The sequence below is a fragment of the Bacillus cereus group sp. MYBK227-1 genome (assembly GCF_051916325.1).
Classification (GTDB): domain Bacteria; phylum Bacillota; class Bacilli; order Bacillales; family Bacillaceae_G; genus Bacillus_A; species Bacillus_A cereus.
The window spans coordinates 230687-461372 of sequence record NZ_JBQAGK010000004.1 but is presented as its reverse complement, the minus strand read 5'-3'; the positions used below and the strand labels follow the sequence as shown (position 1 = coordinate 461372).

Genomic DNA, 230686 nt, shown 5'->3' with positions numbered 1-230686 from the left:
GAGTGAAGTATACAAGCGATTAGGAATTTCCGATAGCACCCTTAGAAAGTACATGGAAGTATTACAACGAGAGAAATTCATCGTAAAGAAAGATAACCGTAGCAGACGCCAATACACAGACAATGACATTATGGTGATCGAGAAATTAATTGAACTGAGTAAGCATGACGGTATGACGCTAGAAAAGGCAGCGAAGATGATTGCGCAGCAAATAGAGAAAGTTAATCCGGATTTAATTAAAGAAGAGACTGAGGAAACGGACTTAGTGCCATTCCACATTAAACAACAATTACAGGAACAGTACAGCGTTATGGCGCAAGAAATGAATCAGAGTATGTTAGCAATGGAGAGACGATTAAGCGAGCAGGCAAAGCAATGAGGAAAGCAAAGCGAGCGTAGAAGCGCATAATGAACGAGTGAAAAAACGATTGGAAACGCGAGATGATACGCTTCGTGAGATGCAGGAGACGAAGAGAATAATGCAGGAATTTCGAGATGAGGTTGCTGCAGCGAAAGAGAAGAAAAAGCCGTGGTGGAAGTTCTGGTAATAAAATATATAAGTAAGTAGAAAAGTAAGAAAGGAATGCTTTTCTACTTACTTATAATTCCTAAGGTCCTCTTACCAAGTTACCAGTATCTTGTCAGAGTTTTAGCGAATATATATATGTAATTCAACTAAAGAAAATAGAATAAAAAAGCCACCAGCAAATGTTAAAAATATTAAGGAAAAAATTAAATTTGAAATTAATAATATCTTTATGCATTTCTCTTTACGTAAGGACCTAATTGAAAAAGTAACACCGATAGTTAGTGGAGTGATAAACGCAAAAAATATATAAGTAAGATCACGAATAGTATCTTCTGTGGAAAATCTTCCAGGAACGGGATAAATAAGTTCATACATATAAGCATTATAAATATATAAAGCTATGCAAAATATAATATTTGCGCCAATTGCGATACATGAATTTTTTAACACTTTCATCTGTCTACTCCTTTAAGCAAGTCATTCCTGATATTACAACAAATAAAAAAAATTTACATCTTAATATTATGTCGAATACAAATAAAAAAAGGTTCCTTCGAGATATATGCAATTTGGGATTATAGATTTTATTGTAGTTCTATTATCAAATTCCGTTATAAAAAAGCCGTGGTGGAAGTTCTGGTGAGAACAAGTAGGTTCCCTTGTGGGAGTAGGGTTCCTCTTTGTCTTTGCTACGGATAATGATGCGCTTTGTTAAACCCAATTTAAATAAAACATTAGGAGGAATGTACTTATGTCTAACGAAGTTTTGCCTTTCACAGTAAGACTAGCTGCTCCAGAAGATTTTTCGGATATATCAAATATGAAGAAGCAAGTTCAACAGTTGCATATAGAGGGAAGGCCAGATATTTACTCTGATACTTCAGCTTCTTTGGATCACAATGCATACGAAGAGAGGCTTAATAATAAAACCATAGAGATATTTGTAGTAGAGGACAATAATAAAGCGATTCTTGCTTACATAATTTTAGATATTAAAGAACCATCCGAAAATCCAAAGTTAGTTGAGCGAAAAGTACTCTTTATCCGCAATATTGGTGTAAGCGAAATATGTCAAGGAACAGGAATAGGAAAAATATTAGTACAAAAAGCATTTGAGTATGCTAAAGAAATACAAGCAACAAGTGTAGAATTAAATGTTTTAGAATTTAACAAAAAAGCTATACAATTCTATGAAAAACTTGGATTTAAAACACAGAGTCGGCAATTGGAATTTGTATTACATGATGTTTAAAAATATTTCCTATACTGATACTCGTGTAAATGAGCTAGTGGAGAAACCATTGGAAGTACGGGATGAGACGCTTATGAAAAACACTACGTGAGATGCAGGAATATCGGGATGACGTTGCTGCGGCGAAAGAGAAGAGAAAGCCGTGGTGGAAGATCTGGTAATGAAAAATCTCTAAGTAAGTAGAAAAGTAAGAAAGGCACGCTTCTCTACTTACTAATATTTTCTATAGAAGTAATTTTGAAGAAAAAAAGAAAAAGTCTTTATATTTATTACTTTGTATATTAATATATTAAAGTTGACAAATTAAAATAAAGAAAGGAGCGCTTATTTTGTCTAAAGTTTTAGGACTTTTTAAGAAAGTAATACTTGGTGTAAATACTCAATATCTTGTGAAATCATATTTTATTTCAATTTCTATAACTGCTTTGTTTATTTACATGGAAGTAACGAAGTATAGTGGTGCGGATGTTAATGTTATTGCGGAAGTATCTAGTAGGACTACTCCATCAATCGGTGCAATTTTATATTGTTTATTAGCTTGTGTTTTATTCCCTTTTGCAACGATTGTATGGGATGATCTTATTACTACTATAACGAGTGGCAATATTCTTATTCTGCCATTACCTTTTATGTTAATTTGGAAAATATTCAAAGTGCTTGTTTTATATGGATTTGGTCCATTCGTTGCGCCTATTGGCATGATTTATATTTATTTTGGCAATGGCTACCATAGAAGATAAATAAGAGTGGATTCCTTATGAGAGGAGGGATCCGCTTTTTTCTTACTATCAATAATGTTGTGTTATGTTAACTTTATATGAATATCCTATACATCTAAAGTTACAAAAAATCGAACTTATTAATGATACAATTAGGATAATGGGGGAATATTATGGGATATCTTAATCAGTTTTATGTAATACTGTATTTTATAAGCGGCATTGCTGTATTCTCATTCTTCAATTCTGATTCACCAAAAACTAAGGATAAAAATCTAACATTCATAATGGTCAGTTTAGGGGCAAATCTATGCACAATTCCAGTAGCTTTATTTATAGGTGTGATGGCAACAGACTCTCCATATAGTACTGTACTTGATTTTTGGGGAGGATTTCTCTTTATTCAGGGAATACCGCTCCTTCTCCTACTTGTAGCTTTAATATGGTGGTTTATCCAAAAGGTAAAAGGAAAAATCGGCACATAGAATTTTAAAATGCCTTCCGCTAACGATGGCGGTTTTAATAAGAGAGAACATAAAAAGAAGTATCCTTAATAAAAAACAGGGATACTTCTTTTTCTTTATTTATTTTCTAATGTCTCATAGAGACGCTTATACATGTCTTTATATGCTTTAGAATGTCGGTTTGACTAGTTGAGAATTTACATAATGTTCAACTAGCATGTCAATGATGTTGTTAATTGATGTTTTATCCATACCTTCTTGTTCCTGTATAAATGGTTTAAGAGGTAGCACGCACATTTTAACTTTTTTATACGCTAAGGGATTCTCAAAACTCAATAACACGATTTGAATTGAGTTTTTAATTTAAAGATGAGTTTTGAGACACTATTTAGGCTCTTTTCAGCACCTTTTACATTGGAACGCACTAATCTCAAATACATACGTTTTTGAGATTAGATGATTCTCTTAGAGTAGTAAAATCAACGTTTTTTCATGTTGAATTTTGCTTAGCGTATATTTTCGTTAAAATGTTGGTGAAGTAAATGTGCTAAGAGTTGCTGTAGAAATTGTACAGCCTGGGAATTAAAACGTTGATTGAGTCCTTCTGGACTCATAGAAATACCTGTGTTAGCTTCTAATCGACTACATAGTTGTGTCAATGAAGTATTTGCTATGTTTTCACTTAACCAAATACAAAGAGCTACTAAATCTTTTGCACGATATTTACTTTTTCGTTTCACAAATCCTATCTTTCTAGCTGATTGCTCCAAAACATGTGGTGACATATATCGTTGCAACTCTTCAGAAAACAATTTTAGTTTATCAGAAGTCGATAATTCCATATCAAAACGCCATCCTTTCTGTATATTTCTACAAAAGAGTAGCATTTTTTAATTATATGGATACAATTTTTTTTAGTTTGATGGTGCTTACGTAGGACTTTTACTACAAAAGTAGTAGATTTTTATTTGAAGTTCATCCTTATGATTGATTTGTCTTGTTGTTTCTTTTGATAAAATAGTAATTAGATATATTGAACTTACAGGTGTATTACAATGATTATACTAGTCGAATTCGCCATATAAAACCTCAAAGTGGGTTCAAGAAACAGGTCCCAATAGAGAGAAGGTCATGAAGGGGATAGTCATTGAATATCCATTTTATTTCAAAACAGATATTGAATACAAATGATAAAGGCTATATAAAGGTTAACTGGGAGGATTAATATGAAAGTTTTCGATTTATCTAAAACGGTTATTAATCAATCAAAGAATGACCTTATTTATAAAACAGAAGATGAAAAGTATTGGGTGTATGAAGTTATTTTTCAATCAAAGGAAGGTATACCACCTCATAGTCATCCGTTTGGAGAAGACTGTGCCGTTGTATTGTCAGGTCATTTAGACTATTACGTTTCTAATAAGAAAACAATACGGGCATCTAAAGGAGAAATTGTATTTGGATGGAAAAATCATATACATGGTTACATAAATAACGAAATTGAACCATTACACCTATTAATTCTCGTTACGCCGAACAAAATCGGATTAGAGTATTTACCCGATGATGATCCGAAAATCATTCATGTATTTGAAGAAAAACGACTAATAAAGCAGCTCGAATATCGAGTAGCAAGTTCTCCATTTTCTTCTTTTGAAAAAATAATAGTAGATGGAACATATTCTGAAGCATGCAGTGGGAAAAAAATTGTAGCTTTTATTCATTATGAAGATAAAAAAGTATACATATTTGAGAATGAGTATACCGAGATAACTACTACAAATCCTACAGTGTTTATCAAGTATAGTGCTAAAATTTAAGCATAGACATCTCCACATCAACATCAACTTAAAAATTTAATAGTGTCCCCAGAACGAAACTTTGTGTTACTTTATAACAAAAAAATTGTACATTTTCATTTGAAGATGTCAATTTTCTCGTTTTGAGGTATTTGCTTTTCTTAGTTTGATGGGCATGTGGCGGGCCCACTATAGGAAGATGAGGCTTTTTATGCATAAAAAAAGACACCCAAAGGTGCCTTCCTGCGGCTTGAACCACTTTAATTTTAATAACATTATTTTACAACCACAAATATATCTTTAATCTTTCATCACTTTTTTCAGTTAATTGCATGTAACTGAAAAAAATAGGCTATTTCTTGTAAACTCCTTTTCTCCATATCCACTCAATAGGACCATAGCGGAAATATTTACTCCAAATTTTGCTGAATATTATTTGTACAAATATAATTAAAAGCCCGAAGATACATAGTTGCCAGTAATATACGTGTGAGACATCTTTCAAGTACAACGAAAGAATGACAAGAGTTAGTATACTTTGGCTAATGTAATTCGTTAAAGCATACTTACCTACGTTCATAAAGGGGCGCAGCCACTCTATATATTTTTTATTCTCACAAACTAGAAGTAGAGTACAAATATAGAATATAGCTAGCATTTTTCCTCCAAATAGAATCCATAGTTGTATATCCTGAGAGTAGTAGATATCCGTTTTTATAAAGTAATAGATAATAGGACAAGAGAGAAGACATGAAATGCATAACGAACTCCACTGTAAAAATCTAATTTTCTTTATTAATTCCGGTACCCTTTTAAAAATGTTTTTCTTACCAGCCCATAAACCGATTAAAAATAAACCTATATATTCGGGAATTCCTATTAGTAGTTGCTGAAATTCCTGGGTCATTAGAAAGAAAAGACGTGCTTTTACTTGATGTAAATAATGTGTAAATAGATTTACTGTGTGGTTGCTAGTGTTGCCTGTAAACATATATAGATAGTAATTTGGTATTTCAGAAATTGAAGCACTTTTTCTTAAAAATACAATAATATGTAATCCATAACTAATCATTAGGAAACTACAACCAGCTATAAAAATAAGCTTAGTAGATCGCCTATAAAAGAATAATAGAATAAATCCAGCTAAGGCATACGCATGTAGAATATCTCCATACCATAGAAAGGTGAAGTGGATTAAACCGAAGACTAGTAAGATACACAGTCTCCGTATAAATAGCCTATACATGGGATATCCTTTTGCTTCTGTATTTTTCATAAAGATGTAAAATCCTACTCCAAATAAGAATGCGAAAATAGTATAGAACTTTGATTGAATAAATAAATCTACTAAAAAGCGAATTACTTTATCTATACCGGAGTAACCCGCTTGATTAAAGGGATCTAGTCCCGTCATAGTGGGTAGATTCGCAAAAAGGATACATAGTATGGCGATACCTCTTATTATGTCTAACGAATGAATACGGGCGTTTTGTGGCATGTTAATGCTCCTTTCTTACAAAGAAAAACGAGCACTATACTAGCTAGCGCTCGAATTACGTCTTGTAAAGAATCCATCATATGTAGCAGCTGAAACGGCACCTTCTAGACGTTCAACTTCTTCACCTCTGTTATAAGCTACAACAACTGGAGTACCTGGAATGTCGAACTCTTGAAAGGCACTTTGATTTTCTGGTGTAGAGATATCAATACGATAGATGGTTCTATCATGCTTTTTCGACATGCTATTGATATCCGGTGCAGCTTTTTTACAAAAATGACAAGTTGGTTGATAGTAATACGCAATGAACTCTTCATGGGATTGTATTTTTCCCTTTAATTCTTCTTTTGAAATATCTTTTATATTCTCAGGTGATCCTTTTACATCTGCAGCAGATACAATTGTTTTTTCTGGTGTTATAGTTTCTGTATTGACTGATTCATTCTTAGTTAAAGTAAAGATCGCAATACAAGCAACACATAAAGTAGTAACAATTGCTCCAATTTTGTAGACTTTTTTCATAGTAAATTCCTCCTTAAAGTAAAAAAAGGACAAACCTCGCCCGAGTTAACTGGGCGTAAGGTTTGTCCTTCACGCTACGTACAATAGAGTATAAACAATGGAAACAAATTTTCTATCTATATAATACCATAAAATTTATATAGAATGCTATATGGATTTTAAAAGAAAAACAAAGGAATAACTTAATTATAAAATTTCATGTACCAGATTAAATATTAAAAACAATAAACACAACAACAAGTGGATTCTCTGTGGTTTATCCAACTGATAGGGACAAATAAGCATAAAATCATTCAACAAACACATCTCAAAAAGTGTGTGTACTTATGAAGTGTGTCTTAAGTACATTTTGATACCTTTTGAAGTAGTTTAAGCTGCAAAGAATATACTATATCTAAAGGTGTACCTTTTGATGTATATTATTTTTTCTGAAAAGGGTAATTTTTAGAACATCATTAAATTAAATAATTATTATATATTGTTTTTTATTTTAAAAGTTAAAGATTATATAAAAATAAAGAAGTTATAGGATATAATTGGAATAGAATTATTAATATTATTTTTCTAATCAGTATATGAGGAGGAACTTTAAAATGGAAAGTTTCAGATTAAAACGTATAAAAGGTTTTATTGATAGTCAAGACATAGAATTAAAACCCTTAACATTTATAATTGGACAGAATAGCTCTGGAAAAAGTAGTATCATGCGATTTCCGTTAGTATTAAAGCAGACTTTTTTAGATGACTCTATGGCTCCCTTGTTATTATATGGGAAAACAATAGATTATGGGAATTTTGAAGATGTTGTATTTGAGCATAATCGGAATGATTCTATAGAGTTTGAATTAAATATTGATCGCAAAGAGCTACGTCGTTTTTCTCCCTATTCACGTAGCAGTTTTTTTAGATTTTTTTCTGGTTTGGAAAAATTCAAACTAAGTGTTTGTATTTTGCAAGATAAATACGGAGTATTAAAAATCAAAAAATTTAGCCTTTCCGATATAGATATAGAAAATGGTGAGATATTCTCAGTAAATTTAATAGGAGATTCAGAGTTTTATGAAGTTAAAGGAATAATTGATACTAGCTTTAAAATTAAAGCTGAAAAATATGTATTTGATAAATTCATTCCAGATTTCAGAATATTACCCCTAGATATCAAAGATGATAACGATGAACAAGTTATGGCTTTTCGCTATTTGTTCATGGAATTAATACGATATCTCAATGTTTATGCAAATAATATTTTTTATATTGGTCCATTTAGAAAAACGCCTGAGCGTTCATATAGATATAGAGAAAATGCAGTTAACTATGTTGGGCACGATGGAGAATTTGCCCCTGCTATCCTGGGACAGGATATAAGAAAGGGAGGAGAGTTAATTAATCAGGTATCGAATTGGCTGAGTGAAAATTTAAATCATAGAATAGATGTTGAAGATTTAATGGGAACTGAACATGGTGGTAGAACCGATTTATTTAGACTTATGGTAACTGATGAAATAACTGGCCAAAAAAATAATTTAATTGATGTTGGACACGGTCTATCACAATTGATTCCTATTATTGTACAAACCTTTTTACATCAGTCTAAAACATTATTTGGTGAAAAAAATAGTTTGAAAAAACTACACATAATAGAACAACCAGAATTACATTTACATCCATCTGCTCAAGCTTGCTTAATTGATTTATTTATTGAAGGTACTAGAAAAAAGAATGGTTTAAAAAACAAATTTTTAGTCGAAACGCATAGTGAACATATGATTATTAGATTAAGAAGATACATAATTGAAGGAAAAATTAGTCCTAAAGACGTTGCAATTTACTATACAGAAAAAGAAAAAGACAAGAATCATAACATAATAAGGGAATTAGAGATAGATGAATTTGGAAATATATCTAACTGGCCAGAAGGCTTTTTTGAAGAAGACTATAATGAAGTTTTAAAACTAAGGACCTCTTTACATGAAAAACAGGGAGGTAGTAAAATACCATGGTGATAAATCTACCCAATGAGCTAATGTTAAAGATAGGTGATGTAAGAGTAAAGCAAATTATAAACTTCCTCTTTTGCTTTTTTGAGTCTGGAAAACATGAGTGGTTTATAGATGATAAAGATGATTTATCACTTTTCGAAACAAAGGATCTAGAAAGCTATAGAGACTATATAAAAAAACAGGTAGTACAAAATACTCTTTATAAATCAAAAAAACATGAAAATAAGACCATAGTTCAAGTATATTCAAGTGTAGAAGAATTAAATGCCCTTATTGAGAATCAAATTAGTACAATTTCAGAAGTGCAAGTATTTAAATATCTCAATGGTCATAGGTATACTGTTATTTTAAATGGAATTAGATATGAATTAATATCTATAGACGCGGTATGGGACTTTTTAGGGCAACCATTAAAAATTATTTTAGAAAATGTAGAATCTGATAGACTTTTTATAGAGAAATGTCTAGAACTCTTAACAGAAGATGGTGTCGATAAATTATGGATTGAATTTGTGCATGGTGGGGGGAGTGATTTATCAAAAGTGGCACAGAGTATAAACGGAAAACATAGGACAATATGCATTATAGATAGTGATGTTATTTCCCCTCCTAATATATATAACACTTCATCAAAAGAAAGATCTATTAATAAAATTAAACGTATTTGTGAAAGTCAGGGTTATCTATTACATATTCTTAATAAACGTGAAATGGAAAATTATTTACCTGACGAAGCTTTAAAACATTATCTAGAACAGCAGAGTCATAATTTAGAACATATTTATTTTTCCTTCCCTGAACAATGTAAAGATTATTTCGACATGAAAAAGGGGTTAACAATTCGAAATTGCACTTTACCGATCTGGTGTAATCTTAAAATACAAGGAACTGAAGAAGTAGCAGCAACTGCTGAAGGTAAAAAGAGTGTTGTAGATGGATTTGGCGATCAGGTTTGGAAAGCCTTCCATAATGTGAGAAGTTCAGAACAATTACTGTCTAGAGATGATAAGAATGAATTGAAGGACATAGCCCAAAAGATTGTTCAATTTGCATAGTTTTTATCAGTACGGAATTTGAAAATAAAAAAGACCTTGTAGGAATCCCTAAAAGGTCTTTTTTAGATAATGTAAAAAGGTGAAGCAAACTATCTCATAATTCGAATCGGAGCAAACACTCTAACTACGGGTTGCCTTCATTATATACCAAATCCTAACATGTAAAGTTGTAATATTTGAAAATTATGTGAATTAAGAGAGGGAGAATACAACCCTGATTATAATTCCTACAAATTTCAATTGTTTATTTTGCACAAAACATTTTAAAAAAATATCTATATCATAATAAATTATGAAAAATATAGGTATAGGTAAATAGAGAAGAATGGTGCATTCTTACAGAAAAACTTACAATAATATTCAAGATTAATTAACTATAAGAAAATGAGTTTTTTATTATAACTAACTATAATTCTTGAATATATGTAAATGGGGGATTTTTATTTTTTATTTATGTGATGAAGAAATTGGGCGGAGGGGAATTAAAAAAACGTTTGTTTAAAATATTTTAGTTATGAATGATGATTTCCTTGTCCAATTGTCCGATTAGTTAATATCCTTCTTTATTATATAAATTTTATATAACAAAGAAAAAAAGCATCCGCTATGGATGCTTTCTCTAAAAATTTATTGCTACAATTTCTTTTTAACGTTTTTTCTTCATGAGAAGTAATTAATTTTTAAACTTTTCCTAATATTCTCAACCACTTTTGTAATTCAATCCACATTTTGTTGATACCATTACAGTTACAAGTGTGTTAAAATCCATTTGAAACATTGCTTTTGGGAATACAATTGCTATCATAATCGCAATTTATTTTCTACAAACTGATTGGGTTTCAACCCAAATTGCGGTTTTATTCCGCAGTCCTTAACAAATTGTTAAGGACCTTTTTTATCTGTCCTTTAGCGTGTAAAAGATGTGCAATATAAAGCTACAGTTATAGTGTAAACAGGAATAAAAATGAACCTAATAAAAATTCATTTATTTTTCCTAAAGGAAAAGCTAACTGCCTCATTTAAAATTATTGAAAGTAACTAATTTAATTAGATATCAATCAACCACGTCCAGCTTGGAAAGATGGATATAGCGTCATACCACCATCAGCAAACAGTGTAATACCTGTTACATAGCTCGCTTGTGAAGAAGCAAGCCATGTTGCTACAGCTGCAATTTCTTTCGGTTCTCCGATATATCCCATTGGAACCATACTTTCAACATCGGCACGTTTTTCTGGATCCGCAAATTTTTCAGCATTAATCGGCGTATTAATAGCACCAGGTCCAATATTATTTACACGGATTCCTTTTGGTGCATATTCTAGTGCTAATGTTTCTGTCATTAGCTTAACACCACCTTTACTTGCTGCATAGTGTACAAATAATGGCCATGGAATTTGCTCGTGAACGCTTGACATATTAATAACACTACCTTTAATATCATGCTCAACAAAATATTTAATTGCTTCCCGGCTTCCTAAGAAAGCCCCTGTTAAATTCGTAGCAATTACCCTATTCCAATCACTTAATGGCATTTCATGTGAAGGTACTGCATTTTCGATACCCGCATTATTAATCATGACATCCAGTGTACCAAATTCTTTCACAGCAGATTGAACAAGATTGATAACATCTGATTCAACTGTTACATCTCCTTTTACCGCAATCGCTTCTCCACCTGCCTGCTTAACTACTTGTACTACTTCATTTGCTTCTGATTCGTTTGAATAATAATTAATTACAACTTTGGCTTGTTCTTCTCCAAAACGAATTGCCATTGCTCTTCCAAGCCCAGTTGCACCACCTGTAATAACAACTACTTTCCCTTTTAAATCTGTATACATAATTTTTTCCTCCTTTTTATTTTTTTGCAATTCCTAACATAATGCCAGCTGCAATAATGAAGATAATTCCAATGACAATCGCAATAAATTGTCGTTTTGTTTTCTTTTCACCTAATATAAAAATTCCACCTAAAGTTGAGATCACGATCCCCATTTGGGAAAGGGAAAAACTTGTTGCCACCCCTACACGCGGTTGGGAAATAAATAAAAACATATTTCCGGCTGCCCAAATTAAACCAGGAATAATATTGCGAATCGCATATTTATTAAATGGTTGATGCTTAAAGGTTAGTAAGACTCCACCTAACACCATACCAATGGCTTGTGGTAATAACGCTGACCATCCGTCTATACCGAATAGGCGGATAATTACCACATATACTAAGTAACCAAGAGTTGAAATTAATAAAATCACAATCCCTTTTTTGAAATTTCCTGTTTGTTCATCGTTTTTCTCCTCTTTGCTTTGGAGAGATGTGAGAATGATTCCAATTATGATACAAAGCAGTGCCAGAACACCTAATACAACAGATGTTGTTGTTGACCATTCATGAAATACAATGACCCCAAATAAAGTAGTCGAAACTAATTGCATCCCTGTTGAAATAGGCATTGTTTTAGAAACCCCAATTAAATCAATACTTTTCAATTGATTGGCTTGTCCTAATGCCCAAAATAGGCCTGATATAATCCCGATAATTATCACCATGGGCGTCAAAACGGGTTTTATAAAAATATAAACCCCAATAGAAAAAACAAGAGCGCCAAGGGTAGTTCCAAGTATTTGACTGTAAGGACCGCCTCCTAGTTTAACGTTGAAGAGTACAATACTTCCCCAAAATAAGGCTGGTAAAATTGCTAATAAAATATCCATTTTTTCTAACCTTCCTAAAACATATTTATTAAGTTGAATGCTTGTACAAGACAGAAACTTTGTTTGGGATTTAATTACTCCTCCCTTGAATTTATAATAAGATACTATATGAAAATATACTTAAAATATTTTTATATTAAATATATTTTAGTTAATAGGTTATTTTATGTAACCATAAAGTAAAATGAGTTGTGAAAACTTCATCATACAAATCAATACATATGTTCAAAAAATAATAACTGAAATCATAAAAATTCCTGGAAAGAAAACGTATAACCTATTAAAAGCTTAGGAATATTAAATAGAAATCAGTCAGTATCTTTATGTCGAGGGAATTATTTTAGAATAAGAGAAGTTTTTCGATTTTCTACCTGTAATATTTGTTTACCCAAAATAAAAGAAAAATAACATTATGTTGAAAAAGAATAACTAGCACGCAAGTAAAAAAGTTATTAGAAAAGAATAAGACCAATACAATCTTAGGTTTTGAAAATAGGAATAATGGAGAAAAACTTGATGCAAAATTAAGTTATGTTATACAAAAACAACGCATTATGTTTATAAATGAGAAGAAGAAATAATATCTTAAAATCTTAAATTTCGTATATAGAATTAATAAGAAATATGATATGATGAAAGTAACAAAATACTTCTAAAACTATCTTGCAAAAGGACAAACCTACGCATACATATGCCATAGGTTTGTCCTTTTTTATGTATTTTTAAGATTTCAAAACTAAAAAGCTCTTAAAATATTTGATTTCCTTAAAAATAGGCATACTAAATAAACCCTAACGGGTTTCATTTTTTCACTATGCAGTTTTCCTTTTTTCTCAATCCATTATACTCATAGACAACACCCATAATATCAAAGACTGTCTTTTTCTCGTATCGATGAGATTTCCGTCCATTTTTCTGTAGTAGGGTAAACAGGCGGATTAGAATCTTTGTTATCTCTTGGATGTCTTTCTGCATGGTTTGATATAACAGAGAGAGATAATCTTGGATCATTCCAATTGCTTTGTATTCACTTAATTCTTTTTTCTTTTTTTGTAGAAGGGGTAGCACCACATCACCATTAAGCTAAGAAAAGCAAATACCCCCAAAACGAAAAAATAAGCTTTTTTATAACAAGTTAGCACAAAATCTCATTGTGGGTAGTTGTATTTTTTTGCTTGATAGCAATGTGGCGGGACCCCTATATGTTTTCGTTGACAAAACAGCATTGTCAAATGCAGACGAAGGCCTACGGGGAAATTTCGGCTACAGAACGAGAATAAAGTTAAAAGACGCCGTTGCGCAGAGTGGCTTGCAAGAATACGGCAAAACAACCATAAGATACTTCACATCAGACAATAAAACAGAAATTGAATTTGAATAAGCATTCCTGCGGGAGTGCTTATTTATTTTATTTGCAGGAAATTATCACCATTTGTCGAATTATATAAGCTGAAAGGTGATAGAAATGAGTCATAGAAACCTTTTTATGCTGGCAATGAATACGTAAAAACAAAAACATTAACTTATAACGGTTAATAGGAGGAATTATCATGAAAAAATTAGCTACAATTGCGTTGACTGGTGCGTTAGCTTTAGGCGGTTTAACGGTTATGAATTTAGATACACCAAAGGCACAAGCTGAGGAATGGGATGGCTGTCATTATATCTGTGGTCCTGGCGAAACAGTAAACGATGTTACGGTTAAAATACACTCTACACAAGTTACTTTTGGTAATAGCTTAATTGCAAGAATCACGAATGACCGAGCTGAAGAAATACATTACAATGTCAGCATCGAAAAGAAAAACGGAGATAGCTGGGGAGAATTTGAAACTAATTTCAAATGGAATAATCAGTGGGTTCCAGCTGGCTCATATGATGAAATTTCAACTTTCACAGGATATGGCGATGATGTTTATGAAAATGGCACATACCGATACAAAGTTGAAGTTGTAAGCGCAGATGGTTCTATTGATACAATTTACACAGCAGGAATGACAGTTACAGGGCGATAACTCACGACTGAGCTTTATTATTTATGATTGTATCTTCGATAATATCATTGATAATTGCGTTGATATTATTATTAAAATAAGCTCTTCGGATCTTATTTTTTTATATAAAAATTGAATATTAATATTCTATTATTGAGTTTTATCCTCTGTTCATAAACATAAGATTTTATGGACAGATGTCTCTTAACGTACAGAAAACACTTAAGATGTGTCCGATTTGTGTCTAAACGTACAATTTTCCCGAAATGGTATGGTGAGACCATGCCCATCAACTTAAGAATTTGCTTTACTTCCGCTAAGCCAAAAATAAAATAAGCTGTCCATATTGACAGCTTATTTTATTTTTGGCTTAGCGTGTTTTTTTCCGAAATGCTGGCGATACCCCACCGCTATTAAGCTAAGATGTTGAAGTACCCCCATGCCCATCAACCTAAGGTTTTTAATAATCCCCATAATGAAAATTTCAACTTTTTACAATTCTTCATGAGAATTCGGCTCAATTCTTTCATTTTGGACAACAATCAATTTCTTAAGTGGATGGTGATGGGGATTTTCCTATTTTTAAATAAATCAGACTGATATTTAAAAAAGAAAAAACTTACGTGAAATTAAAGTTATATAATCTTGGATTGATGGGTATCTAAAAGCAAAAATGCTCAAGATCAAACAGGTCAATAATGTGCTATAATCTCATGTGTTGAGGTATCGATTGGAAAAAGATATCAGGCACATTAAATTAGAAAAGGAGAAGGAAGGATATGCCACTTATTGTTGACAGAGAACAGGTACGGCATGAAATACTGCATGCACTTCAGCAATGTTTAGAGGAAAAGCCTCTTCTAAAGGTTTCTATGCGAGATATCGCAGCAAAGGCCAAAATCGCTCATTCAAAAATCAACTATTATTTTAATACAAAAGAGAAACTTCTACTGGCTTATATCGAATTTTTTGCTATTTCATATAAAACGGAGATTGAGCATTGGTACATAAAGTATAAACAAAATAACGCCAATCTCAACGAAAGTTCACAAACGATAGTAAAACATTTCATCAAAGATATGGTTTTGATAAGTCATCAAAAACAATCGTGGGCTTTCACACAAATAAGCACTATGGGTCAATACAATACGGAAATAAGGTCTGCAATCAAAAATGTTTATAACGATTGGAGAGAGTCCATCAAACGTGTTTTGGAAGAGATTTATCGAGGCGAGGATGACCACATGGTATATAAGGCAGAAGCAGTTTTAATCATTATCGATGGGCTTCTTATTTATTCACTTCACGAAAAGATAGATGAGTCAAGAATAGATGCTGTGCTAGCAAATATTACGCTGTGATTTTTTTGATTGTTCAAAAAATATTGACGAAACTTGATATGAGTAATATGATTTATTTAGTCCAAATGGACTAAATAAATCATATTGGAGGTCGCTTATGTCAAAAATTACTGTAGTTGGTTGTGGTGTTATGGGAAGTGCTCTGATTCGCGCGTTTATGAAAGCAGGTCATACTATTACCATTGTCGATAAAAATCCCACGGCAGCCAAGCCATTTGTAGCTGAAGGAGCTGTGTTCAAATTATCATTGGATGATGCTCTAGATTGCGATTTCGTTTTGTTAAACTTACCAGATTATAAGATAGCAATGCAGGTTATTGAACAATGCAAATCGAAAGCTATCAAAGGGAAAATCATTGTAAACACTACTACAACAACCCCAACTCAAGCCCAAATTTTTGAGCAAATGATTAAAGACAGAGGCGCTATCGCCCTTGAAAGTGTGATTATTTGTTATCCTCACGATATTGGCACAGATCGCGCATATCTTGTATATTCTGGCCCCAAGGAGGCTTTTGACCAAATTGAAGATCAACTTTCGGCACTTTCTTCGCCACATTTTGTTGGGACAGACATTCGCTTTGCAGAAATAATTGAGATGAGCACGTCAGCTCTGCAATACGGTCTTTATTGGTTTGCCCTACTAGGTTCAGCGCTTTGTATACGAAACAAATTACCTATCTCCGAGTATTGCAAACATATTAAGGCAGCACTTCCAGTGGTAGGTCACCAACTAGTTACCCACTTGCCTGATAATCTAGAAAACTACACTGACAAATTCCAAGATGCTACGGTCGCATCCTTGGATGTTCATACGCATGGACTCCAAACGATAATGAAAACATTAGAGGATAATAGCATTGATACCAGTGTATGTGAAGTGATGGAAAATCAGATGAAAGCAGCTATTGATGCAGGATATGGAAAATGTGATTTTGAAGCAGCAATTACTCAATTATTGAAATAAAGAATCTTCTTTAATCATCCTTGATCTTACATACATGATTCAACCTGTGACTAAAAATTATATACTAACTACTGTATAATAATTGATTAATTGCAGTGATACCAACTATCAAAAAGTTAACTGAATTGGTGATGATTTATAATTTAGAGATGATTGTGTTATAATCTCGCCAAATTGTTATTAATCTAACGAAAATAAATTACCCTCAAATGAAAAATACGCTATTCTTTCTGTAGAATCATAGGAAAGGATGGCGTTTCTTTATGAATCTTTCGATTCTTGACGAACTTCAACTGATTGCTGAAGAATTACAACGACATATGTCTCCTCATATTCTAGAACATCTAGCCAAAGAAAAAGGATTCGTTCAGCGAAAGAGTAAATATCAAGCACAGGAGTTAGTTGCTTTATGTGTATGGCTTAGTCAACAAGTCGCTAGTACATCACTCACACAATTATGTAGCTGTCTCGAAGTATCTAGAGGTGTTCTTATCAGCCCTGAAGGGCTTAACCAACGATTCAATGCTTCCGCAGTACAGTTTCTCGAACAAGTTTTATCTAACCTTCTAACTCAAAGGATTTATTCAACACAAAAAATAATTCATCAATATACCACGACTTTTAAGCACATTCGGATTCTAGATTCCACAACATTTCAGCTTCCAGATAAGTTTTCTTCACATTATCAAGGTTCCGGTGGAAGTAGCCATACGGCAGGAGTTAAAATTCAATTGGAGTATGATCTATTGAGCGGAAAGTTCCTCCAAGTTTATGTAGGAGAAGGAAGAGAAAATGATAAAACTTTTGGTTCAACAAGCCTACAAGCCATGCGACCAAAAGACTTGTGTATAAGAGATTTGGGCTATTTCGACTTACATGATTTACAGAAGATTCACGAAAAGGAAGCTTACTATATCTCACGTTTGAAATTAAATTCTCGAATCTATCATAAGAATGATAATCCAGGGTATTTTCGAAATGGGACGGTGAAGAAAGGAACATTATATACTCAGTTAGATATGGAAGAACTCATGAATCAATTGTCCCCTGGTCAAACGATGGAAATTTCAGAAGCATACATCGGGCAGTATCAAAAACTACCAGCTCGTGTTATTATTCATCGATTAACAAAAGAACAAACAGAGAAAAGATTGAAGGAACAAACTAAAAAAGAAAAGAAGAAAGGTATTACCTACAAAGAACGAAGTAAAAGGTTAAGTGGAATCAACGTGTATATAACAAATCTTTCTGCAGAAAATGTTCCAACGGAACATATCCATGACTTGTATTCATTACGCTGGCAAATTGAAATCTTGTTCAAAACATGGAAATCTTTCTTTCAAATTGACAAGTGCAAAGAAATCAAGAAAGAGCGTTTAGAATGCCATTTATATGGACAACTCATTAGTATTTTACTTTGTTCATCGACAATGTTCAAAATGCGTCAGTTACTCTTGAATAAGAAAAAGAAAGAGCTAAGTGAGTACAAATCCATCTATATGATAAAGAATTATTATCTATTGTTTTATGAAGGATTACAGAAGGGCATTCATGAATTATTAAAAGTTTTACTGCGTTTGTTTTGTCTTTTAGAGAAAAACGGGAGAAAATCTCACCGGTACAAGAAGAAAACAGTCTTTGATATCTTAGGCGTCGTATATGACTTTACTATGTCTCACAATCATGTAGCATAATTAAAAAAATTGAAACCCAATAGGGTTTATTTCGTATGCAAATCTTTAAAGAACCTCAATGGTCTTCAGAAAAAAGAAAAAATCTCACGTAAAATTAAACTTATATAATTTTAGCTTGATGGGTATGGGGTACCGCCAGCATTTCGGAAAAAAACCAAGCTAAGCAAATTGGAATATTAAAAAGACTGATTAATCCACGTTTAGGTTAATCAGTCTTTTAGTATTTAATAGAGTTAATTTATCCATTCTTCAAGAATTGTTAATAAATTAATAGTTTGGCTATCTTAATTATATAAATCCTCTTTAGAAAATCATCACAATAATATGTTTTTAAATGCAAGACGTAATTTTACTTGAATGATTTAGACTCAATACAGTAATGTCGAAATTATAAGTAGGATTTATATATATTTGGACATAAACAAAGACGAAAACGAAGTATCGTCAATTATAAAAATATAATAAACACTAGTTTTCTTGATTAAGAACCTGTAGCATACAGGGTACCTTTTGTATTTGTAAACCATTCATCTGATTGAACATATATTTGCCAATTGTCACCTGTCTCAGGAAGCTTAAAAGAAATATTATTGTTAGAGCCACTAAAAGTTTCATCTAAGAGGTATTCTACTCCAGTTCGACTATTTTTCACTTTAACATTGGTGGCAGCTGATCCATTAAGATAATAGATATCAATTGTTAAAGTTTTGCTTGGAACACATACTGTAGTTGCCCATTTCCATTGAGTATTAGTATCAAATTTTCCATTACTTGAAGTACCGACACTACATCCACTAGCTGCATTAGTAACTTGAGAAGGTTGTACTCCAAACAATAATAAAACTGCTAAAGTAATTGTAAAGATAGATTTTCCCAATTTCATTATAAAATTCCTCCTAATATAATATATATAACAAATTATTCATAAAATCACTATTGCTTAGGATGAACGGTACCATTTGAGTAATAATCAACCATATACTCCCATGTATATTTATTAAATGGTGTCTTTTTATCCAAGTATCTATTATTGTCAATGCCTGTAGAACCCATATAGAAAGTAAACGGATACTTTCCGGACTGTAATTTTTCTTTAAAGGTTGATTCATATTCAATTAAACGGTTATATTTCACTGAATTATTCGCTAATCTCTCATCAAATTCCATATCTACCCCAATATTTCCTACTCTCTTATTAACATAGGCTTGAGGAAGGATATAGCTTCCATCAGTATAAGAGAGTGCTCCATTATTCATACTTCTTTCAACAACTTTTAATAAATAGTCTGGTTTATTTAATACTTTCCCATTTTGGATGTCACCATGGAAATACCAATTTGGTTGTAATAGAATAATATCGAAAAGGCTTGTTTGGTTCGCTACCCAAGCTACCCTTCTTAAAATATCAGTATCTGTATCGACATAAGGAGCCCACCCTAACTTTTTCTTACCATTTGAAGTGGCCCATGAATCTAAGGCTTTAAAAAGTTTAACAGTAACATTCGAGTTCATGCTATTATTCAATTTGTTCCAATAGTCTCCAGTATAAACAGTTTCATCAGTTCCTTTTGGATCAGCAGTATCTTTATAAACGTGTTCAATATTCACATAAATACCTTCTATATTATTTTTCCAAATAGTGCTCCCTAAATCTGCTTGAAACTGGGTAAGTTCGGTAGTAAGTTTATCAGCTGTAAAATCATTACTATTTGCACCTCTATGTAAAGTAGAAATCCAAATTTTTGCACCACTATTCTTTGCAACTATTTTACGAATTAAATTAACCTTTTCTTTATGGTCAGTATCGTCGGGATTAGAAGCAAAGGCGGATAGAATAATAAATGTATTAGCCCCCTTCATTAGATTTGTAAGGTCAGCATCAGTATACTGATTATAAGTTGTAGTTGAATTGAATTTTCCAGCATACATAAGAACGGATTTCATTTCTGGTCCATAAGAAGTTGCGGCATCAGCAGGTGTAGTTGTGGTAAAAGATAAACTCAATGTAGCAGCAGTTACTACTGAAAGTACAGTTTTTTTCATTTTTTTAATCATACACTTTTCTCCTTTTATGAGTTTGAACTCCTCAGATCCTTACATAAAATGTGGTATTTAGGCAATAAGGAGTTGCTACATTCATATTATCATGCGAAAAATAGTAAAGTTATTGAGAAAAATGAAAAAAACTATTAAAATGGGTTGCTAACGTAAAACAATTTAAAACAAGCATAAAATGACTCAAAAACTCTTAGCGTGGGTTTTTTCCAAAATGCTGGCTGTACCCCATACCCATCAACTTAAGATACTAATTGTTCCCCAAAATGAAAAAAATGAACTGAATTTTCATAAACAACTATGGAGAGATACAATTTTCGTTTTGGAGATACTCTAAAATATTAGCTTGATAGCGATGTGGCGGTACCCCTAATAAACATTAATCAAAAAACCTTCAGTAAACCTGAAGGTCTTTTGATTAATATTTATTTTTCGGTTCATATAAGTAAAAATTGTCTTCTCCAGGAAACTTTATAACAATAACTTTTCTATTTTCTTTTTCAAATACAGTAGTAGCTCCTTCTTCATGCGTTTTTTTCCACCCTTTAGCTCTTATAGACATTAAAGGTAAATATCCAAAAGTATATTGATAATCTGCTGGCTTATCATCTTCAACATGGTTAGAAAAAATAAACACAGGAAAATCTTTAATTTTTGACTCTTTCGTCATTAAGAATGTAGAGAGAATCAGTAGTAATAAGACCCCTAGAATTATCTTTGTTTTTTTAACTTCACAATTTATCACTCCTATTGATATTGTACTAGATATCATAATAGAAAAATATAAAAATTAATTCATTTGGCGAGATAAACACAAAAAGTAATATGTGTTGATGTGTAGAGATAATAAAATCATATAATTTCGAACGTAGAAATAAAGTAACCATCTATCTGTTAAATAGATGGTTATGGAGTGCTGACGCATCGCCATAAAGCTAAAGTTTTACACTATCCATTATGTAAAAAAGACGTTATTCTTTTTGTAGAAATATACAGAAAGGATGGCGTTTTGTATGAATCTATCGATTCAGATGAGTTTCATTTGTTAGCTAAAGAACTAGAGCGATATCTATCTCCACATATCCTTCAACAACTTGCACAAGAGACAGGTTTTGTAAAACGTAAAAGTAAGTATGGTGCACGAGATTTGGCTGCTTTATGTATCTGGATTAGTCAACAGGTAGCAAGCGATTCTCTAACTCGATTATGTAGTCAGCTTTATGCAAATACAGCTACACTTATGAGCCCAGAAGGACTTAATCAACGTTTTAACCGATGCGCTGTTTTATTTCTACAGCGTGTATTTTCCCTTTTAATCAAAAGCAAACTAAACGATTCGTCTCAAATCTCAAACCAATACACCTCTTATTTTCAACGTATACGTATTTTAGATGCTACTATTTTTCAAGTACCCAATCATTTGGCTCCTATTTATCCTGGTTCAGGAGGATGTGCACAAACAGCCGGTATTAAGATTCAGCTAGAGTATGATTTACATAGTGGGAAATTCCTCAATTTTCAAATGGAACCAGGTAAAAATAATGATAAAACCTTTGGTACACAGTGTTTGGATACCTTACGCCCAGGAGATTTATGTATTCGAGATTTAGGATATTTTTCTCTAAAAGATTTAGACCAGACCGATCAACGGGGAGTATTCTATGTTTCACGGTTGAAATTAAATAATAGAGTATATGTAAAAAATGAATCTCCAGAATTCTTTCGGAATGGGACAGTAAAAAAGCAATCTTTATATGTTTTGCTTAACCTTGAAGATATTATGCATCAGATAAAACCAGGAGATACTTATGAAATTCAGAATGCCTATATTGGGCAACAAAAATTACCCTCACGAGTTGTAATATATAGACTCACATCAACTCAAATTCATAAACGTAGGAAACAACAAACTTATGTTGAAAAGAAAAAAGGAGTTACATACTCTGAAAAAAGTAAACGTTTAACAGAAATCAATGTTTATATTACCAACATCCCATGGGAAGTTGTTCCGATGGAACATATTCACGATATCTACTCGCTACGTTGGCAAATAGAGATTGTATTTAAAACATGGAAATCTCTTTTTGGTATCAATCGTTGTCATAATGTTAAGCGGGAACGTCTAGAATGTCATCTTTATGGCCAATTAATCGCTATTTTTCTTTGTTCTTCAACTATGTTCAAAATGAGACAACTGCTACTACAAAAAAAGAAAAAAGAATTAAGTGAATATAAAGCTATTTACATGATTCAAGATCATCTGTATTTGGCATGCACATTTTTAAGAGTGTACCTCTACTTTAAGAATTTTTTAGTCCTGATGAACGAAAATTCATTTTGCCTATGTTCTTAAGTTGATGGGCATGTGGCTGTACCCCTACTAGTCATAATTAACGTATAACCCGATACCACAATATATTCTGTTATTTCGAATAATGCATATAAATCTTAAATATCGATTTTTATCAGCTATTGTTATATATTAATTATCTAATCAATATATATAATGAGGTGGATTTAATTGTCGTTTTTTAAAAACAGCAAAATTGGTAAAATATTAAACGTATTAATAATTATATCAAGTGTTGCTTGCGTATTATTATCTATACTAGGATTTTGGGGCCTTAAAAAAGGTGAGTATGCTTCTTCTACTATGTATGAAGATAGTTTATTACCAATTCAGTGGATAGGAACTATAGAGTCTAATTTTTATCATATTAATATGAATGTAAATGAAATTATGGTATCAAAAGATGAAAAAAGAATAAAAGAGCTTATGACAGAAAGTGATACATTGCGTACAGATACTGATCATTTATTAAAGCAGTTTGAAACTAGAGTTAGTGCTAATAATGAAAAAGAATTGTATAAAACATTTCTTGAAAGTTTTAATGAATTAAGAACTCAAATGAAGAAAGTAGAAGATTTAGGACAAACTAACAATGAAGAAGCATATGCTTATTATCTGAAAGAGGTTGAACCTAATATTAAAAAAACAACTCAAGCGATTCGTGAACTTATCTTATATAATAATCATAATGCAGAGCAACTACAAAAAAATAATACCGACAGTGCGACAAGCACAATAATGATGTTTGTTAGTATCTCCATTGTAGCAATTGCAATCGTTATTTTTATTGGCTATATCATTAAAAGTGCAATTAGACAACCAATTGTATTATTACAAAGAGATATGGAACAAGTATCTAAAGGTGATCTAACAATACGCACTTCTTATAAATCAAATAATGAATTGGGAAGCATTGTAAAGTCATTTAATAGTATGTTGGATAACTTGCAACAATTAATTGGTGAAGTGAAAATCACAACTCAAGAGGTTATTTCTTCTACCAATGGGATGTTGCGAGATACTAAACGAGCATCTCATGTATCAAGAGAGGTTGTCCAAACTATCTCTGAGGTCGATAAAAAAATAGAAGGACAGGTTACTAGTATTCAAGAAAGTTCATTATCAATGGAAGAAATAGCGACCGGAGTTCAAACAGTAGCTGAGTCTTCGGCAACGGTTACAGAATTGGCTGTTACAACAACTGAACAAGTCAATTCTGGTAGTAAAGTGATAAAGCAATCCATACTTCAAATGAATAGTGTTCATGAAGTTGTTGAAGAAACATCCACAGTAATTGATAGACTTGTTACACGTACACAGCAAATTGATAGCGCTCTGGACGCTATCAGTAACATTGCTGAACAAACTAATCTTCTCGCCTTAAACGCTGCGATTGAAGCAGCTCGTGCCGGAGAAAACGGAAAAGGATTTGCAGTAGTTGCAGCTGAAGTAAGGGATTTAGCAGAGAAATCGAAAGAATCGGCAAATGAAATTAATCATTTAATACAATTAATTCAAACAGATACAAAAGATACAGTGGATGTCATGCAAAAAGGCCAACAAAAGGCTACAGAAGGAAAAGAGGCTGCTTATCAAGCAGATCAAGCATTCTCATCTATTATGGTGGCTATTAATAAAATCACTAGCCAAATTCAAGAGGTATCTGCAGCGACAGAAGAAATGTCTGCCGGTACAGAAGAAGTTAATGCTTCTATATCAAGTGTTTCTGAAACTGCAACACAAATAGCTAAAGAAACCACTCAAACTGTACAGTCAATCCAATCACAAGCAGCATCAATTGAGGAAGTATCGAGTCAATCTAACAAAATAAAAGAAAAAGTAGAAGCATTATCAGAATTAGTTTCAAAATTTATTATTGAAACTAAAAAAGCTGGAAAATAAAATAGGTTGAATATTATAAAAAACTACAGGTTCTTAATCAATTACAGACCTGTAGTTTTTATTATGATTTACCTATTTTTCAACCTTTGTCCTTCTTTTTTGTAAAACGAAGTGAAAGTAGGGATAGTTAAAATCTCCTCGGATATTAATTATAATCCCTGGTGGCGGCCACTTTAAAATATTTCGTATTTCTTCTATGTAATTTATCAAGCTAAGATTATGCAAAGTCAATTTTAGGCGAGATTGTTTCTTTTTTCTAAAGGGCAAGTGTAGGTGATTATTAATCCTAGATTGGCATCTCATACCGAGAATCGTTTCCGTACTCCTAAATACCCCGCGTTATCACCTCATATAGATTCGGAATGTATACATTCTGTATTCGTCAACTATGTTCCTCCACTATATAATGAATACAAAAAATGTGAGAGTATATTCACCCTCACATGTGTTTAAATTAATATTCAGGATATTTAGTTTGTTGTTCCATATGTTTTGCAACGTCAATTAAGGGTTGCATCTCCTTTAAAAAAGCATTTACATCTCTAAAGGAGTCCATAAAATAATACTCATTAAATTCATCATAACAGCTAGTGAGTTCAATTATAATTCTAGGTGCATTCTTATACTCAGGTTCAAGATAAAGCGTATTACATCGGCAAAGGATCGTAAATAACTCGTTCATTTTCCCACCTAGAATAAAGGTGGCTTCATAGTTATCATCAAATGATACAACATGGCTTGCTTCATATTGAAACCGTCCATTTCTAAATATAGTTCCTGTAATTTCTCTATGCTTTATTGATGTTTCCACTGTCATAATCATCACCTCAAAGAAGTGATTCTATGCATGCCTGCAAAACACCTTTTAGGCATCACCATACCATTTCGGGAATATTGTACGTTTAGACACAATTGGGACACATCTTAACGTTTTCTGTACGTTAAGAGGCATCCGTCCAGAAAACCTTATGTTTATGAACAGAGAGAAAAACTTAATAATATCAACGTTTTCTATCTATAACTGTGTTCATAAAGTATGTAAACAAATCAATGTTCAGTTAAACTTAAGTTTTTATCTTTCTGAACATGTATTCACCTAAAAAAATGCTGTAATGATAAGGTTTTTTAATCCTTAGCGTATAATTTTCCCGGAATGATATGGTGACCCCTAATAGTAAAATCATATCGTGTAACGACGAATATATGTACAACTATTTATAGAATGATTGCCGAGATTGCAATTTTAAGACGATTATCTTTTGTTTTGTGTACAATCTATCGTTAAATCGCTTGAAATGGGCGTTTTATAATGCGCGTTTTGTGTTTAGGAAAGGAAAGCGCAAACTTGGTGCATTTAATAATGAAATGACCGAGAGTGCTAAAAGAGTTACCGCCACATGACATATGTCAATTTTATTTTTTGTTTTTGAATATTCAAATATTATTTTATCAAGTTAAACAAACTAACAATATTTGTGAAACGTGTTAAGGTTATTGTGTAACCAGAAAAAAATATTAAGAACGGAGGATTATGGAACTTATGGGGATTAAAAAACTATTATTAACATCTTTTATGCTCGGTGCAATCATCTTAGGATCTACGCAAAATGCTAGCGCTAATACAATTAATGATGACACTATCAAATCTCTTCCAGAAGGGGTGGAGAAATATTACCCAACAAACCCTGAACTTTTAGTGGATAAAAATTATGATGATTACAAGTATTCTGAAGATTCGATAATTAGACCTCCATATGCTGCATCCCTTAAAATTAAAGAGCAACTTCCAAGAAATGTTTATCTTTCAACACAGGACAAGTCGCAGTCTACATCTAGACTACAACTTTATAGTGGCGACAATTTAGGTATGAACGTAGAACCCAAAAAATTTAATGAAAAAGGGCGAGGTACAATTGTTGGTATAATATATCGTAATGGTGAGTATTACGATACCTATGTATTTTATAATACAAAGAGATTCACTACTACCATAAAGACTGGTGATTTATCGCAATATTCATTGAGATTATACTGTGGAAACCCAAAGGAATTAGAAACTGGGTGTGAAGCAAGTGGAGTTATTTATCCAGTAAAATAAACTGCACCTAGGAGGTCTTTACCCCACTCAAAATTCAATACTCTTTCAGTACCAAAAAAGTTGTCAAAATAAAAAGGAGTAGCAAATGCTACTCCTTCACTAATTTTTTACTGGTGCTCTTTCAAAAACTGTTACGACTCTTTTATATCTTTTTTCTATAAAATCAACAATACCCAAACTTGTTATATACCTCTCAAACACTTCAGATTTATCTTTAACTAACCTTCAATTTCTTATCCGTACACAACAAATAATCCCCTCAGACGAACCAAGAGACCCTTTAAATGTATATCTCGTTATTTTTGTTCTCACTTCATCAGAAACCATACTAAGAGTATGCAAGGTTGTTTACAAAAAAAAGAATAGCGGAAACCCCTAGAATCCCCGCTACATCAACGATGTATAAAATCCTGTATACCAAATAAACAGACAAAAAAGAAGAATCCCTGTAGCTACAAGGATTCTATCAAAGTATTTGCTACCGATAACGAATTTTATGTGAATAAGCCGTCCATATTGAAGTGACCCCCGAAAGTTAGACAGGTCGTTTCATTATGCAGCCTCTAGGGTATGAGCCCGGTATTGTACTGGGCTCATACCCTTTAATTTTGCCTTAATTCTTTTATGATTATAGTATTCTATATACTTTGCTAATTCTTGTTTGAAATGTGTTATACTTTCAAATTCTTTTCGATACAGAAATTCCGATTTCATAATACCGAAGAAATTTTCAATAACGGCATTGTCATAACAGTTTCCTTTGCGAGACATACTTTGAGTTATGCCATAATTCTTAAGAGAATGCCGGTATTGTTTCATTTGATAGTGCCAACCTTGATCAGAGTGAATGAGGAGTTTATCCGGATCGGTTACACAATAAAGGGCTTGGTCCAACATCGTTGAAACAAGGGAATAGGTCGGTCTGGAACTAATTGTATACGTGATAATTTCACCATTAAATAAATCCAACATTGGTGATAGGTATAACTTCTCCCCAAATAACTTAAACTCCGTAATATCTGTAACCCACTTTTCATTTGGTTTTTCAGCTTGGAAGTTGTGATTTAAAATATTTGGCGCAATTTTCCCAACTGTCCCTTTGTAAGAGCGATATTTTTTCATACGAACCAGACATTTTAACCCTAATTCTTTCATAAGGCGATATACTTTTTTATGATTTACTTTGTGTCCACGATTCATAAGTTCATCACGAATAAGACGATAACCATAATACCCATCGTGTTCATTATAAATAGCTTGAATCAGTTCTTTTACCTCCGTATTTGGATCAGGACGATTAAAATGTTTCATCCAGTAATAGTACGTACTACGTGGAATGTTTGCGAGTTGAAGTAACTCCTTGATAGGAAATTCATGCCTTAACTCGTAGATTACTTGCGCTTTGTCTTGTTTGGTGATTTTTCTTTGTTTTGAACTAAGGCATTCAACTTTTTTAAATATGCATTTTCCATACGTAAACGCTCATTTTCCGCTTGTAAGGCTTCGATTGATCCTTCATCTACTGGTTTTATTTTTTTATGGAATTAATAATTCATAAACCAATTCATTATCAGTCATAGTAGAACACTTTTGCCAAGGATGAACAAATTTATGCCAATACTGATTTGTCCAACCATTTTTATAAATACATAATTTCCATCGATAATGAGAATGGTGATAATCCTGACGATCATAATCATAACTAATAAAATCTGATTGAATGTATGAATTAAACAATATAAGACCTCCTATAAAAAGTACTTAAAATATCCTATTACATATGAATGTCCCAATTCATAAAGCAAATGCCCAATAATAAATATTTATTATTATTTATCTAAAAAAAAGATAAATAATCTAAAATGAAAAGAGATCTTTATTTAAAAGATCCCTTTTTTATTTACCAAACAAACGACTCCAAAATGATGAAAGATAAAAAAGAAGAATAGGATACTCTTTTAAAAAATAAAAAATAAACAGCTTAAACCCATTAGAATCATAGGTCAGAAAAAAACTGGCAGATTAACAAGAGAACGAATTTTACTATGATTATAATTTAATTGATCCGGTTTGATTGCTAGGCGAAGGTTAGGAAGCCGCTGTAGCAAAGTACCTAATGCAATTTGTCCTTCTAAACGTGCTAATGGAGCTCCCAAACAGTGATGTATACCAGCCCCAAAAGCTAAATGATTATTCTCTTCTCGTGAAATATTCAATATTTCCGGATAAGTAAATTTCTGTGGATCAATATTTGCAGCAGTCAAAGAGAGTAGAACTAAATCACCTTTGCGAATCATTTTTCCATGTATTGTCATATCTTCACTAGCAAGTCGGCTAATAAACATAACTGGGCCGGAATAGCGTAATAGTTCGTCAACAGCGGAAGGAATCAGGGAAGGGTTTTCCCTTAGTAAATTCATTTGTTCGGGATGTTGAAGTAATGCCAGCACACCATTACTGATTAGATTAACTGTCGTTTCATGTCCAGCGATAATGAGCAGCCAAATTGTCGAGAGAAGCTCGTTATTACTCAACTTGTCTTCTTGCTCTTTTGTTTGAACGAGCTCGCTTATCAAATCGGCATCAGGATTTAGGCGCTTTTCGTTAAGCAGTGCCTCGATGTATTGAATAAACTTTTCAAGTGTTGTTGTAACTGCAGCTCCTTCACTAGGATCCACAGAGGCGTTCATGAGTATTTTTGTCCATTCACGGAACTGGCTTCGATCAGTGGCGGGAATCCCAAACATCTCGGAAATAACAATAATGGGTAGTGGGTAAGCAAAATCTGAAATAATTTCCATCTTTCCTTGTTCCTGTACAGCAACCAACAATTCGTCGGCAATTTGCTGAATGCGGGGACGAAGATCCTCTATCATACGTGGTGTAAAGGCTTTAGAGACTAGACGACGTAGGCGAGTATGATCAGGTGGATCTACCGTAAGCATATTCGGCATATTCATCAGCCAGTCAAACAGTTTACTCGCAGCTGGATTTTCCAAAATTGGATGCTGCTTATCATGGAGTGGTGTGAATTTCCGTAAATCTTTGATAAAACGAGAATCTTTTAGAATAGTAATCACATCATCATAGTGTAATGCGACCCATGTCCCTCCCATGCCATAAAAGTCATCAATTTGAAAGAAACGCTCTTGTTGCTTGATGAGGTTTTTATAGAACATAATGGGATTACGCATGGTCTTTGACGAATTCAAATCCTTAAAAGTAAGTTTTTTCACCAGTATCCTCCTTATCATTATAACTATTGAATGATCTGAAATTACATGTCTCTTTACCATACTATTTTATAATCGTTCATAATAAAAAATGATACATCCGATTCCTAGACTTGTTTGGTTGAAAATATATTCCTAAAATCAAAAAAACACTAATACGTTTTTCTTTATATTTCTTCCGGAATATACAAATATTGATTATATAACAGCCTATATGGCTCACCATACATGTTAAGAAAACAGATTTACCGAAAAAGAAAAAATGAGCATTTTTATTACAAGTTAGCACAAAATTTCATTTTTAGGATAGTTGTCTTCTCTTAGCTTAATGGGGATGGGGGAGCACTACATCACAATCAAGTTAACAAAAGTAAATACCCCAAAAATGAAAATTTTATCCTTTAATACGAACTCCAACATATTTATGTTTTGTAAAACCATGCGATCTTTAATTTGCTGACAACGTGGATTAATACAAAATATAAATAGAAAAAATCCCTAACAATATCCAAAACAATGGTTAGGGATTTTTTCTATTTATTATAAGATTAACGGTTGACTTGCAAAGCAAGTTACTTGATTTTACTATAGATTTCTTAGGATTTTCTGACTCATTCACTTTTTTTGCTGCTTCTAAAAATGTAGCAACATAATCCAATAGAAACGAATTATTTACACTATCATAATAGGTTTATATATATATACTAAACATTCAGTATATATATTCTTAATTCATTTGCTACTATACCTGTGTTAAGTTATTAGTGAAAAATAGATTTTAACAATTAATTAATATTACAAGACATAAGTAATTGCATCATTTTAGTAATATGGATACGAAAAGAATGGAGGAATAATTTTGTATAAGGTATCACAATTTAATGTACCTTTCAAAAGAGATAATATTAATTTTCTATATAATAGCCATACAGGAGCGTTCGTTAAAATTTCTGATGAATATAAGGATACTATAAAAAAAATTAGCAAAAGAGACTATAATGAAATTCCTAATTTACATTTAGAAGAATTAACTAGGGCTGGTTTTATAGTAGAAAATTCTTTAGATGAATACGGTGTTTACCATTATTTAACTAATAAAAGCCGTTTTGGAAGTGAATATTTAGGTTTAACCATAGCAACTACATTACAATGTAATTTTCGATGTCCATATTGTTATGAGGATCATGTAGATGAATATATTGAGGGACAAAAAGAAGAAGATTTGAAAAACTTCATTCAAAATAACTTGAAAAATAAGACTGAATTTTCTGTTACATGGTATGGTGGTGAACCATTATTAAAAAAAGATCTTATAGATAGAATGTCAAAGTATATATTAGCAATATGCAAAGAAAAAAATATACAATATAGAGCTAAAATAGTTTCAAATGGATATTTACTTAATAGAAAAATTGCAGAACATTTAGTCCAAGAGAATAATGTTAAATATGTACAAATTACATTGGATGGTGGCCCAGAGACGCATGATGTGACTAGAATCTTAAGAAATAAGCAAGGTTCTTTCAATAAAATTTTAAATAATATTAAAGAAATACAAGACATTATACAAGTCGGAATTCGAGTAAATGTTTCAAAGGAAAACGTTGCAGATGTCTATAAGCTATTTCCTATCCTAATGAACCAAGGATTAAACAACAAAGTTTCCGTGTATTTTGCTCCAGTAGGGGCATACAATGACATTTGTCAATCTATTAGTGAATCCTGTTTAGTAACAAGGGAATTTGCAAAATGGGAGACAGATTTGATTGAATATGCGGATAAGATTGGCTTCAATATGGGAAATCTTTATCCTAGAAATCGTGGTGGTTGGGTTTGTCAAGCTGTAGATAATAACTCTTTTGTTGTAGATGCCTATGGTGATTTATTTAAATGCTGGCATGAAGTTGGAAATAAAAAATTAAGAGTAGGAAATTTAGCAGAAGGCATTACTTCGTTACAAACCTTAACAAAATGGATGAATTGGGAATTGCCAAACAAATGCAAGACATGTAATATTATGCCTCTTTGTAAAGGAAGATGCCCAGAACTAAGTATAGAAAAACAAGATTTTGAATGTGACCAATTAAAATATAATATCAAAGATAGATTATATAGATATTACATAAAAAATCCTATCGATAAACAAAAAGTACCGGAAACTGAGGTTATTAAACAATCTAGTTAATAAGAAAGTTGAAATATACTTTCAGTGAAAGGAGGTGAATATAATGGAGTACATTGTAAAGCCAATTACATTAAATCCTAAGGATAACAGTGATCGATTAGAGTGTGGTATTAAGTTTAATTAAAACTTAATGATAACAGAAATCGATAAGAGTAGGGTTTTAACAAAAGGATATGTCTTTTCCATCAAATATGGTAAGATATATCCTTTTGTTTATTTGTCTTTTATTAGCTACATAGGGATGTGGTACAACCCTTTGTTAAAGTTTTTTTAGTAATATTATTTGAACATAAACATATTTATGTTCAAATAATATTATAGAGTATATAAAAAGACACTATACTATATATAGTGTCTTTTTATATGTTGACTAGTTCTGAAAGAAAATGTAGTGATTAATCATAATTTGTTGGATGCTTCTTGGTTAATTCCATTATAACATTATTATAGAAGAATTTAAATGCATTTATGCATATATATAATTTTAATATATTTTAGACACATCTGAATTTTTTCTTTCGATTACCAAAAATTCCAGTTTCTTTATTTTTATATCTATACTATAATTTAACTGCTAAATCGTAAAAAAGGAGTTCTAATAGATATGGAGATGAGAAACTTACAAAAATTAATTGAAGACAAGAAAGTAGAATTAATTAAACTAGTAGATAAATATGGATTTAGACATCAGCAGGTGCTAAGTTTAAGTCAAGATATAGATAAGTTAGTAAATCAGATTATTTATATAAATCATAAATGTAAGTAGAACCCTACATTTATAATTGCAGTTTAATGAGGGTTACTTTGGAATATTTTAATTTAAAAGTAAAAAAGAGAATATTGAATTAGAGGAAACTTTTCATTTTGCACCAAAATATAAAAAATGTATGCTCTAGACCACGTGTGCAGAGGATATGCAGCAGAATTTATTATTAATTCTTATCGTGAAATGATTAATAGTTGAACTACTCACCACTTAACGTCCTAACGGACTGTTTGAAGTGGGAGATTCCTGCGAACACCGGTGTATCCACCAGTTATCTTAGCAGGCTCTACCCGCAGTCCCTACGGTGAGAACATAAGTATCTTGTACGCTGACTCACCACACTACCTACTTTAGCTTGGTTTTCGCAATTTTGAGAAGCGTGGGGAGATAGAACGTTGAAGATTTTACGGTTGCAACGTTTTTCTGCAACCAACCTCATATCTTCAGTTTTCGAAGAGCAATCTGTACAAGTAAATGATAGCAAATATGTTGGCTTATGCCAACCGACATTCATCTCCCACCTAAAATTGGTGTTTCACACCTTCACATTTTTGAGGAAGGAGTCTTCTGTCGGAAAACGATAAAAATATGCTATCTGATTACTCAAACTCATTTCAACCATCTCTTCAAGTGTTCGTTAAATTCCTATTTAAAGAACACTTGAGAATGAATTACGTGAGAAGGTATGTAATTAGTATACTTTCTAACGTAATGAATCTATATCAAACCCAAAAATTTATGAAATAATAAAGAGAGTGTAATTTTAAATAATATAATAATGCTAGTCAAATCTCTATTGAATTTATTGCAGCACCTTATATGGAATTATTATATATTCTATCAGGGATTTATATTTTTCCCTATAAGAACTGGAGTAATATTAGAAGCAAATAGCTCTATAATACTATATAGTAGGTTTGAGTTACCATAAATAATTATTATTAATTTATTTATATATAAAAAACTGTATAGTTATTCAAAAAGACTGTGCATAAAAACTTGCATTATAACAAGTTTTTAGCACAGTTTTTTTTATTTTATGCCTTTCATTAAAACTTGAATCTTTGGGGCCATAAAATATAAAATTACACTTAAAATGATTGAAAGGCCACCAATTACACCGAAATAAATAATTTCTGTTTCAGGATTATATAATCGAACTATTTGAGCATTTATAGCTTGTGCAGCTGCACTAGTCAAGAACCACAGACTCATTGTTTGAGCAGAGAAGGCAGCTGGTGCTAATTTGGTTGTAATTGATAAACCTACAGGCGATAAACAAAGTTCCCCGATTACTACTAACAGGAAGCTAATCGCTAACCACATAGGGCTTACAAGGGATTCTGTACCATGTATATATGCAGGGATAATCATAACTAAGAAGGATAAACCAGCAAATAATAAACCAATAGCAAATTTATTAGCCGTACTTGGTTGACGTGAATTAAGCTTTACCCATAACCAAGCAAATACTGGTGCTAACAAAACAATATAAATAGGGTTTAATGATTGAAACCATGAAGATTGAAGTTCAAACCCGGCCAACTTTAATTGAGTACGCTGATCAGCATATGAAGCTAAAATGATAGCTCCTTGTTCTTGAATGGCCCAAAACATTGTAGCAGCGATAAATAATGGTATGTAAGCAATTAAACGAGACTTTTCAATTTTTGTAGTTTTCGGACTACGATACATAAAAATAAAGTAACCAGTTGGAATGAGAATACCTAAGATACTTACTAATAAAGTGAATCGATTAATAGTTAAAATACCTGTTGGTATCGTTAAAATACAAAATAATACTATAGCTATTGTGCCAATACTAAACTGTATAATAACTTTTTTTCTTTCGATGTCTGTTAAAGGATTTGGTACTTGTGTTCCTGCTAAACCAAGATTTTTCTTTTTTGTAAGAACGAAAATAATTAAACCTAATAGCATACCAATTGCAGCGACACCAAAGCCTAGGTGGAAGTTATACTTTTGACCAAGTGTTCCTATAACAAAAGGAGATAAAAGCGCACCTAAATTAATACCCATATAGAAAATACTGAAACCTGAGTCACGTCGAGTATCTGTTTCACTATATAAATCACCAACAATGCTAGATACATTAGGTTTTAATAAACCTGTACCAAGTACTAAAAACACCATAGATATGAATAAAGTACTTATAGTTCCTGGTAGTGCTAAAATCAAGTGACCTATCATAATTAAAACTCCACCCCAAAAAATTGTTCTACTTGAACCTAGTAGACGATCTGCAATCCAGCCACCAATAATGCCAGACATGTAAACGAGAGATCCATAGATGGCCATAATTGACGCTGCGGTCGCATGATCCATCCCTAAACCACCTTGTGAGATTGAATAATACATATAGTAAAGTAATATTGCTCTCATCCCATAGTAAGAGAATCGCTCCCAAAACTCTGTAAAGAATAGGGTAAACAGTCCCTTAGGGTGTCCGAAAAAACCGCTTTGGGGAACAGTACGAATAATATCGCTTTTACTAATCTTCTCCATACGAATACACTCCTTATATATAAATATAATAATACTAACTTAGTATAAACTAATAATTAGAAAATTAAAATAAATATTCACTTGGTTAATTATTAGAAATTTTTTAAAAAATAATTTTCTTGTTGATTTTAATGGGTATTTTAATTATATTTTTTAATATAGATATATTGATTGAAGCTGATGATAGTGTATAAATATTAATACAAACTGTAGGAGGATTTATATATTGTTAAAAAAAGAGGTTTCTATAGAAGATATTTATCAGGAAATATTAGATGGAAAAAGAATTAGATTTCCTCCAAATACATGGAAAGAAGATATAGATAATAAAATGGCGCGGAGGGTATTAACATATTTGCTTAACAGTATTTTAAAATGGAATAAGGAAGACATAAGAAAAAAGTGGAACACAAAATTACTTGTAAAGTATAGGCTACGAGGATTACTCAAACATAGGTATGAAAATAGCCCTTTTAAAGCAATTAATGATTTGTATCCAAATCAGTTCAAAGAATGGGAATTTGGTATGACTCCTTTAAATTTTTGGACTAAAGAAAAAGCATTAACAATTTTGAAATGGATTATTGAGGAAAAAGAGGGTCTTTCACAAGAAAAGCTCTTAGAATTATACGGGAAAAAATGGTTGAAAAAAAATAAGCTTAGTGCACCTCTGGCTATGTATTGGAATAGTAGCCCGTATGCAATGATTAATGATCTTTATCCAGGCTGTTTTAAAGAATGGGAATTTGGCATGACTCCTAATAACTTCTGGACTAAAGAAAAAGCATTAGAAGCATTGAAATGGACCATTGAAGAAAAAGAGAGATTAACCCCTAAACAATTACTTGATATATACAATATAAAATGGTTAAAGACCCATGGATTAGCATCAGCATGTCAAATAATCTGGGGGAATAGTCCGTTTAGAATGATTAATGATTTATATAGAGACCGTTTTAAAGAATGGGAATTTAGAGTTACTCCTGTTGGATATTGGTCTAAACGTAAAGCATTAGAGGCGTTAAGGTGGACTATTGAAGAGAAAGAAAAATTGGATGAAAAACAGCTATTAAAAGTATTTAATCAAAAATGGCTAATAAAACAAAAATTATGGACACCGTTAAAATGCTATTGGAAAGGAAGTCCATATGAAATGCTTATTGCTCTATATCCAAATCGTTTCTCAAAAAATATGTTAAAAGGATATATTTAAAAGTAAAGATTAAATTAATAATTATTGAGAAAGTTTATGATATAACATGCAGTTATTAATTTGGAGGAAGACACCTTAAAGGTGTCTTTTTTTATGCATAAAAAAATTCAAAATACTAAAAGGATTTCTATGTTGATAAAAGATTTAACATTGAACTGGATACAAAATAGTAGAGATAAGGTTCAAAAAGCGTACAAGATGTATGTTAGTTTATCGAAAAAATCCCTACAGGGGACGTAGAGCAAGCCTAAGGTAATGGAGAATTGTCGATTCTAAGAGTAAAGGACTTCTTGGAATGTAATAATTTCAACATCCAATTCGTTAAAATTATATATAAGTATGTTAAAACAATTAGAATTAACGCTTCTAAAGCACCGGCATTTAAAGCTAGAAAAGAATAAAAAGAAGCTGCGAAATAATTATATATAGTAAAAAAGGATTTGATATTCATATCAGATCCTTTTTTCATTCTTAGTTTAGTATAATTGCTCATCGTAGCTATTTAACAAGGGTTTAGAAACTAAATATTTTTCAGGTACTACAATCTTAACCTAATAATTTTCTTAGTTTTTGGCATTCACTTTCCTAGCTTAACGGACATAGGGCACTATATCATCAAAAGAAAATTAGTAACAATACTATCTAGGTTCTTTAAGGAAACCAAATGAGAGAGCAACATTTCAAAGGGTATCTTGTGATATAACTAAGTAGAATTTTTAAGCAAGGGGATGAAGAGATGAATAAATTGAAGGGGAAAATTGCATTAGTAACAGGAGCTAGTAGAGGAATAGGTCGAAGCATTGCCTTACATTTGGCACAGGCTGGTGCGTTAGTCGTTGTTCACTATAGTAAAAGAAAAGAAGAAGCAGAAAATGTAGTGGATCAAATTAAACAAGATGGCGGTTCCGCATTTGCGATTAGTGCAGACTTAAGTACCTTTAACGGTATTAATAATGGATCAATCTCTTCAAAAATATATAGACGATACTACATTTGATATCCTTGTAAACAATGCAGGAATTGGGCAGATTTTAACGTTAGAGGAATCTACAGAGGAGTCTTTTGATAAGGTTATGAATATTAATGTGAAAGCTCCATTTTTCATTATTCAAAAAGCTTTGCCACGTTTAAAAGATGGAGGTCGGATTATCAATATTTCGTCTTTTGTCACACGGGTAGCCTCCCCAAGTGTTTTTGCCTACAGTATATCTAAGGGGGCAATTAATACACTCACTCATACTTTGGCCCAACAACTTGGTGCCCGTGGTATTACAGTAAATGCAATTCTCCCGGTTATAATTAATACAGAAATGAACGCTGAGACATTGGGGAATAGAGATGGACAAAAATATATCGCAGGTTTATCGACTTTTAATAGGTGGGGAGAACCTAATGATATAGCTGATATTGTAGGTTTTCTTTCTTCATCAGACAGCCGTTGGATAACTGGTGAGTTAATCGATGCAAGTGGTGGATCTTGCTTATAATGCTAGAGGAAAAGCCGACTTAAATAGAGTTGGATTTGCAACTCTATTCTTTATTTGTTAAGACACCGAACTACGCACGATTTATTAGCACTTACAAAAACCAGCTTGAAACGAGGCAAAATGTATTAAGTCAATCAAGATAGAGAAGCAATTATGCTGTAGTAGGATTAGTAGTAAGTGTAAATAGTAAAAATGCAATGAATATGCACAATTTCATATGTAATTAGGTACTTTTTGTTAACTCTTTTTAAGGGAAGGAAATGTATGAAATTATTATGATAGAATCAATTTGTACTAAATATAAAGAGGATGAGTGTATGCTAAAAAGAATGATTTTAGGAGTTTCATCATTAATAGTGGGAGCAACAGTTGGCTTAGCGACGGATGTATCCGCAGCACCTGCACCACCATTAACATCATTAGATGTGGTAAAAGTTGAATCTCAATTAGGCGGGGTTGAATTTATTGGTCCTAATAATTTAAGTACAGTTAAAGATCATGGAGGGAGCTATTTATACATTTATACAAATGAAATGGGATATGGTAGAAATCCAATTGCTCAAATGAGTGGTCAAAAACTAAAAAAAGTAGATTCTAAGATGATTGATATAAATAGGGATAGAACAGTGGATGGATGGGAATATAAATGGGATGCTTCAGGACAGCAAAATGGGCAATTTAAATATCAAAATACATCTACAAATGCACCTTGGAATACATTATCTACGTCATTAAATATTAAATAAACTAACAGAAGAATTCGATGTTATTTTTTTATGTTTGTTATATATGTAATGTTTAGATACCTAAAGGAGTCTACGTTTTTAAGTAGGCTCTTTCTAACTAATGATAAGATATCAGCAAATTGATAAATTATTTTGTCTAATCGGCAAACCAAAGTTTACATAACATTTTTCCGGTAAATAATCCTAGGTTTAATAGTGTAATCAATAATGGAAGGAAATCTTTCATAAAATCAATTAAGTTATTTAGTGGGTCTTTCATCATAAATATCTAAAACTACATATTTATGAAATTTTATATTTAGTCCTAAATCATACGATTTTAATACAAAAAACTATAATTTGATTAGTAATAGTAGTGAAAAAAACATTAAATATATCTAGATTTTAAAGTTAATGTTACTTTATTACATAATTTGTTTAAAGGGATATATAAGGTTATTATTCAATGTAACTAAAATAATTTAAAAGGAGATAGGAAGTTATGTTTAAAGTAAAAACAAGGGGGGAAATAAAGAAAATTGTTATGGTTTCAATGGCTTGTACCATGTTTTCAATGTATGGAGCACCAATTTCTAGTACAGAGGCAGCAACCCGATCTCATGCCCCATCAGTTTATGTAACACCACAAAATACTGCTACTTCAGATATTATTAGCATAGACTGGTCACCAGTCCAAACAGCACCTTATACGTATTGGGCTGTGCATAACTGGAATCAGGGGGGAGAGGGTGGTGGTTATGCGGGCTTCCAACAACAAAATGGTTTTGATCAATTCGGTAAACGAACCCTTCACTTTGCGCTTTGGGATCCAATAGCATCAAATCAAGCAATAAAAGCTGAATATTTATCGCCGACTTCAGAAGCCAGTAGATTTGGTGGAGAAGGAACAGGTCTAAAGGTACAAACAACTTATAATTGGAAAGATAGTGAATGGTATCGAATGACTCTACGTTCTTGGCAAGAAGATAGTCATACGAAGTTTGGCCAGTGGATAAAAGATAATAAGTTAAATCAATGGAAGTTAGTTGCTATTATGGACCATCCAGTTGCGAATGATGCATTTAACTATGGTCTATCGAAGTTCCAAGAGGACTGGGCTGGTAATGGACAAGATGTAAGAGAAGCACGCCTGAAAAATGGATACAGTAGAAAAGTTTCAGATAAACAATGGAATTCTTGGAATCATCAGCGTATCAGTGGGCAACATGATACATCTTATCAATACGATGGAGGAGCAACTTTAGAATATATATGGGTGAAGGCAGGAGGAAATACTCAATCAACGATTGGTACTGGAAAAACTTTTAATATAAATCAGCCTAGTCAACCAGAAATGGGAAATTTAGATTATGATATTCAAAATATTAGTTTTGAAGCTGAAAAATTAAATGTGTCTTGGAAATTGAAAGAACAAAGTACCCCACAGTTTAAAGGGAAAATCGAAATCTATGACAATGAAAAGTTAATGGGACAACCTTTGAAAGTAATTGATAATATTAAGTCCTACCAAACTGAAGTAAGCCAAACTATGCAATTGCCTCAAACGGCTTATGCTAAAATTACATTAACAGACATATTTGATCGAACTGAAGTGAAAAAAGTAGAAATTACAAATGGAAATTCTGATATTTTAGTAGGGAACCAATTTGCATGGTCCCTAAAAGGATATAGTGATCGAGAGATTGCAAAAGTAGATTATAATAAAACAGCAGAAGAGCTGAAAATCAAATTAGAAGCTGGTGTACCACATTCTTACTTCAATAGCACATATGCAAGTATTAAGGTCCAAAACTCATCGGGTGGCGTATTATACAATAAGGAAATCGTGGGGAATAGACAACAAAATACCGAAACCCAAACTGTGTCTGTAAAAGTGGGGGATTACATTGAATTAACTCATGTAGAAGGAGACGCAGTAAAGGAAAATACACGTGCAACATTAACGAATCTTGAAAATAACAAAAATGAGACTATTGGAAAGACAGCAAGGTATCAGGTTACAAAAGAGGGATTAAAGAAAGTTGAAAAAATGCCCGAGACAACAATTCTAGATGGAAAACAATTTGCATGGTCATTAAAAGGATATAGTGATCGAGAGATTGCAAAAGTAGATTATAATAAAACAGCAGAAGAGCTGAAAATCAAATTAGAAGCTGGCGTACCGCATTCTTACTTTAATAGTACATATGCAAGTATTAAGGTCCAAAGCTCATCCGGTAGCGTTATGTATAATAATGATCATAAAAACCAATTAGTATTACATAACATCCTCAAAAGTATATATGAAGTTTAGCGTTTTCTTTGCGGTTAAGGAAACAGTAATCTCAAATGTTTCAATTCTAATGCTTGGTACATGAAAGAGGATAACAAGCAAGGAATGGAAGGCGAAAGATTAAAGCTGTTGAGTTCATGGACAAAGCTGGCATGAAGAAAGAGAAAATTCACAAGAGAATGAGGGGATACGAGGAAATAAAATCACTGAAATAATATAAATAGATGTTTAACTTTTAGTGTTTGACAATGCAACCACAGTCATTAGATAGGATATAGTTGTCTGTGTAGCAACGGAACCAAAACTTACATTAAGTATTAGCGAATATTCATTTCGTATATTAGTGGATATAAAAGACCGATTTTGAGTGTTATGATGTCAGCTAATGATCCTTATAGGACATTCTGAAATCAAAAAACGAGAAGCGTGCGGTCAAAAATCATTTGTGTACCCAAAAATCTATATAATTTTAGTCATTTTCGTCGTTTTTAATGTCCGCTAATGCTTATAGCGTGATTTGGTTCCATTGTAACACAAAGTCCTAATTGTAATATTGCATGCAGATGATACCGGAAACGCATCATTTAATCCGCTTGTTCATATGTGAGTAATAACTAAAAATAAAAGTTAACATAAAGTCAACAGGTGTTACACGAAGAATAGATGAATTAGGGCGGATTGTTCTTCCGAAAGAGTTAAGAACAACGTTAGGAATCTATGCGCTTTATTTTCTTTTTGCACCAGAACCGTCTTTATAAGTTCTATGTCACTATAAAATGATGCATGCAACAAAACTATTTTCTTTATTAATAATAATGGTAATTTTTACACTAGAACTCTTAGTATTGCGTATTAAAATTCCTCTATTAATATATTTAAAGCTTTTGACTTAATCCTTTCATATTCCATAGCCCCAGCAAGTTCATCAGCAAGTAAAGGCGACTTTCTAACATATCTTTCGCGAATTACATCATACAATTCGTATGGAAATAACATATCAATAAACATAATTTTCTTCTGCTCAGCTGTTAAAGGAGAAACTGACTCATATGCGTTAATCATAATTTGAAATTGATTTTCATTCCAAACACCAGTTGTATCTAATAGAGGAATAATCATTTTACGCAAGTCTCGAATAGGTAAATCGAAAGAAACCGTATCTAAATCAATTACCCAAATCTGATTACTTGGGTCTAATAAGGAATTTCCTGTTCCATAATCTTGATGACATAAATTTGGGGATGCTTGTAATTCGTCAGTCCATTTAGTATATTCAGATTCCAATAGTCTTTGGTGCGTTTGTTTTGCTTCTAAAATAAACGCATCAATTTCAGCCAAATATAGCTGTGAAAATGGATCATCTGGCATAGTTGCAGATAAGGTTTTCCAAATCTCCATCTGCTGAAATCTTTTAATGTAATGATTGGGCCAACGTCCTAGTTTGGTGAATATAGGTATCCCTGGTGGGGGCTTATAGCCAATAGAGGCTACATGGAAATCTGCTAACCCTTTCATAATCATTTCAAGATCTTCTTGCATTGTAAGCTCAAATGGTCTTCCCTCAATCCAATCATAAACGACAAATAAAAATGGACCGTGCTTTGTATACAACTGATTCAATTTGCTTGGGATTATGCTCGGAACACGCATGCCTTTGTTGGCTAGATAATCTTGAGCGTGAATGGAAAATAGAGCTTTTTTTTCGGGGCGATGAATTCTCTTTAAGCAAAATGGTCCATCTGCAGTTTGAATTTTCCATACTAAGGCCAGTTGTCCACCTTGTATTAATTCGATTGTAGTTGCTTGAATATCCCAATACTGAACCATTGTCGCTGCCAATTCTACTAGTTTTTGTTCCTCTTCGGGCGATAATGTATACACCGCTTCTTCGTTGTTATTCTCCACATATATCACCATCCTTTTATACTCTCTTATTACTGTATGGTACATGACCATTTTTGTTCTAGCCATTTGCCTTTAAGAAGAAAAAGTACTATTGACTAATTTTCATAATAAAGGATGAAAAAATGGTCGATAAATCACAAACACAAAGTTTTTTTCGTAACATATAAAGAAGGTTGTATTTTTATGAAACAGGGAGGCGCTTTAATGAAAATAGCCATAATTTCGACTGAAAAGCTACCTGTACCAGCTGTACGAGGTGGAGCTATTCAAATTTATATAGATTCTGTTGCTTCCATTATTGCTTCAAATGGAAAAAATGTGACAGTTATTTCTATAACAGATCCAAATTTGAAACCAGAAGAAAAAAACAAAGGCGTAAGGTATTTACGGTTTCCAGAAGAGGAATATCTCCCTTATGTTATTAAACATTTGAAACAGGTAAAATATGATGTAGTTCATTTATGCAATCGTCCAAATTGGATTACAATTTTAAGTGAGGCAGCACCACAGACGAAATTCGTGTTAAGTGTGCATAATGAAATGTTTGCATATGAAAAGATAAGTGATGAAGAGGGAGAAGCATGTATTGCAGCTGTTTCAAAAATTGTAACAGTTAGTGATTATATAGGAAGAACAATTACCTCGCGCTTTCAAGCCGCAAAAGCAAAGACGAGAACAGTATATTCTGGTGTAGATGTAAATGAGTACTATCCTTCGTGGACTGTGAATGGAACAAAAGTTAAAAGTCATGTGCAAAAACAGTTGGATTTACAAAATAAAAAAATAGTTTTATTTGTTGGACGCTTGAGTAAAGTAAAAGGTCCTCATATTTTGCTACAAGCTCTTCCTAAAATAATTGAGCAAAATCCAAACATAGTAATGGTTTTTATTGGTTCAAAATGGTTTGGAGATAACAATGTAAATAATTATGTAAAACACTTATATACCTTAGGCGCTATGTTTCCAGAACATGTAGTCTTTATTAAATTTGTCAAGCCAAAGGATATTTCAACACTTTATGCTATGTCAGATATTTTTGTTTGCTCTTCACAGTGGCAAGAGCCCCTTGCTAGGGTGCATTACGAAGCAATGGCAGCAGGTTTACCAATAATTACGAGTAACCGAGGTGGTAATCCGGAAGTAATTGAAGAAGGAAAAAATGGATATATTGTCAATGATTTTGAAAACCCTGATGCATATGCAGAAAAGATAATTAATCTTTTAAATAACGAAAATAAAAGAAAACAGTTAGGGAAATATGGACGTAGTAAGGTTGAAAAAGAATTTAATTGGAACCGAGTTGCTATGGATTTAATGAAAGTGTATGGGGAAATCTTATAAATTTTAAGAAGGGGATGATCAAAGGTGGAAGAAACAACTGGATTAGAGAGTGAACATTTAAAAAAGGTCCTTAGCTTTTATCCATTTGAAATAAGTAATATTATTTTACAATCAAGCAGAAGTGGGAGAACAATGTGGGAAGTTGAAACAGAAGAAGGATTAAAAATATTAAAACAAGCACAAATGCACCCCAAAAGGATGCTATTTATTGCTGGAGCACATTTACATCTCCTTCAAAATGGATTGCCAATTACAAAAATTCATAAAACAAAAAGAGGTGGCTTTTGTATTGGATCTAATGAGTATGCGTATGTACTATATGATAAGCATCAAGGGAAAGAAGTCATTTATTATAATAAAGAACAATTAGAGAAGGTACTAATATATGCAGGTAAATTCCATCAAGCATCGGAAGGATATATTCCGATGAAAGAAAGTAAAATTCGGAGTCGATTAGGAAAATGGCATAAATTATACAGATGGAAATTACAAGAGTTAGAAGGAAACAAAAGAATTGCACTTTCCTTTCCAGATGATGTATTTTCAACTATGTTTTTAGAGTATGTTGATAAGATGTTAGCACGTGGAAAGAAAGCATTACAAGAACTAAATGATCCATATTATGACCAATGGACAAAAGAAGTTATTGCATCTAATAGTTTTTGTCAGCAAGATTTTACCTTAGCGAGGTTTACAGAAATAGATGATGCTATGTTTATGAAAGAGCTACATTCTATTACAAGTGATTTACCAGTGAGGGACCTACGTATTATTTTAAATAAAGTAATGAAAAAAATGTCAGTTTGGGATACTAATTTAGCTATTCATATGTTGAGTGCATATAATTCGGAAAATTCCTTTTCAGAAAAACAATTTCGTGTTCTTTGGACTGATTTATCGTTTCCTCACTTATTCTGTTCAATTGCACATAAATACTATTTAGGACAAAAGCGTTCGTGGTCTGACGAAAAGTATATTTGGGCATTGCAAAATATTATTGCACTTGAAGATTCTAAGGAAGAATTTTTACGAAATTTTTCTGATATTTATCATGAAATCAAGAGCAATGGTGGGGGGAAATAAAATGAGTTCAGAACAAGAAGAGATAGTAATCCCTATTTTAGATTTAGAGAAATTTGTATTTTCTCCACCTGGGCCAATGGGATGGGAATTGTCAGAGTATGAGCAGCAAAAAAATATTGTACTAAATGAATCTTCGGTACTAGAGAATTTAGCGATTATTAAGGAAGTGGAATTAGAGGAGTTACCCAAAATCGGATTGCTAGATTTAGAAGAGAAGTTACCACCAAAAACTACAATGATTGATGAAGTACAAGATAAAGAGATTCAAGATGTTATAGAGCTGGAAGAACAAAGTGAGGAATTAAATGAGATCGTTTTAACGCAAATAGAAAAGCCAAAAATAAAAGTCACTATTATTACTCCGGATCATCCATTAAAAGGTCCATGGGTATCAAAATTGGTAGATAAAGCTAAGGAGAACGATTAATGAAACTTCCGCAAATATATTAAACTTTTTATACTCTTTCAACATAGTATATATAAATCTATATGAAAGGAGTTAGGTAAATGGCTGATGTGAAAAGAGCAAAAATAAAACTAGATGTTGAGAATGGCTTTAGTGTTAATCCTGGTGATGATTTACAAGAAGTTCTAAAATCTCTAGCTGAAGTAATACAATCAGGCACGCATAATGGTGTAGAGGTTGAAATTCAATATGTTGATGAAACAGAAATTACTTTTACAGATGAAGAGGAGGACGAAAAAGAAGAAGAGGAAGACGAGGAAGAAGAAGACGAAGAAGAAGAGGAAGACGAGGAAGACGAGGAAGAAGACGAAGAGGAAGAAGAGGAAGACGAAGAAGAAGACGAAGAGGAAGACGAGGAAGACGAGGAAGAAGAAGACGAAGAAGAAGACGAAGAGGAAGACGAGGAAGAAGAAGAAGAAGAAGAAGAAGAAGACGAAGAGGAAGAAGACGAAGAGGAAGACGAAGAAGAAGACGAAGAAGACGAAGAAGACGAAGAAGACGAAGACGAAGAGGAAGACGAAGAAGACGAGGAAGACGAAGAAGAAGAGGAAGACGAAGAAGACGAGGAAGACGAAGAAGACGAAGAAGACGAAGAAGACGAAGAAGACGAAGAAGACGAAGAGGGCGAAGAAGAAGACGCATAAAATAATTGATACTTAAAAACGCTTGGTTTCCCCAAGCGTTTTTTTCCCTCTACATATATAATAGGTGAAAATGTGAACCTCTAAATATAGGAATAGGTTGACCCTAGGTAGGCATTAGCCTATATTTTTATTTTATAGTACAGAAATTTCACAAGGAAAGGAGATGCAATCCATATTAATCGATAAGGTATATAAATTTTCATTTGGCCGAATCAAGGATAAAAAATCTTAATTGCGAGAACAATTATTTGTAGTCATTTTGTATTTTATCGTTTCCTTGCTATATTAAATCATCTGGTTAAAGAAACGTGGAAAAGATTAACGCAGCATTCTTACTCCATCGAGTTTATCCTATAAAAAAATTTGTACAGAAAGAAAAGTGTATTTGTATCAAAAATATTTAATTCTATTTAGCTCTATGTTTAAAGTTTGTGGACCTAAACAAAGTGGATAATAATGGTGGTTTAAATGATTTGAATTTTGAGAGGGCGTAATAAGTTTTTAGAAGGTTGATTTGTAGATTCAGCGACTTGTTTATATACCTGATCAAGTTTTGTGGCTGTATGTTTAAATGTAAAGTTTTCTTCTACAACCTTTCTTCCGTTTTCAGCAATCCATTGTGCAAATTCTCGTTGGGATAGCAAAGCGTGGACAAGTCTGGCAAATTCCATTGGATTATTATACTGTTCTATTAGGCAGCCGTTATATTCATCTGTTATAACTTCAGCATTTCCCCCACGGTTTGTTGTAATAATTGGGATTCCAGCAGCCATTGCTTCATAATGAACACGTGCCAATGGTTCGTTCCATTGTGAGCTACATATAAATATATCCCCCATTAGAAAAATATTATGAATTTGATCTGCAGGAATAAATTTGGTGAAAATTACGTGTTCTTTAATTGGCCTAGCCATTTTATATAGCCTTTTAACATATTTATTTACTCGGTTATCACTAAACCATTTACCACCAACAATTACAAGTACCGTATCCTTATGTGTTTGAATAATTTTCTTCATAGCATGAATGAGTAAGTCAGGTCCTTTATTTTTGCATAATCGGCCAACAAATAGAATCACCTTTTTATCTTGGATACCGTATTTTGTACGATATGCATTTCTTATCTTTTGACCTGTTGGTGTCCAGATGGAGGGGGATTGTTTTAAATTTACACCAGAGTAAACAATAGAAATCTTTTCTTCAGCTTGTGGAAATCTTTTAATCACAGTTTGTTTAATGTAGTTGCTAACGGTCACAATGGCGGTAACCATTTCAAGAATAAGATTGCCTTCATAAATGGATAGTTTATGCTCAGCAAACATATCGTTATGAAGACCTAATACAAATTTACTGTGTGGGGAAACTTGTTTATATAGAGGTATATTTTTAGGGCGATTAAAGACATGTATAATATCAAAGGTATTGGTTTGGAGTGTTCTTATAACATGCTGTTCATATTCTTTTTGAGGTAAATATACGTAATTGACATTATCTTGTGTTTTTTGATTTGGAAGACTTGGATCTGAAATAGAGAAAATAGTAAGTTCATAATCTTGACTTATATAGGGGGACACCCCATCAATCATCATTTGAATTGCTCCACCTTTAATTGCTGGAGATGGTAATTTTTCTGTACATATATATGCAATTTTCATAAACTAATCTCCTTTGTATAGTTGTTTTATATAATGAAATTCTGCTTCCAACCCATCGGATAGAGAAACTGTTGGAGAATATTGCAGTAATGTATTGGCTTTAGATATATCTGCCCATGTTTGCTTCGGTTCCCCAGGAACTGATTTTAGAAATTTTTTGGTTGCTGATTTCCCTGATATTTTTTCTAAAATAGAAATGATGTCTAAAATGGAAGCTTGTTCTTTTCCGCCGATATTGATAACTTCACCTATTATACTTTTTTTTGTCTCTAAAGCTGCCACCGTTCCTCGTATACAGTCATCAATATAGGTGAAATCGCGTGTTTGTGTTCCATCACCAAATATTGTGAGAGGTTTATCTTCTAACAGTTGTTTAATTAATCTATGAAATGCCATATCAGGACGTTGTCTTGGCCCATAAACTGTAAAATATCTTAAAATAACAATTGGTATATGAAAATTTTTGTGATAAACATGACATAAGTGTTCACCACTTAATTTGGTAACTCCGTATGGAGATAGGGGGGTAGGTAATAAATCTTCAGAAACTGCGCCAGATTTTTCACCATAAACAGAAGATGTTGATATATGAATAAATTTATCTAATTTTATGTGTTTACAGGATTCAAGCAACTGCTGTGTAACTATTATATTATTTGAAACATAAGACTGAAAATCTTTTCCCCAACTTGTTCTCACACCAGGAATAGCAGCTAGATGATAAACAACATCTATATCTTGTAATAGTTTTGATAAATCTATATTTAAAATATCTTCTTGTATGAATTGAAAACGTGAATTCAATTCGAGAGATTGTATATTATCTGTCTTTAAAGTGGCTGGAGTAGGACCGATGAAATGATCAATTCCAACTACATGATATGCACTATTTTTAAGTAACGCTTGACACAAATGTGAGCCAATGAAACCAGCGGCTCCTGTTACAAGTATTTTCATGACCGACCCACTCCAATATATTGTAATCCGTATTTTTCTATTTCATCTTTTTCAATGCAATTGCGTCCATCTACGATTGTGCGTCCCTTCATAACTTGTTTGACTTGTTTCCAATTAAGTGTTTTAAATTCATCCCATTCCGTTGCGATAATAATGCAATCGGAATTTGTGATTGAAGACTCTAGGTTATCATGCTGTGTAACTTGTCTTTTTAAATGTGGAGGAAGAAGAGCTTTGGGGTCATAAGCATGTAGATCATAGCCATGAGGAATTAATTTTTCAAGAAGTATTACGGCAAGGGAGCTACGAATATCATCCGTATTTGGCTTAAATGCAATTCCTAACACCGTTATTTTTTTTGAAAAGGGATTTTTTATAGCTTTTTGAATCTTTTCAACATAGAGGTCTATTTGTGTGGAGTTAATGGATTGTACAGCTTGTAAAATAGGAACCGCTACGTGCTTATCACTTGCTGTATAGATGAGTGAATGTAAATCTTTTGGAAAGCATGATCCTCCATATCCCATTCCCGCCTGAAGAAAATGAGGGTTAATTCGAAAGTCATGGCCAATTCCTTTTGCCACCTCAACAATGTCAATGTTATATGCATCACAAATCCGAGCGATTTCATTTATAAATGATATTTTTGTAGCTAAAAATGCATTGGATGTATATTTAATCATCTCTGCTTCATTTAGACCAGTACAAACGAAAGGAGCACTAATTCCTTTATATATATTCTGCATAATTTTTAACGACTTTTTGTCACCTTTTTGGGTTCCTATAATAGTTCTATCTGGGTTGAGCATATCACGAACAGCAGAACCTTCACGAAGAAATTCAGGATTAGAAACAATATTGAATAAGGATGATGAAACACCAGATTTAATAAGCTTTTCACATATTTGCTGATTTGTACCTGGTGGAACTGTACTTTTGGTAATAATAGTTTTATATGATGTTATAGCTGGAACTAGTAGATCGATAACAGAATAGATATATTTTAAATCCGTCTTTCCACTTGATGTAGAAGGAGTTCCTACAGCAATAAAAATAATGGGCGATTGTCGAATAGTGCTATCAATATCACAACTAAATTGTAATCGTTTTCGATTTTTATGAATAAGGTCTTTTAAATCTGGTTCATAAATGGGGCATTCTCCCTTTTGGAGAGAGTAAATTTTATCTTGATCTTTATCTACGCATATAACATCATGACCTAAGTCTGCTAATACTGCTGCTGATGTAATACCAACATAACCAGAGCCTATAATACATATCTTCATATACTAATCACCTTTCTAAACTTAGTACTAGTTGTAACAGTATATTGATGGACAAGTTGAATTGGTGACAAGTAAAAGGGCCTATTCATATAAGCAATGAAAGTAGGCAGAAGGTAAAGGCCTCTTTTAATTTCATTATGCGCAGGTACAGAGGGTGCTGAATACATTGTTATAAACAATTAAAGGAGAGAGATTAGTGATTAAAAAAGCAATTATTCCAGCAGCTGGTTACGGCACGAGGAGCCTTCCAATTACAAAGGTAATTCCAAAAGAAATGTTTCCTATAGGTAATAAACCGGCAATTCATTATATTGTGGAAGAGGCTGTGAAGTCAGGTGTTGAGCAAATATTAATTGTACTTTCTAGCAGAAAGGATTTAATAGTTGATTACTTTGATCAATCATTAGAATTGGAGGCTTTTTTGGAAAAAGAGAAAAAATCTCATCTGTTAAAAGAGCTTACTGTTCCTAAGATTCAAATTCATTATATAAGACAGCCATATGCGAAAGGGCTTGGTGAAGCAATAAAATTAGGTGAAACATTTATTGGTAATGAACCTTTTGCTGTACTCTTACCAGATGATATTGTAGTTTCTGATAAAGAAAACGCTTTAAGCCAGTTAATTAAAATTTATAAAGAGAAGAAAAATAGTGTAATAGGCATTCATAGGGTACCAAATGAATGTGTAGAAAAGTATGGTATTATTGAAGGGAATATTGTAAGAGAAGATTGTATAGATGTTACAAATATTGTTGAAAAACCAAAAGTAAACCCTCCATCTAATCTCGCAGTAATTGGTAGATATGTTTTCACACCGGATATCTTTCCATTATTAAAAAAGCTTCAACCTGGTGTTGGGGGGGAATATCAATTAACAGATGCGATACATTCTTTAATTATGACTAAAAAAGTATATGGAAAAATGATTGAGGGTAAACGATTTGATATTGGACAAGAAGATGAATATATGCAGCTTCTTAACCTTTTATATGCAAAAAATAAAGTAAGTAAGCATTGATTTATGGAAAAAGCTTTAACCAATATCCATTTTAGATTAAGAAGAAATTCCTGAAGATTTGATGAAACATATGTAAAGTTAAGGGAATGAGGAATATCTATGTCGTATCTCTGAGTCAGTAGGGGATGGGGATACAATCAACTTTTACTAATAAAAAAGAAAAGATCATATGACTGCAGATCGTTTTTTCAAAAAAGTCTCGCGGTCTTTTCGGATTTTTTAGCTTTTTGCAATTACAATAGGGCAGAATGCACAATAACTGATTATAATTGCAAATGCAAAAAAAGAGAAAAGATAACAGACAGCATCTCAATAGACTCTTTTTAGGTTTTGTATGTCCAAAGAGTTGTGCAGGTATAGATAAGGAAAGCATCTATACCTGATGCTTTTTTCTTTGTTATATAAAAATTACACATTAAACGCTTTTAATGGATATATTAGTTATAGTTGGGGAAAATCATCATATAATGATATTGAACGGTTTCCAACCTGTTCCCCTATTTTTTTCAAAAGAGAGCACTTATTGTGAGAGTGCTCTCTTTTGTTTTTACTTTTTGGGAAGGACAAGCATATATTGAATAGAAGGACAGGCTTGCAGGTTTGTAATTTATTTTATTTCAATGCTTATTGAAAACTACTTATCACATTAAGGGAGTCCCTACTAGCACAGGTGCTTTCTTTTTATTGAATAAAATGGACATTTGAGTAGATAATGCTTTCGGGAGCTACCTGCCACTTAACATCCTAACGGACTGTTTAAAGTGAGGGCTTCTCGGTGAATCATTACTTTTGATAGCTAACGAATTTGTCCTAAGACAGCCGAGCTAACTTGTTTTGTCTTCTAAGTCAATACCAAAATTCTTTAATATGTTCTAGTAAAACAATAAGAAATTCTTCTATTGTATAGTCACGCATTAGAATTTGGCTTTTTTGATTGAAGTGATAGAAGGAATATACTTTTCTGAAATACGGCTAAAGTCAATGCCGTTGCTATGCAAGTGCAATTCCTACCCAAATAAAATGACGTTTGTTCTTACTTTATATAAATTGGCGTTCTTTTATAAAGTTTTTTTGCTTACTTCTGCATAAAGAAAAGACACTGTACAGTGATTTTTTATATTGATATAGCTCTAAAGAAAAAAATTACAGTTTGCATTTATATTGAAAAATTTTAATTATAAAATATAAAGTGTTCATTTTAACAAATTAGTTATTTAGTAAGCAAAAAAATAGGAGTGCCTTAAGAGCACTCCATGATGCCAATAACAACACTATAAAAAATATATGAGTGGTTTAACTAAATATGTTTTTATTTTTATATTTTAAACAAAATCCTTTTAAAAATAAAAGAGTGCCCTGAAAAGTGCTCTTTCATTTAAACATACACTGAAAAAGAATACACGATATTGTATGTATGTTTTTAATGGTGGTGCAATTTTGAAACAAAATCTTTATTAAAATTGAATCAACCCCAAGGTGCGCTTCAAGGGGGGGAAATCGAGAAGTATTATTATGTTGGAAGTAAAGTTATTGCAATTGTCGATTTCATAATAATAACTGTTAGGAACTTTAATAGTATAACTAATTATTGAGTATAAAAATATATGAATTTCAAGAAAATGAACAAAAACGTTACTTCGTACGTCAAGCTAGTCAGTACAATTAACTAACGGCTTGATGAAAAAAGAAGCCTTGCATGAAATGTTACAGTGCCTGACTAGGATAAGTTATGTCATACTCACAAGCGATTCTAACATGGATTTAGAGGTAAATAAATTGGGAAATGTGTCCAATTGTTCTGTGGCGATTATTTTAAACAAAAAAGCTATTTGGTATGTAATTAGAAGAGCACTTAGGAAAGTGCCCTTTTGTAAAGATTATTCAATCTAAAAAGAGAGGATACAATATATCATATGTAGTTATGTTTGTTAATTGTGTGTCTTTTATAAAAAATTTTATTTTGTCATAAATAAAAAGGTGGTTCTTTTTACAATCATCAAACAACTCCAGTAAAACAGAGCACTTTTTTCAAAAATGGAATATGAAATAGTCTGAAAAAAGTTATAGGATGTAATCTGATTTTTCTAATTCAAGTGACTATTTTAATTCATATAAAAGGGCAGTTAGCAAAAGCTAACTGCTTATTCTAAAGATAACAATCTATATGTATAAATGGTGTTGATATAGATAGGTTTAAATGAGGTTTTTCTGCTTTACATGTTATATTGTTTCACTAATCTACCTTTTGATGGAACTTTTTTAATTCTATTAAAAATAGTAATAGATTGTCCAAACTTTACTAATCTATCTTACATAGTATGTAGTAATAAATTAAAAGGAGGAATTTAGTATGTCTTATTACTACTGTAATCATTGTAAGGATTACAAAAAGAAATATCATGATTGTCATAGAAGCAATAAGAATTATGAAAAATGTGATAAAAAGCATGCGGAGAAACCTTGGGTTAATGTAAAAGTAAATTGTTGTTCTGATGATAACCAATATAATCTTGTAAGAGCATCTGCTTTTAGAGCTGTGAGCGCAGTTAATCAAAATGTACCAGCAAATACATTTGTTAAAGTTTTATTCCAAAATGAACAATTTGATTTAGCAAATGAGTATAATCCAGCTACATCAATTTTCATTCCAAAGACAAGAGGTGTTTATTCTGTTATTGGGACCATTGCGTTCATTCCCAATAATCTAAACACAAACTATAGAGCGCGGGTAGAAATTCGAGTTAATGGAAATCCGGCAATTGCAATAGATAATGATTTTTTTGGTCCAATAAACTTTGCTAATGTTGTTGCTGTTTCATCAATCATTCAGTTAAATGCAGGGGATATAGTCGAGATTTTTGCACAAAGTAGTGTAGCTGGAGTTATTTCTAATGTAGAAAATAGTACGCATTTTGAAGCTGCAAGATTTCCATCTCCAAACGCATAAGTGATATGAAATTTTTTAAGTGATTTTATATAAGGAAAGTCCATAATTTATATTTGACTTGCATTTATGCAAGTCTTTTTTTCGATAAAAAGGGAACGTTTTCGAGGATTTAAAAAACAACCAATATTACGCTATACCTGTACAGTTATTTGAAAAAAGGATAGAAAAGAGGTTAGAGCTAAGAGACGATAATCTTATGAAGATGGTCAGAGATTCAAGAAGCAAAATGTACTATTGTGTTAGCCCAGGAAGAAATAGCGGCAGCAAAAAGGAAATCATGGTGGAGATTTTGGAAGTAAGTACATTCATTAGTGGGTGTAATTATTTTTGTGAAATTAACATGAAATTAAATAATAATGAAAGATTATCAGTTAAAAGTTCAATACAAAGTATATAACAGTAAAGTTACAACATACTATATATCTGCAAATAAAACTTATGCGTAAGTGCAATAGTAAAAAGGGCTACTCAATATGAATAACCCTTTTCTATAAATTGCTAGAAAATAACGTATTCATAACTATTTAGAATACTTTTCAAACGCCTTACTAATAACTACAAGTCCTATTATGAAAGAAAGTGTTCTTATAATTAATTCAGCAACTAGCAAATCACCCATAGTCTTTGAAACATCATATAATTCACCAGTAATAATAATTGGTGCCATGATTATTAGTATTCCTATTAGAATTTGAATAAACAGAATATATTTAGGTTGCAGAGAGATCACCTCCATTAAATTAGCATGTATAACGAACTTAACATGTAATTAAGAAGTAATCGACCATTTAAAAATTTATCTACTTTAAAAATATACATATCCTTCTTTATAAATATATTTATAGTGACTTGTCGCATAAGATGCACTAAAACCTACACTTCCTGTCTTCCCTACAGTAATGGATACATTGCCATTAAAAGTAGTTGTGCCATTATTATGAAAATCACCATTAACAATATAGAAAATTCTGTTAGGATCCTCTAAGTTCGCTTGAACTGTACCACTGAACGTTTTAGAAAGACCATTTGCATCTCTATTCATATTAATATGTTTTATTTCCTTAATACCCCTGAAGCTTCCACTCCATTCATTTGTTTCACAATAAAACCTTAATGAAGGGCTATAGAAAGGTGTTACTGAAAAATTAGTTGTTAGTGTTCGGTACGTACCGGCAAGTGTTGTAGCAGATGATTGTCCATGAGCTTTTCCCTGAGCTATGAGTTGCTGAGAAATTTCTTCTCTAGGTTTATTGGTATCTGCAGCAATTTGATTAACAAGTTCCCCAAACGTTAGTACCTCACCTATTTGTACATTCGATTGATCTGTTAAATCTAATACATTACCTTTTTTACAGTAGAATCAACTGTGTTATCCTCAGCTGCGCTTGCAATTGTTCCTCCTCCGAATATAGCAAGAGATAATCCTGCTACACTTAAAACTTTACTAATCTTTTTCATTTTTCATACCTCCTAAAATATTAATTAAGACAATACCATGCTAATTTACCTTTATTTGTTAGCAAAGTTAAATTTTAACTCTATAAATACGGAAAATAAATACTTAACAACCAAATAATCACCAAAAAGTTTCGACAAATATGGTTCACACTATACCAATACTAGCTTTACAACTAGTTTTATATAGTTTATTCTTTCATCACAATCTAACGATTCACCGATAATTTTCAGTCAATTGATAAATTATTATAAGAATATTTAGAATGTTTTTTATAAAGTTGTTTTTTACAGCTTATTACAATTAAACTTTGTTATGATTGTTTTTATATAAACAAAATAAAGGAGATTGCGATATGATAATTCTGAATAATGAAAAAGTTACGAAACTATTAAATGAGTGGTATAAGGTTATTTTATCTAAACAAATAACAAAAGCGACAAGAATGAAAGAAGAAGTTGATGAAAAGATTAGTGTCTTAATGGTCGAGCAAAATCGGGATCTACAAGATCAAAATCTCTTATTGTATTATTCTCTATTGGATTATAGTTTTAAAGTGTTAATAAATAAATCATATGTAACTCGTAGTGATTTTGATGCAGTTGAAAAACTTACAACAAAAACCATTGATGAATATTTAAAATACTACTACCATTTCTATAAAGCTGTGCATAACACCATGATTGCTAACTATATGGAGGCTATGGAGCAATTTGAAGAAGCTGAACGACTTTTAGAGTATATTCCTAATGACATTGAAAAAGCTGAATTTAATTATAAACTTGGTGAACTATATTACCATCTTCAACAACCTTTATTAACAATTAAGCATGTCATGAAAGCAAAAGACATATACAAAAAGCATGAAGATTATGTAGTGAATCAAATTGAATGCGATACAATCCTGGGATTGGCAAGTGTCACTTTAAGTCAGTTTGAACAAGGAGAAGAGCTTTTTGTTAAGTGCTTAGATATGGCTAAAAAACATAACTGTACTCGACTGATTACCTTAATTCAATACAACTTAGGTTTTCTATATGCAAAACAAGGTATATCCGCAACTGCGATTCGACATTTAATGGATGTTTATAAATGTGAGAGACCTTATCATAAAACTGTGTTCTTATTGGCTCGAGAACATTTCAAGTTAAACGAAATCGAGAAAGCGCAGGAGTTTTTGATTCAAGGATTTGAATTAGCTGATGTTGAATATACACATCATTTACGAATACTTCGAGCACAGTACGATGAAAATTATAAGCAGAATCTAGAAACAACGATTACAGATGGACTAAATTACTTTGAATCCCAAAAACTTTATGGCTTTATGGAAGAGTACGCTGGAATTTTAGCGAAAAAACTTTATCAAGAAGGAAATCATGAGAAAGCTAGCCAATATTTTAATATATCTTATGATGCTAAAGAATTACTTCAGAAGGGAAGTGCGTTAAAATGAAAAAAGTACTAATGGGATTGTTTAGTTTTTCTGCTGTTTTAACTATTGGAATTTTTGCAGAATCTTATACATCACAAGCTGATCATGGTAGACCTCCTGCACCACAACGACCAGATTATATTTCTAGCTATGAAAATGTGTACGGAAATGCAGGTATGATTACTCTTGACCATGGCAGACCTCCTGCACCAGCATACGAATACGGTGATAATTATATTGACCATGGAGAACATATTTAACAAAAGAGAGGACGTAATGTATACGTTCTCTCTTTTGTTATTTATACATTCTTGTTATGTCACCCTATAAATATTTCTATCTATATGATAAGGTTGTGATATTACTATATAGGAGGTCTATTACTTGTGGGCTTATTTGGAACAAAAAATCCTAAAACAGTTACAGATACGGAGTTTTCTTGGAAAGATAATAAAATTAAAATTACAGAAAGATATGTTGAAACCTCAGGTTTAATTAACTTTATCCGTGTTCCAAAAAAACACATCGAAACAGTTACATATGAAATTAAGACAGTAAAGGTAGCAATGTCTGTAGATATAAACCTTATTGGAAAAGGTGTAATACTTGGAACTATTGCTGTAGGTATAGACCTAAAAGATGAAGTGCAAGACTGGTTATTAGAAAAACTAAATTTGTGTTAGATTACTAGAAAAACAACATTTAATCCGCTTGTTCATAGGTGAGTAGTAATTAATAATAAAAGGATGGTATTAACATGAAATCAACAGGTGTTACACGAAAGATAGATGAATTAGGGCGGATTGTTCTTCCAAAAGAGTTAAGAACAACATTAGGAATTACAGAAAAAGATCCTGTAGAAATATTTGTAGAAGATGAAAAGATCATTTTACAAAAATATAAATCTTACGATGCTTGTGTAGTAACTGGTGATATTTCAGAAAGAAATATATCATTAGCAAATGGGCAAATCGTTCTTAGTCCTGAAGGCGCTGAACACTTAATTAAGCAGATTCAACAACAATTAGTTAAGTAGATTCATTATTCTTAGTAAATGGGGGACAGCCGAGATACGTGTAAAAATAGGTCATAGTCTTACTTTTATTTCCAGAATTGATTTATTGAGATCATAAATATCGTTTTGTTTATTTTTATTAAGTAATTTGCCTATTATGGGTTAACCCTAATCATCCATTGAATGGTTACTGTAAATACTTAATTTCTATCGTATGATAATAAGTTAAACAATTGTTGCTTTGAATTAAAGTTTGGTTAAAAACACCTTACAAACCCGTATTTTATGATAAATAAAAAAGCCATTTTGAAAAAAGATTGATCTGAAGTGCACCCCAATTGTTAGACATAGTCTAACAATTGGAGGTGCATTTTTATGGCTAAATTTTCTTCAAAAGAAAAAATCCAAGCGGTGAAACGATATTTAGATGGTACAGAAAGTGGAAAAATAATTGCTAAATCTATAGGAGTTAACCCTAGCGTACTTCGTGAGTGGATTAGACGATATGAGTCTTCAGGTGAAAAGGCCTTTGAAAAGTGCTATACATTCTACCCAGCCCAGTATAAACTAGATGTACTTTATTATATGAATGAACACGGGACATCTATCAGAGAAACAGCGGCACTTTTCAATATTCCGTCTTATGAAACGCTTCGGAAATGGAAAATAGCGTATGAAACAAGAGGAGTGGATGCCCTACAATCAAAGAAAAAGGGGCGTCCAACCATGAAAGATAAAAAAACAAAATCAGTAGTTGAAGGATCTATCGAAGCCTTACAAGCAGAAAATGAGCGTTTACGTATGGAAAATGCATATTTAAAAAAGTTGAATGCCTTAGTTCAAAACAAGACAAAGCGCAAGTAATCTATGAGTTAAGGCATGAATTTCCTGTCAAGGAGTTACTTCAACTCGCCAAGATGCCACGTAGTACGTACTATTATTGGATAAAACAGTTTAATCGTCCTGATCAAAATGCGGAGGTAAAAGAACTGATTCAAGCTATTTATAATGAACACGATGGGTGTTATGGTTATCGTCGTATTCGTGATGAACTTATGAATCGTGGACACAAAATAAATCATAAAAAAGTGTATCGCCTTATGAAAGAATTAGGGTTAAAATGTCTGGTTCGTATGAAAAAATATCGCTCTTACAAAGGGACAGTTGGGAAAATTGCGCCAAATATTTTAAAGCGCAACTTCCAAGCTGAAAAACCAAATGAAAAGTGGGTTACAGATATTACGGAGTTTAAATTATTTGGGGAGAAGTTATACCTATCACCAATGTTGGATTTATTTAATGGTGAAATTATCACGTATACAATTGGCCCCAGACCGACCTATTCCCTTGTTTCAACGATGTTGGACCAAGCACTTTATTGTGTAACCGATCCGGATAAACTCCTCATTCACTCTGATCAAGGTTGGCACTATCAAATGAAACAATACCGGCATTCTCTTAAGAAGAGTGGCATAACTCAAAGTATGTCTCGCAAAGGAAACTGTTATGACAATGCCGTTATTGAAAATTTCTTCGGTATCATGAAATCGGAATTTCTGTATCGAAAAGAATTTGAAAGTATAACACATTTCAAACAAGAATTAGCAAAGTATATAGAATACTATAACCATAAAAGAATTAAGGCAAAATTAAAGGGTATGAGCCCAGTACAATACCGGGCTCATACCCTAGAGGCTGCCTAATGAAACGACCTGTCTAACTTTCGGGGGTCACTTCATTCAAAATGGCTTTTTCTCTAGCATATTTAAGTTTCGATTTTATAAAAAAGTTTGATCATTTTCTACCTTTGATCTTAAACAATTGCACCTGTTAATTAAACAAGGTTCACTTTTTTACTCTTACTCAACACATAAGTCTGAAATTTCCTTCCAGGCATACGCAACATCCTTTACTACTGTTCCTCCAAACGTACTAGTCCTATGAATATATTCTTTTCCTCCCATACGTTCATAAAAACCAAGTCCAGATTTATTTTGTTTCATTACCCAAACCATCATAGAATAAATACCGTTTTCTTTAAAATGCTTAGCAATAGCTGAAATAAGCTGCCTACCAACACCTAATCCTCTACATTCCTGTAAGAGATAAAGCGAATATAGTTCTCCATCAAAATTTTTCTCATCAATACGTTTACCTGATGCAAAACCTATAATATTCCCTGTATCATTAATCGCAACATAAATAACAGGTTCATTTTCGTTATTTAAAAAATCAATCCATCTTTTTGCTGCATCTTCGTACGATAATTCATCCAGATAATCGTCAGGTACTAGACCACGATAAGTAGTCCTCCAACTATCAACATAAACCCTTGAAACGCCCTTTATATCTTCTTTATTTGCTTTCCTAATTTCCAAGTTAAGTGCCTCCAATGCAATACAGTAAAATAATAAAATTTATTATAACATTCTTTCTTCGGTTCTGTTGCAAAGTTTGAAAAAAGCATAAACAGGTTGATAAATGAGGAGCAATGTTTAGGAAATAGCTAGTAATTGTTGAAGTTCATTGTACGTTGAAAAGGCGGAGTCTCTTTGAAGACTTCGCCTTTGCTTATATAGGGCATGAATGGTTTCAATCCCTTTTATGGTACGTGAAGCATGACGAAGATTTTGAAATCCTGCGGATCTGGCAAAACGTCTCTTTACATGCCTATGATCCTGTTCAATAAGATTGTTTAAAGGTTTGATTGTACAATGGATTGTAGTTGGATAAAATCCTTGTTTTCTTAATTTGTTAAATGCGCAAAGTGATGCTGGTGCTTTGTCTGAAGTGAGAACCGTTGGTTTTCCAAAATGTTTTACTAATCTTTTCATGAAGGCATAGGCAGCCTGATGATCTCGTTTTTTACGAAGTTGAATATCCAATGTATGTCCATCCTTATCAATTGCACGATAGAGATAATGACATTCTCCCTTAACTTTGATTTAAGTCTCATCCAAATGCCAAGATAAGCGTGCAGATTTATTTTTCACTTTCCAAATTTGATAGATGAGATTGCCATATTCATGAACCCATCGCATGATGGTTGTTGGGTGAACTGAAATGCCACGTTCCTTTAGGATTTCAGGTACATCTCGATAACTTAAAGAAAAACGGCAGTAATAGCCGACAGCTACTAAAATAATATCTTTCTTGAATTGTTTTCCTTTAAAATATTTCATGTATGATTCTCCTAGATCTTGTTTTCTAAAGTGTAGCTTCATGTAGAAAACAAGATCTAGGAGAATCATATAGAAGATGTGGGGTGATATGAATTAAAACATAGACACGAATTAGCTCAAGAAGATAAAATGTAAGGTATGAAGTATAAGGATGTAGCTGAGAAATATGATGTAAGGGTTAATACTATAAAATCAGATACCAATGGGACAGAAAAGGTGTACACAGAAAAGAAGACAGGTGTACCCATTGGGAATAAAAATGCGTGGGCAATTTGAATAATAAGAACCAAATTGAGGAAACAAGAATGTCGCGGGCCATGACGCTCCCACAGAATAGAATGATTAAATTGAATAACTTAAGAAGCGTAGAAATTAAACCTTTCTACGCTTCTTCTAATTTATAAGAAATCTAATGTTATTCTAAATTTCTTATATAAGATTTTACAGCTTGCAATAAGAATTCTTCTTGTCCCATACCAGCACCGGCTGCCATCTGAACTACTTTTTGCTTGAATTGATGATCCACATGAAAAGTTAATGGCTCTACATTACTTTTAAAGTAAATTCCTTCTACATGTGGAAGGATCGTGCCGGATTTCATATGAGAATGTAAGTATTTAATTTCCTCTTGAAACTGCAATGGATCTACTTGTAATACAAAAGGTTTAATTTCTAATCTGATAGTATCTGATGAATTACTTAATCGCATATTTGTAACACCTAGCTCTTTATAAAATAAATTTATTAGATTATAAGTGATAGAATTAAATAGTTGAGGTTTTTTAAATGAAAAAGATAAATACCCTCGTTTTGTAATTACCGCTTTTTTATTGAAAGGTTCAAAGGAGTAATCATGTTCCTTATAAGTGGATAGAGGGAAAATTTCTTCGTCCTCTGTAAGAATCTTGCCGTCTCCTCCATTAATCTCTATTACCCTAGCGGTTTTTCCAGTGTATAGATGTTTTAATAATTGATATAAATATATATCTTCATCTTGAATCTTAGTAATAAATGTTTTTCGCTCTTTTGTTTTAGTTTTTTCATAATCAAGCATAAAAATCTCTAGCTCTTCCTCATCGATAATATATACTTGTTTTCCTCGTTTTTCTACCATTGTTGCGGGTAATTTTCCAGATTTGATGTATGTAAAGATAGTAGATGGTGCAACATTAAGAATTTCAGCTACTTCTTTCGTGCTAAGGCCTTTAACCTCATTTTTATTTTTTAAACGTTCAATATCCTCTAAATAGAAAATCTTACTACCGAATTGCTTCCAGTTATCTTTATATACACATTCTATTAATCCATCTTTTTCTTTTTTTAAAATTGTTTGTACCGTTACTCCTAATAAGTCGGCTGCCTCTTTTGTCGTTACAGTAGGTTTTGTAATGAACAATAAATCTTGTGTCATGAAATGACACCTCCATAACTATCGTTTGCTAATATTTTAGATATGTATATATCATATCAGAATCTGATTTATATTTAAAATAAGAAATAGATTTTATTAAACATCTTATTCATTTTTATAGTTTGATAATCTTTTCAATCCATTTTATATATTAATAAATTTTTATAGTTGTTTTTATTATAATATATCTATGATAGTTAAGAAGTTAACTAGTAAATAATATATATTTACTAATAAATTATAAAAAAATATAAGTATTAGTAAATAGAGAAGAATGTAGCGTTCTTACAGAAATAAAATGAATTATCATTTGTATAATTAGTAGAAGTAAAATAAAATAATAATTATAAGTAATAAAGATAATTATATTTATAATCTTCAATAGGAGAGGTTAATTCGAAATATGAATAATAAATATATAAAAGAAAATTTATCAATTATAAACAATCAAAGTGAGTATATAGATACATATGTAGAGAATATAAGAGATATCGTTCCATTTCTGCATAACAATAGTTATGTAGATAAGGTGGAAGAGAAGATGGAGGTTGCAGAAAAAGAGGGGAAGAATAAATATACGTATTTAAGTGATATAGAAGTCATTTATCATTTCGTACATTTACAAAAAGATATGGATGAAAAGAAGAATAGAAAAGAGGATACAAAAAAGAGTTATATCTCAGAAATCGTATCATTTTGTCAGTGCATGGTGCAGCGTGCAGAAGAATTTGAATTGAATGGGGAGGAGGTACAGAAAAAGGAATCTTTATTGAAAACATTGCAACCTTGGCATATTCGTAAATACAATTCTTGGTTGAAACGGGTAGAGAACGGTAGGAATGGTGACACATATGCAGTCGCAACACTTGCAAAGAAAACAGTGCTCATTCGTTCTTTTCTAAAACATCTTCATGTATTTTCTTATATTGAAAAACCTCTTCATGAAGAACTGCAGCGCGCAAATGTAAATGAACAAGATCGGCCAAATCGGGATCTATCCTATGATGAGGTTATGAAAATTTTAGGGTTTTATAAAGAAAGAGGACATTTAGTAAACTATACAATTGTACTTGCCCTGGCAAGTACTGGTGCAAGAATTCAAGAATTGTGCAACGCGAGGGTGAAGGATTTACATTATGACGGAAAGTACTGGTTAAAAGTTACTGGAAAAGGGGATAAAGTGCGTGAACTTTTCATTTCGGAACATTTATACCAGTGTATTTGTGAAATGAGGCGGAGAAGAGGATGCCAAACCGTATTGGAAAAAGGGGATGAGAGTCCGTTATTTATAAATCAAAGAGGAAATACTTATAACTCTAAAACACTATCGAATCAAGTAACAGATATGGTAAAAAAGACAAACTTAGAGTTTCTACTGTATCGTGAAAATCCAGTAACAGCGCATACATTTCGTCATGCTTTTGCCATTATGGCAGTAGAACAGGGAAATGCAGATTTATATCATTTAATGCAAACACTTGGTCATGAAAATATACAAACCACTAAAATATATTTAGAAAAGCATATGAAACGTAAAAATAATGTTGGATCTTCTTTCGCTGATATGTTGGTTTAAAATTTATAACGCAAATAACCCCATTTAATTATATATTTTTTATATAATTAAATGGGGTTTCTATTTGTTCATTCATTGTTAAGACAACCTCTTTATAAATATAACTAGATACCACGTTAATTCTGAATTTTAGGTTTATCATAATAACTTAAATTAATTGGATTTAAAAAAAGACAGTGTAAGTTTACACTGTCTCTTAATTTTTGATGGGAAAAATTCAAAGTTAATCTTTTTTTGTTAATGCCAAGATAGGTATTAGAAATAACTTAATATTTTAATGTGTATCAAAAATGGTTTTATAAGATCGTTACTATCTATATACTTTATTCTTAACAATCGCTTTTGTAATTACATTCTTCTACAGGCTTGGTTGCATGTCCGTCATCATCTGTACACCATGATTGTGATTGGAAAGCTAAAAATACAGCTTCCCATTTATCAGTGTCTTTATAATGGAAAAGTACACCACCGTCTTGCCAAATACCATCATCCACTCTGAATTGTTCTACATTTCCTTGGTTCATATGAACATCATGAATTCCAGGTGGGATTTCTTCACCGTAAGCATACATATCGACTTTGGGATTATTTGCAGATGTTTTCATGTAATTTAAAAATTTGTCTTGTAAGTCGTTATCTTCTCCAGGCGCAGTTACTGGAAGAGGGACTAATTTACAGCGATCAAGTAAATTGCCACGAATATAATCTAATGCAATTTCTCTGTTGTTACGAGTGATTTTTGTGAAACCATAATTTAAGTTAGGTAGATTTGTAATTTGTTCGGAATGAAAATTTTTACCTGCATAATATAATAACTCGGATGGTCGTTTTTTTGATTTTACATTAATAATAATTTCGTATTCACGGTTATTATTATCCGAGACATTAACTGTAAAATGGGGTGTCCTATCCTTATTATCAGGAGGGGTATACCCTACAACTTTCCCTTTTAAAACTCCATAGTTTTTTAACGGCAATTCTATCAGCTCCTAAAAATTTGTTTAATCAGAATGTAGTATTATCCGTATCTTATTTTTTATCCTAAAAATACTTTAGTAAAAATGTGAAGTAGTATTTTTTTATTAAGAATTTATAATGAAAAATTTATGAATAAAATATTCAAATATCAGCTCATAATATATATGGATTGAAAATATGTACATATAACTAATGTAAAAGTAGTAATTAAAATAATATTTGTAATTCTATCAAGGGGTCTATTATTACGGCGTGTAAGGAATTAAATAAAGAAGTTATTATTTGAAAATATAATGTTTGTAAAAGTGTTAATGAAATAAGTTATGTTTTTTATCTGTGGAGAACGGTATATGGAATTAAATGTAAAAGGAAAACACTTTTAAAGAGGCAAGTTTGATCAAATGAAAAAATTGTAAAAGGGTTAAGAAATAAATGCATAGCCCTAATTTTTATAATCATAAAGGGAATTTATAATCTAGTTTATATATTAATCGATAAAAACTTGAGTAATGTTTCCTTATAATCAGGAGGTTCTGTGTTATGGTACAAGAATTATATACTTATCGTGCAGGAAAAAAGGTTTTACTTCAAAAACGAGAAAATCAATTTGTAATTAGAACAAGTCCTGATAATTTAAAGGAAGTACATAAAAAATCAGAGGTTGAACAAGTATCTCCAGCATCTTTTCGTATTACAACAGATGAAAGTAACCTTGAGGATTTGATGAATGCTGCACGAGAAATAGCGCCTGCACATCATGCATATTATCGTATGGAAACAAACGATGAATTTCTTATTACAGATCGTATATTTGTAAAGTTTCGTAAAATATATTCTGAAGAAGAGGTTATTCTTTTCACTACACGTTATAAATTAGTATTACTACAGAAATATGATGATTATAATTATCTGTTTCAACTTACTAATGCTACTGGTATGAATCCGATCAAATTAATTGTTAAACTTATGGAAGAAGAAGTAAATGTAGAAGTAGCAGATCATGATTTAAATCATCGGATGCATACGTATGATTTGGAAATACCGCATGATGAATCGTATTCTAAGCAATGGCATTTACATACGCACTTTCGAAATGCAGAATATGATTTGCGTTCTTCCACAAGATGTGAAGATGCATGGAAATTGCTTGGTCATTTTGGCAGTGAAGAAGTTGTTATAGGTTTTTCAGATGATGGATGTAAAGTAGATCATCCAGATTTTAATTCAACTAACAAATTTGCTAGCTATGGATACTTTAAAAATGAACGACTATTTGTAAATACAGATAGTGACTTTCAAAAACAACAAATGTATATAACGTGTAAAAATCATGGTACTTCTTGCGCTGGAGTAATTGCAGCAGAAGTTGATGCACAGTTTACAGTAGGTGCAGCACCAGGTTGTCGGCTTTTACCTATAAAATGGGAATCAAACGAAGAAGGTTTATTTATAACTGATTCAAAATTAATCACTGTTTTAAACTATATTGCTGATAAGGTAGATGTTTTTTCAAATTCATGGGGAAGGAGTCCTGAAAGAACATGGCCTATTCAAGTCTTGGAGAAAATCACTGAATTAACAAGAACTGGTGGAAGAAGACGTAAAGGCATTGTTTTTTTGTGGGCAGCAGGGAATGAGAATTGTCCAATTGAGCATAATGCTTTGGTTGATGTACCCTATACTGATGGATGGGAAAATGGTTCATGGGTAGGTGTAATAAAAACTAAAAATTTTCATCACTCTTTAGTTAGTATTTCTGGTGTTATGTTTGTAGGAGCACTCAGTAGTCTAGCGCAAAGAAGTCATTATTCAAATTATGGTTTTGGACTTTCAATAACTGCACCTAGTAGCAATCTGCACGAATATTTTCGAATGCCTGTTAAAGGAGTACCAATTACGACAACAACTGGTTCTATCCCAGTTTTACATGGGAATTGTATACCAGAAAATGTAACAAGTCGTTTTGGTGGTACTTCCAGTGCAACTCCCTTAGTAGCGGGGATTGCGGCTTTAACTATTTCAGCGAATCCACATTTATCAGCTTTAGAAGTGATTTCTATTTTAAAAAGCACAGCATCTAAAAATTTGAACTTTGAGGGTTATTCAAAGACACCACCAAGTTCATTTGATATGGATACATCGTGGGACATTTCACCAATTCAACCATTTGATAAAGGTACATTTATTAATATTGGAAGCAGTGATGGGACATGGAGTCCATGGTTTGGACATGGTAGAGTGGACGCATTTGATGCAGTGAAAGAAGCTTTGAAACGAAATTAATGTGCATAAGATAATCCTTTTATTAAGTAGTTGAATTCGCAGTGAAAGAGGCAATAAAAAGATTTGATGCTGTAAGTTATAAGAAGATAATTTTAATTGATTAGGGGAAAGTAGATCAATTACATAGAGCGAATGATTTGCAAATTCATCTTTCGTGTGTAATAGATGATTTATACGTAGAAGTCATTGACATTCCAATAGTATATTTACAACATATATCTTCATTTGGAAGAGATTATAATACGTTGACAGTTAATTATGTGTGGAAAATAAATGAGAAAATAATTTTTAATAATCTAAAGCTTTTTTAAGATAACATGATAAAAGATCGTAAGTAAGTAAGTAAGTAAGTAAGTAAGTAAGTAAGTAAGTAAGTAACCGGATCCTTAACGTATAAGGATCCGGACATATAATATATAAACTTAAAATTTTTCTATATGGGTTATCCTATCGCAATTGAGTTTGGGTCTGGAAATACTCTCTAAATGAAAACCCTAATTTCTTTACAGTTCAAATGAGAGAACTTGGAATATTAAAATATTCAATTGATCTACTTGAACTACCCCCACTTTCACTTCGTTTAGAAGTGAGGGATTCCTAAGTAAAGAGTTCTATCGAACTCTAATTGATTAGGCTAACCCCGCAGTCCTTGCGGTTAGAAGCCTTATCGCTTCATTCTTTAGATTGATACTTGCGTTAATATCCCTATCATGGTGTGTACGACAAGAAGGACAGTCCCATTCACGTAGGTTTAGATTTTTAACGTCTTTATTTTGATATCCACAACACGAACATAATTGGCTGGAAGCAAATGTTTTCGATACGACAATGACTTGTTTGCCATACCATTTTGCTTTGTATTCCAACATGGATCGAAATTGCGACCAAGATGCCTCACTAATTGCTTTTGCTAACTTATGATTCTTTAACATATTCGATACTTGCAAATCCTCTATACCGATAACATCGTGGTTTTTGATGATTTCAGTTGAAATTTTGTCCAAGTAATCTTTTCTAGTATTTGATATGTATTCATGAATTCTAGCTACCTTTACTCGTTGTTTATTCCAGCGAGAAGATCCTTTCATTCTTCTAGAAAGCACACGCTGTGCTTTCGCCAACGTATCTTCTAATGATCGGAAAAACTTCGGATTTTCATAGTGTGTTCCATCTGACAAAATAGCGAAATCTTTTAGTCCTACATCTATTCCAATGTAAGAATGTGTTTTCGGAAGTTCTTGTACTTCTGTTTCAACTAATAGTGACACAAAATATCTACCAGAAGGGTTCCGTCTAACCGTAGCATTGACAATACGCCCCTCTACTTCGCGACTTTTAGCAAATCGAACAAGGCCTAGTTTCGGCAACTTTATTTTGTTCCCTACAACGGCAATGTTTTCATTTGTTTGTTTTGTGGTATAAGATTGTACGTTGTTCTTCTTAGATTTAAAGCGCGGTGCGCTGTTTTGTTTTTTGAAAAAGCGTGTATACGCATCCGCAAGGTTGCGAACAGACGACTGAATCGCAATACTATCCACTTCTTTTAGCCAAACAAACTCTTTCTTTATGGCAGGAAGTTTGGCAGAGCATGTACCATAGGTCAAGCCTTTTCCTGTCTCTTTGTATGCGTGATCCCATAAGGATAGGAAATGATTGAATACAAAGCGAGAACACCCAATCGTTTTGTTGATTAGAATTGCTTGTGCCTGATTTGGATAGATACGAAACTTATAGGCTTTATTCATCATTATTTAATTCACCTCCATTTCGGTATATGACTATTATACACCAAACGTACATTCGATAGGTAGTGGAGTAACACTTTCTGTATGTCGAACAATTAAGATGGCTTCCTGCCATCCCTTGTTCGAAGCCAATTCATCTCCCACCTACTTACTGGGCTGTGCCTCTTCACGCTCCTTGAGGAAGGAGTCTTCTTGGCTAAAATGATAAAAAGTCTAACCAAATAATTTGTTTTGGATAAATTGAAAATTGTGCATGCGTGTATAAAGAAATACGATTGCTTCATACTAATTTTGATTGACTTTAATTTATTAAATTCTGTTGAAGGAGGAAAGTACATGGACAAGAAACAGCTTCATAGTGGAGGTTTTGTACCAAAATATCAGCTTGAAAAATTAGCGGAAAAGGGGAATGAAGAAGCAAAGAAAACACTTTTGCAAATGCAGCAAATTGAAGATAAAAACAAATGCCATAAAAAGTGAAAATATTGAGGATACACCTACTTTAAAACATTTTTAAACTAAACGAGGGGATATATGATAACTAGATTTTATGCAGGAATTGTTTCGTGAGGGAGCGGAGCCCCAGTTAGTGATGTGAACGTAAAAATTTTATAAAAAGATATTGAAACTTCATAATTAATTAGAAATCATTGGGCAAACATAACTAGGGGAATTTTGCAGAAAAAGCCTTTTTGGATTTTAGTTAGAAATTATAACTATAAATTAATATATTAGGATTTTTATTTAATGTAGATATGAAAAACGGTTATTACAGTGAAGAATACCTACTAGTTTACTTATTTTTAATAAGATAATATTTTTTTATCGATAAAATTTTGTATCTACTTTGGAGATTAAATAAATTATTTAGTTTGATTAGATTCAAACTTTTACTCTCTCTTTGATAAAGTATTAGAAATGCACGGAAATTAGTAATGTTCACGGTGGATTATTGGTAAGTTTTAATTTAAGTCTTAAGGATTTTTGGGAAAATAAACTGACATACATTTAATTTTTAAACTAAGAGAATTTCTGTTGAAGATTATCGTTTTCTAGATTTTTAGAGCAATCTAAAAATAAGTTACATATTTAGTGAGATACGTGTAGAGAATAAATTTTGATTGTGTAAAAACAATCAAAATTTATTACATGAGGTGAAGATATGAGTCAAAATAATTCAAATGAAGTAAAGAAAAACGAGGTAGGATTAATTCCTTTTGATGTGTTGGAGGTTGTTAGTGAAGTTCGTGAAATACCTGAAGGTGTAAAATTAATAAATGCTCCGGCAGCATGGGAAAAAAGTGAAAAAGGAAAAGATGTTGTGGTTGCTGTTCTAGATACAGGCTGTCAAATTGACCATGTAGATTTAAAGGACCGCATTATTGAAGGAAGAAATTTTACTACTGATAACAATAGTGATCCAAATAATTATACTGATATGAATGGTCATGGAACACATGTAGCAGGAACGATTGCTGCTACAGAAAATAATCAAGGTGTTTTAGGAGTTGCCCCACAAGCTAAGCTACTTATTGTTAAAGTGCTAGGCGGTCCAAATGGATCGGGCGCTTATGAATGGATTATAAATGGGATTAATTATGCAGTAAACTGGAGAGGCCCTAATGGAGAAAAAGTAAGAGTTATTTCTATGTCTTTATCAGGAAAAGAAGATAATCCAGAACTACATCAAGCTGTGATAAATGCAGTCAATAATGATGTATTAGTTGTTTGTGCAGCTGGTAATGGTGGGGATAATAACCAAAATACTGATGAGTTAAGTTACCCAGGAGCATATCAGGAGGTTGTAGAGGTCGGTGCTGTTGATTTAAATAAAAAAATAGCTGTTTTCAGTGAATCAAATAAAAATGTAGATTTAGTTGGACCTGGAGTAGGGATTTTATCAACTTACAAAGGTGGAGGCTATGCAACTTTAAGTGGAACTTCAATGGCAACTCCGCATATTTCAGGTGGTGCAGCATTAATTATTAAACATTGTGAAAGTAATAAGGAATTTGATAGAACGTTATCAGAGGATGAAATTTATGCACAATTGATTAAACGAACAACAGCTCTTGTTGATTCTAAGCGTTTAGTAGGTAATGGATTGTTAGATTTAGCAAAAGAATAAAACAGAAGGTATTGGCTTGCTTGATTTAATAGGTGTGTACATTAAAAAATTCTAAAAGTTAAGTTTGAAGTTTTATAAAAAAGTGGGTGTCAGGTATATCTGAAAATATCGTGTAATACAAATGCGATAAATATATAAAGGTTTTATATTGGGATGAAAAATCGTTGCATCATAATGTTAAATTCAAATAATGTAAAATAAAAAAGCAGTTCTTTTTGATAGAGAAATTCCCAGAAACCCAAATAAGTTTTTTGGCTGTTAATTATAAGCATATTCTAGAATTAGTTTCTTTGAAGCTTAAAGTACCCTTTTAAAAGAATACTTTAAGCTTCAAAACTAATACAGATCTTTAAATAATGTTAACTATAAATACTAAATTGATTAAGGATTCATTAGCTGATTTCCTTTCATATTAACAGCTTATGTTTCTAATACGGCTTAAGAATATCTTTAATAAGAAGGATGATAACATGTCAGAAAATTCAAATCCGATTAAGTATGAAGTTAAATTTTTTCTTCAAAGTAATCAAATTTTAAATGAAAAGCATGAATTACAAGAAAGTGTAAAAATGAACTTAAAATTACAAAAGCTGAGCAACGGTACATTCAATTTATAGATACGGTAAATAAAGAAATGTATCAAGTGGGATGGATTTTACGAAACCGTAAAGTTGATGATGGTCAAGAATTAACATATAAAAAGAGATACCCGATTACCAATGATGATATTGAAGCAATGTTAGTACAAGCAAAAGAAGATGGGTTTGATTTAAATAGTACAAAATTTGAACCTGAAGTGGATTGGGGATTTACAAAAAAGACATTAAGCCTTTCTTTTGATACGATCAACACAGCACCTGATTCTTCAAACCCAATGTCAATTCAAGAGTTACGTGAAAAATTCCTTCAAAATGCTCCCGAAGAGTTTCGGAATTGGAAGATGGGTGGTACGACTCAGGATAAAATTAATGAAGCAATTGTATACGGTCCTGTATTTGAAAGGAAATATACAGGAGAATGGCAAGGACATAAAGTGAAAGTAGAAATATGGTCAATGGATAGTTGCTCAGAAGTAATTGTTGAAGTATCTTTGAAAAAATTCAACGAGAAGGATGTTGCAATTCAACAACATCAACAATTAAAAGAGTTTCTTAGTGAGAAAAAATGGTTATTAGAGAAAGACATACTAAAAACAGAATGGGTTTTAAATTTATGTAAATAATTATTCTTCGTACTATACGCTTTAATAGAAGATTACCTGCATTAGTCTTAGTAAACAAATGATTTTTGTACAGAACATAAAGAAACTTCTAATAGACATTCGATTCATATAAAGCAAATAGAGTTGAAGCAGAGTAGTGAAGGTATATATTAAGCTTTAGGAGGATGGTCAAGATGTGTATCGGTGAAGGATTTAATACTGAATTTCTAGGAGCAGAACATGTAATAGAATTGCCAAGACTTGTTGGTAAATCTGCTGAAGAAACTTTAAATAATGGACAAGTTTTTAATTTTACACACTTTTCTTTAATAATGAATAAGCGGCGCAAGTTTTTAATTTATGGTGCTAATAATGTTGATAAAAATTTAATGAAAAATATAGAAAGGACCGATGTGTGGCACTTCGCTCCTTGTATAGGTGAGGAAAATCAGGTTGGAAATGAATTATATCGAAACAATCCTTGGGATAGGGGACATATGGTACGAAGAAAGGATGTCGGTTGGGGAAGTGTAGAAGAAGCAAAGAAAGGAAATGATGATTCATTTTGCTGGGGAAATATTGTTTTACAACATTGCGAAGTTAATCAAGGAATTTGGAATGATATTGAAGAATGGATTCTTGAACATGATGACAATCCATCAAGAAAAATTTCCATCTTTACAGGTCCAATTTTTACTGGAAACGACAGAAAATATTGTGGCGAAAATGGTAATTTGGGTTGTGGTATTCAAATTCCGGCGGGTTTTTGGAAAACTATGTTCTTTATTGATTCTAAGAAAAAATTACGCTCAGTTGCTTTTTTAGTTAAACAAGATGAGTTTTGGTTTGATAATCAAGGAAGAAGGTTTAAACCACTTGAAAGTTACCAAGTTCCTTTGAATACGGTTAGTCAACTGACTGGTTTAGAGTTTAATGATTTATTATATAAAACTAATCCTCTTTTCTTTCGTCCAAATAGTTTAACTGAAAGTGCAGAAATCAATACACCTGAGTATCATTTAATTCAAGGTGTAGGTGATTTAATTTTGGATCGCGATTTAATTTGACCAATATATATAAATTGAAGGTCGTAAAGGATATTGGAGTAATGTAAAAAAATCAACAAAGTCCAAATTTAATAAAGCATTATTCAAACACAAAAAAACAAAGGTGTAAGTAGCAGTTAGGAGGACAAATTATGATTGAAAGTTTAATTTTGGTTGAAGGACAGAACATCAGTACAGAAGCATTAAGAAGTATGTCTTTAGGAAATGCTAAACAATTGGTAATTGGAGTTACAACACCAGCTAAGGGAGTAATCCTTCAGGTTAATGCAACGTCTTCTTCTTATTTAGGGAGTGCACTCCTTGAAATTTCGCAAGTTCCAGGTGTTACGAACGTTTTAACATTGAAACTTGAGAATACCCAATGAGTTTGAAATTTATGTAATTCTGCTGGTTGGATTAGTTATAACAGAGTTTTCTGCAAATCTGGTAGTTTTTTCTTAAGAAATTGAATACAAATTCTTCAAATATAGAAATTGTATTTTTTACCGAATGTAATTTTTGTTTAAAGACTAACAATATGTAGATAAATAAAAAATACTAAGGAGAATTTTTTATGTCTAGACAATTGATTATAATAGCTAAATCAAATGTAAATTTAAGTAAATTAGGAACCTCCTCTTCTGACAGTCAGGAAACAGATGATTTTATAGGTTTATTAGCTGCTCAGGATGTTCAAATTCAGCCACTTTTCGAGAAGGAGCAAATACAACCAATTAAAACAGTATCTCTTGAAAGTGATATAGAACCTCCTGATTTTTCTAAGTACTATAAAGTGATTGCTCCTGATGAGAAATTGGAAGAACTTGTAGCGCAATTTCGCAATTCAAGTGTAGTTGAAGATGCTTACATTAAACCAGCTCCGGAACTTGCAAAATTAGCTGTAGAACCTAAAACGGATGTTACAATCCAAGCTACTCCAGACTTGAGCTTTAGACAAGGTTATCTAAATGCAGCTCCAGCCGGAATTGATGCGCGACATGCTTGGAATTTCCCTGGAGGAAAAGGTAATGGAGTAAATATAGTAGATATTGAAGGTGCGTGGAGATTTTCCCATGAAGATTTACGAGAAAATCAAGGTGGAGTTATTGCAGGAACACCATCTTCTGATTTAGGGTGGAGGAATCACGGCACAGCTGTAATAGGTGAAATTAGTGGTGATGAAAATAGCGTAGGTGTGACCGGAATTAGTCCAAACGCAAAAATACATGCAATTTCGGTTTTTGGGCAAAATCAAACTTCTTCAAATGCAATTTTACAAGCTGCTAATGCTCTCGGTGCTGGAGATATTATTCTTATTGAATTACATGCACCTGGACCACGGTTTAATTTTCAAGATAGACCTGATCAAAAGGGATACATTGCTATGGAGTGGTGGAAAGACGATTTTGAAGCAATTCGCTTCGCTACTGCTAAAGGGATTATTGTAGTAGGGGCTGCAGGCAATGGAGCTGAAGATTTAGATGATCCAATTTATGAAAATAGGTTTAATCGTAGTCAAAGAGATTCGGGTGCTATCTTAGTAGGAGCTGGAGCGCCTCCACCGGGTACTCATGGTAGCGATCATGGGCCTGATCGATCTAGACTTCCCTTCTCAAATTATGGATCTATCGTTGATACACAAGCCTGGGGAAGAGAAGTAACGACTACTGGATACAGTGATTTACAAGGAGGAGTAAATGAGGATTCATGGTATACAGATAGATTTAGTGGAACGTCTAGTGCTTCGCCAATTGTTGTAGGAACAATCGCTTGCCTTCAGGGAATTGTAAAAGCTCGCGGGCAAAGTCCGTTGACTCCTATACGTGTAAGAAACATGCTTAGAAATTCGGGCTCTCCACAGCAAGATGCACAGACAAGACCTAAAACACAACGTATTGGGAATCGACCAGATTTAAAACAGCTTATTAATATGATTCAGTAGAATTAATAATTGAAATCGCACTATTGAATTGATTATTAGTTTATTTTGATAGAGACGAACGTACATGTTTATTGATTTAAAATTTTTTAATCTCCCCAAACACTAAATACGTTATTCTTTCTAAACAAGCTAGATTAGAAAGAATAACGTATTCTTATAAATTTTTCGATTTAAGATGAATTACTACTATTTGTGGAGGAGTTGCCGACTTCTAGATGAAGTAAAAATCGGGGAAATTCAAGGAGGTATTTAAGTGATGGATAAAAAACATAGAAAGTTTAGTAAATCTAGTCCCTGTTATCAAAAGGTTTACAAAAGTGAGACGCTTATACTAGGTGAAAACTCAAATGTTAAAAATATTCTTTCTACTCCTGAATTTATTTGTCCAGATGAACAATTTGAAATAGACGTAAATACTATACTTCAAGTAAGTTGTGTCTCTGATTCTTCGGGGTTAATTGTTATAGATTCATTAGATATTGTGGTAAATGGATCAGCTAAGTTTACAGAATTTGAATTAATTGAAAAAAACGGATGTCCAAATGGATGTCCAGCAGGTACTTTCTCAGGGCTTATAAGCCCTGATGAAAAAGCAATCACTTTAATTTATGATAATTTTTCTGTGGATTGTGAAGGAACGGGTGTTAATTTAAAGTGTTGTATGAATTTTTTTCAATTAGTTGCAGATGAATCAAATGAAATGCAAAAAATCAACTTTGATGTAACCCTAAGGGGATTTGCTTCACTAGATGAAGGATGCGGTGGGCAATTCAACGATAATTTTGAATCAGAAATTAATATAGGAACCACACTCATAGTAAAGGGAGATAAATAGAATTCACTTTAGATTTAGGAATAGGACGACATGGCCATCTAGATAATCAATTAATCGCTGAATTTATTCATATTATCATTCCGTTCGTACATATTCTGCTTTAAATGGGATGAATCCTTATCAGTACTCAAGATCAATCGTGTAATCTAAATTTTGTTCTAGTTTTACTTGAACAGGTCATAATCTGATAATAGAAATAAAATACAGACTTTTCCTGAAAAAATGTATATCTGCAAAACCTGGAAAAAGTGACTTGAAAGGAGGCTCAAAATCATGGGTTTTGAATCATTAAATAGAAAAATGCTAACTAAGCCACATGGATTTACTGCAGGAATAGAAGGCCCTTCATGTGATAAAGAAGGGAATATTTATGCTGTTAATTTTAAAAGAAAAGGTACGATTGGCAAAGTAAGTCCAAATGGAGATAGTAAAGTCTTTATTGAGTTACCTAAAAATAGTATAGGTAGTGGGACACGTATTGATCGTTACGGAACATTGTATATTGCTGATTATTGTAACCATAATATATTCGCAGTTAATATTGAAACAAAAGCAATAAGGGTGTTTGCTTTTAATCCTGCTATGAATCAGCCTAACGATTTAGCCATAACTGATGAAGGTGTTTTATTTGCTAGTGATCCTAACTGGAGCAAATCAACAGGACAATTATGGCGTATTGATAAAAATGGGAGCACTCATTTATTAGAAACGAATATGGGAACTACTAATGGAATTGAAGTGAGTCCTGATGAAAAAAAACTATATGTAAATGAAACTGTACAAAGAAAAATATGGGTATATGATTTATCAAGTAATTATGAGTTAAGTAATAAACGCGTATTAATAGAGTTTACTGATTTTGGACTTGATGGAATGCGTTGTGATTTGGCCGGAAATTTGTTTGTAACGCGCATTGGCAAAGGTGTGGTAGCAAAAATTTCACCTGAGGGTAATCTTATAAGTGAAATCCAACTTAATGGAAAAAATTGCAACAATCTTACGTTTGGAGGTCCCGCTGGGAAAACCTGTTATGTTACTGTAGCTGATACAGGAAACATTCAAACGTTTGAAACAGATGTACCAGGAAGGTGTTGGAGTTTACTACATAATAGATAAGAAAATTCTAGTACAAAACTAATAAAGTACAGGACGAAAAGGATTGGACAAATTGCCAAGTTACCTTTGAAACAACAGAGCAAACGCGAAAATCACAAATCTATTTTCAGGTAGAAAATGGTGGAGTTTCGACAAGTGGCATAGCTTGAAAAAGGAGAAACATCTTCTAGTTTTAACCCAATTATAAACAGTAGTCTAGAAAATATGATGGAAAACGGTTGTATTCCAGGATGGATTAGAGGAGATGGTACTAGTTGTAGTTCTAACGGCTTATGAATGAAGGGTTTACGGGCTATTCTTCGCTTGTATTAGAACATAGTCAATAATGGTGATACAGAAGTTGGATGTTACACTTTAATTTGTAAATGAAAATAAAATATAGAGTATGCCCCGAAATTACATGTATCTCGGCTGAACTTCATTGAAGGGGTGAGAGATTTATCTGTATAAAATCTACAAACAGAAACCTCTCAAAAATGAGAGGTTTCTGTTTGTTAATTTTAATATCACGCCCTAATCTTTTACATCTTCTCTAAATCCTCTCGAGTTATAAAGCTACCAATACTTACTTTCTTTTCTGTAGTAATGTCTGTATTGAATGCGTGCATCAAAATTTCAGACAGAGGTGTTGAATCTGTATCATACGCATAGCCAAGACTATGATGGTTAAGTACACTATTGGGAGTAACACTGTTCCCCCAAGGTTTCATTGGATCATTTAAATTATGACCTGTTGGCCCTACTTCACTACCAGTTCCAGTAGGATGATACCCTTCATTTGGATTAGCAACCTGCCATTGAGCCCATAGACGATCAACATTTGCATGATGTAAGAAAAAGACAGGATCATTCGGTGAGCTCATCCAATACATAGACCCCTGTATAGCACCAGCTACCCATAAATGTACTTGATTATGAATTCTTCCATCTCCATACCAACCTTCAAGTCGGTTACAAAAACTGGGTTTCGTTACCGTCATACTTGAAGGATTATTTAAATCCTGGAATGCACGCCAAGGAGAAACATAATATGGTGTTTCTAATAAGCAATTTTGTACCTCTGAATTTGTTGGAAGATTAATCAATATAGTAGCTCCCGAGCTATTTTTTAAAGTCCCCAACTGACGGCGTAATCGAATATCTTGAGGCTCATCAGAATGGTGGTCATCAAAAAGAGTTAGTTTCCAATTATCACCTGTGAATGGGCCTGTTGTGACAGCATAACCTTGATTAGGATCACCATCACCTCCCATAAAATCATTAGTCCATGGACTCCCTGGAACTGACGGATCAGTAGAGTTATTAACTGTCCAATCCCAATAGGGAAGTGTGACAGTAGAATCGATTTGTTGCAAATCTAATTCCAATTGATTTATAAAATATCGATGCCAAGGTAAAAATGCAGGACCTCCATGAGCAGATCCTGGTTTAGTTGATGTTTGATCCATCATTGACATCAAATGCCAATAAACATAATCATCATAGCGACTTGTACTTCCCCAAGAGCTTGGTAAACGACTTGGTCTACGCTTTAATTCTAATAATGCATTAGTAAATGCCAACCTTTCATTATGTGTTAGATTAGCTTGATTTTTTCTAATTCTCATAAATATACCTCTTTTAATTATAATATTTTATAATTTTAGAGTTTCCATTGTACAATTGTTTATCCTCAATTGTTTATTATCGATAAAATTATTTAATTTCCATTATCAATACTAATAAAATATGACACCAATGGTTTGTGTATTTTTTTGATACGATTAATTTTTACGATTTACAGCAAATTTTAAGAACGTACGTTTTAGTTATAGTTGGTGGTAGATCAATTAAATGAATACTTATCAGGTTACAAACATTATTTTTATCGTAATATAACAGTAGATACATTTTATGTTTATGAGGGATTAATTCTCTCTTAAAACTTATGTGTACCAATATAGTCTTAGTCACTGAAGAACACTCACGAAAATGAGAGTTTTTAAACCTCCAAAAGATATTCTTATATTGGAGAAAGCGCTCGATTATTCAGAGTGCTTTTTACCATGTACTAAACAATTTAAATACGACGAGTATAAAAATTGGGAGGAGAAAGTTGAATTTTGATAAATATATACATATAGAATCACAATAATGCTTTGTATTGTAAGGTAATATAAAGGGGTGTTTTTTATGAAAGATAAGGTAGGAGAAACACAAAGAAGAGAAAAATTAGAAGTGATTTTTAATTATCCTATAAAAGGAGAAACCTATTTTCATGGGCCCTCTTATAAATGGAAACAAGTTGTATTTCAACATTATAGTAAAATTAAACAAAAAGAAATGACAATAGAGGAGCTCATCATAATACTTCAAAAAGAAGATGTTCACTTTACACAATCTTCTTCCTTAGTTACCTACCCTATAATTGAATTTATAAAGCATATTGCAAAAAATTCTAAAGAAACGATTGAAAATTGAGTTTATAAGTTTACATGAAATAGCAGAATCAATGAATAGACATTTTTATTAAACGCTTTACACAAGTATATTTTCCCTCGGTGGAAATTTAAACCTTCTAATTAAAAACTATTAGATAGAATCATAGGATAAAATTTGTATCAACTTGTTAATGTTTTTCATATGTTAATAATGAGAGTTACTAGTTTAGGACTCTACGTATATATGGAAAGAAGGTTTTTTATGCACTCAGATGATTGTCATCCATTCGAACCTAAACATATATGTAGAAATCAATTATGTAATGAGTTTGCGAGAATTTTAGGTGGAGATGGTATGGTTACAACAGAGGGAGTATGTTTAGTACAAAAGTTTCGTAATATCAGATTTACTATACTAGGACGTAAAACAAGATCACCTCTTGTAAATCCTCAATTTTTTACATTTGAAGGTTTGGATAGTAGAGGTAATGCGTTAAACTTAGGAGAAACAGTTCTTTTACAAGAAGAGGTGAACCCGCTATTAACTGAACTTAGAAGGCGTAATATTTTAGTTACGGCAGTTCATAATCACTGGTTATTTGAGGAGCCAAGAGCAATGTATATGCACTTTGAATCCGTTGAACCCCCATTAGAATTTGCTAGAAAAGTAAGAGCCGCATTTAGGGTGCTAAGAGGATAGCCTGTGAAATTCTATAGATTGGCTCAATTAATATATTCAAAGTATAGAAATTTGTTTGCATAATTTAGCTCCCAGGAAGAGAATTTACTAAGGAATGAACATCAAAACCCCGAAAATTCATAAGGACTAACTGATTTTTAGTGTACAAGCTGTTTTAAGTTTGATTAATATTTCTTTCGCCCGAACTGAGATACGCTCTACAAGTACGAAGAAACAGGAAGTTCCTGGACTAGTTCCGGTGGCCCGGATCCCAAAAGTGTTGCCCTCGGATGAGCATAGTTACAAACGCTCTGTTGCTTCTTTCTTAGAGGCATTTTGTTTTTATTCCAAATAAACAAAAGAGTGCTTTTTTATAGAGCACCTTTTTTAAGGGTTTTTACGTTTTTTGTAGAAAGACAAGAAAGTCTAAACCTTTTGAACATAGGACAAGAAACTAAAAAATACTTAACCAGTGATATTACAATACTCGAAAGTAAATCTTTGAATAGAAATTTATTTTGACATTTTTAATAAGGAAAACTATGTTGTAAATGCTCATAGCATTATATGTTGAATTTCAAAGAAGTGTTAGAATGTAAATGTTCTTAATAAAATTTTTTAGGGATTTCTTATGTAGAACATAAATGAGTTAAACAAAAAACCTAGTAAAAACTAGGTTTTTTGTTTTTAAAAATACCATTTCCATCTTAATACATTTTTAATTTCACTCTATACTATACAAAGTTTTATAAAAAGTTCCAAAGTAAACTAATAAATATTAGTTTATAATTTCTTGCTTCAATAAATACGTCAAAGTGAAAGTTTAAACTTTCTTGTCTAAATAGTTTAGATATTCTTGTCCTTGTACAATTCTAGGGTAGGGGAGTAGATCAGGTTGCATCATCCAAGTGTTCGTTAAATTCATATTTAACGAACACAATAAAAATAACAATTTATACTTCTTATTTTTATCTCTAACAAGAGAGTTATAATATAGCAATCAACTTAGAGGGAAATTATGTATTTTTTATATGAGTTTGATGCTATATACCAATCGAGTTAAGATATTATAATACTCACATAACGAAAATTAATCGCATGATGTTTCATTTAAAGTAATTATCAATACTTAAACTGATGTATATAGAAGATTACTCCATATACATCAGTTTAAAACATGAAACACTTTATTTATTAATTTAATTTAAATTACGTACGCATAGGAAACAGTAGTGGGGACTAAACCTTTCTTTGCATGTTAATCATTTCAAACGTATCCCTTCGAATGCGTTTATAACCAAGTCATGTATATAGGAATCATCCAACTTTTCACCGGTTACTAGCAAGCGATAAAAAATTGGTCCGTAAATGAGATCGATGCTTAATTCAACATCGAGGTTTTCTTTTAATTCTCCTCTATTAATTCCCTTCTCCAGAAGTTGCTTTGCTTGCAGTCGACGTGGCTGGAAATATCGAGCACGATATTCCTCTGCTAGATTCGAATCAAATTGCCCTTCGCCAACTAACTCATTGATAATAGTTCCTTCTCGACTTATCAAAAAACGGGCTAAACTTGTAGCGTGAATTAAAATATCATTCAACGCTGAACCTGTGTCAGGTACAGGCAATCTGGCAGCAGCAGCAGAAAGAAAACCATCCATTACCACAGCAGCCTTATTTGGCCACCATTTATAAATCGTAGCTTTGCTGACTTTAGCTCGGTCTGCAATTTTATCGACTGTGACTGATTTAAAGCCACTTTCCAATAATAACTCATAGGACGCAGAAAGGATGGCCTTTTGGGTTTCGATATTACGTGGTCGACCTCTTTTACCTTGCACATTAATCATTCCTTTCAAAAACATAAACTATACGTTTAGTATACTTAATATGAATAAAAAACAAAATAGCCTATTTACAAAACTGAACGTTTAGTATATATTTTTAATTAATTAATAAACTGAACGTACAGTTTATTAATTAACATCTTATAATGGTATGGCTACATTTAGGTTCCAAAATTCAAAAATTAAATTGCTAAAAAACATTTAGAAAAGGGGGATAAACAAGAGGTGAAATTGGATCTTTTAAAAACAGAATGTAGTTCAGACTTAATTTATTACAATAAAAAATGGTATCGCAGTAGTTCTTGCCAAGGCGATTTAGTAATTTTGAAATAAAAGTATGGGAGGAAGTAGTTATGTCTAATTTTAAAAATAAAGCATTTGATAAGGATATTTCATCAGGTTTAATCATTCTATTAGCAACTTCATGTGGTATTATTGTGGCTAATCTTTATTATGCACAGCCTTTAATAGGGGTAATTAGTAATGTAATTGGGCTTTCTAATAGTAGCGCTGGATTAATTGTAACGCTAACTCAAATTGGATATGTTGTTGGCTTACTATTTCTTGTACCTTTGGGAGATATTATTGAGAATAAAAAATTGATACTTATATTGTTATTTTTAAGTGCATTTGCACTCATTTCCATGGTTTTTGTAAAAAGCGCAACTTTGTTGTTAATTGCTTCATTCTTTATCGGACTGGGGTCGGTCGCAGCGCAAGTGCTCGTACCTCTTGTATCATATCTTTCATCGGAAAATGCACGCGGTCGCGTAGTTGGCAATGTCATGAGTGGTCTGTTACTAGGTATTATGCTTGCGCGACCGATATCTAGTCTAGTATCCGATATGTGGGGATGGAGTGCAATATTTGCTTTATCTGCTACTGTAATTATTGTCTTAGCGTTTGTATTATCGAAAGTACTCCCTACTAGGAAACCACAGGCAAAAACAAATTATATAGCCTTACTTAATTCAATGTGGCAACTGCTACGAACTACTCCAATTTTACGCCGTCGCGCCATTTATCATTCTTGTGTATTTGGAGCTTTCAGCTTATTCTGGACTACTGTTCCATTATTATTATCTAGTCCTGCTTTTCATTTTTCTCAGACTGCCATAGCAATATATGCACTTGTCGGAATTACAGGTGCAATAGCCGCTCCAATAGGTGGTCGTCTAGCTGATCTTGGTTGGACACGACCCGCCACTGGGATAGCTCTCACTGTTGTTATTATTTCTTTATTACTACCACTTATTATTCAAAGTAGTTCGCCCATCGGAATAGCTGTTTTAGTAATTGCTGCAATTCTGTTGGACATGGGAGTATCTGCAAACCTTGTGCTTAGCCAACGTTTAATTTTCTCGTTAAGTCCAGAAATTCGTAGTCGATTAAACGGGCTATTTATGGCTATTTTCTTTTTAGGAGGTGCTGTTGGATCTTTTATTGGAGGATGGGCATATGCCTTAGGAGAATGGAATCTAGCATTATGTATAGGAATCGCTTTTCCGACCATAGCTCTACTTTATTTTGCTACAGAGAAATAGTTCTATAATTTAGTTTTACCAGTCAGGATACAGACTGCCTATTCATTGTTATATCTGAGTTTTAAAGATTATTTGTGAATTGTATTGAGTTTTTGTATTAGAAGTAAATTTTTATTTTCTATTGCTGTAAGTGGAAAAGACTCACCTTGTTGAATATATCTGAAATGCAATAAAAAAGAGCTTGTGTAAAAACACAAACTCTCTTTAAAAAGAAATAACGCAATTGAGATATCTATATATTAACAATTGGTTTCTTATAATTCTATACTTCCTGTGTTGAGAAATAATATATTAGCAGTTTGTTAAAACTTAAATGTATTATTGATTTAATATTTCAGTTTTCATACAAATAATCTCGAATTTGAGATGTTTTTTAAAATATTGGTAATGATGAGGTTTTATCTTGAAAATCGCTTAAATCTTATGTTTAACCGATTGAATTGAGAACAAGGTCTTCCTATATACAGCAGGAAATACACGGTTCTCTATAGAAAAAGAAATACAAGGTAACATCAAAAAGAGACAATATGCACATTTATCCATACTTTCTGCTATTAACCTCCTAGTCTTGGAGGTAAAAAACAAGCATATCGAGTCTGCATTGATAGTAGTAGGTGGAAAGATTGTCTATGGGACAGATAAAATTCAAAAATTATCACCTTCAGCTCCTAAAGCTAGAACTGGTAGGCTACCAATAATTACTTTTTTGGGTATGATAATAAATCGAAAATTAAGCATCAATTAAGTTATATTATAAAGATTATGGTATAGGTAAGCCAGTTGTATTAATTCATGGTTGGCCGCGAAGTAAGTAAATCAAAATATGGTCAAAGGTCATTAGCTGCAAATGAAGCAACAAAAGATGCAGTAAAGAAAAGCCATGAATCCGATCCTTATTAATTGATCACATAGAAGTGCCGTAAAAATAGTTAGGAAGCCTTTCATACGATTAGTGAAATAGTTGTGTTTAAAAATATGAGGGATATACCGAATATGATATAGAGGATTTATAAATAAAAAAGGGCTAAAATAGCCCTTTTTTATTTGCATTTTGAAGAGGATTTTTCATATAAAAACAGCATAAAAAGGATTCTACTAGGAATCTCCATTGTTATTTGGAACATATTCTTTATGTTAAGATCTGCAGAAAAAAGTTCATCTTTTCTGATAATTAATATTAATACATTTTATATAATTAATATACTTAAGTGGATTTATATTTCATTAATGGTTCCTTTCCATTTGCATGAATTATTTATTGCAACAGCTTTCTTGTCCGAAATAAGATGTTCCGACAAAGGACAATATTAGTATCTTTATAATGATTTTCCAATATAATCAATATGTTTATGAAAGGAACTCTGTGTTATTTTTGCTTTTCTACTAACTAATACAGCTTCAAACAAAGGACACAATTGCTACATACTAAGTGTAATTTATTACCCATTCAAAATTCTGTCTATTCGATCTTTCTAAAAATATAAAAAGATTAAACTTATAAATATACAAGCTATAATGAGGGCGTCGAGAAATAATATATTACCTCTAGAGAAAAAATCAAACCTCGATTTGGTTCGAAAATTCTACAAACCTTGTCAGTAATTTTCTAAAATTGGACATACTGATATGATTACTATACGGAGGGTTGTGGATCAGAAGGGAAGTTTATTCAACTCAAGAAAGAAAGCGTTATCAAACGGATCTTATTTTGAATTGAGCATTCTAATAACTTAGATACAACTGCAATTAAAAATAATAAATTATGGGGGTGCTTATATGAATATAAATGTAGCATCTATTAAAGAAAAAAAGGTTATTAAATACAAAAGTTGTTTTGATGTGATTGGACCCATTATGATAGGTCCTTCAAGTTCACATACTGCAGGTGCATTGGCTATTGGAACAGTTGCTAATAAATTATTTCAAGGTCTTCCAAAAAAAGTTGTAGTAAAGTATTATGAATCATTCGCTGAAACCCATAAAGGTCACGGAACTGATTTTGCAATTATTGCTGGTATATTAGGCTTTGCTGCCGATGACAGTAAAGTGCCAGATGCTATTAAAATAGCAGAATCTAAAGGAATTGACATTACCTTTATTGAAAAATCGGGTGATAGTCCTGCCGGTCATCCAAATACGGCAGATGTATATGTAGAGGATAAAAGTCGCAGTATTAGAACGATGGGTATTTCGGTCGGTGGTGGATTGATTGAAGTCAAACATGTTGAAATTGATGGATTTAGCTTAGATCTGCAGGGGCCATTACCAGTTGTTATTGCGATTTCAGAAAGAGCTGACTTTGAATTTGTCTTACGCAGGATCTTTAAACAATATGATGTGGAAATTAACAACTTTCATAGTTTGGAAGATAAAACAAAATATTTATATGCATTCGCTTTAGATTCGCTATTGCCTGGTAATGCTCAGAAGGAATTAGGAAATTTCAGTAATATAGCTAATCTTATTATTCTTTAATTACATTAAGGAGTGAAAAACATGTATATGGCCATAAAAGAAATTGTGGATGCAGCTAATAAAAGCCAAAAGCCAATTTATGAATTAGCAATCGAACAGGAAATCGAACAAACTAAAACTTCTTATGAAGAAGTTTGGAGTAAAATGGAACGAAATTTAACGACTATGCAAAATGCTATAAATAAAAGTATTGAGGGTGACGGTGTATTTTCTCCAACCGGTTTAACCGGAGGTGATGCTGTTAAAATTAAAAACTATCGAGAAAATAGGAAAGCTCTTTCTGGAGATTTGATGGTGTTAGCGATCCAAAGTGCTATCGGTGTTAATGAAGTAAATGCTGCATTAGGAGCTATTTGTGCAACTCCAACAGCAGGTGCGAGTGGGACAATTCCAGGGGTCTTATTTAGCATTAAAGATACGTTGCAGTTAAGTCATGAAGATATGATTCATTTTCTATTCACTTCAGCGTTATTTGGAACTATAGTCGCAAACAACGCTTGTATTTCAGGAGCGTACGGAGGATGTCAAGCTGAAGTAGGAAGTGCCTCAGCGATGGCGGCTGCAGCTGCGGTAGAAGCTGCGGGTGGAACGCCACAGCAATCTTCTGAAGCTTTTTCGACTGCATTACAAAATTTACTCGGTTTAGTTTGTGATCCGGTCGCTGGTTTGGTAGAAATTCCTTGTGTAAAGAGAAACGCCATTGGAGCGACAAATGCTTTAGCAGCAGCGGACATCGCATTAGCTGGCGTAAACAATATCATCAATGCTGACGAAGTTATTGAAGCGATGTATAGAGTTGGAAGACAGATGCCTCGCGAATTAAGAGAGACAGGTTTAGGTGGAATTGCGGCTACACCTACAGGGATTGCCATTAAAAATAAAATCTTTGGGGAGAAACAATCCAATTAATAAACAGCTATCAATTATATTGTGAAATATTTAACATTCTATACTCTATTGTTCGCTTAAGGATGCCTGTATGTTGGGGCAATTATCAATAAAATATACTACTATATAATTAAAATGTTTTGTAAGTGGTAACAAACCCTTCAGGTTGATGCTTCGCTAATTTTTTAATTTTGATTAATTTAGAAGAGGGATATTCGTTGTGGTGCACTATATAAGCAATTCATTTTTCAAGAACGGTCTATATTCCTATACCTTAAATAGAGAATTGAGAATAGGACACAAGGAGGAATTATTATATGAATGGGAATACTGCAAAAAACATAGAATTTCAAGCTGATAATACTGCAGTAAAAAATGAGAATTATCTAGACCCTAAAAAGTGGCATAAACAGGATACTACCTGGGCATTGAGCCTTTTTGGAACAGCAATTGGAGCAGGGGTACTTTTTTTACCGATTAATGCAGGTTCAGGTGGTTTATTATCATTGCTGTTAATTACCATACTTGCCTATCCTATTATGTATTATTCACATAGGGCGCTTGCTAAAATGATTTACGCTTCGAACTCTGCTGATGAGGGGATTACAGGTACTATAAGAGAGTATTTTGGAAATAAGGCAAGTATCATTTTTAACATTGTATATTTTGTCTCCATTTATACGATCGTGCTGATGTACTCGGTCGCACTTACAAATACCGCTAGTAGTTTTATTGTGCATCAATTGCACATGCCGGAGCCTCCAAGGGCCATTTTATCGCTTGTCTTAGTACTCGGTCTTATCGCTATACTAAATTTTGGTCAAGATATAACTGTAAAGATCATGAGCATGCTAGTGTATCCTTTTATAGCTTCTCTACTTTTTATCGCAATATCTTTGATTCCACAGTGGAATACGTCAATGTTTAGTTTTTCAAGTGTTTCTACTGCCTCAACAGGAACAGGATATTTAGGAACGATATGGATGATACTTCCAATCATCGTATTTTCGTTTAATCATTCGCCTATGATTTCGTCATTTGTTATGAAACAGAGAGCTACGTATGGAATAGAAGCTACTGATGCCAAATGTGCCCAAATACAAAAAGTTTGTTATATCATGACATTCGCTGTTGTTATGTTCTTTGTTTGGAGCAGTACTTTAAGTTTGACTCCAGATGATCTTAAGGTGGCAAAAGAACAGAACTTGTCAATCCTATCATACCTTGCTAATGAGCTTAATTCGCCAGTAATCACTATTGCAGCTCCTATGATTGCATTTGTGGCTATTACAAAGTCTTTCCTTGGCCATTATATAGGAGCGTATGAGGTAATGCGTGACATGATTATCAAGTCCGGTAAAAAACGTGGGAAAGATATAGGAGAAAAAACAGTTAAGACAATGATTCTTACTTTTGTTGTATTAACATGTTGGTATGTTGCTTATACAAATCCAAGTATTCTTGGAATCATTGATGCCCTTAGCGGTCCGCTAGTTGCTGCTATCTTATGTCTATTACCAATGTATGCAATTCGTAAAGTGCCTGTACTAGCAAAATACAGAGGAAAAATGAGCAATGTATTTGTAATTGTTATAGGAATACTTACTGTTCTAGCAAGTATCAAGTCATTATTCTAATTCACTATGGTTAGTTCAGATGCAAAAATAGTAGGATCTGAAAAGAGAATAAAAGACTTTTAGCAGAACCGAATTATATATTGTTAAACTAGCGAGATTATGGTTTTGGACAAACTATTCACCTTGGATAGTTTGTCCTTTTTTGATTATATGCATAAATTTTATTGCAGCAATTCTTTTTTTAGCAGGTTTCTTGCGACGAACCCGTAAATTTTAAACAAAAGATATACCCAATTCATGAGCAAGGATGAAAAAAAGAAAGAAATTCTATAATATTTCACTTAATATCATTTTATAAGGAAATTCATGTAATTAAATATGAAATAATACATATTATAATGATTTATTAATATAAAATGTTATATTTTTGGGTGGAATATATAAATGGAGGAAATATAATGAATAAGAATTTAAAATTTACTCAAATGATGATCGGGATTGGTACGGTGGCATTATCATTTGGAAGTATTCAAACACAAGTATCAGCAGAAGAAACAGCACCCTATAATATCTTACAGATGAAACCAATGGGGACAGAAACTTCCAAAGATGAAATTGTACATGCTACAAAAGCGGACGAAACTTTGACTTTTGAAGAGCGTTTAAAAGTAGGAGATTTTTCACAACGTCCTACTCTGGCTATGAAACGTGATGAAATTCAATTGAAGCAAAGCTACACTCTGGCAGAATTGAATAAAATGCCTGATAACGAACTCATTGATACACTATCAAAAATTTCTTGGAATCAAATTACTGATTTATTTCAATTCAATCAGGATACGAAAGCTTTTTATCAGAATAAAGAACGCATGAACGTTATCATTAATGAACTAGGACAACGAGGAAGGACGTTTACAAAAGAGGACTCAAAGGGCATTGAAACATTTGTTGAAATATTACGTTCTGCTTTTTATGTGGGATATTATAATAATGAATTAAGTTACTTAAAAGACCGGGGCTTTCATGACAAGTGTTTACCAGCATTAAAAGCACTTGCAAAAAATCCAAACTTTACATTAGGTACAGCCGAGCAAGATAGAGTAGTAGCTGCGTATGGAAAATTAATTGGTAATGCCTCTAGTGATACTGAAACAGTACAGTATGCGGTAAATGTTTTAAAACAATATAATGATAATCTTTCTACGTATGAAAGCGATTATGCGAAAGGACAAGCCGTATATGAAATTGTAAAAGGAATTGATTATGATATACAGTCTTATTTGCAGGATACGAATAAGCAACCTAATGAAACAATGTGGTATGGAAAGATTGATAACTTTATAAATGAGGTTAATAGAATTGCTCTCGTGGGGAATATAACAAATGAAAATAGTTGGCTAATCAATAATGGCATTTATTATACAGGACGTTTAGGAAAATTTCATAGTAATCAAAGCAAAGGATTAGAAGTTATTACACAAGCGATGAGCTTGTATCCTCGTCTAAGTGGTCCTTATTTTGTAGCAGTAGAACAAATTAAAACAAACTATGGTGGAAAAGATTATAGTGGAAATACAGTAGATTTACAGAAAATACGTGAAGAAGGGAAACAACAATACTTACCTAAAACATATACATTTGATGACGGATCTATTGTCTTCAAGACGGGAGATAAAGTAACAGAAGAAAAAATTAAGAGATTATATTGGGCAGCCAAAGAAGTAAAAGCGCAATATCACCGTGTAATTGGTAATGATAAAGCACTAGAACCGGGTAACGCTGATGATGTACTAACGATAGTAATTTATAATAATCCAGACGAATATCAATTAAATAGACAATTATATGGATATGAAACAAACAACGGTGGAATTTATATTGAAGAGAAGGGGACCTTCTTTACATATGAGCGTACGCCAAAGCAAAGTATTTATAGTTTAGAAGAGTTATTCCGTCATGAATTCACTCATTATTTACAAGGAAGGTATGAGGTTCCTGGTTTATTTGGAAGCGGAGAAATGTATCAAAATGAACGATTAACTTGGTTCCAAGAAGGGAATGCAGAATTTTTTGCAGGATCTACACGTACAAATAATGTTGTTCCGCGTAAAAGTATGATAAGTGGCTTATCATCTGATCCAGCAAGCCGTTATACAGCAAAACAAACTTTGTTTTCAAAATATGGATCATGGGACTTTTATAAGTATTCCTTTGCACTACAGTCATATTTGTATAATCATCAATTTGAAACGTTTGATAAGCTTCAAGATTTAATCCGTGCAAACGATGTGAAAAAGTATGACTCATATCGTGAATCATTGAGCAACAATATACAATTGAATGCAGAATATCAAGCGTATATGCAGCAGTTGATTGATAATCAAGATAAATATAATGTACCGCAAGTAACAAATGATTATTTAATTCAACACGCACCAAAGCCGCTAGCTGAAGTGAAAAACGAAATTGTGAATGTAGCAAATATAAAAGATGCCAAAATTACAAAATATGAGTCGCAATTCTTTAATACATTTACTGTGGAAGGCAAGTACACAGGTGGTACATCAAAAGGTGAGTCTGAAGATTGGAAAACGATGAGTAAACAAGTCAATCAAACCTTGGAGCAGTTGTCTCAAAAAGGATGGAGCGGCTATAAAACAGTTACAGCCTATTTTGTTAACTATCGTGTGAATGCAGCCAATCAGTTTGAATATGATATTGTTTTCCATGGTGTTGCAACAGAAGAAAAAGAAAAAACAACGACTATAGTAAATATGAATGGACCATATAGCGGGATAGTAAATGAAGAGATTCAATTCCATAGTGATGGTACAGAAAGTGAAAATGGAAAAGTTATTTCTTATTTATGGAACTTTGGAGATGGTACAACGAGCACAGAAGCCAATCCTACCCATGTATATGGAGAAAAAGGAACATATACTGTGGAACTAATAGTAAAAGATAGTAGAGGAAAAGAAAGTAAAGAACAAACAAAAGTTACTGTAAAACAAGATCCACAAACAGGTGGGTCCCATGAAGAGGAGAAGGTACTCCCGTTTAATAAGCTTGTAAAAGGAAATCTGATTGCTCCGGATCAAACAGATGTTTATACGTTTAATGTTACAGTTCCAAAAGAAGTAGATATTTCTGTGGTAAATGAACAAAACATTGGGATGACATGGGTACTTTATCATGAATCAGATATGCAAAATTACGTAGCTTGTGGTGAGGATGAAGGAAATGCTATAAAGGGGAAAGTCGTAGCGAAACCAGGGAAATATTATTTGAATGTGTATAAATTTGATGATAATAATGGTGAATATTCATTAATCGTAAAATAAATTTATTTTCAATATGTATATAACGTTTGTTTTTTAGGAGGAGTCTGTCACGATAGGCACCTCCTATTTTTTTATGGTCTCTGTCACAAGGTAATAATAAAAACAGAAACGTTTTCGTTAGATAGAGGGAATTGTCTTAATTGGAGTTCTTTTTCAAGAGGAATAAGAAGACCTTGTTTTTCTGTGAAAATTTGAATGTTTTTAAATGATAATTTTGATACAAAGATAGATTCATTCTTGTTTATAATAAACATTTGGACATTATGATGTTATGTAATATAGAAGTTACACTACATTAGAAGAAAACAAATAAGGGAGAGAGGATACTATGACGAGATTTACGAATCAGCACGTAGAAAACTCAATTTTAGAAGAGGATGTAGAGCTTTTAAAAGTTATGGCACACCCAATGCGTTTGAAACTGATCAGTGGGCTTTCAAAACATAAAACACTAAATGTAACCCAAATGACCGAAATTTTAAATATTCCACAATCAACAGTTTCCCATCTCTTATCTAAAATGAGAGGGAAAGTTCTAAGAGGAAATCGTTAAGGATTAGAAATCTACTATAGCATCGAAAATCAAAAAGCAGAAGAAATTATGGGATTATTAGGAACGATACAATAAAATATTAGGCCTATCATTTCAAAAGTCATTTATTAATTTTTCAAGTAATAATCACTTTAATCCAATGATATCATTATCTAAAATATGTTACGATTTAAACGGAGAGGGAAAAATAAGAAAATGATTTTGGCTTAATATATTCTATTATAAGAAAGAAAAAGTATAACTCTTCTTTCTCGTAATATAAAGAAGAGTTATACTTTTTCTTTTGATTCCGATGTTCAAATAACTCCAAATGATAAAATTTAACTAGACGCACAAATTGGGACAAGAAAGCGTAGCGTTTGATTAAAATTTAGGGTTTTAAGGATTTCAAGGTTAATTTCATATAAGTATTCATTCGCTGCTCTAATGAGTACTTGCCACCTAAAAGACACCAGTCTAATATTATCCCTCTAGCAACTGTAAAAAGATACGTTGTTATGTCTTCTACACTCATATCATTTGTTAATTCTTTTTCAAATCTTCCTTTATTAACAAGATCATTTAGAGTTTTGTAAATTAATGAAGGTTCATATGCAAATATTTTTTTGTTGAAATCGTTAAGGAGATTTATATGTAACTCTAATTTAGTAGTATATTTAGCTATGCATTGGAAGAAAGTCAAAACAGTTTTTTGTATTGTCGTATGTTGAGTTATACTTTTCAATTCTACATGTAGGTTTTCTTCAATTTGTTGAAATAACTTTTGATAAATATCTTCTTTGGAAGAAAAATGATGATAAAAAGTGCCAACAGATATATTTGCCTTTTTACAAATATCTTCAATAGTTATATTTTCAATTTCTTTTTTTTTCGTTAAATTTAAAAATACAAGAAATATATTGTTCTGTGTTTGTAGAGCTTGTTGCTTTCTTTTGGTTAAATTTTTGTTATGCAATCCTTATTCCCCCTTAACTATATATTAACTGATATCTGGAAAGTGAAAAAGTATTTTGAAAATTTTGGTTATTGTTGTATAATTTTCATTACATCGAATGATATTCGGTGAATGTAATTCGGTATAATGAAAATTATTTTTTTGAGGGGAGATTGTTATATATGAAAACACCTTATCAATCAATCTTTATGATTCCTACAAATAAGCTGTTAGGAAAACAGGCTTTAGGAGACCCATATGAACCATTTGAATGGTATAAAGAGATGCGAGAAAAAGAACCCATTTATTTTAATTCTCAGGCTGACATGTGGAATGTTTTTTTGTACGAAGATGTAAAAAGAGTCTTAGAGGATAAAGAGTTTTTTTCTAACATTATGCCGGAGAAGAAAAAATCTCCCTTTCCACAAAGTATCCTTGGGATGGATCCGCCAAAACATACACAAATCCGGTCTATTGTAAATCGTTCGTTCACTCCTAAAGCATTAAAGGTATGGGAGCCGAGAATTCAGCAAATCACAAATGATATTCTTATTCAATTATCTAATCGTGATAATTTTGATATTGTCCAAGAGTTATTTTATCCTTTACCGGTGATAGTAATTGCTGAAATGTTAGGTGTTTCTGTTAATGATATGGACAGATTCAAAAAGTGGTCGGATATTATAGTAAGTTCACCCAACCATGATGATCCGGATTATTTGAAAGAATTTTTTCATATACGTTTACAAGCAGAAAATGAATTAGAGGAATTTTTTGAAGAAATCATACAACTCAATCGAGGAAAATCCAAAAAGGATTCAAATGACATTATTTCTTTATTAGTTCAAAGTGAAGCAGACAAAAACATTTCGGGCAAGGAAGTAGTATCATTTTGTAAATTACTATTGGTAGCAGGAAATGAAACAACAACTAACTTGCTTGGAAACTTATTATATTGTTTGATAGAAAATCCAGATGTTTACAAGCAAATACAACAGGATGTATCCCTTGTTCCAAAAGCAATTGAAGAAGTATTGCGGTATCGTTCACCAGCTCAAAGAATTGTACGCAAAGTAAAAAAAGAGATTCAAATAAGAGACAAAACTCTACAAGTAGATCAAATTATCTCAGGTTGGATTGGATCAGCTAATCGAGACTCTCTTCATTTTAAAGATGCCGATAGTTTTAACATACATCGTAGTCGAAATCCTCATCTTGCATTTGGTCATGGAATCCACTTTTGCTTAGGTGCTCCCCTAGCTAGATTAGAAGCTAAAATTGTATTGACGGAATTAATGAAAAAATATAAATCATTTTCGTTTATTGACCATAATCTTCCCGCTCCTATCTCAAGTGTTAGTTCTGTATATGGATTGAAATCTTTCCCTGTTAAAAGTGAAATAATCATATAAAGTAAATAGTTTGGCTCTGGTACAGGCTGTATTAGAGCTAACTCTATTTATAAACTAGCACTATCAACATCAGAATATCAAAAAATTATTGCAAAGATGGTTTTAAGTATAGTGAATTTAGTGATTTTGTTTTTTATGAATATGCATAAAAACAATAGTTGTCATTATTTGCCGAAGATTTATCTCGATTATATGTCTCCGATTCACTTTATCAGTTTGCTATATAAATATTACTTTTTGAATCTCGATTTTTGTATTGATTGTTATATATTAATAAAAAGTTAAATATTTCTGCACAACTTCTGCACATATATAGGTAGTTTCTGTGTCATGATATATCAGTCAAGTGAAATATTTCACATACAGGGTAGGATACATATTCACTATAGTTCCTGCGTAACTTACGCATACCCGAAACGATTTACTCTCTTGTTATACTTTTACATCAAAGCCCACATCACACTACAAAGCATAACAAGAAGGGGACAGGAATAAGCAAATGATTAAACACCTAAAAAACTTAAAAATGAACAAAAACAGTCTAGGAGCTGTTGCATTAGCAGCTGGAATTATTGGCACTACTCTTATTCCTCAAAATGCATACGCGCACGGATTTGTTGAAAAACCTGGTAGCCGTTCCGCTTTATGTAGCCAAACTTACGGCGCGCTGAATGTAAACTGCGGAAGCATTATGTACGAACCACAAAGTTTAGAAGCTCCAAAGGGATTTCCGCAAGCCGGCCCAGTTGATGGACAAATTGCTTCTGCAGGCGGCAAATTTGGTGGTATTTTAGATCAACAAACAATAGATCGTTGGTTTAAAAATACAATTAATGGCGGGGAAAATACATTTACTTGGAAGTTTACAGCGCCACACTTAACAAGCAAGTGGCATTATTACATTACAAAAAAAGGATGGGATCCAAATAAAGCGTTAACAAGAGCAGACTTTGAGCCAATTGGTACTGTACAACATGATGGTTCTGCGGCCTCAAATAATGTAGCGCACAAAATCAATGTACCCACTGATCGTAGTGGATACCATGTGATTTTAGCTGTATGGGATGTAGCGGATACTGTGAATGCGTTCTATAATGTTATTGACGTGAATCTTATTAATAATGTGAAACCAGACACAGAGGCACCAAGTATTCCAAATGGTCTTCAAGCTCAAAAAGTAACAGCAAATAGTATTGAGCTAACATGGAACGCTTCTACAGATAATGTAGGGGTAAAAGGATATCAAGTATTCCGTAATGGAGAGATGATTGATACCGTACCAGGCACTCATTTTATTAATAAAAAATTACAACCAAGTATGGAATACACTTATACTGTAAAAGCAATTGACACAGCTGGAAATGTATCAAAAGAAAGTGAAGCGTTTACAGTGGAAACGACTGTTGAGGCTCCTGATACAGAAGCACCAACACAACCAAAAGGATTACATAGTATGGGAACAACAGCGTCAAGTGTAGATTTAATGTGGAGTCCATCTGACGATAATATTGGTGTAGACCATTACGATATTTATAGAGAAACAGAAGGATCAATGAAAAAGATTGCAACATCCACTACGACTTCTTATTTGGATAAAAACTTAGTTGCTAATACTATTTATAAATATGTAGTGAAAGCTGTTGATGTAGCTGGAAATGAATCTATACAGAGTGATACTTTCACAGTTACTACAAAAACTGAAAACGCTCCATATGAAGCATGGGATGCAAAGAAAGCATATAAAAAGGGAGATAAAGTTCTACACGAGGGAAAAGTGTATGAAGCAGTCCAGAATCATCAAGGGCATGGGGATCCAAACTGGATTTATGCTTTATCATTATGGAAAACAGTGTAAGCTTTACTTGAATATAAACTAAGAGATAATTGGCTTTGATGTAATAAGAAAAACTTGAGAAATCACTTTACTCTTTATAAAAAAGACGACGTATTCAGCGTCGTCCTTTTTTATCTATTGCATGTTTTAGGATGTTACGAGGTAAAATATAGCATAAATCATTTCCTATCTACATTGTTATACTATTGAACTGTTTTTTTATAAGCCCAAAAGTCAACGTTGAGAATTCAAGTGCTCATAAAGAATACTTAGCTAATTGTTCACCCCAAGGTGAAAATTCAGTCTCTATAAATCCTGCTTTTTTATATACAAATTTAGCTGTAAGGTTTTCAGGAGCATATCCAATCATAATTAAAGAAATATTTGTTTGATTATTTCGTCGTATCTCATCAATAACCAGATATATAGCTTGTTTACCTATACCTTTCCCTTGAAATCTTTCATCAATCATAAGTCTATAAATCCAATAATTATTATCATCAGGATCAATCCCAAACATAGTAAATCCTATCATTTTTTCATCAAGATAAATACCTTTTGCATAGAAATGATCTAAAAATTGAACTTCTGCGATAGAATAGAGGTTGGATGCAATAAATGTTTGCTGTTCTTCTTTAACAGACAGTCTAATTGCTTCTTCCCAATTACTTTTGTCAATAGGCTTTAAATAAATTTTCTTCAATTTGATACTCTCCTTCTAATATTGAAGAGGGACCACCTAGTTTATGGGCTAGTGAAACGTTATCCTCTTATTTTTTTGCCCAATCAAATAAAAATATTTTCTCATCGACATCGCCTCCTTAAAGTTAAAATCACGTCATTATATTCAATATAGTTATATTCTTTATCTATAAATTCTTTTCCTACTGAACAAATCCTATTTCTTTAGCTAATTAATTCAAGGTATATGCTAACAAATATCGGTAGAATTTATTTACTTACAATTCTATTTCACTTTCAATAAAGTGTGACGTTTTTTCGTTTTGAGGAAGAATATAATTCTTAATTTGATAGCATTGCTATCAACCTATTATTATAGGGATCTATTTTCTATTTACTTATATTTTCATTGTTACTGAACTTTACTCTATTAGAAGTTTGTTTATATCCCAGGTTGCCTCGTGTGAAAATAAGAATAAGCAAAGCAATAAACCCCAGCCCTATCACTACAAATGTATCTGTATTCTTTAAAACAGCGTTGGTGGAATGAGTTTGTACCAAGCTAAACGTATTTACACTTGCATGAACTAGCATGACAATAAATAAGTTACCGTGATTACAGTTATAAATCCAAGTGAGAATGATTGAGATCGGCAAACACAATAAAATAAAAATTGGCAAGTGAATATATAGGAGAGAAAGGTCAGAACCCGGTCCACCCCTTTGTGCAGCCGTTAAGAAATGTGGAAGATGCCAAAAAGTCCACAAAACACTAAGTAGTAATGTAGCTTTTAACGGTCCAAATTTTGATTGTAATCTAGGCAGAGCGAAACCACGCCATCCAATTTCCTCCGGTAAAGGTCCACCGAGAAAGAAAATTGCTACAAAAGAGATGAGATAGGTTATAAAAAATTCAAAATTAAGGTCACGGAAAGTAGGTATCTCTCCATTTAATATCACCATACCTAGAAACATTGCAGCGGGGATAACGATGAGGGTAAACAAGTACCACTTCAAACCGACTTTAGTAGATAGGATGCTTTTTCTAACTTTTTTCCATGACTCTTTGCCTTCAAGGGTTCGAAACATGATATACGCTGCTAACATAGGGCCTACAAATGCATTGGCAAAAAAGAAAATATCAAATGTCTTTGTTTTAGGGAAAATACCCCATTGGGATAAGATAAATGGAATTAATACAACCCATGAGAATAAATATGCCATTACAAAAAATGAAGTTAACGGATAGGATTCCAAATATCCCCTCAGACCTTTTAATGAGTTTTTTGATTTTGTTAAATACTTCAACACAATCACCTCTTCATTTATCAATACTTGCATATGTGCTAATTCTACATGTTTTGGTAAAGAACCTTTTTGATGTAATAATGTTCAGTTTTTTAAGAAAGGAGCGATACTTTACCAAAGAAATATAGAAATCTTTTTAAAGAAAATCACCGTATTTTTTGTATATATTTAGTTTTATTTTTCTCTTTCTCTTTCTTAAAAGTGAAAAAGTTCCCTAACCTTAATATACAGGAATTGGATGGCCTAATTGTGGTATGAAACAATGTACAGATTTGACAGTATTGAATGAGGGTAAAGAAGTAACTATCCGTTATGGAATTAGGATTCATCGATAAAGAATCTGAAATGACAAAATGAAATATTAATAAAATCATAAATTTTATCTAAAAAGCTCAAACTGTTGAGGAAAAGAGGAAACAGAGACTATAAATTGAGCATCAATAAGTTATGGCGGATGGATTCGGTACCCACGCTAACCAAGTAATAATAGCGTAACTAAGTTGAAACGGCTCTAATCCAAATAGTAATACAAATAAGTGCAGCCAAATTCGTAATGTAACTGCTGCAAAGGTTAAGGAGTAATTTCTGATCATCCAATTCTGATGATCTTGAATTTTTTTATTCTTAACTCTATTTAATGCTTGATATGCTGAAAAAAGCTAAAAAAAGATACATATTTACGTATTATGGAGAGAATGAAAAACAACCAGATTTTTATGAGATTAAAGAGAAAATTTTTTATAAAGCGGAAAAATAATATTCGCAAAAAATAGTCAAATTAAAAAAGTTAGAGTTTCTAGAATCCTAAACTAGGCAACATCATACTGGTCGCTAGTGTAGTGAAATTCTCTTAAATTAAATAGAATTTTAGCGAAAGAACGATGGATTTTATACATGCTTAAATAAGTGAAAATATAAAAGTTTAGCTCAATACCTATACTTTTATGGCCAATAACATAAGAAATAAGCCTTGAAATGAAAGTTTGTTAATACTTGTTACGTAAAAAGTTCCATTGCAACACAAACATCAAGTCTAAGGAGATTTTGATAATAAATAATCATTCAAATTTCTGCAGCATACTACAATGAAAATTTTTTATTACATTATACCCCATAATTCAACAGACTAATTTTTACTTTTATAGTCATTTTTTTATTTATTTTGACAATATATACCATAATATTTGAGGGAGAATACATATTTTTTCGTATTGATAAAATTAAATCTGAGAATTTTTAAAATTTGAAAAATATAGAAATAAAAATTATTATGTTAGTCTGGATTTGGTTACAGTATTTTACATTTTATAAATAAAGGGAGGAACAGATATGAAAATTAAAAAAAAGGTTGTAGCATTTATTAGTACATTAGCAGTAGCTGGGGCAATTTCTTTTGGGGGAGCTAACTCTGCAAGTGCATATTCAGATAGTGTAACAGAAAATATTCCTCAACTACCTGGGAATAGTATTCAATCTAATATTTGGATGAGCGCTACAGCATTTAATCAGAAACAATCATATCAAGTAAGTGCTAAATTTATTGGAAAAAATCCACCAAATGCAGATTGGGTAAAGACAGCGTGGGCAATAAAAGCAAATGGATTAGGTGTATCTATTGGCGGTGTTAGTGGTGGTACATCTAATGGAAATACTTTGACTGGAACTTGGACAAACACAAACACGTGGATTTCTGATTATGCGGGATCCTACAATATCTCAGGTGTTCCAATAAGCGGTGGTGGGGATAACACTGCTTCATTCTTAGCAAAAGGTGTAAAACGCTCGGCATCTTCTTCTATTTTTAGACTGTATTAAAGTAACCTATTGAAATAACTGTGACCACAAGAAAGTGAATGATACCATACATTCACTTTCTTTACCTATTATAATATACGAATTGAGGTAGAAAGATGCGTTATAAATTCAGCGTTATTCTTCCTGTACTACTAATATTGGTAGCTTTTTTCACCATATATATATATATTAATTCGAATGAAAAAGGAGAACATTTAAAATTAAATACCAATCTCATTAAAGAACTAGAAAGGCAGAAAAAGGAAAGTGCAAATGTATTAAAGAGAAGTTGGGGGGATGAGACACTTTTTAACCCTGTTAATGCAGTAGAAGGTTCAAAGGATGAGTATATAACTTATTATGCTTACCAAACAGTATACCTATTAGGTGAATCACCTGGGAGAAATTATTGTAAACATCTAAAACAGGTGACTGAAAAGGTGGATTTTTCCGCAGAGACAGAAAATCTTATTTTTACTGGAATTGAAAGAGTATATAGAGCACAAAAATCGTTAGAACTGTGCATAGGTGAAACAGAACAAACAAAGTTTTCAGGAATAGAAAAACATGTTATAGACTTATTAAATAGTACGTATATAGATAATGGATATTTTATTTCAGAGGAATTCAAGCCTTATAAAGATAAACCTGAATATATTGAGGTAAAACTTCAGCAAACATATATGATGATATATTTAGCAAATGTGTACAAAAAATTGGATGAAATCGATACAAACCAAATAAAATTATGGATTAAGCAAATACCGTTGAAAGATCTAACCATTATTAACACTATCACAAAAATTGATGAAATTTTAGGTGCTAAGACAAATGTTGAAATAGATATAAAAGAAGTAGAAAGTCTTGTGAATCAACAAACTTATCAAATCCATGATTTTATGTCTCTAAACAGTCTAGTAGAACTTTATAATAAAAAGTATATTCAATTAGATAATTCAATAATTACTTCTATTAAAGATAAAATTAAAAAATATCAATTTGGTTTATCAGATATACAAAGTGAATATATAAAGAATAATATACTGAAAAATTTAAATACCGACATAAATGAGAAAGAAAAAGAAATTTTGTTGAAAGATTTTTCTACGTATATGTATGATGATGGAATGCTTCCTACTTTTAGTACATACAATAACCCGCTAAGCCCGTCTTTAGTAGGTAGGATTTCAGAAGAATTTACAGTAGCGAATTCTAGTAATCACGATGTAAAAATACTTAATACTATTAAAAATTTAAATATGAAAGAACTTATGAAGCAAGATCCTTTTGAAGTATATAGTTATGTCACTCTCTATAAATTAGCAGATTCAACTCCAGATGATTCACAAAAAAAAGAGCTCATAGAAATGTTGAAACAGAAAATTAAACTACCAATTAATCGTAACAATGTAATGAGTTGGAGTTTCTATGTGAAATCTCTAATTAATTTAGATGAGAAAATTTCTGTAAACATGCTACCTAATAATACAACTGAAATTCTCAATAGTATAATTGAAAAAGAAAAGAGTTATTTCGGAAAAAATGGAGAAATTTCCACATTGGTATTCCTGGAAACGATAGCAAGTACAGAACTTTATCAGGACAAGCTCATAAAAACTAAAGAATTTATAGAAGTAGTAGATGCAGATGAGAATTCGGAGATTGGAGCTTACTTAATATATTATAAAACAATGTTACAAGAAATTTTAGAAATTCCATATGATAAAAATAAAACTGCTTCTAAAATAACACGCTTATTTAAACAGTCTGGTTATTCTTTAAGTACACAAAATAAATTTGCTGATGTTTACTCGACTTATTTTTTAATGAATGTTAATCAAATACTTTCGGAGGCTAAGCATAATGCATAAAGAACCGTTACTCCAATTGAAGGATGTTGAAAAGAGTTTTTCTACCAAAACAGAGAACCTTCAAATTTTAAAAAATATAAATTTCACTGTAAATCCTGGTCAAATGAACGTTATTATGGGGCCATCAGGTTCCGGGAAGAGTACATTACTTAATCTTTTAGGTTTACTTGATAGACCTACAAAAGGAGAAATTTATCTTAATTCACAACTAACTAATAAGCTAAAAGAAAAAGAAAAATCCAAGTTAAGAGCAAAAACAGTTGGGTTTGTATTTCAGGATTTTAATTTATTCCCTAATCTTAATGCTTTAGAAAATGTGACTCTCCCATTATTAATTCATAAAGAAATTAGTAAAGAATCTCGAGAAAAAAAAGCAAGAGAATTATTAGAATTAGTAGGGTTATCTCATCGTACTACACATATGCCTAGCTCATTATCAGGCGGAGAAAAACAGAGGGTGTCTATTGCGCGTTCTCTAGCTGCAAACCCAAAATTATTATTAGCGGATGAACCAACGGGTAATGTCGATGAGGAAAATGAAATTAAAATAATAGAATTATTTAAAAAGCTAACAAATTCAGGGGTAGGATTAGTTATAGTGACTCATAATCCTGTTTTTAAGGATTATACTGATCATTATTATGTGATGAAAAAAGGTGTATTAGAGGAGGTTATTTTAAATTATGAGATTAAGTGATTACCTTAAGTTAGGTAAAAATAACTTTCTTAGGAATGGCTTTAAAACATTATCTCCTATTATTATTATAACGCTTGCTATTATTGTGTTTAATATGGTAACAGGGTTCTTTACTAGTATAACCGATAGTATGAACAATACCGTTATTAAAAATGATAGCTTAAAATTTATTGAGGTTATAGCAACACCGGACAAAACTATGGATATTCATAGTTTTGAGAACATAAAAAGAATTGAAGGGGTAGCATCGACCTTTCCTAAAGTACAGTCTTTTGTAGGATTAGAACATGATCAAGATAAAATAACTACAAATTTAATAGGAGTTGATAATAAGGCGGTCCATTTTTTTACCTCTGGAAAGAAAGATGTAATTAAAGAAGATGAAATTATTCTTAATTCTGGATTAACAACAAAAATTAAAGAAGGAGATAGCGTTAAGGTTAACTATACTATAAAAGTAAAAGAAGGAGAGGGAATTAGAAAACTTAAGGATGCCAAAATTTCAACATTATATAATCAATTTTATATAAATAGTTTTCCAGAAGATATATCATTAGCAACAATTGACTATGTAGAGAGCCTTAATGCAGAGTTTGTGGGGCTTTCTTTAGAGGATTATCGTAAAAATCTTACCTATGAATTTGGAACGGTTATTGTCAAGGATGTTGAAGATATTACAAAAGTAGCTAAAAAAATTGAAGATATGGGATATGATACAAATTATTCTTTAAAATCATCACAATCGATTCCTATGGTTGCTAAAATTATCATTGCTATAGGAGGAATTGTTATTGCTTTGTTATTAGTATTTTCTGGGATAAGCATTGCCTCAATTATAAGTCAATCACTCAGAGGTAGATATAAGGAGATAGGTATTATGAGGGCCGTTGGATATGAGCGTAATCACTTAATCAAATTGTTTGCTGTTGAGGTATTGTATATTTCACTAATTTCCTTTGTGTTATCGACAAGCTTAAGTTTTATACTAATAAAGGTAATAAGCTATTTTATGAATCAGTCCAATCTTTCTAATTTTCAATTCAATGTTACAATGGATATAAAGCAAGTCGTTATTAGCTTTATCTTAATAATCTTTGTAAGTTTTATTTCTAGTTTTAGACCAATAATGAAAGCCTCTTCGACTAGTATAATAGAAATTATCAGAGGGAATGCATCATGAAAAAGAAAATAATATTTCTAGCTTTAGCATGTCTATTATCAGGGGCAATCCTCACATATTTTTTCTTTACTGAAACTAAGAATACTGTAGGCTTAAGTATTGAAAAAAACTCTGGTAATTCTATAGCATATTTATCAGAAGATAGCCAAAAACAAGTCATTAAAGTATTTAATTTTAATCAAGAAAAATTCACAAAGGTTCTTCAAATTAAACAAGAGAGAGACCCTTATTCTACTTCCTATTATAATCAGAAAGAAAAAAAAACAGTTGTCGTTACACAACAGATGGTACCATATGGATATCAAGTATATTTACAAAATCCATCTGATATTCAAAATTTGGGATTATTAAAAGAAAGAGTACATGAAGTTATCTTCAATAAGGAGTATCTTTATGCTTTAGTTTATGCAGATGACAATAGCGTGTACTTAAAAAAATTCAACTTGAAAAATTTAGATAAACCGTTAAAAGCATGGAAGTTGGAAGGGGATCCAGAGAGACTAATATTAGATGAGGACTCAGATAAGATTTATATATTGATGAGGACAAATAAGACAATACTATACTCCTTAGAAAATGGAGAGACATTAAAACAGAAAGAGATTCTAGAACAGGGGTATGATCTTAATGCGACAATAGAAGAAGGGGAATTATGGATTTTACCTAGAGAAATATTAGATAATATAAAAGTTAAAAGTAAGAAAAATAAAGAGGTTAAATTTATATATTGTTTTAATTTACCTAACTTAGAAATTAATTCGAAAATTCCTACGAAGTATCCACCTAAATTTATTCAGGTGGATAAGGAAAAAATATATGTTATTACTGGGACACCTAATGAATCATTTCTAGAGATATATAATCGTCAAACATATCAAAATGAAAAAATATTAGAATTACATTTAAATACGATTTATGGATTTATTAACATGCAAAATGAAAAATATATTTTTGCAAATAATGGTATATTCAAAGTGAAGCAAAATCATTTAGAAAAAGTTTTAAAGGAGGATATTTCCTCAAATACTGATTTTGTTATTCGATAAAGTTAGCATTGGAAGGAAGGGTGCAGAGGATGAAAAGGACTTTAGCTATTATTTCGTGTATCTTCGTTCTAACTACGGGATGTAGTCAAAAAGAGAAAATAAAAACAATAAATGAAGCAAAGGTTGAAGATCTACAAAAATACAAGGAAACACTAGTGGGTAATAATTCTGCTATAAGTTCTATTGTAAATTCTTTACCTGGTGGTTCTACATACAAAGAAATTGAACTATCTGATCAATCAATAAAAGTCGTATATGGAATAAAAACAGATAGAGAAAACTTGAACAAAGATGAGCTAAATACGTATTGGTTAAATGATAATAATATAGAAAATAACTTTTTATATAATGCCACAGCAATCTTTATACTTGTTAAAAACGTTCAAAGAGTTACTCTAGAATTAGAATCAGAGAAGTATTACTCTTTTTCAATTTCTAGAGAGGAATTAATTAAAGAATTACCTCATTCATTAGACGAGTATGTTAAAAATAAGAAGCTGTGGGAAGACGATATTTTGAATAATTTGATTATGAAAAAAGAGAAAAGGGAAGAATTTTTTAAAAAATATCCTGTGAAACAAAGATAAAAAACTATACAACGATTGAATTAAACTAAAAATATTTTAATAAAAAAAGTTACTCTTTCATAATTATGTTATATAAAAAGAGTAACTTTTTTATTATTTATCTTTGTTTTTAAAACTTATTTTATGTCATATTGATGGACTTCACCCTTAGTGATTGAAAATCCCAGACTAAATCTGATTGAAGAAACGGTGCTATAAATCCTTCCGAAGCTGCATACACATGCATAGGAATGTCAAGACCAGTCTTCGCCTGTAAATCATCTAACGCTTTCGCAATTGCGGCAACCGGTTCGTAAAGACCAGTATAAGTTTCACCGAGAATCGGTACTAAACCAATCGTATTTTCATCTACGGCTGCGAGGACCCCCTGAGGATCCAATTGAGGATGTTCAGGGCTAACCTTCACATAGCGTGGTTCAACCTCCCAATAATTCGCGTATTTTTCCCAAACGACCTGAACAGCAGAACTAAACACAATATTGGGACGATCCACCGGCTTCCCTTCGCTTTTACATGCATTTTGCCAGCGTCGCTTTAAAGCAAGCCCACCGAGCATACATGCTTCTGACGATCCAGTTGTTGAAACGCCCATAGTCGTAAAAGTGCTGGGCGAATGCCAGAGATTGGCTAAAATATGGACAAACCGCTCCTCAATTTCAGCTGTCTGTGGATATTCGTCCTTGTCAATCATGTTTGATTTTGCATATAATTGCTCTGCGGCAGGCTCCATCCATGTGCTAACGAATGTTGCAAGATTCAAGCGGGCGTTGCCATCAAGAGCAATTTCATCATGGACGATTTGATAAGCTGTTTCTGGTAACATGCCTTCATCAGACATATGAAAGCGTGGAACGGCGAATTCTCCTTCGCGGCAAACAGAGGATTTACAGAAAGTTCGTGCGGCAGCTCTTTTTGCATGTGACGCGGTAGAGATTGTGAATTATCTGGCATAATCTCTTTTCTTTCGTATGTATCGTTTTGAACTTCTGCTTTTCGATCCTGTGGCATAAAAGTCCACTTTAATTAAGTTTTTAACAAACATATTATTTACAAAAAATATTTGTTAAATCAAAGGGATATAAGGCTTTAAGCACTTTTCTATCAATCTTTATTTCAAAGTTACACGTATCCCTATGGTTATAATACAAAATTCACTCCTTACTTTTATTATTCCTTACCGAAAACTTCCAGGAACTTTCTAGACAATGAGGACAAGTAACGATCCTTGCTCAAAATTTCCTGGATCCTGGTCTGGAGAGAAGGACTGTCGATTTCCTTGTAGATCGGACGCCAGCTCAAATGCAGATTTCGGGATGATTTCGATGAAGAGGCCGGCATTGACCTATAGTAGGATGGTACGTGCATCATCATTTTTACATAATAGGTTTGGCTAGAATCTGGATTTCTGACAAGCCTCGCAGATCAGCTGGTCGAATCAGCGGTAAATGACCAAAGATTGCTCGTGCAGCTCTTTGAATTATTGTTTTATGCTTTATTCAAGTTGTTGAAAGTAAATTTTCAGTGTTTATAAATCAGAATATTCTTTCTGTTTTTTCTGCAGTTGTGATCTATTTACATATAAGGTTATGAGGATTATATTGGCAATGTAAGTGAAAACAATAGATGGAAGGGGATGTTTTTTATGTTTAAAAAAGCAGCACTAGGGATTTCATCGTTAGCGATCACAGCATTCGTCGGATTAGGAATGGCAACAGAGGCTTCTGCTGGACCAGCAGCACCACTTACTTCGCTAAACGTCGTACAAGTAGAGTCTGAACTTGGAGGAGTAGAAACAATTAATCAGAACAGCTTTAGCACATCACGTAATCACGGAGGAAAATACTTATATATTACCACGAAAGAAATGGGATATGGCCAAAATCCATTTGCTAAAATGAATGGTTCTAATGTAAAAAGTATTGGATCCACTATAATTGGCGGCAGACCGATCGTTGGTTGGTATTATAAATGGGATGCTTCTGGACACCAACAAGGAACGTTTGAGTACCAAAAGACATCTATAAATGCACCATTTAATACAATGCGTACATCAATTTATATCCAATAATTTTAAAAGCGTTCGTACATGTAAATAGTCAAAGAAAAGGCATTCCTAGGAGTGCCTTTTCTTTGACTTGAACCACGTTTCTATATATTTTCCCCATCCCATAAAAACGCTTCCTATAAAACAGAATCCTAGGCATCAATAGACTTCATTTGAAAAATAGTTTTCATATTTATGGGTGGTAACAGTAACGCCACATCATGAATATGAGATGCGTTACGCCTTCTGGTCTATTTGTTGGTTTGTAAAAAAGTCGCGAAGTTTTGAAAAAAGTTTTATTGCGGATCTATAAAATAGTTGTTGATAAAGCTTGAATATATTTCCCTTAAATTTCTAGATATATATATTTTTTTGCAACAAAGAATATATAGAGATTATTCAATTGTAATCCATATATTTTTTTAAAGAAAGGTGAATGTAAATTATGTCAGATTTCCCTAAAGTATGTATTAACAAAAGATTACGTGATGATGAAAGGGAAAAAACTATGGAAAAAGCCATAGAAGAAAACCCTGCAAACTCTCCATTTCATGCTTTAAAATTCCTTAATATTACTAATAACGAACCAATCACTCCACAAGTCGTTGGGGAAAAATTAAAATTTTGGAGTCCAGGAAGAACCTTAAAAATAAAATTTTTAGATGGCCATCCTGAAATTCAACAAAAAGTGAAAGAACATGCAATGGAATGGACTAAACACGCTAATATTCATTTTGACTTTATTCAAGATGGAAATGCAGAAATTCGAATATCATTTAAACACAAAGGTTCTTGGTCATATGTAGGAACAGATTGTCTTAACCCTAATTTAAGCCAAAATGACGCCACAATGAATTATGGTTGGTTTACATTAGATACAAAAGATGAAGAATATTCAAGAACTGTACTTCATGAATTTGGTCATGCTTTAGGATTACATAATGAACAAATGCGTCCTGACAGTGGTATTCCATGGGATAAAGAAGCAGTGTATCAAGATTATATGAAATGTGATATTCGTAATGTAGATCCTTGTTGGACAAAAGAAGAAGTTGATCAAAATGTATTTGAATTACTTGATTTAACTCTTATGAACTATTCAAGATACGATAAAGACTCCATTATGCAATATCCTATTCCAGACAGACATACAATCGGAGATTTCGAAATAGGTTTTAATAGACAATTGTCTCCATTGGATAAGGAATTTATCGGAAAATTTTATCCTTTCAATCCAGCAACTGTTGCTAAAATGGATTTTTTAAATATAGCAACAACAAGTGAAAAATAAAAATTTCTATCTGATGGGTTTTGAAATAAAAGTAGTTGGGACTTTTCAACGGAATCAACAAAATTTAGCAGAACAACCTAATACTTTTAGATATAAGGATTTGATAAGGTTTGATAAAAGGGTCAAGTATGCTTATGCTGCAATTAATGGTCTATTTATAAATGAAAATCCCAGTCTACAAAGTTATGGTGTAAGAGTTCTGACTGGTGTTTCTGAACATGATCCATATATAGTCGAAGGACATATATTAGGAAATGGCCAAGACGAAGCTAATTTAGATGTAGAGTATATAGTGTTCGCAGAAGTGGAAGATTAATTTTTTCAGTTAAATCTAATTAAAAATATAAAAATGCCCCTTAAATTTTAATTAATAATAGAAGTATTTTGTTAACATTTATATTATTTAAGTGTTTAACTTATACACTTTAAATATGAGGTGTTTATCACTGCGATAATAAAATAAACAGTTTCTAACGTAATATGTACCATATTAAAGCTAATGAAGCCAATGTGTATGTGAAGTGAAATAAGCCGACTATTAAACAAAGAGTCGGCTTATATTTTACTATAAACTATCCGTTCTTAACGATCCAACATTATTGTTCCATGTTTCATCAGTATCCCCTATATAGTAATTGTCTAAATTGACTGTTTTGTACTTTGTTTTACTACGATTTTCAATTCTTTTCTCATGACCTTCGTAATTTAAATCAGAATAAATAATAATATAAGAGGATGGAGGCATTTCTATAGATGATATATCATCATTCCCTAAGAAGTTCTTTGCGCTACCAGGAGTTAGAGTGAAAAATTCCGTTCCCCTCAGGTCACTTAAGTCATAGAAGGAAAATTTATATGAGGCTATACCTCTATTTTTGGTAGAAACCTCGGCCTTATATGATTGAGGACTAGCGGCACTAGCTTGTTCACTAAAACCAAAAAGGACGCCGCCACTTAAAACAAGTGATGTAACAGTTAAACTTTTTAGTACTCTCTTCAATTTTAATACACCTCCTATTTATTAACACAAATTCATTGTACAGCTTTAAACTTTCTCTAAACTTTCATTTACCTTACAATAACCTTAAAAAATAATATAAAAAGGCTGACAATAATTAGTCAGCCAAATTAACAATTTCATCAAACGTGCGCCCCAACTTTGGTTATCCATGATGCTCCCCTTAATTCGTGTAACTCTACCTTGCAAAAGGACACACCTACGCACACATATGCAATAGGTTTGCTCTTTTTTATTTGTTTTAAAACTCCAGAAAAAAGAAAGATATATCAGTTGTAAAGGAAGAAAACAATGAAAATATCAACAAAAATCCTTATATTGTCTGTAATTTATTAAGCTGTGTTTTTTGTACAGGTTCATGGTTTTGCCTTCTTATATTGATCACGGGGCTTTATGACACTAAAACCAACTTATTTTGAGTCTTTAGTAAGTCTGATGATTATATGTTTATACGGTAATACATATGCGTTATTGTTTTGCCGTATTTTATCATCGGGAAAATTCACGTCATGCTAAAGTACAAGTATTTGTTTTTATGAGTCTATTATTCATACCTTTTGTTTATTGTTATTATTTTTTTAGGACGATAGTGTGCTTTATAAGCTTGAATTAGGAGGATACTACAGTATGAAATTTTGGATTAAGGCTATTTGTATTACATCATTCGTATTTCAAATGTCAGTATGTAGCAGGCCCATGCAAACAAAAAATGATTCGAAACCTGTCCAAGCAGTACAAAACGGAATACAACAGCACGTAGAAGAGAAAGGTATTGTTGATATTCTTTATGGCGAGAAGAAAAAGTAGAGCTTGTTCAAAATGAGAGCAAAAAATACGCACCCGTGGCGGCGCGAATAGGAATTATGATTGGCAGTGTAATTATATTCAATAATTTTATAAATATTCCTCATGTAATTGCAGATGGAAATAATCCAAATGTGAATGAGGTATTTAAAGATGTGAAGTCCAATGAAGGGGTAATAAAAAACTATATAGACGCCCAACTGTACAATCGGATTGTGAATGTGTTTTTGATTAAAGCGGTATCCTATCTAATTGCATCCGATGTAGACTTATGCGGTGGTTTGTTTATTATGAAAGGTAACTAGGTACGGGGCTTCTCACTTATTTCAAGGGTGGGGATCGGCCATATAGTTGTTCAAATGATTCCATTGTTTAAGCGATTACTTATAAAAATTATAAAGTTGAATAAAACAATATTAAAATAATTATAAAAACTGTATAATAAGAGAATAAAAGGGAGGTGCGACGAGTGATTCGTGCTTTTAAAAAAGTATTTTCTGAGAGTTATACATCGCTAATAATTATTTTGATACCTGCATTCCTATTTGTTGATTATAATAATCTAATGTTTATTGATTATTTTTATTTTACAGCAGTTGTAGTAGTGTATGTAGCTTTCTTGTTCTCCGTAGTAATGACTTGTGTAACATTACGGTATGAAGAACAAAAGAAAGCACATTTAGAACGAATAAGAAAGAGTGCTTTCAGAATGAAAAAAAGAAAGAGCACTCCCTGAAGAAAGATAAATATATACGGGATTGAAGAATATGTATTTTTTTACTAATGAGGCTATAAAAAAGTTCTGTTTTTATAGGGCTTTTTTATTTATAGGAACGTATTATCTATCAGTTCAATTATATCCGTTGTAGCGTTATGAGATGGTTTGTTCATTATGGTTGGTAGTCAGGGACGAGGATTCTTACTAATAAGTCTATCAATCGGTTATATAGTTGTTCAAATGATTCCGTTATTTATGAGGTTGTTAGTAGTAATAGCAAAAGCGATTTAATATAGTAACTCTTCCCTAACTAAACCATACACCCATTTTGACTGCTGAATCTAGGAAGATTTACAAGGATAACAGGTAATAATTCTACTATGTAACAAAAGATGAATATTGAAGAAGAAAGCCCAACTTAGGGCTTTTTTCTTCGCAATATAATCAGAATATTTTTAAGTCAAACCTTAGAGAGGTTGGCTATTCAAACTTGATTTACTTTTTCTTTATATCTTCTAAATTTTTATATGTTTCTATAAAAAGGTCTTCATAATAAGGATGTTTAGTTGAACGAGCAGCGTCATAACCCTCAACAATATTTTTATAATATTCGGAGGATGGTTTATGTTTACATCCTCTCCAAAATTCGAATAGACATAATTCACAAAGTGTAAATTCTATCTTTTCATTGTCAAATGGACTAGTGTAACCAAAGTACACGCTCATATTATGGAATAGATTTGATGTAAATTCATCATCATCTAGATCGAAAATACTAAATCGACCACACTTATTACAACAGAACTCATCACCATGTTTAGGCATAAATAATCGCTCCATTCCGTTTCATTACATTGTTTTTATATTTGAATTTAGTAATAAATAGATTAACACGACTAATTTTTAATTGCAATTTATATGAATTTAAAATGAAATATAAGTTTATCCAATAGCATCCGTTGTAGTGTTATGTGGTGGGCTATCTATCTTGGTAGTCAGAAACGGGGATTCTCACTAATTTTAAGGGCAGGGATCGATTATATTGTAGCCAAATGATACCGTTGCTTATACGATTACTTGCTGAGATTGCTTATGCAATTTAGTCCTATATAGATGAGCTTATTTTTAAAAAATCACGCTTATATATAGTGGGCAGATACGTCTCACATTCAGATGATAATTCAAAGCCTACAGTTTTTAAAACAATAGTAATTGAAGGTCCTATACTATAGGGGTTTTTTATTTTCAGGAATTTCCCAACATCATGGAGTATTGTCATTAGGAGATCTTGTGGCGCTATGATGGATGAAATAGTGTAATCTGCTAGTAAAGTATACAAACGAATAGGAATAAGTGATAGCCCCCTTAGCAAGTACATGGAAGTATTACAGTGTGAGGGATTCACTATAAAGAAAGATAATCGTGGCAGACGCCAATATACAGACAATGACATTATGGTGATTGAAAAATTAATTGAACTAAGTAAGTATGACGCTAGAAAAGGTAGCGAAGATGATCGAGCAGCAAATAGAGAAGGTTATTCGGGATCTAATTAAAGAAGATGCGGAGGAAACGGAATTAGTTCCATTCCACATTAAACAATAATTACAAGAACAGTACAGCGTTATGATGCAAGAAATGAATCAAAGCATGTTATCAATGTAAAAACGATTGAGTGAGCAGGAGATACAAAGTAACCCCCTAGTTATAAAAGAAACTCCATTTTGATTTCATATTATTAGATTTAACTGTATGGATTTATCAAAGAAAGTCTTACACCCTAATTAACACAAAGTAAGTAAATGTTATATACAAAGAAACCCTCTCTGCAAATAATAGATTATTAAATGTAGGGAGGATTTCTGCAGTTATTACATTCCTTCACCATGGGTAGTATATTGTATAATTTCCTGCTTTTGTACTGCAAGCATTGCCTCGCCGTGAGTGTTACTTAATGTGATTGGTGCTACTAGCATTAAACCAGAGAACAAAATTCCTGCTGTACTAATTAGAATTTTTTTCATCATTTTAAAGCACTCCTTTTCTCCATTTCAATTTTAGCCTTGTACCCCACACGGAAGTATTCGCTTACTTTTGAGTGGTTACCTTCATCATAATACTTATTTGCTAATTCATCAGCATATATTTCGACAAAGTGCCATAAATTTTCTTCTTGGAGATAATGGATTCCTTCAACAACAATCTTTTCGTATTCATCTATAGTTGTATGCTGTAATCGTGCATTTAAAATTGATAAATGATGATAATATTCTTTATTATTTTGTGCATTACTAATTTGCAATCCTTTATCTATATAATTAGCAGCTTCATCTACATTGCCTAGTTTCTCATGTTCTTTAGCTAACAAATACATTGTCTTGCAGCTACCTTCTAGTGCCTTGGAAAGATAATTGATTGCTAGTTGAGGCATATTTTGATCTGAATATAGCAACCCTATATTATGACGAATCATATGAGTAAGTTGTGTTTGATCTTGTTTGGTTGCAATATCTAAAGCGGAAAGAAAATACTCTTCAGCTAACTCGTATTGCTTTAGGGAAGTACTTGCAAGTCCCAAAATATTATTACATGAAGCTACATTTATTTCATAACCAACTTCATTAGAATAGATTTCTTTCGCTTTATTACTGTATGTTATTGTATTTAGTGGTTGGAACTGATAATAGTTGAAAAGGGCATACTGATAATTAAATTCCGCTTGTTCTAATTCATCCGGAATAAGAGATAGAAGTGTTTCAGCTTTTTGATAGAAGTGTTTGGCGTCACTATATTGCCCAATCTTCATTGCATGTATAGCATTGAACAGATAGTAGTAGTAATTGAGTATGTCTGTGGTAGACTCTTCAATATGTTCTCCAGGTTTTACTAAACCTGATGTATTATTTATCAAAAGATTATACCTAAACTCTAGTAACGAATAGTAAATAAGAAGCGTTTGATCTTGTTCCATTTCGTCGATAAATTTTTCAACATCTGATCTTAGATTTTTTGCTTTCAATAACTTTTGAGAGCGAATAGCTTTGTACCAATCGTTCATTAATTTAGTAATCTTTTCGTTTCCTTTTGCTACAATCACATAGCTTCCCCCTTTGTATATTTATATCTATATGTTTTTATCATAGCAGTTAAATCCATATTATTACAGTTTGTAGTAGTTGAAAAGTATATTTCTAAAATATTATCTGAAAATTATAAATTTAATTGCGGTTAATTTGGCTTCCTCTTCATATTAGGCTAAATTAAGTGATAAGTATAAATCAACCATTCGAAGAGGGGAAGACAGTGAAAGAACCATACAAAAGGTCCTAAAGGGCAATTGTTGCAGACCAATAAGAAATTGGTCTCACCTAAAGCAAAAACAGCGTGAAAACATATCAAATTGGTTGAGAGAGGCTTATATAGAGAAGATTAAGGTTCATAATCGTAGATTGAAACCGAGAGAACATGAGGATGTTTTAGAAAGTGTAATGAGTAAGATCTATGATCGTGAAATTTGGATTCCAGATTACGAAGTTGAAAAGTATTACAAAGGGAAAATAAATAAGTGGTATAACGAACACATTGCATTGGAAGAAAAAAATGATAAGAAGGAGAACATATAAAACATAGCATTGTGAATGTCAGTACTTCATACATAATGACTAGTTAAGAGAAACGTAAATTTCGTACGCTAAGCAAATTTCCATAGAAAAAAAGCTGTTGCCTCTACGCTTAGAGATTATCAGCTTTTTCATTGCAAATCAAAACAGTAAAATTATCTGAAAATCTATAAAAACTTAATTAATTAGAAAATGAGTATTTCTGCCTATCCTCTCGAAAATTAAAAGTTTGATTTACTTGAAAATAAGTTTAAATAAAAGTATTACAGGTATTGAAATGAAATACAGAATTACGATAAATAAAAGAATCTTTTTTTTGTAAGTCTTATCAGTAGAATCTATCGTGAAAATAGCTCCTAAAATCGAAGATAACATAACAGCTAATAGAACAATTGGTTGAAATTTAACTAGACTGTTTAGAAGATATAAGATAAAACAAGCAAAAGAAATGACCACTAAAAATAAAGAAACATTATTTGATTTAAACATACTATTAAACCCCTTTCTCAAAAAATAATTGTGTTTTTTCTGATAATTGTTATTGTTTGTATCGTTATAAAAATTACAATTATTGGAGGGTGCACTATGAAAATTAGAAAAAATAAAATTATTGTTTCAGCTATTACTTTAGGTTTATTAACATCTATTACCCCAACAGGTGCTTTTGCAGAAACAAATGATTCGGTTATTTCAACTTCGCCTAGTAAAAATATACAACAAGTAGAACAACCTATTATAAAAATTTTAAAAGAATATGCCAATGAAAAGATAGTAGAGTCTAAAGACAGTAATATCGTTGTAACGTCTACATATGATAAAAAAAATAAGGTATTAAATATAGCAACAAAAAAGATAGCAGATAATTCTGTAACAACAGAGACTATTAATATACCAAGTGCTAATGAATTTTATGCAAACACAAATAAAAAAGCTAATTATGCAATGGAAGTTTTAGATCGTGCTGTTTCTTTAGATGGAGCCTTTGAATATACCTATTATAAAGGAAATGTATGGGTAATTAAAATTCCATCTGTAGATTATGCTAAAAATCCACTTCAAACTAGTGAGAATAAAGCTGATTTAAATGGCTTTAGAACAGCAGTTAATAACTTAATGACAAATGAAGTTTCGTTTTTATCTAAAGTTGGTGGAGAAATAGGAATAGCTTGTTTAACTTTATTAAGAACTCCAAATCCATGGACTGTAATTGCAGGAGCGGCAGGTGCAATAGGTCTTGCTGCTTGGGCGGTTCCTGATTTATACAAAGTATTTGTGGAAGCTGATAACGCTACTTATTACTTCCATCAAGTTAATTAAAATAAAAGACAGCTGTTAGAGAAAACTTGTAAAAACACAGAGATTTGTCATCTCTGTGTTTTTACTTTGTGACCTATGTCAGAATTCCTATCAATAAATATATTAATTTTTCTGAAAAAAAGCGTGTTGGATTTTTTATCTCTCCCTGACGGAATTTTATACTAGAAATAGTAAGACTAGCTTTTTCCGAAATCAATTGTAAAAATAAAATAAGCTATATCTTTACTTGTTACTCGTTTAAAAGCCTAAATAGACATAATAAAAAAGAGAATAAGAGCAGTGAAAATATGACTAAATGTAAATAAAATATTTTCATTTTTGATTGAATGAGAATATCTAGAATTATGACGAATTAATTTTCTTATTATTAATCCATATATCATTGAAATTAAAATGAGTAGAAGTAACAGCCAAACAAATTGCATCCTATTATAATTTATGGATGTAGCATTAATAATAGCAGGTTTTATAGTGATAAAATAAGTTGTTAAATATATAAAAAGACTTAGAATACAATATAATGAAAAATTCAACAAGTTTCTGTACAAATAAACTCCCCCTTTTTACTACAACACACATGATAAATTCCGCCTCTTATAAAAATATCCTTTACCTATTTAATTATTATCATAGCAAATGTGAGTTGCTTTATAGTTAATTTTGAACCATTTATCAATAAAAACCAGAAGATAAAAATAAGTAATCATAGAATTTCTATTAATAATTAAATGTATATATTCATAAATTTTAATGCTCCAATAGTATTATAATGAATTCAACGAATGATAATAATATTCCTTTTTGAAAGGGTGTATATTAAATGCAGTATTCTTATATCGATTATTTTGATGGTTGGGAGAAAATATTTCCTAGTGGTAATTTGATCGTTTTTCAAAAGAAAAGATATATAGAGCTAGATTCTATGGTTATAGACAATGATAAGGAAGCTAAGTATATAAGAGGTAGAAAATCGTTATATCAAGCGAAATGTCCTATATGCAAAGATATCATGTCGTTTAATAAAGGATCTAAGATAGTTAATAAAAATCCATATTTTTTTCATTTAGATAAAGAACACTGTTTTTCCTTTGAATCACTGGCACATGCAAGAACTAAGAAATATTTATATGAATTATTTAGTAAAGCTGGTTACATCGTAAAAGAAGAGAAAAGGCATAAAGACATTTCACGAGCGGATGTAGCAGTGTTGCAAACAATTGCTGGAAAAGAAGAGCTAAAGTTGGCAATCGAAGTACAGGCGTCTAATATTCGGACTAGTAATATTGCGAAGAGAACAAATATATATATTCTGAAGAAAATGTACCAACCGCATGGGTGTTAATACTAGATAGTTTCTTTCCACCTAAGGAAAAAGAAATAAATGGTGAAAAAATATACACGGATAGTTATAGTGGTACAAGAATTAGTAGTTTTAATCCAGAAACAAATTCTTATGAGTATACATATATTTCTCCACTAAAAGAGGGATATTTCTTTGTAACAGGGGAAAATAATAAAGCATTTAACTATTTGATGGATGTATATCATGTTATTGTAACTGTTGATCATAATGGGCATGTATTTTTAATTCGAAGAACTCCTGAAAGTTCTAAGCTAAGGGTAGATGCATTGTTAGAGAACCGAGATCATTCAAAACAAGATGATATATTTCTGGTGAACCGAATAGCAGAGTCTGACATTGTACCAGTATTATTAGAAACGGAATTATTGCGAGCGCCACATAGTGAAAATGATACGAGGCTGAAAAAGAATACTCAATTAAATGAAGAATTTAAAGGTCAAATTCATAGAAGTGATTCTGATCCTACGAATTTAGTAGATGCTGCTATTGAGTTTGATAAAGCCCGACAGATAGAGGAAGCATTAAATAGTATAGAATTAGCGAGAAAAGCAAGAGAAGAAATAAAAATAGCTTATACTAACAAATTACTAGAGATAGAACAAGAAAAAGCTGAGGAGCGCAGAGGGAAAGAGGAAACATTGGCTGAACAAATGGCAAAGGATTATATGAGCGACTTATATAATCAATATAAAAAGGAATTTAGCATTCTAATAGAACGCTTGGAGACAGAAAAGGTTCAATTTCATTTATCTTCAATTGGTAACTGGTATTCTTGGTTGAATTATTTAAAAGAAGAGTGCCATAAGTGGTATATAGTCGTAAAAACTTTATTTAAGGGATTTCCAACAAGTTTCTTAAGTGACAAGAATGATTATGAAATGTATTTTACTGAGGAACAAAATAGATATAAAAAATGGATTGAGGGTAGAAATTTAATTGAATTTGTAGAAGAATTACAGCAACATTATGAGCAGGTAACCAATAATACTTCAGAAAAAATGTTTTATAAAAGGCTTTTGGATAAGTATGGACAAAAGTTAGATAAAGTGCAAAAAAAAGAAAAAATACAAAGGGAGCAAGAAGAGCTACGTATCGATCAAGAAAAAATAAAGAAAGAGGAAGAAGAACGAAAACGCATTCAATTACAGAAAGAGCAATTATATAGAAAACAAGAGCTTTTAAACAAAGATTATGATGAGATACCCCATTTAACAGGAAATGAAATCGATGATTTTAGAAATCGGTTTTGGGAGGAATACGTAGGTATACCCAAAAAAGAACGTACTGCCTACGAAAGAAAATACTTTCCTACATTCACTTCTGGATTACCAAAATGGTTTGTGTCAAGAAAGCTTAGACATGAAGAAAAAGAAATTGAAGCTGTAAATAAGCAAAAAAGCAAGAAAAAGGAGCATAAAGAAAACTTAAAAGATAAAGATGATGGTTTTATTCAACTTAAATTATTATAAAAAGAATTAATGTAATTGAACGAGAACTTATGTTTCAAAAACCTTTATTTTAATATATTTTAATTTATTGATATAATTTATTTGGAGGATACCTATGAGATTAAATAAAAGTGAAAGATCATTGCCTGTATTATTAGCTTATGAAAGAGATGAAAATGGGAATCTTGTAGTTTGGTGCCCATATTGTGCAACATGGCATCTTCATGAAAAAGGAGACGGGCATCGTAGTGCTCATTGCCAGAATATGAGAAATCCATTTATAGAAACTGGATACATAATCAAAAAGGGATCGAAAAAAGATTATGCTTTCGATAGAACATATTATGATAGTTATGAAAATTTAGATTTGAAATATCGTTATTAGATGGTTTTGCTGTAATTTAAGAATCAATTTATTAGTAATGCTAATAAATTAGTCTTATATAATCAGATAAGATATTAGAAGGAAGTGGCAGTTTAATGAGATATAGTACTCTATCTCTTGATTTTGAAAATAAAGTAGTTATCGATAAAACAAAGTGGAAAGAAGTATGGAATGATTGTATGGAGCTAGATAGTTTTGCTGAGTATGTGTATATAGTCATTGAAAATGCAGCTCGTCGTTATAAATTTAAACATGACTTTGAACCAGAGATATACATGTTTAATTTAAGTAGCCCTTATAAGGTAAATTTGAGCTTGGGTAATAAAAAATACATACTGATAATGAATCCCTTTAATGTAAGTCAACTTGTTAGTGCAGAATAGGGTTAATGAAAAAACACATGAAAACCCTAGTTAATTAAGGATGAAGTGGATATTATAACATACGTTTCGTATTACGTAAAATGCTTTTACTAATTACTCAATTAATTTTTTATTTTATATTATAGATGCTTCTTAAGATATTAGTGAGCCCTATATAAATATTTTTAAGCCTTTTCTTTATAATTTGATGCGAAAAGTAAATCTTCATCTTGAGGGTAGTTATATTTACTAGAACGAACCTTAATATATTCCTGAACATAATCTAAGTAAAAGCGAGTGGCTAATAATGAAATTTTATAATATGTAATTTACCTTTTTTATAATAAAATAATATAAAGATATATTTTTGAATCAGTATAGGAGGGCTTAATAATGAATGAAAATATAAAAAAAAGAGTGTACTTTGACTATAATGTTTTTGTTAATTATATAAACTTGAAAGAAGTAAAGCACGAAATTGAAAAGAAACAAGATGAATTTATATATGTATATAGCCCAGCCTTTTTGGAAGAAGTAGCAAATATTAAGGGAGATAAAAACCGAATAAAAACTTATATATCACAAATGAGTAATCTTTATAGTAATAAAATTTTAATTCCAACAGATTATGCTGGTATTCAACTTATGGAAGAGCATCCACAGCAATGTTACAATCGCGTCATACGACATTATTCTTGGACAGAGATTGCAAATGAAATTAGTCAAATGTTTTTATTACAGAAACCACATTTTAAAGATATAAGAGAAGAGCATGGCATCACTACTGTTGAAATAAATAACATCGCTCCAGAGAATCTTTTTAATGATCAGAGAATAAACGAATTTCTAAAGAGGAATTTAGGTTTTTTTAATTTATCTTTTTTTGAGGGTGATAAGTTAGCTGAATGGTTAAATATTAATAAGGAGTTTCATTTAATACAAGAAAAAATATCGAATTTATTTGATGCTCTTGAGATGCTAGGTTTTTATCCAGAAAAAGAGGGAGCTTATTCTTCAAGAATGCATGATGTTACACATGCTATTTATGGAACACAAGCAGACTTTTTGGTTACCGAGGATAATAGATTTTCACAAAAATGTAAAGCAGCGTATCATTTTCTTGGAGTACCTACAAAAGTTATTTCGTATAAAGAATTTACAGAATTTTAGTCTGTCATTTGTAGTTACTTAAGATATTTTAATGAGTAATCTTTATAGCGATAGAGTTGAGAATTCTTACGTAAAAGTATAGACATAGTATTTAATGTATTAATTTTATGAGGTGTTAAATATTATAATGATAAATATATAGATATTCATATGTATAGTGTTTAATAAGTAAATAATTCTTAGGAGCTTTAATTGTTATTTGCAAAGATTTACTCCTAAGTTACTATATAAATAAGAAGGTTGGCCTTATTTAGCTAACTTCTTTTGTGACTGTTATATGTGAGAGGAAACTTATATATCTAGAATAGAGAGGGTAAGCCTACATAAAGGATGTAAAAAAAATAATGATCAAAATCAATTTTACATTAAATTCGAGTTTAATGTAACCAACAATTGTAGGAATCTAAAATTTTCATTTATATTCATCAAGAGAGAGTCTTTATATACAAATTATAGAAGGATTTAAATTGTGTATTTTTTACATAATAAAATCAAATTTAAAACGAAAAAAATAGCGTTTAAACCAATGTAATATGTAAAGGAATAAAAGTTCAACAATGCAAAATTGCTGAACTTTTATTCCTTATTCTTTCCTATTCTGCCTAAACTATCTTTAATAGTTGTTTCCCCAAGTTGAGTGTATAATAACGCTGTATCTTGACTCGTATGTCCAAGTTGCTGCATGACTTGTAATGAGTCTTTCTCTTCCATATATAATTTATTTGCCAATGTATGTCTTAATTTATGAGGAGACATTCTTTTTCCATAAGCCTTAGTATATTTTTCTACGATATCTTGGATAGCCCTAACTGAAAGAGGCTGTGCAGTATGTTTATATTTTGATAGAAACACATTTTTTAATTCTTTCCCTGGAGCATATTTGTTATCTCGAATTTCCATATATTTTTCAAGATCATTTAATGCAATTGGGGTAATCCATACAGAATCTTCTTTGTTTCCTTTTCGGATTACATCAATGAGTCTTTCTTTTAAGTTTATATCTTCCATACGAAGATCCGCCAATTCACTTACACGAATGCCACTGCCAAGAAAAAGAGAGAGGATTGCCACGTCGCGATCTTTATCTCTTAGGAAATAGAACAACTGATGTTTTGTTAAAGATTTTTCGTGCTCATACTTAACGTAATTTAAAAACTCTTGATCATCATTATTATGAAATATTTTAGATCTCATACGTTTTGCACGGGCATTTAATGTTTCTTTATCTTTATGTATTTCGATTTTAGCCATTACATTTCTATAAAAATAACATTCTCCATCTTCGTTCTCTGATAGGGAGGTAAGGTATTTAAATAAAGATTTTAAGGCTGAAATTTTCCTGTTAACAGAAGAATTCTGCATGTTCTGTTGTAGTTTTAGAAATCTCATAAAGTTTTCAACATCTTTTTTCTTTAAATTCTCCAAATCAGCGAAGGATATGTCTTTAATAGGTTTTAATTCAATAACCTGTTCAGATAATAGCCAATTAAAGAAGACTCTAAAATCATATACATAATTCAGTAGGGTAGAGGGAGAGGCATCATGCAATTCTTTGTACTCCACAAATTCTTCTATGTAAAAGGGCATTTCATTTAGATTTTCGTATAATTTTTTACGATGTACGGATTTTTGACGTTGCTTGCTATAGTCCATAAAAATCACCTCATATATAATATAACAGAAAACAGAAGCGAACACAAGTTCGCATTAAATTCAATTTTTACACAAACTTATTTACATAATTAAATTATGAAATACTAAAATATGTTCAAAACTGAATGGTATAGTGTAGTTAGTCAAATGAAAATTATAGCTAACTATGTGATAAATTTGTATAAGACCATAAAATTCAGTGCAAAAACTACATATAAATGTATGTAAAATAAAACAATTTTTATATATAAATTCATACAAAAAATCAATATATGAAAACAGTTTAAAATTCGTTATCTAATATGAATTGGTGAATTTAATCATGATTATAAGGAGTTAAATAGATCAACATAAGAAAAACTTTTATAAATTTAAATGTAATTTACTATAAAATTTTGCAATGAATAACTTAGTATTTAATAATTTCTATATAAAATATGAATTATATAGACACATAACAATATACGGAGACTCATGCCAACAAGCTCGAAATCCCTAAATACTGTATTAGATTTTTATTTATACATCTTATTGTTCGTAAAATTGGTATTTCGTGCAAACTTATAATTATTAGAAAAATAGTAGCTTTACTATTATCTTCCTATTGTTGATTAGCCCTTATTTATTTTCTAGCTAGTGCTTCAATTACATCTTTAATGAATTTCTCAGGGGATCTTACTAAATATGATGAAATCATACTCTCACCCTATCATATATCAATTATGTTTAGGATATATACTCAAAAAATATAAAGTGATATTGTAAGCAGAATGAAAAATATCAAAAAGTTGATTTAGAAAAAGCACTGCCAAAGTCTTCAGCAATGCATTTCGATTAGACGTACTACGATAATGAACGTCTACTTTCTTCTATACGTTTGCTCATGAATAGAATACAAATTTGTATTTAACACGAGTTCTGTATGTTCTTTTTTAAAATAATAACGATATAATTCTATCTCTCTATCAAATTTAAAGTTTCACTTCGAAGTGTACTATTATCTTTAAATATTCCTTTATAAGACGAAGTTATAGTCATTGAACCAGGTTTTTTCACACCTCTCATTGTCATACACATATGCTCAGCTTCAATTACTACAATTACTCCTTTTGGCTCTAAAGTTTCAAAAATTACATTAGCTAATTCATTGGTTATTCTTTCCTGCAATTGTGGTCTTTTGCATATAGTTTCTAAAGCTCTAGCTAACTTGCTTAATCCAGTTACTTTTCCATTATTAGGAATATAACCTATATGAGCGCTTCCAAAAAAAGGTACTAAATGATGTTCACACATAGAATAGAACGGAATTTCTTTAACTAATACCAATTCTTCATGATTTTCATTAAATATTTTTAACAAGTGTTCAGAAGGGTTTTGACCTAAACCTTGAAAAACTTCCTTATACATTTTTGCTACTCGCTTTGGGGTTTCCAAAATACCTTCCCTATTAATATCTTCTCCAATTGCTTCAAGAATCATTTTTACTGCTACTTCAATTTTGTCAGTATCTATTTCTACACTTTGTATTGTTTTTAAGCTCATATATTATCTCCACCTTATTAATTTATTCATTATATGCTCCTATTTATACGCCTCGTTTATTTCCCCATACTAACGCGTGAAGTTGAGGTAATACTTTTGCATCATTCATTTCTTTACACTGTACAGTTTTTTCAATCAACCGTTCATATTTCTGTAATAAGTTTTTAATAAGCGCTGCATCATCCATCGTTTTCGTATCATCGTTACCAACTTGTAAAAAAAATGGTACATGCGGATATCGCTTGTGTACCTTTACTGCATATTCAAAATCGTAATCTTCAAATACAACTACTTTTAAACTAAAATCTTTTCTTTCTAATTTACGAATAATAGAATCTAGCATTATAAAATCTGTTTTCATCTTTGAACTTGGTGGTTTAGGCGAAATTGTCACTTCTTCAATTTGAAGTAACCATTCTTGCCACTTACTCCCTTGCGTCTCAATCGCTGTACGGATTCCATTCTCTTTTAATACAGTAAGAAGAAACTGAATATTTTTCAGCAAAACAGGATTCCCACCTGAAATTGTAACGTGAGAAAAATTTTCTCCGCCAATTTCAACAAGTTCATTCCAAATTTCTTCTGGCGCCATTTGTCTAACTTGTTGTTTTGCTGAGCCATCCCATGTAAAGGCTGAATCGCACCAAGAGCAGCTATAGTCACAACCTGCTGTGCGAATGAACATCGTTTTTTGTCCGATAACCATTCCTTCTCCTTGAATGGTTGGGCCAAATATCTCCAACACAGGAATCTTACTCATCAAGTATCCACTCCCGTCTTACTTCTGCATAACTCGTTGGTGTTTCAAAAAGACGTACGAATTCGACACGAGCTCCTTTATATTCTTCTGCTCGATACCCTTTTGTTAATGCTTCCGCCATCTTTTCATAAATCCAGACAACCATATTTTCCGCAGTCGTATTCATCACTGGTAATGTCTCATTTAAATAGCGATGATCTAAATAAATTTCGATTTCATTTTTCCAAATTTCTTTTATATCTCCAAAGTCAATTGCAATTCCAATATCATTTACATATCCACTAATCCCAAATACAACTTTATATGTATGACCATGTAAATTTTTGCATTTTCCTTCATAACAGTGCAAATGGTGTGCTGCATCAAATGTAAATTCCTTGCTGACCATTACTCTTTTATTATGGTATTTTAATTGCTCAAGCTGAATATCCTTGTCCATTTTTTGCAAATCTTCTACAATGCGAAACCCGAAAAAGTTTTCCATTATTTATTCCCCCCTTTACATTCTTGTAGATACGTATCTAACCCTGCTTTACGAAGTTGACATGCTGGACATTCACCGCAACCATCACCTATGATTCCGTTATAACATGTTAATGTTTTTTCTCTAATAAACTCGAATGCGCCAAGTTCATCAGATAATTTCCATGTGTCTGCTTTATCAATCCACATAAGTGGTGTATGAATGACAAATGGATAATCCATAGATAAATTTAATGTAACATTTAACGATTTCACAAACACGTCACGGCAATCTGGATAACCACTAAAATCAGTTTCACATACACCCGTTACAATATGACGAGCTCCAACTTGTTTTGCTAATACAGCAGCAAATGATAAGAAGAGTAAATTCCGCCCATCTACAAATGTCGATGGTAATTCACCTTCTTCGTGTGTAATCTCCATATCTATTCTTGTTAACGCACTTGGAGCTAGCTGATTTAGTAGGCTCATATCTATCACTGTATGTTTAATGCCAAGCTCGTTCGCAATTTCCGCTGCACAATCAATTTCTAACTTATGACGTTGATTGTAGTTAAATGTTACAGCTTCCACCTCCGCAAACTGTTGCATTGCCCAAAATAAACATGTTGTACTATCTTGTCCACCACTAAAAACAACTATTGCTTTATCATTAGAGTACATTTTATTCTCCCCTTAACTACTAGCACTGTTATAATATCTTAAGGCAAACTTCCAAAAATAAATTGAAATAATAAAAAATCCAATAGAATAACCTATTAACATGAATACATCGTTTAGTTCTAATCGATTAATTAAAGCATAAGTTGGAATATTACTAACAATAACAATAGGAAAAATAAATAAAAAGACAAATCGACTTATTCCTTTATATAAGGAAGATGGGTATCTAAGTAATGTCATAGTACCAAGAAATAACTCATGCATACCTTCAACTTTGGTTAACCATATAGATAAAGTCATTAAAATAAACCACATAGAATACGAGAGTATAATCCCTAAAAACAATAGACCCAAGAAAGAAAATCCATTTACAATACTAACACTCTCTCCCTTTTGTAATAATGCATAACTAATTAACAATATGGCTGGTAAACAGTTCCCTAAATTCCCTAAATCAAGCTTTCTTAATGAAACTAGAAATTGACTATTAATAGGTTTAAACAATATCTGATCTAAACTTCCTTGGTTCACTAAACTCGGTATATACGGTAGATTATTAATAAAAAGAGTAAACATCAAAGATTTTATCAACTCACTTGTTCCAATTAACAAATAAATATCATTTGTATTCCAACCATTAATATTACCAAAACTATCAAATATACTATTAAAGAATACTAATGTAACAATGAACCAAACAACGCTATCTACTATATTTAAAAAAAAGTTAACTCTATACATCATAATATTACTTAAATTAATTTTAAGAATTGCTTTTAACATTTTTAAATATCTAATCATATTTATGCACCAACAGATTCATATTTATTTAACCCCTTCTTCCAAAGTACTCTAATAAGGACATAGAAAACTAAAGACCATATCACTTGTGAAATTAATCCATTTACAATTTCAGCGCTACTTAAATTTCCTAAATATACATTTACCGGAAAGTGAATTAAGTATGAAAAAGGTAAAAACTGAGTTATTGTATTTAACGGAGCTGGTAAAAATTCAAGTGGAATAAGCGATCCAGATAATAATTCTAATACTATATCTACAGTAAAGAAAAAGGATGATATCTCTACAAAGTAAAATGAGAAGAGTGATATCAAATAATAAATCATATAATATAGTATTAATGCTCCTACTATTGAAAGAATGAACAAGAAAGTATATTTTAAGGTTGGCAAAAGGAAATAATCCCTGTTCAGGAATATTATCGGTATTATTGGTATTACTGACATCACTAAATGAATAATTTTGTTACCTAAATTATGACTAAACCAATATCCAAAATATGAAAATGGTTTTATAAGATATTTTGATAATTCACCGGATTGTATTTCATCATTTATCGACCAGTGCATTTCAGGAATTAGCAAAAGTTCAATTAACTTAGCAATTATTACATAAGTAATCATCATTTCAAGAGTATAACCATGAATATTGCTTTGTGTTTCAAAGAGGGAATGCCACAATAGTATTAAAGCCACAAGCGGTATTAAACCAAAAATCATATATAATACAACATTCATGCGATACTGAAAAACCGCTTGAAATGAAAGCATCATTGGTTTTAAATACTTCTTCATACTGTTATTTTCACTCCAGTCGATTCCATTGAATAAATATCTTCAATGAGGTCTTGTGATGACATTTCAGTCAAATTGTAGTCAATAACATTGAATTCTTTTAATATGCTAGATATGGTCTCGTTCACTAACTTTTCTTGCACTTTTATTGTTACACTAAATGTATCCGACTCTTTAACTTCTCCATATTTCTTAAGATCTTGAGAATCTATTTCATTTTCAAAGCTAAGATATATATATTTATAACTCTTAATTTCTTCTTTTATTTTTTTGAAATTGTTATTAAAAACAACTTCTCCATTCTTCAATATTATTAATTCTTCACATAACTCATATATATCCGGGAAATAATGACTGGTTATTACAACTGTTGTATTTCTTTCTTTGCAATAATTTTTGAGGAAATTCCTAATATTCTTTTGGGCGAGAAAATCCAATCCAATAGTCGGTTCATCTAAAAATAATATCTTAGGTGAGTGTAAGATTGATGCGATTAACTCACATTTCATTCTCTCTCCTAACGATAGATTTCTTACTGGCGATTTAAGAATTTCTAATACCCCAAGATTTTTAGCTAATTCATCTACATTCTTTTTAAACTCTGTATCAGACAGTTCATATATTTCTTTATGTAATAAAAATGTTTCGTAAGGGGAAAGATCCCACCATAACTGATTTTTTTGTCCTAAAACAACACCAATAGACTTTAAAAAATCTTTCTTCTTATCATGGGGGGTAAATCCATTTACCAAGATTGTCCCGGAAGTAGGTTTAATTAACCCAACCATGGCTTTCATTAAGGTAGACTTACCAGCACCATTCGCGCCAATAAGCCCTATTATTTTACCTTCTTTTACTTTAAATGACACATCACTTAAAGCAGTAACCTTGACTTTTTCTCTTTTAAATAAACTTTTGAAAGAGTTTATTAATCCTTCTTCAATTTTTACTCTTTCAAAAGTTTTTGATACATTTTCAATTTCAATGATATTCATCTTCTCTCTCCTTTTTACTACTTACTTACCACTCTAAAAACTTCTGCAAATTGCACTCCTGCCTGCATACCTCTATAAGAATTTAGCCCCAAAACTCCATCAACCAAATTTAATGTTTTAAGTTGGGATTCATATTTTTTAATTGATGCTTTTTTCAGTTCAATAAACCTGGTAATATCTTTTATAACCTGATAGTTTTTCATGGGAGTCCATACTTCATACTGTAAACACATCGGAGCACAATTCTCTTTTAAGAACCCTGATTGACACAGAAATATTGCTTCTGATACAACTTCATTTACTATTCGATGATCCCTATCACTTTCCATATCATGGGGGAAATAAATAAAATTAGGCTTATATTTTGAGATTTCATGAATAAGTTCTTCTACAAAATCTAAAGAATACACAAGTGATCTGTCTGGTTTCTTTAAAAATTTAACATTTTCTTTTTCTACCCCTAATGTATTACAAGCATTTATACACTCGTTCTCTCTATTTGAAATAATTTCATTTAAATCCCCTTCTCCCCCAGATAAATCTCCTTTTGTAATTATTATTACTTTTACATGTTCACCCTTACTAATAGCTTGAGCAATTGTTCCACCACAGCCAATGACTTCATCATCATGGTGTGGCGCTATAACTAAATGTTTTTTTACAATATCCTTCACTCAGCATCACCTTTATTGAACAGGTAAATTATTTACCTATTATTTAAATTAACTGGATACATTTTATTTCCACTAGAAAAATATACTTTTTTCAGAGCGACTATTTAAATTGTATATCATTAAAATTTCCCCCTTGCGGCCTACACTCGTACACCATAAATTCACTATTCCTTCCAAAAGGATTTTTATTGTAATCACCATAAAAATTTTTTATATTGAATCCTTCTATCTCTAAGAGATACTGCATTTCGGATGGTAAAGTATATTTTGCAAGAAATCTAAAATTTTTTTCACTTAAAAAATTATCTGCTATGTCATAAACCTCAAAATAACAAGTGGTTTCAACTATCTGCTTATAATGATCTGCTTTTACAACATCCCATGATTTAATTTTATATTTTTTAAAATTCTCTCCTTTAATAGGACTATTTCCTCCATCACTCACTCTCTTAGAATAAGGAAGAATAGTTGGAGGTGTAATAATATCGAAAACAAAAATCCCGCCTTCTTTTAATAGTAATTTAATGTTCCTAAGAGCTAATTTTTGTTGTGACGATGTAAGTAAATATTCAAATACACCACCAGACATAAATATAAAATCAAATTTTCTTTCAGACTTAAAATCTATAGCAGAAGAAACCTTAAATTCTATTTTATCCTTAATATTTGGCATCTCCTCTAACTTCTTACTGGCTTTTTCAATCATTCCTGCTGATATATCAACACTAGTTACATTCGCGCCTTTTTCAGCAAGAATAAAAGACAATCTACCAGTACCGCACCCCAAATCTAAAACTTCATCATTTGGTTTTACCAAATCACTGTAAAAATCAAAAATACCATCAGGTTCTGGGATGATAATGTCGTACAATTCAGAAATTTCATCGTATTGTTGCTGCATTGTTTTCCTCCTTAATGCATTTCTTTTTTATATCCCCTATAAAAGGCAAGCTGCCAAAATATGAGATAGAAAGCAGTTAAATAACCGTATTTTTTTTGGATATACTTATATGAGTTAATAATGGATTTCGTTTTATTTTTAGGTTCATAATAACCATCTTTTTTGTGTAAAACCCCACGTGCATGACCTACACCATAATTAAATGAACTTTTCAAATCTTGTTTAATGCTTAACTCTGGATGAATAATTCTTGCTTTATCATCATATAAAATCTTAAGATTTGCAGATTTAACTCTAATATCAAAATCATAATCCTCTGTCCAAGATAAATTCTCATCAAAATAATATCCATTTACCTTCGCTAAGATTTCTTTATTAAATGCCAATGGAGGTGAATATGCATTTTTTTTGCAAGTATGAATATGTCTTGCACGTGCAATTATTTTTCCAATTTTGCTGTTAAAAGAAAACATCACCCTTCCTTTAGCCAAAGGTCCTGCATCTAATAATTTGAATAATTTATTGATGGTACCTGGCATAAAAACACAATCTGAATCCATAATTAACACATTATCTTTACTAGAAATTTCAATTCCATAATTATAAGCTTTTGCTAAATTAGGTGTAGGTAATTCCCCAATTACTGCATTGCTAGAATAAGCGATTTTTTTTACTTCTTCTGTTGCACCATTTAAGACAACGACAACCTCTACATTTTCATCAATACTTTTTAAACACTTTCCCAACCTAACATCATTATAAGCTGGTATTACAATTGATAGATTCAACATATCTACTCACCTTATTTAAACAATTATCCATATTACTCAAAACTTCATCTAAACAATAAAATTCCCCTGAATCCTTTAACTCGACTAATTTATCTTTATTATTTCTATATGTTTCTATATCTGGGGTTAAAATAAAAGTAATTCCTAGATCCATACAAATATCTTTAATTACAGGAGCCATTGAATATTTTTTTACCGGTACACCATATTGTACTACTACATCGTATGAATTTGATTCTAAGTAGCTCCTAATTCTTTGTATCAATTTATCCCTATATTCTTTCATTACTTCTTCATAAATTACTGGATCCTCAATGTCATCCATCCAATCGTACGCACAAAAAGTAGGATTCATTTGGTATTCATATGGTATAATTCCCGCATTTGATAGAATAATTGGATGTACCATTGGGTATTTATTTGTAACTTCTCTAATTTTTTTACCAATATATGAAAAATCATATGGTTTAGCCCAAGAACAAACTTGTAAAAAAGCAATTCTTTTCCCTTGAGGCTTTTCGTAATATTCCCCACAAAAATATTCCTGCCATGTATTGAACTCTTCGTGATGAATATACTTTGAGCAAGCTCCTCGTTTAAAAACTGTTTCCTCTTTTATTAAATCTAATAGTATATATTCTGGGTAGTTAGGATAACCTTTTTTATTAAGTACCGACTCCTTTACCCTTTCATCCTGTAGATTAGAATAATTTCTATTTCTCAAAATCTCTCCTCCTTTATTTAAGAATTAAAAATGAACCTAATAAAAGGGCATCCATCTCTGATCCATAAAATGACCTAATGGCATCACTTGGGTTACATATAATTGGTTCTTTTCCTACATTAAACGATGTATTCATAACTGCTGGAATCCCCGTTTTCTGGTAAAAGTTATAGATTATTTCATAATAATCAGAATTCATACCCCTTGTAACTACTTGAGCCCTTGTTGACCCATCAACATGAACTATCGCTGGAACTAAATGATGTACCTCTTTTTTAACAGTAGAATTTAACAGCATATAAGGGTTATTTATTTTTTCTTCTAATACTACAGAAGCATTTTCATCTATGATGCTGGGAGCCAATGGTCTCCATTGCTCTCTTTTCTTAATAGTATTTACTTTATTTAACATATCCCTATTCTGTGGGTTAGCTATTATGCTTCTATTTCCTAAAGCTCTAGGACCAAATTCCATCTTTCCAGAAAATCTTCCTATTATCTTATTTTGAATTAATATCTCGGAGCATTTATCATATTTATTAGAACCTAATTCTATATATGATAAATTATATTTTTTTAATATATTTAAGATACTAGAATCAGGAAATTCCGGACCAGAATATACATGATTTTCAGTGAACATAGGCGCTATACCATTTTCGGCAAGAAACCATGTAGCTGCTCCAATACTTACCCCACTATCTGAAGCGCCTGGTTGAATGTACAAATTATTCACTTCTGGTAAATCAGCTATAATTCTATTCGCTATACAATTTAATGCTACTCCTCCCGAAAGACACAAATTATCTATTCCAGTTAGATTAACAGCTTTTTTTACAAGCTTAACAATTGCTCTTTCCAAGGCTGCCTGACCTGAGGCTGCAATATTTTTATATTCCATTACTGATGAATTCATTAATAGTATTGAATCTATTGGATTATATTCATAACTAATATAATTAGGAGCTGTCTTTGTTATACTATTAATAACTTTTATCCAATCTTTTAATACTGAAAAATATTTACCATTCATACTAACTGGATTTTTATTTGGTTTCAAAGGATTTTCCAGTATTTCAGGAAATTCAAATATTTCTTCCCCATATGAAGATAGGCCCATTAACTTCCCTTCATTATGCCTCCCTAAACCTGAGAATACAGTTAATGCTTCATAAAAAATACCTAAAGAATGTTCCAATGGGTATTTTTCTAGTACTTCTATTGTATTACCTTTTCCTTTTGCTATAGTTATTGACTCATCTTCTCCACTTCCATCAATAACTATTATGGTAGCTTCATTGAATCCCGAACTAAAGAACGCACCAGAAGCATGTGCCAAATGATGAGAACACATATGGATTTGAGGATCTTTATCCCTCTTAAAAATTCCCTTCGGAAAAATCTTTTCAAGACATTCTTCTTTGTTAAGCTTCTTTGAATACTTTTCAAAATATAATTGTTCTACATTCCATCCCATAACAATATGATCTACTTCATTTGGAGTAATTTTAGCTTCCTTTAAACAATAAGCTATTGAATTATATGGAATTTTGTCTAATGCCTTTTTTTGACGAATAAACCTTTCTTCTTCAGCTGCAGCAATTAATTTACCATTATAAAATAAACACGCACTTGCATCATGAACATCAAAGTCCCATCCATTGACTCCTAAAACATACATTATTTTACCTCGCAGTTATTTTATATTTTTCTTCTAATCTCATAATATTCTTGCGGAAAGAGGATTGGTTTATCTATTAATCGTACAAAAACCAACATGTCCGTTTGGATATACAAATTATGGAATGTATCTTTAGAAAAACCAATGCCATCTAAGTCTTTTTTTATTAATTCTTCATCAATGTAAGGCTCTTCAGCTACTTTATAAGAACTTAAATCGTGAATAATTTCTTTTAAATAAAACCCTAAAGATGTCAAAAAATTCTGTAAATAAACCGCCCTATTACCTAATCTTTTAACACTTATATTTAAAAAAATTAAATCACCCTTTTGACCTTTTAATAATTCATTAGCTCTATTTAACCACAAATCTAACCCTCTACCATCATCTATAGGGTCACAATGTATTGCATCATACTTATTCCTTAAATCTTCTATAACTTCATTTCTAACATCAAAATTATAAAAATTAATATGATCGCTTTCATTTTCCAAATATTCAATTAATTCTCCGTCAATATCTCCTACACTTATTTCTCTGTTTTTATATTGTTCAAGGGCCAAACTTGTATAATCATCGTCTCCGCAAAAAAAGATATTTTTATTAGATGATAACTCTTGATTTATTATTTCAGCTCTCCTCAGTGAACTATCCCAAGTAGCTTTAAATTGAGCATAATTTTTTTTGTTTATTTTATTCGTATATACTGTATTAGGAAAAGCGGTTGTTTCATATAAAATACTACTTGTTAAATCTTGTGAAAACCTTATTTTATTTTCTATAATTTCAACTAAATTTCTTTCTTTTAATACTTTTAATAATCTTAAAGCCAAACTTAAAGTCCCAGTTATTTTGACTAGATCATCTAAAGTATCTACAGTATTAATGGACTTCCAAATTATAAATTCAAATTGTTTTTCACTAATTTCATACCATTTTTTCCAAAAATTCAAAAGTACCCCTCTGTGCTTTAATTTTGGTACTTTATCTAACTCTTCTTCATAGTCTAATTCAATAAATCTTTCATATAATAAAATAATCTTATTTTCTTTCATACTGTATACCCTACCTTAAAAAAAGTTACATATACAGTTAAACTGCATATGTAACCTCCTTATTTTAAAACTTAACCTAATGTCTTGCCTGCACGAATTAGTAAATCCTCTTCATCTAATTCAAGATCTTCAAGCTCTAGCATTTCTTCATGAATATATTCCTTTTCCATTTCACATTCCCCCTTTTATAGATAATTTTGTATTCCAAATGTTTGTAACAGAGCTGCACAACCAATATTAGCATAAAAATAAAATTTTCTGATTAATAAAAAAATTGTATTTGTAGATAAAATTTGTTCAGAAAATTAAGTTAAATTTTTCCTAATAAAACAATACTAGGAATAATTATGGGTATTTATTTTATTTAAGTTTTTATATTAGGATTTTATAAAAACCCAGTATAGAGCCTTTTCTTAGAGATTTTTGTCGATTTTTCTTTTTATAAATTTTTCAAAAAATGTTTATTTTCGTGGGTTATTGGGGGATGTCTATTTTATAGGGGCAAGACAGAAAGAGGCTTATATAATAACTTATTTAGTTTTAAAACACGCCACTTTATAAACCTTTTTTAGCTTTATCAAAATTATAAAATGGTTCTCTTTCTCTTTGGACTATACAAATTCTATTCTTATAGAAGAACAAAAGAAAAAAGTCACATTTTTGTCCAGTTCAGCTTATTATCCGGAAGAATTAGAAAATCATCATTTGAGATTAAGTTATTCTTATATGAGTGAAAAAGAATTAAAAGAAGGCGTTAAAGTTTTATGTCATATATTCCATTTGGTTATTTCAGCGAAGACAACTCATGACAATTCACCATTCTTTTAATTACAGTAAGGCGGCAGATGATTTATAGTTCAATAAATCTATTCAATCTTATAAAAATAACAATGTGTCATAGGTGCCATCGCTAATCTATGAGGTAAGTTCACTTTCCCTCCTTACCCGCAGATACTCCAATAAAAACTTTTGAAACAGCTTTTGGCGCTTTTTCTTTGCTAACTGAGTTAGCAGCCATTGTAAAAGCAGCTGAAAAATAGCCGGAATTATTCGAGCAATAATTGCAATGGTAAAGTTAGTTGTAAATATCGATAAAATATTGAATATTACAAAAATAAATAATTATAACAAAGTATATAGACTGCACTCAGCCTTTTATGTTATCTATTTGTAGCACCTTTTTTGTGCGCAATCGAACACTTGTATGTTAGAATAGTATTTAATGTGTATATTCGAAAGGAGAAATATATGAAGTTACGTAAAGTTATAGCAACACTTCTATTTCCAATGCTACTCTTGTCTGCATGTTCAACATTAACGGCAGAGGAGTACTTGGATGCTGTATCAAAAGAAGAGGTTGATGTTAGCGGAGGGATAGAAAAAGGGAATGACAAATCCCTATCGGTTGCTGAAAGAAAAGAGAACATTGACAAACGCATCTCTCTTTTAGAAGATTCTAAGAAACTATCCGCCCCTTCTGAATGGAAAGACGCACACAAAGAATACGTTAAAAAATTAGATCTAGAGATTGAAAACCTTGAAAAGGCGAAAAAAAAACTTAGTCGTACATCATCTATATTTGATGACTATAGTGATAAAGACAAAGAAGTATACGATAAATATGACAAGTTATTTCTTGAAAAGTTAGGAGTTGATGCTCGCGAAAAACTTTATAAGAAAAATCGTGATTTACGTAGAGTATCAAGAGAAGAATACATTAAAGTATATCAAAAAGAAATAAAAAAATTTCTTGAGTGCTTTAAAGACGCGCAAGTTCCTACAGTTGATGGTGAAGTAGATCATCTTGCTGTCATGGACCTTGTGAACAAGGCTAGAGGGCATCTAACAAACATAATAGCTATAGTTCCGCCTAAAGAGTTAGATGAGGCAGCGGAAAAGTTTAAAGAAGCAAATAAAGAGTTTGACGCAGCACTAGATGCACTGTTTTCTGATCCTAAATTAACAAAAGGAGAAACAGGTAGTACGTTTATGTCTTCGTATCTAAAAGGTTTGAAATTAAATAAAGAATTTATGGAAAAAGTAAAAACTACATCGTAAGTACTGCTGCTTCTTCCGTTTTCGATAAGCTATAGGGTTGTCTGTATTAGATTTGTACAGTGTGAGGTTGAAGGAAAGAATACACCTTCTTACAAGCATTCCTATAATTATAAAAAAGATAACTCCATTTTGATGAGAGATTGCTCAATAGGACTGAGGTTTACACAAATACTAAATATTATATCGTAAGTCCAATTGGTGCCACTAGCAAATTCACTGTAAAAATATACGCTATTACAAATTAGAAAATAAAAGAATCCCATTGGAGTTCCTTTTTGATGGAATACCATTGGGATTCTTTTCTGCTTTCATTTCGTAAACATATGGAAGATGAAATTAATCATCGTGGACAAATAAGAACAATTAAGCGATTAATGGGAATGAATAAATAAATCTTATTCAACCAAAGGATGCTTTACTTGAGAAAATCACTAGAAGAGTCAAATGCTAACTATGAACTGCCCCCAATTGCTAGGTTTTGTTTAACAATTGGGGGCAGTTCATTTATAGCGTATAGGTAAGCAGCTTTTTGTTAATCATGAGGTAGATATTTTTAGCTAAAAAACCGATAATAGAAATATATTACAGCTTATGACCCGTTTTTATACGTATCTGGGCTGAACCCCTATTATGTTTCAATTAGAATGATGGCCTAGTTTGAAATACCCCTCTTAACATTTTTCGTTTTTGTTGATCTGAATCCTTAAAGGCTAATCTTCCATGAGAAATCTTATCATTTGCCATTATAATCCCTTGATTATTTAGTAATAAAAACTCTTTGTAATGTTTATTTCCTGGCTGTGCTCTATCTTTCAAAAATGAAAAAGCTTGTTCCAAATGCTCAACTCGCTCAAATCCATATTCCCAATAAGCAGTATGATCTAGAGTGAAACGTGTAACAATTTCCCCATTTTCAATAGCAAATGCTGGTCCAATATGTGTTTCTTCAAATATAATATCAGCCTTGCGCTTTAAACTTTCTTCATGGAACAAGGAAAGAGCCACTTCTGGATTTACTGTTACAAGTTCAGCAAAAGCATCCATGGTATGAAAGAGTATTGATTTTCCTCCCTCAGCTGCCATAGACTCACAAAACAGTAATGTAGTTTTCAATTCTCCAATTTTATTTACTGTTCCATCAGAATGTAATCCTTGATTATTATCTCCCTTAAATGCCATGTGGTTATTTTCATTTCCAGCTGTAATTACATTTAATTTATTAGATTGATACATTTGAGAATTCTTTTTATAGTGATTTGGTACAAAAGGATTTCCAAGATTGATAGCATCCGCGATATTATAAATTGCTTTGTTACCTTTAGAATCACCATTCAGTTCATATATAACAAATCCATATTGGTAGTATCTTTCAACTAACTCTTTTACTTCATAATCTCTAATCTCATCAATATTCTCAATAATTACTGGTTTTAAAGGGTTCTCATGATTGAAACCATTGGTATTTGTTTTTTCTAATGCTATACGTATTTCATCAAGTGAAGGTTGTTTATTTATTAATTGTGCTTTCATTCTCAATATCCCCATTCATTATAATTTTATTAAATAAGTTCGTATTAAAATTACATTTAGCTTGTTTTGGTGAACGTGCTAAGAAATACTCTCCTACATTATTAATAAAAATTTCAGCTGGTTCATCATGTGATAAAAATTGTAACCTAGAAGATGTTAACGCGTATGCACCATTATTAGGAAAAATGATATAATCACCTTTTTCTACACTTGGCAATGTTGCTTTATACTTAAGTATGTCGTTAGGTGTACATAATTTCCCCACAATAGAAGCTTTATTTTCTAATATTTTCTCTCGTAAAGGGAGAATTATAATGTCTTCCTGTTCTCCAGAAAACATTTTAGAAAAACGAGACTCTCCCGGAATATGATGTGTCCCACCATCTACAAAAATATAGGTCATATCTTCTCTTTCTTTTGTATATAAAACTCGCGTCACATACCACCCACCTTCTCTCGCTAAAAAGTTTCCTGATTCTACCATGAGACGTTTATTACGGAAAAAATCTTGATAGTTTTGCAAAGTAGTATTTAATATGTTACTAAATGATTCTAAATCAAATACTTTTCTCCCAGTAGGATCATAACCAAATCCTCCACCTAATCCTAAAAACTGGATTGGATACCCTTGAAATTCTAATTTTCTGCCAATTTCTATAAGTTCTGACCAGCTTTCTAAATATACTTCGGAATTAAAATTCTCTGAACCTTGAAAAGTATGAAGGCCTATAAATTTTATAAATGGGTTAAGTGGTTTCTCCTCCAACCTTTCTAATATATCTTCAGCTGTAATCCCAAATTGTGAGGAAGAACCCGTCATTTTCAATCCCCTATTTTGATTTTGCGCTAAATATTGATGAATACGAACAGTAATAGAAATATTACAATTATATTCATCTGCTAGTTTTTCAATTAAATCTAGTTCTTGCAAATTATCTATATTTATGGCTAAAATGTTGTTTTCAATAGCTAATCTTAATTCTTCTTCCGTTTTACTTGGTGCAGTAAAGAAGATTTTTTCTGGATCATATCCTACAGCTAAGGCAACCAACAATTCTCCTTTTGATGCTACTTCAATTCCTAAACCTAATTTTTTGAATGTTTTTAAAACGAAGGGATTTGGATTAGCCTTCATTGAATAAAAGACTTCCACATTTGGGCTTACTGCATTTTGAATTAAATGAGCTCGCTTTTCTAGTGTTGATTCCTCATATATGTATAATGGTGATCCATACATTTGAGTAAGTTTATTCAAATTTTCAAGCCGAAACATAATTACACACACCTCCACGGTTATATTTTTTTAAAAATAATTTTACTATCTAAATAATCAGATATCGAAATGAATATTTTCTAAAATTCAAAAGATACACCTGTTTGTTTTGAAATATCGCTTAGTATTTTTTCAAGCCTTGAATCTATCTCCAATCCTTTTATATTTGCAATATTTTCTAATTGATTTGATCTTTTTCCAGGTATTCTTAGATTTTCATAGCCTTCTATTACCTCGTAGTTAAGAAATTGCTCTTCTAATCTACAAATCGCATCATTATAATTGCATATCCCATTACACATATTAGGATCAACAGCTATAAAAATTTGGTTTGCTTCCCCCTTTGATTGTTCAAAACTAAATTTTCCACCACCCAGTAAACCAATAAATAAATCAATAAGTAAACCTAATTGAAAACCTTTATATTCTCCTTTTTTATCACCAGCACCTAAGGGGGCTAACATTCTATTTTCATATAGAATGTTAGGATCTATTGTGCTGGTTGGAGAAATATTATGTTTCTTCAAAAACGAAGCAGCAGCCCAATGTGCAGGAACTTTATTTCCTTTTTCAATTTCTAAAAATAAATTTCCCAATGAGGTAATACTAAGTCCCAAATCTAACACTAACGGCATCTTATTATCCCTAGGAAAGGCAATTGATACTGCATTTGTTCCTAAAAAACTTTCCTTTCCACCTGGTGCTACCACAGCAGGACTACCATTTGAAAGTGTAATTCCTATTAAATTATTCTTAGTCGCCATCATACTATAGTAACTAGCTATCCCAAAATGTGTACTATCTGTAACAAAAGTTACACCCATACCAAAATTTTTAGCATTTTCAATACTATAATTCATTGCATTATAACTTGTTGAAAAACCTAAAGATTTCTTAGCATCAATATATTTAATGATCGGGTTAGAAAACGTAATAGAGGGTTTATTCTTAAGTTGAACAATGTTATCTAAAATAAGTGGTAAATAAAAAGGCAGTATTCTTGCAAAACCATGTGAATATATACCACGTATCTCTGCAGTTACAATAACATCAGCTGCAATCTGAGCATCACTTTTGGATACATTAACTGATCTTAAAACGCTTTCAACAAATTCTTTAAGGATGTCTATTTTAATAACTTTATTATTTAATAACTGTTTCATTATTTATAACCCCGTTATTTAAACGTTTAATTTTATTGTTGTAAGTTTTAGGTAACGAATCTACGATTTCAAATATAGGTATTTTATATTTAGCTAATCTCTTTTGCGCATAATCGATTAAATCTTCTACAGTTATATTTTTATTGTTTAATACTATTTTAGCGCATGGAATTTCACCATAAATATGATGACTAACACCATGTACACAGATAGCTTCTACCCCATCATAAGTAAGCATATACGATTCAATTTCTTCAGGATAAATGTTAACACCTGCTCGAATAATGATGTTTTTAAGGCGACCAATTATAAATAACTCACCTTCTGTATTTAAATATCCTAAATCACCTGTATGTAACCAATTATTCTTTAACACTTCATCCGTCTTGTGTTTGTTCTTATAATATCCTTTCATTAATCCAGGGCTTTTAGCTATAATTTGACCAACTTTTCCAGTATTAACTTCTTTCCCAAATTCATCAATAATGCGAATTTCCACACCTGGTATTGCCGTACCTACGCTATTTAATGTTGTTTTAATTGATGTTGGCTTTACAGCGGTTAAACGCGGTCCAGCCTCTGTCAACCCATAAGTTTCACAGAGATTGGCATTGGGAAATATATTTTTTATATCTTGAACTTTTTCATATGGAAAAGGTGCTCCTCCGTAAGTTATTTGTCTTACAGTAGAACGCTTATATTTAATATAATGTACAAAATCTTTTATTTGTAATAACATAGATGGAACAGCCGTAAAAACTGTTACATCATACTTATCAATCATTCTAAATAATCTATGTGGGGTAAAAATACCGTCCATAATAATTAAAGTACTTCCTAATAAGAAATGACTGATAATTTGAGCTGTATTGCAATAGCCAAAGTGCATTGGTAATAATACTAACGCACGATCTTCTGGCTTTATATCTAAATGCAATACATGTGCACTTGCATTACTGAGTATTCCTTTATGAGTTAACATGACTCTTTTGGGATTACCAACAGACCCTGATGTATGTAATAAAATAGCTGTTTCATCCTCATTTTTGAATACATTATATTCAGGATATTCAACTTTATATTGTTCAAAATTACTCTCCTGCAAAACAAACAAATGATTACTCGTAACATGAGCACTATAATCTAATTGAGAATTATCGCTAATTATTATATCTACATCACAATATATTAACGTTTCTTTAATTTCTTTATCAGTTAAATTCTTATCGATTGGTACTATCATAGCTCCAGCCATTAAAGTTGCAAAATAAGCGATGATATAATGAACTGACCTATCAGATAGAATTGCAATAGATTTTACTTCTGAATTAATAGATTTTAATTTTCTGGACACACCCCAAGAGATTTCAAATATCTCTTTGTAAGTATATGATTTATTTTTATCAATAACTGCAACTTTGTTAGGTTCTTCCTTAGCCTGATAATAAATAATATCACTTAAAACTTTGAGGGGAAAATCACCTTCTCTGATTAAATCCATAAATTATACACTCACTTTCTCCCGAATATACCCAATTAAATAGTCTAAATCTGCTAAACTCTCAAAAGTAAGCATTTCATCGTCAAATTCAACATCAAATTCACTTTCGATGCTCAAAATTACCTCGATAAAGTCTAAAGAATCAATAAATTCCGCGATAAATTCTCCATCCTCATTAATGTAATTAGTTAAAATCTCTAAAAGCGTATTCCTTATTTGTTCATCCGTATTTAAAGTTTCAATATTCTTCACGTTTTCACTCCTATTTATTTTTTTACGTATAAATCTTCTTTTGAAATAACAACAAAATTTAAATCTTTATGACTCATTCTTTTGTCTGCCACAATTAATGCATCTTGAATCAGTTTAGTTATATATTCTATTTTATGATTATCAGAGAAACTCCAATGGATTTCACCTATAACATCACCTTGATCGACCCAATCTCCCACCTTTTTTTTCATTATGCATCCCGCACCAAAATCTATAACATCATTCTTTTTTTGTCGCCCTGCCCCAAGTAGCATAGATGCATAACCTATATTTTCTGCATTTATCTCATTAATAAACCCAGAAATATTAGACTTAATTTCTTTTTTCCATTTAGCATGTGGTAGTAACTCCATGTTACTAATAAAAGCAGTATCTCCACCTTGTATATACATTAATTCACTAAATTTCTTAAGTGCCTCTCCGTTGTAAAGTAACTCTTTCAAATTATTTCTAGCTTCCTCAACTGTTTTTGCTTTTTCACCTAGCAAAAGCATATGTGACCCCAATACTAAACATAATTCTTCTAAATCTTTAGGTCCTTTTCCTTGTAATGTAGTCACTGCCTCTTTAATTTCTAATGAATTTCCTACTGCATATCCAATTGGTTCATCAGCTTTACTAATAATAGCAACAGTTTCTTTCCCTAGATCAACCCCAATTTTAACCATCATTTGGGCAAGTTCTACTGCATCATCAAATGTTTTCATAAATGCACCTTTACCAAACTTTACATCTAGAACTATTTTATCTGCTCCGCCAGCTATCTTCTTACTCATAATTGAACTGGCAATTAAATGTTTTGATTCTGCAGTCGCTGTTACATCCCTTATTGCATACAATTTTTTATCAGCAATTGCTATTTTTTCTGATTGTCCAATTATTCCTAACTTGAATTTTTTTATTTGTTCTAAGAATTCATCTTGAGTCTTTTCAATGCTAAAACCCGGAATAGATTCTAGTTTATCAATAGTACCTCCTAAATTTCCGAGGCTTCTGCCTGACATCTTTGCCACCGATAATCCAGCAGATGCTACCCATGGTAAGAGAACTAAAGTAGTTTTGTCGCCTACTCCACCTGTACTGTGTTTGTCTACTTTGATACCATCAATTGAATCTAAATTTAGTTTTTCTCCAGAAGCGGCCATCTGCATAGTTAAATCAGCAAGTTCCCTAGATGTCATCCCTTGAAAATATACCGACATTGCCCATGCAGATATTTGATAGTCTGGAATATCACCTGCAACAATTCCATCTACAAAATATTGAATCTCCTTAGAAGTTAAATCAAAACCATTACGTTTTTTATTTATTATATCTAAGGCCCTCATATTATCGTCCCCCTATCAAATTTAATGGATTGTTATTTTTAAGTGGTATAAATGTAGCTGTTTTTCCAGATTCAGAATTTGAGATCTTGTCTACATATACAAATTCATAAAATACATCTTCTATAAACTTATTAAATTCTTCAATTAAAAAAGTTAATACATTTTCAGAAAAATTCTCACCTTTAACTATATAAATTAAAAAATGTTTTAAATTTTTTTGTACAACTTGAAATTCTTGAATGGTATTTGCATTGCTTCTAATTGTACGTGAAAATGCAGTATCAAAAATAACACTTGTTAAAATTTTATCTTCAGTAATAACCAAATTGGCTATTCTACCTCCAACTGGCTCTAATATAAGACCTTGTTTACCACAACTACATTCCTCTTGAGTCGAATATAAACGAACGATATCCCCAATTTTGTATCTTATAAATGGCATAATATTGTTAGTTAATGACGTGACTACCAATTCTCCCTCTTCATGAGGAGCAACTGGTTCTCCATTCTTTAGAACCTCAAAGAAGAGATGTTCTTCCCAAGCATGCATCTTTTGATTTGGACACTCGTAAGATAAAACATCTAGCTCTCTACAGCCATAATGATTAACAACAGGACAATCAAAAACTTTCTGAATAAATTCCCTTTGGTGCGGTAGAATCATTTCCCCATACATTTCTATAAACTTTAATGATTTAAAAGTTTCTTTATCATCTTGATATATCTGAGCTAAACGATTCACGGCAGAAGGTGGCCCAATCATCCACTGTGGCTCAAAAACTCTAATTTCTTCTTTGTAATTAGCTAATACTTCTCTAGAAAGGTCTAAATATTCTTCACATCCTAAACGTAAAACTTTTTGTTTAGCAGACTCAATTGTCCTGTACAAATACAATAAATTTAGATTTATTACATCCTTGTCCCAATTTCTTCTTACTTTCCACAATTTTTTAGTCAGTAAAAGATCCTCTTTTTTATCTCTAAAAATTTTTAACGGTACACCAGTACTGCCACTTGTATGTAATACCCTTATATTAGGATCTTGCGTAAGATTTGGTTTTGCAATGTAATCACTAAAGTTATTCTGTATATGGCTTTTTTCTAGTATGGGAAGTTCAGTCCAGTTTTTATAATTTTCCAAGTAATATTCAACTGGTCTTGTCATTCCTTTATAGGATGGAACGTGTTTAAAAGCCATTGAAAGTAAATTATACAGATTACCTTTGTGTTTTTTTAATTGTTCTTCGTAGATCTCCACCTTTAAATCAACACCATTCTAAATTATTATCATTAAAGATTCAGAATTTTCGATTCTTCATTAACAAATGTTACCAAGAGCAGTCAATAAATGTCAATATATTCTTAAAAAAAAATATATTTATCAAATTATAATTTTTTTAATAATATTATCTTTTTAGAATTATCTAAAATAAATTTGACAAATTATAAATCAAGGGTTAACATTCCTTTAGTGTAATATATTTACAATTAATCAAAGATAGGTGGAAAATATATGAAGTTATCTCAGGCATTGGACTTATTAATTTATAATGAAGAAGTTTCACACCAAACTATCAATATGGTTCCTAGTGAAAATTATGCTTCTGTTCTTTCAAGAATCCCTTTATTATTAGATGTTTACAATCGATATTTTTTCAATGTTGAACAAGATGAGGATCATTGGAACTTTCGCGGGGCACAAAATGTGGCTGATCTTGAATCTAAGCTTGCAATTTCTTTACTAAAAGAATTGACAACGGCAAAGCACGTTAACTTACGCCCTATTTCAGGTTTAAATTGTATGGCATTAGTATTAAATGCATTAGGAAAGAATACAGGTAATAACATTATGATTGTTTCACCTGAACAAGGTGGTCATTATGCTACTCAACAGTTAGCAGAAAGCTTCGGGTTAAATGTTACCCTTATAACGGGAGTGGATGCTCATACCATAGATTTTGACGATTTAGCTTACAAGTTAAGTATGGAGAAAATTGATTTAATATATATAGATCAATCCAATTGCTTATTCCCTATTGATGTAAAAGACCTTGTTCAAACTGTACGTAAAGTTTCGCCAGAAACCATTGTTCATATTGATGTTAGCCATTGGATGGGTTTAATTTTAGGAAAAAGTATGCCAAATCCTTTGGATGAAGGAGCAGATTCGTTTGGAGGTTCTACACACAAAACTTTCCCTGGGCCTCAAAAAGCGATTTTTTGTACAAATAGATCTGATTTAGCTAAACTTGTTTCCGAAGCGCAATATTACATGTTAAGTAGCCATCATTTTGGAGGAGTTTTAAGTTTAGCTTTAGCCTTGTTAGAGTTTAAAGAGTGCAATGGAACACATTATGCGCAACAGGTGATTGCAAATTCTAAAAAACTTGCAGCTAACCTAAATCAATATGGATTTGATGTAAAAGGTGCTTCAAAAGGTTTTACCTGTGGTCACCAGATATGGATGAGTACCAATAACACAGGGGTCGATTCATTTGAAGCTAGTAAAAGGTTATATAATGTAGGAATTCGAGTAAATGTATTTGATAACCTGCCTGGTGCACCAGAGTCAATTCTACGCTTAGGAGTAAATGAAATTACTCGTTTTGGAGCATCTATTTCTGATATGGATGAATTGTCTCAAATTATGTATGATGCTATCAGTAATAATGGTTCTCCAGAAGAAATTAAATCCAGAGTTAATAAATTAAGAAACCAATATAAGAATGCCTATTCATATGATATTAATTCTAGCGAACTGAAAGATAGAATTAATAAAATTATTACTCTATTATTTCCTGTAAGAAATAGAGAGGAAATAACTATTTAATATTAAAGAATCACATAATATTTATAGAAAAATTTATTTTCGTATTTAAAATGAGAGAATATCTTATATCAAAACGCTTTTGTATTATTTAAATATAAAAAAACCTTCCCGCAATTTAAAGAACAGTTTTATAATTTTTTAATCATCTTTTATTTACAGTATAAATAAAAATTGCAAAGGGGATTTAAAATGAATTATTTTGAACTTGATAAAGAATATGTATGGCACCCATGGACTTCAACTTACCAAATTGAGTCTAATAATACTATTATGCAGAAAGGCGATGGATGTTATATTACAGATATTAATGGTAAAACTTATCTGGATGCCAAGAGTGCCGTTTTAAATGCAAGTTGTGGATACAATCATCCGAAAATTATTTCTGCTATACAATCACAATTAACAGAACTTATGAATTTTGATCATGCTGAATTTTCAACCATACCTCCCATCCTTTTAGCTGAAAAGCTTTCTAGCATTTTACCAAAGCAACTAGAACGTACTTTTTTTTGTACTAGCGGTTCTGAAGCAACTGAAACAGCAATAAAAATGGCGCGTATGTACTTTCAGATTGATGGGAGAAAACAAAAAAATAAGATCATTTCTTTAGATAAAGGATATCACGGTATTACATTAGGGGCTCTTGGGGCTTCTAATATTCCTTTAGCAAGAAATGAAGTGTATTTAATGAATGAAGGTTATGAGAGCATCCCAACACCAATTTGTGAAAAGTGCTGTGCTTTTCTTCCTCACGATATTTGTGAACATCCAAGTGGAAGAGAACTAGAAACTAAAATTTTAGAGTTAGGTCCTGAAAATGTAGCCGCTTTTATTATGGAACCTGTTTTAGGACTTGGTGGTATTGTTATTCCATCAATAGACTATATGCAAGAAATACAAAAAATTTGTCTGAAATATGAGGTAAAACTAATATTAGACGAAACAATGACCTGCATGGGACGTACAGGTAAAATGTTTGCGTTTGAACATTTTAATATAGTACCAGACATTCTTATCTGCGGAAAAGGTATTAGCGGTGGTTATTTCCCGATATCTACTATAACAACTTCGCAAGAAATTTACTATAAATTTTGTGAAGATCCCTTTCTAAATGGCTTCCGCCATGGGCATACAAATTCAGGACATGCTACCGCTGCAGCTGCAGCTTTGGCTACAATCCAAGTAATTGAGGAAGAGAACTTAGTTACTAATTCTAAGAATATGGGGAAATACTTATCAGAAAAAATATTTGCTCTAACAGAAAAATATGATTTTATACGTAATGTACGTGGTCTAGGCTTATTATTAGCTCTCGACATTGATAATACATTAAATGACAGTGATTTAATTTCAAAATATTGCTTTGAAAAAGGGTTAATTATTCGCCAAATGGGATCAACTTTAGTTTTATTACCTCCTCTAATTATTAATAGCAAGCAAGTGGATGAAATAGTTTCCATTTTAGAGACAGTATTTCATGAGCTCTCTACAACTCAAATACTAACTTATTAGAAGCTTTAACGAACTTACCGAAGAATTCGCCTTCCTCAAGCTCGTAAAAGAAGATAGCTCAGGAAAGCGAAAGGTTACTTTAGCTCCCACTTCAAGCTTTGCTAATAATGAACTACGTTAACCTATTTCGTAGCAAATGCATACTATATTTATAAAATTTAAACAGTCAGATTATTGTAGTGAGTTCTAGGAGTTAGGTTGTTTGTTTTTTGTATCTACTTAAAATAGCCACAGTCTATTTATCAATAGACTGTGGCTATTTTCGAGTAATTTACAGCCTTTAATCCATTAGTTGAAATGGTCATATCAAACTGAATATCGAGTGGTTGAAGATGATAGATACGAAACTTATAGGCTTTATTAATCATTATTTAATTCACCTCCATTTCGGTATATGACTATTATGCACCAAACGTACATTCGATAGGTAGTGGAGTAACACTTTCTGTATGTCGAACAATTAAGATGGCTTCCTGCCATCCCTTGTTCGAAGCCAATTCATCTCCCACCTATTCACTGGGCTGTGATCCTTCACGCTCCTTGAGGAAGGAGTCTTCTTGGCTAAAATGATAAAGTTTTTAACGTTTTAATTTCTGAATAATTAAATATTATTTTATCAAGTTTAACAAACTAACATTATTTGTAAAATATGTTAAGTTTGTTGTGTAAGATATATAAATACTTGAGGGGGAATTTTTATGTTCAAGAAATTAGTAGTTGGAGCATTAGCGACTGGTATTATGTTATCTGGTGCAGGTGGAGTTATGGCTGCAACACCTAATACTGACATTCAAAAGGCAGAAAACACCAATGTCACATCATATAAAGCAGCTAAGGGTCTTGCAGTCTGTAACGCACAATATGAAAATACAAAAGTACGAACTGAAGCAAGCACGAGTTCAAAAATAGCGTATTACGTTGCTAATGGAACTAGATTTACTGGTGAATGGGTAAAAGGACAAACTGTCAATGGAACTAATCAATGGTTAAAATTTTACAACTCAAACTGGAAAACCCATTTATACGTTTCAAAATCAGTATGTAACTAAGTACAAAATATAAGAAAAGGCACTTCATCAAGTGCCTTTTCTTTAAGTATAATAAGGGGTCCTGCCACATATCTATCAACTTAAGAATTTTATAATACCCCAAAATAAAAGATTGTCCATTTTCAACTAACATGTCAATTCTTTTATTTTGGGGTATTTACGTTTCTTAAGCAAATGGGCATGAAAGGACTAGTAAAACCTAAGTATACAATAGTTCATCCGGAATTTTAAAGAAAGGGAATACTAATGATAAATTACTTGTCCCTGGCAGAAGAAACCTTACCTTATTATCGTAGTCAATTATTGATGCTCCTATGATGGGAGCGTCCGCTATAAATATACTTCTATATGGTTAGTATTTTTCTACCCTAAAAAGTCCTAAAAAGAATCTACTATTAAATCCTCGATACCTCTTACCTTACTCTGAAAACTCCTAAAAGGGAGTTTTATTATTGATATTATTTTAAATAAAATACGTCTGTGTTAAACGTTCCTAAATATACAGAACCCGAAGATGTTGTTTTGTACGTATCAACTTTCAAACGATATTTTCCTTTTTCATAAATGCCCACGCCATCATAATTGACTCTACCAATATCAATGTTCATTCCTACATATTCTCCAGGTACAAACCAAGAAATTAAAGGTTTATTCACATTTTCCCACGTGCCATTTGTACGCTGAATTTGTGGTTGTATACGAAGCTCAACTTCATAAGCTTTGTTGTCATTTTTAATTTTAATATACACATATGGATCTGTACCAACATAATGATTTGCTTTTGTTGTATTTACGCTAGCTCCGTAACCTGAAGCCGCCGCTGCTTTTAATACGGGGTTAACTAATTCTAGAGTAGCTACACCTCCTAATGCGATTGCTGAAGCCAACATTGTCATACCCATTTTCTTTTTCCATGGTTTCATATGAAATTCCTCCAATTTTCAATTATTTTATCGTGTTAATTTTACTGACGCTGTGTACATTCTATCAATTAAGCCAGCAGCATTTTCAACTTTAACTTTCACACGGAAAGTACCTATTTCTGCAATTGAATCGCCATTGCCTGTTGAAACAATAATTTCTTCACTTGTACAAGCTGGGAACATAGCTCCCCCTTCCAGATTCATTCCATTACGTCGAAATTAAGGTATTATTTCTCTTAAAATGTTATAAATTTCATTTTAAAATCCCGTTACAATAACATTTACATAAATGTAATATTTAGCAAATTGAAATAATTAATACTAACTATTCCCAATATTTAATAATATTTTTCTTTGCCCTACAAAGAGCAACATTAACATTTCAAAAACAAGCAAAGTACGTTTAAACAAAAAACAGCCAGATTTTACCTTGTTGGTGCTAGTTCTTGTTAAAAATAAGTCAGCTATTTTATATACAAAGGACGTAAGGATTGCAAATTAGTCAAATTTAATTCCTCAAAATTATATGCACCAAAGAGAGTTCCTCCCCCTATCAGAAAAGAAGAGTTCCATACAACAATGAAGAAAGTGAACCACTATTCATAAAGGTATACCTTTACAAACCACGAGTACTTTTCCCATTAGTGATAGGAATATTCCAGTTGACATTTTAGAAGACATCGAATTTCCAGTACCAAATAGTCCATAATTAACTGGAAAATAGTCTTAGCGTACAGAAAACGCCTTAAATGTGTCCAAATAGTGACGTAACGTACAATTTTCTTTTTTTGATATGGTGACCCCTTGTTGCCAAAGAAGAAAGAAAGTGCGGACACGTAACTACGTTTGTGTGTGCAGCTACGAAGAACACTGGGACATTCACGGTGCCTGCAACATTTTGGCAAAAGAACTGTACGGAAAGATGTGTCATATCCCGGAAGAAACGAAGAGAAAGTATTTGTGGATTGCGAAAGCAAAAAGTAGTAGACGGTGTGTTCCTACCCTTCTGCATGTGCAGAAGTTGCTTAGTCAAATGAAGAAAAGGGGTCCCTGCATAGGTGCAGAGAGGAGATGGAAAATCCGCTTCTCATGGGACCTTGTCTTTGTTGATGCTAAGAAATCCCCACTTCAAGCGGAAGCGAGTAAGTGGGGGAGGTTCATAGTGAATTATTTTTGTACTTAAATCACTTAATCTCTAAAATCATTGCTAGATCGTTTGCATAATTCGTGCGAGTTCTTTTTCTAAAGCAGCGGGCTCGTTTGCATAATTGTAAATCCCTAAAAACTTCTCTATAGCCTCTGGATGGGAACTGATTAGCTTGTTGACAGCATCCTGTTGTTCAGATATGCGTTCATTCTTCGAAATTTGGCATCCCATGTGAAACCGAACCATAAACTCATCTTCTATTGCCTTTTGATATTCTTCAGACATTTGATTTAATTGATCGGATTGTCCCTTATATTTTGATAGAATATTGGATAATATACGTGCTCCACATATAGCATCATGGATACCCTGCGCCATGCCAGGATCTTTAAAACAAACTGCATCTCCAACCAACGCCCATCCTTTTCCCATTCCTTTATACCAGTAATTATCATATCCGGGAATGCCTTTGACCGGTTCTACTAGTTCTGCATTTTTCAAGCGCGTCCCAATTGTTGTATTCGGAAAGTTATCTGTAAAGAAATTGCGTAGACAGCTTTCCGGATTTAATTTCAACCGTTCTATCAATTCCTTATTTTCTAATGGGAAAATGCCGACAATTACATATAAATCATCATTCGTCGGAAAGAGAATGGCTGTGTTATCTTTTATCTTGTATACTTCAAATTTAGGGACATTATCGTGGCGAAATCCAGAGAAATACCCGAAATAGATGCCGACTGTTGCCGGAATACTTATTTTGAGTTCACTTTTTACCAGCTTGCGAATAATAGAGGATCGGCCGTCTGCCCCGACTACCAGGCGAGCTAAAAATTCTTGTTTCTCGTTGTCGCCGTCTAAACCTTTCACGCCTATCACTGTTTCGTCATCACGGATGACATCTGTCACACGAAATCCTTCTAAAACAGTTACATTCATTTGGGATTTGGCTTGTTCAAGTAGAATATGATCGAGATAAGTTCTTCTAATACAATAACAACTTTCCTCTCCGTAAACCTCAGGGATGAGACCTTCTATCACGGTATCCTCAAATTGAAATTTAATATCCCGTACTGGCGGTGCTTTTGTTTCCAATAACTTGTCCAGGACACCGGTTTCTCGAAGAAGAGCGACAGTATTATTGAAAAAGGTATGGGTTGATAATGTGTCCCTTGGAAAATTCGCTCGGTCCACTAACAACACATGGAAACCTGCCTTAGCAAGATAAATTGCCAGGGTAGAGCCGGCACATCTAGCACCGGTAATGATGACATCATACGTCTTATTCATCGTATCACTCCATTTTCAAGTATAATTATTAACTATTAGCAGAGTTCTAAAGTTAATGCCCCTACGAGTTAAAGTAATGGGGAAAATTGATAAGAATGCACTACATACATAAAGTATGGAAGCTAAAACGAAATAAGTACAGAAAATTCTCACCTGCTATACAATTAAAAAGAATTTGTGGTAAAAATCGGAATGATAATTTAAGTAGGGGTCCCGCTACACTTAATCAATTAGCTATAGAAGCAGGCGGGATGAAACGAAAACGGAAGTGCCACGGGCATCATTTTTTATCTTTGTGTGTATGGCTAAATTAACAAGTCGCTACTACCTCTCTTACCCAACTATGTAGTCAATTAGAACCTTCAACAGGAGTTTTATTAAGTCCGGAAGGACTTAATCGGCGATTTAACTCGGCTTCTGTAGCCTTTTTTCGTACTGTATTTACTACACTTCTACAGGCTAAGATCGGAGGCGTATCTAAGATTTCTCATTCTCTTTCTTCCTACTTTGAGCGCATTCGCATCCTTGATTCTACAACCTTTCAAGTTCCAGATCGATTCGCAGCTATGTATCCTGGTGCCGGAGGATGTAGTCATAAAGCTGGTGTGAAAATTCAACTAGAGTATGACTTGTTGAGTGGAGAGTTTTCTGATGTGAAAATTGAACCAGGAAAACGAAGTGATCAGGCGTATGGTGCGACTCGAACAGACATGATACAAAAGAATGAGTTGTATATCCGTGACTTAGGATATTTTCGTCTACAAGACTTTAAGTCTATTCAAGACAAGCAGGGGTTATTATTTATCCCGTCTTAAGTTACCGACTAAAATATATAGAAAAGAGTTCGAAACAGTCGTCCATTTCGGTATATGACTATTATACACCAAACGTACATTCGATAGGTAGTGGAGTAACACTTTCTGTATGTCGAACAATTAAGATGGCTTCCTGCCATCCCTTATTCGAAGCCAATTCATCTCCCACCTACTCACTGGGCTGTGCCCCTTCACGCTCCTTGAGGAAGGAGTCTTCTTGGCTAAAATGATAAATATATATTATTGCTTAGAATATGATTCTTAGTATTCTATCATCAATCCTCATCATACAAATTATCTACAGATTCTTGTAAAGAATCTAATAGATATTCGCTGAAGTTTTCATAAGTAATGGCATACAGTTCCTTTGAAAAACGACTCCAAAAGACAACAGGGCACTCGCCATCTTTTATTTGATTAGTATCTAAACATGTCACAGTACCATCGATATCATTTAAAACAATGTATTGCTCAGGAAGGTTATATGTTTCTCTATATAACTTGGTGTGGTAAACAACTGAAAAATCCGCAGCTGTTGTCTCACAGCCATGGATATCCATACCAGCCAGTCCGCCGCTACCATACTGTTTTAAAAACCAATGATAACTGTTTGGGAATTTAATGTTTAGCATTTGTGCTGCTTCCCGAATTATACCTTCATTTACCCCTCCCATAAAATCGCCATCTTTTTCATATGTGGTAATGATTGAAATAATGTTATCATTCATCTTTTTATTTCCTTTCTAAAATTATTATACTGTTTATATAGCTCTTTGTCGTTTCTAAAACTTTCTCCTGATTCTACTAAACCATGTAATACTTTAGTAAATTCATCATGTTTATTTGCTGGTATTTCAACCATTGCTCCAGGTTCTTTTTGCGTTAAATGATGTAACTCAATTTTGTGGTTATCTTTTGTAAAAGGTACCCCGCCTTCTGGACTTTCTCTGTTTCTTTTTTTACTTTTTCTTCAGCTTTAGAGTCATTAGAGTTACGTGCTGTTTCGTTAGATAAGCATGCTGCCAATCCTATAATTAAAACGCAATTTGTTAGTGCGAGTAATAGTTTATTGTTCAAAATATGTATCCTCCGATGTCTAAAATGTAAGCTATCCCCTCTTGATGGCGGTGTGATGCTACCTCTTTTTTGTATTCAGTCAAACATACGATATTTACCAGTAGGTGTCATAGAATTTGCACATAACTTGACCCTATAATCTTGTGGGATCCTCTCTATGTTGTTTGATATGTACCATTTTCAGTTTTAGTAATTTAATATGACCATTAAGCAACATAAAATTTCTGTTTACTACATTTGCTGTATAAGATTTTCTGTCTTTTTTACTTTTAAAAATAAAAAGCAACATCTTTTGGCTACGCCAAACTGAAATCCATCTCCTACCTATCGTTGGGCTACGCTCTTCATAAGCTTGGGGAAAGGTAATTCTTTAAAAATTAGATTTCAATTCTTAAGAAACCTTAAACTTCAAACATTTCATTGAAATTGTTAAGTAGTGAGTAATTTAACTAGATTTTTTATAATTTTTTCTTTTCTTAAAAAAAGCACCTTCAGGATTTGCATACTTATTGTATACAAATCCTGAAGGTGCTTTTTCATGTACTACTTTCTAGATTCGTTTAAAATTTAGGAACTTAAACTTCAAACATCTTTCTCGGCACGGTTTTCTATTATATAACTCTAAACAACTTGACACTCCCACGGCTAAAGCCGCAAGTCCTATACCTTACGGTGTAACGGATGGGATTCTTGAATGACTAAGCATTCGCAGTCCATTTCTGTTTTGAATAGCCTTCAAGATGAGGGTGTGCCATCCCCCCTCCTAAGACAGACCATATAGGTTCTTAGGCTGATTGACTATTACCGTCAACCACAGTTGCGTAGTGAATATTTATCGCCTCAACGATATCACGATGTTTCTCAAACCCACATTGGCACTTGTATTTTCTGTCTTGCGCCTTGTTCTTTCCAGAACATTTCGGACATGTTTGACTTGTATAAGAAGGGTTCACATATTCGACCTTTATGCCAACTAATGTCGCTTTGTACTCGATGAATTGTGCTAAACGATGGAATGACCAAGTCTGTAAATTTTTTTCGTTTTTACGGCTTGTTCGTGCCGTCTGTCTAATGTTCGTTAGTTGCTCTAATCGAATGACAGAAATATTATTATCCGTTGCAAAATCAACGATTCCACGACTTACCTAAAGGCGAGGGGCTTTCCCGTTCGGGAAGGGCTGTAAAAATACAAGTAACTTGCACATAGACTCTTCACACTCCCTATTTTTGTTCGATTTTCACAACTTTGACAAACATGGAACGATAGAGCGTTGAGAATTTTATGATTTCAATGTGTTTCTACAACCAAAATTCATCTCTCAACTAAATTTAATGTTTTATATCTATACAAGGAGTTCCTTCCAAAAAACGATAAACTAATAAATATAGTTCCCTATCAATAGCTAAATTACACAATTATTTAAAGCTACAAGAAATAGCTGATGTGTATATTACACATAATTAATTTTATTATTAACAAAGTAATTATATAAATATAATGCGTTCTGTAACGTCTCATAAATTGTTTCTCTTCCAACAGAAATTCTTAAAGCGCAATTTAATTTACTTGAAAACATTTCTTCAACAACACAAAGTCTTGTAGTATCAAATCCAAAACTGCTCCCTGAATATATATTAATATTAGGTTGAATATTCCTCACGATATTTTCACACTCATTTGCATAGTCAGATAAAGATTCAGAATATAGAGTCTTCACATAAATTAAAGTTCCTATCCATGGATATTCATTAATTTGATATTTTTTGTCCATTGAGACTGAAGTATTAACTTCTTTAATTAAATTTCTTCCTACCATATACTTAAAAAAAGAACACAATAATCTAGTATTACGCGCCATTCTATCTAATCTTTCTTCTACAAAAGGCAAATTTGGATCTGGTAATCGCTGCAATAAAACAGGATCTGGTATTGCACTTAAGACACTACTCAAATGATTAATTATATCTACAAAATCTTTCATTCTAAAGATATTTCCTGTAAATGTAACAAATCCTAAATTGGTTAAATCTAATCCTAGTTGAAAGTATTTTATTCCACTTTCCACAATTATAAGAACGACATGAGATGGTAACATTTTTTCGTATTTTTCTAGAATCGAATTAGTAATACTAGTAATAGTTCTATCTATAATAATAAATAAAGGCTTTTTCTGCCTATGATGTTTTAGTTTTTCAAAAAATAAATCTAGATTTATCCCGTCCCTAATTGGCCAAGTTGTTCCCGGGTCAATTAATAAACAACCTATATCTTCATTATTCTCAATCTTCTGATATATATTCGTGCTAGAGATACATTCTGCATTGCTGTATATATTTTTTATTAAAGTAATACCCTCAAAATAATATCCTTCTTGAAAGTAAATAGGAAAGACATCTTTTGTAATTGTTTTATAAGCAATTAAAGCCATTTCTAAAGCTTTCATTCCTGAGTTTGTTAGAACACCTAATGTTTTCTTCTGTAATGCTAAAGGAATACGATAATACTCTGAAAAAAAGCGATCTTGAAAATTCGTTACAAATTCATGTCCATTCATTCGCATATATACATCTTCATTTATTTGTCCAATTCCTTTTTCTTTAACCAAAGAACCAGTTGAAATTGCAGGAGATTGCCAATCACTACTTGTCAAAATTCCACTTAAATTTTTAAAAACTGCACGAATATTATATTTTAGTTTAATAAAATTTAAAAAAGTGCATTTCTGAGATGTATTTTTATAAATCTCTAATTGTTGACTAAGTAATTTACAATGTTGTCTAATAATATTGACCATTTCAATTTCTAAACTACTTTTTGAAAAAATCCGTTCTACTTCCTTTACTTTTAATAAACATTGCTCCATTAACCACATAAGTTCTTTTAAGTCCTTAGCTCTTTCAAGTATAGATAGTTCATAATAAGGTTTTATGTCTGCAGTTTCAATAAGATATTCCCAATCTATACTTTCTAATTGCTCTTTTTGTATATCTAATATCTCCATCATATTTAACCACCATTATTTTAATAAGTTACTAATTATTTTCGCAACGCCATCATTATCTACAGTGTCTGCAACTAAATTCGCCGCATTTTTTATTTCAGAATTTGCATTTTTCATTGCAACACCTAGTCCTACATTTTGTAGCATATTTAAATCATTTTCTCCATCTCCAAAAGCAATAATTTGGGCCATTGAGACCTTATAATATTTTGTCAACATTTGAATAGCTGTTAATTTATTTGCTTCTTTAATATATATTATTAACCATTCATCTCCAGCAAGGAAAACTTCATATTTTTCACCAAGCAATTTCCTAATTTTCGATTCCATTTCAAATGAAAAACTATTATACTTATTTTTTGATTTAATGTATAAACGGAATGGATTGCTTTTTGGCTGACTTCCAAACTTTATTTTTTTTCTATTAACTTTAAAAGCCATACTAAATAATAATGCACTAATCTGATCAAAAGCGTAAATCGAAGACATCTCTTCTTGAAAAATATAAAAATCATCCTGAAATGCACTAATAATTTGCTGAACTTTACTATTCGATATCGTCTGCTTCCAAATTACCTCATTTTTTTTATAATCATATATTAACCTTCCATCATAACAAATTACCGGCCAACTAGGTTGTATAATATCAACTAATTGTTGGCATTCAATCCAAGTTCGTCCCGTTGCTATACCTATTTGATTCCCACACTCTTTCCACTTTTCCAGACAACTTAAAGTTCTTTCTGAAACATAGTTCTCATCATATTTCACAATAGTCCCATCTAAATCTAAAATAGCAACCTGATAGGTCTGATTATTCATTTAACATCACCTCATTTGCTAAATTATTGAGCTGGGCTTTACTAGAAGATCCGAATTAGCAGATAATAAATCAGATATTCTTTTATCTCTTGAATTAAACCTTCCAGAACTCAGTTTCTTATGATTATTCAGAAAATTAACCAAGCTATGTACATGGTTTTCTACTTTAAATTGCTCACGTACTTTTTGGAGATTTAAAACTAATTGTTGATAAAAATCTTCATCATATTTAATGCGTTCCATCGCCCTAGCTAACTCAATTTCATTTCGAACTGTTATGCCAATATTTAATTGTTCAACTAAATCTCCAGTTGCTCCATATTTGTCAGTAATTACAGGTAAATTATATAAGAATGCATCACGTAATCTCAAACGATGGCAAGTATAATTCTCAATTGAATCTTTTGCATAAACTATTATTGCCCTGGATGCATTTAGTAATTTATCACGTTGCAAGTGAGGAATATACTCTTGAACAAATTTAATTTGATCTTCTACTTGTAACTCCTTCGTTTTGTTATGTAAATTCATTGCTTCTTTAAATAATTGTTCATTTGATGGAAAATACATAAACTTCATATTTACATCAATATTTCGATCTTTAAGTTTACGAATCGCTTCCGGTACTATACAAGGTTCATAAAAGTCCCAAATACCACCATTCCATATAAAATCTATTGTTTTATCTATTCCAATGTTATTATTCTTTATTTCATCACTAAAGCTATTAAAACCAATTGGAATATGTGATAGAATTGTAGATAAATTCTTACTGTTATTATATTCATCATAGTCAATTCTCCCTAGTAAAACTAGGGATGCAATAATAGTAGCTCGTTCGACTGAAGAACGTGTAATAAAATGATCAGTTGCTAATATTTGCAATTTGTACCTAGAAACTATATCGTTGTAACATAAATTAGGATCCATTGCCATTCTAACTTTATAATATTCAAGGTGTTCAATAGGAACTTGGTTTTCTGAAATAATTAATTTGTTTTTTTCGTGTGCATAAATTAAAAAACGTGTATCTGGTAAATCAGTAGTAATTATTGCATCACAGTGATCAATTAATTCTTTCCAATTAGATTCTTGATAAATTTCAAACTTAATATTTGGATGCTCAAAATCAGATTCTTTATTAACCAAAAAAGTAATAAAATAATTTTTAGAAAGTACTTGGGCTAACTCCCATAATCTCACACCGATCCCACCCATGCTGTTTCCGATGGAATATGTTGATGCATCAATTAATATATTCATCTTATATTCTCCTCTGCAAGATAATTATTCACAGTTTAAAGTCTGATAATATTGATGTACTGCCTCCCATACACCTAAATCATAGGATTCTTTTACTTCAATGGCAGGAATTCCTGGTGTTAATTTATTACTCATGTTTATTGCCTCTTTATTATTTATTGCGCTATCCATCATTTCTAAAAATTCATTACTATATCTTTTATTAAAACCAAAGGCAGCCCAATAACCATTAAGTGAAGAATTTAAATTTGATGGTTTATCAATATATTTCCTTACAAATAACTCCTCATTATTACTAAAAATTTCTACTGCTCCTTCTCTTGCAAGTATTTTTTGATTTTTTTCGTATTTAATCCAAAAAATAGCGTCTTGTCTTTTGAGTAACTGTATAGATTGACTAATAATATCTTGATCAGGTGACTTTGTTTCAATAATTGTGTCAGGTAATAATAATATATTATGCTGTAAAAACAAATCCTGAGCAGATTTTACTGCTCCAATCATTTCTGTTAAACCAGACTCCTGATATATAAAGACTATTTTAAATTTATCTTTATACTTCTCTAAATACTCTACTACTTGCAAATTTTCTTTATTAAGAATAACAATTACTCTAATCTGAAAAGGACATTTTAAGATCAAGTCAAACGAATAGTCTATTAGGGCCTTATTATAATTCAACATTAATAATGGTTTAGGATAGGGAAGATTTAACCTTTTCCCTATACCTCCACATGGAATTATAACTGCTATTTCTTCTTTTTTCATTTTAATAACTCCCAACTTAAACAATTCAAAATCATCATAATTTCTATTTTTAAAAGTTATGAGATGTAATCCGGACAAATTTCTTACTTTATAATTATCACATTAGAATGCCGATTTATTAACCTCAATTAAGCTTGTTTATTATTTTATCAATCGTATTTAAAAGTACCCCATGTAACAAAACTAACATGAAGAAGCTTTCTTTTCATATGGAAATTGAGTATCCCTTAAGTCCAATAATTGTTTAACAATTTCTAACTGCTTGCTAGCCTTATTAACTTGATATTTTAATCTCTCATTATCACCTTGATTTTCCACCAAATAATGCAAGTTGATAATTGAATAGCGATCTATTGCATAATTTATTGCCATTCTCTGATCTTCTTTTTTAAAATTTTGATTATATTTTTGATAATCATCTAAGTATTTTTTTACTAAATGAGCAAAATCCCCATTCTCATCATATACTCTGTCACATAAATCCCAAATAAAACATCCCAAATCTTCTGCAATAACAGAGTAACGAATATCTCCAAAATCAATAAAAGCTACTAATTTACCTTGATTAAAAAAGATATTATCACGTTTTATATCACTATGAATCATTTGCTTATTTGTATTTTTATAATATCTTTCAAGCTCAAAACGTACATCTAAATATATTTCTTTCATAGTTTCATATAACCTAGTTGGGAATTGTTCAGTTCGCAGCTTAGATGGCGATATCATCCTGTGACTCATTGCTGAATACTCTTCATCATTTTCGATATAATCTGTCTGAAATTGAATACTTATATTATGAAATATTACCTGCTTACTCGCAATTTCTTGTAAATTATCTTTTGTATACTCAGGATGAACCCCTTTAATATAATTCATTAAGGTTATAAAACGTACATGTGATTTAGATTCGGTTTTCACATAAGTTTTTCCATCTGCAACCGATTTATAAAACGTTGGAACAGGTACTCCATTCTTTTGTAAATACTTAATAAAGTCTAGTTCTCGCTTAATTAATTTTTCACTATAACTAGACATATTATGGTTTTTTTTCATAGATGAAATACGAAGTATATAGAACGCATTTTCACACTTCACTTTAATTAAAATATTTTCATATCCTTCAGGTATAATTTTAAAACTTATAACTCTAGATTCCGGAAAAAAATACCTGATATATTCTTCAACATCAGAAGTAGTCAAAGAGTCTATTAAATTCAATTCTTTAGAAAAAAACATACTATCACCCTAACTTTTTAAATTACGATTCTATACTACTTAATACTAATTGATTTGCTACATTACATTCGGATACTTTATTTTGATCCAAATTAATAACATAATCTGAATGTTTAGCTTCTTCCAGATTATGCGTAACCGAAATAATAGTAACTTCTTCCAATCCTTTTAAAACTGTTTGGACATTAATAGCATTTTCACTATCTAATCCTGAGGTTACCTCGTCAAGTAACAATACTTTTGGTTTACGAATTAAAGCCCTGGCAATTGCTAGACGCTGTAATTGACCTCCCGATAAAGTAACGTTATCATTGGATCCAATCACTGTATCATATCCATGAGGTAGTTTTTCTACAAACTCATTAATACGCAAAAGACGTAACAGTTCTTTAACCTCATTTTCTTCTATTTCATCAATTCCAAATATTAAATTCTCCCATATAGAACCACTTACAAATTCAGAATTCTGAGGAACAAATTGAATAATACTACGCAATTTTTCTAGCCTAAAATGCTGAATAGGACTATTATTTATTAGAATATCACCTTTATTAGTATCTATTAATTTAAATAACATCTTTAGCAAACTACTTTTTCCACATCCACTTCTCCCAACTATGCTTGTATATTTATTCATCTTAATATCAAGTGTCAGGTTTTTGAATATCTCTTGTTCATCATATGAGAAGTAGATATTTCTCAAGCTTATACTTTCGATATTATTTAGATCTTTATCTCCACTAACCTCATAATTAGATTCATCGTGCGACTCTTTTTCTAATTTTTTTGCTATCGGCATCTTTTGAAATGTTTCCATTAATCGATAGTAAATAACTTGACTTCTTAGAAATATTTGCTCTATATACATCTTTGCCGCAATCATAACCCCAATTGTTAAGGTTCCTTCAATTACCTGTAAACCACCATACAAATAAATTAAAGCAATTCCTAAAGACATGATACTTCCAATGTACAAATTATTTTTTCTATCAATTTTCTTAACTGCCATAAATGCTCTAAAGTTTTCTTCATTCACTTTTTCTAATCGCTTCTGTAAAAAATCCACGTTACCAAATGATTTGAATAACTTTACTGCATTTAATCCTTCATTAAGAATACCTGTAGCTGCAGCTCGACTCTCTAGTTCTACAAAAGAGGCTTTTTGGAGCTTATTTTTAAAGAGAATATACGGGATTATATAAAACAGTAATAAGAACATTGTCATTAATCCCAATCCAATGCTCAAATAGAATAATACACTTAACAAAATTACTAAACTCATACAATTTAGTAATATTTGAATTGAAGTAATGTAAATCCAATGTCCAATTTCTTCGGGTTCATCAATTATTGTTTGAAGATATTCCCCACTTAAAGCTTTTGAATGACTTTCTACTTTACGATTTAAAACATTAGAAAATAATTTAACTCTCATATTAGTTAATACTTTATGACCTAGTTTATTAGCAAAGTAATCTTCAAACGTCATGAGAACTCCTGATGTTGTTGGTATAAATACCATACCTAAAATTACCCACCACAATAATCCATTTTCATAAATTTTTAAAGCGTTATCAATTAAAATCATTGTAAGCATTGGTACTCCAACTGTTAAGACAGCATGTGCTATAATACTTAGAATAATCATTGTTACTAAGAATTTTTCCGGTCTTAGAATAACCCACATATACCTTAAATAATCAGTCAGCTCTTTAAATTTCATATAGTAAATCCACCTTAATTAAGCAATTTGATAAGTAGTCAGTTTTTTGTTTTCAATATGAATCTTTTGTAAAGAATATTCTTCACAACTTGGACGATGAGCAATTTGAATTATAGTAATATCGTTTTGTTGGTATAATCTATGGAATAGCTCCTTCTCTAACTCTGTATTTAACGCTGAGGTTGCTTCGTCCAATAATAAAAATTTCCTATTCGTAATCAATGCCCTAGCTATACTAAGTCGTTGTCGTTGACCACCTGATAACTTGTTTCCATTTTCACCAATATTGGTATTAATTCCTTCTGGTAACTGATCTATAAATTCATCACAACAACTTAGATAAAGTGCTCTCTTTATTTCTTTATCTGTAGCCATTTGGTTAAAAGCTTTTAGATTATTTTTAATAGAATCATTTAAAAATAATACGTCTTGTGCAGAAATTGCAAAAAAGTTACGTAATTGATTGAAATCTACATTTTCATACGATACATCATTTATTCTAATTTCCCCAATCTGCGGATTATATAACCCAAGTAATAAATTAAATATAGTAGACTTTCCTGCACCACTTTCACCAGTAATTACTGTATTCTGCCCTTCTGTAATTTTAAACGATGCATCATTTAAAATTTTAAGACCATTAACTTCATATGTAACACCTATGAACTCTAATTCATTAATTTCAACCTTAGGTATTGATACCAATGGATGCTCCTTTGCTTTAGGCGCAATTTTACTAAAAGTAATTATCCTTTTTATTCTTGGAATTAAATCTTTTAAAATAAGATAATAACCTGTAATATTATTAATTGGTTTTGTAATGGTTGGAACTAACAACAAACTTGCTACTACTTCTCCTATACTTAACTGGCCTATAATATATAAATAGCCCCCATAGCCAAATATAAATGCTGGTACTAATGAATCAAAAAAAACACGGATTACTAAATATGCTCTGAAATTTAGTTCTCTTTTAAGAGAAAATAACATATTTAATCTTGCGATTTTTTTAAACCCGTTAGAAATTAATATGTTTTTATTAATAATCTTTGTAAAAATAGGTTTATCTATAAAATTTTTGATATATTCAGTCATATCTTGTTCATATTTATGTGCTTCCTCAACTAATTTACCTTGACGTTTATTAATATAATATAAAGGTAATAAACTTATTAAACTCACTATAATTGTTCCAATTAAAAATAGTGGGTTTATGAAACTTAAATATATTGCAGAACCTATGGCTATAAATATAGATATAATTATCTCAGGAACTGTTTCGATACCTGTACTTTGTAGCGACTTAATATCATTTACAAATAAATTCATACTTCGATTGTATTGCTTACGGAATAGTTCATAAGGCAAATGAATTAAATTATAAAAAATACTATTCTTAATCTTCATTACTAAGTTGAATGAAATTTTACTATAGAAGTACATAAATAGTACCTTACAGATTTCTCCCGCTACCATTGCCAGTAAAATTGCTATGAATGCTTTGAATACTAAATCTGCATTTGTACCAACTAAAACTGAATCCATATACCATTGCACTAATGCAGGGGGAACAATTCCAAGTAATGTGCTCATAGTGGCTAAACTGACCAACAATAAGATACCCTTTATATTCCCCAGTACATATCGTTTAAAAAACATTTGATTGTTCCCTCTATTCTTTTAAAAATTGATATTTATACCATTCGTCCTAATTTTAAATATGCGGATACTCAGGCTAACACATTAGAAATTAAAATATCTGTATGGTGACTATCACACTGTTTTTGACTAATATAACAGAACAATTCCTTTTCATCTAAAAAAGTATTATTTTTATTAAGAATATTCTCTTCCTGAATAAATTTTTTTACGGCAGTAATCCCTTTTTCAATCGCTAATTGGCTAACTTTTTCAAGATAAGGAAATGGTCGCTTACGTAATATATCAATAAACTCCTCAATGTGTACTTCTTCATGCCAATTAGCTAGTTGTTTTTTCTCCGTTTTTATTTTCTTTCTATGAAGATGCATAGTTATTTGACTATCCACGGATATCCCTTTGATAAAAAACGGAGCTTTCTCAAAACTAGACACTTCTTGATGAAATACATCTAACAATTTATTATATATAGAATTAGGGGTGCGCTTACTTACAATACGAATAAATTTCCCACATGGCTTTAATAGATCTACTATTTGATCACATACCGTTTGTGGGTATAAAGTAAATAACATAACCTCATGCTCAAATATTACATCAAACGTTTTTTGAGGAAAAATTTCTTTTAATGTCATTATATCCCCACAAACTAACGATGCACGGTTATATTCCATATCTTGAATTTTTTCAGTAAATTTCTTCAACATAAATTCTGATTGTTCTATTCCTATATAACTTTGAGCGTAAGGCATAATATTTAAGCCTATTCTTCCGGTCCCAGCCCCTAATTCAAGAATATCTTTTTCCTTCATATATGTATCTGCAAGTTGATGCAGACCTACAATCATATCATCTGTCATACTACGTGATGCATCATATTGATTAGCTAAATTATTAGTGTATACATTAAGAAGCTCATCTGATTGAGGGTCAAGACTAATATCCCATCCTAATGTATCTTCGAGGTATTTCTCTATTTCATTCAACAAGCTCTTATCGAAAGTTGAAAATACTCTCTCATAACGATATAGATTTATAGTAAATAGTTTTAAAATCTGATTAACCACATTTTTCACTTCTTCTGGAACTATATCCTCTTCATTTAGACTACCTATACTTTTGTTAATTTCTCCAATAATTTCTTTTACTTTAGGATGTACATAAGGTTTTAACCTTCTTGTATCAAATTCATAACCACATTTTTCAATTAAAATATATGTATCAAAGGTATTATTCTTAAACACTTCTAACGATTGCTTTAAAAACATACCATCTTGTCTACCTATACCAACCGCAATTGAATAAATATCAATTAGCCCCTGTGAGATACTATCTTTAATGGATTTTTTTATTACTTCACTTCGCTTATTCCATCCTGATACGACTTTAAAAGCTTGATTATCAGTTTTAGAATGTAAAGTTATGTTATTTCGATTAAGCTCAATTATTTTCTCAGGACCTTTTACCCGTTCATCATCCCTTGCAAATATAATTACATCGATTAACACTTTAGAATCATATAAAACAATAATATTCCTTTTATTACTTCCTACATCATTGATTTTCAATATTTTAATTTTCAATTCCTTCTTCATAGCAATAGAAACATCTTCAAACTTTTCCTCATTTACTTTTAAATATAAGTTTATATTGGACCAATCATCGCTTGTATTATTGGCTAGACTTCCTCCAAACCAAGCTTTTTCAATTAAAATATTCCCTTCTGAAAAATCAGCCAATTCATACAATATGGTCAGAAATTTTTTTTTCATAAAGTTCCCCTCTACTTTAATAATTTTCAAAGATTAAATCCTAAATTTGATAACAGCGATTCCAGGTAATAAGTTTCGCTATCTTTATATTGTATATTTCGAATAGTCGAGCAATTAAAGGTGTATAATCCCCTTAAATATACATTTTGTTTAATACATATTAACACATTAGCTATTAATCTCTTGTGATCTTATAACATTAATTTCTTTCTCATTAATATTTTGAATCTTTCGGCATATGCGAGGTAGTAATTTTGCATTTTTTGATATAGCTAATTTTAATATCATGTTAGCTACTACATTCCAATCATGACCTAATTCTACATAAGATTCATGAAGTTCATTTATATTAAATCCACACGACTCTGTCTCTAAAAATGACTCTAAAAAAGCAGCATAAATATATCGAGAATTAGATATTTCCTTAAAATCAGTGTATAAATTCTCTAAATAAATACTTTCTACTACTTCTATATCCATATGTTCAAATGTCTTCTGTATATCATTAAAGACTGATAAACCCGTATTTAACGGCTGTTGAAAAGGCAATGCTGATTTATAAAAATCTAAATTATTTTCTTCACTCATGGCTATGATATTCTGCATTATGACTTCTTTAATGCCTGTAACACTTATATCAGAATATGCACTTGTATCTAATAAACACAAAACATACCCTGCGGTTTCAGTTTCTAATTTTCTTCCTTCTAACATCGCCATATAAAGACTATCCGCTAGAAGTTCTCCTTCAAAATGGAACAACGGATCAAAAATTTCATAATTTCCATCAGATTTACATTTTTTTATCTCTATATAATGAAATTCGTGTGAATCATTATAATTTAAGCAATATGGTAAATAATAAGCATCTACTACTACAAAGATACGATCTTGCTTTATTAATTTTTCTAGTAATATCTGAAACTCTTCTTTTTCATCACAAATATATTCTCTCAAATATATATTATTTAAAAATGCAAGTTCAGATTTCAACGACCTATAACGTGGGTAAAATCGTAATTTATTTTCTTCTAAATAAGACATAAGGCCCATTTGTTTCCATATCTGTCTATAATCTATTGACTTTGAATGGACTATATTGGTAATAACTAAACTAATACAATTATGATGACTTAAGATAAGGCTTTCATTTTTATTATCCACTTGGAATCACTCATTTCTTTATTTAATTATTTAATATTCTAAAGTTATTGAAAAAATATGCATAGAAGGATTATCCCCAAATTTAATACAATTAAATTCTAACGGCTGATCAAAAGTAATTGAATCACACCATATTTTAGGAATAAATTGCTTTAACTCTCCAATCTTATTGTTAATATAAGGAAATTCAACTGCTAATCGATTCCCAAATTTAGGTTCCCTACTAACGAAATCTGTAAGATGAACTCTATAAGAAGCAATAAATTGATCATCATTTACTAATTGTATACTTTCATAAAAATCACCATTATTAGAAGCACCTAAAATATGAATTTTTTTATACATATTTTTACCAAAAAAAATAGTTTGTCCTTCCAATTCAATATTGTCCCCATTTGGCTCATCGACAAAAAGCTCATATGGAACACCTTCCATTTCAAACAAACCCTTTGGACAATATTCAGCTGGAAGAGATGATCCACCAAAACTTAAGGCCCCTTCTGCTTCAAGACCTGTTTTAGTAAATCCTTGATTATTAAATTGTTGGCGAAAATCTAATTTTATATAGTTTTTTGCAGTATTTACTCTACTCATATTACCCCTCCTACTTCTAAATTTTTTAAAAGGTAGGAACTATATAAAAAGTTCCTACCTTTAATGTAGTAAAATTACATTATAAAATTATATTCTTAAATCTTATTAAACAGTTACTTTGATATATAATACTTTAGTTTGCATGCTTATTCATCTCCTTAACTTGTTTTTTTATCTTTCTTAGGAGCATTGAGTTTACTAGTTTCTACTTTTAAATTAAACAGTTACTTTGATATATAATACTTTAGTTTGCATGCTTATTCACCTCCTTAACTTGTTTTTATCTTTCTTAGAAGTATTGAGCCTGCTGATTTCTAATTTAAATTAAACAGTTACTTTGATATATAGTACTTTAGTTTGCATGCTTGTTCATCTCCTTAACTTGTTTTATCTTTCTTAGAAGCATTGAGCCTGCTGATTTCTAATTTAAATTAAACAGTTACTTTGATATATAGTACTTTAGTTTGCATGCTTGTTCACCTCCTTAAAATGGAATAATCTTTCAATAATTTGACAATTTTGATTTTAATATACATCTACTAGAAAGTAAATGCTTTTTTTAAAATTTTTGGAAATATTATAATAATTAAAGTTTTTGCAACAGCCCTATATCATTGTACTACTTTCCATCAAGCTATTCTGGTTGCTATAAAATTCAAGTTTTATATGTATCACAAACAATTAAAAATTGTAATTATTTTACTGTGAACTAATTATAAGTATTTTACCAAAAATAGTAAACATAGAAATGATTTCATTTTCATACTTTACGTTATACTCTTTTCCTCACATACGAAAATTAAGAATATTTTTAGATCTTATTAAATTATTATCAAATGGGATATAGATTGTAAATCTGTCAATATAACCTTTTTATAGATCGTTAATAACTTAAATACTAAAACAGTACATACCGGCTATTTCAAGAGTTATTCAGAGTCGCATGTCACGCATGGAAATAATATGAAAAATTACTCATTTTACAATTTATCTCTTTTGCACATCAAAAGTAATAATCTTACATTGTTAGGATCTTATATCGTTTTGCAGGTACGATAATAACAATATATTAAGAAGTTTTACAAGAACTCTGGTTCTTACTTAATTTAGCATATAACCATTATTTAACTTGGCTACATAAATAGGATAACTATTTTCAAACCACTCTTTTCTCCTATATTCACAAAATGAATTAGATTTATAATAATAAAAAAAGTATAGTTTTTTCTAGTTTATCAATATATTTCTCCCTTGAATTTATTTATTAGGATATCGAGAAACTTGTTAATTTCATTCTAAAAAATATAAAAATAGTAAAATATCTACACACAAATAAAGTATTCATTTAGCCCCTAATAATTGAATTGGATTAGGATAAGTAACAATTATAGATGCTTGTTTTATCATTTCATGTTGTTGATTGGCAAGTGTAAAATTAAACGCACTATTTCTTTTACAATTTCAAGAAACGTACTCATAAAACTATGGAGTAATATGGACTATGATATAACTCATTTTGCCCCAGCCTACAATATGAATCGTCACCATATGACGCTACAATACATACTATTGAATATGATTCGTTCTTAATTAAGAAATCCACAACTTCAAATATGTTTACAATACAAGTGTATTGTTGAGGTATATGTAATTCTTGGACTTTTTTCATCTAACTGCACATCTTTAAATACATCATTAACAGTCAAAACTAATCTGATGTGAATACATGAGGAATTTATATAATTTGACTGAATATAATAGTACTGCCAATCATTAATCCTATTCGCACTGCCACGGGTGCGTATTTTTTTACTTACTTTTTGAACAAGCTCTATATATTCTTCACTCAATAGTTATCATCCTCTTAGTTTTAATAGAAATCAGTAACCGTAAATATGTTGTAGTCCCTCGCGAAATCTTTGAAGTTGTTCTCATCGTTATTCACTAAACATTTATCATGTGAAAATAATGGGTTTATCAAATACATTAAAGTCAATGAGTTTATGGTACTTCTGCATTTCCATTCCATTTACGCTAATTGATTTTTCACATAAAAAAAGCTGTTTTCCTGTATCAAAGGAATTATCAGCTTTTTTTATAGTAAATAGTAAACTTAATTTATTATTATTTAAATTATGTACATGAATTATTTGTTATTTAAAATAGCTTTTGGGGCTTTTTCTTTATCATCAAAGTGTATTGTTTTATCCTTTGAAATTTGATAAGTTTGGTTATGTGTAACAATGGAACAAAATCACGCAACAAGCATTAGTGGATATGAATTTTGAAAGCTAAGGAGAGGGGATAATTTGACAATCAATCAAATGGTTCAATTAGGTGGTTCATTTTTATTGTTTATTTCTTCAACATTAATTAGCTGGTACCAAGGTAGTAATTTAATAGATTATCCTGATGAATGGCAGTACACAGCTAAGTTTACAAATTATTTTAAAGGGTCTTACTCAAGTTATAAAGATATCTATCAAGTAGATTTTTTTATATATGCAGCTAAGTTTTACCCTGGCTGGGTAGTTGTTATGATAATAAGTTTTATATATATGATAGTATTGTCTGTTTATATAATATATAAAAGAAAAAATAATAAAATATAAGGAAAATATGTTATTAAACAACTAAAAATGGTATAATCTTCTTGTTCAAACAAAAACAAGGGGGATATACAAATGTTTAAAAAAGTATTAAGTGTTGCGGCAGTATCAGTAATTTCCTTATTTTCATTTTCATCTATTTCTGCATATGCAGAAGAAATGCCAACCGAATTGAGAAGCGGGGCAGTTCAACAAGTACAACAAATTCAATATTTTGATGAAAATGATAAACCAATCTATCCTTATTCTAATGCGGAGTTAAATTCAACTCCTCCAGCATACAGTAATAGTTTGGTAGCTAGAGCCACTTCTAGAGCTGATTTTGGTGCTACAAGTTTTTCTAATTTTGTATGGATTTATGGGGGACAAGTTTTTTATAATCCACAAGATATAGAGTTTGAAAGAACTAACAGACCTAAATCAGTTTCTATATACGCATATACTTTAGGTGGATCTTATATGGGTAAAAGTGTAACGAACGAAGGTACTGGATGGGCATTAGTTCCATGGAGACATTTACCAAGAGGTCAAGCTTATAAATTTAAATTTGTTAGTGAATCAGGTCAACTTGTTAAAATTAAACATGGAACAGTTTATTACGGTTAATAAACTAATATTAAATAAAAAAGAATGCTAGTTAACTAGCATTCTTTTTATTTGTTTATCTTTTACAAAGCGGAAATCAAACCAATAGGTTGAAAAATATTTTTTACAAACACATATAATGTCCACTAATGCTTGTTCCGTTGCTACACATACTTCCTTTATACTAAAGATACCCTATAGAATGATGTTTTCAATTTCTATAGAGTATAAGTTTTTATATGGAATCTTTTATTTTATAATGATTCAGTCTTATACGAAACAATAAAATAAGGTAAAGAAAAGTACATTTATATACAATAACTTCTCATTTACTTTCACGTTTAATGTGTGATTTCTATATAACAAAGAAAAAAATATCCGTTTGGGACCCTTTTTTAGTTTTATTTTAAAATTTTCTCTTTGGAATCTGTAATAATTTACTGATCCTCATCACCATTATCAATTTATTTTCTTAAGTATTCAAGGGTAATTTTGATTTCTTCCTTATTCTCATAATAAACCCCTTTTGTACTTTTAATTTCTTGCTCTAATTGTTTTTCTCTGTCTTGAAGCGGATTGATTTCTGCTCTTATGAATAGTTTTTTTCTTTCTCCTTCAGACTTTTCACTCAGTTTTTTTAGAATTTCAATTTTTTTCATCAGAGTACAGGATTCAAGTTCCCTTTCTTTTTCTACTTTTACAATCGCTTTATATTTTTCTATTAACTATTTCCCACTTTAATAATTCATCAAGAATATATTTTTCCATCTCCTAATCTCCAAAATTAATCTATTCGGTAAAAACTATAAATATCTCTTTATCCGAATTAACAGATTTTAAATTGGAATAATAATCCTAAATAGAGTGTGGGAAAATGTATGAAGATTCACGCTTAAATTAAGACTTATTACTCTCAAGCCTCCGCACTTTTCCTAAGATGTTCACATATAGGATTTCTTTACGTATTCCCAATTCGTTCATATCACTCACAACTCTCTGTATTAATAGGAAGTAATTTATATAGCGCCTCCTTATGTTAAATGCTAAAAACTTATTGTTTATAGTTATTTATTATTATATAATATTTAACGTCTTTACTTATATGCGATTAAGATATATCGGAAATAGAAAAGCAACAGATTCGCCACCTTTCCATATTCCCCGCGTCACGTTTATTACTTTATATCATTTAGTTGCATCCTATCCTTTAAATTCATTTATTTAAATGTGCAATTATAAATAACCACTTACATTTTGAATCGAGGTGACAATCATGAGAAGTTTTTGTTCATTATTGACCTCTACTATCTGTTCGACAATCCTTTTAGTATGGAATTCCCTTTTTTCTATACTGAATTCACAACAGAGCATACATCCTTTTTTTACATGATATTAACATAAAAGAATCTATAATATTAGAAATCCTTTTTAAAATATAAAATAGTAGTGGATTCTCTACTTTAATTTCTACATAATCCCTTTTTTCTTTTGCCCTTTTATAAAGAACTTTACGATTTACACCAGTAACTTCATATATCTTCTTAACTGTGTATCCATTTTCTTCACGATTAGCAAACAACTCTAAAGCATGATCCGTTATACGCAACATTGTTTAGCAAGGTCTATCTCTTCTCGTTGGCGCATCTTAATTTTGTGTTCGTTTGTTTTATAATATTAATAACAAACAAGACGCCTCCTAGATCACGCACGGCAGCGCCCCCGATAATTGCTATAAACTTGATCAAACTTATTTATCCTCACATTATTTATTTCTTTGTTTCCATACCCCATTGTCTTTACGATAAGTATTCTTGCCATCCATGAAGTCAACTGTATTACCCGGAATGCTATATTTCTTATTCTTTTTCTTAGCCTTTTTCTTCAATCTCTTCTCTTCTTGAATAGCGTGCAAATCCGCCTTCCATTGTTTCAACAAATCCTTTTCACGTCGCATCGAATTTGTACTCCTTGGAATAAAATGTGAACCAAATAATTAGATTCTACCTATTTATATAGATATCCTCTAATCCAATGTACCAAATTATGTTTTTTCTTTTAAAAAGACCAACAATATATTAAAATACCCTATATATCCAAGGAGGTCTGTCATGTCCAACTTTCATAATGAATTACCCCTATTAGGATTCTTTTTGTTTTTATACAGTTTCATTGGTATCATCTTTTTATTACTATTCCTTAGCGTGTAGTAACAATGCAATACATGTAAATATATGTTTAATGTGTAAATTCTATAAAAAAAGTAAAAAGCACCTCTGTTGGATGATTAATATTTACTATATATTAATTAGGAGAAAACATTTTGTATAATATAAATGCTTTATTATATGTGTTTTCTTCAAATCGTCTTAGGGGGAATGCAATTTTTTATTTTTTCAATAGTACTTACTAGGTATTTCTGTTAATGTCTAGTTACCGATATGTGTATTAACCAGCCGGTGCTTCTGTACGGGATTATTTGATGCTTTCACACATTGTAATATCCAGGAACCTGTCTATTAGGCAGTACATTCTACTAGATTCCCTAATATTAAGGCAAACAAAATCCTGTCCTATTAACTATATAGAGACACCTTTACAAACATAACCCTTATCGCTTCTATGGATCATCAACTTTTTCATGATTTTTATCTGAGCTTTTCATATTCACACATCCGTAACATCTCTATATAACATTTTAATATATTACGTGTTAAACTTATAACATGCCAAGAAGTCCTTTACTTTTAGAATCGACAATTCTTCAATACCCTTAGTCTTGCCCTGCATCCCCTGCAGGGCTTTTATCCTTTAGCTAGAGTTAATATAAACCTTTTGCACGTTTCTTCTATCTTATCTGTGCTGTTATTTTCCATCCTTAATAATCTGTTTATTGATGCGTTTCATAACTTTATCCTTAGTTTGATTTTCAATAACAAACCCCTATTTTCCTAAAATTCAATCAAATATTTATAAATTTCTAACGAGTACTAATTGATAGGAATCCCACAGCATGAAATGGAATTCATTCTCAAAAGTTATTAATTATTGTATCTGTCAAACTATTGGTTTTATCTCTTCTTCATATTTTAATTATCTTTTGACCATGATCAAACAAATAAATAAAATACATAAATAGGTAAGGATCATATTACATTTTCTCATTCTATGAGATTAATCTAATAATAAAATAAAGTAGAAGTATCTATTTTAAAGAACTGGAAAATACAATATTCCGGTGCTGTAGTCGTACATAATTCCATTACAGTGTCGATATAAAATAAAACATTAAAGCTCTGTTCACGATCTAATGATGCAAAAATCATCAAAGATAAACGCCACCACTTTTTTCATATAACATCTCATTAAATAATACAACCAACAAATCCGCTACATAAAAAAGAGGGGCGCTTGCCCCTCTTAAAATTAAAATCCAACCTCTTTACTATCACCTTTAGCTTTTCCCTTACTTTGAATAGGTTTAAGATGCTTTTTTATATCCCAACTGTATACTATCTATATTATATGACTTCATAATTTCATAATATCTTGTTTCGTTTGTTGTAGAATTGAAAAATGAATCTCTTCCATCCCTAGTAAGCTGATATTTTCCCTTTTCAGTAAACTCAGCTCGTATTTTATATTTGCCTTCTTCTACCTCAAAATAGTAATAAGCTTGCCCATTTTGTAATCTAGAAACTATTTTTTCCTCAACTATTTCTTCATTTTCATTAATTAAATATAACTTTATTTCACCTATTTCTGGTGCAATTGTTTGTTCCTGAGGATCAATCCAACCATCCTCATTTTCATCGAACCAGATATAACCAGAAATAGTCCCTTTCTCTGGATCCCAAACCTTATCCATCTCTTCTGCGAATACTAAATTTTTTGGTAAAAACAATGTGAAAATGAATAATAAAATAGACATACATGTCATACATTTAATTGTTTTCATCGATATCGCCACCCAATCTTATAATATTTAAAAATAATATATAAATATTAATACGATATACAATATACTACAAGACTGGTTTTATTACCCAATGTTTATTATAATTGTAATAACATAAGCGATTTATTAATAAGATAAATATCTAATTTAATGAATTACTAGATAAAAATTAATTCTCATACGGTAATCCAAACTTTTTCCACTCGAGAAATCCCCCTTTTAAATTAACTACTTCTTTTATACCAGCTTTTTGTAAAATGCTAGCTGCTATAGCGGAACGCAAACCAGTTCGACATTGTAAAACTATTGGACAATCTTTCGGTATAGAATCTATCTTCTCAAATAGATTACCTAACGTAATATGTATTGCATCATGAAGGTGTCCTTCCTCCCACTCTTTTTTACTACGCACATCGATAACCTTAACACTTCTACCTTTTATATGCCGATATAATTCAATTGATGTATTTTCCTTGTAACTTTCTAATATATCAAATTTTTTTATTACTTTTAAAGGTGCAAAACCAACAATATTATCTAGTCCAATAGATTCAAAGTACCTAATGACTTCCTCCGTTTTAACCTTTTCCTAATCTAGAATTATTAAAGTCTCTGTTTTATAATCTAGTAACCATCCACACCAAGTTGTGAAAGAATTGTTATACGGTATGTTAATTGATTTCTCAATGTGACCAAAAGCAAAACTCTCTACATCTCCTATATCAACTATTTGCTGAACACTTCTCATAACTTTTTGAAGCTCTTCTACTGTATTAATAGTAGTAATTCTTTCTCTTCTTACGAATTGGAGGACCATACTTATTTAAATGCTTCATTAATGAAAAATACTTTGGAGGCTCTGGCTGTCCCGTCAATAAAGTCGATATAAAATCACTTTCTTCATTACACTGAAATGCCCAATTGAACATCTTTTCATAACCTAATGTTAAAGTTGGAATTGCTCCTAATCCTTTTCCACATGCGCTTCCCGCGCCATGTGATGCCCATATTTGCAAATAATCAGGGAGTATTTTTACTTTTTGTATAGAATTAAATAATTGTTTCGCTCCTATTTGTGCAGTATCTTTTATACTAACAGCTTTTTCTAATAAATCAGGCCTTCCTATATCTCCTACAAATATAAAGTCACCTGTGAAAATTCCTATCGGTTTATCATTCGTAAAATTATTTTGAATAGTTATATAATGAGGCCAAACCTTAAGTAAGATCGTTTCCCTGTTACGAGTAATGAGATAGTTTGTTTCATCTTTTTGCTTTTTTATAGAGTATTCGCTTTCATTTTAAATTATTTAAATGTCTATCATATTTCCAATGGATTTTTTTACTTGTGTTGTAATATAACAAACTCCAACTTGGAATTATTATTGGATATCTAAATATATACTGCTCTAAACAAACATTAACACTATATACATAGTGTTAATGTTATTAATTGAATATTATCAATAGTAAGTATAAACATTATCAATTTACTATATCTTACATTTATGTAAAAATAGATTTATGTTAAGCTTTTTCTAAATCTTTCCCCTAATAAAGATTTGAAAGTAGCATTTCATGATTCTCCTTACTGTTAATATGCCAGGAAAAAGAACCCTATAGGGTTCTTTTTCTGTTCATTACAACCTCTTTCTACTTAACACTACTATCTTACGTATCGCTATGCATATCTTGGGCAATTCCCTTCACCTCAAATCGATAATCTATATTATGTTAAAAAACATTTCTATTAATACAGCTTGATTCATTTAATTATTATATATAGAATTATAGTTAGATCCATCTAGCCAATCTACATTCAAATAGATTCTCATTTTAACATGACATAAATTTATTAAATATATAGGAGTTTAATATGACTGTAACTACATACAATTTATACGAATACAAAGATTACTGGAATGATTTTGAGATCCGTGAATACTTAGAGTTTCTAGATCTATTTAAAGCAAGATTAAAATTCTACTGTGATTGTGGATTTTACATTGGTATAGATACAAATTTAATTATGGATTTCCCCGTTATTTTAGATTTAATAAAGTCAAAAGATAAGTTATTAATTAGCCGCAAAGTATATGATGAGTTAGATGGTTTGAAAAAATCCAGCAATAAAGCAGGTAAACAAGCTCGTTACGCACTACAGAAATTAGAAGAATATCAAATTTCAAACGGACCTATTTCTTTTTTAAAAACAGATAAAACTTTTACTGAATCATTAAATCTTCAACCTGAATCACCTGACGACCTAATTATTGCGAGCTATATAAAAGAAAAAAATCATAATGATAAAAAAGTTTTATTTTTATCAAATGATCGCGGAGCTCGTATACTTTCACGAAGTGTCAATTTAGATAACTTTGAACTCTCAGAGGATCTTATTATACCTTGTGATGAGGAAGGATTAGTACTTATTGAATACGAACATTTTCTTGAATTTTTTGAGCAAGATAAATCGGGAGGAAATTATTCTTCTATTGAAAACAATCCTTACTACTATCAACAATTTAAAAATTTTTATTTATATCATAGAGAATACCGTAGATTCACAGATGAAAAGGGTAAACTAAATCCTTTAGATCTTTTAAATTCCACTCTCTCACCATTTCATATAGAAAGAAAAAAAAATGCTGAAACATTTGGCTATCAATTTATAAAAAACTATGGAGAAAACGAACAACGTTCATATGATACTGCTTTTAATACTATCTATACCCCTAAGCTGCCATTTGAAACAGAATATAAATATGATCATAGTTTTTTAAAGGGAATTGACTGGTTAGAAAGAGCAAAAAAGTTTTTACATAAACAAGGGGGATTATCCTTTATACCTACAATAATGACATTTAAACATACCTTTATTCAAGCCATACAAGAACATCATGAAAATGGTGGGTATTTTTTTATAGATGAAACTATATACAAAAGATTTCCAATTATACTCAAATTAATTCCAGACATGTCAAATTTGTTAATAGATGAGTCTACATATCATTCATTACAAAAAGATCCAATTTACATGACTTTAAAATATTGTGTTGAAAAAGAAATTATTACGTTTCCATTTTCTTTAGAATCTACAAACATAAGTAACGAATTCGGAGAAGATACAAAAAAACAAATTACAGAGGAATTAATTTTATCTACCCTTAGTTACCACTATAGGCAGAAAGATATTCTTGTACTTTCAAGTAATGTAGAATTAAGAAATATGGCACGTTCTTTTCAATTCCAAGTATTTGAACCTCCTTCAGAAAAAATCTTTTGTAAGCCAATGCAGCTTTTATTTCAAGCTACAAAAGAACAATTAATGTGCTTATATTATACAGATTTATAATTTCAACTTTTAGTCCCTCCTTCTATAATTGAAAAGAGGGACTAAAAGTTGATTTAAGTCTCTTGTACTATTGTTGTTTTACTCATTATACTTTCATTAAAATATGGCATATCTACATCTAATGATACAGGTATATTCCCATGAATATATTCTACATTTTTTGCCTTTGATTCACTTGTAATTTCTTTATACTCCTGTTCTCTACCAATTGGTTTATTGAGTCTTGGACACCAATATACAGGTCTCTCAATTGGCCTCTTACTTTCCTCTAATTTTTTTGCCTCTTCTAGCATTTTCTTTCTACTTTTTCTTACTACGAAAGCTACATAAACAAACACGCATAGTATTATTTTCGTAAGCATCCCCATTCCTCCTTCAAATTCAGATAATCCCTCATCTATTAAAACATAATTTTCTAATATTATATATAAACGATTGAAAAGTTATATATGTAGGCTTGTTCTATTCCTCCTACATATATAACAATTTTTTAAGAACTAATTTTAAAAATACGGCCCTAGCATGCTCAAAAATAAAAAGCTTGCAAAAGCGATTAGTAACGTATCTTGGTCACAATTTTGAACCATATTGGTATATAAAGCAAAGTGGTATGGCAAACAAGTGGTTGTAGTAGCTAAAACATTTGCTTCTAGTCAATTATGTTCCAATTGTGACTACAAAAACAAAGATATTGAAAATCTAACCATTCGAGAGTGGGATTGTCTTTCTTATGGCACACATCACGATAGAGATCAAAACGCAGCGCTCAATCTTAGAAATGAAGCGATTCGTCTTTTAACCGTAGTAACTACGAAGATAGCCTAACTTAATTAGAAAACGTTAGGTTTCTGTACTGAGGAATCTCCCACTTCAAATAATCCGTAAGGATGTTAAGTGGTGAGTAGTTTAATAAATACTTCTATACTATATTGTTTAATATCGGAAACTTGTTCTAAATTATACGCTTGTTTTATTCTATTAAAGCAATTATCTATTTCTTCTTTTTCCAAGATAAATTTACTAGATTCATAATCCTCTAATTCCGAATCATCTATTTTCCTTATTAAGTCAAACTGAATCATTTTCTCTAAACTCTTTCCACTATAAACCCCTAAAGTAGTGATTATACAGTCTAATAATTCTTTTTCTGTTTCAGTTAAATATTTTATATCCTCACAATTCACTTCAAGATTATCGTACCGATATACTTTGTATTTATCAAGAACTACCCTATATACAGGACCACGGCTTCCTATTTCACAATCCTCTTCAAACAAGTATGCCCCAGTAAAAACCTTACAAAATCCTTGTGCATAGTATATAAGCCTTTGCAGAGCTAAAGGCGTTAAATCATCATTTTTAGAGAGTATATATTGAGCAACTTCCTCAATTTTTGTTCCCTTAGTAGAGGTATTTTCCTGCAGCTTTGCAATTGCCTCTTTAGAAACCTTATATGCTTTTTGGGTAATTAAATCTTTATTTTTTTCCAGGATATCTAGCATAAAAGATGGTTCACTACCTAACCGCTTCAATATATCCGAGTACTGCTTTGTCGGAATATCTCCATTTATATACCTTGTTAAAGTAACTTCACCCCAACCTAACAGTAAAGATAGCGGCCGCTTTCCAATCTTATATTTTTCTAAAATCTCATTTATTTGAGAAATAGTCACTAACTGTTCCTGTTTTCTATATACATGATCTAACTGTTCTAAATTATAATCCCGAATTTCAGAAACAAATATGTTCGATTCACAATCTTTACAGAATGTTTCTTTACCAATGTAACGATATTCCTTCCCTCTAATAACTGTAATTTTGGAGACATCTTTAACAGAATAATTTACCATATCACGACAAAACTCACAGAAAGTTAACATTAAAACACTCCTTTATTCTAAAACCTTAAGTCACTTATCTTTATCTAAAAAGATAAGTGACTGGTTTATTTCTTTTATGAAAAGAAATAATAATTATATATTTTTTTTCATTTTTATATTTAATTAAATTCGTTTTAATATATATTTCTACTAATTCCTTTTCTCCCCAATAATTCAACTCATATTGGGGGCAAAAAACATACAATTTTTCATGAGCAAATTTAGGATTTTTATTATCAACCGCATAACAAAAATCACGCGCTTCAATATTAAGAAGAATTTCTTTCTCCTTACTTTTGTCAATTTTATAATCCTCTAAAAAACCAATATTTTCTTCCCTTTTTTCATTTTGAGAAATCTTATATTGGTCACTTTTAAGTAATTCTTTAAATTCTCCTATGTATTGTTCAATCTCTTTAAGTGTAAAATTAATATGTTTTTTCGTTTCTCTATTTCGAAAGATTGTACGCATTAAAATTCTTTCCCCTTTCAAATCATACCTTATATTCACTAGAAATACAACAAAAAACGTATCAATTGATACGTTTTTTTCTGAAGTAGACTTCACTCTTTGCCTCTTATAATGATTACATTCATGCCATCTACAAAACTTCTATATGATTGTTTTGCTATAATTCGCAAATTCATTAAGGTATCTACCTTAATTTCACAACTTTATTTAACTTCTGATAAGGCAAACCTTTATTTAATATAAAGCATGTTTGGCTTACCTCACAAAAAAGTCTCTTTTATCCCTTCAACTCTCATGATATACAACTCAATTAATTAATTTATTAATTTATTTATTCTTTCCCCCTATACAAAATTTCTTTTTTTATTTGTTATTGTAAAAACAACTCGATGTTCTGATCTATTTGAAACCAAATAAAAAAAGCTTCCTTAAGTCGATTAATTATGTACATAGCAAAATAAGCTATTTACACTAATCGACTCAAAGAAGCCCTTTCAAAATTAAAGTAAGAACAGAACTTACTTTTACAACTCAACCATTACACAAGGTATGGGAATAAACGGAATCAAATAAACTGACTTTACAACTTTATATTACGTTATTATATTATTCTTTTCAAGTGTATTTTATTAATTCCTATAGTGATTCTACTGTAGGAATATCAGCTGGTGCCCAATTTAAATTATTTAAATCTTTAACACTAACCCATTTTAACTCTGTATGCTCAAGGGCTTTAGGAATACCTTCAATGATTTGAGCTTTATATGTAGTAAGATGAACAATGATAGTTTCATACTCGTATTCAATTTCCTCTACTTTCTCATCTACAGTAATAGCACATCCCAGCTCCTCTTTAATCTCTCGAACCAGTGCTACTTGCGGCTCTTCTCCCTTCTTTATCTTACCACCTGGAAATTCCCAGTAATTCGGTAAGGTCATTGTAGGGGAACGTAATGCACATAAGACTTCATTGTTTTCATTAAAAATCACCGCACCAACAACTGATATCCTTCTCTTCATAATTACTTATTCACTTCCTTATACAATTTAGTTAATACTCAATATCTTATTTAGATTAGGATTTTTGAGAAATAACTTTAGTGATGCATTAATTCTTCCACTAATAGATACTTGAAACAAACCATATTAAAAGTTGAAACACCTAGAACATCTCTTCATATTAGCGTACCATCCTTTAGAAAAGAAAAAATGCGATTATTAGATATTATACACAATGCTTTAGCAAAGAACATAGACTAAATGGTTTTTAAGAATCACAATCAATGTTTTATATTAAAAATAGAACTTTATATAGGTAACTTTTACGTATTATTATTAACCTACAGCCCTAAAATTTCTACAATCTGACGAGCTTTAGTATTATCAATATAATAATGCATCTCTAATCCCTTTCTTTCTGCACGGAGTACGATTCCTCTTAACTTTGCTAAATGTTGTGAAACAGTGGATTGTGGAAGTTTTAATATTTCTGTTAGCTGTGTAACATTGCACATTTTATAATGTATCAATTCACTTATGATTTTTAATCGAACCGGATGGGCCATTACCTTTAATACATCTACATCTTCTTCGCGGATTTTAGCTAGATCATTATTAGATATTACTGTTAACATTTCGCATTCCCCTTTATTATTAATTTCTATTATCCTTATAAGTAATACTTATAGATCATTACTATTTCTCCTGTTGAGAAAATATATTCTTCCTTTATACAAAAAGACACCTATTCCGAAAACAGTTTTCACCATTCCAATGAATTGGTGTCTTATAATTTTTTAACCAGACTATTTTTATTTATATTCTAACCTATACATTACTTTGAATGATGTTTTCTAGCAAAAGTAATACTTCCACTCCTCTTTTAAAGACAAATTTAATCGAGATATTTGCTTTCTTATATTGCTAAATCTATAAGAATTCTCTACTCATCTCACCTTTTACATCATATATTATTTATTTCTCAACCTAAAAACATGGAATTAAAATCCCAATAATGGTAATATTATGGTACCTTCAATTATTAACTGTCACTCCTTTTTTAAAAGCCCTGTCTTTAAAAGCAGGGCTTTTAAATTTCCTCAACTAAAACTGTCTATTAATCTTAAACGTAGAATGTCAATAAACTGCTAATATAGTAGAGATAGACTTTCATTATCCAAATATTCGTTAAATCAGTATTTAACGTGTAAGGTAATTCTATTAATAAACAGAGAATTTTTGTGTACAATTGCGTGGAATAATTCTTTCTAAAATAAAAAAATAGAGTCTCAGGAACTTGGATCCTGAGACTCTATTTTTTATTTTAAACAGGACAGCATAATTTCCTCTAAATCTTCTTTACTTAAATTATCTGCCTAAATTTTAGCTTGATAAGCGCTATTCTTTCCTTTTACAGGGACAATCATTCTCATCACTTTAAGTTTATCCTCTATGCTTTCAAATAAACTTATTTTTGTACCTAATAATTCATAATTTGCTATCTTTTCACTAGTCCCTATTACCCCGTTCAACGAATTTTCTCTTTGATCTTTGGCAGATTGTTGTACAACATACACAAAATCTTCATAGTGATATTCATAAACAATAGTGAGATTCATCTTTTTAAAAGTTATCGGTGTTTGAACACATTGTCCAGCTAGTTTATACTCTTTTAAGATAACCACACAAAATGTTTTGCTTTCATATAGTTGTTATTATGAATTAAATAAGCCAATCATTAATCTATGAAAGTAAACATAATATAAAAATAGGAACCAATACCATAGGTGGTAAAAGCAACTATTGTAATGAACCAATTTTCTTTATGCTTCTGTACATATTCAGAAAACAACCATAGAAAAAGTAGGACGATCAATTGAATAGCAATAGCTTTTAATACAGCCGTTATATTGGTTTCCGTAACAAAGATTACCCATATTCCTGAAAGCACCCGCATGCTAACAATAGCTATTGCGATAATGTTCTTATCATAACCTTCTTTTATATTAGTCAAATAATAATCTTGAACCATAATAATTACTGTTAGTAATAAGCTTAAACTCAAAATCGCAACAAACTCCAAAATTTCTACCAATACACTGGCTCCTCTTCCTAAATTTATCGACGTTTTCCAATCGCATTAGAAATGCGCATTAGCTTTGCTTTTGTAGAATTTTTAAATGCTGCTTGCCTTTTTTTCTTTGCCTTGGCTATCCCCTCTAACCGAGCACCAGGAGACCTTTTAATTTGCTTTCTTGGATTTTTTATTAAGCGACTTATATTACTTTTCACTTGTTTGTATGAAGATTTGTAACGTCCTTGTAGAACCGCCCTTCCTAACCCCCTAATAGGTGTTATATATCCCAATACTCGTCCTACTCCTGCTGATGCTACACCTTTAACAGCTCCTACTCCTGCTGCTTTTAAACCACCTTTCCAAGTGTATCCCTTCTTCCGATTTTTGTATAAATACATACCTACTTCGAAAGTAGCCCCCATTGCTGCACCTGCAACCCACCATGCAACATGACCATCTGGATCGATCATCATAACTGGATTATTATCCGCATAAGTATATCCATTCTGCGTGACAGGATCATCGTCATCACCTGTGTCTGGATCCATTGATAAGAATACACCATGCTCTGGGTTGTAGTAACGAGCAATCAAGTAATACATCCCAATCTCTTTATCATACATGTATCCCGCATATCCGAATGGGTTTTCTGCTGCGATACCTTTTGCGTCACTCTTTAGTACATTCCCCCATGCATCATATTCATAGTTTGCGACTACTTGTCCATTTGCATCTGTCATCGCCACGACGTCGCCACGTGGACTATAGTGATAGAATAGTGTTTGTCCTTGCACTTTCATCGCGAGACGTACACCATCTATTGAGTATACATATTGACGAAGGACATTTCCATCTCCATCCGTTTCATATAATGAGTTGATGCTGTTACCGTCATAGAAATAACGCGTAACTACGCCATTGACATTCTTTTCAATACGACGGTTATCATCATCGTATTTATATGTTGCGAACGGTTGACTTTCACCTTTTTTCGTTACAGCAACCAGTTGGTCTGCTTCATTCCATGTATATGTGTATTTGCCGTCAGATGTACGATTTCCATTTGCGTCATACGTAAGAGATTCATTTCCGAACTTTACAAGCTGGTTTCCTTCGTTGAATGTTGCGGTAACAGCTTTTGTTTCTTTCCCGCCCTCTGTTACTTTCAAACTTGTACGGTTGCCAAATCCATCATATGTGTAATCTTTCACTGTCCCATTCGGTAATGATTCTTTCAGTAACTGATTAATTGAATCATATACATAATTTGTTTCAGTTACTTTTCCGCCTGGACCTTCATGTGTAATTTTCGTACGGTTACCCGTTTTATCATACTGATATCGTTCTGATAATAGGATTTGGTTTGGTGTTCCAATAACTAAATCTGTTGGTTTACCTATTTGATCGTAGTTAAATGTTGAACCTGTTCCATTGGCCGCGGCATATGTACGCACATGACCGTTTTCATCATAATCAAATCGATATGTGGAATCACCATCTGTCACTTTTATGTTTTGGTCCGCAGTGTTGTAATCATATGAAACTTTATTACTGTAACCACCATGGGTAATCGTTTGTTCTTTTAATTTTTCTGATTTACTATTTGCTTTATCATGATACGCCCAGTCTACTTTTCCACCTCGGCTATCTATCATACTTGTAATGCGATCGGCATTATCGTATGTTTTCCCACGTTCTATGCCATTGACATGGTCTTTTACTTTTGTTTCTTGTCCATTTGCGTCACGTTCAAATGTAAAGGAATCTTTTCCGTTTCGTTTTTCACCGATCATACGATCGGCTGAATCATAGACATATTCCAGAATCGATCCATTTGGCATTTTTGTTTTTGTCTTATTTGCATTCTCATCGTACGTATGTTCAATACGTCGATTTAACGCATCAATAAATACTGTATTCTTATTATCTACGTCATACTCATATTTGTGTGTTTGTGTTTTCCCGCCAAACATCACAGACTTTTCTGTTGTGTTTCCGTTATGATCGTAACTATATCCAACTGAAGTTCCATTTTTCAGTGTAACTTTTGTCAGTTGGTTATCTTTATTGTACTGGAATGACTTTGTGTTTCCTTTTTCATCTGTTTCACTTGCCTTATTTCCAGAATTGTCGTATGTGAATGTATTTTTATTTCCTTCTTCATCATACATTGCAGTTACATTACTATCTTGGTCGTACTCATTTTTAACGAGTACATTACCTTCTAGTAAACGTATATCATCAAACCAGGCTTTTCCCTTATTATTTTTTCGGAATAAAACATATACTGCTACGTGTTTAATCGGTTTTTTCGCTGGAATCAATACGGCACTACGATTCCAATCATTTGTACCACTTGGGAATTTTGCTTGATAATTTTCTCCACTACCGTCTTGATAGTATACATCTGCCCAAATAGAGTAATCTTTTGAAAGCTTATCAGGTGCATCATTTTCTACATTTTCAGATTTCGACATCCCTGTTACTGTTAAAGGTGCTGCTGTTTTCTGATTTAAATTCACCCATTGACCATACCCAATATCGGAGTCCGCATATTGACTACGCTCTAATACAATAGATGATCCTCCTGTGAATCCTTCATGTGCTGTGTCTTTCTTATCACAACTTGTGGCATCTCCTCTAATCCATCCTGGAATACAACCATTTTCCATCATATTCTCTAGGCTACTGTTCGTAATAGGATTAAAACTAGAAGATGTTTCTCCTTTTTCAAGCTGCAATTTATCAAACCAAGCTGTACCACTTGTAGAAGCTCCGCCGTTTTCTACTTGTAAGTAAATTCTTGCTTTTCTCGTTTGATCTGTTGTTTTAAAGGTAACTTGGCGATTTGTCCATTCTTTTTCGCCTTGTAATTTATTATAACGATTATCGTTCCAACCGCCACCATCAACAGCTGAACCATCTTCTTTCAATAACTGAACGTTAAAGAAGGCTCCAATTCCTGGTGATAGTGCTGTTTTCAGCATACCACTCAAAGTATATGTTGCGTTTGGTTCTAAAGTAACATCTTGGATTGCTGCGATATAGCCCCAATCATTATTACTTGCTTTTGTGGTAATCTTTAGCGAAGATGCTCCGCCCAGACCGCCAGGTGCCGGAACAGTATCTTTTGCTAAAGCACCTTGGTTATTATGAGCTACTTGTGTCCACTTTTCTACTGTATCCAGCTCAAAACTTGGATTTTGTAGGAGGTTCTCTCCTGTACCAATGTCTTTACTTGTTTCGGTTGGATTTCCATATTGATCATGCTGTGTCACAGACGCGGTATGAGCCGCTTGATCCGTTACAGAAACCTCTGTATTGGCAGCCTTATAGGCAACTGTTGTTTTATCTCCTTCATTATCTGTATGGCTTACAACACCGTTATTTTTATTATACTCAAATTTCTCAGTTCCCATTGCGTCCGTCGCAGATGTTACGTTTCCATTATTATCATACGTAAAGGACTCTGTTTGATTTTTAGGTGTTGTTGTTTTTATTAAATTATTTGCGCTGTATTCATACGTTGTTGTTAAGTTTAGACGCCCAGCATCTACAATCGTTTTCACTGGATTACCAGCATCATTATACGTATAGAGCGTCTTACGTCCTTTTGGATTCGTTAACGTAACTTCTTTCGTATCTGTATTATATGCTAATGTTGTCGCTTTCCCTAATGGGTCCGTTACTTTTACTAATCTATTATTCTCATATGTGTAAATCGTTTGATATGGCTTTTCATCTGTATGCTTCGGGTCATATACATGAGTGAGCAAGTCATTCTCATATCCATATCGATACGCTTTTCCTTCTGGTGTTGTAGAAGAAACAAGTAAGTCTCCTTTGTAAGTAAACGTAATAACTTTATTATCTGGTCCCGTCACTTTGGAAACTTTTTTATTTGCTCCTTCATATTGTAGTAACAATTCTTTCCCAGACGCATTCTTTACTTTAGCTAATCGGAATTCACCATCATATTCATGTGTTGTTGTATTTCCATATTTATCTTTTACATATTCCATACGACCAGAATTCTCTTTTTTGGTATAAAACGTAACCGTTTGATCTTTGTCTTTGACTTCATACCCTTCCGATGTTTCCTTCATATCTAAATACACACCTGTAGGTGCTTGGTACGTTCCATCTCCCGTGCGGGTAAATGTAATTTGCGCACCATCTGCAGAAATCAGAAGTAAGTTTCCTTCTGCATCTTTCCAAATGCGTTCTTCTAAACTACTATGCCAACCTTTACCGAATAAGCCAATATGTTTACTCTGACTATTATATGTTCTTTCAATGGATACATCTGGTCCACGCCCTGATAAGGACATATCTTTTTCATCCATCAGGAAGTTACCATTTGTCGCATTGACTTTCCCGTTTAACACATCAATGGATGCCCAGTAGTCTAACATACCTAAGAATCCAAAGTCTTGTGAGAACCTCGGCGTGAATTCTTGTGAAATCTCACTTTCAGCATGTCCGGTTTTACTATACGCTGTTACACGGAACCAATAGTTTGTAGATCCGCCATAAATTCCACCGGAATTTCGATAAACAGGAGATGGGTCTAAGGCAAGCTCTACACCTTTTTTATCATGATGAAGAAGATATTGACCTTTTGCAATCTCATCTTTTGTTGGCCAAATATTTTGTCCTTGCGTCGTCCATGTTGTCGCATTTCCTACATCAAACGCTTCATAATCTTTCCCGTTATATACCCATACTTTATAACCTGCAGCCTCAGGAACACCGTCCCATTTTAAAGAAACATATCCTGTTTGTTTGTCGGTTGCATTGATATAAGCCGAACCTGTCGGTTTCTTGACTTGTTCTAAAGGAATCATTGGCACGACTTCATCTGAAAGTGGACTATCCCCAAATGGATACTCCGCGACAACACGAATCCAATATCCACGTCTCCCGCTATAATCTCCATATGGGCTACCCGCTAAATGAGCATTTTTATACATCGGCCCTGGATTAACTGGTGCCTCTCCACCTTTTCCATCTTCATGGAATTCAAAATGACCTTGTGCAATTTCTTCTAGTGTTGGGAATATCTTCTTATCTTTCGTACTCCAATTTGTCACATTACCAACAGGAATATATTCATAGTCATATCCATTAAAGATTGCTACTTTATAACCTGTTGCTCCTGGGACTGCATCCCACTGTAGGTTAAAGTGACCTGAACTACTACCGCTTCCATTGGAATACGACTGTACTCTCGGTTTATTTGGTTTTGCATACGAATAGTTTACTTCTAAATAAGGTGCATTGGATCCATTTTCTGCCGCAATAAACTTCTTCCAATGGTTTTGTCCATTTCCATTTGTATGTAACTTAAATCCATTGTTTGGTCTTGCACCTTCTACCCATGCTTTTACTGTATTTGTTACATTAAACTTAGCCCATTGTCCTCGTCCTACATCTGCATGGGCAATATTATTTGAACCAGGCTTATTGTTCCAATTTACCCCTCCAACACTCCAGCCACCTGTAACTTCATCTAGCCATACACCATTGGGTTGATTTCCATAGTAATGCCATACTGCATACGCATGGAATGTTGCACTTTCAATTTGTGCACCTTTTAAATCTGAAATTTGCGGCTTAATAAATGCAAAGTTTGTCCCAGTTGACCCGTCATAATACCCTACTTTTAATGTATAAGCATTTTGACCACTATCCCATAAATCTCCTCCAGAATAATTTCTATTCGAGCTAAGTGTAGATACATATGCATTTTCAAAGTTATCAATCTCAATAGAAGGATCTATATTTACCGGATATTTACGTTCTGGTGCTTGTAACCATTTTAGATCTGCCGTAACAGTTAACCTATATGTTTTTTCATCTGATTTCTCAATATTGTAACGAACCGCATCTGACGTTACAGATTCTCCCGACTGCTGATTTACGTTTGAATCATTCATATACGGTTTTGGTAATGTGAAGATGTTTTCTTTCTTTTCATCTTGGAAATGAATAGAACCATCTTCTTGTAAACTTGGTGTTAAATCTGTTTGTAATGCAAACGTAAAAATATGATGTCCTGTATACTCACGTAATACAAAATCTTCTTTTACATTTTCGTTAAACGTCGTGCTCTTTAAATCAATATTTGGGAAGATCCCTTTATACCATACTGTATTATTTTCATGTGTTGCAGTGACTGGTGACGGTTTCACTTCCCCTTTTTCACCATTTGCACTTATTAATTCATATTGAATTGTATGGTCTTTTACTTTAAATTGAACATATTTTCCATCTTGCGTTGTTTTTTCAAACTCTGGTTTTAATTTTGTATTTTCTGTAACAATCTTCTCGTCTGGTGCCGTTACTAATTTAGGAGAAACCTCTTCTAATTTCCCATCTTTTTCTGTATGAATGGGTTCTGTATATACCTTTTTCGTAAATGTACCATCATTATTATCGAAAACTTTTTCCGTTTCCGTTCTTTCTTCCACAACCTCAGTTGGATTGGACTGATTTTTTGTCTTGTTTTTCTTCAACTGATTTGGATGTGGAGAAGGTAAATCTTTTTCCTCCTTTTTTTCTACTTCTGGACTCTGTTCTGAATTTGGGGATGGTGTAAACGGTGGTGCTGTTTCAGCCATTCCATTCAGTGGTATAGAAGTAACAATTAATGCAACTACAATAAGTTGTATGAAACACCTATACCATCTCCTGCTTCTTTTTTCTTTTTTCACTTTTCTCACTCCTATTTTTAAAAAATCAGAAAATTATATATATAATTTAATTTATAAATATTTTAAAAGCAAGAGTTTTTATCCTTTTTTGTAATTTATAGTAAAAAAATGAAGTTTTATCTTGTATATAAAAAACGGTTCTTATATATTTGAGAAACCGCCTTCAATTTATAAATTATGTATTTAAATGAAATTTTTATATAGTATCCTCTTTCTAATGAAACCTATATATTCTCCAAAATAATTGCCAAATCGTTATATAAATGCTTCTCTTTCTTCAGTGTAATAATACTATATAAACATACTCCCTATGAATGCTTCCATTTCTCTTTCAATTTCTTTTGATTTATCTAGTGATATAACTCGCAGGTACTCATTAAACCACTCCAACTAATTCGCAATTAGCTCATCCACAGAGGATTTTCCAGATTCTGTGCAGAAATTAAGAAACTAGATAATACAAATGAAGCTGCTAATTATATAGATAAAGGATTATGAATTAGTAATGCACAAAATAACAAAGAGTATTATCATTACTTATTGATACTAAATTTGCACAAATATATGCAAAATCAAAAATAAAATAAGAACAGCCATGCATAGCTGCTCTTATTCCATTTTTACTCTCCTAATCTTCTATTTAGTTTAAATTATTTATCCTAGTAAACTAACAATCTGACATGCCTTGGAATTCACAATATGATAATACATCTCTAATCCCCTTCTTTCAGAGCGAAGAATTTTCCCACGCATTTTAGATAAATGTTGAGATACGGTAGATTGAGGCACATCTAATAGCTCTGTTAACTGTGTTACATTACAAATTTTGTGGCGTTCTAGCTCCTTCACAATTTGTAATCTAACTGGATGGGCCATAATTTTTAATAGTTCTACATCCGCCTCCGGAATTTTGTACATTTCATTACTTACTTGCATTGTTGTCATTTCTAATATTTCTCCTTTTTTAATTTCATTTTCATTATCAATTCATAAGTATTTTTTTCGTTTAAGTATATGGTTCTTAATTACTGTATTGTTTGGTCTTTTGTCTCCCTGTCAGGTTTAATATATAAAAGAATTATGATGGCTAAAAACCCAATAAAAGATAGCATAGGTATCGAGATGAAACCAAACATATTTAAATAATCTTCTGTACAAGAAACTCCTACTGAACATATTTTTATTTCATTTACTGGAAAAACCTGAATCGTTATTTGATAAATGGCTATTAATAAGCCAATACATGCAAATGGGAACGCATATGTACTTACGTATGGATCTTTTCTATACATTCCTATCCCCAATATTAATACTAATGGATACATGGCCATTCTTTGGTACCAGCATAAATCACATGGAGGCAGTTTTATCCACTCACTAAAAACCAAACTTATGAGCATAGCACTAGTAGCTATCATCCAAGAAATTACAATGTGATACTTTCGAATTATTGACATCCTATATTCACCTCACCTATTTTATTAGAATGTAAAACGGTTGCTAATTATATGACTAATTTATTTATATGTTTCGATTATCCTATTTCAATAGGCTGTATCCAATTGTTGATATCTTTCCAGTCATCCCTCTTTTCTTTTTAATACTGATAAGGAAACTATGAAACCTTACTGTATTAATTCAACATGATACATTATTAGCATATATTATATGACTGATACGTAATATAGAACCCCCATTTGGGCTTTGAGATCTTAAAAACAAATAAAAAAGGACACACCTATGGCATATGTATGCTTAGGTGTGTCCTTTTGCAAGGTAGTTTAGAAGTATTTTGTTACTTTCATCATACCATATTTCTTAATAATTTTATATACGGATTTTAAATTTCGTAATATTATTTCTTTGTATTATTCAAAAAAATAATCGTCGCTGTTTTGAATTATAGATTAATTTTACGACAAATCTCTCCTCATTACGTTTTATCTAAAAATCCTGAGATTACATTCGGCATAATCTTTTCTAATAACTCTTTTACTTTTGTGCTAATTATTTTCTTTTTCAAAACAGTTCCAAACACCGTAAAGTTTAAGATTATAATATTAAACTGTCAATAACTAGATGCCTCTCGATATTTACTAAAAAAACATAATTTTACAGACGTAAAATTATGTTAATAACACTACTTCTTATTGATCTGAAAATCTTTGTTCTCATAATCAATAATTATCTAGACATCCAATAATAGAATTACAATTGATATTAAAGAACAACAAGTTCCTATTAAATACAAAACCATAACTGCATGGATTTGAGAAAAACCTGCTTGAAGTAACTTATGATGTCCATGAGTTTTATCCGCACTATAAGGGGCTTGTCCTTTTAACATACGCCGTATTATTACACGTAATCCATCAAGAATAGGAACCCCCAAAGCAAATACAGGTATAAATATAGAAAATACGGTTGCTGATTTCATTGTACCAATCACAGATATAGATGCTAATAGAAAACCAATCAATGTCGATCCTGCATCTCCCATAATTATACGTGCTGGAAAAAAGTTATGTTTCAAAAATCCTAAAGCCGCTCCAGCTAAGGCCACAGCCCAGAAAAAGGAAGTTAATTCTCCCTTAACTAATGCAACACATGCAAGAGTTGCAGCAGAAATTACTGCAATACCAGCTGCTAGACCATCTAACCCATCAAGAAAATTAAAAACATTAATCACCATTACAATCCAAACAATTGTTATTAACGTTGAAATTCCTGGTGAGAAGGAAATAAATTTTGATTCTGAAAAAGGTATAGATATACCTAAAATCCCATCACTAAAATGAACCACCAGGTAAGCCGCTAGAATTTGCACTAGTAGTCTCGGTGATGCTGGAAAATCTTTTCCGCGTGTTTTATAATAGTCATCTATTAAACCTATAATAACTAGTAAAAAGCTCCCCGAAATGATAGCAATATTGGCATTACCCAAATTATATCCCAATATTTTAGTTAATTGTACTGCAGCAAGAAAACCTAAAAAAATACCAACTCCACCTAATAACGGTATTGGTTTTTTATGTATTTTTCTGCTATTAGGTAAATCAACAAAATTCCATTTAATAGCGAGTTTCATTATAAAAGGTACTGACAACCATGTAACTGCAAAAGCAAATAAACCTATTAAAACGCCATACATATCAATTTCTTCCTTTCTTGAGAAAAATATCTAGCACCCATCATTTATTATAATATAAATAAATTTCTAAATAAACCATATATTAAATTTATAATCTTGATAAAGTACTTAACGTATTTCAGTAAAACTTTTTCTAGGAATTGTAATTTTATTTTAAATCAGCAATATTATTTTCTAGATTATTTAAACAAAAGGAACGAAATACCATTTAACATAAAAGAATTTCTTCCAATAAAGAAGTTCTTTTATAGACAAATATTTGATTGGTCTAGGTCCAACTGTTAACTAAATGTAGGCATATTTTTTAGACATCATTGTCTATTTTGTACGGGAATTTTAATTTAATAAATCTATATTGAGGCTACTCATGTATCCGATAAGTAGCACTATATATGTTAAGTAGTCATCATTTTGGTGCGAGTGTTAGCTTAACATTGTCCTTATTAGAATTTAAGGAACGAAACGGTGCAAAGTACTCAAAAAAAGTAATCGAAGACTCAAAAAGACTCGCCGTTAACTTACATAATTATGGATTTGATGTAAAGACGCATCGAGAGGATTTGCATGTGGGCACCAAGTTTGGCTGAGTACCCATAATATAGGCCATGTTTATCTTTAGAATGAACATTTACCATTTTTAGACTGAAGTTTGGCTGAAACGCTGCAATAGAAATACACGGCAGCTGTGGTTCCATCACCATTCAATTGCTTTCATATGTTTATAGTTTTGTCGAAAGGGATTTTGAAAAGAGTGTTTCTTTCTAAAAATACTTTGTACCCATCTTGCTTCCTTCTCACTTTCATTTAGTGAAGTCACGATTTATATATGTCGAACAATTATGATAACTCCCTGCCACCCCTTGTTCAAAGGCAATTCATCGCCCACCTACTCACGGGGCGTGACCCTTCACGCTCCTTGAGGAAGAAGTTTTCTTGGCTAAAATGATAAATAGTATGGTTGGAAACTTATTTTTCCTACATTGTACTTTACATAAGACACGTCTAATTAATTTGGTATACTGAGTGTATTTTTGTAAATAATAAAGTTGTTAAACGTTAAGTTAAGGAGGAGTTGTATGCGAGATCATAAAAAAGCTATAAAAAGTCCTGGTTCTGTTATGAAACCAGATTTTGCTGAAACTGATGCACAAAAAGTGAAACAAGAAATTCAAAATGATGTAAGAGCCGGACAAGGAGCAATGACTTCCCGAGAGGCAGGGGCAATGCGCGATTAAGAAAACACTCCTTATTGGTTTTTTCTTCTCTAGAACTTTAACCAATAAGGAGTTACTCCAAAACTATTTTAGCATTTTACGTTTATCATTTAGAGGCATAATACGTTCCTGTTGTAAATTATAGGTTAATTTTTTTCTCAATTAAATCTCTTTTTTCAAACTAAGATTATTTTCTTTCAGATAATTTATTGCATCTTTGTTCACTGCCCGTAAATCTATACCTTGTTTTTCTGCTGCAAACGAGCATCCACAATAACATTGACGAAAAACATCATATTCATTACACATTTCAATTGAACGTTGATATCCATTACTTTTTTTAAAATCACTTGGTAAATAACGTGAATCATAATTTTTTTGCACCCCAACTCCAAGTTCATTTATTAATTGACTATTTTTATTTTTAGAAAGAGTAATCGCACTACCGAAGTAATCAAATCCTCTTTCTTGTGCTACCTCAGCTGAACGATCCAATCTCATATCAAAGCAGGCTGCACAACGAAGTCCACCTTCTGGCTCTTCTGCCAAACCTTCTTTTTTTACCATTTTAAAAAATACATTCGAACGATAATCATCTTCAATAAACCCTACTGTATGCCCTGTACGGTCATTGAACTTTTCTACAAAAACCTTTTGTTCATTCGAGCGGCGCATATATTCACTTTTCGGATGGATATTCGAGTTTGAGAAGAAGATTGTAACATCTGCATGTTCTACAAGAAATTCCAATGAAGCAGTACTACAAGGAGCACAACATGAATGAAGTAAAACTTTTGGTCTTTCGTTCCTTGCCCCCCAATCTTTAATCATTTTTCTTAATACTTTGTCATAATTTATTTTCTGATTCTTCATTTTCTTTAAATACGTTTCAACATCTAACACTTCTTTCACAACTAAACCTCCTGTTTATTTTTATTTATTTATTTTATCACCAACATCTAACAATGGGTATATATCAATATATGTATTTATTGATCATAAAACGGTTCTAATGGCCTTTTGGTGACGGCCAAAATAATATACGTATTCTATTACCTCTATTACTAAAACATATCCTTAATCCTTCTTTTTCATCACAAAATCTTTTGAGTTTCCTTTTAACTGGTAATACTTCATGTTAAGACGAATAACTACTACGATGATTACCAAAAATCCAATTATATATACCATTGTTCCTTTCTCCATTTCTTATTGTTTAGCAAACTTATTCTGTAAATACTTCACATGTCTATTCTTAATATCCTTATCGGTAATATTTGCTCGCATAATAGTTTGATAGATATGCTCGACCTCGTCTTTTGTTAGTTTCACATCAATATAGGATTCGACACATTTTTTTAGATCGTTATAATATAGGACATGTTTATGTTTAGAATGAACATTTACTCTTTTTAGACTGCATTTTGAATGAAACGCTGCAATAGAAATACACGGCAGCTGTTGATTCATCAACCATTCAATTGCTTTAATGTGTTTATAGTTTTGTCGAAAGGGATTTTGAAAAGAGTGTTTCTTTCTAAAAATACCTTGTGTCCATCTTGCTGCCTTCTCACTTCCATAGATCCAGCCCTCGTAATTCTTCGTCTCTATAACAAATATACCTGTTTCCGCAATTACAATATGATCAATTTGAGTTGTATCACCATACTCTGTATGAACTGTCACATCATGTAACGCCCAATACCTTTCGTGATCTAATTTGCTTAATATACGTTTTACCATCTTTTCTCCGGTTTTCCCTTTCCATTTTGGTGCATGTTTTTTCACCATAATATTTATCGGTATCAGAAGCACAATTAGAATTAATTCAAATATTAATACTTTCACAATATAAGCCTCCTTTTCACACTCTTGTGTTTCTACGCATTAAACGATATACATGAGTTTCTAATCCTAAAATATAATATGAGATACATAAGCCTTTTATCACCATCTCTATGAATCCTAATGCTAATGAAACAATGAGCCCACCCCGAAATTGAAACGGTCTTGTCACCCTCCGATTCACTGGCTTTTCAATTACTCCAAAATTGGCCCAAGTTGGCAATCGCTTTTCTACATTCTTTATAGTGCCCATTAATCCGTATTTCAATGACAAAATGAAACATCCAATTAGTAAATATACAATAGAAGAAAAATAGATAGATAGGCCCATAACGATAATTGTGAGCAGCCAACCTACCAAGATAGAATTGCGTAAAGCGGCATATTCTGTATTTCTTTTCAAAACAAGCACTCCTTTCAAAATAAATTAAGTTATTTTTAAATACGAGAAATATTTTTCTAAGTTAAATATTATTTTAGTTTGTATCTTCATCGTCTGTTTTATAGGTATACCAGCTCTACTACAAGTTTTGTTCATTCTACAAATGAAAATCCTTTACAACAAAAAACAATTTAAAATTGAACGAATTATCCTCTATATCAGAGGAAATATTTGCAGAATACGAAAGGAAAAATCAGATGGGTAGATAAAAGGTACTGAATGAACATTCAGTACCTTTTGCATCTATATATTTTTCTTTATATATTCGCAAATAACCATGGAGCCAGTACGGCTAACATACATAGTAAACAAGATCCCGTTATAACGCGATTAGACCAACGATAATACTCAGGTTGTTTTGTACTCTCATGAATTCTTCGTAAACGAATACCTGCAATTAACATAAAGGGGGTAAAAATAAGCGCTGTTGATTTAAACAGGTCTAAAAAATCTGTAAAAATGTTCATAAACGAAAATACATCCGAACTAAATAAGAAATATATACTTAATCTCATCGCAATCATACTAACGAACGAGAAAATCATACTCCCAGTTGCCCACTTCATCCATTGACCATTCTTTGTAATTAACGCCATAACCATTACAATAACACCTAATATGAAAGAGATAGAAAAGATATTTACTCCTACTTTAAAAGCTGGTGCATACATCCCCTCAATTTTTTGTATAATTGATGACCCAAATGAATCGTCTTTTTCTGTCGTTTTTGTTCGATTGTTTAATCCTTCATTAAAAGATGAAGAAACATCATTTCCTTTTAATTCATTAAAATCTACTTTTACAGATGCATGAGCTGTATGTAAAGGTATGAGTACTAGGATCGTAAAAATAAATGTACATAAAACTGCAATCATCCCTTTTTCTCGCTTCACAACACATCACCCGCTAATTTTGGCTTAATGCTCTTTAATTTGATTTCATTTCCTTTTGCAACATAACGGAGATCTGCGGAATAATAGATATTGGCTTTTGTATATGCCCCCATAATCGCATTTGCAATTTCTTCTTTTTCTACTGCTACATATGTTTCATTTTCATTATAAAACTCTATTTCAATTCGATTAATATTGTTATTTAATACTGTAATATGTAATTCCTTTAAGCTATTCAGACGATTTCCTAAACCACACACTAGCTTAAATACCTTACTCGCAAGTGTAGGTGGCTTTACATACGTGGTATTAAAATGAATCGTTTCATCATCTATAACACCATCTTCCTCAACTGCGCACGTCATAATGAAAGAATGATTTTGTTTTTCAATCTCTTGCTGATTTAACTTGCGGTCAATGACATATTTCAGACTTGTTGAAAGATTTTCTATATATTCATCCAGTTCGGTATTTGAAATTTTAACCTCTGAGAATTCTGGGAAAATCATGTAAGCGTGCATATTAGAACTACTTTTACTTACACGTAATACCTGGACCTGTTTCTTTTCATAGCGCACCGTTTGTTCCAATTTTTTTACTACATTGTTGCTTATATGATCTATTATCATATTTCATCAGCCTCCAGTAATTTTAATAAAATAATTTTTTACAATCTCATGTATATAAAGCATTGCAATATTTTGCTGAGGTCTCGAAACTCATATTTTATGACTAATAATCACTTTAATCTTAAAACATCTTAATATTACAATGACGTACAGTGTTTCATTATAGTCGAATATTCTTATATGGTGAATCGTTCTGTTTCACTCATTTTTATAAAAATAAAAAGATATTTTATCCTTATAAAAATGAGTGAGAACATACTATATTTCATGCTATTTATCAAAAAAAATTTAATGGGGAAATGGATATTATATACTCCCTAGTTATCTATTATTTCATTCAATTAATGTATAGAAATTGGGTGGATTCACCTCAAATTTTACATACATTTATATATTTTCTAGTAATATTTCTCCTTCTGTATAAATCCGATAGCACTTCTTATTAGATATGTTTATAACTAATGTTAGTCCTTGTTCTCTTTCTGTCACTTTTGCAGTCTACTTTAACGCTTTTATCTCCTCTGCTTCTAATTTTCACTATTTAACAAAAAGAACAATTTCTATTATTGATGCAGTCAAAATTGTTCAAGTTCTAGAAATGTCGTTCATGTTCTCACTTAGCATTTACTTCTCCATCCAAATTCTTTTAGACCGATGTAACAAATAAATTGTAAATACTGACAAACCCTTTTCTAATATAATTTCCTTTGTGAGAGTAGTAATACACTCTTACCCTCTACTAATCATTCTGTATTCCCTTGGTCAGCAAGAAACAAGACGTTTCACCAATACATTTCCCCTCTCGATTATGCAAATGAATCGTACCTAAACTAGTCCTTTATGAATTTAATCTTTCCTTTTTCTTCTATGTATTGAAATTGAATGAAATTTTTCCGCTAAATCATTTTTTTATTCATAATCATTCCCTCTAAATTTCTAGTTGCAATAAAAAAGGAAGATCCAAGTATTCCTATCACTTAGTTCTTCCTTTTCCCCTGTATAAACTACCTTCACATGATTAAAATCGTAGTTCTTCAATCGTATTCTCCGCTAACTTATCTATATCAGTAAATATATCATTCGGCACTTTAGATTACTCTTTGGATCAACTAATACTATTCAAACATTATCTCTTTTCATCTTGTTATGTTATGAATCATAAATAACCCCACCTGCAAACTTGAAAGCAACATAAAAAGGCTTCTTCAAGTCGATTAAAAATGTGCATAGCAAAACAAGCTATATATGCACTAATCGGCTCAAAGAAGCCCTTTCACAATTGAAACAAGAACAAAACTTGCTTCTACAACTCAACCACAACACATAAGGTGTGGGAATAAACAAAATTAAACGCAATAACATTATACCTATATATTATACAATTTAAATTTTCATATCAAGATTTTTTTAATATAAATGCACTCTACTCTTAAGAGCTACCTTAAAAATTCTTATACTACACCACTATATCAGAAAATTTCTAATTGGAGACACTCAATTTATTAATTACATGTAGGCTTATACCTACCAAAATTCATCTCTCCGCTAAAATTGGTGTTTCACACCTTCACATTTTACAGAAGAAATCCTATGTTAAAAAAAGGATAAATAAAAACATGTTATTAATTGCAATCTATAGCTAAGAATACAAAATCATATTGTAGCTAAGATTTAAAAATAAATTAAGGAGAAAATTATGCAAATTCGTTGTGGAACATTTAACTTATATCAATTTTCCAGACCACCCATGGCATGGTATAAACCTGGTTCAGTTTATTCAAGCGAAGCATGGGAAAGTAAGAAGAAATGGATAAAAGACCAACTTCTAAATATGAACTGTGATGTTATAGGTTTTCAAGAAGTATTTAGTGTCGATGCTCTAAGGGAATTAATTAAAGAGGCTGGATTTACTTATTTCTCAACAGTTGAGATGCCAACTACAGATCCAGCAAATAATACAGTATATACCTCTCCTGTAGTTGCAATTGGTTCAAAATACCCTATTACTTCTGTAGATCCAGTAATAGTCCCACCTTTCACTAGAGACGATCTCCCTATAACACATGATTTCAAATTTAGTCGAACACCAATCAAAGCAAAAATAAATATTCAAGATATTGGAGACATTATTTTTTATGTGGCTCACTTAAAATCTAAGCGCCCCGTAATTAAAACTCCCGATTTTATACCTAACGAAGCGTGGGATAAAATCGTATTGGATGCACTAAGAAGCAGATCCCAAGGACATATTGCCTCCTTATTACAGAGAGGTTTAGAAACAACAATTTTATATTATGACGTAACAAACGTATTACAAACGCATAACCGCATTCCAATTGTAATACTAGGTGACTTAAATGACGATGAACATTCAATTCCTTTAGAAGCGTTAACAAATAGAGAACGTGTGTATGAAATAAATGGCATACCCTATAATAATCTTACACCTCAAGCAAAACAAAGTATATATAGTTACACAATTTATGATGCTTTTGATATAGCACCTAACCCTAGTGGACAAAAAAGGATACCAACACACTATTATAATAAACTTGGTAATGTTTTAGACTATATCCTTGTATCTAATGCTTTTAATGAAAGAAATCCTTATAAAGTTGGCCGAGTTACAAACTATAAAGTTTTAGATGACCATTTAAAAGCTGATGGGATTAAGGATGACAAACAATCTGATCATGCTCAAGTCGTTATAACAATAGAAACTATCTAGCTGAATTACTTACCTCTTCACGACTTTTAACAAATCAAACGAGCCCATAGTCAGTTTCGTTCAATTATCTACCCTGACAATATTCCGCTTTCTTTGTCTTGTTGTATAAAAACAGACTTTTGTTCGTTTAAGATTTAATTGTGAAGAGGTATGTTCTTTCTTGAAAAAGCAGGTAACAATATCTGCTAGTTATTTTCATATAGATTGAAATGCAAGACTGTTTACTTCTATTAACTATACCCTATTTTCATTCTTTTTTAATTTAGTCATTTAGGAGAAGCAAGAATTAACTGTTAATCAGATCCAAACTCATTTATCTTTTTCCACATAACCAGAAAATATTTTAATACTATACCTGCAAGAGATGCAATGAAAGAGTAGCCGGAACAAAAAATCCCGCTAAACAGGATTTCGGATATCGCAAAGCTGGATCCGATTTAGTTGATACTTCAAAAGCTAGGCTTGTGTTATAAAATTAAATAACACCACTTCAAAATGAAATTTTTCAAGCTTCCATACTAACTTTATTTTATACTTTTATTGTTTGGATCATCATACGTTTGGAAGAATTCTTTCCCTACCTGTTTGCCAGATGTTATTAATTTCTCTTTTAAATCCTGAAATGAGTAGCTGTAATTGCTCCTGCAGACATATCTCCAAACCTTTCAATGCTTGATAATATATTTTTACAGTTTCTAAATATTCTAAAGCTCCTATATATCCAATACCTTCGATTCCCCCTCTCTCAAAAACTAAATTTTCAAAAGGATAATTCATTTATATACCTCCTGAAAGATTTTCAAATAATTACGTAATGCCGATAAATATAATCGCTTTATTACAAAAAGAAGTTAACTATTACTAAAATGGTTTACATCTATATAGAAACCTATAAATTAAATTTGTATATTCATATTTTTATATGTTCAACTTTGAATCTCTCTTCACTTATTTTTATTAAATACGCATCTGGTGAAGTTAAGCTCCATGCTTTATCAAAGCCAAATTGCTTATCAAAATAATGTAATAAGAGTAAAGCGGGAATTCTGTGTGTTACTAAAATATAATTATTTTTATTATTTTCATTTATTATCTCCCTTATCACTTGATGTGTTCGTTCCATAACTTGATGAATTGATTCTCCGCCTTCAAATTTTGAATTTATACATTCAAAGCGTTTTTTTAATTCTTCCTTCAAATTTTCTTTAATACTTCCGATATTAATTTCATTTAATCTCGGATCTTTACAAAAATCCAAATCCAAATGTTTAGCAAAAATTTCAGCTGTTTCCATAGCCCTTTGATATTCACTAGAAATTATTTTGCATTCTTTTATCTCTTCTGTTTGTAGAAGAGATGCTACCATATTTTCCACTTGTTTTCTTCCCTCTGATGTTAATGGACAATCGAAATCATTATCTTTCGCTTCACCATGACGAATAATAAATATCTTTTTTTCACGCATTATTCTTTCCTCCAATATATGTTGATTGAGCATATCAACATATATACTCACCCTCTTTTAATTTTTATATTCATATGTAACTTAACAAAACTAATTTTTAATTTAGATTGTCTAATAGCAAACACTTATACTTTCCATCACTGTATTAATTTTTATCCTATTCTATTTTTTTGAGAAACATATAACTGATTATTCAAACAGGTATATTCGGTTATTTTCAGGAGATACTGGGGGCTGAATCTTAAATAAAAAGGAGTGTTTTTTATGTGTCAAAATCACAAGGGAGTTAAATGTAGTTTTATTCCCCCATCTATCCTAGCCCATATGGCAAGAGCTGGCGTAGACGGATCACAAATGAGCATTAAAGAGAGTAAAGACAGTCGTACAAAAAGAAAACAAAAAACGATTCATGTAACAGAATTAGAAGCAGGTTTTACTGATAATACAACTATATCATTACAATCAACTGGCGGATCTAGACGTGAAATATATGATTGCCAAAATCAATGGGTACAACGAATAAAATTAGTTCGCTCTGAAGGAGAACCTGATACTCAAGATGACATAGTTAATAAAGTATATGAGTACTCTGGTATTGTACGCGATTATTTTAAAAACGTTTTAAATCGAGATTCCATTGATAATCGGGGCTTAGATTTAATTTTAAATGTACACTATGGTACTAACTTTCTAAACGCCTTTTGGGATGGGGATGAAATGACTTTTGGGGATGGGGATGGTAACATCTTTATTAATTTTGCTAATTCTAAAGATGTAATTGGTCATGAATTAGCACATGGAGTAACACAATACACTGCAAATCTAGAATATTCTTGTCAATCTGGTGCTTTAAATGAACATTTCTCTGATGTTTTTGGTACCGCTATTAAACAACATTCAAACGGTCAAACAGCTCACGACGCAGATTGGTTAATAGGAAATGATATTATGGGCCCTAGTTTATTTGGTGAGGCTTTACGATCTATGAAAGCACCAGGAACAGCATTTGATAACCCATTAATGGGCACCGATCCACAACCGGATCATATGAAAAACTATTATGACGGATGTTCTGATAATAATGGGGTTCATATTAATAGTGGTATCTTTAATAGAGTTTTCTATTTGGTTTCTATGGACATTGGTACTGATAAGGCAGCAAAGCTATGGTACCAGGCATTACAGAATCTATGGCCAACTGCCAACTTTAAAGATGCTGTAAAAGTATTGGTAAGAATCGCTCAAATACTTACGAAAAATGGAGATGTTCCTTTTGGTACAACGCAAACAGTGCGTTCTGCATTTAGAGAAGTAGGTCTATAGATGGTGCATTAAGAAAAATAGTAGATTATATTTTTGAACTCCCCTCACTTTCACTTCTAAACAAAGTGAAAGTGAGGGGTCCTTTTGGTTAGAAACCTTATCACTTCATTTTTTAAATTGATACATGCAAATCCTCTATACCAATAACATCGTGTTTTTTGATGATTTCAGTTGCGGCTTTGCCCAAGTAATGTTTTGTAGCACTTTCCATATATTCATGAATTCTAGCTACTTTTACTTTGAAACTTTTGGCAAATTGAACAATTAAGATAGCTTATTGCCCCCCCCCTTTCCCGAAACCAATTCATCTCCCACCTACTCTCACTGGGCTGTGCCCCTTCACGCTCCTTGAGGAAGAAGTCTTCTTGGCTAAAATGATAAAATAAATATTATTAAACGAACTTGTTATCATTTTTTTAAAAGTATTCTATTGTTTCTACACATGTATAACAAAAGAAGAGCTGCGTCAACATCTCTTCAAATAGTTGTTACCACAAGGTGATTGGTTACAACTAAATACTACTTTTTAGATTTAGAATTGATCTTCTTAACTATGAAAACCACGAATTCTCGTACAATCGTCTTAATTATCTCTAATACTATTTGAAGAAATAGATCCCATTGGCTACAAAACCTTCCTTCGTAAAATGGGAAAAGGATGGCCGTAACCTCCCCCCCTTCAATATACAATTAAATCTATTCTATCGTACTTCTGTACAAAGCCCCCAATATAGAATAGCTTATACCATATTACTTACGTTTCTTCGCTTTTATCAGGCTACCTCTTTCATCCTTCAAAGCAAACGAGTCATTTGTGAAAGACGTCACCATGAAAGTTGCATTTGGCGGTAAATTATCTTCGGATTTACTCTTACCGTCTTCTACTATCTTGTCAGTAGAGAGGATAATTCTGTTCTCACTTGCATTGAATCTCCATTTACCTTTTAGATAGTTTTTCTTACGTCTTTCTTTGTCTTCACTATCGTACATGGTATAAGATCCATCTTCCTTGAAATCAAATCCTACATGATACTTTTCAAATTTGTAACTGTTCCACTCCCCTACTAACTCTTTGCCACTTGTAGACAGTTCAACAATTCCTCCTTTCGGGTCTGTATCATCTTCAATAGAAGGCCTTGATGCAGAATCTACAACTTCATTTCTTAACTTATCAAGTGCTTTCTTTCTTGCATCAGGATAATCATGGTCAAACTCTCTAAACATGGGTTCATATAGACTCTGTGCACCCGTTATATCATTCATACCTTTTTCTAGTTCTTCTTTCAATCTCGTACCGTTATGTCTCTTTTCTTCGTATTTTCTAACTGCTTCTTCTACTCTATCTAAACCTTTTCTACTCTTACCTATAACCTCTGGTATAATAGTTTCTTGATATTCTTTGTACTTTTTAGGTGGATTAATCTTTTCAAATTCATCTAATACAGTTCTAGCCCTATTTATGTAGTCTCGTGTGGGATATGTAATTAATTCGTCTTCTGCAACCATCAACTCAGACTCTTTTTCTATCCCCTTTAAATCATACTGAAAGTCTACCAGTAATTTAAACAAACGATACGGATATTCCTTTTCCGACAGCTTTACCATTTCCCTGTCTGACTTATCTAGTTTGTCTGTTGGATATCCTTCTACGTCGTTATCATAGCCTGACTTATTTGTTTCTGTTTTACCTTCTCTACTATATGACTCAGTTTTAACTTCTGACTTCTTATCAGACTTATCTTTCTTCTCTTCTTTTTCAGACTTAATGGTTGCTAATGCACCTCTTAACTGTTTCTCAATCTCTTCATCACTATAGTGCAATCGCTTCATATCTTCTATCATCTTATCTGCTTTAAATTCTTTATCTACCTGTTTGAACTCTGCTTGTGTAAGTCCATATGTTTCTGTAGTACAACCTGTTAATAACATAACAGGTAAGGCTAATGTTACAAGTCTCTTTGCTTTCATTTTTTGCTCCCCCTATAAAAAGCAGCAACTATACAGTTGCTGCTTTCTATATGTCTTGTTGTATTTCAACACATTTAATTTGATGAGAATCTTTAGAAAGGATTTTAAATGCATATCCTTCACTAAATAATGTTGGTTCTTCCTGGATATCATAATTCTGCATTAGAATCCAACCACCAATTGTATCCACATCTCTATCATCGCCTTAATTAAATTATTTATATGTTAGCATGTAGCACAAATTACAGTCAATAATTACCTTTCAAATACTTGGAAAATCTTAAAATCAATTTCCTCTCATCATTGTCACCCTGTACTACCTACTATTAAAAACACTGTTTATATCCTAGAAATTTCAATAATACTAACCATTTCCTACTCTCTTTCATACTACGTATCTCTACTTTATATAATTAAATATTTTTTCAAAAACTACCTTATAAAAGAACGTAAGTTCGTGTATAATAAGAACAAACGTTCTTAAAGTTAGGAGGAATTATGGTGTATGACTATTCAATTTTGCCGAATAGAATCATCTTATGTGTTGACCTTCGAAGTTTTTACGCTTCAGTTAGTTGTATTAAATTGGGCTTCGATCCACTTCGTACAAAATTAGCTGTAGTCGGTGATGTGAATAGGAATGGCTCCATTGTCTTAGCCGCAACTCCACCATTAAAAGCAATGGGGATAAAGAAAATGGCAAGACTATATGAAATCCCTCGTCAAAAAGACATTCTTATTGTGAATCCAATAATGGGAACTTATATTAAGTGCTCCAATTACATAACAAAGTTAGCTCTACAGTATGTTCCTATTGAGGACTTTCATCAATACAGCATTGATGAATTTTTCATGGATATTACTGATAGCATGCATCTATTTGCCCGAGATCCATATGAATTTGCCTTACAGTTTAAACGTGAAGTATATGAACATACAAGAATTGAATGCACGATTGGGATTGCTCCTAACCTATTGATGAGTAAGGTAGCTTTAGATATTGAAGCAAAGAAAAATAAAGACGGAATTGCGTATTGGAAATACGAAGATGTACCTACAAAATTATGGAGCATACGGCCACTTAGTAAGTTTTGGGGGATTTCAAATAAAACTGAAATAAAGTTAAATCGAAAAGGAATACATTCAATTGGAGATCTAGCTAATTACCCTCTTAAATATTTAAAACAAAGCTTCGGCGTGATTGGAGAAGATTTACACTTACATAGCAATGGAATTGACCTTAGTCGTATTTCAGAAAAATATATCCCAGTTACAACTTCTGTGGGAAAAAGCCAAATTTTAATGCGTGATTATACAATAGAGGAATTTCCAATTATCCTACTGGAACATACCGAAGAGGTTTGCTATCGATTGAGACAACAAAACAAACTTGCTCAAACCGTTCATTTTTCGGTTGGCTATAGTAAAAGTTATTCAGGTGGTTTCAGAAAAACGCATACTTTAAGCCGTCCAACCAATTTAACTATGGACATTTATCAAGTTTGTATATATTTTCTACATCAACAATATACTGGAGAACCCATTAGAAGTATTACTATTTCCCTAACAAATCTCATTCTTGAAGGAGAAGAACAAATCTCTCTTTTTGATAATATCATACAGCGAGAAAAAGAAATAAAACTAACAAAGGTAATGGACGAAATACGTAAAAAGTTTGGAAAGAATAGCATATTAAGAGGAATTTCTTATACAAATAATGCCACAGCAAGATACAGAAACACACTGTTAGGGGGACATAAAGCATGAACAACGCTAATATGCCAAAAGGAAGAGGAATGGTAAAATGGACACCGTTCGCTGCGATGCCGGAGCAATTCGCTGGTATCCGTGAAATTATTAAAGAAAAGGCGAAGGTGGAACGACCTACATTAACCCAGGATGAACAAGAACTTATTGAGAACATGCTATTATGTTCGTTGCTTTCTGAAGAAGAAATAATGATTACATTTTACGAAGGTGGTTTTTTACTTACTAACTATATGACCGTCGTTGATATTGATCCGCTGAATAAATCTATAATTTGTACGGATGCATTTTACAATAATATGACGTTAAAATTTATTAATATTATTGATGCAAAATAAAAAACTACATCTCATTGATGTCCACCCCATCCGTAGCAAAGAACAGATCGAAGATATGAAATGGGCTCTTAAACGTCACTGTTCCGAAAGAGACTATATTCTCTCTCTTGTTGGAATTCATACCGGACTACGCGTGAGTGATCTACTCCAACTCGAAACCCAAACCATAATAAAATTAAAACGAAAAAAGAGAAAAGAATTTAAGATCAAAGAAGGAAAAACAAAGAAAGAACACATGATTAATCTTACTTCTATTTTTGATAATATTTATTCATATGCTCAAACCCTAGAAAGTACCTGGTTATACCCTTCCCGAAAAGGAGATCAACCCATCAGTAAAATCCAAACATATCGACAATTGCAAAAAGCCGGAGATTTTGCAGGTGTAGAATCTATCGGAACTCATACCATGCGCAAAACCTTCGGCTATTGGTTCTATAAACAAACAAAAGAGGTGGCCATGTTGCAAGAAATCTTAAATCACAGTACACCAAAAATCACATTAACATACATTGGAATTAACAAAGAAGAAAAAGATAACATACTCGATAACTTCAAAATTTAATAAAAACACACAAAACCATCTATTTTATGGATGGTTTTGTGTGTTTTTATAAACTCTAATTATTATTTTTATCTAACTCAAGTTTTATTTTTTTCTTAACATGAATATTATCTAAATCATATAACTTATTTGGTAAATGTAAAACTAATTCATCTAAATACTTTTTAGGAACTAAATATACTAATTTCCCTTGTATTTCTTGTTTACTATTTAATATTTTTTGAGTTAAAAAAGAAGAATCCTTATTAATAATTTTAAAAGCTATAATGTCTACCGGAAAAACTAAATTTTTATACTGTAACATGAATTCATCTTTATATAGAGATGCATCTTCAATAGAATTATTTTTAAAATTAACATCTATTATTAAAAAAACATCATCATCTGTTTTTTTACCCTCATATCCATCTATAGTACCTGTAACGCTTACATCTTTAATTTTAACTTGTAAATCCTTTAGATTCACAGATTGATTCATATCATATACTTTAATTTGCGTTTTATTAAAATAAGGCTTATTTACATATATTAATCTTAGAGCAAATAATACAAAAGCAACTAAAAAAACAGTAAAAACTATCCATTTATTATTTAGTACTCTATTCATACAAGATCCCCTCTAACTTTCGACAAGACAACTTTTCCTTCTTGCATCTTAAAAATCTCATCACAAAGTATAGATAGTTCTTCACTATGATGGCTTGCTATCAATATAATTTTATTTCTTTGTTTTAATTCTAAAATTAAATTTCTTACTAATTTAATTCCATCCTCATCTAATGCATTTGTTGGTTCATCAAAAATAAGTAAATCTGGATCCTCCATTATAACTTGCGATATACCTAACCTTTGTTTCATTCCTAAAGAATATTTCTTAAATTTACGCTTATCATCTGGATCCAATCCAGTAGCCATCAAACTCTTTTTAATTTGATCATCTGAAATTTTATTATTAATACTAGCTAATATCTTTAAATTTTTAAAACCAGTATATTGATCTAGAAACGCTGGATATTCTATTAAAGCACCTATGCTAGGAGGAAATGAAATTTCTTCTCCTAATAATTGATTATTTATTACAATTTGACCTTCATTTATCTTTATTAACCCACAAATCGCTCTAAATAACATTGTTTTACCGGAACCATTAATTCCTTGAAAACCATATACTTTTCCTCTCTGCAAATCTAAACTAATTGAATCTAAAACTTTATTTTTCTTAATTGATTTAGAAACATTTATTAAACGTAAGTAAACTTCATTATCCATGTCTTCATTTCCTTTCTTTAAGAACCCTTAGAATATGAAAATATATCCTTACTTTTCAAATAAAAATTAGTAAAAACAGAAACAAATAAAATCACAATTAAGTTATATAATATAGAAAACTGAATTGTTAACATTCCATCTGAAAAATTATTATATTTGAGTATACTTAAATGATCTCCCAAAAACCAAGGCGATGAATAAAAAACAGAAATAAATAGAACAATTAACACTATCAAAAATCCATACATTGGTGTGAATAATAAAGATAAAGAAACCTGAATCATTGAAATAGTTATAGAAGATAATATTAATATAAGAAACATTTTCATTAAATTGAAATCCATGTAATATGTCTTTACAAAAAAACCTGCCAAACTAATTTCAAATGATACACCTGAAGTAAACAAATAAAAACAGAAACATACTATAAACACTGACAAAATTGTAAAAAGATAATATAAAATCACAGTTTGTACTATCCAAATTTGTTTACTTAACCACCAATAGGATATCTTTTTTACTCTAATAAGTATAAAAACTCCATTTTTATGTAAATCCTCATAACAATAAGTACTAATAAAAATAGCTAAAAATAAATTCATCAACATCCAAACAATTGGAAAGACATCTTTTTCTTCTACAGTAAAACCCTTAAATACTTCAAATAACAAATCAAACATAATATATTTATTACCTTTAACGGAAAAATCCCCAACATTTATTTTTATATACACCAATAAAAATAAAAACACCATAAAAAATAAATATTTATATCTATTTTGTTGATTACCCTCATATAAATCTCTCTTTATAAGCATTAAAAGTTTATTAACATTCATTACTCAATATCTCCTGAAAGAAAATCTCTCTTATTATTAAAATATTGACCCATAAAATACATCAACGTACACATACCTATTAAACAAATAAAGTCCCAAAACATTTTCTTCATATAAAACCAATCTTCTAACGAAATAATGCCTCTATTAAAGAAAAGTGAAAAACTATCTAAATAAACATCCGCACCAATTAAAATCAAAACTATAATATATGAAACCAAATACTTATCAGCAATCAATATATTAATAACTGAATAAAAAATCCCAATTAATATCAAAGTTACAGAATAAAAAAGTATCAAGATCAATATTACATTTAAATTACTATAAATAGATAAGTTATCTATCCATATATCATCTAATGAATTATTTATAGCTAACTTATACAAGATCCCCTCATTTGTTTGCCAATAATTATAACTACCAAAAAAAGAATAACTAATTATTAATTCAATCCCAACTAATACAGAAGTAAATAAAAATGAATGTAAAATAATTTTTTTTACTTGTATATTCCAAATTAGATTCCTACTTTTATGTTTTAAAATATAAATATAATTTTGATTTATAGATAAAATCCCAGTAAGATAAAATAAAAATAAAGGTACAATAAAAAAAGCTGTTATATAATCACCTAATATCATAGAAACTCCATCCAAAATACTAGCATTATACCCTTTAAAAACAGCCTCATTCATTAATGAATATGTTCTATAATAACCAATACAGATAATCGGTAATATAATTAAAACTGTTCGGACTAAATTTCTCTTTATATCTTCATTTAATTTAAAAATTTTATTTATTATATAATTTTTAATATGTTTCACTTTTATTTGCTCCTATAAAAAAGGTAATTACGCTCAATAAAAATAAAATTATAAATCCTCCAAAAATAAGTGATGCATGTGTTTCTGCCAACATCGGTGCAGGTATTAAAAACAAAAATGGAACAAACCCTTCTTTTCCTGTTAACTCTGAAAACAAAAACAATAATAAATACAATATAAATGGAGTTATTAAAACTAAAAATCTATTCTTTATAAATACAGATACAGCTAATGCAATAACTCCAAATAAACCTGCATATAAAAAGTCTAATCCTATATATGATGAAATATAAAGGAATGGATGTGTATAATATAACTCTTGCCACATATTAGTTAAAAAAAGTGGCGTTTGTTGTGTTTCAGGAGCTGGAGGTATAACACTAGGTAAAAATAACATAGTTCCCAATAAATTTATGATTAAAGGTATACTAATTACTAAACCAGCTATAACAAATACAGTTATAAATTTAACTACTAAATATTGTATTTTCTCAACCTTCAGCAATACATTCTTCAAATATCCATTTTTCTTTTCTAATAAATATGTATCAGCATATGGAATAGCCACCAAAATTGGCATTAAAAAAAATAACATTTGAGTTTCAAATGAAAAAGTCTTAAATCCAATCCACTGAGTTAAAGTATTCAATGCATCTACATCTTTTTCAGACACAGGATATACAGGTAATATGAATCTAAATAAGTGAGACATAGAAAGTAATAAACCTAAAACTACAACAATTAAAAAATGCTTACTTATAAATGCACGCTTAAATTCCATTTTAAATAGACTAATCAAATTTACAAACCCCCTAAAAAAAATCAAGCTATTTTATAGCTTGATTTTTTTGTTATTTAAATACTATCTGGACTCCAAACACCATATGCACTAACACTTGATACACCAATTCCACGTTCACCTTTAATCTTGACTTTTTTCACATTATTTTCATATGCGTAGTTAGCCATTTTATGAACAGATCCCTGATAGAATTTATATGTATGGTATTTAGATACATTTTGACCTTCAATATCTGTTACCCATGCATTATAAAATCTTGCACTACCACCTTTTGCATAAATTTCATCACATTTCATATACGATGAAGAAGCATCATTTTTCCAACGCCATTCAGTCATCGCATAAAGCTTATTCCATTCAAAATCAAATCTATATCCATCATCGCGGGTATTAGGAGTAGCGGCTGATGCACTACTTTGTACAACACTAAAAGCTGTAGCTAAACAAAAACCTCCAACTAAAATCTTCTTTAAATGTTTTTTCATAAAAAAACCCCCAAATAATATTTTATAAGTACAAAAATAGTATATTATAATTTTTATATAAAAACTAGTAAAAAATAACTTTTTTTCTTTTTTCTTACTTAGAAAAATAAGGAAGAAGCTGTTCCATGTTTAATTTTAACTAATTTTTCGAAATATTTCTCCTTCCTCAAGCGTGTGAAGGGCGTAGCCCAACGGTAGGTGGGAGATGAATTTCGGTTTGGCGTAGCCAAAAGGTTTTCCTTTTTATTTTGCCTCTAATATAATCAGTCTTATAAATGATAAAGGCTGGTATATAAATGAAATTAGATAGTAATAACCATTCAGTATTCTTGTTGTATTATCACCTTGTGTTGGTCGTGAAATACAGAAGAAACGTGTTTGATGATGATATGTCAGACTATGCAAAAGATATGTTTGTTCGACTATCTGAAAACTATAACATCACATTAGTTGAATGGAATCATGATGTAGATCATGTTCATATTTTGTTCAAGGCACACCCTAATACAGAAATGACAAAATTCATCAATGCTTATAAAAGTGCAAGTTCTCGACTTATTAAAAGAGATTTTCCACAAGTGAAAAAGAAACTTTGGAAAGAGATGTTTTGGTCAAGAAGTTTTTGCTTGCTAACTACTGGTGGTTCGCCAATAGACGTAGTAAAAACATATATTGAAAATCAAAGTGAAAAGTGAGGTGAAATGATATGACAAAGCATAATAAAGCGTATAAATTCCGTTTGTATCCAACAGAAGAACAAGCACATCTTATGCGTAAAACCTTCGGTTGTGTACGTTTCGTGTATAATAGAATGTTAGCTGAACGGAGAGAAGCGTATGAAAAACATAAAGATGATAAGGATCAACTAAAGAAACAAAAGCTTCCCACTTCTGCAAAATACAAAGCAGAATTTGAGTGGTTAAAAGAAGTTGATTCATTAGCATTGGCAAATGCTCAACTAACCTTGCAAACTGCCTATAAGAATTTCTTTCGTGGTCAAAATGACTTCCCAACATTCAAAAGCAAAAAAGACAGAAAGTCTTATACAACGAATGTAGTGAACGGAAATATTATATTGCTTAACGGTCATATCAAATTGCCAAAACTGAAAATGGTACGTATCAAGCAGCATAGAGAAATACCACAAGACCATGTAATCAAGTCATGTACGATTTCTATGACACCTACTGGTAAATACTATGTGTCTATCTTGACTGAATACGAAAAAGAGATTGTACAAAAAGAAGTAGAAACAATTGTTGGATTAGACTTTGCGATGGATCGATTATACGTTAGTTCTGAGGGTACGAGAGCCAATTATCCTAAATTCTATCGTGAAATGTTAGACCGATTAGCAAAGGCACAACGAGTATTATCAAGACGCACAAAAGGTTCAGGGCGTTGGAATAAACAACGTATCCGTGTAGCTAAGTTACATGAAAAAGTAGCGAACCAACGTAAGAACTTCCTTCATCATAAGTCTAAAGAGTTAGCTACTCATTTTGATGTTGTAGCTATTGAAGATCTAAAAATATGAGAGAAATGTCGCAAGTACTTCATTTTGGAAAAAGTGTCGCTGACAATAGTTGGGGTATGTTCACTTCTTTTTTTGCTTATAAACTACACGAACAAGGCAAACAACTTGTGAAAATAGACAAATGGTTTCCTTCCACAAAAACATGTAGCAGTTGTGGAAATGTGAAAAATATGTCATTGTCTGAGCGAGTATATTCTTGTATATGTGGTGTAAATCTCGATAGAGATTATAACGCAGCTATCAATATCAAAAATGAAGCAATACGCCTATTAGCGTTAGCATAGATAGCAATAAAATAACCCTTGGAACAAGGGAGTTAGCTCGGCTGTCTTAGGACGAATTCGTTAGCTACCAAAAGTAACGACTAACCGAGAAGCCCCCACTTCAAACAGTCCGTTAGGATGTTAAGTGGCGGGTAGTTCACCAAGTTAATCTAACTAACTTAAAATTTATCAAAAATTGTTTAAAAAAGAACATCATAATCATAACAAGAGGATACTTGTAGGCTGATCTAAACTGCATTCCCTTGCTACTATATTTCTATTCTTTATTTCCTAACATTAAAATCCTACATAAAATACCAGCCGAATTTACTTTTTAAACAAACCGAAAAAACCTTTCCGTTTTTGTTTCTGATTTTGCATCTGCATATCTCTAATATTTTCAAGCAATAACTGATCTCGCTTCTCTAGCTTCTTCTCTATAAAAACTTCTAATTCACTGTTTTTACCTTCTACTTCAATTAACTTTTTCTCTATATTTGCTAAATGCTCTTTTGTCGTAACCAATTCATTCGTAATTTCTTGTAATTTTTGAATGAGTGCTTGATTAAATTGATTTTGTAACTTCTGATTTTCTAATACCTCATTCAATTTCTTTTCTAATTCTGATTTTTCTTCTTTTGAAACAAACGAATCAAGTTCTCCGTTTCGCCATGCCCGAACTTGATCGTAGGACCATTTTTGCACCTATATTTTTTCCTTTATTGCTTTTAATTCTTCTATATTTTCCTTCGAGTATCTGCGATGCCCTCCCTGACTTCGTTCCGTTTGTATATTAAATTCATTTGACCATACCTTTAACAAATCGGGTGTGATCCCTAAGAATTCCGCAACAATTTTCGGTGTATGCATTTCCTATTTTAGTTCCAATTTTCATTCGTCCTCCAAAAACGGAATATGTTTTTTACCTTAAAAACGCTATTAAATCAACATTCCAATCAAAATCAGAATGTACTTACAACTGATATAACAACCGATTTTAACACCGATATGTATTACTTCTCGATAATAACATCAAAATCTTTTTTTATTTATACAAAATTTCATGCAAAAAAAAGAATAGCAAGGATCCTCCGGATCCCTACTATATCAACCATGTATAAAATCATGCATATCAATTTTACTAGAAAATAAGAAAGAACCCTATAAAAATAAGGGGTCTTTCTTTAGTATTGCTACCGATAATAGGACGTTATGTTAACCTCACATGAATAAAATATTTATTAATTTTTTAGTACTCACCATAAATTTAATACAGCAAAATAGAAATATAAGGAAATACTAATAAAATATGTAGGGGGATTAGATGAAACAAATAAAATTCCTGTTTGTTTTAAGTAATACTAACAAAAAAATTATGAAATGAATGCAATATAACAACCGACCATAATGAACCTGTCTTTTTAAACACAAATCCAAAAATTAATCCAAGAAGAAAAACATATATATGACTCCATAAATTAAAAAAATCTCCACTATAAATCCAGATTGGATAGTGTATTGCTAAAAATAAGAAGGATGTAATAAGATTGGCGTTCCAAAAAGGTAATCTTTTACTAATCTCTTGCAGAATTAATCCTCTAAACACAATCTCTTCTGTAATTCCTACTAAAAGAATAGCATTAAGGTAGTTGTCGAAAGATAATATGAGGTTAAATGTTTGATTATTAAGCATATAAATTTTAAAGACAAAATATAAACCGAGCAACAATGAAAGAGCTACTCCCCAAAAAATCCCTTTTTTCACATTAATATTTATTTTTAGGTAACCAATTGGATTAGTCTTTAAATAATATTTTATGTATAACCAAACTGGAACAATCCAAATTGAAATCTTAATTAACGCAGTTAAAAAACCTGCAGTAGTATCCCCAAATAAATGAATATATTTTGCTAACCATAATTCTTTAAAAATCCAAACAAGATAAAATATGAAAAGATACAATATAATTGGTTTTATATCACTAATTTTGTTTTCACTTTTTACACTTAATTTTGTTTCCATTTGTCCCCTCCTAAAATTCAATGTATCTAAAATTTTCCGCAAACTAAATTTATTAAAAATCTTGTTCTACTAAGCTTCTTCATTAGTTCAAGTACAACATTCCACAATCTGTATATTCATTTTAACATAAAATTTCCATTTTCTTTCAAAAAAAATAAGTTCGCTCAATATTAAGCGAACTCTCTTAAATATATTATTTTTTTAAATCAAGCTACCCCTTATAAAAACAACTTCCAATAACGGAAATTATGTAAATAAGCTGTCCATATGGACAGCTTATTGTATGTTTTTGCTTAGCGTGGGTTTTTTTCCGAAATGCTGGCGGTACCCCTATAAGTACACTTGCAAGTATATTTATAGATGTACTTATAAGTGAATTATTTGTATTCCTGTCTATATAGTTTAAACGAATAAATAGCTCCAATGAAGAATACAAAGGCTTCAAATAATATAAAGATTTGACGGAAATTCTCGATATCCTTACCAACTAGAGAAATAAATATAGCATTCATTAGAATTTGAGTAGTAAACATACGAGAAGTAATTTTTAAATAAATAGCATTTGTTCTTTCATATGGTTTACCAATTTTTTTGTAAATAATAATAAGTGCAATTACTGAACCCAAAAATAGAAGTGCTGTAAATCCTACAACGATATTAAAATTGGCTGTACTTTCTAACATCCATTTATTTAATAGATCAATCATTATTATCTTCCTTCCCTACATAAGAAAATATTTCGTTCTTCTTTTTCACTATAATAAAAAAAGAAAAAGGAAAACATCGAACTTTCTTACAAACATTCGTGTATTCTTACAGTTTTGTCATTTTATAAATTTATTCATTGTCTTGCCTTTCCCTATTTTCTTTAGAAAACATAGTGAATTACGAGAAAGAACGCTACAAGATCCACTTTCGAGAACTATAATTATGTAAACACAAAAGTCCTCCAGTTAAACAATCCGGAGGACTTTTAATAGTTTTCTAAGTTATCTTCCAAATACACTCAATCCTAAATAAATCAAACTATAACTAATTAAAGCACTTGCAAGCATCAAACCTATTTTTAATAATTTGTCTTTTATATTTGGTTTTACTTCACTTACAGGTTTCCCCTCTATAAAATCAACTATTTGACGATAAGTTTTTAAATTGTGCTCTTTTTTTATGTTTTCAACTTGCTGTAATGAAAACATAAGCAAAATCGTAAGTACCACAGGTATTATAAGACCATAATAACCAAAAAAGTAAAATACAGGTGCAATAGAAATAGGAAGTATAATCATTAATGCTAACATGATGTAACTCCACTTAAAGAAAGTAGATTTTTGAAGTTCTTCTTTCATGATCTTTACATCTCCTTTAACTAAATCATCCAGGGAGACATTAAAGAGAATACTCATCATTAGTAAATTATGAATATCTGGATAGTTCCTTTCATTTTCCCAGTTAGAAATAGATTGTCTGGAAACATGAATTTTTTCTGCTAACTTCTCTTGGGACATATTATCCCGTTTACGAAAATATTGTATTTGTCTACCAATGTTCATCTATACATCTCCCTTAAGTTTGAGATTAAGTTAAAGGCTAATTAAAGACTACCAAATTTCTTTATAATAACGTGATTCTAAGGTGTAAAAATCTTTTATCATGCTACTCTCTCCTATTTTTAGTTGAGAAGCTTAGCTAACAATTGTTGCAGCCTCGCCTTTTCCAATCTAACCCAAAGAGCCAATGCAGTTCAACTGTTTTATAATCGGTACGACTTTATTTCAAATCTACATTAATGCAAATGACCCTAATAAACGAACAAAAAGAAAAAAACTATTTTCAAAGAAGATTAATCTAAACAGTGCGACCTTATATAAACAGTTCAACTCTGTTTTAAACCAGCATTACCAAGCTAAAAAAACGAGATTCGCCTTATAACAAAAAAGCAACAACAAGATAATATTTTACTTCTGCAAAACATCCTATATCAAAAGGTACTCCTTTTGATATAGGATGTTTTCATTAAAGGAAGCCGCTTCAAAAGATATAAATATACATTTTTGAAGCACTTCCTAAATAAACTAACCTTTTGATACGCTTCTGTTTATATATTAAGGCCTACCCAATTTAAAAATTCATTTGATTCTCTATTGCAATTACCAAAAACAAAATATATTAGTTAGATTTAATACAAATAAAATATTTTGAAAATTAGCCCTAATACAAGGCATATAAATACTTATTTTACTTTCAAAGACTGAAAATAAAGTGAAAAGGCGTTCAAATCCATATGGATAGAACGTCTTTTCACTTTATCGTTTTCCGACAGAAGACTCCTTCCTCAAAAATGTGAAGGTGTGAAACACCACTTTTAGGTGGGAGATGAATGTCGGTTGGCATAAGCCAACATATTTGCTATCATTTACTTGTACAGATTGCTCTTCGAAAACTGAAGATATGAGGTTGGTTGCAGAAAAACGTTGCAGCCGTAAAATCTTCAACGTTCTATCGCCCCACGCTTCTCAAAATTGCGAAAACCAAGCTAAAGTAGGTAGTGTGGTGAGTCAGCGTACAAGATACTTATGTTCTCACCGTAGGGACTGCGGGTAGAGCCTGCTAAGATAACTGGTGGATACATCGGTGTTCGCAGGAATCTCCCACTTCAAACAGTCCGCTAGGACGTTAAGTGGTGAGTAGTTCAATTCATACATATACTGATTTTTTCACTTATTCATTTTGCATTGTACTTAAAAAATCGATAAATTCATCTTCATTTACAGGTTTACTGTAGTAATACCCCTGAATTAGATAACATGCATTACGCTGTAACACTGTTAATTGTTCTTTCGTTTCTACCCCTTCTGCGATCACTTTCATATTTAAAGTATGTGCTAGTGAAATAATGGTTTGTATAATTTCATTTCCATCCGTAGAAGTCCCGATCCTATTAACAAATTCTCTTGGAATTTTCAAAGTATCAATTGGATACAAAGGAAGATATGCTAATGAAGAATATCCTGTACCAAAATCATCAATTGATAAATGTACACCATATGATTTTAATGCTTTTAACTTCGATAAGGTTTCTTTTTCATCTACCATCGCTATTCTCTCTGTTAATTCCAAATCAATCGAACTAGCAGGTACCCCTACTTCTTCTATGGTAGATCTGATTGTTTGAACAAAACCTTTCTGTTCAAACTCTATAGCTGATAAGTTTATCCCCATCTTTAGATTTGCATAGCCCGCTGAATGCCATTCTTTCAGTTGTCGACACGCTTCCTGTAACGTCCATTGCCCAATTGAAATAATCTGCGACGTTTCTTCTGCGATAGGTATAAACTCAAAAGGTGAAATCATCCCTAGCTCTGGATGTTGCCAACGTATTAAAGCCTCTGCACCAATAACCATACCCGTCTTACTGTCAACTTGTGGTTGATATAATAAAAACAACTCATTATTTTCTAATGCATTCGGTAAATCCTGTTCTAATCGCAATCGTCTTGTTATTTTTTTTGATAATGTCTCGTCATACATGCAAACAGCATTATTACCTTTTTCTTTTGCACTATACATAGCGATATCAGCATGTTGTAAAAGTGTAGTAGTATTTATTCCTCCAAACGGATACACTGCTATTCCTATACTAAGAGTTAAGTAAAAACTATGTTGATTAACTATAAATGGTTCTTCAGTTATACGAAATAGAGTTTCACATAAATCCAATAGCTGTTGCTCTGTTTGGTTATGGACAATGATCGCAAACTCATCTCCACCTATTCTTGCTAGAGAAATAGTCGGTGACAGACATGTCCTAAAACGTTTGGCCACTTCTTTTAAAACCCTGTCACCAATCGAATGGCCCAGTGTATCATTAATAGTCTTAAAGCGGTTTAAATCAATATACAGGAGCCCAAACTTATCCTGTGATTTTTGTGCATGCTTAATGGATCTATCTAATTCTTGTTGGAAGAATGTTCGATTTCCAATCTCAGTCACCGTATCATGGAATGCTAGATAATTTATCTCATCCTGTTGCTGTTTCATCCTCGTTATGTCTTTTACCATTACATAACTTCCAAAAGTTTGTCCTTCTATCATAATAGGAACAATAGTGACATACCAAAAATGTATGTCCTTCTCATTGTTACTTTTTACACGTAACTGTAACGAAGACGAACTACATCGTTTCCCCTTCTTTATAGCCGCCTCCAATTCAGATTTATCTTCATCTAAAAAAATAGAGAAGCACTCTTTCCCTATTAATGCAGCACTGTCTTCTCCTAATAACATACTTCCAGACTGGTTTATATTTAATACAATACCGTTTGGATCAATCGTTAAAATAGGATCCGGATGATACTCATATAATGACTTAAATCTCTCTTGATTTTTTACCAAATCATTAGATTTGTTTATTAAATCCCTTGTTCTTTGAGATACTGTTTGTTCTAATTGATTATTAAACACTTTTAAGGTCTCGGTTAAATCTTTGTTTTGCATTCGTACAATTGTATGACGAATCAGTACAAATACAAAAGCAATACAATTCCCCGTAATCAATGTAGCCGAAGAAGTTTGCTCTTTCAAAGTAAAACCAATTAAGACTGCAACTGCAAGATAAGGGAATATGACAAGGAGTTTCTTTCCAAATATCGGATTTATAATAAAATAATTTCTTTTAGAAGAAGCATCCTTTGGGATTGTAGCAGCAATAGCGATACATAATAGGAAAACTCTATACAAGCACCTTAATAATATAACTGAACGGTCTGACAAATCATCTTGTAAGTAGAAATACAAGTAGTCAGTAATAGCCAATCCAGTTAATACTAGGATAAAAATAAACAATTTACTTTTTGCATTGAAAATAGCGGGTCGAAAGATTAGGGTAACTCCAAGTAATAGAAGCAATAAATCTATAATCGGAAAAATAAATGAGAGAAAAACATCTCCAATTGATAAAAATAAGATATTTGCAGAAGGTTTATTAAATAAATACCACTCTAATGTAAAAATAGAAGTAACAACAATACATAAATCACAAAGTAAATATGCTTTCTCCCATTTATTACATTCCATCATGATTTTATAAAAGAACGCAAAGAGAAAGAAAAATAAGAAAAACAGTAGAAACACATCAGAAATATTAAAATTTTGTATTGGTAATTCTACATTAAGTACTTGAAAAGCGGATATGAAATTCCCTATCAAAAAGCACCCTATTGCAATAGTAATGCAAACCCAGAATACTCCTAACTTAATTTTTTTGGATAATATAGAATACAGTAATGAGATAAATACAGTAGTTTCAACGACTAAAGATGATAATCGGATATTAAAATCTGATACGAAATAATGATTCGGAAAAACAAATAAAAATATAAAGCAAAAGCTTATATAAGTTATTAAAGCCAATATCAATACATAAAATTGCACATATACATGTTTACGCAATGAGCTCACCTTCTTGATTTTTTCTATACTTTTATTAAAAAATGGGTTTATAGTGGTACAAGTCCTACTAATTAAAACGTGTGCTACCTATTATCCATATTATGACCTTTTTAAAAGATTTCTTTCTACATACAACAATCTTATTAACTTTTTGTAGATGTTTACAGTTTTCAATACCGAAGATTCCAAAAAGGATCAGTTGAAAAATATAGTTTTTTAAGTATTTGCGCGTCGTAAATTTGGATGGTACAACTTATCTACTCTTTACATATGAGATAGAATCTACTCCTCTATTGGATTATAGTTAGTTGCTAACTGTCACACTTAAAAAGGAATGAAAATATACCATCAATAACATAGAAATTCGAATTAGTTTATGAAACCAATTGTAACTATTATAGTTACATCATGGATTGATGTCAATTTCATATTACTCCCCTTTTTATGGATAAAAGACACCTTTGAACTTTACAAGAGACAAAAAAAGAAGAGGGATTTCTTCCCTCTTCACCAATAAAATCGAACATATTTACAATTAAGGAAGGGCATACATCCATCAAAAGATGAAAGGAACAATAATAGTTCACCTAGTGAATTATAACACAAAAACACTCCCATTAATAGATAATATTAACATTTATGGAATGATTGTGACAGAATTGTTAAACATCTTAATATTAAAAGGCTTTATATGTATATAAATAGAAAACGGATATTGTAGGGATAAAATATAAGGGGGATATATGATGTTTACAAAAAAACAAAAATTAGTAACAGCCGTAACAACCTTAACATTAGGATGTGGATTTACTTTCGGATTAACACCAGCTTTTGCAGATTCCAATAAGTCGTCGGTAAGCGCTACACCAATTCATTCTATTCAGAACCAAGAACAAGAACCTTTTACTGGATATGTTATTTCAGTAGATAATCATTACTTAGTAGTTGCCGCTACTTCTACAAAGGACGAGGCACTTGCTTATCAACATGATTGGTGGGAGTTAGTTTCTCAGAATAAGATTTTAAGAGTTCCTATTTCAAGTGGTGCAGACTACACAATAGGTGATAAATTAAACGTATATGCAGTTGGTTGGACTGCATCATTACCACCAATTGCTGTAATGCCTACAATTGAAAAAGTAGTACATTAAGTCATATTGAAATAAGTGAGACATCATTCTAATTAGAATGATGTCCTTTTATATACAGTAGCATTGAACTACCCCCACTTTCACTTCGTTTAGAAGTGAGAGATTCCTAAGTAAAGAGTTCTATCGAACTCTAATTGATTAGGCTATCCCCGCAGTCCTTGCGGTTAGAAGCCTTATCGCTTCATTCTTTAGATTGATACTTGCGTTAATATCCCTATCATGGTGTGTACGACAAGAAGGACAGTCCCATTCACGTAGGTTTAGATTTTTAACGTCTTTATTTTGATATCCACAACAAGAACATAATTGGCTGGAAGCAAATGTTTTCGATACGACAATGACTTGTTTGCCATACCATTTTGCTTTGTATTCCAACATTGATCGAAATTGTGACCAAGATATCTCACTAATTACTTTTGCTAACTTATGATTCTTTAACATATTGGATACTTGCAAATCCTCTATACCGATAACATCGTGGTTTTTGATGATTTCAGTTGAAATTTTGTCCAAGTAATCTTTTCTAGTATTTGATATGTATTCATGAATTCTAGCTACCTTTACTCGTTGTTTATTCCAGCGAGAAGATCCTTTCATTCTTCTAGAAAGCACACGCTGTGCTTTCGCCAACTTATCTTCTAATGATCGGAAAAACTTCGGATTTTCATAGTGTGTTCCATCTGACAAAATAGCGAAATCTTTTAGTCCTACATCTATTCCAATGTAAGAATGTGTTTTCGGAAGTTCTTGTACTTCTGTTTTAACTAATAGTGACACAAAATATCTACCAGAAGGGTTCCGTCTAACTGTAGCATTTACAATACGTCCCTCTACTTCACGACTTTTGGCAAATCGAACAAGGCCTAGTTTCGGCAACTTTATTTTGTTCCCTACAACGGCAATGTTTTCATTTGTTTGTTTTGTGGTATAAGATTGTACGTTGTTCTTCTTAGATTTAAAACGCGGTGCGCTGTTTTGTTTTTTGAAAAAGCGCGTATAAGCATCCGCAAGGTTGCGAACAGACGACTGAATCGCAATACTATCCACTTCTTTTAGCCAAACAAGCTCTTTCTTCATGGCAGGTAGTTTGGCAGAGCATGTACCATAGGTCAAGCCTTTTCCTGTCTCTTTGTATGCTTGATCCCATAAGGATAGGAAATGATTGAATACAAAGCGAGAACACCCAATCGTTTTGTTGATTAGAATTGCTTGTGCCTGATTTGGATAGATACGAAACTTATAGGCTTTATTAATCATTATTTGATTCACCTCCATTTCGGTATATGACTATTATATACCGAACGTACATTCGATAGGTAGTAGAGTAACACTTTCTGTATGCCGAACAATTAAGCTGGCTTCCTGTCATCCCTTGTTCGAAGCCAATTCATCTCCCACCTACTCACTGGGCTGATCCTTCACGCTCCTTGAGGAAGGAGTCTTCTTGGCTAAAATGATAAAAGCTATAATTAACCCTTTATTCTAAGATAGACAAGAGCACTCATTTTAAGTAAAATTTGATGGTTCTTCTTTCAACTATCGTACATTCGTAAAAAAGGCGTTTAGATTGGCTATATTCTTTTGTAAGAAAGTTTGATAATTTTCGATACCTCTTCTTTTACACCAACCAACTGCATTAAACAAATCAATAAATTGATAAAATGGCAAAATTTCTTGTAAATCAACAAGTGGACGAATGGATTCATAACCTTGTCGATAAGCTTCTTTTGTTCCGGGATACTTCATAAAAATATAACGATTGATTTTTGTAAAATCCATTTCGGTTGCTCCAATGCTGAAACTTTCAAAATCAATAATGCCGGAAATTTGATTTTCATAAACTAAAATATTTCCAGGTCGAAAATCCAAATGTATAAAACTAGTTGCATCTGAATATGGAATTAATTTGAGATGATATTCGAAATGTTGCATTGATTGTTCATATAAATGCGGATCAATTACTTCCTTTACATCTTTTGCTAAGGAATAAAAATTATGCTGAATAAAATCAGACGATTGACCATGCATATTGGAAATAAAGTTTTCGAAATCCTGCTCTTTTGGAATGATTGCATGTAACTTAGCGTGTTGTATGCCGATATCAAAAGCTAAAGCTGCATCCACCTTCCCTGTTGCTGGCATACCTTGTATTGCGGATAACAATAATGCACCAGTAAAACCTTCATCACCTTCCCAATAATCCAACACTTGTGGTACTGACAACTCATAGCGTAATCGTTCAAGTACCTTATACTCATGTTCAAGCTTTACTTTTGAATAAGGAATTTTTATATAGACAGTTCGAAAATCAATTAGCTTAATTTTATAAACGACTGAACTAAAGGACTGCCTAACATAATCAATTGTTAACACATTTAAAGCAAATTTTTCTACTACTTTTTGTAGCTTATCCATTTGAAAGAATACACCTCTCTTTTATTCAACTTAATGCTATATGAAAACTTAATATATCAACCATTAAAATATTAATGAATAATGATTTATAAATATCAATTTTAACTTTTCCCATCAAATATTGTTTAAAATCAACAATTAAAAGAAATCATCATTCCAATCCTCTTTCTAAGCTCCAAATTGCGACCAAGATACCTCACTAATTGCTTTTGCTAACTTATGATTCTTTAACATATTCGATAATTGCAAATCCTCTATACCAATAACATCGTGGTTTTTGATGATTTCAGTTGAAATTTTGTCCAAGTAATCTTTTCTAGTATTTGATATGTATTCATGAATTCTAGCTACCTTTACTCGTTGTTTATTCCAGCGAGAAGATCCTTTCATTCTTCTAATGATCGGAAAAACTTCGGATTTTCATAGTGTGTTCCATCTGACAAAATAGCGAAATCTTTTAGTCCTACATCTATTCCAATGTAAGAATGTGTTTTCGGAAGTTCTTGTACTTCTGTTTTAACTAATAGTGACACAAAATATCTACCAGAAGGGTTCCGTCTAACTGTAGCATTTACAATACGTCCCTCTACTTCACGACTTTTGGCAAATCGAACAAGGCCTAGTTTCGGCAACTTTATTTTGTTCCCTACAACGGCAATGTTTTCATTTGTTTGTTTTGTGGTATACGATTGTACGTTGTTCTTCTTAGATTTAAAACGCGGTGCGCTGTTTTGTTTTTTGAAAAAGCGCGTATAAGCATCCGCAAGGTTGCGAACAGACGACTGAATCGCAATACTATCCACTTCTGTTAGCCAAACAAACTCTTTCTTCATGGCAGGAAGTTTGGCAGAGCATATACCATATGTTAAACCTTGCCCAGTTTCTTTATATGCGTGGTCCCATAGGGATAGGATAGGAAATGATTGAATACAAAGCGAGAACAACCTATCGTTTTGTTAATTAGAATTGCTTGTGCTTGATTTGGATAGATACGAAACTTATAGGCTTTATTAATTATCATTTAATTCACCTCCCACCTACTCACTTCGCGTTCCTTGAGGAAGGAGTCTTCTTGGCTAAAATGATAAAAGTTTTAACCATTTCCTCTTTTAATAACCGAAAGACTGAACAATATCCTCTTTCAGCTATATTCACTCATGATGAACTTCTTCATAATATGCATTAAAAACTGGTATTACTTTCGATTTAAATCCACAACTAAAAATCAATTTCCAAATTTTAATATTCATGGTATAATCTATAAAGTTTTATTTTAGCATATTTTAACATATTACTTAAAGTTTGGAGGATATTAGTTTGTTTTTGTCAAAAATCATAGAAACATATGCCTTATATGATCTACATAAAAAACGTAGTAAAAAGTTTCAATATTCAACTCTTCCTACCAGAAGAGAGAATTTGGATGAGAGGGAGAAATTTTATGAATCTCATCTAACTGATATTATTTTTGAATTGAATTGTTCGGAAGAGACTGATTATAGAGATGGAAAATTTAAATATAAAAGCTTAATTGAGTCTGGCGATTCATCTAACGATGTAGTAACCGGGGAGGTATTTTTAAATAGAAATGAGGATGTACCAAATGTCATTTTTGTACACGGATGGCGTATGGAAACAAACGAACGTGTTAAAAAAATCTTTCACAAAGATATTTTAAAATTGGGATGGAATATGTATTACTTTACTCTTCCTTATCATTTTGATAGAGAACCTATAGGATCACATTATAGTGGAGAATATATGGTAAGTGCCAATATTGAAAGGACAATTGAATCAACCAAGCAAGCTGTAGTTGATTTACGCACATTAATTCATTGGATTAAGACAAACAAAAAAGGGCCTGTGATCTTAATTGGTATTAGCTTGGGTGGTTTCATTACGAATCTAACTGCTACCGTTGAATGTGAAATCGATATCTTAGCTTCTATATTTTATGCCAACAAACTTTCTTATTCAATATGGAATACTAGTCCAGGAAAATTTATCAAAGAGGATTTAGAACATCATGGTGTAACATATGATAAATTAATAGAATATTGGAAGATTACCGAACCTAGTCAGGCCCTTCCACAAGTTAACAAAAAAAACATTTTGTTAATTTGCGGGAAATATGATCAATATGTACATTTTGAGGATACAAATTATTTGTGGGAAGCTTGGGAAAGACCTAACAGATATATGTATGATTGTGGACATGCAGGGATTGTTCTTAAACGAAAAAAAATCGCTATGGATACTCTTGCTTTTATCCAGAAACGAATCAAGAGCTAATATTATGATATTACTTGTATTTTTCCTTTGGATAATGAGTACAATTCTTTTTTTAACTAATTCTCAAAATGAGGAAACAAGATGGGGAAGTCTTATTGCTTTCTTTGGAGGATGTGGAGGTTTTGGAGTTATGGTTGGGGACGGTCCAAATCGACCCGAATGGATTTTATGGATTGATAGTTTATTCACTTCTTTTGGACATTATATGACCCCTTATGCTATTTTGATTTTCGGTTTGACTTTTGCAAAAGCATTCAAAACTACTAATCAAAGAATTATATGGAAAATCTTATTTCTGATCCCTGTTATTTTTATGTATAACATAGACCAGCTTTATCCAGTATTTAAAACCAATTACACTTTATTATCGCTTTGGACTGTTCCATATGTTATGGGTGCAAATATCCTATTAGTCTACTCTACATATTTAGAAGCAAGACCCGCGATTAAAAAACATAAAATATTTACTTGTTTAGTAATAATCCCCCCTATTACATTTGCTTTATTCACAAATATCATTTTAGAGGCATGTGGAATCCCTGATGTTTGGTTATGTGATCCTTGGATTATTACACTGCAATTCTTATTATTCGCGTATCTAATCGTTAAATATGGATTTCTTGATGTAAGAGTTAGATTTGAAAAACAACGACGTGATACAACAATGAAATCTATCACCTCCGGTACAGCAATGTTGAACCATACGATAAAAAATGAATTAGCTAAAATTGATATGTTAGTTAATCAACTGAAGGATCATGTCATACTGGATGAGACAGCTGCTGAAAATATTGAGT

General features: G+C 31.6%; 189 protein-coding genes and 36 pseudogenes (2 of these 225 cut by a window edge). 103 read left to right on the top strand and 122 right to left on the bottom strand.

Annotated elements, in window-relative coordinates; all coding sequences use genetic code 11:
* A pseudogene (locus ACTFRM_RS21295) lies at nt 1–548 on the top strand (MerR family transcriptional regulator) (it extends 26 nt beyond the left edge of the window).
* A 101-nt stretch (nt 549–649) separates the two neighbouring features.
* Here ACTFRM_RS21295 and ACTFRM_RS21290 read toward each other — a convergent pair.
* A complete protein-coding gene (locus ACTFRM_RS21290) occupies nt 650–985 on the bottom strand; it encodes a hypothetical protein (RefSeq protein WP_242292549.1) in 336 nt (111 codons plus the stop codon).
* Nucleotides 986–1280: 295 nt separating this feature from the next.
* Between ACTFRM_RS21290 and ACTFRM_RS21285 the strand changes: the two genes are divergently transcribed.
* From ACTFRM_RS21285 to ACTFRM_RS21270, 4 genes and pseudogenes are all read left to right on the top strand, one after another.
* A complete protein-coding gene (locus ACTFRM_RS21285) occupies nt 1281–1781 on the top strand; it encodes a GNAT family N-acetyltransferase (RefSeq protein WP_325851882.1) in 501 nt (166 codons plus the stop codon).
* A 28-nt stretch (nt 1782–1809) separates the two neighbouring features.
* Nucleotides 1810–1942: pseudogene (locus ACTFRM_RS21280) on the top strand (DUF3967 domain-containing protein); the annotation flags it as partial.
* 168 nt (nt 1943–2110) lie between these two features.
* Nucleotides 2111–2521, top strand: coding sequence for a hypothetical protein (locus ACTFRM_RS21275; protein WP_000048908.1), 411 nt, complete (start codon nt 2111–2113; stop codon nt 2519–2521).
* A 152-nt stretch (nt 2522–2673) separates the two neighbouring features.
* Complete coding sequence (locus ACTFRM_RS21270) at nt 2674–2985, top strand: hypothetical protein (RefSeq protein ID WP_088321920.1); 312 nt, start codon at nt 2674–2676, stop codon at nt 2983–2985.
* Between the two features lie 509 nt (nt 2986–3494).
* Here ACTFRM_RS21270 and ACTFRM_RS21265 read toward each other — a convergent pair.
* Nucleotides 3495–3806: pseudogene (locus ACTFRM_RS21265) on the bottom strand (IS4 family transposase); the annotation flags it as partial.
* Nucleotides 3807–4190: 384 nt separating this feature from the next.
* On the opposite strand from ACTFRM_RS21265, the gene ACTFRM_RS21260 reads away from it, so the two are divergent.
* Nucleotides 4191–4784 (top strand): cupin domain-containing protein, encoded by a 594-nt coding sequence (locus ACTFRM_RS21260; protein ID WP_440043584.1) that lies wholly within the window; start codon nt 4191–4193, stop codon nt 4782–4784.
* A 331-nt stretch (nt 4785–5115) separates the two neighbouring features.
* On the opposite strand, the gene ACTFRM_RS21255 is transcribed toward ACTFRM_RS21260, so the two are convergent.
* Both ACTFRM_RS21255 and ACTFRM_RS21250 read right to left on the bottom strand, forming a co-directional pair.
* Nucleotides 5116–6261: a DUF418 domain-containing protein gene (locus ACTFRM_RS21255; protein ID WP_088321922.1), complete on the bottom strand. Its 1146-nt coding sequence runs from the start codon at nt 6259–6261 to the stop codon at nt 5116–5118.
* Nucleotides 6262–6300: 39 nt separating this feature from the next.
* Nucleotides 6301–6783, bottom strand: a complete 483-nt coding sequence (locus tag ACTFRM_RS21250) for a thioredoxin family protein (protein WP_088321923.1) — start codon at nt 6781–6783, stop codon at nt 6301–6303.
* Between the two features lie 593 nt (nt 6784–7376).
* On the opposite strand from ACTFRM_RS21250, the gene ACTFRM_RS21245 reads away from it, so the two are divergent.
* Together ACTFRM_RS21245 and ACTFRM_RS21240 are read left to right on the top strand one after the other, a co-directional pair.
* Nucleotides 7377–8786 carry a DUF3696 domain-containing protein gene (locus tag ACTFRM_RS21245; protein ID WP_440043582.1) on the top strand — a complete coding sequence of 470 codons (1410 nt, stop codon included), beginning with the start codon at nt 7377–7379 and terminating at the stop codon, nt 8784–8786.
* Nucleotides 8780–9838 (top strand): hypothetical protein, encoded by a 1059-nt coding sequence (locus ACTFRM_RS21240; RefSeq protein ID WP_440043581.1) that lies wholly within the window; start codon nt 8780–8782, stop codon nt 9836–9838. Before ACTFRM_RS21245 ends, ACTFRM_RS21240 begins: the two co-directional genes overlap by 7 nt.
* A 1058-nt stretch (nt 9839–10896) precedes the next feature.
* On the opposite strand, the gene gdh is transcribed toward ACTFRM_RS21240, so the two are convergent.
* Nucleotides 10897–11682 carry a glucose 1-dehydrogenase gene (gene gdh, locus ACTFRM_RS21235; RefSeq protein ID WP_086392959.1) on the bottom strand — a complete coding sequence of 262 codons (786 nt, stop codon included), beginning with the start codon at nt 11680–11682 and terminating at the stop codon, nt 10897–10899.
* Nucleotides 11683–11698: 16 nt separating this feature from the next.
* Nucleotides 11699–12556 carry a RhaT/GlcU family sugar-proton symporter gene (locus tag ACTFRM_RS21230; RefSeq protein ID WP_088321926.1) on the bottom strand — a complete coding sequence of 286 codons (858 nt, stop codon included), beginning with the start codon at nt 12554–12556 and terminating at the stop codon, nt 11699–11701.
* Nucleotides 12557–12981: 425 nt separating this feature from the next.
* Here ACTFRM_RS21230 and ACTFRM_RS21225 point away from each other — a divergent pair, with 425 nt between their 5' ends.
* Nucleotides 12982–13137, top strand: coding sequence for a DNA topoisomerase I (locus tag ACTFRM_RS21225; RefSeq protein ID WP_088321939.1), 156 nt, complete (start codon nt 12982–12984; stop codon nt 13135–13137).
* Nucleotides 13138–13357: 220 nt separating this feature from the next.
* On the opposite strand, the pseudogene ACTFRM_RS21220 reads toward ACTFRM_RS21225, so the two are convergent.
* Nucleotides 13358–13615, bottom strand: a pseudogene (locus tag ACTFRM_RS21220) (IS4 family transposase); the annotation flags it as partial.
* 139 nt (nt 13616–13754) lie between these two features.
* On the opposite strand from ACTFRM_RS21220, the pseudogene ACTFRM_RS21215 reads away from it, so the two are divergent.
* The 5 genes and pseudogenes from ACTFRM_RS21215 to ACTFRM_RS21195 form a co-directional block, all read left to right on the top strand.
* Nucleotides 13755–13937: pseudogene (locus tag ACTFRM_RS21215) on the top strand (hypothetical protein); the annotation flags it as partial.
* Nucleotides 13938–14106: 169 nt separating this feature from the next.
* Nucleotides 14107–14571 (top strand): hypothetical protein, encoded by a 465-nt coding sequence (locus ACTFRM_RS21210; protein ID WP_002192535.1) that lies wholly within the window; start codon nt 14107–14109, stop codon nt 14569–14571.
* A 758-nt stretch (nt 14572–15329) separates the two neighbouring features.
* Nucleotides 15330–15911 (top strand): TetR/AcrR family transcriptional regulator, encoded by a 582-nt coding sequence (locus ACTFRM_RS21205; protein WP_327963791.1) that lies wholly within the window; start codon nt 15330–15332, stop codon nt 15909–15911.
* Nucleotides 15912–16008: 97 nt separating this feature from the next.
* Nucleotides 16009–16878 carry an NAD(P)-binding domain-containing protein gene (locus tag ACTFRM_RS21200; RefSeq protein WP_440043578.1) on the top strand — a complete coding sequence of 290 codons (870 nt, stop codon included), beginning with the start codon at nt 16009–16011 and terminating at the stop codon, nt 16876–16878.
* Nucleotides 16879–17141: 263 nt separating this feature from the next.
* Nucleotides 17142–18572, top strand: coding sequence for an IS4 family transposase (locus ACTFRM_RS21195; protein WP_440043577.1), 1431 nt, complete (start codon nt 17142–17144; stop codon nt 18570–18572).
* Nucleotides 18573–19053: 481 nt separating this feature from the next.
* Here the strand turns inward: ACTFRM_RS21195 and ACTFRM_RS21190 are convergent, their stop codons facing one another.
* The 3 genes from ACTFRM_RS21190 to ACTFRM_RS21180 form a co-directional block, all read right to left on the bottom strand.
* Nucleotides 19054–19455 carry a hypothetical protein gene (locus tag ACTFRM_RS21190; protein WP_440043576.1) on the bottom strand — a complete coding sequence of 134 codons (402 nt, stop codon included), beginning with the start codon at nt 19453–19455 and terminating at the stop codon, nt 19054–19056.
* A gap of 50 nt (nt 19456–19505) precedes the next feature.
* The gene (locus tag ACTFRM_RS21185; RefSeq protein WP_440043575.1) at nt 19506–20627 is read right to left on the bottom strand and encodes a hypothetical protein; all 1122 of its coding nucleotides are present in this window, start codon (nt 20625–20627) and stop codon (nt 19506–19508) included.
* A gap of 418 nt (nt 20628–21045) precedes the next feature.
* Entirely contained in the window at nt 21046–21399 is a 354-nt protein-coding gene (locus ACTFRM_RS21180; RefSeq protein ID WP_440043574.1) for a hypothetical protein, read from the bottom strand.
* A gap of 241 nt (nt 21400–21640) precedes the next feature.
* Here ACTFRM_RS21180 and ACTFRM_RS21175 point away from each other — a divergent pair.
* Both ACTFRM_RS21175 and ACTFRM_RS21170 read left to right on the top strand, forming a co-directional pair.
* A pseudogene (locus ACTFRM_RS21175) lies at nt 21641–22896 on the top strand (IS4 family transposase); the annotation flags it as partial.
* A gap of 252 nt (nt 22897–23148) precedes the next feature.
* A complete protein-coding gene (locus ACTFRM_RS21170; RefSeq protein WP_440043573.1) occupies nt 23149–24879 on the top strand; it encodes a methyl-accepting chemotaxis protein in 1731 nt (576 codons plus the stop codon).
* 454 nt (nt 24880–25333) lie between these two features.
* On the opposite strand, the gene ACTFRM_RS21165 is transcribed toward ACTFRM_RS21170, so the two are convergent.
* Nucleotides 25334–25696, bottom strand: a complete 363-nt coding sequence (locus ACTFRM_RS21165) for a hypothetical protein (RefSeq protein WP_440043572.1) — start codon at nt 25694–25696, stop codon at nt 25334–25336.
* Between the two features lie 723 nt (nt 25697–26419).
* On the opposite strand from ACTFRM_RS21165, the gene ACTFRM_RS21160 reads away from it, so the two are divergent.
* Nucleotides 26420–26977 carry a hypothetical protein gene (locus ACTFRM_RS21160; protein WP_440043570.1) on the top strand — a complete coding sequence of 186 codons (558 nt, stop codon included), beginning with the start codon at nt 26420–26422 and terminating at the stop codon, nt 26975–26977.
* 552 nt (nt 26978–27529) lie between these two features.
* On the opposite strand, the pseudogene ACTFRM_RS21155 reads toward ACTFRM_RS21160, so the two are convergent.
* The 3 genes and pseudogenes from ACTFRM_RS21155 to ACTFRM_RS21145 all read right to left on the bottom strand — a co-directional run.
* Nucleotides 27530–28515, bottom strand: a pseudogene (locus ACTFRM_RS21155) (IS3 family transposase); the annotation flags it as partial.
* On the bottom strand, nt 28514–28714 hold the full coding sequence (locus ACTFRM_RS21150) for a hypothetical protein (protein WP_242292535.1): 201 nt from the start codon (nt 28712–28714) through the stop codon (nt 28514–28516). The gene ACTFRM_RS21150 and the pseudogene ACTFRM_RS21155, both read right to left, overlap by 2 nt.
* A gap of 266 nt (nt 28715–28980) precedes the next feature.
* Complete coding sequence (locus ACTFRM_RS21145) at nt 28981–30213, bottom strand: cytochrome P450 family protein (protein ID WP_440043569.1); 1233 nt, start codon at nt 30211–30213, stop codon at nt 28981–28983.
* Nucleotides 30214–31069: 856 nt separating this feature from the next.
* On the opposite strand from ACTFRM_RS21145, the gene ACTFRM_RS21140 reads away from it, so the two are divergent.
* Both ACTFRM_RS21140 and ACTFRM_RS21135 read left to right on the top strand, forming a co-directional pair.
* The gene (locus ACTFRM_RS21140) at nt 31070–32395 is read left to right on the top strand and encodes a radical SAM protein (protein ID WP_440043568.1); all 1326 of its coding nucleotides are present in this window, start codon (nt 31070–31072) and stop codon (nt 32393–32395) included.
* A 604-nt stretch (nt 32396–32999) separates the two neighbouring features.
* Entirely contained in the window at nt 33000–33161 is a 162-nt protein-coding gene (locus ACTFRM_RS21135) for a Spo0E family sporulation regulatory protein-aspartic acid phosphatase (RefSeq protein ID WP_440043567.1), read from the top strand.
* A 1032-nt stretch (nt 33162–34193) separates the two neighbouring features.
* Here ACTFRM_RS21135 and ACTFRM_RS21130 read toward each other — a convergent pair.
* Nucleotides 34194–35687 (bottom strand): peptide MFS transporter, encoded by a 1494-nt coding sequence (locus ACTFRM_RS21130; protein WP_000411727.1) that lies wholly within the window; start codon nt 35685–35687, stop codon nt 34194–34196.
* A 226-nt stretch (nt 35688–35913) separates the two neighbouring features.
* On the opposite strand from ACTFRM_RS21130, the gene ACTFRM_RS21125 reads away from it, so the two are divergent.
* The 5 genes and pseudogenes from ACTFRM_RS21125 to ACTFRM_RS21105 all read left to right on the top strand — a co-directional run.
* Nucleotides 35914–36900, top strand: a complete 987-nt coding sequence (locus ACTFRM_RS21125; protein WP_166695728.1) for a DUF4046 domain-containing protein — start codon at nt 35914–35916, stop codon at nt 36898–36900.
* 736 nt (nt 36901–37636) lie between these two features.
* A pseudogene (locus ACTFRM_RS21120) lies at nt 37637–38387 on the top strand (SDR family oxidoreductase).
* Between the two features lie 260 nt (nt 38388–38647).
* Nucleotides 38648–39133, top strand: coding sequence for a DUF4879 domain-containing protein (locus tag ACTFRM_RS21115; protein ID WP_440043565.1), 486 nt, complete (start codon nt 38648–38650; stop codon nt 39131–39133).
* 481 nt (nt 39134–39614) lie between these two features.
* Nucleotides 39615–41372: pseudogene (locus tag ACTFRM_RS21110) on the top strand (DUF3472 domain-containing protein); the annotation flags it as partial.
* Between the two features lie 665 nt (nt 41373–42037).
* Nucleotides 42038–42121, top strand: a pseudogene (locus ACTFRM_RS21105) (sporulation protein); the annotation flags it as partial.
* Between the two features lie 136 nt (nt 42122–42257).
* On the opposite strand, the gene ACTFRM_RS21100 reads toward ACTFRM_RS21105, so the two are convergent.
* A complete protein-coding gene (locus ACTFRM_RS21100) occupies nt 42258–43361 on the bottom strand; it encodes a CotS family spore coat protein (protein WP_440043594.1) in 1104 nt (367 codons plus the stop codon).
* 153 nt (nt 43362–43514) lie between these two features.
* On the opposite strand from ACTFRM_RS21100, the gene ACTFRM_RS21095 reads away from it, so the two are divergent.
* The 4 genes from ACTFRM_RS21095 (at nt 43515) to ACTFRM_RS21080 (ending at nt 46844) form a co-directional block, all read left to right on the top strand.
* Nucleotides 43515–44651: a glycosyltransferase family 4 protein gene (locus ACTFRM_RS21095; protein ID WP_440043564.1), complete on the top strand. Its 1137-nt coding sequence runs from the start codon at nt 43515–43517 to the stop codon at nt 44649–44651.
* A 24-nt stretch (nt 44652–44675) separates the two neighbouring features.
* Nucleotides 44676–45734, top strand: coding sequence for a spore coat putative kinase CotS (cotS, locus tag ACTFRM_RS21090; RefSeq protein WP_166695725.1), 1059 nt, complete (start codon nt 44676–44678; stop codon nt 45732–45734).
* Between the two features lies 1 nt (nt 45735).
* On the top strand, nt 45736–46161 hold the full coding sequence (locus ACTFRM_RS21085) for a hypothetical protein (RefSeq protein WP_440043563.1): 426 nt from the start codon (nt 45736–45738) through the stop codon (nt 46159–46161).
* Nucleotides 46162–46241: 80 nt separating this feature from the next.
* Nucleotides 46242–46844: an AAA family ATPase gene (locus ACTFRM_RS21080; protein WP_440043562.1), complete on the top strand. Its 603-nt coding sequence runs from the start codon at nt 46242–46244 to the stop codon at nt 46842–46844.
* Between the two features lie 464 nt (nt 46845–47308).
* Here ACTFRM_RS21080 and ACTFRM_RS21075 read toward each other — a convergent pair whose 3' ends face one another.
* The 3 genes from ACTFRM_RS21075 to ACTFRM_RS21065 are packed head-to-tail and all read right to left on the bottom strand — an operon-like array spanning nt 47309 to nt 50742.
* Nucleotides 47309–48499, bottom strand: a complete 1191-nt coding sequence (locus ACTFRM_RS21075) for a glycosyltransferase family 4 protein (protein ID WP_440043561.1) — start codon at nt 48497–48499, stop codon at nt 47309–47311.
* A 3-nt stretch (nt 48500–48502) separates the two neighbouring features.
* Nucleotides 48503–49456 carry an NAD-dependent epimerase/dehydratase family protein gene (locus ACTFRM_RS21070; protein ID WP_087965556.1) on the bottom strand — a complete coding sequence of 318 codons (954 nt, stop codon included), beginning with the start codon at nt 49454–49456 and terminating at the stop codon, nt 48503–48505.
* Entirely contained in the window at nt 49453–50742 is a 1290-nt protein-coding gene (locus tag ACTFRM_RS21065; RefSeq protein ID WP_166695722.1) for a UDP-glucose dehydrogenase family protein, read from the bottom strand. The genes ACTFRM_RS21070 and ACTFRM_RS21065 overlap by 4 nt, the downstream gene beginning before the upstream one ends.
* A 196-nt stretch (nt 50743–50938) precedes the next feature.
* Here ACTFRM_RS21065 and galU point away from each other — a divergent pair, with 196 nt between their 5' ends.
* A complete protein-coding gene (gene galU / locus ACTFRM_RS21060; protein ID WP_166695721.1) occupies nt 50939–51760 on the top strand; it encodes a UTP--glucose-1-phosphate uridylyltransferase GalU in 822 nt (273 codons plus the stop codon).
* Between the two features lie 849 nt (nt 51761–52609).
* On the opposite strand, the pseudogene ACTFRM_RS21055 reads toward galU, so the two are convergent.
* A pseudogene (locus ACTFRM_RS21055) lies at nt 52610–52767 on the bottom strand (DNA repair protein); the annotation flags it as partial.
* 1343 nt (nt 52768–54110) lie between these two features.
* On the opposite strand from ACTFRM_RS21055, the gene ACTFRM_RS21050 reads away from it, so the two are divergent.
* Nucleotides 54111–54707, top strand: coding sequence for an ABC transporter permease (locus ACTFRM_RS21050; RefSeq protein ID WP_440043559.1), 597 nt, complete (start codon nt 54111–54113; stop codon nt 54705–54707).
* A 151-nt stretch (nt 54708–54858) separates the two neighbouring features.
* Nucleotides 54859–55006: pseudogene (locus ACTFRM_RS21045) on the top strand (DUF3967 domain-containing protein); the annotation flags it as partial.
* A 221-nt stretch (nt 55007–55227) separates the two neighbouring features.
* Here ACTFRM_RS21045 and ACTFRM_RS21040 read toward each other — a convergent pair.
* The 3 genes from ACTFRM_RS21040 to ACTFRM_RS21030 form a co-directional block, all read right to left on the bottom strand.
* Nucleotides 55228–55443 (bottom strand): hypothetical protein, encoded by a 216-nt coding sequence (locus tag ACTFRM_RS21040; RefSeq protein ID WP_033667167.1) that lies wholly within the window; start codon nt 55441–55443, stop codon nt 55228–55230.
* 69 nt (nt 55444–55512) lie between these two features.
* Nucleotides 55513–55749, bottom strand: a complete 237-nt coding sequence (locus tag ACTFRM_RS21035) for a hypothetical protein (protein WP_166695719.1) — start codon at nt 55747–55749, stop codon at nt 55513–55515.
* A 290-nt stretch (nt 55750–56039) separates the two neighbouring features.
* A complete protein-coding gene (locus ACTFRM_RS21030; protein WP_440043558.1) occupies nt 56040–56165 on the bottom strand; it encodes a hypothetical protein in 126 nt (41 codons plus the stop codon).
* Nucleotides 56166–56518: 353 nt separating this feature from the next.
* Between ACTFRM_RS21030 and ACTFRM_RS21025 the strand changes: the two genes are divergently transcribed.
* The 5 genes from ACTFRM_RS21025 to ACTFRM_RS21005 all read left to right on the top strand — a co-directional run bounded on the left by ACTFRM_RS21025 (nt 56519) and on the right by ACTFRM_RS21005 (nt 60316).
* Nucleotides 56519–57619: an aspartate phosphatase gene (locus tag ACTFRM_RS21025; RefSeq protein WP_440043556.1), complete on the top strand. Its 1101-nt coding sequence runs from the start codon at nt 56519–56521 to the stop codon at nt 57617–57619.
* Nucleotides 57616–57858, top strand: coding sequence for a hypothetical protein (locus ACTFRM_RS21020; RefSeq protein ID WP_166695718.1), 243 nt, complete (start codon nt 57616–57618; stop codon nt 57856–57858). The genes ACTFRM_RS21025 and ACTFRM_RS21020 overlap by 4 nt, the downstream gene beginning before the upstream one ends.
* A 126-nt stretch (nt 57859–57984) precedes the next feature.
* Nucleotides 57985–58281 carry a hypothetical protein gene (locus ACTFRM_RS21015; RefSeq protein WP_098674949.1) on the top strand — a complete coding sequence of 99 codons (297 nt, stop codon included), beginning with the start codon at nt 57985–57987 and terminating at the stop codon, nt 58279–58281.
* A 74-nt stretch (nt 58282–58355) separates the two neighbouring features.
* Nucleotides 58356–58634: an AbrB/MazE/SpoVT family DNA-binding domain-containing protein gene (locus ACTFRM_RS21010; RefSeq protein WP_166695717.1), complete on the top strand. Its 279-nt coding sequence runs from the start codon at nt 58356–58358 to the stop codon at nt 58632–58634.
* Between the two features lie 354 nt (nt 58635–58988).
* Nucleotides 58989–60316 (top strand): IS3 family transposase gene (locus tag ACTFRM_RS21005; RefSeq protein WP_440043555.1). Its coding sequence is split into 2 segments (ribosomal slippage): nt 58989–59430 and nt 59430–60316, totalling 1329 coding nucleotides; the frame shifts between segments, so codons are not numbered across the junction.
* A 156-nt stretch (nt 60317–60472) separates the two neighbouring features.
* On the opposite strand, the gene ACTFRM_RS21000 is transcribed toward ACTFRM_RS21005, so the two are convergent.
* Together ACTFRM_RS21000 and ACTFRM_RS20995 are read right to left on the bottom strand one after the other, a co-directional pair.
* The gene (locus ACTFRM_RS21000) at nt 60473–60991 is read right to left on the bottom strand and encodes an N-acetyltransferase family protein (RefSeq protein ID WP_440043554.1); all 519 of its coding nucleotides are present in this window, start codon (nt 60989–60991) and stop codon (nt 60473–60475) included.
* Between the two features lie 117 nt (nt 60992–61108).
* Nucleotides 61109–61795 (bottom strand): annotated as a pseudogene (locus ACTFRM_RS20995) (IS6 family transposase).
* Nucleotides 61796–61933: 138 nt separating this feature from the next.
* On the opposite strand from ACTFRM_RS20995, the pseudogene ACTFRM_RS20990 reads away from it, so the two are divergent.
* Nucleotides 61934–62123 (top strand): annotated as a pseudogene (locus ACTFRM_RS20990) (hypothetical protein); the annotation flags it as partial.
* An 87-nt stretch (nt 62124–62210) separates the two neighbouring features.
* Here ACTFRM_RS20990 and ACTFRM_RS20985 read toward each other — a convergent pair.
* Entirely contained in the window at nt 62211–63206 is a 996-nt protein-coding gene (locus tag ACTFRM_RS20985; protein WP_440043553.1) for a helix-turn-helix domain-containing protein, read from the bottom strand.
* A gap of 403 nt (nt 63207–63609) precedes the next feature.
* On the opposite strand from ACTFRM_RS20985, the gene ACTFRM_RS20980 reads away from it, so the two are divergent.
* On the top strand, nt 63610–64782 hold the full coding sequence (locus tag ACTFRM_RS20980; protein WP_440043552.1) for a tyrosine-type recombinase/integrase: 1173 nt from the start codon (nt 63610–63612) through the stop codon (nt 64780–64782).
* A 329-nt stretch (nt 64783–65111) separates the two neighbouring features.
* Here ACTFRM_RS20980 and ACTFRM_RS20975 read toward each other — a convergent pair whose 3' ends face one another.
* Nucleotides 65112–65759, bottom strand: a complete 648-nt coding sequence (locus tag ACTFRM_RS20975; protein WP_001128577.1) for a YukJ family protein — start codon at nt 65757–65759, stop codon at nt 65112–65114.
* Nucleotides 65760–66300: 541 nt separating this feature from the next.
* Between ACTFRM_RS20975 and ACTFRM_RS20970 the strand changes: the two genes are divergently transcribed.
* The gene (locus tag ACTFRM_RS20970) at nt 66301–68043 is read left to right on the top strand and encodes a S8 family serine peptidase (RefSeq protein ID WP_440021295.1); all 1743 of its coding nucleotides are present in this window, start codon (nt 66301–66303) and stop codon (nt 68041–68043) included.
* Nucleotides 68044–68672: 629 nt separating this feature from the next.
* Here the strand turns inward: ACTFRM_RS20970 and tnpB (ACTFRM_RS20965) are convergent.
* On the bottom strand, nt 68673–69791 hold the full coding sequence (gene tnpB / locus ACTFRM_RS20965; RefSeq protein WP_400589622.1) for an IS200/IS605 family element RNA-guided endonuclease TnpB: 1119 nt from the start codon (nt 69789–69791) through the stop codon (nt 68673–68675).
* A gap of 333 nt (nt 69792–70124) precedes the next feature.
* Between tnpB (ACTFRM_RS20965) and ACTFRM_RS20960 the strand changes: the two genes are divergently transcribed.
* The 10 genes and pseudogenes from ACTFRM_RS20960 to ACTFRM_RS20915 form a co-directional block, all read left to right on the top strand.
* Nucleotides 70125–70268, top strand: coding sequence for a hypothetical protein (locus ACTFRM_RS20960; RefSeq protein ID WP_000358797.1), 144 nt, complete (start codon nt 70125–70127; stop codon nt 70266–70268).
* Nucleotides 70269–70950: 682 nt separating this feature from the next.
* Nucleotides 70951–71916 carry a S8 family peptidase gene (locus ACTFRM_RS20955; protein WP_000081359.1) on the top strand — a complete coding sequence of 322 codons (966 nt, stop codon included), beginning with the start codon at nt 70951–70953 and terminating at the stop codon, nt 71914–71916.
* Between the two features lie 470 nt (nt 71917–72386).
* Complete coding sequence (locus ACTFRM_RS20950) at nt 72387–72533, top strand: hypothetical protein (protein ID WP_176397619.1); 147 nt, start codon at nt 72387–72389, stop codon at nt 72531–72533.
* 26 nt (nt 72534–72559) lie between these two features.
* Complete coding sequence (locus ACTFRM_RS20945) at nt 72560–73138, top strand: hypothetical protein (protein ID WP_088321864.1); 579 nt, start codon at nt 72560–72562, stop codon at nt 73136–73138.
* A gap of 173 nt (nt 73139–73311) precedes the next feature.
* Entirely contained in the window at nt 73312–74184 is an 873-nt protein-coding gene (locus tag ACTFRM_RS20940; protein WP_440043551.1) for a DNA/RNA non-specific endonuclease, read from the top strand.
* A 131-nt stretch (nt 74185–74315) separates the two neighbouring features.
* The gene (locus ACTFRM_RS20935) at nt 74316–74549 is read left to right on the top strand and encodes a hypothetical protein (protein ID WP_000573034.1); all 234 of its coding nucleotides are present in this window, start codon (nt 74316–74318) and stop codon (nt 74547–74549) included.
* 188 nt (nt 74550–74737) lie between these two features.
* A complete protein-coding gene (locus tag ACTFRM_RS20930) occupies nt 74738–76105 on the top strand; it encodes a S8 family peptidase (protein WP_440043550.1) in 1368 nt (455 codons plus the stop codon).
* A gap of 256 nt (nt 76106–76361) precedes the next feature.
* Nucleotides 76362–76940, top strand: coding sequence for a DUF4360 domain-containing protein (locus ACTFRM_RS20925; protein ID WP_217362733.1), 579 nt, complete (start codon nt 76362–76364; stop codon nt 76938–76940).
* A gap of 273 nt (nt 76941–77213) precedes the next feature.
* Nucleotides 77214–78056: an SMP-30/gluconolactonase/LRE family protein gene (locus tag ACTFRM_RS20920; protein ID WP_088321865.1), complete on the top strand. Its 843-nt coding sequence runs from the start codon at nt 77214–77216 to the stop codon at nt 78054–78056.
* A gap of 20 nt (nt 78057–78076) precedes the next feature.
* Nucleotides 78077–78379 (top strand): annotated as a pseudogene (locus ACTFRM_RS20915) (hypothetical protein); the annotation flags it as partial.
* A gap of 198 nt (nt 78380–78577) precedes the next feature.
* On the opposite strand, the gene ACTFRM_RS20910 reads toward ACTFRM_RS20915, so the two are convergent.
* Nucleotides 78578–79618: a tyrosinase family protein gene (locus tag ACTFRM_RS20910; RefSeq protein ID WP_254918784.1), complete on the bottom strand. Its 1041-nt coding sequence runs from the start codon at nt 79616–79618 to the stop codon at nt 78578–78580.
* A gap of 610 nt (nt 79619–80228) precedes the next feature.
* Here ACTFRM_RS20910 and ACTFRM_RS20905 point away from each other — a divergent pair.
* Both ACTFRM_RS20905 and ACTFRM_RS20900 read left to right on the top strand, forming a co-directional pair.
* Complete coding sequence (locus tag ACTFRM_RS20905; RefSeq protein WP_088321867.1) at nt 80229–80516, top strand: hypothetical protein; 288 nt, start codon at nt 80229–80231, stop codon at nt 80514–80516.
* A gap of 222 nt (nt 80517–80738) precedes the next feature.
* Nucleotides 80739–81176, top strand: coding sequence for a DUF1259 domain-containing protein (locus ACTFRM_RS20900; RefSeq protein WP_088321868.1), 438 nt, complete (start codon nt 80739–80741; stop codon nt 81174–81176).
* Between the two features lie 1241 nt (nt 81177–82417).
* On the opposite strand, the gene ACTFRM_RS20895 is transcribed toward ACTFRM_RS20900, so the two are convergent.
* Nucleotides 82418–83005 (bottom strand): TetR/AcrR family transcriptional regulator, encoded by a 588-nt coding sequence (locus ACTFRM_RS20895; protein WP_141096645.1) that lies wholly within the window; start codon nt 83003–83005, stop codon nt 82418–82420.
* 350 nt (nt 83006–83355) lie between these two features.
* Between ACTFRM_RS20895 and ACTFRM_RS20890 the strand changes: the two genes are divergently transcribed.
* The 7 genes and pseudogenes from ACTFRM_RS20890 to ACTFRM_RS20860 all read left to right on the top strand — a co-directional run bounded on the left by ACTFRM_RS20890 (nt 83356) and on the right by ACTFRM_RS20860 (nt 93455).
* Nucleotides 83356–84546, top strand: coding sequence for an MFS transporter (locus tag ACTFRM_RS20890; RefSeq protein ID WP_440043547.1), 1191 nt, complete (start codon nt 83356–83358; stop codon nt 84544–84546).
* 792 nt (nt 84547–85338) lie between these two features.
* Nucleotides 85339–85446, top strand: a pseudogene (locus ACTFRM_RS20885) (catalase); the annotation flags it as partial.
* A gap of 876 nt (nt 85447–86322) precedes the next feature.
* Entirely contained in the window at nt 86323–87021 is a 699-nt protein-coding gene (gene sdaAB / locus ACTFRM_RS20880) for an L-serine ammonia-lyase, iron-sulfur-dependent subunit beta (protein ID WP_001024891.1), read from the top strand.
* 21 nt (nt 87022–87042) lie between these two features.
* Nucleotides 87043–87930 carry an L-serine ammonia-lyase, iron-sulfur-dependent, subunit alpha gene (gene sdaAA, locus ACTFRM_RS20875; protein WP_000281773.1) on the top strand — a complete coding sequence of 296 codons (888 nt, stop codon included), beginning with the start codon at nt 87043–87045 and terminating at the stop codon, nt 87928–87930.
* A gap of 296 nt (nt 87931–88226) precedes the next feature.
* Complete coding sequence (locus ACTFRM_RS20870) at nt 88227–89546, top strand: aromatic amino acid transport family protein (protein ID WP_001014210.1); 1320 nt, start codon at nt 88227–88229, stop codon at nt 89544–89546.
* A 398-nt stretch (nt 89547–89944) separates the two neighbouring features.
* Nucleotides 89945–92827, top strand: a complete 2883-nt coding sequence (gene colA / locus ACTFRM_RS20865; protein ID WP_001038975.1) for a collagenase ColA — start codon at nt 89945–89947, stop codon at nt 92825–92827.
* Nucleotides 92828–93155: 328 nt separating this feature from the next.
* Nucleotides 93156–93455, top strand: a pseudogene (locus ACTFRM_RS20860) (ArsR/SmtB family transcription factor).
* A 295-nt stretch (nt 93456–93750) separates the two neighbouring features.
* On the opposite strand, the gene ACTFRM_RS20855 reads toward ACTFRM_RS20860, so the two are convergent.
* Nucleotides 93751–94335 (bottom strand): TetR/AcrR family transcriptional regulator, encoded by a 585-nt coding sequence (locus ACTFRM_RS20855; RefSeq protein WP_000551648.1) that lies wholly within the window; start codon nt 94333–94335, stop codon nt 93751–93753.
* 161 nt (nt 94336–94496) lie between these two features.
* Here ACTFRM_RS20855 and ACTFRM_RS20850 point away from each other — a divergent pair, with 161 nt between their 5' ends.
* Together ACTFRM_RS20850 and ACTFRM_RS20845 are read left to right on the top strand one after the other, a co-directional pair.
* Nucleotides 94497–95726 (top strand): cytochrome P450, encoded by a 1230-nt coding sequence (locus ACTFRM_RS20850; RefSeq protein WP_000856903.1) that lies wholly within the window; start codon nt 94497–94499, stop codon nt 95724–95726.
* Between the two features lie 499 nt (nt 95727–96225).
* Complete coding sequence (locus ACTFRM_RS20845) at nt 96226–97581, top strand: lytic polysaccharide monooxygenase (RefSeq protein ID WP_088321872.1); 1356 nt, start codon at nt 96226–96228, stop codon at nt 97579–97581.
* A gap of 235 nt (nt 97582–97816) precedes the next feature.
* Here the strand turns inward: ACTFRM_RS20845 and ACTFRM_RS20840 are convergent, their stop codons facing one another.
* From ACTFRM_RS20840 to ACTFRM_RS20830, 3 genes and pseudogenes are all read right to left on the bottom strand, one after another.
* Nucleotides 97817–98263, bottom strand: coding sequence for a GNAT family N-acetyltransferase (locus ACTFRM_RS20840; RefSeq protein ID WP_000725629.1), 447 nt, complete (start codon nt 98261–98263; stop codon nt 97817–97819).
* A gap of 368 nt (nt 98264–98631) precedes the next feature.
* Nucleotides 98632–99582 carry a CPBP family intramembrane glutamic endopeptidase gene (locus tag ACTFRM_RS20835; RefSeq protein WP_141096644.1) on the bottom strand — a complete coding sequence of 317 codons (951 nt, stop codon included), beginning with the start codon at nt 99580–99582 and terminating at the stop codon, nt 98632–98634.
* A gap of 425 nt (nt 99583–100007) precedes the next feature.
* Nucleotides 100008–100208: pseudogene (locus ACTFRM_RS20830) on the bottom strand (DUF2306 domain-containing protein); the annotation flags it as partial.
* A gap of 670 nt (nt 100209–100878) precedes the next feature.
* Between ACTFRM_RS20830 and ACTFRM_RS20825 the strand changes: the two are divergent.
* The 6 genes from ACTFRM_RS20825 to ACTFRM_RS20800 all read left to right on the top strand — a co-directional run bounded on the left by ACTFRM_RS20825 (nt 100879) and on the right by ACTFRM_RS20800 (nt 106724).
* Complete coding sequence (locus ACTFRM_RS20825; RefSeq protein ID WP_000694270.1) at nt 100879–101364, top strand: hypothetical protein; 486 nt, start codon at nt 100879–100881, stop codon at nt 101362–101364.
* A gap of 95 nt (nt 101365–101459) precedes the next feature.
* On the top strand, nt 101460–103214 hold the full coding sequence (locus tag ACTFRM_RS20820; RefSeq protein ID WP_325851587.1) for a hypothetical protein: 1755 nt from the start codon (nt 101460–101462) through the stop codon (nt 103212–103214).
* Complete coding sequence (locus tag ACTFRM_RS20815; RefSeq protein ID WP_000548608.1) at nt 103207–103911, top strand: ABC transporter ATP-binding protein; 705 nt, start codon at nt 103207–103209, stop codon at nt 103909–103911. Before ACTFRM_RS20820 ends, ACTFRM_RS20815 begins: the two co-directional genes overlap by 8 nt.
* The gene (locus tag ACTFRM_RS20810) at nt 103898–105091 is read left to right on the top strand and encodes an ABC transporter permease (RefSeq protein WP_044783198.1); all 1194 of its coding nucleotides are present in this window, start codon (nt 103898–103900) and stop codon (nt 105089–105091) included. Before ACTFRM_RS20815 ends, ACTFRM_RS20810 begins: the two co-directional genes overlap by 14 nt.
* Entirely contained in the window at nt 105088–106137 is a 1050-nt protein-coding gene (locus tag ACTFRM_RS20805; protein ID WP_000726822.1) for a hypothetical protein, read from the top strand. Before ACTFRM_RS20810 ends, ACTFRM_RS20805 begins: the two co-directional genes overlap by 4 nt.
* 29 nt (nt 106138–106166) lie before the next feature.
* Nucleotides 106167–106724, top strand: coding sequence for a DUF4825 domain-containing protein (locus tag ACTFRM_RS20800; protein ID WP_000831557.1), 558 nt, complete (start codon nt 106167–106169; stop codon nt 106722–106724).
* Between the two features lie 124 nt (nt 106725–106848).
* Here the strand turns inward: ACTFRM_RS20800 and ACTFRM_RS20795 are convergent.
* Nucleotides 106849–107732: pseudogene (locus ACTFRM_RS20795) on the bottom strand (pyridoxal-dependent decarboxylase); the annotation flags it as partial.
* A gap of 634 nt (nt 107733–108366) precedes the next feature.
* Between ACTFRM_RS20795 and ACTFRM_RS20790 the strand changes: the two are divergent.
* The 3 genes from ACTFRM_RS20790 (at nt 108367) to ACTFRM_RS20780 (ending at nt 110375) form a co-directional block, all read left to right on the top strand.
* Nucleotides 108367–108792, top strand: coding sequence for a DUF4879 domain-containing protein (locus tag ACTFRM_RS20790; protein ID WP_000472918.1), 426 nt, complete (start codon nt 108367–108369; stop codon nt 108790–108792).
* Between the two features lie 421 nt (nt 108793–109213).
* Complete coding sequence (locus ACTFRM_RS20785; RefSeq protein ID WP_440043545.1) at nt 109214–110059, top strand: M12 family metallopeptidase; 846 nt, start codon at nt 109214–109216, stop codon at nt 110057–110059.
* 13 nt (nt 110060–110072) lie between these two features.
* On the top strand, nt 110073–110375 hold the full coding sequence (locus tag ACTFRM_RS20780; protein WP_002183048.1) for a hypothetical protein: 303 nt from the start codon (nt 110073–110075) through the stop codon (nt 110373–110375).
* 249 nt (nt 110376–110624) lie between these two features.
* Here the strand turns inward: ACTFRM_RS20780 and ACTFRM_RS20775 are convergent, their stop codons facing one another.
* Nucleotides 110625–111059 carry a hypothetical protein gene (locus ACTFRM_RS20775; protein WP_088321877.1) on the bottom strand — a complete coding sequence of 145 codons (435 nt, stop codon included), beginning with the start codon at nt 111057–111059 and terminating at the stop codon, nt 110625–110627.
* 284 nt (nt 111060–111343) lie between these two features.
* Between ACTFRM_RS20775 and ACTFRM_RS20770 the strand changes: the two genes are divergently transcribed.
* The 4 genes and pseudogenes from ACTFRM_RS20770 to ACTFRM_RS20755 all read left to right on the top strand — a co-directional run bounded on the left by ACTFRM_RS20770 (nt 111344) and on the right by ACTFRM_RS20755 (nt 112617).
* A complete protein-coding gene (locus ACTFRM_RS20770; protein WP_157404456.1) occupies nt 111344–111496 on the top strand; it encodes a DUF1360 domain-containing protein in 153 nt (50 codons plus the stop codon).
* A gap of 208 nt (nt 111497–111704) precedes the next feature.
* A pseudogene (locus ACTFRM_RS20765) lies at nt 111705–111881 on the top strand (thermonuclease family protein); the annotation flags it as partial.
* Between the two features lie 38 nt (nt 111882–111919).
* Nucleotides 111920–112186, top strand: coding sequence for a hypothetical protein (locus ACTFRM_RS20760; RefSeq protein WP_254918785.1), 267 nt, complete (start codon nt 111920–111922; stop codon nt 112184–112186).
* Nucleotides 112187–112350: 164 nt separating this feature from the next.
* The gene (locus ACTFRM_RS20755; RefSeq protein WP_088321879.1) at nt 112351–112617 is read left to right on the top strand and encodes a hypothetical protein; all 267 of its coding nucleotides are present in this window, start codon (nt 112351–112353) and stop codon (nt 112615–112617) included.
* 477 nt (nt 112618–113094) lie between these two features.
* Here the strand turns inward: ACTFRM_RS20755 and ACTFRM_RS20750 are convergent, their stop codons facing one another.
* Nucleotides 113095–113424 carry a hypothetical protein gene (locus ACTFRM_RS20750; protein ID WP_001123926.1) on the bottom strand — a complete coding sequence of 110 codons (330 nt, stop codon included), beginning with the start codon at nt 113422–113424 and terminating at the stop codon, nt 113095–113097.
* A gap of 518 nt (nt 113425–113942) precedes the next feature.
* On the opposite strand from ACTFRM_RS20750, the pseudogene ACTFRM_RS20745 reads away from it, so the two are divergent.
* Nucleotides 113943–114261, top strand: a pseudogene (locus ACTFRM_RS20745) (DUF3967 domain-containing protein); the annotation flags it as partial.
* Between the two features lie 209 nt (nt 114262–114470).
* Here the strand turns inward: ACTFRM_RS20745 and ACTFRM_RS20740 are convergent.
* Together ACTFRM_RS20740 and ACTFRM_RS20735 are read right to left on the bottom strand one after the other, a co-directional pair.
* A complete protein-coding gene (locus ACTFRM_RS20740) occupies nt 114471–114626 on the bottom strand; it encodes a hypothetical protein (protein ID WP_000976101.1) in 156 nt (51 codons plus the stop codon).
* Complete coding sequence (locus ACTFRM_RS20735; protein ID WP_000634299.1) at nt 114623–115696, bottom strand: Rap family tetratricopeptide repeat protein; 1074 nt, start codon at nt 115694–115696, stop codon at nt 114623–114625. The genes ACTFRM_RS20740 and ACTFRM_RS20735 overlap by 4 nt, the downstream gene beginning before the upstream one ends.
* A 243-nt stretch (nt 115697–115939) precedes the next feature.
* Between ACTFRM_RS20735 and ACTFRM_RS20730 the strand changes: the two are divergent.
* Nucleotides 115940–116222, top strand: a pseudogene (locus tag ACTFRM_RS20730) (transposase).
* 582 nt (nt 116223–116804) lie between these two features.
* Nucleotides 116805–117536, top strand: coding sequence for a geobacillin-26 family protein (locus ACTFRM_RS20725; RefSeq protein WP_426866328.1), 732 nt, complete (start codon nt 116805–116807; stop codon nt 117534–117536).
* Between the two features lie 245 nt (nt 117537–117781).
* On the opposite strand, the gene ACTFRM_RS20720 is transcribed toward ACTFRM_RS20725, so the two are convergent.
* Nucleotides 117782–118084 carry a hypothetical protein gene (locus tag ACTFRM_RS20720; RefSeq protein ID WP_426866326.1) on the bottom strand — a complete coding sequence of 101 codons (303 nt, stop codon included), beginning with the start codon at nt 118082–118084 and terminating at the stop codon, nt 117782–117784.
* A gap of 272 nt (nt 118085–118356) precedes the next feature.
* Here ACTFRM_RS20720 and ACTFRM_RS20715 point away from each other — a divergent pair, with 272 nt between their 5' ends.
* From ACTFRM_RS20715 to ACTFRM_RS20695, 5 genes are all read left to right on the top strand, one after another.
* On the top strand, nt 118357–118878 hold the full coding sequence (locus ACTFRM_RS20715) for a competence protein CoiA family protein (protein ID WP_440043544.1): 522 nt from the start codon (nt 118357–118359) through the stop codon (nt 118876–118878).
* Nucleotides 118872–120368, top strand: coding sequence for a hypothetical protein (locus ACTFRM_RS20710; protein ID WP_440043543.1), 1497 nt, complete (start codon nt 118872–118874; stop codon nt 120366–120368). The genes ACTFRM_RS20715 and ACTFRM_RS20710 overlap by 7 nt, the downstream gene beginning before the upstream one ends.
* A 94-nt stretch (nt 120369–120462) precedes the next feature.
* Nucleotides 120463–120732 carry a hypothetical protein gene (locus tag ACTFRM_RS20705; RefSeq protein WP_426866323.1) on the top strand — a complete coding sequence of 90 codons (270 nt, stop codon included), beginning with the start codon at nt 120463–120465 and terminating at the stop codon, nt 120730–120732.
* 95 nt (nt 120733–120827) lie between these two features.
* Nucleotides 120828–121115 (top strand): hypothetical protein, encoded by a 288-nt coding sequence (locus tag ACTFRM_RS20700; RefSeq protein WP_426866321.1) that lies wholly within the window; start codon nt 120828–120830, stop codon nt 121113–121115.
* A 372-nt stretch (nt 121116–121487) separates the two neighbouring features.
* The gene (locus ACTFRM_RS20695) at nt 121488–122264 is read left to right on the top strand and encodes a hypothetical protein (RefSeq protein WP_426866319.1); all 777 of its coding nucleotides are present in this window, start codon (nt 121488–121490) and stop codon (nt 122262–122264) included.
* 576 nt (nt 122265–122840) lie between these two features.
* Here ACTFRM_RS20695 and xerS read toward each other — a convergent pair.
* The 14 genes from xerS to ACTFRM_RS20625 all read right to left on the bottom strand — a co-directional run bounded on the left by xerS (nt 122841) and on the right by ACTFRM_RS20625 (nt 135784).
* A complete protein-coding gene (gene xerS, locus ACTFRM_RS20690; RefSeq protein ID WP_000386619.1) occupies nt 122841–123917 on the bottom strand; it encodes a tyrosine recombinase XerS in 1077 nt (358 codons plus the stop codon).
* Nucleotides 123918–124871: 954 nt separating this feature from the next.
* Complete coding sequence (gene folE, locus ACTFRM_RS20685; protein WP_000054144.1) at nt 124872–125459, bottom strand: GTP cyclohydrolase I FolE; 588 nt, start codon at nt 125457–125459, stop codon at nt 124872–124874.
* A gap of 43 nt (nt 125460–125502) precedes the next feature.
* On the bottom strand, nt 125503–126219 hold the full coding sequence (queE, locus tag ACTFRM_RS20680) for a 7-carboxy-7-deazaguanine synthase QueE (protein WP_000036270.1): 717 nt from the start codon (nt 126217–126219) through the stop codon (nt 125503–125505).
* Complete coding sequence (queD, locus tag ACTFRM_RS20675; protein ID WP_000426939.1) at nt 126212–126703, bottom strand: 6-carboxytetrahydropterin synthase QueD; 492 nt, start codon at nt 126701–126703, stop codon at nt 126212–126214. The genes queE and queD overlap by 8 nt, the downstream gene beginning before the upstream one ends.
* Nucleotides 126703–127368, bottom strand: a complete 666-nt coding sequence (gene queC, locus ACTFRM_RS20670) for a 7-cyano-7-deazaguanine synthase QueC (protein ID WP_000287173.1) — start codon at nt 127366–127368, stop codon at nt 126703–126705. Before queC ends, queD begins: the two co-directional genes overlap by 1 nt.
* Nucleotides 127369–127380: 12 nt before the next feature.
* A complete protein-coding gene (locus tag ACTFRM_RS20665; protein ID WP_000621954.1) occupies nt 127381–128169 on the bottom strand; it encodes an ABC transporter permease in 789 nt (262 codons plus the stop codon).
* Between the two features lie 2 nt (nt 128170–128171).
* Nucleotides 128172–128963, bottom strand: a complete 792-nt coding sequence (locus ACTFRM_RS20660; protein ID WP_000760368.1) for an ABC transporter permease — start codon at nt 128961–128963, stop codon at nt 128172–128174.
* Nucleotides 128960–129958, bottom strand: coding sequence for an ABC transporter ATP-binding protein (locus ACTFRM_RS20655; RefSeq protein WP_001021170.1), 999 nt, complete (start codon nt 129956–129958; stop codon nt 128960–128962). Before ACTFRM_RS20655 ends, ACTFRM_RS20660 begins: the two co-directional genes overlap by 4 nt.
* Before the next feature lie 17 nt (nt 129959–129975).
* On the bottom strand, nt 129976–130632 hold the full coding sequence (locus tag ACTFRM_RS20650; RefSeq protein ID WP_000652098.1) for a PIG-L deacetylase family protein: 657 nt from the start codon (nt 130630–130632) through the stop codon (nt 129976–129978).
* Nucleotides 130633–130732: 100 nt separating this feature from the next.
* Nucleotides 130733–131533 carry a class I SAM-dependent methyltransferase gene (locus ACTFRM_RS20645; RefSeq protein ID WP_001187389.1) on the bottom strand — a complete coding sequence of 267 codons (801 nt, stop codon included), beginning with the start codon at nt 131531–131533 and terminating at the stop codon, nt 130733–130735.
* Nucleotides 131534–131544: 11 nt separating this feature from the next.
* A complete protein-coding gene (locus tag ACTFRM_RS20640; protein WP_000933536.1) occupies nt 131545–132324 on the bottom strand; it encodes a glycosyltransferase family 2 protein in 780 nt (259 codons plus the stop codon).
* Nucleotides 132290–133048, bottom strand: a complete 759-nt coding sequence (locus tag ACTFRM_RS20635; protein ID WP_088322304.1) for a DUF5591 domain-containing protein — start codon at nt 133046–133048, stop codon at nt 132290–132292. Before ACTFRM_RS20635 ends, ACTFRM_RS20640 begins: the two co-directional genes overlap by 35 nt.
* Before the next feature lie 13 nt (nt 133049–133061).
* Complete coding sequence (locus ACTFRM_RS20630; RefSeq protein WP_440043541.1) at nt 133062–134729, bottom strand: carbamoyltransferase family protein; 1668 nt, start codon at nt 134727–134729, stop codon at nt 133062–133064.
* 20 nt (nt 134730–134749) lie between these two features.
* Complete coding sequence (locus ACTFRM_RS20625) at nt 134750–135784, bottom strand: bis-aminopropyl spermidine synthase family protein (protein WP_440043540.1); 1035 nt, start codon at nt 135782–135784, stop codon at nt 134750–134752.
* Nucleotides 135785–136444: 660 nt separating this feature from the next.
* Here ACTFRM_RS20625 and ACTFRM_RS20620 point away from each other — a divergent pair.
* Complete coding sequence (locus ACTFRM_RS20620) at nt 136445–136612, top strand: hypothetical protein (RefSeq protein ID WP_254918875.1); 168 nt, start codon at nt 136445–136447, stop codon at nt 136610–136612.
* Between the two features lie 115 nt (nt 136613–136727).
* Here ACTFRM_RS20620 and ACTFRM_RS20615 read toward each other — a convergent pair.
* Nucleotides 136728–136906 (bottom strand): annotated as a pseudogene (locus ACTFRM_RS20615) (MFS transporter); the annotation flags it as partial.
* 126 nt (nt 136907–137032) lie between these two features.
* Between ACTFRM_RS20615 and ACTFRM_RS20610 the strand changes: the two are divergent.
* Nucleotides 137033–137842 carry a hypothetical protein gene (locus ACTFRM_RS20610; protein WP_000776712.1) on the top strand — a complete coding sequence of 270 codons (810 nt, stop codon included), beginning with the start codon at nt 137033–137035 and terminating at the stop codon, nt 137840–137842.
* A gap of 639 nt (nt 137843–138481) precedes the next feature.
* Here the strand turns inward: ACTFRM_RS20610 and ACTFRM_RS20605 are convergent.
* The 7 genes from ACTFRM_RS20605 to ACTFRM_RS20575 all read right to left on the bottom strand — a co-directional run bounded on the left by ACTFRM_RS20605 (nt 138482) and on the right by ACTFRM_RS20575 (nt 146168).
* Nucleotides 138482–139372 (bottom strand): TauD/TfdA family dioxygenase, encoded by an 891-nt coding sequence (locus tag ACTFRM_RS20605; RefSeq protein ID WP_065705518.1) that lies wholly within the window; start codon nt 139370–139372, stop codon nt 138482–138484.
* Entirely contained in the window at nt 139350–140645 is a 1296-nt protein-coding gene (locus ACTFRM_RS20600; protein WP_324656962.1) for a hypothetical protein, read from the bottom strand. Before ACTFRM_RS20600 ends, ACTFRM_RS20605 begins: the two co-directional genes overlap by 23 nt.
* 80 nt (nt 140646–140725) lie before the next feature.
* Complete coding sequence (locus ACTFRM_RS20595) at nt 140726–141808, bottom strand: Ldh family oxidoreductase (protein ID WP_098348742.1); 1083 nt, start codon at nt 141806–141808, stop codon at nt 140726–140728.
* On the bottom strand, nt 141789–143309 hold the full coding sequence (locus tag ACTFRM_RS20590) for a class I adenylate-forming enzyme family protein (RefSeq protein ID WP_324656964.1): 1521 nt from the start codon (nt 143307–143309) through the stop codon (nt 141789–141791). Before ACTFRM_RS20590 ends, ACTFRM_RS20595 begins: the two co-directional genes overlap by 20 nt.
* A 3-nt stretch (nt 143310–143312) precedes the next feature.
* On the bottom strand, nt 143313–143561 hold the full coding sequence (locus ACTFRM_RS20585) for a phosphopantetheine-binding protein (protein ID WP_000789109.1): 249 nt from the start codon (nt 143559–143561) through the stop codon (nt 143313–143315).
* Nucleotides 143562–143575: 14 nt separating this feature from the next.
* Complete coding sequence (locus tag ACTFRM_RS20580) at nt 143576–144910, bottom strand: pyrimidine-nucleoside phosphorylase (protein ID WP_088322307.1); 1335 nt, start codon at nt 144908–144910, stop codon at nt 143576–143578.
* A gap of 1 nt (nt 144911) precedes the next feature.
* Nucleotides 144912–146168 (bottom strand): phenylacetate--CoA ligase family protein, encoded by a 1257-nt coding sequence (locus ACTFRM_RS20575; protein ID WP_000409180.1) that lies wholly within the window; start codon nt 146166–146168, stop codon nt 144912–144914.
* A gap of 255 nt (nt 146169–146423) precedes the next feature.
* Here ACTFRM_RS20575 and ACTFRM_RS20570 point away from each other — a divergent pair, with 255 nt between their 5' ends.
* The 3 genes from ACTFRM_RS20570 to ACTFRM_RS20560 all read left to right on the top strand — a co-directional run bounded on the left by ACTFRM_RS20570 (nt 146424) and on the right by ACTFRM_RS20560 (nt 150301).
* Complete coding sequence (locus ACTFRM_RS20570; RefSeq protein ID WP_065705511.1) at nt 146424–147740, top strand: aminotransferase class V-fold PLP-dependent enzyme; 1317 nt, start codon at nt 146424–146426, stop codon at nt 147738–147740.
* Nucleotides 147741–147929: 189 nt separating this feature from the next.
* Complete coding sequence (locus tag ACTFRM_RS20565; RefSeq protein ID WP_001105745.1) at nt 147930–149252, top strand: aminotransferase family protein; 1323 nt, start codon at nt 147930–147932, stop codon at nt 149250–149252.
* Nucleotides 149253–149950: 698 nt separating this feature from the next.
* Nucleotides 149951–150301 carry an SH3 domain-containing protein gene (locus ACTFRM_RS20560; RefSeq protein WP_081306180.1) on the top strand — a complete coding sequence of 117 codons (351 nt, stop codon included), beginning with the start codon at nt 149951–149953 and terminating at the stop codon, nt 150299–150301.
* Between the two features lie 458 nt (nt 150302–150759).
* Here the strand turns inward: ACTFRM_RS20560 and ACTFRM_RS20555 are convergent, their stop codons facing one another.
* The 3 genes from ACTFRM_RS20555 to ACTFRM_RS20545 form a co-directional block, all read right to left on the bottom strand.
* Nucleotides 150760–151224, bottom strand: coding sequence for a DUF5065 domain-containing protein (locus tag ACTFRM_RS20555; RefSeq protein ID WP_098348378.1), 465 nt, complete (start codon nt 151222–151224; stop codon nt 150760–150762).
* Between the two features lie 27 nt (nt 151225–151251).
* The gene (locus ACTFRM_RS20550; RefSeq protein WP_173600946.1) at nt 151252–151428 is read right to left on the bottom strand and encodes a hypothetical protein; all 177 of its coding nucleotides are present in this window, start codon (nt 151426–151428) and stop codon (nt 151252–151254) included.
* Between the two features lie 1003 nt (nt 151429–152431).
* Entirely contained in the window at nt 152432–153661 is a 1230-nt protein-coding gene (locus tag ACTFRM_RS20545) for an NAD(P)/FAD-dependent oxidoreductase (RefSeq protein WP_324656966.1), read from the bottom strand.
* Nucleotides 153662–153873: 212 nt separating this feature from the next.
* On the opposite strand from ACTFRM_RS20545, the pseudogene ACTFRM_RS20540 reads away from it, so the two are divergent.
* Nucleotides 153874–154519: pseudogene (locus tag ACTFRM_RS20540) on the top strand (IS4-like element IS231S family transposase); the annotation flags it as partial.
* 232 nt (nt 154520–154751) lie between these two features.
* Here ACTFRM_RS20540 and ACTFRM_RS20535 read toward each other — a convergent pair.
* The 15 genes and pseudogenes from ACTFRM_RS20535 to ACTFRM_RS20465 all read right to left on the bottom strand — a co-directional run bounded on the left by ACTFRM_RS20535 (nt 154752) and on the right by ACTFRM_RS20465 (nt 169559).
* Nucleotides 154752–155204 carry an SMI1/KNR4 family protein gene (locus tag ACTFRM_RS20535; protein ID WP_324656967.1) on the bottom strand — a complete coding sequence of 151 codons (453 nt, stop codon included), beginning with the start codon at nt 155202–155204 and terminating at the stop codon, nt 154752–154754.
* Nucleotides 155201–155377 (bottom strand): HNH/ENDO VII family nuclease, encoded by a 177-nt coding sequence (locus ACTFRM_RS20530; protein ID WP_257145564.1) that lies wholly within the window; start codon nt 155375–155377, stop codon nt 155201–155203. Before ACTFRM_RS20530 ends, ACTFRM_RS20535 begins: the two co-directional genes overlap by 4 nt.
* On the bottom strand, nt 155359–155553 hold the full coding sequence (locus ACTFRM_RS20525) for a hypothetical protein (protein WP_065705494.1): 195 nt from the start codon (nt 155551–155553) through the stop codon (nt 155359–155361). The genes ACTFRM_RS20530 and ACTFRM_RS20525 overlap by 19 nt, the downstream gene beginning before the upstream one ends.
* Nucleotides 155554–155612: 59 nt before the next feature.
* Nucleotides 155613–155842: pseudogene (locus ACTFRM_RS20520) on the bottom strand (RNA-guided endonuclease InsQ/TnpB family protein); the annotation flags it as partial.
* A gap of 496 nt (nt 155843–156338) precedes the next feature.
* Nucleotides 156339–156698: pseudogene (locus ACTFRM_RS20515) on the bottom strand (RNA-guided endonuclease TnpB family protein); the annotation flags it as partial.
* Nucleotides 156699–157004: 306 nt separating this feature from the next.
* On the bottom strand, nt 157005–158555 hold the full coding sequence (locus tag ACTFRM_RS20510; RefSeq protein ID WP_400154956.1) for a hypothetical protein: 1551 nt from the start codon (nt 158553–158555) through the stop codon (nt 157005–157007).
* Between the two features lie 15 nt (nt 158556–158570).
* Nucleotides 158571–159377 (bottom strand): HAD family hydrolase, encoded by an 807-nt coding sequence (locus tag ACTFRM_RS20505; RefSeq protein WP_098517622.1) that lies wholly within the window; start codon nt 159375–159377, stop codon nt 158571–158573.
* 18 nt (nt 159378–159395) lie between these two features.
* Nucleotides 159396–160640 carry a hypothetical protein gene (locus ACTFRM_RS20500; protein ID WP_440043539.1) on the bottom strand — a complete coding sequence of 415 codons (1245 nt, stop codon included), beginning with the start codon at nt 160638–160640 and terminating at the stop codon, nt 159396–159398.
* Nucleotides 160641–160664: 24 nt separating this feature from the next.
* The gene (locus ACTFRM_RS20495; protein WP_000711256.1) at nt 160665–161408 is read right to left on the bottom strand and encodes a sugar phosphate nucleotidyltransferase; all 744 of its coding nucleotides are present in this window, start codon (nt 161406–161408) and stop codon (nt 160665–160667) included.
* Nucleotides 161409–161591: 183 nt separating this feature from the next.
* On the bottom strand, nt 161592–162611 hold the full coding sequence (locus ACTFRM_RS20490; protein ID WP_440043538.1) for a phosphotransferase: 1020 nt from the start codon (nt 162609–162611) through the stop codon (nt 161592–161594).
* A 58-nt stretch (nt 162612–162669) separates the two neighbouring features.
* The gene (locus tag ACTFRM_RS20485) at nt 162670–164370 is read right to left on the bottom strand and encodes an ABC transporter ATP-binding protein (RefSeq protein WP_440043537.1); all 1701 of its coding nucleotides are present in this window, start codon (nt 164368–164370) and stop codon (nt 162670–162672) included.
* A gap of 18 nt (nt 164371–164388) precedes the next feature.
* Complete coding sequence (locus tag ACTFRM_RS20480; protein WP_000465536.1) at nt 164389–166029, bottom strand: ABC transporter ATP-binding protein; 1641 nt, start codon at nt 166027–166029, stop codon at nt 164389–164391.
* A 71-nt stretch (nt 166030–166100) separates the two neighbouring features.
* Nucleotides 166101–167801, bottom strand: coding sequence for a class I SAM-dependent methyltransferase (locus ACTFRM_RS20475; RefSeq protein ID WP_400154957.1), 1701 nt, complete (start codon nt 167799–167801; stop codon nt 166101–166103).
* Between the two features lie 168 nt (nt 167802–167969).
* Nucleotides 167970–168794 (bottom strand): DUF6005 family protein, encoded by an 825-nt coding sequence (locus tag ACTFRM_RS20470; protein WP_141096686.1) that lies wholly within the window; start codon nt 168792–168794, stop codon nt 167970–167972.
* 201 nt (nt 168795–168995) lie between these two features.
* Nucleotides 168996–169559 carry a hypothetical protein gene (locus tag ACTFRM_RS20465; RefSeq protein ID WP_324656969.1) on the bottom strand — a complete coding sequence of 188 codons (564 nt, stop codon included), beginning with the start codon at nt 169557–169559 and terminating at the stop codon, nt 168996–168998.
* A gap of 2309 nt (nt 169560–171868) precedes the next feature.
* On the opposite strand from ACTFRM_RS20465, the gene ACTFRM_RS20460 reads away from it, so the two are divergent.
* On the top strand, nt 171869–172171 hold the full coding sequence (locus ACTFRM_RS20460) for a YjdJ family protein (protein WP_000154628.1): 303 nt from the start codon (nt 171869–171871) through the stop codon (nt 172169–172171).
* 72 nt (nt 172172–172243) lie between these two features.
* Entirely contained in the window at nt 172244–172774 is a 531-nt protein-coding gene (locus ACTFRM_RS20455) for a hypothetical protein (RefSeq protein ID WP_000475284.1), read from the top strand.
* A gap of 443 nt (nt 172775–173217) precedes the next feature.
* On the opposite strand, the gene ACTFRM_RS20450 is transcribed toward ACTFRM_RS20455, so the two are convergent.
* From ACTFRM_RS20450 to ACTFRM_RS20425, 6 genes and pseudogenes are all read right to left on the bottom strand, one after another.
* On the bottom strand, nt 173218–173412 hold the full coding sequence (locus ACTFRM_RS20450) for a hypothetical protein (RefSeq protein ID WP_000717844.1): 195 nt from the start codon (nt 173410–173412) through the stop codon (nt 173218–173220).
* An 821-nt stretch (nt 173413–174233) separates the two neighbouring features.
* A pseudogene (locus ACTFRM_RS20445) lies at nt 174234–174403 on the bottom strand (recombinase family protein); the annotation flags it as partial.
* Between the two features lie 112 nt (nt 174404–174515).
* Nucleotides 174516–174707, bottom strand: a complete 192-nt coding sequence (locus ACTFRM_RS20440; protein ID WP_001250589.1) for a hypothetical protein — start codon at nt 174705–174707, stop codon at nt 174516–174518.
* A 1222-nt stretch (nt 174708–175929) separates the two neighbouring features.
* On the bottom strand, nt 175930–176079 hold the full coding sequence (locus tag ACTFRM_RS20435) for a hypothetical protein (RefSeq protein ID WP_157404445.1): 150 nt from the start codon (nt 176077–176079) through the stop codon (nt 175930–175932).
* Nucleotides 176080–176231: 152 nt separating this feature from the next.
* Nucleotides 176232–176708: an SdrD B-like domain-containing protein gene (locus ACTFRM_RS20430; RefSeq protein WP_000848911.1), complete on the bottom strand. Its 477-nt coding sequence runs from the start codon at nt 176706–176708 to the stop codon at nt 176232–176234.
* A gap of 169 nt (nt 176709–176877) precedes the next feature.
* Nucleotides 176878–177907: pseudogene (locus tag ACTFRM_RS20425) on the bottom strand (rhodanese-like domain-containing protein); the annotation flags it as partial.
* A 677-nt stretch (nt 177908–178584) separates the two neighbouring features.
* Between ACTFRM_RS20425 and ACTFRM_RS20420 the strand changes: the two are divergent.
* A complete protein-coding gene (locus tag ACTFRM_RS20420) occupies nt 178585–180063 on the top strand; it encodes a PIN domain-containing protein (RefSeq protein WP_400154958.1) in 1479 nt (492 codons plus the stop codon).
* A 53-nt stretch (nt 180064–180116) separates the two neighbouring features.
* Here ACTFRM_RS20420 and ACTFRM_RS20415 read toward each other — a convergent pair whose 3' ends face one another.
* Nucleotides 180117–180425: a hypothetical protein gene (locus ACTFRM_RS20415; RefSeq protein WP_002183062.1), complete on the bottom strand. Its 309-nt coding sequence runs from the start codon at nt 180423–180425 to the stop codon at nt 180117–180119.
* 157 nt (nt 180426–180582) lie between these two features.
* On the opposite strand from ACTFRM_RS20415, the pseudogene ACTFRM_RS20410 reads away from it, so the two are divergent.
* A pseudogene (locus ACTFRM_RS20410) lies at nt 180583–180888 on the top strand (zinc ribbon domain-containing protein); the annotation flags it as partial.
* A gap of 65 nt (nt 180889–180953) precedes the next feature.
* Here ACTFRM_RS20410 and ACTFRM_RS20405 read toward each other — a convergent pair.
* From ACTFRM_RS20405 to ACTFRM_RS20365, 9 genes are all read right to left on the bottom strand, one after another.
* Nucleotides 180954–181943, bottom strand: coding sequence for a type II toxin-antitoxin system antitoxin SocA domain-containing protein (locus tag ACTFRM_RS20405; RefSeq protein ID WP_322372607.1), 990 nt, complete (start codon nt 181941–181943; stop codon nt 180954–180956).
* Between the two features lie 40 nt (nt 181944–181983).
* Nucleotides 181984–182415, bottom strand: coding sequence for a hypothetical protein (locus ACTFRM_RS20400; protein WP_001259123.1), 432 nt, complete (start codon nt 182413–182415; stop codon nt 181984–181986).
* 636 nt (nt 182416–183051) lie between these two features.
* Nucleotides 183052–183435 carry a (deoxy)nucleoside triphosphate pyrophosphohydrolase gene (locus tag ACTFRM_RS20395; RefSeq protein ID WP_088322322.1) on the bottom strand — a complete coding sequence of 128 codons (384 nt, stop codon included), beginning with the start codon at nt 183433–183435 and terminating at the stop codon, nt 183052–183054.
* 320 nt (nt 183436–183755) lie between these two features.
* A complete protein-coding gene (locus ACTFRM_RS20390; RefSeq protein ID WP_000958634.1) occupies nt 183756–184049 on the bottom strand; it encodes an ArsR/SmtB family transcription factor in 294 nt (97 codons plus the stop codon).
* 741 nt (nt 184050–184790) lie between these two features.
* A complete protein-coding gene (locus ACTFRM_RS20385) occupies nt 184791–185099 on the bottom strand; it encodes a hypothetical protein (protein ID WP_088322321.1) in 309 nt (102 codons plus the stop codon).
* Nucleotides 185100–185152: 53 nt separating this feature from the next.
* Entirely contained in the window at nt 185153–185509 is a 357-nt protein-coding gene (locus ACTFRM_RS20380) for a hypothetical protein (protein WP_440043535.1), read from the bottom strand.
* A 23-nt stretch (nt 185510–185532) separates the two neighbouring features.
* The gene (locus ACTFRM_RS20375) at nt 185533–192207 is read right to left on the bottom strand and encodes a DNRLRE domain-containing protein (RefSeq protein WP_400154959.1); all 6675 of its coding nucleotides are present in this window, start codon (nt 192205–192207) and stop codon (nt 185533–185535) included.
* 654 nt (nt 192208–192861) lie between these two features.
* Nucleotides 192862–193152 carry an ArsR/SmtB family transcription factor gene (locus ACTFRM_RS20370; protein WP_000210396.1) on the bottom strand — a complete coding sequence of 97 codons (291 nt, stop codon included), beginning with the start codon at nt 193150–193152 and terminating at the stop codon, nt 192862–192864.
* A gap of 80 nt (nt 193153–193232) precedes the next feature.
* A complete protein-coding gene (locus ACTFRM_RS20365; protein WP_000022653.1) occupies nt 193233–193664 on the bottom strand; it encodes a disulfide bond formation protein B in 432 nt (143 codons plus the stop codon).
* A 68-nt stretch (nt 193665–193732) separates the two neighbouring features.
* Here ACTFRM_RS20365 and ACTFRM_RS20360 point away from each other — a divergent pair, with 68 nt between their 5' ends.
* A complete protein-coding gene (locus ACTFRM_RS20360) occupies nt 193733–193828 on the top strand; it encodes a hypothetical protein (protein WP_400154960.1) in 96 nt (31 codons plus the stop codon).
* A gap of 567 nt (nt 193829–194395) precedes the next feature.
* On the opposite strand, the gene ACTFRM_RS20355 is transcribed toward ACTFRM_RS20360, so the two are convergent.
* Both ACTFRM_RS20355 and ACTFRM_RS20350 read right to left on the bottom strand, forming a co-directional pair.
* Nucleotides 194396–195358 carry an MraY family glycosyltransferase gene (locus ACTFRM_RS20355; protein ID WP_000274543.1) on the bottom strand — a complete coding sequence of 321 codons (963 nt, stop codon included), beginning with the start codon at nt 195356–195358 and terminating at the stop codon, nt 194396–194398.
* A 593-nt stretch (nt 195359–195951) separates the two neighbouring features.
* Nucleotides 195952–196157 (bottom strand): annotated as a pseudogene (locus tag ACTFRM_RS20350) (nuclease-related domain-containing protein); the annotation flags it as partial.
* Nucleotides 196158–196434: 277 nt separating this feature from the next.
* Here ACTFRM_RS20350 and ACTFRM_RS20345 point away from each other — a divergent pair.
* A complete protein-coding gene (locus ACTFRM_RS20345; RefSeq protein WP_001204627.1) occupies nt 196435–196593 on the top strand; it encodes a hypothetical protein in 159 nt (52 codons plus the stop codon).
* A gap of 141 nt (nt 196594–196734) precedes the next feature.
* On the opposite strand, the gene ACTFRM_RS20340 is transcribed toward ACTFRM_RS20345, so the two are convergent.
* The 5 genes from ACTFRM_RS20340 to ACTFRM_RS20320 form a co-directional block, all read right to left on the bottom strand.
* On the bottom strand, nt 196735–197475 hold the full coding sequence (locus tag ACTFRM_RS20340) for an epoxyqueuosine reductase QueH (protein ID WP_033689926.1): 741 nt from the start codon (nt 197473–197475) through the stop codon (nt 196735–196737).
* Nucleotides 197476–197781: 306 nt separating this feature from the next.
* Nucleotides 197782–198420, bottom strand: coding sequence for a nuclease-related domain-containing protein (locus ACTFRM_RS20335; RefSeq protein WP_000866022.1), 639 nt, complete (start codon nt 198418–198420; stop codon nt 197782–197784).
* 16 nt (nt 198421–198436) lie between these two features.
* Nucleotides 198437–198820, bottom strand: a complete 384-nt coding sequence (locus tag ACTFRM_RS20330) for a hypothetical protein (RefSeq protein WP_000828218.1) — start codon at nt 198818–198820, stop codon at nt 198437–198439.
* 296 nt (nt 198821–199116) lie between these two features.
* Nucleotides 199117–199752, bottom strand: a complete 636-nt coding sequence (locus ACTFRM_RS20325) for a hypothetical protein (protein WP_000817896.1) — start codon at nt 199750–199752, stop codon at nt 199117–199119.
* Entirely contained in the window at nt 199749–200381 is a 633-nt protein-coding gene (locus ACTFRM_RS20320) for a hypothetical protein (RefSeq protein WP_000582597.1), read from the bottom strand. The genes ACTFRM_RS20325 and ACTFRM_RS20320 overlap by 4 nt, the downstream gene beginning before the upstream one ends.
* A gap of 1696 nt (nt 200382–202077) precedes the next feature.
* Here ACTFRM_RS20320 and ACTFRM_RS20315 point away from each other — a divergent pair.
* Nucleotides 202078–203109 (top strand): endonuclease/exonuclease/phosphatase family protein, encoded by a 1032-nt coding sequence (locus ACTFRM_RS20315; protein ID WP_088322319.1) that lies wholly within the window; start codon nt 202078–202080, stop codon nt 203107–203109.
* A gap of 628 nt (nt 203110–203737) precedes the next feature.
* On the opposite strand, the pseudogene ACTFRM_RS20310 reads toward ACTFRM_RS20315, so the two are convergent.
* Nucleotides 203738–203886 (bottom strand): annotated as a pseudogene (locus ACTFRM_RS20310) (patatin-like phospholipase family protein); the annotation flags it as partial.
* 133 nt (nt 203887–204019) lie between these two features.
* Nucleotides 204020–204574, bottom strand: a complete 555-nt coding sequence (locus ACTFRM_RS20305; RefSeq protein ID WP_001208317.1) for a histidine phosphatase family protein — start codon at nt 204572–204574, stop codon at nt 204020–204022.
* A 264-nt stretch (nt 204575–204838) separates the two neighbouring features.
* Between ACTFRM_RS20305 and ACTFRM_RS20300 the strand changes: the two genes are divergently transcribed.
* Entirely contained in the window at nt 204839–205897 is a 1059-nt protein-coding gene (locus tag ACTFRM_RS20300; protein ID WP_000336575.1) for a M4 family metallopeptidase, read from the top strand.
* 118 nt (nt 205898–206015) lie between these two features.
* On the opposite strand, the pseudogene ACTFRM_RS20295 reads toward ACTFRM_RS20300, so the two are convergent.
* The 3 genes and pseudogenes from ACTFRM_RS20295 to ACTFRM_RS20285 form a co-directional block, all read right to left on the bottom strand.
* A pseudogene (locus ACTFRM_RS20295) lies at nt 206016–206138 on the bottom strand (RNA-guided endonuclease TnpB family protein); the annotation flags it as partial.
* A gap of 509 nt (nt 206139–206647) precedes the next feature.
* Nucleotides 206648–207865, bottom strand: a complete 1218-nt coding sequence (locus ACTFRM_RS20290) for a DUF3994 domain-containing protein (protein ID WP_098396192.1) — start codon at nt 207863–207865, stop codon at nt 206648–206650.
* 46 nt (nt 207866–207911) lie between these two features.
* Nucleotides 207912–208067, bottom strand: a pseudogene (locus ACTFRM_RS20285) (transporter associated domain-containing protein); the annotation flags it as partial.
* 296 nt (nt 208068–208363) lie between these two features.
* On the opposite strand from ACTFRM_RS20285, the gene ACTFRM_RS20280 reads away from it, so the two are divergent.
* The 3 genes from ACTFRM_RS20280 to ACTFRM_RS20270 are packed head-to-tail and all read left to right on the top strand — an operon-like array spanning nt 208364 to nt 210535.
* A complete protein-coding gene (locus ACTFRM_RS20280) occupies nt 208364–209632 on the top strand; it encodes a Y-family DNA polymerase (protein WP_002183066.1) in 1269 nt (422 codons plus the stop codon).
* On the top strand, nt 209629–209970 hold the full coding sequence (locus ACTFRM_RS20275; protein WP_001057802.1) for a YolD-like family protein: 342 nt from the start codon (nt 209629–209631) through the stop codon (nt 209968–209970). Before ACTFRM_RS20280 ends, ACTFRM_RS20275 begins: the two co-directional genes overlap by 4 nt.
* Nucleotides 209960–210535 (top strand): tyrosine-type recombinase/integrase, encoded by a 576-nt coding sequence (locus tag ACTFRM_RS20270; RefSeq protein ID WP_001180046.1) that lies wholly within the window; start codon nt 209960–209962, stop codon nt 210533–210535. The genes ACTFRM_RS20275 and ACTFRM_RS20270 overlap by 11 nt, the downstream gene beginning before the upstream one ends.
* 55 nt (nt 210536–210590) lie before the next feature.
* Here the strand turns inward: ACTFRM_RS20270 and ACTFRM_RS20265 are convergent, their stop codons facing one another.
* The 6 genes from ACTFRM_RS20265 to ACTFRM_RS20240 are packed head-to-tail and all read right to left on the bottom strand — an operon-like array spanning nt 210591 to nt 214760.
* Entirely contained in the window at nt 210591–211142 is a 552-nt protein-coding gene (locus tag ACTFRM_RS20265; protein ID WP_001082700.1) for a DUF4352 domain-containing protein, read from the bottom strand.
* Nucleotides 211139–211804, bottom strand: coding sequence for an ATP-binding cassette domain-containing protein (locus ACTFRM_RS20260; protein ID WP_000368363.1), 666 nt, complete (start codon nt 211802–211804; stop codon nt 211139–211141). The genes ACTFRM_RS20265 and ACTFRM_RS20260 overlap by 4 nt, the downstream gene beginning before the upstream one ends.
* Nucleotides 211805–211821: 17 nt before the next feature.
* Nucleotides 211822–212643, bottom strand: a complete 822-nt coding sequence (locus ACTFRM_RS20255; RefSeq protein WP_001102159.1) for a hypothetical protein — start codon at nt 212641–212643, stop codon at nt 211822–211824.
* On the bottom strand, nt 212643–213473 hold the full coding sequence (locus ACTFRM_RS20250) for a hypothetical protein (RefSeq protein WP_000680541.1): 831 nt from the start codon (nt 213471–213473) through the stop codon (nt 212643–212645). The genes ACTFRM_RS20255 and ACTFRM_RS20250 overlap by 1 nt, the downstream gene beginning before the upstream one ends.
* Nucleotides 213460–214272, bottom strand: coding sequence for a hypothetical protein (locus tag ACTFRM_RS20245; RefSeq protein ID WP_000624348.1), 813 nt, complete (start codon nt 214270–214272; stop codon nt 213460–213462). Before ACTFRM_RS20245 ends, ACTFRM_RS20250 begins: the two co-directional genes overlap by 14 nt.
* Before the next feature lie 56 nt (nt 214273–214328).
* Nucleotides 214329–214760, bottom strand: coding sequence for a hypothetical protein (locus ACTFRM_RS20240; RefSeq protein ID WP_000716380.1), 432 nt, complete (start codon nt 214758–214760; stop codon nt 214329–214331).
* Nucleotides 214761–215056: 296 nt separating this feature from the next.
* On the opposite strand from ACTFRM_RS20240, the gene tnpA reads away from it, so the two are divergent.
* Complete coding sequence (gene tnpA, locus ACTFRM_RS20235) at nt 215057–215455, top strand: IS200/IS605-like element ISBth16 family transposase (protein WP_000762752.1); 399 nt, start codon at nt 215057–215059, stop codon at nt 215453–215455.
* Nucleotides 215456–215466: 11 nt separating this feature from the next.
* Nucleotides 215467–216581, top strand: a pseudogene (locus ACTFRM_RS20230) (RNA-guided endonuclease TnpB family protein).
* A 306-nt stretch (nt 216582–216887) separates the two neighbouring features.
* On the opposite strand, the pseudogene ACTFRM_RS20225 reads toward ACTFRM_RS20230, so the two are convergent.
* From ACTFRM_RS20225 to ACTFRM_RS20205, 5 genes and pseudogenes are all read right to left on the bottom strand, one after another.
* A pseudogene (locus ACTFRM_RS20225) lies at nt 216888–217430 on the bottom strand (MerR family transcriptional regulator).
* A 481-nt stretch (nt 217431–217911) separates the two neighbouring features.
* The gene (locus tag ACTFRM_RS20220) at nt 217912–218583 is read right to left on the bottom strand and encodes a CPBP family intramembrane glutamic endopeptidase (RefSeq protein ID WP_086388571.1); all 672 of its coding nucleotides are present in this window, start codon (nt 218581–218583) and stop codon (nt 217912–217914) included.
* Between the two features lie 377 nt (nt 218584–218960).
* The gene (locus ACTFRM_RS20215) at nt 218961–219290 is read right to left on the bottom strand and encodes a hypothetical protein (RefSeq protein WP_000566267.1); all 330 of its coding nucleotides are present in this window, start codon (nt 219288–219290) and stop codon (nt 218961–218963) included.
* A gap of 282 nt (nt 219291–219572) precedes the next feature.
* Nucleotides 219573–220133, bottom strand: coding sequence for a helix-turn-helix domain-containing protein (locus ACTFRM_RS20210; RefSeq protein WP_001020684.1), 561 nt, complete (start codon nt 220131–220133; stop codon nt 219573–219575).
* Nucleotides 220134–221301: 1168 nt separating this feature from the next.
* Nucleotides 221302–224031 carry a sensor domain-containing protein gene (locus tag ACTFRM_RS20205; RefSeq protein WP_001225600.1) on the bottom strand — a complete coding sequence of 910 codons (2730 nt, stop codon included), beginning with the start codon at nt 224029–224031 and terminating at the stop codon, nt 221302–221304.
* Between the two features lie 746 nt (nt 224032–224777).
* Between ACTFRM_RS20205 and ACTFRM_RS20200 the strand changes: the two genes are divergently transcribed.
* Nucleotides 224778–225182 carry a DUF3221 domain-containing protein gene (locus ACTFRM_RS20200; protein ID WP_000494387.1) on the top strand — a complete coding sequence of 135 codons (405 nt, stop codon included), beginning with the start codon at nt 224778–224780 and terminating at the stop codon, nt 225180–225182.
* A 138-nt stretch (nt 225183–225320) separates the two neighbouring features.
* Here ACTFRM_RS20200 and tnpB (ACTFRM_RS20195) read toward each other — a convergent pair whose 3' ends face one another.
* The 3 genes and pseudogenes from tnpB (ACTFRM_RS20195) to ACTFRM_RS20185 all read right to left on the bottom strand — a co-directional run.
* A complete protein-coding gene (tnpB, locus tag ACTFRM_RS20195; RefSeq protein WP_440043532.1) occupies nt 225321–226439 on the bottom strand; it encodes an IS200/IS605 family element RNA-guided endonuclease TnpB in 1119 nt (372 codons plus the stop codon).
* Nucleotides 226440–226718: 279 nt separating this feature from the next.
* Complete coding sequence (locus tag ACTFRM_RS20190) at nt 226719–227597, bottom strand: phosphotransferase family protein (RefSeq protein WP_000359643.1); 879 nt, start codon at nt 227595–227597, stop codon at nt 226719–226721.
* A gap of 177 nt (nt 227598–227774) precedes the next feature.
* Nucleotides 227775–228618, bottom strand: a pseudogene (locus tag ACTFRM_RS20185) (RNA-guided endonuclease TnpB family protein); the annotation flags it as partial.
* Between the two features lie 296 nt (nt 228619–228914).
* Here ACTFRM_RS20185 and ACTFRM_RS20180 point away from each other — a divergent pair.
* Together ACTFRM_RS20180 and ACTFRM_RS20175 are read left to right on the top strand one after the other, a co-directional pair.
* The gene (locus tag ACTFRM_RS20180) at nt 228915–229889 is read left to right on the top strand and encodes an alpha/beta hydrolase (protein ID WP_000480037.1); all 975 of its coding nucleotides are present in this window, start codon (nt 228915–228917) and stop codon (nt 229887–229889) included.
* Between the two features lie 4 nt (nt 229890–229893).
* On the top strand, nt 229894–230686 hold the 5' portion of the coding sequence (locus tag ACTFRM_RS20175; protein ID WP_000602258.1) for a sensor histidine kinase. 542 nt of this gene lie beyond the right edge of the window; the window shows 793 of its 1335 coding nt (coding positions 1–793); it begins with the start codon at nt 229894–229896; its stop codon lies beyond the right edge, outside the window.

Excerpts from the sequence above, each read along its gene's own strand:
- ACTFRM_RS21290 (WP_242292549.1), bottom strand. The coding sequence starts at position 985 with ATGAAAGTGTTAAAAAATTCATGTATCGCAATTGGCGCAAATATTATA.
- ACTFRM_RS21285 (WP_325851882.1), top strand. The coding sequence starts at position 1,281 with ATGTCTAACGAAGTTTTGCCTTTCACAGTAAGACTAGCTGCTCCAGAA.
- ACTFRM_RS21270 (WP_088321920.1), top strand. The coding sequence starts at position 2,674 with ATGGGATATCTTAATCAGTTTTATGTAATACTGTATTTTATAAGCGGC.
- ACTFRM_RS21260 (WP_440043584.1), top strand. The coding sequence starts at position 4,191 with ATGAAAGTTTTCGATTTATCTAAAACGGTTATTAATCAATCAAAGAAT.
- ACTFRM_RS21255 (WP_088321922.1), bottom strand. The coding sequence starts at position 6,261 with ATGCCACAAAACGCCCGTATTCATTCGTTAGACATAATAAGAGGTATC.
- ACTFRM_RS21250 (WP_088321923.1), bottom strand. The coding sequence starts at position 6,783 with ATGAAAAAAGTCTACAAAATTGGAGCAATTGTTACTACTTTATGTGTT.
- ACTFRM_RS21245 (WP_440043582.1), top strand. The coding sequence starts at position 7,377 with ATGGAAAGTTTCAGATTAAAACGTATAAAAGGTTTTATTGATAGTCAA.
- ACTFRM_RS21240 (WP_440043581.1), top strand. The coding sequence starts at position 8,780 with ATGGTGATAAATCTACCCAATGAGCTAATGTTAAAGATAGGTGATGTA.
- gdh (WP_086392959.1), bottom strand. The coding sequence starts at position 11,682 with ATGTATACAGATTTAAAAGGGAAAGTAGTTGTTATTACAGGTGGTGCA.
- ACTFRM_RS21230 (WP_088321926.1), bottom strand. The coding sequence starts at position 12,556 with ATGGATATTTTATTAGCAATTTTACCAGCCTTATTTTGGGGAAGTATT.
- ACTFRM_RS21210 (WP_002192535.1), top strand. The coding sequence starts at position 14,107 with ATGAAAAAATTAGCTACAATTGCGTTGACTGGTGCGTTAGCTTTAGGC.
- ACTFRM_RS21205 (WP_327963791.1), top strand. The coding sequence starts at position 15,330 with ATGCCACTTATTGTTGACAGAGAACAGGTACGGCATGAAATACTGCAT.
- ACTFRM_RS21200 (WP_440043578.1), top strand. The coding sequence starts at position 16,009 with ATGTCAAAAATTACTGTAGTTGGTTGTGGTGTTATGGGAAGTGCTCTG.
- ACTFRM_RS21195 (WP_440043577.1), top strand. The coding sequence starts at position 17,142 with ATGAATCTTTCGATTCTTGACGAACTTCAACTGATTGCTGAAGAATTA.
- ACTFRM_RS21190 (WP_440043576.1), bottom strand. The coding sequence starts at position 19,455 with ATGAAATTGGGAAAATCTATCTTTACAATTACTTTAGCAGTTTTATTA.
- ACTFRM_RS21185 (WP_440043575.1), bottom strand. The coding sequence starts at position 20,627 with ATGATTAAAAAAATGAAAAAAACTGTACTTTCAGTAGTAACTGCTGCT.
- ACTFRM_RS21180 (WP_440043574.1), bottom strand. The coding sequence starts at position 21,399 with ATGATATCTAGTACAATATCAATAGGAGTGATAAATTGTGAAGTTAAA.
- ACTFRM_RS21165 (WP_440043572.1), bottom strand. The coding sequence starts at position 25,696 with ATGACAGTGGAAACATCAATAAAGCATAGAGAAATTACAGGAACTATA.
- ACTFRM_RS21160 (WP_440043570.1), top strand. The coding sequence starts at position 26,420 with ATGGGGATTAAAAAACTATTATTAACATCTTTTATGCTCGGTGCAATC.
- ACTFRM_RS21135 (WP_440043567.1), top strand. The coding sequence starts at position 33,000 with ATGGAGATGAGAAACTTACAAAAATTAATTGAAGACAAGAAAGTAGAA.
- ACTFRM_RS21130 (WP_000411727.1), bottom strand. The coding sequence starts at position 35,687 with ATGGAGAAGATTAGTAAAAGCGATATTATTCGTACTGTTCCCCAAAGC.
- ACTFRM_RS21115 (WP_440043565.1), top strand. The coding sequence starts at position 38,648 with ATGTATGAAATTATTATGATAGAATCAATTTGTACTAAATATAAAGAG.
- ACTFRM_RS21100 (WP_440043594.1), bottom strand. The coding sequence starts at position 43,361 with ATGGTCATGTACCATACAGTAATAAGAGAGTATAAAAGGATGGTGATA.
- ACTFRM_RS21095 (WP_440043564.1), top strand. The coding sequence starts at position 43,515 with ATGAAAATAGCCATAATTTCGACTGAAAAGCTACCTGTACCAGCTGTA.
- ACTFRM_RS21085 (WP_440043563.1), top strand. The coding sequence starts at position 45,736 with ATGAGTTCAGAACAAGAAGAGATAGTAATCCCTATTTTAGATTTAGAG.
- ACTFRM_RS21080 (WP_440043562.1), top strand. The coding sequence starts at position 46,242 with ATGGCTGATGTGAAAAGAGCAAAAATAAAACTAGATGTTGAGAATGGC.
- ACTFRM_RS21075 (WP_440043561.1), bottom strand. The coding sequence starts at position 48,499 with ATGAAAATTGCATATATATGTACAGAAAAATTACCATCTCCAGCAATT.
- ACTFRM_RS21070 (WP_087965556.1), bottom strand. The coding sequence starts at position 49,456 with ATGAAAATACTTGTAACAGGAGCCGCTGGTTTCATTGGCTCACATTTG.
- ACTFRM_RS21065 (WP_166695722.1), bottom strand. The coding sequence starts at position 50,742 with ATGAAGATATGTATTATAGGCTCTGGTTATGTTGGTATTACATCAGCA.
- ACTFRM_RS21050 (WP_440043559.1), top strand. The coding sequence starts at position 54,111 with ATGTCTTATTACTACTGTAATCATTGTAAGGATTACAAAAAGAAATAT.
- ACTFRM_RS21040 (WP_033667167.1), bottom strand. The coding sequence starts at position 55,443 with ATGGAGGTGATCTCTCTGCAACCTAAATATATTCTGTTTATTCAAATT.
- ACTFRM_RS21035 (WP_166695719.1), bottom strand. The coding sequence starts at position 55,749 with ATGAATAGAGATGCAAATGGTCTTTCTAAAACGTTCAGTGGTACAGTT.
- ACTFRM_RS21030 (WP_440043558.1), bottom strand. The coding sequence starts at position 56,165 with ATGAAAAAGATTAGTAAAGTTTTAAGTGTAGCAGGATTATCTCTTGCT.
- ACTFRM_RS21025 (WP_440043556.1), top strand. The coding sequence starts at position 56,519 with ATGATAATTCTGAATAATGAAAAAGTTACGAAACTATTAAATGAGTGG.
- ACTFRM_RS21020 (WP_166695718.1), top strand. The coding sequence starts at position 57,616 with ATGAAAAAAGTACTAATGGGATTGTTTAGTTTTTCTGCTGTTTTAACT.
- ACTFRM_RS21010 (WP_166695717.1), top strand. The coding sequence starts at position 58,356 with ATGAAATCAACAGGTGTTACACGAAAGATAGATGAATTAGGGCGGATT.
- ACTFRM_RS20985 (WP_440043553.1), bottom strand. The coding sequence starts at position 63,206 with ATGACACAAGATTTATTGTTCATTACAAAACCTACTGTAACGACAAAA.
- ACTFRM_RS20980 (WP_440043552.1), top strand. The coding sequence starts at position 63,610 with ATGAATAATAAATATATAAAAGAAAATTTATCAATTATAAACAATCAA.
- ACTFRM_RS20970 (WP_440021295.1), top strand. The coding sequence starts at position 66,301 with ATGGTACAAGAATTATATACTTATCGTGCAGGAAAAAAGGTTTTACTT.
- tnpB (WP_400589622.1), bottom strand. The coding sequence starts at position 69,791 with ATGATGAATAAAGCCTATAAGTTTCGTATCTATCCAAATCAGGCACAA.
- ACTFRM_RS20960 (WP_000358797.1), top strand. The coding sequence starts at position 70,125 with ATGGACAAGAAACAGCTTCATAGTGGAGGTTTTGTACCAAAATATCAG.
- ACTFRM_RS20955 (WP_000081359.1), top strand. The coding sequence starts at position 70,951 with ATGAGTCAAAATAATTCAAATGAAGTAAAGAAAAACGAGGTAGGATTA.
- ACTFRM_RS20950 (WP_176397619.1), top strand. The coding sequence starts at position 72,387 with ATGTCAGAAAATTCAAATCCGATTAAGTATGAAGTTAAATTTTTTCTT.
- ACTFRM_RS20940 (WP_440043551.1), top strand. The coding sequence starts at position 73,312 with ATGTGTATCGGTGAAGGATTTAATACTGAATTTCTAGGAGCAGAACAT.
- ACTFRM_RS20935 (WP_000573034.1), top strand. The coding sequence starts at position 74,316 with ATGATTGAAAGTTTAATTTTGGTTGAAGGACAGAACATCAGTACAGAA.
- ACTFRM_RS20930 (WP_440043550.1), top strand. The coding sequence starts at position 74,738 with ATGTCTAGACAATTGATTATAATAGCTAAATCAAATGTAAATTTAAGT.
- ACTFRM_RS20925 (WP_217362733.1), top strand. The coding sequence starts at position 76,362 with ATGGATAAAAAACATAGAAAGTTTAGTAAATCTAGTCCCTGTTATCAA.
- ACTFRM_RS20920 (WP_088321865.1), top strand. The coding sequence starts at position 77,214 with ATGGGTTTTGAATCATTAAATAGAAAAATGCTAACTAAGCCACATGGA.
- ACTFRM_RS20905 (WP_088321867.1), top strand. The coding sequence starts at position 80,229 with ATGAAAGATAAGGTAGGAGAAACACAAAGAAGAGAAAAATTAGAAGTG.
- ACTFRM_RS20900 (WP_088321868.1), top strand. The coding sequence starts at position 80,739 with ATGCACTCAGATGATTGTCATCCATTCGAACCTAAACATATATGTAGA.
- ACTFRM_RS20895 (WP_141096645.1), bottom strand. The coding sequence starts at position 83,005 with ATGATTAATGTGCAAGGTAAAAGAGGTCGACCACGTAATATCGAAACC.
- ACTFRM_RS20890 (WP_440043547.1), top strand. The coding sequence starts at position 83,356 with ATGTCTAATTTTAAAAATAAAGCATTTGATAAGGATATTTCATCAGGT.
- sdaAB (WP_001024891.1), top strand. The coding sequence starts at position 86,323 with ATGAATATAAATGTAGCATCTATTAAAGAAAAAAAGGTTATTAAATAC.
- sdaAA (WP_000281773.1), top strand. The coding sequence starts at position 87,043 with ATGTATATGGCCATAAAAGAAATTGTGGATGCAGCTAATAAAAGCCAA.
- ACTFRM_RS20870 (WP_001014210.1), top strand. The coding sequence starts at position 88,227 with ATGAATGGGAATACTGCAAAAAACATAGAATTTCAAGCTGATAATACT.
- colA (WP_001038975.1), top strand. The coding sequence starts at position 89,945 with ATGAATAAGAATTTAAAATTTACTCAAATGATGATCGGGATTGGTACG.
- ACTFRM_RS20850 (WP_000856903.1), top strand. The coding sequence starts at position 94,497 with ATGAAAACACCTTATCAATCAATCTTTATGATTCCTACAAATAAGCTG.
- ACTFRM_RS20845 (WP_088321872.1), top strand. The coding sequence starts at position 96,226 with ATGATTAAACACCTAAAAAACTTAAAAATGAACAAAAACAGTCTAGGA.
- ACTFRM_RS20835 (WP_141096644.1), bottom strand. The coding sequence starts at position 99,582 with ATGCAAGTATTGATAAATGAAGAGGTGATTGTGTTGAAGTATTTAACA.
- ACTFRM_RS20825 (WP_000694270.1), top strand. The coding sequence starts at position 100,879 with ATGAAAATTAAAAAAAAGGTTGTAGCATTTATTAGTACATTAGCAGTA.
- ACTFRM_RS20820 (WP_325851587.1), top strand. The coding sequence starts at position 101,460 with ATGCGTTATAAATTCAGCGTTATTCTTCCTGTACTACTAATATTGGTA.
- ACTFRM_RS20815 (WP_000548608.1), top strand. The coding sequence starts at position 103,207 with ATGCATAAAGAACCGTTACTCCAATTGAAGGATGTTGAAAAGAGTTTT.
- ACTFRM_RS20810 (WP_044783198.1), top strand. The coding sequence starts at position 103,898 with ATGAGATTAAGTGATTACCTTAAGTTAGGTAAAAATAACTTTCTTAGG.
- ACTFRM_RS20805 (WP_000726822.1), top strand. The coding sequence starts at position 105,088 with ATGAAAAAGAAAATAATATTTCTAGCTTTAGCATGTCTATTATCAGGG.
- ACTFRM_RS20800 (WP_000831557.1), top strand. The coding sequence starts at position 106,167 with ATGAAAAGGACTTTAGCTATTATTTCGTGTATCTTCGTTCTAACTACG.
- ACTFRM_RS20790 (WP_000472918.1), top strand. The coding sequence starts at position 108,367 with ATGTTTAAAAAAGCAGCACTAGGGATTTCATCGTTAGCGATCACAGCA.
- ACTFRM_RS20785 (WP_440043545.1), top strand. The coding sequence starts at position 109,214 with ATGTCAGATTTCCCTAAAGTATGTATTAACAAAAGATTACGTGATGAT.
- ACTFRM_RS20780 (WP_002183048.1), top strand. The coding sequence starts at position 110,073 with ATGGGTTTTGAAATAAAAGTAGTTGGGACTTTTCAACGGAATCAACAA.
- ACTFRM_RS20750 (WP_001123926.1), bottom strand. The coding sequence starts at position 113,424 with ATGCCTAAACATGGTGATGAGTTCTGTTGTAATAAGTGTGGTCGATTT.
- ACTFRM_RS20740 (WP_000976101.1), bottom strand. The coding sequence starts at position 114,626 with ATGATGAAAAAAATTCTAATTAGTACAGCAGGAATTTTGTTCTCTGGT.
- ACTFRM_RS20725 (WP_426866328.1), top strand. The coding sequence starts at position 116,805 with ATGAAAATTAGAAAAAATAAAATTATTGTTTCAGCTATTACTTTAGGT.
- ACTFRM_RS20715 (WP_440043544.1), top strand. The coding sequence starts at position 118,357 with ATGCAGTATTCTTATATCGATTATTTTGATGGTTGGGAGAAAATATTT.
- ACTFRM_RS20705 (WP_426866323.1), top strand. The coding sequence starts at position 120,463 with ATGAGATTAAATAAAAGTGAAAGATCATTGCCTGTATTATTAGCTTAT.
- ACTFRM_RS20700 (WP_426866321.1), top strand. The coding sequence starts at position 120,828 with ATGAGATATAGTACTCTATCTCTTGATTTTGAAAATAAAGTAGTTATC.
- ACTFRM_RS20695 (WP_426866319.1), top strand. The coding sequence starts at position 121,488 with ATGAATGAAAATATAAAAAAAAGAGTGTACTTTGACTATAATGTTTTT.
- xerS (WP_000386619.1), bottom strand. The coding sequence starts at position 123,917 with ATGGACTATAGCAAGCAACGTCAAAAATCCGTACATCGTAAAAAATTA.
- folE (WP_000054144.1), bottom strand. The coding sequence starts at position 125,459 with ATGAGCTTAAAAACAATACAAAGTGTAGAAATAGATACTGACAAAATT.
- queE (WP_000036270.1), bottom strand. The coding sequence starts at position 126,219 with ATGAGTAAGATTCCTGTGTTGGAGATATTTGGCCCAACCATTCAAGGA.
- queD (WP_000426939.1), bottom strand. The coding sequence starts at position 126,703 with ATGGAAAACTTTTTCGGGTTTCGCATTGTAGAAGATTTGCAAAAAATG.
- queC (WP_000287173.1), bottom strand. The coding sequence starts at position 127,368 with ATGTACTCTAATGATAAAGCAATAGTTGTTTTTAGTGGTGGACAAGAT.
- ACTFRM_RS20665 (WP_000621954.1), bottom strand. The coding sequence starts at position 128,169 with ATGATTAGATATTTAAAAATGTTAAAAGCAATTCTTAAAATTAATTTA.
- ACTFRM_RS20660 (WP_000760368.1), bottom strand. The coding sequence starts at position 128,963 with ATGAAGAAGTATTTAAAACCAATGATGCTTTCATTTCAAGCGGTTTTT.
- ACTFRM_RS20655 (WP_001021170.1), bottom strand. The coding sequence starts at position 129,958 with ATGAATATCATTGAAATTGAAAATGTATCAAAAACTTTTGAAAGAGTA.
- ACTFRM_RS20645 (WP_001187389.1), bottom strand. The coding sequence starts at position 131,533 with ATGCAGCAACAATACGATGAAATTTCTGAATTGTACGACATTATCATC.
- ACTFRM_RS20640 (WP_000933536.1), bottom strand. The coding sequence starts at position 132,324 with ATGTTGAATCTATCAATTGTAATACCAGCTTATAATGATGTTAGGTTG.
- ACTFRM_RS20630 (WP_440043541.1), bottom strand. The coding sequence starts at position 134,729 with ATGTATGTTTTAGGAGTCAATGGATGGGACTTTGATGTTCATGATGCA.
- ACTFRM_RS20625 (WP_440043540.1), bottom strand. The coding sequence starts at position 135,784 with ATGAAAGAAAATAAGATTATTTTATTATATGAAAGATTTATTGAATTA.
- ACTFRM_RS20610 (WP_000776712.1), top strand. The coding sequence starts at position 137,033 with ATGAAGTTACGTAAAGTTATAGCAACACTTCTATTTCCAATGCTACTC.
- ACTFRM_RS20605 (WP_065705518.1), bottom strand. The coding sequence starts at position 139,372 with ATGAAAGCACAATTAATAAATAAACAACCTTCACTTGATGAAATACGT.
- ACTFRM_RS20600 (WP_324656962.1), bottom strand. The coding sequence starts at position 140,645 with ATGTTTCGGCTTGAAAATTTGAATAAACTTACTCAAATGTATGGATCA.
- ACTFRM_RS20595 (WP_098348742.1), bottom strand. The coding sequence starts at position 141,808 with ATGAAACAGTTATTAAATAATAAAGTTATTAAAATAGACATCCTTAAA.
- ACTFRM_RS20590 (WP_324656964.1), bottom strand. The coding sequence starts at position 143,309 with ATGGATTTAATCAGAGAAGGTGATTTTCCCCTCAAAGTTTTAAGTGAT.
- ACTFRM_RS20580 (WP_088322307.1), bottom strand. The coding sequence starts at position 144,910 with ATGAGGGCCTTAGATATAATAAATAAAAAACGTAATGGTTTTGATTTA.
- ACTFRM_RS20570 (WP_065705511.1), top strand. The coding sequence starts at position 146,424 with ATGAAGTTATCTCAGGCATTGGACTTATTAATTTATAATGAAGAAGTT.
- ACTFRM_RS20565 (WP_001105745.1), top strand. The coding sequence starts at position 147,930 with ATGAATTATTTTGAACTTGATAAAGAATATGTATGGCACCCATGGACT.
- ACTFRM_RS20560 (WP_081306180.1), top strand. The coding sequence starts at position 149,951 with ATGTTCAAGAAATTAGTAGTTGGAGCATTAGCGACTGGTATTATGTTA.
- ACTFRM_RS20555 (WP_098348378.1), bottom strand. The coding sequence starts at position 151,224 with ATGAAACCATGGAAAAAGAAAATGGGTATGACAATGTTGGCTTCAGCA.
- ACTFRM_RS20550 (WP_173600946.1), bottom strand. The coding sequence starts at position 151,428 with ATGAATCTGGAAGGGGGAGCTATGTTCCCAGCTTGTACAAGTGAAGAA.
- ACTFRM_RS20545 (WP_324656966.1), bottom strand. The coding sequence starts at position 153,661 with ATGAATAAGACGTATGATGTCATCATTACCGGTGCTAGATGTGCCGGC.
- ACTFRM_RS20535 (WP_324656967.1), bottom strand. The coding sequence starts at position 155,204 with ATGAATGATAACATTATTTCAATCATTACCACATATGAAAAAGATGGC.
- ACTFRM_RS20510 (WP_400154956.1), bottom strand. The coding sequence starts at position 158,555 with ATGGAGATATTAGATATACAAAAAGAGCAATTAGAAAGTATAGATTGG.
- ACTFRM_RS20505 (WP_098517622.1), bottom strand. The coding sequence starts at position 159,377 with ATGAATAATCAGACCTATCAGGTTGCTATTTTAGATTTAGATGGGACT.
- ACTFRM_RS20500 (WP_440043539.1), bottom strand. The coding sequence starts at position 160,640 with ATGAATATATTAATTGATGCATCAACATATTCCATCGGAAACAGCATG.
- ACTFRM_RS20495 (WP_000711256.1), bottom strand. The coding sequence starts at position 161,408 with ATGAAAAAAGAAGAAATAGCAGTTATAATTCCATGTGGAGGTATAGGG.
- ACTFRM_RS20485 (WP_440043537.1), bottom strand. The coding sequence starts at position 164,370 with ATGAAATTTAAAGAGCTGACTGATTATTTAAGGTATATGTGGGTTATT.
- ACTFRM_RS20480 (WP_000465536.1), bottom strand. The coding sequence starts at position 166,029 with ATGTTTTTTAAACGATATGTACTGGGGAATATAAAGGGTATCTTATTG.
- ACTFRM_RS20475 (WP_400154957.1), bottom strand. The coding sequence starts at position 167,801 with ATGAAAAAAAAATTTCTGACCATATTGTATGAATTGGCTGATTTTTCA.
- ACTFRM_RS20465 (WP_324656969.1), bottom strand. The coding sequence starts at position 169,559 with ATGAGTAGAGTAAATACTGCAAAAAACTATATAAAATTAGATTTTCGC.
- ACTFRM_RS20455 (WP_000475284.1), top strand. The coding sequence starts at position 172,244 with ATGTTTAAAAAAGTATTAAGTGTTGCGGCAGTATCAGTAATTTCCTTA.
- ACTFRM_RS20450 (WP_000717844.1), bottom strand. The coding sequence starts at position 173,412 with ATGAAAAAAATTGAAATTCTAAAAAAACTGAGTGAAAAGTCTGAAGGA.
- ACTFRM_RS20440 (WP_001250589.1), bottom strand. The coding sequence starts at position 174,707 with ATGCGACGTGAAAAGGATTTGTTGAAACAATGGAAGGCGGATTTGCAC.
- ACTFRM_RS20430 (WP_000848911.1), bottom strand. The coding sequence starts at position 176,708 with ATGAAAACAATTAAATGTATGACATGTATGTCTATTTTATTATTCATT.
- ACTFRM_RS20420 (WP_400154958.1), top strand. The coding sequence starts at position 178,585 with ATGACTGTAACTACATACAATTTATACGAATACAAAGATTACTGGAAT.
- ACTFRM_RS20415 (WP_002183062.1), bottom strand. The coding sequence starts at position 180,425 with ATGCTTACGAAAATAATACTATGCGTGTTTGTTTATGTAGCTTTCGTA.
- ACTFRM_RS20405 (WP_322372607.1), bottom strand. The coding sequence starts at position 181,943 with ATGTTAACTTTCTGTGAGTTTTGTCGTGATATGGTAAATTATTCTGTT.
- ACTFRM_RS20400 (WP_001259123.1), bottom strand. The coding sequence starts at position 182,415 with ATGCGTACAATCTTTCGAAATAGAGAAACGAAAAAACATATTAATTTT.
- ACTFRM_RS20395 (WP_088322322.1), bottom strand. The coding sequence starts at position 183,435 with ATGAAGAGAAGGATATCAGTTGTTGGTGCGGTGATTTTTAATGAAAAC.
- ACTFRM_RS20390 (WP_000958634.1), bottom strand. The coding sequence starts at position 184,049 with ATGTTAACAGTAATATCTAATAATGATCTAGCTAAAATCCGCGAAGAA.
- ACTFRM_RS20370 (WP_000210396.1), bottom strand. The coding sequence starts at position 193,152 with ATGACAACAATGCAAGTAAGTAATGAAATGTACAAAATTCCGGAGGCG.
- ACTFRM_RS20365 (WP_000022653.1), bottom strand. The coding sequence starts at position 193,664 with ATGTCAATAATTCGAAAGTATCACATTGTAATTTCTTGGATGATAGCT.
- ACTFRM_RS20360 (WP_400154960.1), top strand. The coding sequence starts at position 193,733 with ATGTTTCGATTATCCTATTTCAATAGGCTGTATCCAATTGTTGATATC.
- ACTFRM_RS20355 (WP_000274543.1), bottom strand. The coding sequence starts at position 195,358 with ATGTATGGCGTTTTAATAGGTTTATTTGCTTTTGCAGTTACATGGTTG.
- ACTFRM_RS20345 (WP_001204627.1), top strand. The coding sequence starts at position 196,435 with ATGCGAGATCATAAAAAAGCTATAAAAAGTCCTGGTTCTGTTATGAAA.
- ACTFRM_RS20320 (WP_000582597.1), bottom strand. The coding sequence starts at position 200,381 with ATGATAATAGATCATATAAGCAACAATGTAGTAAAAAAATTGGAACAA.
- ACTFRM_RS20315 (WP_088322319.1), top strand. The coding sequence starts at position 202,078 with ATGCAAATTCGTTGTGGAACATTTAACTTATATCAATTTTCCAGACCA.
- ACTFRM_RS20305 (WP_001208317.1), bottom strand. The coding sequence starts at position 204,574 with ATGCGTGAAAAAAAGATATTTATTATTCGTCATGGTGAAGCGAAAGAT.
- ACTFRM_RS20300 (WP_000336575.1), top strand. The coding sequence starts at position 204,839 with ATGTGTCAAAATCACAAGGGAGTTAAATGTAGTTTTATTCCCCCATCT.
- ACTFRM_RS20290 (WP_098396192.1), bottom strand. The coding sequence starts at position 207,865 with ATGAAAGCAAAGAGACTTGTAACATTAGCCTTACCTGTTATGTTATTA.
- ACTFRM_RS20280 (WP_002183066.1), top strand. The coding sequence starts at position 208,364 with ATGGTGTATGACTATTCAATTTTGCCGAATAGAATCATCTTATGTGTT.
- ACTFRM_RS20275 (WP_001057802.1), top strand. The coding sequence starts at position 209,629 with ATGAACAACGCTAATATGCCAAAAGGAAGAGGAATGGTAAAATGGACA.
- ACTFRM_RS20270 (WP_001180046.1), top strand. The coding sequence starts at position 209,960 with ATGCAAAATAAAAAACTACATCTCATTGATGTCCACCCCATCCGTAGC.
- ACTFRM_RS20265 (WP_001082700.1), bottom strand. The coding sequence starts at position 211,142 with ATGAATAGAGTACTAAATAATAAATGGATAGTTTTTACTGTTTTTTTA.
- ACTFRM_RS20260 (WP_000368363.1), bottom strand. The coding sequence starts at position 211,804 with ATGGATAATGAAGTTTACTTACGTTTAATAAATGTTTCTAAATCAATT.
- ACTFRM_RS20255 (WP_001102159.1), bottom strand. The coding sequence starts at position 212,643 with ATGAATGTTAATAAACTTTTAATGCTTATAAAGAGAGATTTATATGAG.
- ACTFRM_RS20240 (WP_000716380.1), bottom strand. The coding sequence starts at position 214,760 with ATGAAAAAACATTTAAAGAAGATTTTAGTTGGAGGTTTTTGTTTAGCT.
- tnpA (WP_000762752.1), top strand. The coding sequence starts at position 215,057 with ATGAAATTAGATAGTAATAACCATTCAGTATTCTTGTTGTATTATCAC.
- ACTFRM_RS20220 (WP_086388571.1), bottom strand. The coding sequence starts at position 218,583 with ATGGAAACAAAATTAAGTGTAAAAAGTGAAAACAAAATTAGTGATATA.
- ACTFRM_RS20215 (WP_000566267.1), bottom strand. The coding sequence starts at position 219,290 with ATGATTGATCTATTAAATAAATGGATGTTAGAAAGTACAGCCAATTTT.
- ACTFRM_RS20210 (WP_001020684.1), bottom strand. The coding sequence starts at position 220,133 with ATGAACATTGGTAGACAAATACAATATTTTCGTAAACGGGATAATATG.
- ACTFRM_RS20200 (WP_000494387.1), top strand. The coding sequence starts at position 224,778 with ATGTTTACAAAAAAACAAAAATTAGTAACAGCCGTAACAACCTTAACA.
- tnpB (WP_440043532.1), bottom strand. The coding sequence starts at position 226,439 with ATGATTAATAAAGCCTATAAGTTTCGTATCTATCCAAATCAGGCACAA.
- ACTFRM_RS20190 (WP_000359643.1), bottom strand. The coding sequence starts at position 227,597 with ATGGATAAGCTACAAAAAGTAGTAGAAAAATTTGCTTTAAATGTGTTA.